The organism is Aeromonas sp. 600724, assembly GCF_049175135.1.
Classification (GTDB): Bacteria; Pseudomonadota; Gammaproteobacteria; order Enterobacterales; family Aeromonadaceae; genus Aeromonas; species Aeromonas veronii_A.
Map to the genome: position 1 here is coordinate 1 of NZ_JAAKUM010000010.1, position 167,795 is coordinate 167,795.

Consider the following 167,795-nt stretch of genomic DNA (forward strand, 5'->3'; position numbering starts at 1 on the left):
TACTGGGATCGAACCAGTGACCCCCTCCTTGTAAGGGAGGTGCTCTCCCAGCTGAGCTAAACGACCTGGGAATTCTGTCTCCACCGAGTGGAGAAAATGGTGGGTCGTGCTGGATTCGAACCAGCGACCAATTGATTAAAAGTCAACTGCTCTACCGACTGAGCTAACGACCCTCACCACGACCAGTTCCGACTGCATTACTGCTTCGGCTCTGACGGCGGCCTATATTACGGATTTAAATTTCCGGTGCAACAGAAAATTCGTAATTTAAATCCGTTTGCTCACTGTGCGTACAAATGCAGGCTGTTTTTACAGTAGCGTTACGAAAACAGTGACATACAGCAATGTTACAGCTTGGCCAGACTCTGTTTGGCCAACTGGGCTGGCGAGGTGTTGGGATAGCCCTTGATCACCTGCTCATAGAAGGATTTGGCTTCCGCCTTCTTGCCATCCAGTTGCGCCAGCATACCCAGCTTCAGCAGCGCATCGGCTCGCTTGGGGGATTTGCTGTATTTGTTGGCCACGGTCGAAAACTGGGCCGAGGCTCCGGCTCTGTCACCCTTGTTGAACAGCAACTGGCCGAGCCAGTAGTGTGCATTGGGAACATAGCCCGAATTGGGGTACTGCTTGATGAAGCCCTGGAAAGCCGGAATGGCTTTGTCGTAGTTCTTCTCTTTGAGCACCATGTTGACCGCTGCGTCGTAGGCCTGATTCTCATCCTGATTAGTTGAGTAATTGGCGGCAGCAGCCGGTGTGGCAGCAGCAGGGGCCGGGGCGGCTGGAGCAGCCTGCTGGCTGCTGGCAACCTTGTCGAGCTCCTGGTAGAGCTGACGCTGGCGCTCTTGCGACTGTTCCATCTGGTAGGTCTGCTGCTCCAGCTGACCACGCAGCTCGGAGACCTCCCCTTGCAGGGAGTCGACCTGTTGCTGCAATTCAGCTTGCAGTCGCAGACGGGCATTGAGGGTGCGCTCCAGCAGGGCAACCCGATCTTCCAGGCTACCGGTGGGCACGATGGCGCCGTTGTTGCCGCTAAGGACAACCCCACCACTTGAGTCACCGCCCAGATCGCTGACCGGTGCCGCAGCTTGCGCATTCAGAGCAACCATTACGGCCAGCGCAACGACAGCTTGCTTGTACACAGATTTCATTCGGATCAAACCTTAGCGTTTAGTACAGATAAAACGGCCAGCGCCATCGTCGCTCGCATATACAGATTTCATTCGGATCAAACCTTGGCGTTTAGTGCAAATAAAACGGCCATCGAAATGGCCGCTTGCATATAAACGAACTTCGTTCGGTTCAAACCTTAGTAAACCAGAACCGCGCGGCGGTTTTTGGCAAAGGCATCCTCGGTGTGGGACAGATCCAGCGGCTTCTCTTCGCCATAGCTGACGATGGAGAGCTGCTCGGCCTGCACACCCAGGGTTTGCAGATACTTGGCAACAGCCTTGGCACGACGCTCGCCCAGGGCGATGTTGTACTCCGGAGTACCGCGCTCATCGGCGTGACCTTCGATCAGGACTTTCACGCTCGGGCGCTCGCGCAGGTAGCTGGCGTGGGCATCCAGCAGATCAGCGTACTGACCCTGGATATCGTAACCGTCGAACGGGAAGTAGATCACGTTGTCACGCTGCAGTGCTTCGAACTTCTGACGCATCTGCTCTTCCGGGGACAACATGCCGTTGGCGCCGCCGGTTTGTACACCGCCCATGCCGTCGGTCATACCTGATTCAGCGCCAGCGGCGTCGGAATCAGAAGAAGAACTACAAGCGGCCAGGGTGAACAGTGGCAGTGCGATGGCCAAACCCTTGAGCAGTTTATTGAGTTGCATGCTATTTCCTTAAACCTTTATAACAAAACAAAAAACAATTGGATTTTTATCAATTCAAGAAGGGCGACCAAGCTGGTGCACGAATTTCACCGCTACTGGTCGGAAGCACAGCCTTGAAGCGACCATCAGTCGACACCAACGCGAGACTCTTACGACCCTGATAGATGGTGGCATAAATGATCATGCTGCCATTGGGAGCCACACTTGGCGACTCATCCAGAGCACTCTGGGTCAGGACCAGCAGGGCATTGTTTTCCATGTCCTGACGGGCAATACGATACTGTCCCTGAACACGGGTCACCATCACCATGATTTTGCCATCAGGAGTGATGGATGCACCCTGGTTGGATTCACCTTCCCAAGTCATCCGGCGAGTCATACCAGTCGCCAAATTTACGCTATAAATCTGGGGTTTGCCACCACGTTCAGAGGTGAACAACAAATTTTGCCCGTCCGGCATCCAGGAGGGTTCGGTGTCGATCACGCGGCTGGTAGTGACGCGGGTAAGCTGCTTGCTAGCGACATCAACCACATAGAGGTTGGGTGAACCATCTTTGGAGAGAACGATAGCCAGACGACGACCATCAGGAGACCACTCAGGGGCCCCGTTAATGCCACGGAAACTGGTGATCAGGCTGCGCTGCTGGGTGTAGATATCCTGCACATAGATTTCGGACTTCTGGTTCTCGAAGCTCACGTAGGCCAGCTTGCTGCCATCCGGTGACCAGGAGGGAGACATCAACGGCTCGCGAGAGCGCAGCAGAGTCTTCTCGTTGTAACCGTCGTAGTCAGAAATGCGCAGCTGGTACGGGAACTGGGTACCCTGCTGTACGGAGACGTAAGCCAGACGGGTCAGGAAGGCACCGCGCTCGCCAGTCAGACGCTCATAGACGATGTCGGAAATACGGTGGGCAAACTGGCGCATCTGGGCACCCGGGATGGTCGCCATACGGCTATCCAGGATGTAACCGTTCGCCTCGCCGCCTTGTGCCTTGGCCAGCTGACCCTTCAGCACATCGACCAGCTCGAAGTTGACCTTGTAGGTGCCGTCACCCACCGCCGAGATGGAACCGACGACTACGGCCTCAACCCCTTGAGCGGCCCAGGGTGCGAAGTTGATCTCGCTGCTGCTGCTCGGAGTCTGCGGCATCTGGCCACGGGCCAGCGGCTTGAATTTGCCACTGCGCATCAGGTCGTTGGAGACCACTTCCGCGATGTCCTGCGGCAACTGCCCGTTGCCTTCCCACTTGAAGGGGGCGACGGCGATGGGGCGTGCGCTATCAATACCGCCGGTGATGACGATGTCCAGGGCCGCCTGGGCACTCTGGCCCAGCAACAAACAGCCAACCAAAGCAAAAAATACTTTTCTGATCATGGCTTAAATACTCGGTTCCAATAAAGATGAGAGGTTAAATTCCTTTCTCGGCGAGAGGTTGCCAACCGGAGGCAAGCAACCTCGTTTTATCACGCTTAGATACTCGGTTCTAACTTCAGGTTAAATTCCTTCAACATCTCGAATGCCGCAGGATCCTTGGGCACTGGCAGTTGATTGGCTTTCAAGACAGCCGCCTTACCCGAACGACAGACCGCCGGGTCACCCTGGCCGTTATCTACCGATATGACAAAGCCACTGCTCGCAAGACGTACGCCGATAGTACATGTTTTGCCCCGCATGGTGGGATCCAAAATCATATACCGCTCAACAGTGGCCTTGATGAGCGCCGCATACTTGTCGACTTCACCTTGTGCCGCTGCAGAGGCAGCCTGGCTGCGGGCATTGGCTTCAGCCGCCAGCTGCTGCTGCATCATGGCTTCCATCTCTTTTTGCAGTCTGGCCTCCTCGGCCGCTTTGCGTTTGCGTTCTGCCGCGATCTTGGCCTGCTTCTCGGCTTCAGCCTTGGCTTTCTTCTCTGCGTCAGCTTTTGCCTTTTTGGCTGCCTCTTCCTTGGCCTTCTTCTCAGCCTCGGCTTTGGCTTTTTTCTCAGCCTCTGCCTTGGCTTTCTTCTCTGCCTCAGCCTTGGCCTTCTTGTCAGCTTCCGCTTTCTTGGCTTTGGCCTCCTCGGCTTTAGCCTTCTCTTCCGCCTGTTTTTTCTCGAGCTCTTTCTTTTTCTTCAGCGCCAGTGCCTTGGCCTCTTCAGCAGCCTTGCGCTCGGCTTCCGCCTTCTTGGCCTTCTGCTCTTCCAGCTTGCGGGCCTCCTCGGCTTTCTGCGCCTTCTCTTCCGCCCGCTTCTGCTCGGCAACTTTTTTCTGCTTCTCAGCCTCGGCCTTGCGGGTCGCCTCTTCTGCTTCTTTCCGCTTGGCCTCGGCAATACGCAGCCGTTCCTGCTGCTGGGCTAGTTCGCGTTTGGCAAGATCCGTATCTTCCTTATCCTTCTCTTTCTCTACCTTCTGCGGCTTGGGCTGAGCTTTCTGCTGCTGGATCTGCTTGGCCTGCTCGTTGAGGAAGTTCTCATCAAGCATCACGGCATTGACGATCTGCCCCTTCGATTCGGGTCGTTTCGGTTTGCTGAAATCGAGCCCGACAAACAGGATGATGCCGATGATCAGGTGCAGCAGAAACGACGCGATGAGATAACCGGAAATACCACGCTTCACATCCATCTCCGTTAGTTCACCGGATCTGTCATCAGGCCAACCTGAGGCACACCCGCATTCTTGAGGGCCACCATCAACAGGATCACCTCTTCGTAGCGCACGGCCTTGTCACCCGCGACCACCACGGGGGCATTCTGGTTGATCGCCAGATAGCCCATGGCTTTTTCGGTGATGTATTGCTGCATCGCCTCTGGCGTGCCACTTGGCACCGGCTCGTCATCGGCTTCGCCAGCCTTGATGACATACTCGCCTTCGGTATTGACGCTGACGATGAAGGGCGGCTTGGCATCTTCCGGCAACTGCTCGGACTCAGCCTGCGGCAGATCCACCTTGACCCCTTGCGTGATCACCGGCGTGACCGCCATAAAGATGATAAGCAGCACCAGCATGACGTCGATATAGGGAACCACGTTGATCTCGGCCACCTTCTTGCGCCGGATCCGCTGATAGGTTTGCATTACTGATCACCCTGCTGCTGAGCAATTTGACGGTTCAGAATGGTGGTGAACTCGTCCATGAAGTTGGCGTAGGCGTTCTCTAGCCGCTCGACCTTGTTGGAGAAGCGGTTGTAGAAGATTACCGCCGGGATAGCGGCAAACAGACCCATTGCGGTCGCAATCAGCGCTTCCGCGATACCCGGTGCCACCATCTGCAGGGTGGCCTGCTGCACCTGACCCAGGGCGATAAAGGCGTTCATGATCCCCCAGACGGTACCGAACAGACCGATGTAGGGGCTGATGGAGCCGATGGTCGCCAGCACCGGCAGGTTGGATTCCAGATCATCCACCGCACGGGAGAGGGAGACGCGCATGGCACGGTAGGTACCATCCATCACCGCATCCTGACCACGGGCCCCGGCCTTGAGCAGGCGGGCATACTCCTTGAAGCCGGAGTAGAAGATATCTTCCATGCCTTCGATATCATCGCGGCGGGAAGAGGACTCCTGATAGAGGCGATTGAGATCGACCCCTGACCAGAAGCGATCTTCAAACTGTTCCGATGCGAGATTGGCCGCCTTGATCGCCTTGGAACGCTGGATAATCAGCGCCCAGGAGACAATAGACATGCTCATCAGGGTGATCATGACCAGTTTTACCAACAGGCTGGCTTGCCAAAACAGGCCAATAAACGAAATTTCAGCGTGCACTTAACAGCACTCCCTTGATTTTTTCAGGTATAGCTACAGGTTTCATTTGCGGATGACTTACACAGGCTATCTGTACCAAAGCCTGGGTGACGAGTCGTCCATCAGCCGCCAGGATCTGCTGCGAAAAACGCAGGGATGCGCGTTTCACTTCAATCACTTGCGTTAATACATTCAATAGTTCATTAAAACGGGCCGCCGAGCGGAAATCGATCTCAGTTCGGCTCACCACGAAGGCATATCCCTCCTGCAGCCAGACGTCCTGTTCGACCCCTTTGGCACGAAGAAACTCGGTGCGAGCACGTTCCATAAACTTGAGATAATTGGCGTTGTAGACGATGCCCCCGGCATCGGTGTCTTCGTAGTAGACACGTACCGGAAACTCAAAGACTTCCCCCATAACAATCTGTGATCCATTCGACAGTCAGATGGGGGGCTATCATAGCGCAGGGCTGAATAGGAAAGAAGCAGGGGGAGACAGGGAAATCCTGCCTCCCCCCGTTTTTTATGAAAGGAAATATGAATGTGTCAGCCAGAGGCCATACAACAAACTGGGCCAGGCGAGCCAGGGGTTGAACAGCACACGTCCGGGCAGGCTTTTCAGATGAAAGCCAAGCCCGTTAAGTACGCCACAACAGACGGCCCACATCAGCCAGGGAGCAAGCCAGAGACCATGCTCGCTGGTGTTGGCCGCGATCAGATTGGGGGCCTGTAAAATAGCGACGGCCAACAAGGCCGCCGCGAGTAACATCAACCCCTGCCACGGCTGCCGCTCCAGTGGAGCGGCCAGCCTGGCGAGTCGATCACTTGTTTTCATCGATCTGACGATCCATGTTCTCGGTGTGTTCCAGCCACAGCGCATTGATGATGCCAAATGCACAGGCCAGCAACAGCCCCAGGATCCAGGTGAAATACCACATTGTCAGCGCACCTCTTAATAGAGAGATTGTTGGTTATCTTCGATGTGCTTGTTGGTTACCCGGCCAAACATCTTGATGTAAGTCCAGATGGTGTAACCCAGCACAATCGGTACGAAGATCGCTGCAGCCACAGTCATCACCTGCAAGGTGTTGAAAGAGGCGGTAGCATCCCACATGGTCAGGCTCAGTGACGGCTCAAGGCTTGAGGGCATCACGAACGGGAACATGGAGAAACCGGCAGTGAGGATGACCCCGGCAATCGCCAGTGAGGAGCTGGTAAACGCCAGCCAGCCGATGTTCATGCGGGCAAACAGCGCAGTCAGCAGGCTCATGGCCAGGCCCAGTACAGGGGCAGCCACCATCCACGGATAGAGGGTGTAGTTGTTCATCCAGGCACCAGCCTGCAGGACAACTTCCTTGTTCATCGGGTTGGATACTGCGTCTGTCGCGGCAGCCTTGACGATGACATACCCTTCCATACCGCTTACCCACCAACCCGCGGCAGCAAACAGCACCAGGGTCATCAGTGAACAGATCATGGCGGCAGTGCGGGAACGCGCCAGCACTTCACCGTCGGTCTTCATCATCAACCAGGTTGCGCCCTGGGTGAGCAGCATGAACAGGCTCACCAGACCAGCCAGAATGCCGAACGGGTTAAGCAGGCCGAAGAAGTTGCCGTGATAGGTCAACATCATGAACTGGTTAAACTCGAACGGAACGCCTTGCAGCAGGTTGCCAAAGGCCACACCAAAGACGATGGGCGGTACGGCGCTACCGGCGAACAAGGCCCAGTCCCAGTTGCTGCGCCATTTTGCATCAGCACGCAGGGAGCGGTACTTGAAACCGACCGGACGCAGGAACAGCGCCATCAAGGTCAGGATCATGGCGATGTAGAAGCCGGAGAAGGTCGCGGCATACACCATCGGCCAGGCGGCGAACAAGGCGCCACCGGCAGTGACCAGCCAAACCTGGTTACCTTCCCAGTGCGGCCCCATGGTGTTGAGCATCACGCGGCGCTCGACATCTTTCTTGCCGACGAACGGGAGCAGTGCGCCTACCCCCATGTCGAAGCCGTCAGTGATGGCAAAACCGATCAGCAGTACGCCGACCAGAGCCCACCAGATGACACGCAGAGTTTCGTAATCAAACATGGTCGCTCTCCTTATGCCTTGATCTGTTCAAAGTGATACTTGCCAGTCTTCAGGCTGCTGGGGCCAAGACGGGCATACTTGAACATCAGGTACATCTCGATAACCAGAAGTACGGTATAGAACAGGCAGATACCGATCAGAGAGAACCAGATCTCGGCTGCAGGCAAATTGGATGCAGAGAGGGAAGTCGGCAACACCTCTGCAATGGTCCACGGTTGGCGACCATATTCAGCCACAAACCAGCCTGCTTCGATGGCGATCCACGGCAGCGGGATACCCCACAGCAGACCCTTGAGCAGCCACTTGCGCTTGCCGATCTGGTGGCGGGCACTGTCATAGAAGGCCATACCAATCAGCACCAGCATCAGCATGCCGACGGCAACCATGATGCGGAAGGCGAAGAACAGCGGCAGAACCTGCGGGATGGAGTCATCCACTGCGGCCTTGATCTGCTCGTCGGTAGCATCGGTCACGTTGCTGGTGTAGCGCTTGAGCAGCAGACCGTAGCCCAGATCCTGCTTCACTTCGTCGAAGCGAGCGCGGGTCTCGTCAGACTTGTCACCGGATTGCAGCTTGGTCAGCAGGTCGTAAGCGGTCATACCGTTACGAACGCGCAGTTCGTGCTCGCTCTTCAGATCCTTCAGACCGGTTACCTGACCGTCCAGAGAACGGGTCGCGATAATGCCCAGCGCATAGGGGATCTTGATGGCGTAGTCGGTGCGCATCTCTTCCTGATTCGGAATACCGAACAGGGTAAAGGCGGCCGGAGCAGGTTCAGTTTCCCACTCAGCTTCGATAGCGGCCAGTTTCACCTTCTGCACTTCACCGGTCTCGTAACCGGATTCGTCACCGAGGATCAGCACGGACACGATGGAAGCCATACCGAACGCAGCGGCAATGGCGAAGGAGCGACGGGCAAACGCCACATCACGATTCTTCAACAGGTAGTAGGAGGAGATACCCAGCACAAACATGGCGCCACAGGTATAACCAGCCGCCACAGTGTGAACGAACTTGACCTGAGCAACAGGGTTGAGCACCACGTCAGCGAAGCTCATCATCTCCATCCGCATGGATTCGAAGTTGAACTCTGCCCCGACCGGGTTCTGCATCCAGCCGTTGGCGACCAGGATCCAGAGGGCGGAGAGGTTGGTACCCAGCGCCATCAACCAGGTGGCAGCCAGATGCTGATGCTTGCTCAGACGATCCCAACCAAAGAAGAACATACCGACGAAGGTGGACTCCAGGAAGAAGGCCATCAGCCCTTCGATAGCCAGCGGGGCCCCGAAGATATCGCCGACATAATGGGAGTAGTACGCCCAGTTCGTCCCGAACTGGAACTCCATGGCCAGACCTGTGGTGACCCCCAGGGCAAAGTTGATACCAAACAACTTACCCCAGAATTTGGTCATGTCCCGGTAGATGGTGTTGTTGGTCATCACATAGACGGATTCCATGATCGCCAGGAGAAAGGCCATTCCCAGCGTCAGGGGTACAAACAAAAAGTGATAAAGGGCCGTCGCAGCGAACTGGAACCGCGATAGGTCTACCACATGCTCAGCAATCATGATGTTTCCTCACCGATTATTGGCACGGCTATTTTAAGTTTTAAGCACAAAGCTTCCGTTGGGGGTTATCGAATGGGCCCCGTTGAGACGGATCACAACAAAACACTTTCAGTAACCACCAATATTAACAACAAGGCAACGCGAAAACACAAACAAAGCTAATGTTTAACAATTAAAAAACAATAAGCTTCAATTTATTCTCGCTCATTATGACCGGGTTTTTATATCACCTTTATTTGATTGAAATCAATGTAAAAGGACCCGCCATACATGGCTTTCAAAGCCATGTTTAATCTATTTCACGATTATTGAAGCGAGCCAGATCACAAAAGATGACAATGCGTAAAATATTGATTTAAATCAATTTAAGAATTTAACATCCGGCCACCCCATTTAATTTGAAAAATGTCGATGACGCGCCTTTTTCCATGTTATCCAGGTCAGGCGAACTGATTCGAAAACTCAATTTAAAACTACAAACAATGCATACTCATGCGAACCAATTTCATCAATCACTACATTAGATAAACTAATTTGAAGGTTGCAATTTTTCTTGTTTGCCCGGGCCGATACGAGCTCCTACAATGCGCCTCGCAGTGAGGGCATACCCTTGGATACAGGCCGGTTAATCCGGGTTCACGGTACGTATTCGACCATCAATTTGAACCTGTCTATTGGAATCGAAGATGAAAAAGTTTGTTGCTAAAACCATCCGTTACTACAAGCTTTCCTTTGTTCAGCTCTATCAACTGAACCGACTCTGAGAGCTCGCGACGGCTCACCTGTTTATTTTCCGGTCTGTGTCCAGACGCACTCACTGTCTGTGAACATCCATCCTGAATTGTCTTTGCCCACCGCATCCGCCGTGGGCTTTTTTTTGCCCGGATAACAAAAAACCGCCTTTGACGGCGGTTTCATGTTCAAACGACTGTTTTTACTTCTCATCTGGTCGCTGAAGACCGAAATGAGCGTAGGCTCGTGTGGTCGCAATCCGTCCTCTGGGTGTACGTTGCAGATACCCTTGCTGGATCAGATAAGGCTCCAGCACATCTTCGATAGTATCTTTCTCCTCCCCGATCGCGGCGGCCAGATTATCGAGACCCACAGGGCCCCCCATAAACTTGTCTATCACAGCCAACAATAACTTGCGGTCCATGAAGTCAAAACCTTCGTTATCGACATCCAGCATGTCCATGGCGCGGGCCGCGATGGGGCCATCGATCCGGCCATCGGATTTGACCTGGGCGAAGTCACGCACTCGTCTTAACAAACGGTTAGCAATCCGCGGCGTACCACGAGAGCGACGAGCGACCTCAATGGCACCATCTTCCGTCATATCTAGCCCCAGACAACGGGCACTGCGGGAGACGATATCGGTCAGATCCTTGACGTTGTAGAACTCCAACCGCTGGACGATACCGAAGCGATCCCGCAGCGGGCTGGTGAGTGAACCAGCCCGGGTGGTGGCGCCAATCAGAGTGAAGGGAGGCAGATCCAGCTTGATGGAACGAGCCGCTGGCCCCTCCCCGATCATGATGTCGAGCTGGTAATCCTCCATCGCCGGATAGAGCACCTCCTCCACCACCGGGCTGAGGCGATGGATCTCGTCGATGAACAGCACATCGTTCGGTTCGAGGTTGGTGAGCAGCGCCGCCAGATCCCCCGCTTTCTCCAGCACCGGGCCGGAGGTGGTCTTGATATTGACCCCCATCTCGTTGGCGACGATGTTGGCGAGGGTGGTCTTGCCCAGACCCGGCGGACCGAAGATCAGCAGGTGATCGAGCGCTTCTCCCCGCTGACGGGCCGCTTCGATAAAGATCTCCATCTGTTCGCAGACGGTATCCTGACCGGTGTAGTCAGCCAGCTTCTTGGGGCGGATAGCCCGGTCAATAATGTCATCCTCACGGGCAGCACTGGCCGAAATGAGGCGGTCTGCTTCAATCATCAACTACCTCATACCAGGCTACGCAGGGATTCACGGATGATATCTTCCACCGACATCCCCTCTTTGGCGATCTTGCTGACAATCTGGCTCGCCTGCTGCGGCTTGTAACCGAGGGCCACCAGCGCACTGGCCGCCTCTTCGGTCACATCCGGTGCCCGCAATTCTGGCTCACTGGCTGGCAGGGTGACCATGGCCGGGGAGAAGAGGTCGTGACTGACCCAGCCCTTGAGGCGATCCTTCATCTCCACCACCAGACGCTCGGCGGTCTTCTTGCCGACTCCCGGCAGTTTGACCAAAGAGCTTATCTCTTCACGTTCGACACTCAGCACGAATTGGGTAGCTGTCATGCCGGAGAGAATAGCCAGCGCCAGCTTGGGGCCGACTCCGTTGGTCTTGATCAGCTCGCGGAACAGCGCCCGCTCCTGTTTGTGGTTAAAACCATAGAGCAAATGGGCATCTTCCCGCACCACGAAGTGAGTGTGGATGGTCGCCTCCTTGCCGATCTCCGGCAAATCATAGAAGCAGCTCATCGGCATATGAACCTCGTAACCAACCCCGCCTACTTCCAGCAAGACCTCGGGGGGCTGCTTCTCAATGACAATGCCTCTCAAGCGACCAATCACGGCTCTCTCCTCACCAATACAACTATTCGCAAATTGGCTCATAGCATAAAGAATAACTGGATAAGTATCCAGCATAGGGCAGCAACCCCCTGGTATCCGGAGAAGCTTTTTCGCAAATTGGCCACCATGCTTGATCTGGTTCAGCCTGCGTGTACGGGATGTTTCTGCACCGTACCGGACTCCGACTGGGCATGAGCCACTACACTAAATCCGTTCGGAACCGAAATTGATGCCAATGCAGATACCAAGGAAGGCCATCATATGAAAATTGTTACCACCGCCAATCTGGGTCTTGCCATCTTGCTCGGCTGCACGCTGGGGATGGGGGTCGTGGGCTGGTATGGCAGCCAGCGGCTGGCCGGCCTGCTCACCTATGTGTTGGGAAGCGCCTGGCAGACCGCCGATGGCGCCATGGAAGGCTCCATCGAACTGGGCAATCAACAGTTACAGATTCAGAAGATGCAAAACGGCACCCCGCTCAATCGCACCGAGCTTGATGCCGCCAAGGCGGCGACCGATGATGCGCTGGCCCGGGTCAGCCAGGGTCAGCTCATTGATGGCGCAGTCCTGGCCACCATGGAGCAGCAGAAGCTGGCCTATCAACAACAACAAGAGAAGCTGTTGACGCTCTATCACGCCTATACCGAGGTTGATGAGGCGCTGCATCACAACGCCGAGCTGATGGCACGACTCTCGACCCAGCTGGAGGTGATTGGCGATGGGGCGGTAGAGGTGCTGACCCAGGCCCCCGACCAGACCATCAGCTGGAACAGCGGCCTCTCCACCCGCTGGGAAGCGGCCGACGGGGGAATGGAGTCCAATATCGGCTTTTTGCGCCAGCTCTATGCGCTGGAGAAGATGCGCAGACAAGGGGTAACGGAGGCGATCAAGGTCGAGCTGAAAGAGGCGACCGATTTCTATCACGAAGCGATCGACAGCATGCTCGGTACCGGGCTGTTCGATATCGAGGGAACCGGCGAATTTGCCGGCAAGCCGCTGGCGACACAGTATCGCACCCTGTTGGCCCGACATCAGCAGCTGATGGGGCAGTGGATCGAGGCGCTCGGCAGCTATCAGGCCCAGCAGGCTCTCTATGAGGCCAGTGCCGACCAGCTACAGCAACAACTGGTTGCCATCGAGGCGAGCGGTGATGCCACCGTCGAGGATCAGGTAGTCCAGCTCAACGGCATCATCAGCCAAACCCGCACCCTGCTGCTGGGCGGCCTGTTGCTTAGCCTGATCATGGTCACCCTCTGTGGCTTCTGGCTGACCCGCAAGCTGGTCACCCCGCTGCTGCAAGTGGACAAACGGATGCAGGATATCGCCGCCGGCGAGGGGGATCTCAACGCCCGCATCAACCTGCAGCGGGATGACGAGATAGGCTCGCTGGCCAACAGCGTGGATCGCTTCATCGAGAAATTGCAGAAGATGATCAGCTCCACCATGGACAACAACCGGCACATCAGCGAACACGTTCACACCTCGGTCAACCGGGTGGAGGCGATCAGCCAGAGCAGCCGCCAGACCGCCGAACATGCGCTGGCCCTGCATCAGGACAGTGAACAAATGGTACAAGTCGCTACCGGTATTTCTGACAACTGCAGCATGGCGGCCCACAATGCCAACGAGGTGCGCCAGCTAACCACCGAAAGTAGCCAATATGTCGCCTCTGCCAGTGCGGGCATGCAGCGGGTGGTGCAGGAGGTGGGCGAGTGCGCCATCGCCATCAACGCCCTCAAGGAGCAGGCGGGCCAGATCGGCCAGATCATCTCCACCATCAGCGAAATCTCGGAGCAGACCAACCTGCTGGCCCTCAATGCGGCTATCGAAGCAGCCCGCGCGGGGGAGATGGGACGTGGCTTTGCTGTGGTCGCGGACGAGGTGCGCACCCTGGCCAATCGCACGGCGACATCAAGCGCCGAGATCAGCCAGGTGATCAGCAGCATCCAGCAGCAGACCGAGAGCGCCTACCTGATGATGCAGCGCAACCTCAAGACGGTGGAGTCCGGCATGCAGGACTCCGAGAACACCAAGCAGATCCTGTTCAAGGTGGAAGGCGCCATCGACCAGCTGGCCGACATGGTGCAGCAGGTGGCCGTAGCCACAGGTCAACTGTCACACACCCTGAGCCACTCCTCTGACAAGGTCTCCGGCATCAGTCTGCAAGCCAGAACCGGCGAACAGGAGGCGCAGGAGTGTCTGCAACTCGCCTCCTCGCTCCATCAGGCCAGCCTGCTGCAACAGCGCCTGCTCTCCCAGTTCAGAGTCTGAGCCCCTCCAATAGTAAAGATGCCACTCATATGAGTGTCATCTTTTTGTTACCGGTCGCTCATTCCTGCCGCCTTAACTTCCTCAACGTCCTATGGCCAGTTGAACAGCCAGGCTCAGCATGATGATGCCAACCAGCAGATCGATCCCCTGCTGCACCCGGCTGCGGGCCAGCCAAGGCGCCAGTGCCGCTGCACCCAGCGCAAGCGAGTAAAACCACACCAGCGAGGCCAGCATGGCCCCCGCAGCAAAGGCCGGACGCAGGGACTCGCTCACCTGAGAGCCAAGGGAGCCGAGCAGCATCAGGGTATCGAGATAGACATGGGGATTGAGCAGGGTGACCCCTAGCGTCATGGCCAGTACGCTTCTGGCTCTCATCCGTTGCGAAGAGTCGGCCAGTCCGCCCTCCTGTCCATGCCAGGCGCTGCGCAGGGAGCGAACCCCAAACCAGCCGAGAAACAGCACGCCGCCCCAGGTAAGCAGCATCATGCCAATCGGGCTGGCAGCCAGCAGATTGGCTCCGCCAAATACCCCTATAGCGATCAGAATGAGGTCGCAGAAACTGCAGAGTGTGGCGCTCAGCAGATGGTGATTGCGATGGATGCCTCTGCTCAGCACAAAGGCATTCTGGGCGCCGATGGGGATGATCATGGCAAGACCTATGGTGAAGCCTTGCAGGGTCGTGGTCAGCAGCATGGAAAGTTCCGTTCGAAGTGATGAATGAACGGCACTATAGCGAGCCCTGTTCCCTCTTAGAAATTCATTGATTTACTGGTTCATTCATTTTGCTAATGATGAAGCTTTTCTATTCAATCCCTTGTCAATTACCGGATCTGACAATTGTGACCCTCATACAGCAGCAGGAGAATCTGTGGCATGTGAGACTCGGACTACTGCAACACTCGGGGAAAATTGGTGACCACCACCTGCTCCAGATTGGGCAACAGCAAGCCGGTCCCCACCCCCTTGGCAATGGCCTGGTAGCGGTTCATGGAGCCGGTTTTGCGGGTGACCTGATTGAGGTGGTAATTGACCGTGCGCTCCGTGATGCCGAGGATGCAGGCTATCTCGCAGGAGGTCTTTCCTTCGCTGGCCCAAAACAGACACTCGGTTTCGCGCTCGGTCAGGGGCTCTTTGCCCGCACTGTCCATCATGCTGAAACGCACCACCCGGATTGCGGCATCGAAGATGTAGTTCGACATCCATGAGAGGATCGGCGACGACTCCAGCAGCAGATCGCTCGAGGCCCGCTCGGACGTGATAAAGGAGAGGATCCCGTTCTCCCCGGCGGCACCGTGCAAGGGGAAGGAGATGCCGTTGCGCAGCCCGAACTCGGCTGCCAGCCCCATCACATCCATGCTTCCCTCTTGCAGAAAGCTTGCTCGCTCATCGAGGCGATTCCAGTAGATGGGCAAGGTCTGCTTGCGCGCCAGCTGGATCACCGGATCACATGCCAGCATGTTGTTTTCGGTATAGGCCTGCACCCAGGAGTCAGGGCAGTGATTGAACAGCACCACCTTGGGTCTTTGCATCGACATCGGCAGGATCAGCGCGAAGCGGTAGTAGTCGTAGCCCATCCCGAGCGTGAAGTGACCGATCAGCTCGGCCAGACGGTTGCCATCCGTCACCGAAGTGAAATGTTCGAGATACTCAAGCAGTTGGTCTCTTTTCATATGAAAGCCCCCTTGGCCAGACATGTGATTATAACGGCGAATAGCAAGACAGAGGGCCCATAATGTTGGTTTTCAAAGGAAAATTGAGAGAGCATCCACGAAATGAGGTAGAGGATGAACTCTATCGCTTTCGAAATCGCGTCTTTTCCGACCGGCTCGGCTGGGATGTAGAGTCCCATCGGGGACTTGAGCGTGACAGTTTTGATACGCCAGACACCCATTGGGTGCTGATCGAGGATAAGCAAGGGCTATGCGGCTGTATTCGCCTGCTCAACTGTGCCGATGCCTATATGCTGCCCACCATCTTCCCCACCGCCCTTGCCGGTGAAAGTGCACCGCGTACCCCCGATGTCTGGGAACTGACCCGTCTTGCCATCGATGCCAGCCGTGCTCCGCGGATGGTCAATGGCGTCAGCGAGCTCACCTGCGTCATCTTTCGCGAAGTCTATGCCTTCGCCCATGCTCACGGGATCCGTGAGCTGGTCGCTGTCGTCAGCCTGCCGGTAGAGCGCATCTTCCGCCGCCTCGGCCTGCCCATCGAGCGCCTCGGCCATCGCCAGGCGGTGGATCTGGGGGCCGTGCGCGGGGTGGGGATCCGCTTCCATCTGGATGAACGCTTCGCCCGTGCCGTTGGCAAACCTCTGCTGGGCCACTATCAAACCAGCCACTCTCTACTGCAGCAACCATCACCGGCGCTGGCAACGCAGCCATAAAAAATCCCGGGAAAACAGACCCGGGATAAACAGATCGCTATGAGCCCGCAGGCTAACCCATGGGTCAGCGGGCAGTATCCTCCCTCAACAACCTGATCACTACTGTCAGAAATCACAGCGTAACGGCCCTGTCGCCACCCATTGTTGTCCCCTGCCGAGTGACGTAGAGTCAGCCCAGAAGCAACGCAAGGGAGGGAAGATGAAAGAGCTGGACTACAAACTGCTGCGGGCACTGGATGCGGTATTGCAGGAGCAGAACTTCGAGCGGGCCGCCAAATCACTGCACATGACCCAGTCCGCCATCTCCCAGCGGATCAAACTACTGGAGCAACAGTTTGCCGAGCCGCTGCTCATCCGCAGCCAGCCGTTGCAGGCGACCCAGCTCGGCCAGAAGCTGCTGGCACACTATCGTCAGGTCCACCAGCTAGAGCTGGAACTGGCTGGTGAGCTGGCTCCCGCCACACCACAAGCACCCATCCGGATCAGTATCGCCGTCAATGCCGACAGCCTGGCCACCTGGTTTCTGCCCTCGATTACTCCCTTGCTTGAGCAGCATCCCATCGAACTCAACCTGCTGGTGGATGACGAGTGCCGCACCCTCGACAAGGTGCGCGAGGGACAGGCCTTCGGCGCGGTCAGCCTGAGCCCCCAACCGCTGGCTGGTTGCTGTGTCGACGAGCTGGGTGAGATGAACTATCTGCTCACCGCCAGCCCGGCCTTTGTGGCTCGCCATTTTCCTCGCGGTCTGACCCGGGAAGCACTGGCCAAGGCACCGGCAGTAGCGTTCGATCAGCGAGATGACATGCATGTAAGCTTTATGAGGGAGCAGTTCGGGCTGGAGCCTGGCGGCTACCCCTGCCATACGGTTCATTCGTCGGAGGCCTTTGTCGCCATGGCCGAACAGGGAGTGGCCTACTGTCTTATCCCGGAATTACAGATCAGGAGACAACTGGAGAGTGGCTCACTGGTCAACCTCAGCCCAGAGCGCATCCTGACGGAGCGACTCTACTGGCACCGTTGGGTACTGGAAAAAGGGGTACACAAACAGCTCTCTTTACGGCTCATCGACTATGCCCGCAGCTCTCTGAAACCACGCTGATCAGGCCATTCACCTTGGCTTTGCAGGGCTAAAAACGTATAGTGCTGGGCGTTTCTTCATCAGGTCTCCACTCAGGTTCCCCATTTATGTTCCAAGACAATCCGCTGCTGGCCCAGCTCAAGCAACAAATCCGCGAAAACATCCCGAAGAAAGAGGGTGTGATCCGCGCCTCGGACCGGGGCTTCGGCTTTCTGGAAGTCGATGAGAAGACCAGCTATTTCGTGCCGCCTCCCTACATGAAGAAGGTGATGCACGGTGACCGGGTGACCGCCCTGATCCGCACCGAAAAAGAGAAGGAAGTGGCCGAGCCGGATACCCTGCTGGAGCAGTCCGTCACCCGCTTCGTGGCCCGGGTCAAGATGTTCCGTGACCGCCTCAACGTGGTTGCCGACCATCCGCTGATCAAGGATGCCATCAAGGCCCGCGTCAAGAAGGGTCTGGATGAGAAAGAGTTCAAGGAAGGTGACTGGGTGGTGGCGACCCTCAAGCGCCATGCGCTGGTCGACGGCAACTTCTCTGCCGAGATTATCCAGAAGATCGCCGCCCAGGAAGATCACAATGTGCCCTGGTGGGTGGTGCTGGCGCGCCACAATCTGGCCCAGGTCGAGCCGGCTGACTTGCCGGAGTGGAAGGTGATCGAAGAGGAAGAGCTGCCCCGTCGCGATCTGACCGCAGTCCCCTTCTTCACCATCGACGGTGCCAAGACCAAGGATATGGACGATGCGCTGGCCATCACCAAGCTGGACAACGGCTGGGAGCTGCTGGTCGCCATCGCTGACCCGACCGCCTATGTGGCCGAAGGGAGCGAGCTGGACAAAGAGGCCGCCCAGCGCGCCTTTACCGTCTACATGCCGGGCCGCAACGTGCCGATGATCCCGCGCACCCTCTCCGACGAGCTCTGCTCCCTGAAAGAGGGCGAGGAGCGCAACACCCTGTGCGCCCGTCTGCTGATCGCCGAAGATGGTCTGCTGCTGGAGGAGACCGAGTTCTTCGCCGCCCGCATCTGCTCCCACGCCCGTCTCAACTATGACGACGTCTCCGACTGGGCTGAGCATGGCAAAGAGCTGGCTATCGACGCAGGTGTGCTGGCCCAGCTGCCGCTGATGAAGGCGATGACCGAAGCACGCATCGCGTGGCGCACCGAGCATGCGCTGGTATTCCCGGATCGTCCCGACTACGACTTCGAGCTGGGCGAGAATGGCGAAGTGCTGGCTATCCACGTCGAGCCGCGCCGCATCGCCAACCGCATGGTGGAAGAGTCGATGATCGCCGCCAACATCTGCGCCGGTCGCGTGCTGGGCAAGAGCGTCGGTTACGGCATCTTCAACGTTCACACCGGCTTTGACGAAGAGTCCCTCGACGGCGCCATCGACCTGCTGAAAAGCGCCGAAGCCCCGTTCGAGCGCGACGAGATCGCCAGCCTCTCCGGCTTCTGCGCCCTGCGCCGCTGGATCGACAACCTCGACACCCGCTGGCTGGATGGCAAGATCCGCCGCTTCCAGAGCTATGCGCTGATGTCCTCCGAACCGGGCGCCCATTACGGTCTGGGTCTGGATGCTTACGCCACTTGGACCTCCCCGATCCGCAAATACGGCGATATGGTCAACCATCGTCTGCTCAAAGCCGTCATCGCCGGCAAGACCCCGGGTGAGCGCCCGAGCACCGAGCTCACCGAGCACCTGACCGCCTGCCGCCGCCTGCACCGCATGGTGGAGCGTGACATCGGTGACTGGCTCTATGTCCGCTACCTGAAGGCCGATGCAGGCACCGACAAGGTGTTCAACGCCGAGATCATCGACGTGATGCGTGCTGGCCTCAAGCTGCGTCTGCAGGAGAATGGCGCCGTGGTCTTCATGCCTGCCCGTCATATCCTCGACAACAAGGATCGCCTGGAGTGCAACTGGGACAATGGTCGCGTCTATCTGGACAAGACCGAGGTGGTCTACGAGCTCGGCCAGCTCATCGAGGTGAAGCTGACCGAAGCGGTGGAAGAGACCCGTTCCCTTATCGCCAAGCCGGCGGTAGATCTGGTACCGGGTCCGGCACCGGAAGCCCCGGTCGCCGAGAGCACACCTGCGGACGTAGCCCCCAAGGCTGAGTAAGCCGCACAGAGTCATCTCATCTGCCCGAGAGCCCGCCATTGCGCGGGCTCTTTTTTGCCCCGCATCTGCCATACACGCTGCCACAAGTGGCGCCACTACGCACAGTTTTCGCCACAGTTGGCAGTAAAAGCAGTGAATGTTTCCACGCATAACGTGGAATGCAACCAATATGTGCGACACCTCTCCTTTCTGACATATTAATCAAAGAGAAATATGTTTATACTCGCTTGGGTACAATCCAAGGGATGCTGGTATGCAGGAATGGGACCCGGAACACTTCACCAACTTCGCTCAGTTATGCGAAGTGAGCCTCGCCACCATCCGTGAAAAAACCGATGCCGAACGCCTCTACCTCTGGCTGAAAGCCCCCGAACCGCAGCTCTACAGCTTTCAGCTCGATAAGGGGCTGACTACGCTTGATCTCGCCCATCTCGGTCAACTGACCCTGCCCCACCATCTGCTCGACAAGGCGATGGACAAGGGGCAACTGGTGATCGAGCAGATCTACCAGCCGCCGGACTCTGGTGAGAATGTCGAACCAGCCCAGCAACGACTACGCGCCTGCTTCCCCCTCAAACGCCATATGAGCCTGGAAGGGGTCATCTATCTGGAGACCCACCGCCGTATCGACCGCCTCTCTGCACGCCAGCGTCAGGGGATCCAGCTGCTGATCCACTATCTGACCGCCGAATTGAGCAACCACCTGCTATCCAGCCAGGTCAATCAGGAGCGGGATCAGCGGCTCCATACCCAGACCGATCTGGTGCAGAGTCAGGCGCTGCAGGGCTCTTTTCTCACCATGTTGCAGGCGCTGCACATGGTCAGCGTCACCCTCTCCCGCAGCCGCAGCGAGAACGATCTGCTGCGGGACGCCGTGCTTCTGGCCCGCAAGGAACTGCAGTTCGATCGGGTCGCCATCTTCCTGATCGAACCCGATGGCAAGACCATGCGCGGCACCTGGGGCACCAGCGAAGAGGGAGAGCTGGTAGACGAACATGACTTTGTCAGCCCCATTCCGGAGCACCCCACGGTGCAGGAGGCACTCAGGCGTAAGGACTACGTACTGGTGCTGGAAGATACCCCCCTCTACTACGAGAAACAGCAGGTAGGTCGTGGCTGGAACGCCATGGTTTCGCTGTGGGATGGCACCACTCCCATCGGCTGGATCGCCGCCGACAACCTGCTCTGTCACCGACCACTCAAGGCTTATCAGAGCGAGATTTTCAAACAGTACGCCGCCATCCTGTCACAGTTACTGATCCGCCAGCGCACCCAGGAGCAGTTGGAAACCCTCAACCGCCAACTGGAGGAGCGGGTTGCCGAACGCACGATACAACTGGCCGAAACCAATCGGGCACTGGAGGAGGCCAATCACCGCCTCTCCCTGCTCTCGCTGGAAGACCCTCTGACTGGTATCGCCAATCGGCGCCAGTGGGACATCACCATGCAACGGGAATGGGAGTGGGCACGGCGCACCCAAAATCCGCTGGCGGTATTGATGATCGATGTCGACGACTTCAAGGCCTATAACGATCACTTCGGTCATACCAAGGGGGATGAGTGCCTGCAGCAGGTAGCCCGAGTACTGCGGGAGGCCGAGCGACGTTCTACCAATCTGGTGGCTCGTTATGGCGGAGAAGAGTTCGTCATCCTGCTCTGCGCCCCCCAACCCGGTGAGGCCGAACAACTGGCCGAGAGGATCCATGATGGCCTAACCCGATTAAAACTGCCCCATCCCGCCTCGCGGGTTGCTGATTTCATTACGGTTAGCATAGGCTTTAGCTATCTGGTTCCCTCCCTGAACGAGGCATGGCAGAGTCTGACCGAACAGGCCGATCAGGCGCTCTACCACGCCAAGTCTCAAGGACGGGCGCGCACTCTGGCCTATCGGTGATCCCATGCTGTTGCGTCGTTATCCCATCTTCAATCGCCGCCTGGCCCTGGTGGCCTACGGCATCGATTATCTGCTCGGCTCACCGGACGAGTGGCCCTCGCTGGCACAACATTGCCGCCTGCTGGCACAAGGGCGCCAATATCTGGTGCCCTTCACCCACGAACAGCTCGATGAACAGCGCCCCCTGCTGTTTGATCAGGATGCGATCCCGCTGGTCGAAGCCTCCAGCGAACGGCTACCAGCTTCCTTTCCGGTGCTGGAACAGTGGCGAGACAGTCGACGCCGGCTTGCCGTACACGGGGTCAGCCGTGAGCCACGCTGGCTCGGTGCCAGCCGTCTGCTGGTATTCTGGATGGGCGAAGAGGGGATCTGCCAGCCCACCGAACACAAGCGGATGGCCCTCGATATCGAAACCTGGGAAGACTTTCTCCCGCTGCGAGAGGCCGGAGTCGACTTCTTTGCCGGTGGTTTTCTCGCCCGCCCCGAGCTGGTCAATCAGCGTGCCACCCAGCCCGACATGGCACTTGTGCAGCAGATCCTCCAGCTCATCTGCCACGAGGAGTTCTCCTTTGCCCAGGTGGCCCGCCTGCTGGAGCAGGATGCCTTGCTCCCGGGCCAGCTACTCACCTATGTCAACGCCCCCGGCTTCGATCATGCCGCCCCCATCACCTCGGTTTCCCGCGCCCTCTCCTATCTGGGAGAGCAGGAGATCCGCAAGTTTGTGCTGATCAACGGCCTGGCCCGGGTAAGCCAGCATATGCCGGAGGCCTCTACCCGGATGGCCATCGCTCGCGGTCGCTTCTGTGAACTTATCGCCCTCACCGCCCTAGACAAACGCGAAGCAAGCTGGGCTTTTCTGGTAGGGCTGGTACTCGATGGTTCCCTGCTATCGGAGTCGCTGAAGGCCCACCTGCCCAACAACGTAAAACGAGCCATCGAGCGGCACGAAGGGCCGTTGTTCCACCTGTTCCAGCTGGTCAGGACCTACGAACAGGGCAACTGGGCCCTGCTGGAGCAGCTGGCACCGAAATACCAGCTCGACCCGACCAGACTCACCCCCGTCTATTTTCAGGCGCAAATGTGGGGGCAAGCGTTTCTCACCTGCTAGGTGATGGCGAGGCGGGGAGCCACTGGCTAGAATGGGCTCCCTTTTTTCAGAGACAGACCCCGCACCATGACTCTTTCCGGATTCCAAGGCCTGGTCTTTGACCTTGATGGCACCCTGGTCGACTCCATGCCGCTGCACCTCGCCGCCTGGGAGCACACCGCCCGCGAGTTTGGCTTTCACTTCGATGCCGACTGGTTCTATGAGCTGGGTGGCATGCCGAGCCGCAAGATCGCCCTGCTGGTCGCACAGGAGCAGCAGATCCCCCTCGATCCGCTCGAAGTCACCCGCTGCAAGACCGCCCACTATGTGGCCAACCTGCACAAGGCGACCGTGTTTCCGGCCATGCAGGCGCTGGTCGAGCGCTATCATGGCGTCATCCCGATGGGGATCGGCACCGGCTCGCCTCGTGTCAACGCCGAAGCGGTGCTGCGCAACACCGGGCTGGATCGCTACTTCTCAGTGGTAGTCACCGCAGACGATGTGGAGCTGCACAAGCCCAATCCGGACACCTTCCTGCTGGTCGCCAGCAAGTTGGGGGTCGCGCCATCAGGCTGTCTGGTGTTTGAAGATACCGGTATCGGGGTACAGGCCGGAGAGGCGGCGGGTATGCAGACCTGCATGGTCAAAGAGGGTCAACCGGTCGGCATAACCGCGTAGTGCGTAAAAAAATATCGCCCTGCAAGGGGCGATAACCGGAACCGGCTCTCATACGGGACATGAATGAAAATGAGAGCAGGTTCCGTCAGCCGCTGACGCAGGGCGCGTCAACGGGGAGTGCGGGGCAGACGATTACTCGTTGTTGCCGCCGCCCTGATTGTCGTCATAACGACCCGGCGCACCATGGGGGCGCGGCGCCATGGAGACACGCGGCTTGCGAGCACGCTGGATGTTCACCTGCGGACGGCCGGTGTGCATGGCGATGGTGGAGATCTTGGCCTTGTAGACCAGCTGCTGGTTGCCGTGTGCATCGGTCAGCAGCACGCTGTACTGGTCAAACCCGCTGATGGTGCCTTCGAGCTTGATGCCGCTCACCAGAAAGATAGCGACCTGACTGCGGTTCTTGCGCAACCAGTTGAGGGCAGAATCTTGCCCGTTCCCGAGGGAGAAGGCTTGCTCAATCGTGGAGTAGCTTGGGGATTCAGTTGTCATAAATTATTGTCCCGCGGAAAAAAAGTGGCGTTTGATTGTGCTAAATGGGCACTGGCTTGTCAAAGTCATTCTCACTCCCGCCAGCAATAGCGGCCTCCGGGGGCTGGTCGCTGACCAGCACAACTGCGATAATCGCCAGCTCTGGCTCCACCATGGGCCTTATCTGGGGTTTTATCTTGCATCCGGTTTCACACCAACACCACACCACCTATGTCCATGATGCCACTGCCTGCGAAGAGTGTGACCTGCTGATACCGGCCACACCGCTCGAGGTGGGACAGGCCAGCTGCTGCCCCCGTTGCGGACACACCCTGAGTCGCCACCTGCCACAGCAGGAGTTGCGGCCGATCTCCTACGGGTTCGCGGCACTCATCATGTTCGTGCTCGCCAATGCCTTTACCTTTATGTCCTTCTCGGCCAAAGGGGTGGGCCAGGAGATGACCTTTTTGCAGAGCATCACCACCCTGGTGGATGAGGGCTATCTGTTTCTCGGCGCGGTACTGAGCCTGACCCTGATCGGCCTGCCGCTGGTTTATATGGGGTCCATCATGCTGGTGCTGTGGCGGGTCGATAAAGATCTGCACAGCAATGCCCTGCGCTCCCTCGGCCGTCTGCTCTGCCGGATCAAACCCTGGCTGATGGTGGATGTCTTTCTGGTGGGGGTGCTCATCTCGCTGGTCAAGCTGATGGGAATGGCCGACATCAAGATGGGGCTGTCATTCTGGGCTTTCGTCGGCTACACCGTACTGCTTATCAAGATGATCTCCTCACTGGATCAGATGTGGCTGTGGCAGCGGCTGTTCGGCCCGACCGAGGCACGGGAGATCGACCCGGAAGCGGGCGCGCTGGAGTCCGGTCTGGTGGGCTGCCATATCTGTGGCGCCCTGAGCGAGGTGGGCAGCCACAGCTGCTCCCGCTGCGGCGGCAAGCTGCATGCCCGCAAGCCGGGCGGCCTGAACCGTACCTGGGCGCTGCTGTTTACCTCCGCCATTCTCTACATTCCGGCCAACGTCTATCCCATCATGGATACGGTGTTTCTCGGTGATGACAGCCCCTCTACCATCCTCGGCGGTGTGGTGCTGCTCTGGGCCATGGGCTCATACCCCATAGCGGCGGTGATCTTTTTCGCCAGCGTGGTGGTGCCGCTGGTGAAAATACTGGCGCTATTCTGGCTTTGCTATATGGTGCAGCGCGGCAATGTCACCTCCCCCCTCGGCAAGCTCAAACTCTATCGCATGACCGAATTTGTCGGACGCTGGTCGATGATCGACGTCTTCGTGGTGGCCATTCTGGCGGGCCTGATCCGGCTCGACAATCTGATGACCATCTACCCCGGCCCTGCGGCCGTTGCATTTGCAGGTGTGGTGCTGATCACCATGGTCGCCGCCATGAGTTTCGACTCCCGCCTGATCTGGGATTTACAACAAGGAGAACGCGAACGTGAGTGAGCGTAAAAAAAGGTGGAAACCGGGCTCTGACTTTCTGAGCTCTGCCGCCGCAATCTGGATGGTGCCCCTGCTGGCGCTGTTCATCGGTCTCTGGATGCTGTTCCAGCACTGGTACTCCCAGGGCCCCAGTTTCACCCTGACAGTCGCCACTGCCGAGGGCATAGTCGCTGGCAAGACGGTGATCCGCTCCCGCGAAGTGGACGTCGGCCGCATCGAGGCCGTCGAGCTGAGCGATGACTACAGCCATGCCGTGCTGAAAGGACGGCTGACCAATGCCGCCTCCGGCATGTTGCGCGGTGACAGCCAGTTCTGGGTGGTCAAGCCCAGAGTGGGCCGTGAAGGGGTATCGGGTCTGAGCACCCTGCTCTCCGGCGCCTATATCGAGCTCGCCCCCGGCAAGAAAGGTCGGGCGCGGGACGAGTACGCCATGCTGGACAAACCGCCGCTCGCCTCCCTCGATGCCAAGGGGCTGCGTCTCACCCTCAGCAGTCGCGACACTCGCGCGCTGGGAGAAGGCTCCCCCATCAACTATCAGGGCTTCACCATAGGTCAGGTGGAAGAGGCGAAGTTCCTGCCGGAAAAGAGCGAGATGCAGTATCAAATCTTCATCCACGCGCCCTATGACATTCTGGTGAGCAGCAACTCCCGCTTCTGGATGACCCCGGGCTTCGAGGTCTCCATGAGCAGCGAGGGGATGAAGGTGAAGATGGATTCGCTGGAGAGCCTGATCGATGGCGGCATCACCATGGGTCTGCCACCCGGTTGGGCGCCTGGCGAGCCGGTAAAACAGATGGAAGGGTTCACCCTGTTCCAGGATGAGGCGAGCGTGCTAGCCGGTAGTCTGGATCAGTTCATCGACTACGTCTTCCTGTTCGATGACAACGTGGGTGGCCTGCACCCGGGCGCGGCAGTACAGTATCGCGGTATCCGGGTTGGTACCGTCATCTCCGCCCCCTACCTCATCGAGGACAAGGGCGTGCAGATCTTCAAGAGCCGCCAGATCCCGGTGCTGGCCCGCATCGAGGTGCAGCGCCTCTCCCACCGCTATGCCAAGGCGGAGAAGGATCAATGGCGTGCCCTGTTCGGCAAGCAGTTCAAGGAGGGGTTGCGTGCCAGCCTCAAGACCTCGAGCCTGCTGACCGGCGGCAAGATCATCGATCTCAACTTCTATCCGGACGCGCCACGTTTCGAGCAGGCCAAGCTGGCCGGTTATCAGGTCTTCCCCACCGTGCAGGGCGGGCTGGATCAGATCGAGCGCAAGGTGAACCTCATCCTCGACAAGTTTGTCGACATGGACATGGCAACCACCCTGACCAAGGTCAACGGGTCACTCACCACCCTGGATGGCACCCTGAAGAACATCAGTGCAGTCAGCGCCAACCTGAACAAGCTCACCGCCAAGGATTCTACCCAGCAGCTGCCCGCCTCGCTCAACGAGAGCCTCAAGCAGTTGCAGGAGACCTTGCAGGCCTATGATGCCCAGTCGCAGACCAATCAGGACCTGCGTCAGTCGGTGCAGACCCTCAATCAGTTGATGCGCGAACTGCAGCCGCTGGTGCACTCCCTCAACGAGCAGCCCAGCTCGCTGATCTTCGATCGCGCGCATCCATCGGACCCTGAGCCCAAGCGAGGCAAACAATGAAAAAAGAGATCCTGACGCTGGCCCTGCTGGGGCTGCTGGCGGGTTGCAGCAGCCAGCCGAGCCTGCACTACTATTCGCTCGATGCCGACAGCCAGCAACCCGTGACGGCGCCGGCCCAACCGCAGCACCAGCTGGTGCTGCGCCCGGTGGCGCTGGCCAGCCAGCTCGACCGGATCAGTCTGGTCTATCAGCTGGAAGGGCAAGAGCTGCACTTCACCGAGTACCATCGCTGGGCCGGTGCGCTGGACGATCAGCTCAACCAGCTCACCCTCAACGGCCTCTCCACCCGCCTGCCGGGCTGGGTGGTACGGCAGGATGGCGCCCGCAAGGGGCCGGTGCTGACCATTCTGGTGGAGCGCTTTCAGGGCCGTCATGACGGCAGCGCCGTGCTGAGCGGTCGCTGGCGCCTGCTGGCGGAAGATGGCACCGTGTTGCGCGATGCCCCCTTCCGTCAGGAGCGAGTGCTGCCAGCAGATGGCTACAACGCGCTGGTGAACGAGCTGGGTCAGGGCTGGCAACAGCTGCTCGACCAGATTGCCACCGAGGTGCGCAAGCAGGGTTGAGCACATCAACCTGCGAGCATCAGATAGAAAAAAACGACGCCAGCTGGCGTCGTTTTTTTGTGGGCAAGAGTCGGGGGCGACTTATGCCTTGGCGGGCAAGCTCAAGCGGGCAACCGCTTCCACGTGCATGGAGTGCGGGAACATATCGACCGGTTGCACTTCGTCCAGCACGAAGCCCTGCTTGACCAGCCAGGCAAGGTCGCGGGCCAAAGTCTGCGGATTGCAGGAGACATAGACCAGACGGCGGGGCGCCATGGCGACCAGGGTCTGCAGCACCGCCTTGTCACAGCCTTTGCGGGGCGGATCCATCACCACCACATCAGCGGTCACGCCCTGGGCGTGCAGCTCGGGCATCAGCTGCTCCGCCTTGCCAACGTGGAATTCGGTGTGCTCGATGCCGTTGAGGGCAGCGTTGCGGCGGGCATCGCTGATGGCGCTCTCCACCGACTCGATCCCGACGACCTTGGCGGCCTTGCCAGCCAGGAACAGGGAGATGGTACCGATACCGCAATAGATGTCGAACACCGTCTCGTTGCCGGTCAGCTCGGCATACTCGAGGGCGCTGGAGTAGAGCACATCGGTCTGGGTCGGGTTGTTCTGGAAGAAGGAGAGCGGCGAGATCTCGAACTCGAGCTCATGGATCTTGTCGCGGATCACCCCTTCGCCGAGCAGCACCCGGTTGGTGGCGCCCAGAATGCGGTTGGTGCGCTCATCGTTGATGTTCTGCACCAAGGTTGTGACCGGCAGATCGCTCAGGGCTGCCAACAGTTCGGCTTCGAACGGTAGCTCCTCACCCAAAGTGACCAGCACCACCATCAGCTCGCCGCTCTTGAAGCCCTTGCGGGTCATCAGGTTGCGCACGCAGCCGCTGTGGTTCACTTCGTCATAGGCAGCGATGTCATGCGCGCGCATCCAGTTGCGTACCCGGGCGTTCAGCTCCACGTGCAGCGGATCCTGCACCGCACAGTCATCGGCGGTGATGAGATCGTGGGAGTGCTTGCGATAAAAACCGATCTCGGCACCGGCGTCACAGCCACGCACCGCATATTGCGCCTTGTTGCGATAGGCGAACGGGCTCTCCATGCCAAGGATATCCTTGACCGGCGTGTCACCCAGCCCGACCTGCTCCAGTGCGCTTTGCACCAGTGCCTGCTTGAGCTTGAGCTGGGCCGGATAGGCCAGCGGACGTACCTGACAGCCACCACACTCGGTGTTGGGGCAGAAATCGGCAACCCGATCTGCAGAGGGCTGGAGCAGCTCGGCAACCTTGCCGTGCAGATAGTTCGGCTTGACCTCGGTCAGCTCCACCAGCGCCTGCTCACCGGGCAGCAGACCTTCGACAAACAGGGGGCGATCGAACAGGCGTCCTTTGCCATCTCCTTTGTCGGTCAGTTCCAGGATCTCGATCTGGTGTTGATGTCCCACTAACGGCATGAGCGGCTCCAAAAGTACTAAAAATGGGGGGGGATGAACGCGGCAGAGCCATGCCCATCGAGAAAAGGTGGCAGAGTTTAGCGGAGATCCGGCCAAATTGCAGGCATAAAAAGCCTGCTTGTTGCAATGGTCATTGCCCCTGGTCATCTGCCGGGCGTGGCCACCTTTCGGGTTGCGGCAAATTTAGCCCTTGGGCCATAACGCCCAGCCTGTTAAAATTCCGCCCTTGAAATTATCCTGGGCCCCGCGCCCGTTCTAGCTAAGGTCTACCGCGATGCGTACCAGCCAATATCTGCTTTCCACTCTCAAGGAAACCCCCTCCGACGCTGAAGTTGTCAGCCACCAGCTGATGCTGCGCGCCGGGATGATCCGTAAACTGGCCTCCGGCATGTATGCCTGGTTGCCAACCGGTCTGCGGGTACTGAAGAAAATCGAGAACATTGTTCGCGAAGAGATGAACAATGCTGGTGCCGTCGAAGTCTCCATGCCGGTGGTACAACCCGCCGAGCTGTGGCAGGAGTCAGGCCGCTGGGATGACTACGGTCCCGAGCTGTGCCGTCTGACCGACCGTCACAACCGTCCCTTCGTGCTGGGCCCGACCCACGAAGAGGTGATCACTGCGCTGGTACGTTACGAAGTGAACAGCTACAAGCAGCTACCACTCAACCTCTACCAGATCCAGACCAAGTTCCGCGACGAAGTGCGCCCCCGTTTCGGCGTGATGCGTGGCCGCGAATTCCTGATGAAGGATGCCTACTCCTTCCACATCGACAAAGAGTCTCTGGTCGATACCTACGAGAAGATGCACGCCGCCTACTGCAAGGCGTTCACCCGCATGGGTCTGAACTTCCGTCCGGTGCAGGCCGATACCGGCTCCATCGGTGGTACCGGTTCCCACGAATTCCAGGTGCTGGCCGAGAGCGGTGAAGACTTGATCGCCTTCTCCGACAGCTCCGATTACGCCGCCAACATCGAGATGGCCGAAGCACTGGCACCGGCTGGTGAGCGCCCTGCCGCCACCGCAGCCCTGACCAAGGTTGCCACCCCGAATGTTCACACCATCGACGAAGTGGCTGCCTTCCTGAACGTGGCACCGACCGCCATCGCCAAAACCCTGCTGGTACTGGCAGAGGAAGATGAGCACGGCAAGCAGGCCGTTATTGCGCTGGTACTGCGTGGCGACCACGAGCTGAACGAAATCAAGGCAGAGAAACTGGCTGGCGTGGCTAACCCGCTGACCTTCGCCAACGACGAGCAGATCAAAGCTGCCGCCGGTTGCGACGCAGGCTCCATCGGCCCGGTCGGCTTTGCCGGTCGCATCATCGTCGATCGCAGCGCTGCCCATCTGGCGGACTTCGTCTGCGGCGCCAACGAAACCGGCTTCCACCTGACCGGTGCCAACTGGGATCGCGACATCACCGCTTACGAAGTTGCCGACCTGCGCAACGTGGTGGAAGGCGACCCGAGCCCGTGCGGCCAGGGCAAGCTGCTGCTCAAGCGCGGTATCGAAGTGGGCCACATCTTCCAGCTGGGTACCAAGTACTCCGAAGCAATGAAGGCAAGCGTGCTGAACGAAGCTGGCAAGTCCGTCACCATGGAGATGGGTTGCTACGGTATCGGGGTTTCCCGTCTGGTGGCCGCCGCCATCGAGCAGAACAACGACCAGTACGGCATCATCTGGCCGGACGCCATCGCTCCGTTCGAAGTGGCCATCGTGCCGATGAACATGCACAAATCCGAGCGCGTAGCCGAGCAGGCACAGCAGTTCTACGCCGAGCTGAAAGCGGCCGGTGTGGACGTGCTGTTCGACGACCGTAAAGAGCGCCCGGGCGTGATGTTCGCCGACATGGAGCTGCTGGGCATCCCGCACGCCATCGTCATCGGCGATCGCGGCATGGATAACGGCGTGGTCGAGTACAAGTGCCGCCGCACCGGCGAGAAGCAGGAAGTGGCCATCAGCGATATCGTCGCCATGATCAAGGCCAAGCTGGGCCGCTAAGCCCACCCTCTTCCCGATATAAAAAAGCGCGCCCAATGGCGCGCTTTTTGTTTGTCTTCTCTTCTAAAGCAAAGAGGATTGCCGCAAGGAGCCTACTCGTTGCGACCGATAAAGAGATCGGTCACGTGGCAGCTGCTTCTGGCTTCCAGTGCGTCGAGCATATAGGCCGCCGCATCTTCCGGAGTCATGAAGCCACTCGGGTCCACGTGATCCGAGTTGTCCCAGAATTCGCTGCGGATCCCGCTCGGGTAGAGGTTGACCAGCCGCAGTGGCGAGCCTTTCAGCTCGGCGCGCAAGGATTCGAGAAAGCCGCGCATCCCCCATTTGGAGGCGCAGTAGAGGCTCTCGTTGGCCTTGCCCACCTGCGCGGCGGAGGAGAGCACATTGGCCAGCACTCCGCCCTTGTCGCCGATAAGCCGCACCGTCTGCTGGGCCACCAGAATGGTGGAGATAAGGTTGCTCTCCACCACCCGGCGGATCTGCTCGGCAGTATAGACACCGACCGGGCCAAACTCACCCACCCCGGCGCAGTGGATCACCATGTCGGGCAGCCCGCCCCACTCCACCGCAGCGGCGAAGGCGACATCGACCTCTTCATGGTGCGCCAGATCGGCGGCGATGCCGATCACCGCGCTGCCGAGCAGTTGCTCCTGCTCCTGCAGTCGCTGATAACGGCGCCCCATCATGGAGACCTGGTGGCCCCGCTCAACCAGACCTATGGTCAGCGCCCGACCCAGACCAGAACCGGCACCTGTCACTATGATGTGGCCCATTATCGCTCTTCTTCGTCAGTTGACGGTCAGATTAGAAAGTGAATTCGCCGCCCATGAACCAGCCATCGATACGCTGGTCAACGTTGTCGAAGTCGACCTTGGCTTCACGCCAGCCGGCACGCAGCTTGATCGGCATGGAGGAGAACTTGTAGGAACCGCCCAGACGGTAGTCATAGTTGTCCGCATCGTGAGTGCGCAGATCACCGAAGAAGGCGATGCCGGTGCCCGGGATCTTCACTTCGCTGCCGGCATAAGCCATCAGGGTATCTTCGTTATAGCCCTTGCGACCGACATAGACCTGCTCGCCATCGTAGTGACGACCGGTCATACCCAGATCGATCTTGAACAGATCGTTGTTGAACAGACGGTAGTAGAGGCTCAGATCGTAGGCAGTCAGATCGTTCTTGAAGTTGCCGCCGGAGGTGCTGAAATCGGAGACTTCAAACTTGGCGTTCGGCAGGAAGATGATGCCGTGTTCCAGTTGCAGATAGCCGTTCCAGTTGTAGCTGTCGTCATAGCTGCCATCAGCACTGGTGCCATAAGCCTGACCACTGCCCTTGGCGGCCCATACGTCGGCACCGGCGGCAAAACGCCAGTCGTCAGCGGCCATGGCACTCTGGCTGCACAGAGCCAGCACAAAACCGGCAATCAGCGTCTTTTTCATTACGTCACTTCCTCTTGCATACATGGAAAAGAGCACTATTTTACTCGGTGCAGCCAAAATACCCAGCGTCAATCCTGAACAAACGACGACAAATGTCAGTGCTTCATATGCTTCATCTCTGCCATCGGCTCAATCGGCTTCACCGGCAGTGACAGATCCAGCTTCTGACCATCGTCCATGGTGAGGGTGAGCGGGAAAGGGGTCTGCTCGGAGAGCGTGCCCACCTCGAACAACATGATGTGCAGGCTGCCCGGTTTCAGCACCGCTTCGCCCTTGGCCGGGATCTCGATATTCTCGACCTGACGCATCTTCATCACGCCATTTTCGTGCAGGTGAGTGTGCAGCTCGGCACGCCCCGCCGCAGCAGAAGCCGCCGCCACCAGCTTGACCGGCTGGTCGGCGTCATTCTTCAGCACCATAAAGGCGGCAGTGTTGGGGGAGCCCGGCGGCAACAGGCGCACATAACCGTCGACAGCCTCGACCTTGGCTAGTGCAGGCGCCGTAATACCCAGAACCAGCAGAGAATAAAACGCACGTTTAAACATGGTTGAAATCCTTTTATGATGTTGTTAAACGGCGCCAAGGTTACCCCAGCGGCAACCTTTTTTGCACCTTTCAATAACAAGGATTTAGACATGGCCCCCATTCTCATTGCCGAGCAGCAGGATGGCTTGCTCACCCTGACCCTCAACCGCCCCGACAAGCGCAACGCCCTCAATACCGAGCTGTATCAACAACTGGTGGCTGCGCTGCGAGAGGCGGCAGCCGATGAGGAGGTGCATGTCCTGCTGTTGCAGGGGCAGCAGGATTGCTTTACTGCGGGCAATGATCTGGCCGACTTTATGGGCAAGAGCTCGCTGGAGCCCGACGATCCCATACTGCAGCTCCTCCACACCCTGGCCGACTTCCCCAAACCCGTGATCGCCGCCGTTGCAGGCCCGGCGGTGGGGATTGGCACCACCATTCTGCTGCATTGCGATCTGGTCTATCTGGCGGATAACGCCCGCTTGCAGCTTCCTTTCGTCGAGCTGGGGCTGGTGCCGGAGTTCGCCTCCAGCCTGCTGCTGCCACGTCTGGTGGGGCACCTCAAGGCGGCCGAGCTGTTGCTGCTGGCCGAGGCGATGGATGCCGAAGAGGCGCTGCGATTGGGGCTGGCCAACAAGGTGGTAGCGGCCGATGGATTGCTCTCCTTTGCCCGCGAGCAGGGACTGAAGCTGGCGGCCAAACCGCCCAGAGCGCTGCAAAAGAGCAAGGCGCTGCTGAAACAGGAGCTTAAACAGGCGGTGCACTTTGTCATCGATCTGGAGGCGCGCGCCTTCGCTCAGGCACTGCAGGGGGAAGAGGCGCAACAGCGCATCGCCCAGAAACTCAAACGGCGGGGCTGAGCCTCGCCCACATCCGTTCAGTTGAGGCGAAAACGGCCGATCAGCTCGCAGCCCTGTACCTTGTCCTGCAGCTGGATCAGCCGGGCAATTTCCGGATTGGGGTGGCGCTTGAGAAAGGCGAGCAGGGCGCCGCGACAGCAACCCAGCTCGCTGATCAGCGCCTCACACTCCCGATTGGGGCACTGCGGCACCAGCGTAGTCACCAGCTCGGAGGCAAGCTTCAGGTAGCGCAGCTCGTAAGTCGGCTCATCCATCGACCGCCAGAAGTCAGCCAGCCGGTGACAGGTGGCGACTCGCATAGTGGCCAGTTCGGTCAACTCGACCTGGGTCATCTCGTAAACATCCCCCAGCGCCTGCTGATAAAAGCAGATCGCCGCCCCCAGCGAACCGGCCTGCCAGGCACGCTCCGCCTCCAGCATGTATCGTTGCCAACTTTGCGGTGTCATTTCGCTCTCCCGAGTCCGTCATGGTGGGAGTGTTATCATGGCTAATTGAGAATAAATATCAACCAGAGGGTTAGTGCAGGATCTCTGCGCAACCTTGGCAAACCCGGCGCCCGACCTTATGATCGCGCCCTTCCCTCTTCTTTGGAGCACACCACAATGCGACCTCGCCTCCCGCAGATGCTGGGCTGCTCCCTGCTCTGCGTGCCCCGCATGCTGGTCTGGATCTATTAGCTGCGCTCAAGCGAACGCAACCCATCCGATCCATTCAGCAAAGGAGTACCAGCATGAACACCTGCCAACACTGGTCGCAGGTCGAATACCTGCACCTGACGGTGACCAACCCCAATATCTGCCTCAAAGGGCAGCACAGCTACTACTCGGGTGCCTGGGATGGCCCCTTCGAAGAGGTGGCGGTGCGCTACCTCCATGGCGATCCCTTCAGCCGCAGCCCGGAAACCGGCTGGGAGCCGCTCTGGCATATCGACCGGCTCCATATCGGCGACTATGTGCAAATTGCCGCTGGGGTAAAGATCATCATGGGCGGCAACCACACCCACAACAAGGCCTTCATCAGCACCTATCCGTTCGCCGATCTGGCGGCGCTCAAGCGCAGCTACCGCCCCGCTGGCGATACCCGCATCGGCAACGATGTCTGGATCGGCATGGAGGCGATGATCATGCCCGGCGTCACCATCGGCGACGGCGCCATCATCGCCGCCCGTTCGCTGGTCAATCAGGATGTACCACCCTATGCCATGGTGGCGGGCACCCCGGCCAGGGTGGTGCGAATGCGCTTTGGCGAGGAGGAAATTGCCCGGCTACAGGCCCTCGCTTGGTGGGATTGGCGGGATCAACAGGTCAACGATCTGCTAGCGCTGATCCAGCAAGGTGACGTCGCCCTGCTTGAACAGGCGGCTGCCCACTGGGCGGTGCGCCATGAGTGACCACCGCTAACCAGTAGCTGACAGCATAAGGGCGACCCTGGGGTCGCCCTCTTTTATCTCCGGCATGCTCTGGATGCCGTCATCGCACATCCACTCACTGCGCGCTTTTGGACTGGTTGAGGCTGCACTGCTTGCCGGGATAACCGGGCAAGTCACTGGCATCGCTGCCGCAGGCGAGCCGTTTGGCCTGTTGCAGGCGGGCGGTCAGATTGGAGTTATCGACAGGCATCCACTGCATCTGCTTGCCGAGCCAGCTGGCCCAGGCAAACTCGACGAAATAGACCTGTTTGTCCTTGCGAAAGTAGCCCGCATCCTGCAGCAGTCCGGCCAGGGTGCGATAGGGGTAATCAGGCAGCTTGTCGATACTGGTCGGCAACTGCTCCGGGGTCAGCGGCTGCCCCTTCTCATCCTTGAGCCAGGCCCAGTGGTTGTTCTGCATCTGGCTCCAGAAGTTGGCTTTGTCCTGCAGACGGCCAATCACCTTGACCCGCGCATCCTTGACGCCCTGCTGCCACAACGCCTTGGTGAGATGGTGTCTGTCCACCAGCCAGTAGCTGCCATCCGGTGCAATCACTACAGGGATCTCTTTCTTTTTCATCAACTTGTCGAGCTGCTTTGCACTCATGCCCGCCAATGTGGCCTGGGTCTCATCAACCTGGATCTGGCCGACGCCCCCCTGAGTCGGGTGCAAGGCATCGATGCCGATCTCGCACCAGTTGCCCACTGCCGTGTCGCTCTGGCACGGGGCCAACGCCCAGGCACCCTGGCTCAACACACAGGCCAGCACTAACCATGCTTTCATCGTATGACACTCCTCACCACATTGAACTGCACAGACGCCGGGAACGCTCTGCTACCCCGATTGGGAGTGAGAGTCGAATGCTGGCGGTCAGACCAGCAAACGGGATATCATGATTTCCCATCTGTCGGCGATATTTTCTCGCCGAGTTTTCTCCCCGCTTCACACTATTTGAAGGATCCGACCCATGAAAGGATGGACCCCCTTGCTGGCCCTGCTGGGCTGTGCTGCTGTCCAGGCTGCCGATATTCCCGCCGGAACACAACTCGCCGCCGAGCAGATTGTCGTTCGCCACCTCAAGGATGAACCTGCGAGCCTGAGCCCGCTCAAGCTGGTCGGCCTGCCGGAGTTGCAGGTACTACGGGATCTGTTCGAGGGGCTGCTGACCCAGGGGCCGGATGGCAAACCGGTTGCCGGAGTGGCGGCCAGCTGGGAGAACAAGGGCAACCAGTTCTTTACCTTCCATCTGCGCCCGGATGCGCGCTGGTCCAACGGCGATCCGGTCAAGGCCGGCGACTTCGTCTACGGCTGGCGCAAGCTGGTCGACCCGAAAGAGGCGACCACCTTCGCCTGGTTCGCCCAACTGGCCCGTTTCGACAAGGTGGACGAGATAGTCGCTGGCAAATTGCCTGCCAGCGAGCTGGGGGTCAAGGCCCTCGATGACCACACCCTGCAGGTGACCCTCTCCCAGCCGGTGCCCTACTTCCTGAACCTGCTGAGCCACCCCAGTCTGTCGCCGCTCCATCAGGCCAGCATCGAGCTGTACGGCAACCAGTGGACCCAACCTGGCAAACTGGTGGGCAACGGTGCCTTTGTGCTGAACAACCGGGTGGTCAACGAGAAGCTGGAGCTGACCCCCAACCCTTATTACTGGGATCGGGCACATACCGTATTGACCAAGGTGATCTTCATGCCTATCAATCAGGAGAGCGCGGCCACCAACCGCTACCTGGCGGGAGATCTGCATATCACCGAATCCTTCCCCAAGGAGCAGTACGACAAGCTGAAGCAGCAGATCCCGAATGAGGTCTATACCCCGGATCAGCTCGGCACCTACTACTACGCCTTCAATACCCGTCAGGCACCACTGAACGATGTGCGGGTGCGCAAGGCGCTCTCCTACACCATCGACCGCGCCCTGATCGCCGACAAGGTGCTCGGCACCGGCGAGAAACCGGCTTATCACTTCACTCCGGATGTGACCGCCAGCTTCACCCCGGCCGCCAACCTGCTCTCCACCAGCAGCCAGCCGGCGCTGGACAGCAAGGCCAAGACCCTGCTCAAGGAGGCCGGTTACGGCCCGGACAAGCCGCTCAAGCTGACCCTGCTCTACAACACCGCGGAAATTCACAAGAAGATGGCGCTGGCCATCGCCAGCATGTGGAAGCAGAAGCTGGGCGCCGAGGTCGAGCTGACCAATCAGGAGTGGAAAACCTATCTCGACAGCCGCCAGAGCGGTCAGTTCGAGGTGATCCGCTCATCCTGGGTCGCCGATTACAACGACCCTTCAGCGTTCCTCGGCCTGTGGGGCTCCCGTCACAGTGGCAATATGGCTGGCTTTGCCAATGCCCGTTATGACCAGCTACTGGCAGAGGCGGCCAGCACTCAGGATGCCGCCAGCCGCAGCAAGCTGTTTGGCGAGGCGGAAGCGATCCTGCTGGATCAGGCCCCCATCGCCCCCATCTACCAGTACACCAATGCCCGACTCATCAAGCCATGGCTCAAGGGCTACCCCATCAACAACCCGGAAGATGTGGCCTACAGCCGCCAACTCTACCTCGTCAGGCACTGACCTCGGCCACAACGATGCGAGGCCCCGCAGGGCCTCGCTATTGATACTGTTCACACCCCGATTTCCAGCCTAAAATGCCGCCCCTTCTGTTCAATTAATCTTCAATCCCCACTCAGTCATGCGCTACCTGATACTGCTCTCGTTGTTGTGGACCCTACCTGCGCAGGCCAATCGCGAATCCCAATGCCAGCAAGAGTTTGTCGGCTGGATGCTGCATCAGCAGCAACAGTTCAGCGATCGCAAGTCTGACAAGATGGAGCGGCGCCGGGCCGAGCGGGCCATCGATCTTGCCCGGCAGGAGTACGACAAGCAGGCCAGCTTCTGCAAGACCATGCAGCTTGTTCGTGAATACAAAGATGGCGATCCACGTTTTACTCCGCGCCCCGGAGAGATACACGACTACAGTACGGCTTCTGACAACACATCAGGGTGACCCTGACCAGAAAAACCAAAAGCGCGTCGATTGACGCGCTTTTTGTGGTTCTTGCCCTGACAAAGCGGCTTATTCGGCCGTCTCGCTGCTGGCAAACTCCGGCACCTTGGCCATGGCATCCAGCACCACCTGAATACCGGCGCCCGGTTTGCAGGCGTTCTCGCTCAGGTGACGGCGCCAGGCGCGAGCCCCCTGCATGTTCTGGAACAGCCCCAGCATGTGGCGGGTCATATGGGAGAGGTAGTTGCCCTTGGCCAGCTCCTGCTCGATATAGGGCAGCATCATCCGCACCACCTCGTGGCGGCTCGGCACGGCGTTGTTCTGGCCGAACACCAGATTGTCCACCTGCGCCAGAATGTAGGGGTTCTGATATGCTTCACGCCCCATCATGACGCCATCGACGTGTTGCAGGTGCTCGAGAGCCTGCTCCATGGAGGTGACGCCGCCGTTGAGGGCAATGGTCAGCTCCGGGTAATCCTGCTTGACCCGATAGACGCGGGGATAATCGAGGGGCGGGATCTCGCGGTTCTCCTTGGGGCTCAGGCCGCTCAGCCACGCCTTGCGGGCATGGACGATAAAGGTATCGCAACCGGCATCGCGCACCTGTTCGATAAAGGTCTGCAGAAATTCGTAGGAGTCCTGATCGTCGATGCCGATACGGGTCTTCACCGTCACCGGAATATCGACCACATCGCGCATTGCCTTGACGCAGTCCGCCACCAGCGCTGGTTCGCCCATCAGGCAGGCGCCAAAGCGACCGTTTTGCACCCGATCGGAGGGGCAGCCGACGTTGATGTTCACCTCGTCATAGCCGCGCTCCTCGGCCAGCTTGGCACAGCGCGCCAGATCGGCCGGATTGCTGCCCCCCAGCTGCAGGGAGATGGGATGCTCCTGCTCGCTGTAACCCAGATAATCCCCCTTGCCGTGGATGATGGCACCGGTGGTCACCATTTCGGTATAGAGCAAGGTCTGGCGACTCATCAGTCGATGAAAGTAACGGCAATGCCGATCAGTCCAGTCCAGCATGGGGGCGATGGAAAAACGCTGCGCCTGCATAAAAATCATCCGGGTTAGCTAAAGAAAGGGGCGGATTTTATCACAACGTGAAGCAGCCCCAGAAAATGAATTTTGTCGCCGCGCCATGCGAGGCCCTGTGATAGTATCCGGCTAATAGAAAGGGTATCTGCGCGATCATGAATCAAGACCAACTTTTACAACGAGCCGAGCGACTCTGTATACAGCGAGGGATCCGCTTCACCCCGACCCGACGTCAGGTATTTCGCCTGCTGGCGGCACACGGCAACGCCATCAGCGCCTATGATTTGTTGGCCCAGCTGCAACAAACCGAAGCCAATGCCAAGCCGCCAACCGTCTATCGGGCACTCGATTTTTTGCTCGAACAGGGCTTTGCTCACAAAGTGGAATCGCTCAACGCGTTTATCTTCTGCTGCCACTTCGATCACGCTCACCCGATGCAGCTGCTGATCTGCGACGAGTGCGGGGATGTGGTCGAACTTCACGATAGTGCAATAGATAGCGCGTTTTCCGAGCAGGCCCACTTGCATGGCTTTACGATTACCAATAAGACAATAGAGGCACATGGCCAATGTGCTCGCTGTACGCCCACTGTAGGAAGTCATCATGAAGGCTGATTTTGTAAATCCGTTCCTGCTATCTCTGCTCAATGTGCTCTCGACCATGGCACAGCTGGAACTAAAACCGGGCAAACCGAAACGCAAGATGGATGAGCTGGCGCGCGGCGACGTCTCCGGTCTGATCGGCATGGTCGGCCCGCAGACCCGCGGCTCCCTCTCCATCAGCTTCGAGAAGGGGCTGGCGCTGGAGATCATGCGTCGCATGCTGGGGGAAGCTCCCGCCTCCATCAATGAAGAGGTGACCGACATGGTCGGTGAAATCACCAACATGGTGACCGGCGGTGCCAAGCGGATGCTGGGCGAGAAGGGCTACGAGTTTGACATGGCGACCCCCATCATCGTCTCCGGCCCCAACCACACCATCACCCACAGGGCCGATGGCACCAAGATAATGATGCCGTTCGAATCCGATTTCGGTCGCGCCACTATCGAAATTTGCTTCGAGTAATCCTATGTGGAAAGCATTGAAATGGATTTTCATCTGCTGGGCACTACTGTTGATCCTGTCGGACATTCAGATCAGCACCTCCCTCTACAAGTACGAAGATAACCGGGTTCTCATCAACTTCCCGCGCTGGGAAACCAAACAGCCCTGGGGCACCTTCGAGTGGCATGCCGGACGGGTAGAAACCCACTGGTATGGTCTGGATGGCAAACCCAAGCCGGCAGGCCCGCAAATCTGATCCGGTAACGGATCCGGCAGAAACAGAAGAGGCCAGCAGATGCTGGCCTCTTTGCTATCTCGTTGATCCTGAATCAAGCCGCTTCGGCAGCCAGCTTTCCGTTCGGTCGCATCAAGATGCCAACGATGCAGGCCAGCAGAGTTGGCAGCAGCCAGGCAAGTCCCTTGTCGAACAGCGGCAGGAAGGCAAAGCCGTCCATAGCCATACCAGCAGCGCCCAGTCCGTCCAGACAGCCAAACAGGAAGGCGACCAGCAGCACGCCACGAAACGCCAGCCGTGGCTGGGCAAACCACCCTTTGAGGAAGGTCACCAGCACCAATGCAATGGCAACCGGGTAGATGGCTACCAGCACCGGGATGGAGAGACTGATAAGCTCACTCAGCCCCACATTGGCCACCAGCGCGCAGAGTGCCCCCAGCAGCATCACCCACTCGTGGTAAGCCCAGCCAGTCAAACCTTGGAAATAATCGGCTCCGGCACAGAGTAGGCCTACTGCACTGGTAAAACAGGCCAGAGTGATGATGGCCGCCAAAATAAGCTGCCCAGGCTGACCAAACAGGCTCAGGACGTAGGCATTGACGATGGCACCGCCGTTGCTGATGTCGCTCGCCACCCCACCGGCACTGTTGCCAAGCTGGAAAAGGGAGAGATAGACCGCCGACAACCCGACCGCCGAGATCAGGCCCGCAATGGTGAGGTATTTGAACTGGCTGCGATAATCCTCGATCCCCTTCTGGCGCAGCAACCCGATGATCAGGGCGCCAAACATCAGGGATGCCAGGGTATCCATGGTGTTATACCCCTCCAGCATCCCCTTGGTGAGCGGAGCGCTGATGTAGTCACCGCTGGCATCGGGCATGGTACCTTGCGGCGCGATAAAGACCCCGACCGCCAGAATGAGCAGCATCGCCATCAGGGCGGGAGTCAGGTACTTGCCAACCGCATCGAGCAGTTTGCCCCGATCGAGCGCCACCATGATCACCAGCGCAAAGAAACTCAGGGTGTAGATCAGCAGCCCCTCATGACCGGTATCGCCAAGCCAGGGCTTGAGCCCCATCTCGTAGGCGACCAGACCGGTGCGGGGAATGGCAAAGGCGGGCCCCATGATGATATAGATGGCGATGGCCAGCGCCGTCGCTGCCCCGGCGGGCAGATAGCGGGTCATTCCGGTCCAGCCACTCGCGCCGCCCCCCGAACTCCCCTTGGCCACCGCAATCAGGGTGATCAGCGGCAAGCCCACTGCCGTTAGCAAAAAGCCGCACATGGCGGCCAGCAGATGCTCACCGGCCATAAAACCGGCCAGCGGCGGAAAAATGATATTGCCAGCCCCCAGATAGAAGGCAAACGTCATAAACCCCAGTCCGAATACGTCGGACAACTTCAATGATTTCGTCAAACCCAACCTCATCTGCCTTATCAGCTTGTTATTGATTGCACCCACTGCCTGGCAGATAACCGGTAACAATGTCTCTTGCTTCTCTCTCGTACGGATACCGGACAAGAATTGCGCATTCAGCATAAAGAAAAGGAATCAAATCTCAATCTCAAATTAATATATTGAAACAATTTGAACAAGCAGAATTAATCACCAACAAATTTGCCCCTCTCAAAATGATGCAAAGAGGCGAGAACAGGCAGCAAAAGCGCGGAACAGGCAAGCGTCACCGGCAGTGACCATCACAACCCGGCAAAACACAATGCAGAGTGACGGAAAGCAAAAGAGCCTGCACTGGGCAGGCTCTTGGCAATATCACATCGGGCGTGATCAGGCAGCTTCGGCAGCCATCTCGGTCGGACGCACCATCACGCCAACTACGCAGGCCAGCAGGGTCGGCATCAGCCAGGCGAGGCCCTTGTCGAACAGCGGCAGGAAGGCAAACGCATCCATCTTCATGCCGGCAGCACCCAGACCATCCAGGCAACCAAACAGGAAGGCAACCATCAACACCCCACGGAACACCAGACGGGGACGGCCGAAGTAACCCTTCAGGAAGGTGACCAGCACCAGCGCCACGGCAACCGGATAGATGGCAACCAGCACCGGAATGGAGAGGCTGATCAGCTGGCTCAGGCCTACGTTGGCCACCACGGCACAGATAACGCCCAGCAACACCACCAGCTTCTTGTAAGCCATACCGGTCAGATTGTGGAAGAAATCGGAACAGGCGGAGATCAGACCGACTGCAGTGGTAAAGCACGCCAGAGTGATGATGGCCGCCAGAATGAACTGACCCGGCTGACCAAACAGGCTCAGTACGTAGGCGTTGACGATGGCGCCACCATTGCTGACATCGGTCGCCACACCGGCCGCAGTGTTGCCCAGCTGGAACAGGGAGACGTACACCACACTCAGACCAACGGCAGAGATGAGGCCGGCAATGGCCAGATACTTGAACTGGCTCTTGTAATCGTTGATGCCTTTCTGGCGCAGCAGATCGACGATCAGGGCGCCAAACATCAGGGAAGCCAGGGTGTCCATGGTGTTGTAGCCTTCCAGGATCCCTTTGACGAATGGGCTGTTCTGATAGTCACCGGACGCATCAGGCATGGAGCCTTGCGGCGCTACAAATACCCCGATAGCCAGAGTCAGCAGCAGCAGCATCAGTACCGGAGTCAGGTATTTGCCGATGGCGTCCATCAGCTTGCCCTGGTTCATGGAAACCAGAATGGCCACACCAAAGAAGATCACGGTATAGGCCGCCAGACCCGCCTGCCCCATATCACCGATGAACGGCTTGAGGCCCATCTCGTAGGCAACCAGACCGGTACGGGGCGCGGCAAAGGCCGGGCCTATGATGATATAGATGGCAACGGCCAGCGCAGTCGCGACACCGGCAGGCAGCAGCTTGGTCATGCCAGCCCAACCGTTACCGGCTTTCGCCACGGCCAGAATGGTTACCAGAGGCAGGCCCACGGCAGTGACCAGGAAGCCAAACATCGCCAGGGAGAGGTGCTCACCAGCCATGTAACCGGCCAACGGCGGGAAAATGATGTTACCGGCGCCCAGATAGAAGGCGAAGGTCATAAACCCTAATCCGAGTACATCGGACAATGTGAGTGATTTCGTCAAGTTCAACCTCGTCTGTCTTGTAAATTATTGCTTGTTATAGTTTTTATCGGTCGCTGACCGGGTGTGTTCAGGGGGTATAAAAAAAGAGCCCCGCATGTTTTTTCATCGCAACCAGTGGTTTTAGCTGGTCTGGAGCGGGCGCTCGATCTGGAACCAGCATAATGGCGTGAAAAAATAGTTCAAGACGAAATTTACATCTTCAAATAGAAGGGGTTGGTCAGTTGGATATATCTGTCGGAATAGGCCCCATGAGCAGAATGGATCACAATTTCACCCCTCTCACACCTGTTTAATCCTCTGCCAAGTAGCAATAAAACACGATTTGCCTCTTTACCCTCTCTGGTGATAACAGCTGTATAACAAATGCCATGCAGATCATAATTCGCCGAAATGCATAAAATTTCATCGGCCATCGCCGTCGGCAGCACCAGCGCCACCTGCCCGTTCGGGCTCAGCAAACGATCGCAGGCCGCCAGTAATGCGTGGCTGTCGAGGGCACCGGTATGGCGGGCCAACGCCCTCGCCGGATCGCTAAATGACTGGCCTGCCACGAAATAGGGAGGGTTGGAGACGACAAGATCGTAAGGGGCGGCCTGATAATCCTGAATGGCACTCTCTATGACGGTTACCCGATCGGCCCAGGGAGAGGACGCCGCATTCTCCTGCGCCTGACTGGCCGCATTAATATCCAGTTCGACCGCATCAAGACGGCAGTCAGATCTGCTGCGCTGGGCCAGCATCAGGGCGATCAGGCCGCTGCCGGTGCCGATATCGAGCACTCGACGCGCCTGTTCGACCGGCGCCCAGGCACCGAGCAAAATGCCATCGGTGCCCACCTTCATGGCGCAGCGATCGTGATTGATATGGAACTGTTTGAAGGTAAATCCGCGACTACGTCCCATCTGGCCCCCGTCATCTGCAAAAATGGTGGGCGATTATAGCGGCTAAGACACACTCACCAATAGGAGCCGACGAGATAATCGCCTATAATCTGCTGTTTCCTTAATGACCGAGTATTGCCATGAGCCAGTCCTTTGATGATTTCGACCTGCACCCAGCCCTCAACCGGGCCTTGGCCGAGATGGGATTCACCCGCCCCACCACCATCCAGCAGATGGTGCTGGAGCCAGCCCTGGACGGCCGCGATATTCTGGCATCCGCTCCGACCGGTACCGGCAAGACCGCCTCTTTCCTGCTGCCGGCACTCCAGCATCTGCTGGACTTCCCGCGCCGCAAGCCGGGCCCCTGCCGCATGCTGATCCTGACCCCGACCCGTGAGCTGGCGCTGCAGGTTACCGCCCACGCCAAGGCGCTGGCGGCTCACACCAACCTCAGCATCGAGACCATCATCGGCGGCGTCAGCCATGAAGAGCAGCTGCCTGCCCTGACCAAGACCACCGACATCGTGGTGGCCACCCCGGGTCGTCTGCTCGAGTACATCGAGAAAGAGGAGTTCGAGAGCCACGACATCGAAGTGCTGGTGCTGGATGAAGCGGACCGCATGCTGGACATGGGCTTCATCAAGGATGTGAACCGCATTGTGGAAGAGGCGCGCTACCGCAAGCACACCATGCTCTTCTCCGCCACCCTGGAAGGGGCCGGCCTTGAGAAGTTCGCCAACGAGATCCTCAAGGATCCGGTGGAGCTGCATGCCGAACCGCCCCGCAGCGAACGTCGCCCCATTACCCAGTGGATCCATCTGGCCGATGACGCCGCCCACAAGCTGGCGCTGTTGACCCATATCCTGAAAGATCCGGAAACCCAGAAAGCCATTATCTTCGTCAAGACTCGCGAGCGTCTGGCGGAGCTCTCCGGCCAGCTGCAGGCGGCAGGTATCTCCTGCGCCTGGATCCGTGGCGAGATGGAGCAGAGCAAGCGTATCGAGTCGATCCGCAAGTTCCACGAAGGGGAAGTGCCCTTCCTGATCGCCACCGACGTCGCCGCCCGCGGCATCGACCTGCCGAACGTCAGCCATGTCATCAACTACGACATGCCCTACGGCGCCGACGTTTACGTCCACCGGATTGGCCGTACCGGCCGCGCTGGCAACCGTGGATGCGCCATCAGCCTGGTGGAGGCCCACGACATGGCGATGGTCGCCAAGATCGAGCGCTACACCGAGGAGCGCCTCAAGCGCCGGGTGATCGACGAGCTACGCCCCAAACATAAAGAGGCGCGGGTACCGGTGAAGAAGAAAAAGCCGGTCGATGGCAAGAAGAAAGCGACCAAGAAGAAAAAGAAGAAGTGATCGCCTGGCGATAAAGAGAAGGGCCATCCCGCGGGATGGCCCTTCTGCATTCTGAATCACTCTGACGAGTGGTTATTCCACCACTCTGCGCATCCCCATATGGGGGATATCATCTTCGAGATAGCCTTCCCCTTCCGCCACAAAACCATGTTGGCCGTAGAAGCCCTGCAGATGAGCCTGAGCACCAAGCCAGATGCTGTGGGTCGGCCAACGTGCCTCGCACGCTTTGACCGCCTCGCCGATCAGCTTATGACCAAGACCACCGCCACGCGCCTTTGGTGAGGTCACCACCCGACCGATGGCGGCACCGCTCTCATCGCCGATGCCGGGCGCCATGATCCGCGCATAGGCGGCCAGCAGCTCGCCCTGATAGCCGAGCAGGTGCCAGACCCCTTCGCGGCGATCGAGCCCGTCCAGATCCTGAAAGGGGCAGGTCTGCTCCACCACGAACACCTCGGCCCGCAGCGCCAGCAACTCATACAACTCGTCAGTGGTCAGTTCAGACCAGGGTTTCAGGATCCAGTTCATCGGCAACTCCTTATCAGTTCGGCCTGCCAGCATAATCGTGGCGCCAGCGCCCTGCATTAACCTTTGTTAAGTTCTTTCAGCCGTTTGCGAATGCGGCTCAGGCTGATGGGAGTGATACCGAGATAGGCTGCGATCTGGTGATCCGGCACTCTGGCATCAAGCGCGGGAAAGCTGTCCAGAAAGTGCTGATAGCGCGCCTGCGGGCTGCCGGTCAGCAGCAACTGCTCCTTCTCCTCCTTGATGCGCAGCTGCACCTCCAGCAGGTGCTGGTACCAGCGTGACCAGCCGGGCAGCTGGCGCAGGTCAGCCAGACTGAACAGCTGCAGATGGCAGGGCTCCAGCGCCTCCACGCTGTAGCGGGCTGGCTCGCCACTGAGCAGGTGGTGGAAGTCGAGAAACTCGTCCCCCTCCCAATAGAACTCTTTGATGTACTCGCGGCCATCCTCCAGCACCAGCTTGGCCCGCAGCAGCCCCTGCTCTATCCTGACCAGCAGATCCGGGCTGTCACCGGCGTGCCAGAGGCAGCTTTTCGGGCTGAGGGTCAGCGGGCGGGCAAAAGAGAGGAGGCGCGCGGCCTCCTCTCTATCTGCAACCTGCGCCCAATCGAAGGGGGGTCTGTCAGTCAGCATGATCAAGCACGGCGCTGACGCACGGCTTCAAAAAGGCAGACGCCGGTTGCCACCGAGACGTTGAGGCTGGATACCGCCCCCGCCATCGGGATGCTCACCAGCTCGTCGCAATGTTCACGGGTCAGGCGACGCATACCTTTACCTTCAGCCCCCATCACCAGCGCCATCGGGCCGGTCAGTTTGGCCTGATAGAGGTCGTGATCCGCCTCACCGGCGGTGCCGACGATCCAGACGCCGCGCTCCTGCAGCTCGCGCAGGGTGCGGGCCAGGTTGGTGACCTGAATGAGCGGCACCACTTCGGCCGCGCCACAGGCAACCTTGCGCACGATCGGGGTGAGCCCCGTGGCCTTGTCCCGCGGCACGATCACCGCATGCACCCCGGCGGCATCGGCGCTGCGCAGGCAGGCGCCGAGATTGTGCGGATCGGTCACGCCATCCAGCACCAGCAGGAAGGGCTGGCTCTGTTGTGCCGCCAGCTCGTCCAGCAGGCTGGCCAGATCGTGCTCGGCCAGTTTCGGCGCCTCTTTCACCCTGGCCATGATGCCCTGGTGATTGTTGCCTTCCGCTTTATCGTCGAGTGTCTTGCGGTTCACGCTCTGCACCTTGAGGCCGAGAGATTCCAGCTCGGCCAGCAGGGGTTGCAGCCGGTCGTCATCCCGCCCCTTGAGAGCCCACACTTCGATGAAACGCTCCGGGGTGCGCTCCAGCAGCGCGGATACAGCGTGAATGCCGTAGATCAGTTCAGTACTCATGTTCAAGATCCGTAGGTCGGGTCGCATAAATGCAGCCCGAAGAAAAATGGCCGTACCGGCAGCCTGACCACCATTATGCTGGCGTCGTCACCGGTCGCTAAATGATGACGCATCATACCAGAGAGACCGGCATCTAGGGAGGAGGAAGCTGCTCGGCCAAGCTCCGGATCTATGACAGGCCTCTTGATCCGGCTGCGCCATCATCCTTGATGGTGCACCTGACCCTACTCTCGGCTGATTGCAGGGGGACAATACCCCGCCCAGCAGTGACTAAGTGGGCTCACTACGCTGCGCTCAAAACGGTCGCTGTCCCAATTTCAGCCCTTTCGTCGTGGATGTTCGACTGCAACACGGCTCAAGATGATTAATTTATTGGACTTACTCAAAAAATCACCACCCCCTGCGATCCTCTCCTGCATCACACGCTAATATAGTCGTTTAGCAACAGCCTCGTCGGAGTCACCTATGAGCCAGGCCAGCGAAACCACGCAGGTAAAAAGCAGCAGACTGAAGGCTGGAATTCAGGGGCGGTAGCCTTGCCTGATGGAGTGGATAAGCGAGTGAAGCAAAACGGTAGCTGTCCCAATTTCACAGTTGATTAAAACGTATGAAATTGCGGATCCAGTACCAGTAGGACTTTTCAGTACGGATGCTGTAGTGATGCAAACGCATCGCTGTCCTGACCTGTTCACGCAGGCGGGGTGTGGTGGTGCTTTCCATCGTTGGCTCCTTCGATGGTAGCGTAAAAAGAGGAGGTCAGGCGAATACATTCAAGTATCAGAGGTAGATTGGTAATGTTTTGATTTAATTTTATTTTTTCATGACAAAAATCAGGGCAGAACGGAGTTATATGGAAGGCTCTGCTATCGGATTAGTGCCGCCTTCTATCTAATCACTGTTAGGTGAAGTAAGGAAAAGCAGCATGGGTTTTCTAGAGATATTTCTCACATCACTCGGCGGAACAGCAACGGCCGTTGCTATTCTTGGATACCTCGGCAAAGGACTTCTAGATAATCGGTTAAAAAAGGATCTTGAAGACCACAAACTACTAATTCAGGAAGCATCCTCAATAAAAGCTACAGTCAACAAATATTCAAGAGTTGTAATGATGTCGGCTGAAGATGCACAAGACAGGCTTTGGCACTTATGCGAACGTCAAGCAAAGTCAAAAAACAAAGTTCTTGAGGCGAAGGATGATTTAAAGCCAATGTACGGGGCCTGGCCAATGACCAAGCAACATTACCTCCTTGGAACAATGTATTTTATTTCGCGTTACTTATGCTGGGTAGAAATACTGAAAGAGAGAGTAAGGTTGCTTGAATTTAATGACGATGAGAAAACCAAGCTATTCTATTATCATCTTAAAAGAGTAGAACGTATGCTAGCTGAAACGTCGCTACAGGAATTTTCTGAAACTCAGATATCCACAGACAAGCCGGTTTTTCAATTAATGCAATCTGAAATTGGTCAATATTTGATGAAATCCGATGATGGAGAAATAGGCTGCATTGTGTTTCAAGAGTTCAAAAGAAAATATACTAGTATCAGAGATTCTTCCGACGCTGTTTCGCGGTTAGAAGAGTTGTTGTATGGCGCCATGTCAGATGCAAAAAGTAATTTTTGTCTGACAAGGCTGAAACTTTTAGGGAATGCCTTAATGGATTTTGTTGCATTTCTTCATGACCACAATCAATTGCGCGAAGCAGAGGGTTTAGTGAAAATCAGTGTACAAAACTTTAAAATGGACGCTTACCTAGAGAAGTGGCCAGTCACACCTAACAAGTCAATGCAGCTGACCGCCTTTGGCGGCGGCTGATTGAAGCGTTATATTTCTCTAGGAACTTGGAGATAAAAAATGAATTTAAATAACCCAAGGATTGGCCCCGTTTTGGGCTTAGTTAAAACATCAACTGCAAGAATTATGTGTGGAATTCAGGAGTGCAATAATATCGACAAGCCAAATTGCGGATGGATCAGGATTAGGAAAAGTGGTGGCAATTGGCAGAAAGCAATGCAGTTTAGATTCAATAAGAACTTTTACTATACAGGTGTTATCGAATTGACTGATCTAGAATCAAACACCAAGTATGAGTATCAAATGGCTTACGCTTCCGATTACTCAGAAGACGAAATAGGAGACCTAGATAATTGGGAAGAAGTTAAAACTCATAGCTTTCGCACCCAAAAATCTGAACAATTTAGATTTTGTTTCGGATCTTGTTTAAGAAACAATGATGATAGTCGTGTTGGAAAGGTTTTAAAAGCTGCTCACAAAATACACCAAGAAAATCCATTGGACATGATGCTTTGGCTGGGAGATCAAGTTTATAACGATAAGTTATTATGGGCCACACCAAACAACTCATCAAAAGACGACTTCACTAAACTATACGAAGATTTTTTTTGCAATGAGCATGTTAAAAATCTATTGCCCGTGGTACCAAACTACATGGTTATGGATGACCATGAAATAGAAGATGGCTTTAAACACGGAGCTGATGATTATGACGACTCAAGATTGCATTGGCTAAACAAAAATAAGGACCGACTTATAAACGGAATTAACGCTTTTTACTCTTATCAAGCATCTCATGGCCCCATATATGATACAGTGCCTAGTGATCAGGTAGGTGTTTCATTCGTAAAGGGACAGTCTAACAACCAAGTTCCCGTAAGGCATTATGCTAGCGTAGAGTTTGACGATGTAGGGCTATTTCTTATGGATACCAGAAAAGAGAGAGGGCATATAGGGTTAATTTCTTCAGAGCAAGAAGAAGAACTAAAAAGGTTTTTAGCTTCTGATTATCGAGTGAAATTGGTGGCAAGTTCTGTAACATTTTTGGCTGATAATCATTCAGAGTCAAGCAAGGCTGACAACTGGAAAAAAGCCCCCAACCAACGAGAGCGAATATTGAATTACATTATAAGCAAAGACATTAAAAACGTCATTTTCTTGTCAGGGGATATTCATTCGCATTTTTCAGCAAGTCTAAAATATCAAGATCAAAGCACAACGATACATCAACTTGTGTCTGGGTCTTTATTCTGGCCGACAAGCTTTTTAATGAATAGTATTAGATGGTTCGAGAGCGATGTAAGATTTGATAAATCCATACATGGTGCATCTGGCTTTTCACTTACCAAACCAATTTCAGAAACCGATTGTAAGTTCTATGCAAATAATGCAGTTGGGTATGTTGAAATTCTCGAAAAATCATTAATTTTTAAAGTGTTTAGGGAAAATGGAGATGTGGTAATTGAGACACAATTGCCTCTACAATAAGAGGCTAAGAATATAACAAGTCAAAGTAAGAAAAATAGGAAACCCACCTTTCTGAGCGCCGCGTAGCAGCCAATAGCGTGGCCATCGCGCAGGGAGTATGCCCCTCGCCATAGGCACGGGGCCGATCTCCACCGAAGGGCTGAGCCCCTCCCTTTTCGCTGACCATAAAAAATCCGAACCCCGGTAACAGGGTTCGGATTTTTTTCATCTCAGGAGTATCGGGCACTGGTGAAGATAACCCGAGGCATCAGCCCGTTACAGCCTAGCCCCAAGTCGCCGGCCACAGGCCATTGCCGAAGGGCTTACCCCTTGGCCTTATCGCGCGCTTTTTTGCTCGGTCGTCTGTTGCTCGGTTTGGCGCGGCCACCCTTGTCGGATTTGCCGTGATCCTTGCCCTCTTTACGTTTTTCGTGGCGCTGGGCGCTCTTGGCCTTCTCTTTCTTGATCTCGGCCTGCTTGCGCGCCATCTCTTTGGCGTTCTTGCCGGTGGCCTTGAGCGGCTCTTCCACCATCACGAAGTCGATCTTGCGATCGTCCAGGTTCACGCCCATCACCTTGACGCGCACCTTGTCGCCCAGACGGTAGCGACGGCGGAAGTTCTCGCCAATCAGCTGCATGTGCAGGGGATCAAACTGGTAGTAGTCGTTGGTGAGGGTGCTGACGTGCACCAGACCGTCGATATGGATCTCAGCCAAACGGACGAAGAAGCCAAAGCCGGTGACGCTGGCGATAACGCCGTCAAACTCGTCACCCACGTGATCCAGCATGTACTCGCACTTGAGCCAGTCGGCCACGTCGCGGGTCGCATCGTCGGCACGGCGCTCGGTCATGGAGCAGTGCTCGCCCATCGGGTCCACTTCTTCCAGCTGGTAGTGGTAACCACCGCTCGGGGTCCACTTGTGGCGCAGGTTGCCCTGCTGCTCCTTGGCAGTCTGGTACTTGATCGCGCGGTGCAGGATGAGGTCGGGGTAGCGACGGATCGGCGAGGTGAAGTGCGCATAGGACTTCAACGCCAGACCGAAGTGACCGATGTTGTCGGCCTGATAGATGGCCTGACGCATGGAGCGCAGCAGCATGGTGGAGAGCAGCTCCGCATCCGGGCGCCCCTCAAACTTGGCAGCCAGCTCGGCAAAGTCTTTCGGCTCGGGCTCGAGTCCGCCCTTGAGCTCCAGACCCAGTTCGGCCAGAAAATCGCGGAAACCGGTCAGACGCTCTTCGCCCGGACGGTCGTGCACCCGGAACAGGGCAAAGGCTTCGTTCTTCTCGATGTAACGGGCAGCAGCCACGTTCGCCTGGATCATGCACTCTTCGATGATCTTGTGGGCATCGTTGCGCACCAGCGGCACGATGCGGTCGATCTTGCGCTGGGCGTTGAAGATGAAGCGAGTCTCCTCGCTCTCGAACTCCACCGCACCGCGCTGATGACGGGCATGCTTGAGCGCCTTGTAGAGGTTGTTCAGCTCCTCGATATGGCCCACCAGCGGATCATACTGCTGGCGCAGCTTGGGATCGCCATCGAGGATCGCGGCAACCTTGGTGTAGGTCAGACGGGCGTGAGAATTCATTACCGCTTCGTAGAACTTGTAGCCGGACATGCGGCCAGCGGCGGAGATGGTCATCTCGCACACCATGCAGAGGCGGTCAACTTGCGGGTTCAGGGAACACAAGCCGTTGGAGAGCACCTCAGGCAACATGGGCACCACGAACTCGGGGAAGTAGACGGAGTTGCCACGCTGATACGCTTCGGCATCCAGCGCCGTGCCGGGCTTAACGTAAGCGGAGACGTCAGCAATGGCAACCCACAGACGCCAGCCACCACCGCGTTTGGCTTCACAGAAGACGGCGTCATCGAAGTCGCGGGCATCTTCGCCGTCGATGGTCACCAGCGGCAGGGCGCGCAGGTCGATGCGGCCCTCTTTGGCTTTCTCCGGCACCTGCTCGCCGAGACCGGCAACCTCTTTGGTCACCTCCTCCGGCCAGGTGTGCGGAATGCCGTGGGTACGCAGGGCAATTTCGATCTCCATGCCCGGCGCCATGTTCTCGCCCAGCACTTCCAGTACGGTGCCGACGGCATTGATACGGGAGGTGGCGCGCTGGTTGATGCGCACAACCACGACCTGGCTCTGACGAGCCCCTTTGTTTTCCCCTTCCGGGATGATGATGTCCTGGCCGATACGGCTGTCATCCGGCACCACGAAACCAACGCCATTCTCGACGAAGTAACGGCCGACAATGTCTGCCTCACGGGACTTGAGCAGGCGCACCAGACGCGCTTCCTGACGACCCTTGCGGTCGATCTCGGTCGGCTGCACCAGCACGTAATCGCCATGCATCAGGCGTTGCATCTCTCGGTTGTTCAGATACAGATCCGGACCACCACCTTCCGGACGCAGAAAACCGAAGCCATCCTTGTGGCCGATTACATAACCTTTGACCAGATTCAGGCGATCCGGCAGGGCATAACATTGGTTGCGAGTGAATACCAGTTGTCCATCACGCTCCATGGCGCGCAGACGACGACGCAAGGCTTCCAACGGCTCTTCATCTTTCAGCTTGAGGACCTTGGCCAACTCTTCACGGGACATGGGCTTTTCATGGCCCTTGATGAGTTCCAGGATCAACTCGCGACTGGCGATGGGGTTATCGTATTTTTCGGCCTCGCGTTCGAGGAAAGGATCTTTTTGAGACATAAGCAGGCCTTAGGGTAGGTGGTAACGGTGCCATTATATCGGAGGGGGGGGCGAATGGCATCCATCGGCTGCCTTTTGGCCAATCTCTCTGTCATACTATCTTCAGTTCGCTGGCATGATGAGACACAGAACTCATGAGTAAGGACACATTTGCCCAATCCGCCGCCTATCTCAAACAGGCAGTTCCCCTGATGATCAAGTACCAAATCCCCACGACGCCGGACAACTACCACCTGTGGTACAACTATGTCTCGGCCAGCATGCCCGAACTCAACCAGGCGATCGATCAAGCCATCAAACTGCAGGGAACCTGCTCGCTCACTACCTGCGAGCGCCTCTATCACCAATATCTGGCTGCGCAGGACGAACAGCAGATGGAGGCGATGAAGCTCAACCTTGCAGCCATGGCCAACGAGCTCGGCCACTCCATGCAGGATGCCATCTCCGATACCGGTATGTTTCAGGAGATGCTCGACAAGAGCTTCGACAAGTTAAGTAAGATCGACGATGAGGGGCTGAGCCTGGAAGATACCATGGGCATCTTGCGAGACTTGGTGCGCGAATCGCGGGATGTACGCATGTCCACCATGCACTTTCGCAGCCAGCTCAGCAATGCCGAGAAGGAGATCAAGGAGCTGCGTGCCGCGCTCAACGAAACCCGCAAACTGGCCAACGAGGATGCACTCACCAACCTGCTCAACCGCCGCGCCTTCGATCTGGAGCTGGAGGGGTTGATCCGCAGTCAGCACCCCTTTTCACTGATCCTCGCCGATATCGATCGGTTCAAAAATTTCAACGACGAGTACGGTCACCTGCTCGGCGATCAGGTGCTGCGTGCCTTCAGCAAACGGCTGCGCGATGCCTGCAAGGAGGGGGTCACCGCCTATCGGCTGGGTGGGGAAGAGTTTGCCATGCTGGTTCCCCATCGCTCGCTGGCACTGGCTAGGCAAATGGCAGAGAGCATGCGCCGTTCCATAGAGCGGATGTCGATTCTGGATCGCAAATCTGGCCGCCGCATCGACCACATCACCGCCTCGTTTGGCGTGGGCGAGTTCAACGGTCAGGAGAGTGCAGACTGTCTGGTCGAACGTACCGACAAGCTGCTCTACAAGGCCAAGGAGCTGGGGCGCAACCGGGTGATGCCGCTCCCTTCCTGATTTGTCCTCTGTCCGACCGCAATGCCAATGTAAAAAGCCAGTCAGCTCAACTGACTGGCTTTTTGGCCTCTCTTGCTCCAACAGGGGCTGTTAATTCCAGCCCCTGTGGAGAGCTGCTCAGTGTGAAAGATTACTCCTGCACCTCGCTGACACCTTCGACTTTCACATCAACACGGCGATCCGGAGCCAGGCAGACGATCAGCTCACGCTTGGACTTGCTGACGCAGCTGTCGCCGGTAACCGGTGAGGATTTACCACGCCCTTCCACATTGATCTTGGCGGCCGGGATCCCTTTACCAACCAGATAGTTGGCGACGGTCTGGGCACGCTGCTCAGAGAGTTTCTGGTTGTAGGCATCGGAACCGATACGGTCGGTGTGACCAATTACGGTTGCCACGCCATCTTTGGGTCGAGCCTCTTCAATCTGGCTGTAGAGGCTATCCAGAGCCTGACTGGCCTCTGGCTTGAGGGTCGCCTTGTTGAAGTCAAACAGCACATCAGAGCTCAGGGTGAACTGCTTCTCGACCATCACAGGCTCGGGAGCCGGGGCTGGTGCCGGAGCGGGTGCCACGGGGGCAACCTGACCAAAGCGATAAACCGCTGCCAACGACAGCAAGCCGTTATCCATTCTCAGGCCGGTATCATCACGGCTGCCATACGGGGTGGTGTACTGGTACTCTAGGCGAGCAGCCCAGTCGAGGTTAAACGCATACTCGGCACCCAGAGCACCGACCATGACAAAGCGGCTGTCATCCTTGTAGAGATCGCTCTTGGTATCAGCCCAGCCATAACCGCCACCGACACGACCATACAGATCCAGATTATCGGTAACCGGGAAACCCAGTTTCAGGGTCAGTTGGGCCAGCTGTGCTTTCACTTCATCACTGAAAGCGCCTGCCGCCGTAGTCGCATCGTATTTGTAATTGCCCAGGTAGTCGTAACCCAGCTCCAGCCCCAGATTTTTGTTGATCTGATAGCCGCCGAACACACCCGCACCCAGGGCATCGTTGGTCTCATTGCCAAGCGTCAGGGCATTGCTTTCATCAATGCCGTAGAAGTTGGACCAACCCAGTTTGGCACCACCATACCAGGTGTTGTCCTGACCGGCCGCCTGGGCATTGGCCGCCAGCAAGCCGGTAACCAGCAAGGTAATCAATGATTTTTTCATATCTGAGCCTCTGCAACTTTGTGTAGGAGGAGGTTGATTGATATCAACTCGTCTTCTAGGCGCAATCGCCCAAAAGCGATCACTGCAGATAAACGTTAGCCTATTTTCAAGTCACTGATATCAATTAACAAAAAACACTCTAACGCAACCACGTTACAAAAACAGCAACAAACGTTTGTTATTTGAACTGAATGTGACGCAAAAAGACGCACAGATGAGGGCTGAAAGGGAAAAAAGGCCAGCAACATGCTGGCCCGAAGCGATATCAGTGACGAACAAACTCGTAGTGCTGATCGATAAAGTCAGCAACACGCTGGCTCAGTACCTTGTGCACCGTCCTGGTCGGATGCACCTGATCCCAGAACATATGCTCATCGCAGTTTAGAGTCGCTGCTCGCCCTTTTGCCTGCCCGCTCACCACCGCCTGCGCCAGGATCGGGTTACCGGCAATAGCCACTCTTTCGGAGAAACTTAAAGCCGGGGTCGCAGCCACCTCGGCGGCGCTGCCGGAGAATGGCTTCCACATATAGCCACCACCGTAGCAGGAGTGCTCAGTGTCACTCAGACCAAACTGCTGGGGATCGCGCATCATCTCGTCAAACTGCTTGTCCACTTCGAACAACTTCACGATGCCAAGGGGAGCCAGCTCTCGAGTGAGATTCTGCAACTTCTGGTTGTGGTAGCTGGCCACATGGCGCACCTTCTCCACCACCTTCATGCTGCGGGCTGACGGGGTCTGCCCCAGATCAGGAATGTTGAACAGCAGGATCTGCTGCGCACCGTTGAGCACCAACCGGTTGGATGCCAGACGGATGGTATCGATCACCCGATCCGCATCCCGCTCGGTGTTCCAGCCATAGGCCAGATAGTCGTTGGCTCCGACCCAGATCACCACCAGATCATCGGGACGGAACTTGTCCTTTTTCAGGAACTGATCGATCTCGTAATCGAGGTTGTTGATCACCTGATATTTGGGATCCCAGGACCAGAAACCGAGCCAGCCGTTCAGGGCGCCCAGATGGTTATAGGCCACCGCCGTTGCACCGCCTTCCGCCTCGTTGGCCACGACCAGACCGGGGAAGCGCTCGTCACCCAACTGCTCCAGCCACACCGGGCCGTTGCTGAAACGCCCGTTGAAGTAAGGTGGGCTGGAGGGGAGATACCCCCGCATCTTCTTGTACATCTTGCCGGTGTCGGAGAGGCTGTCACCAAACATCACGACCCGGGAAAAAGGTTGACGTCCCTCTGCCGCTTGCGCGGTCAATGCCATTAACCCCAATAAACAAACAAGCCATTTTTTCATATTGTTATGCTCTTCGATTAAGCAGGTGAGACCTGCGGACTTCTCCTCGAGTGGCGACAGGCATGGGAAGAGTCTGCTGCCACTGACTTCTGGTGAAGGCGACAGATTACAGTTCCAGATGAAATCACACATGTTCCGCCACCGATGAAATCGCTTGCGCTCACAAAACAGACAATCACACCAGCCTATTTCTTTCACGCTTGTTTCACGCCCCCCCCGGCACAATGCCCTCATACCAACGACAGGAGTATGAAATGAACAAGGCAAGCGCAAGCGTAATCGGACTGTTGACCCTGATGTCTGTCTCCTCTTTTGCCATGGCGGCCTATACCGGCCCGCAGGAGCAGAACAAGGTTTCCGTTGCTCAACTGAAAGATCTGGCCGATGACAGCTGGGCCACCTTGGAAGGGAAACTGGTCAAGCACCTGGGCGGCGAGAACTATCTGTTCCGCGATGCCAGCGGTGAAGTGGAGGTCGAAGTGGATCAGGATGTGTGGCGTGGCACCGAAGTGGGCCCGGATGATCAGATCCGCATCCGTGGTGAAGTGGACCACAGCTGGAACAAGACCGAAGTGGAAGTGAAAACCCTGGAGAAAGTGGGCGCGGCCCCGCAGACCAAGGGCGGCTTTATCGCCAAATAAGGCCACTTCAACGACGAACTGGCCAGACGTTAAAAGGGCGCTTGATATCAAGCGCCCTTTTGCATGGTTAACCCAGCATCACCGCTTAACCGGCCCGACTGGCAAAGGCTCTCTTGAACCCCTTCTCGGCCTGATTGACCTTGTAGAGGTAACGGCGCGCCTCCTCTTTGGGATGCTGCTCGGTCAACACCTGATAGACCGCCTCGGGGGAGAGCCGGTTGATCCGACCCGGCGCCGCCTTGCGATCGCTGGAGAAGGTATTGAGTACCCCGCCAGCACCACCGTTATAGGCGGAGATCACCGCATAGCGACGGGAGCGCGGATCCTCGATATCCGCCAGATAGACGGTCTGCAACAGGTGCAGATAAGCGGTACCGACATCGATGTTGTAGGCCGGGTTGAACAGCTCCTCCCGGGTCGGCTGGCCGTTCTTGCCCTTGACCCGAACATAGACGTCACGACCGGCGGTAGCCGGGATCACCTGCATCAGGCCATAAGCGTTGGCATGGCTCACCGCATAGGGGTTGAAGCTGCTCTCGGTCTTGATCACCGCATAGATCAGGCTCTCCGGCACGCCGTATTTGCGCGACGCTTCCCGGATGATCCCCGCATACTTGTAGCCCCGTCGATCTTCATGGTTGGCCACCATGGGAATATCGACGAAGAAGATGGTGCGAATCCCCAAAGTGCGCTTCTTCATCGCAGTGTTGAGCAGGTAATCGGCATAACGCTCGGCGCGCCAGGAGGCGCGGATTGGCTGGCGCTGATTGTCCAGCACCTGACCGTAGAGGAAGGGCTCGCCACCAGTCAGAATTTCCCGGTCGGAGTAAAGATCCACTTCGGCCGGATCGTCCGGCGTCAGCAGGGTCTCGATGATGGCGCGACGCAGGTGAGCGCGGGGATCGATGCCCGAGACCGTCTCCACCATGATGTGACCGCTGGAGAAGTCGATGTGGGCCCGGCTCTTGTACTGATCCGTGTATTTGACGTAGTCAAACTTGCCCGCAAACAGCGCCTCCCGCCCCCATATCTCGTTCACGTTATGGGAGAGCGCGCTGATCATGTGTTCAAAACCGCGGATGTCCTTGCCGTTGACCAGATCGTCATCCTCACTCCCGCTGGGCTTGGGGGAGGATGAGCAGGCAGAGAGAAACAGCAGGGTGCACAGCAGCCAAAAAATTCGGCCCATAGGATCCTCAAACCGGGCAGCAGAGCTGCCCATCATTCATTTGCTGCGACTTCAGGAGCGGTCACGCCAGTGTGGCGCCATTCCCGCACCTGTTCACACGTACAACAGCCGGAGAGCTTACTGGGCAGGCGGGGTGTAACCTTCGATCTGCACTTCACCTGCATCAAACAGGTAGCTGACCATCTCTTTTTCCAGCAGTTGGCGATGCTCAAGATTCATCATGTTGAGCTTTTTCTCGTTGATCAGCATCACCTGCTTCTTCTGCCACTCGGCCCAGGCTTCCTTGCTGATGTTGTCAAAAATCCGCTTGCCGAGCTCACCGGGATAGAGTTGGAAATCCAGACCCGGGCCCTCTTTTTTCAGGCGTTGGCAAAATACAGTACGGCTCATGTTGACCTCTATGGTTGTAACTCTGGATAGGCGAGCAGGCGGGCCGTGGCGGCCGCCAGCCCCACCTCGGCAGGATGGCGTAAGTTATACCAGAGTCGGTTATCTGCTTCCATGAGCCGCAGCGGCTGCGCCTCATCAATGTCAATCAGCAGCGGCTGAATATCGAGATGGAAGTGGCTGAAGGTATGGCGAAAACCGGCCAGTTCACGATAACCGTGATGGCTCAGGCCAAGGGACGCCAGCAGACCATCCACCTCCGCCAGCGAGGCCACCTGCGGGAAGCAGTAGAGCCCGCCCCAGATCCCCTGTGGCGGCCGCTTCTCCAGCAATAACTCGTCACCATGGCGGATCAACAACATGACGCCATCGCGGGCCGGAATGCTCTTTTTCGGCTTGCTGTTGGGATAAGCGGTAGGCTTGCCTTGCGACAGCCCCTGGCAATCGGCCCGCACCGGACAGCGATCACAGGCAGGCTTGCTGCGGGTGCAGATAGTGGCCCCGATATCCATCATTGCCTGATTGTATTGCGCCACCCCCAGCTTGGGGGTCAGCCGGATGGCGATCTCCCACAGCTCGTTCTCCACCTGTTTTTGGCCGGGCCAGCCCGGCAGCGCCAGCCAGCGGGTGAGTACACGCTTCACATTGCCATCAAGGATGGCGTGGGGCTGACCCAGAGAGAGCGACAGCACGGCCCCGGCGGTTGAGCGACCAATGCCCGGCAGCGCCATCACCTCGTCAAAGCGCTCGGGAAAGAGACCATGGTGGTGATCGCGGATCTGCTGGGCCGCCTTGTGCAGGTTGCGGGCCCGGGCGTAGTAGCCAAGCCCGGTCCAGTGGTGCAGCACCTCGTCGACAGGGGCATCGGCCAGCGCCACTACATCGGGGAAGCGCGCCATAAAACGCTGGTAATAGGGGATGACTGTGGCGACCTGAGTCTGCTGCAGCATGATCTCCGAGACCCAGACCCGGTAAGGGGTCTTCTCCTGCTGCCAGGGCAGGGTTTTGCGGCCATGAAGCTCGTACCACTCCAGAACCCGGCTTGCGAAGGTTGATTGATTCACGTTGTTCTCATGTCGTTGATATATGGGGAACTCTGCGGTTCCTTCGGCTCATCTGGCCTGCGCGGGCATAAAGTCATCCCGCAGCACAGCGCCAGCTGTCTGGTGCGGCAGCGTAAGGCCTCGTCACGCCCAAGTCAAAGCCGCGCTGACTGACGCTGCGGGCAGGTGGTGGCCAGGCAGCAAAGCGGTAACAAAGACGATATACTCGGCCCCACGATTGATGACGGGAGAGATGGTTTGCAGACTTATCTGGTTGGGGGCGCAGTGAGGGATCGCCTGCTGGGATTACCGCAGGGCGACAGGGATCATCTGGTGGTCGGCGCCACCGTGGAGCAGATGCTGGCGCTGGGTTTTACCCAGGTCGGTCGCGACTTTCCGGTGTTTCTTCACCCCAAAACCCAGCAGGAATATGCCCTCGCCCGTACCGAGCGCAAACAGGGTCAGGGCTACACCGGCTTTGTCTGCCACGCCGCCCCCGATGTGACGCTCGAGCAGGATCTGCTGCGCCGGGATCTCACCATCAACGCCATCGCCGAAGATGATCAGGGCCAGCTTCACGATCCCTACGGTGGCATCGAGGATTTGGAAAAACGGCTGCTGCGCCACGTCTCCCCCGCCTTTGCCGAAGATCCGTTGCGCATCCTGCGGGTTGCCCGCTTCGCCGCCCGCTTCCACGCTCAGGGCTTTACCATAGCGCCGGAAACTCTCGCCCTGATGAGCGAGATGACGGCCGCTGGCGAGCTAACCCACCTCACGCCGGAGCGAGTCTGGAAGGAGCTAGAGAAGGTGCTGCTGGGGCCAACCCCGCAGATCTTTATCGAGGTGCTGCGCCAGTGCGGCGCCCTAAAGGCGCTCTTCCCCGAAATCGACGCTCTGTTCGGCGTCCCCGCCCCGGCCAAGTGGCATCCGGAGATCGATACCGGCATCCACACCCTGATGGTGCTGGAGCAGGCGTGCCGGATCTCCCCCGAGCTGACAGTCCGCTTTGCCGCCCTCTGCCACGACCTTGGCAAGGGAGTGACCCCCAAGGAGTTCTGGCCCAGCCATCACGGTCACGGCCAGAAAGGGCTGCCGCTTATTCGCGCCCTGTGCGAGCGGTTCCGGGTACCCAATGAGTGCCGGGATCTGGCGCTGCTGGTGAGCGATCTGCACACCCACATCCATATTGCCTTTGAGCTCAAGCCCGCCACCCTGCTCAAAGTGTTCGACAAGGCTGATGCCTGGCGTCGCCCCGAGCGCTTTGCCCAGTTGCTGGATGCCTGCCGCGCCGACTTCCACGGCCGCACCGGTTTCGAGGAGCGGGTCTACGCCGAGCCGGACTATGTGGCCGAAGCGCTGGCTGCCGCCCAGGCAGTGCCGGTGAAAGAGATAGTGGCGGCCGGTTACAAGGGAGAAGAGATCAAGGAGCAGCTCGCCAAAAAGCGCACTGATGCCATTAGCCGCATCAAGGATGAGTGGACCTTTATCGAGGAGTAACCTCGGCCCCATAACAGACGGCCGCCCTGATGATGAGCTCCGCAAGGAGAGCATCGCCAGGGCGGCCGTTTTGCATCCAAGTTTATATGTAAGGGGGCGCTAACCCCTGCTGGTGCCGTTATGCAGGACCAATTCGCTCCATCAGGCTCATATGGGATGAGCCATCGTGGCGCTTGAGATTCTGGCGATACTCGAACTGGCGCTGGCTCTCCTGCTTGAGCCCCAGCATCAGCGAATAGCACATCGCCAGCATGATCACCGAGAAGGGCAGCGCCGCTATGATGCTGGCCGCCTGCAAGGCTGCCAGGCCGCCAGAGACCAGCAGGATAGCAGCAACCAGCCCCTGCCCCAGACCCCATACGGCGCGGTGCAGTACCGGCGGCTCCTGATCACCGATGGAGAGCAGAGTGGTGATGACCAGCGTGCCCGAGTCACTGGAGGTGATGAAGTAGGTGCAGATGAGCAGGGTCAGCACGGCCTTGGCGATCCAGCCGAAGGTATCCCAGTGCAGCAGTTCGACCGTCTTGTAGAGCGCCAGCGTCACATCCTGATTGACCGCAGCGACCACGCCGCCACCGCCAAACAGCTCCAGATTCATCGCCGTACCGCCAAACACGGTGAGCCAGAACATGCCGAGCAGCGAGGGTACCAGCAACACACCGAGCACAAACTCGCGGATAGTACGCCCCTTGGAAATACGGGCGATAAACATGCCGACAAACGGCGCCCAGGCAATCCACCAGCCCCAGTAAAACGCCGTCCAGCTCGACTGCCAGGCCGAGGTGCCGTTGGCCTCGGTGTTGGTCCAGAAGCTCAGTTTGACGATGTTCTGCAGGTAATCACCGATGTTCTGTACATAGGCGTTGAGGATATAGGTGGTCGGCCCCAGCACCAGAAAGAGTGCGAGTACGAAGACGCTCAGCCAGATATTGAGCTCGGAGAGGATCTTCACCCCGCGCCCGACCCCGGAAACCGCCGAGAGGGTGGCGATCAGGCTGATACCGCCAATCAGCCAAAGCTGGTTGGACTGCGACACTGCCATACCGAACATCTGGTTGAGGCCGGTATTCATCTGGGAGACCCCCAGACCGAGGGAGGTTGCCACCCCGAACACGGTGCCGAACACCGCCAGCACATCGGCCGCATGGCCCCAGAAGCCGTAGATGCGCTCACCGAGAATGGGGTAAAGCACGGAGCGAATAGCCAGCGGCAACTTGCGGCGATAACTGAAAAAAGCCAGCGACAAGCCAACGATCACATAGATGGCCCAGGGGTGCAGGCCCCAATGGAAAAAGGTGAGGCGCATGGCGATCTGGGCCGCTTCCGGGGTCATCCCTTCGGTAATGAACGGATTGCCCTGCAGATGGTTCATCGGCTCGGCGATGCTCCAGAACACCAGACCGATCCCCATGCCCGCGCTAAAGAGCATGGAGAACCAAGCGAAGTAGCCGAACTCCGGTACCTGGTCGTCGTCACCCAGCCGGATGCTGCCAAAACGGCTGAACATCAGGTAGACAGCGAAGAACAGGAACAGGGCGACCACCAGAATGTAGTACCACTTGAACCCGGCAATAATCTGATCCTTGGCACCGACAAACCAGGCGGCTGCGGTATCGGGAACAAAAACGCCAAACAGTAAAAACAGGGTGATCACGGTGAGGGCCGTCATGGCCATGGTGGGGTTGAGGCCTTTCAATAGCCCTTTGCTTGCTCGCATCCAGCCTCCTTAGTCGTTGTTGAAAAAGTCTTCGCCCACATGATCACCGGCCCCGCCGATGGCGCGATAGACCAGTTTGCCGGCTGCCTGTTCGCGGTGATCCACCAGCGAAACCGAGGGCTGGCCGTTCACGGCGTGACGCTTGCCGAGGAAGATGGCCATGGGGACACCCTGATTGGAGACACCGCTGGTGATCCAGAGGCGGTTGAAGTCGTAAGAGCCGCCGATGAACTCCAGCTGGGCCAGGCCGGTATCGAGGCCGGTCAGATAGAAGTTCATGGCGCTTTCGTCAGGAAAGAGGTGCACCAGCACATAGGCGTAGCGTAATTCATTCACCAACTCCTTTAGGTTGAAAGTACCTGTCTCACTGCAAGAGAGGGGTAACTCACCATCATAGTGGTGTACCTTGAGGTTGTTGGGGTCTTCATCATAGGCAGGCTGATAACGCACAAAAGCCGAGGTGTCCGGCAGTTCATAGCGCACTCTAACCACACGTAACTCGGCCACCAGAGACTTGATATCCAGCTCGTCATTCATCATCTCGCTCCTCAAATGTCAGGGTGAATTCCGTGAAATGCCCGACAACCTAACACAAAATTGATTAGAGCAAAAACCATTACAACAAAAACAATATTGACCTTGTAACGAATTAGGCGGAAAATTTTGCGCCTCTCCATAGCCCTCAAATGACGCACACCCCATGGAAAAACATGATGAAGTACTGGTCGCCCTGCGCCAGATTATTCGTGCCATCGACATGCACTCCAGGCGCTTGATCAAAGAAGCCGGGCTCACTTCCCCGCAACTATTGCTGCTAAAAGGGATCGACGAGCTGGGACAGATCTCCATGCGTCAGCTGGCCGATCACACCAACATGAGCCAGGCCACCGCCACTACCATCATGGACCGATTGGAGAGCCGTCAACTGGTGCAGCGCGTTCGCAGCAATACCGACAAGCGCAAGGTTCACGCGACACTGACTGACGCAGGCCGCGCCCTGCTGGCCCAGGCCCCGACCCCGCTGCAAGAGCGCTTCATCCAGCGTTTTCAGGCGCTGGAAGCGTGGGAACAGACCCTGCTGCTCTCCTCCCTGCAACGCATCTCCACCATGATGAATGCAGACGAAATCGACGCTGCCCCGGTGCTGAGCGTCAGACCCCTGACCGAAGAGCAAGCTTAAACAGCCACAGAATGACAGACATAAAAAAAGCTCCCGACCGGGAGCTTTTGTCTATCAGGCACCGGAGATAATTACTCTTCCAGGCTGATACCGATATTGGAGACGCCATCCTGAGAGGCGAATGCTCTGATAGCCAGGATACGATCGCTGTCGCGCTCATGGGCAACCCGCTTGAGCAACTCGACCTGAAACTCCAGCTCGGCCTCCATGTACTCGTGCTCGTAGAGCTCCTCTTCTGTCAGATCCCGCTCCTCCAGCAGCTCGATAAAACCGGCCACAGTGCCAACGGAGGCATGGCTGGCATCGTTGGCCTCTTCGCCAACCCGGCAGATCACCGAGTTGTAGGCGCAGCCCAGTGCCACACAGGCATCCAGCGCCGGATAGGCGCCGTAGGATTCAAACTTGCGGGGATCCGGAATATGGGCTTCTAACTCTTCGAGAATGGCTCCCAGATTGACACGTGAGCCCTTGACGGTCAGATAGTTCCACATCTGATCCAGCGCGTGCCGGAAGGCATCTGCATTGCCAAAACCGGAAGCCTGGCTGAACAGGGCATAGTTGGGGTACATGCGCTCTGCCAGCGCCAGGGTGTAGACGGTCTGTTGCCAAGGCTGTAGCTCGGCCAGTCGCTTATAAAACTTGTCACCAAACACTGGAGTCGGATCCTTTGCAAAATGTGGGGCAGATTGTAGCCCACGAGGGGCGTGGCGAAAACGAAAAAGCGCCCTGGTCGGCTATGTTGCGCTGGCAACTCGGGTAAGATGGGACGAGAGCGGCATCTTGTCGCGCCGCAAATTCTGATAAGGAACAAGAGTATGAGCCAACGTACCCTTCTTTTGCTCAGCCAGGATAATGCTCACTACGAACGTCTGCTCAAGGCGGCCAACCTCCCTCATCTGCGCATTCTGCGGGCCGACAACCCGAGCGATGCCGAACAACTTATCGGCGAGGCCCATATTCTGCTGGCAGAGCCAGCCCGCGCCAAGCCACTGCTGCCCAAAGCCAACAAGCTGAGCTGGTTCCAGTCCACCTATGCCGGGGTCGACGTGCTGCTCGATCCGGACAGTCGTCGCAACTATCAGCTCACCAACGTGCGCGGCATCTTCGGCCCGCTGATGAGCGAGTATGTCTTTGGTCATCTGCTCAGTCTGACACGCCAACTTCCTCTCTATCGGGAACAACAAAGACAACGACTCTGGCAGAGTCACCCCTATCAGGGGCTCAAAGGGAAAACCATGCTGATCCTGGGTACCGGCAGCATTGGCCAGCATATCGCCCACACCGGCAAACATTTTTGTATGAAGGTGCTGGGCATCAGCCGCAGTGGTCGGGAACGTGCCGGGTTTGACCAGGTTTATCAACTGCCTGCGCTCAACAAGATGCTGGCGCAGGCCGATGTCATCGTCAGCGTGCTGCCTGCCACCCGCGATACCCGTCATCTCTTCAATGCCGCGCGCTTCGAACACTGCAAACCGGGCGCCATCCTGTTCAACGTCGGTCGTGGCAGCGCTGTACACTCGGGTGACCTGCTCACAGCGCTGCGTACCGGCAAGCTGGCAATGGCGGTGCTGGATGTATTCGAGCAGGAGCCGCTGCCCGCCGACAGTCCACTGTGGGGACAACCCAACCTAATCGTCACCCCCCACAACAGCGCCTACAGCTTTCCAGAGGATGTGGCCCAGATATTTGTACGCAACTACATTCGCTTTATCGATGGCCAGCCACTGGATGGCAAGATTGACTTCGACAAGGGTTACTGACCAACACTGCTCATGCAAAAAAGCCCCGCCAGTCTGGCGGGGCCTTTTCATTTCAGCTAGTGGCTACAGCGATTAACCGGCGGCCAGCTCCTTGCGGTAGCTCTTCACCTTGGCCAGGAACTGGCGACGCTCCTTGCCACTGAGCGGTTCAGCCATCGGCAGCTTGGCGGTCATGGCATTAACCGGACGGTTGTTGATCCGCAGCTCGTAATGCAAGTGAGCACCAGTCGAGCGACCGGTATTGCCGGAGAGGCCGATCTTGTCGCCCATCTTCACCCGCTGACCGGTTTTGACCAGCAACTTGCTCAGGTGCAGATAACGGGTAGAGAGGGTTCGACCGTGCTTGATGACGATATAGGTACCCGCCAGCGGGTGGCTGGTCGCCTTCTGGACCACACCGTCACCCGTGGCCAGTACCGGGGTACCCACCGGAACGGCAAAGTCGGTCCCCTCGTGGGGACGGATAGCACCAGTCACAGGATGCTTGCGCGCGGGGTTGAAGTTTGAGCTGATCCGGTAACGACTGTGGGTCGGATAACGGCGGAAACCACGCTCCAGGCTGTTGCCCTGACCATCGTAATAGTTGCCATCATCGGAGAGCCAGGCCGACACCGTCTTGCCCTGACTGATCATTTCCACACCCAGCAGCTGGCTGTTACCGGTGCTCTTGCCCTCGACTGTCTCCTGGCGTACCAACACCTTGAATTTATCGCCCTTTTTCAGATCCTGGGCAAAGTTCATCCGCCACTGGAACAGGTTGGCAATCTTCTGGATATGATTGGCAGGAATGCCAGCATTGCGGGCACTGACATAGAAACTGCCGTTGATCACGCCACTGTAACGCTGCGGCTGCCACTCGACCTTCTCGTTGATCATGGAGGCAGTATAAGCATCGTCACTGCGCGCCATCACCAGCGTCTGCTTGATGTTCAGGCGGATTTTGAGTTGCTGCAGGATGTTGTCCTGATCGATCAGCAGCTCGATATTCTGGCCCGGCTTGAGGCGCGCCAGATAGTTCTTGTTGTCCGCGTCCAGCACCTTGTAGAGGGTGGTGGTGGAGAGACCGAGATTGTTAAAAATGGCGGTCAGGTTCTCACCATTACGCACTCGGTAATCCTGCCACTGCGGTGCGGTATCAACAGGGATATCGTCCTCTGCCGCACTCTGATCAACCAGTTCGTGGTCTGGGATTTCGTTAAAATCGGTGTTGTTTTCGTTGGTTGCCGTACCGGCGGTATCAATGGGCAACTCAAGGCGAAGAGGCCGCTCCAGGATATCCCCCGGCGCTGGCAGCAATGCCACTGCTGACAAGGTCATGGCCGTCAGCATCAGCATGGCGTAAAAATGTTTGCGGGGAACCGGTGGTTCCCAATTGGCAGCCTGTGCTACCAAGGGACGGAGACGTTTCATCCGCTATCCTGTATTTAGATCCAAGAGAGAGTATTGCGATGTCAGTTGTGACAAAACCGTATAAAACTGTTTTTTGGACAAAACAAATTACAAATAGTTCATCACAATCTGCATGAACCTCACATTTTATGCATAACACGCCCTGATGGGCAGAAATGATCGCCTTTTTTAACTATTTTTTCCTATTTTTAAGAGCCGGGTCGGACTCGATTCGGCATTAAAAATTCAAATGTTGCGATAATTTTTCCATGGAGTGGATATGACGTTATCAAAACTGTTGCGCTGGATAATCCTTGTACTGTTCCTGATTGGTGCAGTTATGTTGTTCGTTCTTGAAGTCTCCACAGTCCGCCAGTCAATCCTTGATCAGATGTCGGCCAATCTGGAGACCGCCATCACAGCCCTTGGACTGGTACTGCAAGGCACCCTGCTCAATGATGATCAGGTGCTGGCCGAAACCATCGTCAATGCCATGTTCGATGGCGGTTTCGTCAGCTCGGTCATGCTGGTGGATCCGGATGGTCAGGTGCTGTTTCAGAAGGTATTCCACTCTACCCAGCAGAATGTTCCCGGCTGGCTTCCCTCGGTTATCGGCATGCCCCCCGTCAAGATTGAGCAAGAGTTGACCGATGGCTGGCGCATGCTGGGCACTCTGACCCTTGAGGGACATAGCGGCTACGCCTATCAGCATCTGTGGAATGCCATCAGTCGCACCGGCATAGCCCTACTGGCGGGGCTCGTCGTATTTACCCTAGTCATCTCTCTGGTGTGCAAGCGCCTGCTGCAACCACTGGAGCAGATCAATGTGCAGCTGATCCGGCTGCGCAAACACCAGTTCAACAGCACCCTGCCCACCCCTTGGTTGCAAGACCTTAAAGAGGTGGCACTTTCCATCAACCAACTGGTCTCCGAACGCAAGCGGGATCTGCTGCAACAACGGCTCAAGATCACCCAACTGGGAAAACAGCTTGCCCCAACCATGCCACAGCCACTGCAAGGGCTAAGCCCGCTGCCAGAAGGCGGGCAACTGCAAAAATTTGTCTCCACACAAGGGGAAATCGCCCTCTATCAGCGTTTCTTGCCCAGTCAGCCCCTCGGAGCCGACAGCGATCTCGCGACCATCCATAGCACCCTGGAGTTATGGCAGCGCTCCCATATAGAGGGGATCTTGCTACCCCTCTCCCTGCTCAATCATCCGCAATGGTCAGAAATCGCCCCTCTGCTAAGCCAAGGCCGCGGCAAAACACTGGATTGGCGCTGGGATGTGGCCACATTCCCTGCCCATGGCCAAGTCACATTGGCTGCGTTGCAGGAAAAGGGGTGTGAGCTCGCCTTCAGCGCCATTCCCCTCAATGCGGATACCTTCAATCAACTTGACCCGCTCAATCCCATCTTTATCAGCTGTCAGCTGACCGATGAACCGCTCTACTGGAATCTGCTCTCCCAGACCATGCATGCCGCCGGTTATACCCTGCTGGCAGAATCGGGAGAGTGTCGCGACATCGACAAACTGCGGACCTGGGGTATCGATGGTTATGCCAAGGAGACGCAATCATGAAGAAGCTCGCCATGCTGTTGCCCCTGCTGTGGCAACCCTGCCTGATGGCTGAAACCGTCACTATAACCACCGGGGGTGAGCAGGGGATTTATCACCAGATAACCAAAGAATTTTGCCGTCTGGCTCATGAGGTCGACGAGCAACTTGCGTGCAAGCTGCAGAGCTCATCGGGTTCAATAGAAAACCTGAAGCGACTGAAGAGTGGCGAGTCCTCCTACGCCATGGTGCAGTCAGACTGGCTGTATCAGGCAAGCAAGGGCTTGGGCCCTTTTGCCACGCAGCCGCAACCTGAGCTGCGCGCACTATTTGCCACCCATGCAGAGCCCTTCACCATAGTGATACGTGCCGATGGAGATATCACGTCACTGGAACAGCTCAAGCTCGCCCCCATCGATATGGGGTTGAAGAACTCGGGTACCCGCCAGACGGCGCTGGCCCTGTTCAACATCTTGGGAGCGAAAGAACAGGATCTCGATCTGAAGAGCATGGCCAACCTGCCGGATGCGCTCTGTAGCAAGCAGATCGATGCATTTGCACTGGTGATGGGACACCCTAACCGGATTGTGCTCGACACCGCCAAACGTTGCGCGGTCACTTTCCTCCCCATCGATGGGGCCACCCGGGATCAGCTACTCAAGGGTGTCAAATATTACCAACGCAGTCAGGTGCCTGCCCGCATCTACCCCGGCAATCTGAAGGCGACGCCCACCTTTGCTATTGCCGCCACCCTGGTTACCAATGCCACCATGCCGGAAGAGTCTGTCTATCGCCTGACCAAGGCCATGCTGACCCAGCAAACCAAATTCAATGAGCAAACTTATGGCTACGCCAATATGTTTCACCGGGCACGCAATAAAACCGGCCCTGTGCTGAGCATTGAACAGCATCCGGGCGCGGCGAAATATTTCGATGAGTTGAAGGCGGCGGGCAAGCTATAGCTGACGACGAGGAGAGCGCAGTTGCTCGCTGGAGAAACGGGTCTTCATCGATGTCCACTGCGCCAGCCGATCGGCACTCCCCGCCAGCGTCCCTTCCCGCCGTGACTTCATGATCCAGATGCTTTTGGCATCGAAACTGTAAACGGGAATGAGATCGGTACGCTTGCTACCCGGCAGGATCCGGCTGTTGATGTTGTCGAGCACCAGTGGATCAGCCTTGGGTGTCGGGAAGTAGAGCGTCACCATGTGGAACTGGTTGTAACGCACCGCCTTGACGTAGGCCAACCGCAGCTTCTTCTCATCCACCCCCAGCTCCATCAGGGTGTAGTACTTGGAGATGCTGTAATCCTCGCAATCCCCACCCCGGGCACCGATGAACTCCAGCGGATTGGCCCAGTAATCCTCATCTCCCCACAGCTTGGGGTCTTCACTGTAGGTGAGATTGTTGAAGTAGTTGTTCACCAGCTCGATCTTCTGCTGATCCGTGGTTCCCGCTCTGGGAGTGAGCAGACGAGAGAATGCCTCGGCCCGCTGGATGGCGCGGCCACCGTACACCTCCTGCAGTTTGGCCCGCAGATCGGGGCTGGCAATATATTCGGAAAGGCGCGAAGCCTGCACACTGGCGCAACATAGCGCCAGTGTGCAGGCCGGGATCAACAACCATTTCATACCGGACACTCCATGTCAGATGCTGGAGGTCAGTATAGTCCGTCCGGATGAGAGACTCAGCCGCTAATCAGCGACATTGGGCAAATGCGTCTGCCAGTTGTTGCATGAATTGGGGATAACCATCCGGGCCGAGCGGCACCTGTTCACCCACCTCATCAAGCAACAGCACCTTGGCGCCAGTATTGCGTGCCACCGATTCGATCACTGCCGGTGAAAATTGCGGCTCGGCATAAATGCAGCTCGCCTGCTTCTCTTCCAGTGCCTTGCGGATATCCACCAGGGTCTTGGCGCCCGGGCGACGCTCAGGGCTCACGGTAAAGTGACCTTTTGAACTCATGCCGTAATGGCGCTCCCAGTAGCCATACGCCTCGTGGAAGACAAAGTACCCCTTCTCATTCACCGCCTTCATCTGGCCGGCAATCACCTTGTCCTTGGCATCCACCTTGGTATCAAATGCCGCGAGGTTGGCGTCATAGCGAGCCTGATTGGTCGGATCCAGCTTGCCCAATTCACTTGCGATCGCCTTGGCAATTACCTTGGCCTGCGTCGGGCCAAGCCAGATGTGGGGATCGACCCCTTCGTGATGATGCCCCTCATGCCCTTCATCATGGTCACCGTGCTCGTGGGCGGCATGATCGTGATCATCATGGTCATGGGAGTCATGACTATCCTGAGTCGCGTAGTTGAACAGCGGCATTCCCTCAACCTGAGTCAGGGCCAAAGCATGGGGATGATTGGCCAGCGGCTTGGCCATAAAACCTTCCAGCTCGGGGCCAACCCACACCACCAGCCCAGCACTGTTGATGTTGCGAATATCGGAAGGGCGCAGGGAGAAATCGTGGGGAGAGGCACCGGTCGGCAGCAATACCTTGGGCTCGCTCACCCCGTCAGTGATCGCCGCAGCGATGAAGCCAAGGGGCTTGATGGTGGTCAGAACCTCAATGGCACGAACAGGCAAACTCACCGCCAGCAGGGCAGTGAAAAGCACAATAATTCTCATTGGTGAATCTCGTCAGGGGGTGAGTATGTGATAATATAACAGCCGCTTTTTGTTATATTATAACTCTCACTGGCTGTAAACCCCGGAGTTGTCATGAACCAACTGGTAGAGCTGAAAGAGGTCTCTCTCTCGTTTGATGGACGCTCTGTGCTCGACAAGGTCTCCTTTACCCTCAATAAAGGCAAAATCACCACGCTCGTCGGCCCCAACGGGGCGGGCAAGAGCACCCTGAGCAAGCTGGTGCTGGGCCTGCTCACGCCGGATTCGGGCAAGATCACCCGCAGCCGCGATCTGAGAGTCGGCTATGTACCACAGCGCCTCTATCTGGATCCCACCCTGCCGCTGACAGTGCGACGCTTCCTGCAACTGGGCAAAAATAGCCGCCTCTCCATCGAGGAGGCACTGACCCGGGTGGGCGCAGAGGGATTGCTGGAAAACCGGATGCAAAAACTCTCCGGCGGCGAGATGCAGCGCGTGCTGCTGGCCCGCGCCCTGCTGGTCAAGCCCGAGCTGCTGGTGCTGGACGAACCGGTGCAAGGGGTTGATATCACCGGCCAGATTGAACTCTATGCCCTCATCGGTCAGCTCGCCGCCGAGTTCAATTGCGCCGTGCTGATGGTATCCCACGACCTGCACCTGGTGATGGCTAGCACCCACGAGGTGATCTGCCTCAATCGCCACGTCTGCTGTCATGGCGAGCCGGAAAGCGTGGCGCGCCACCCCGAATTTGCCCGTCTGTTCGGGCGACCGGAGCAGGAGGTGCTGGCGGTCTATACCCATCATCACCACTGCGATGGCGAACACCATCATCATGAACCGCAGGCTCCCGTCATCCGCCTGCCTTCTCGCAACAACACTCACAGCAAATAGCGCAAGCAACAGGACATTCAAGTGGACAGCTTTCTGTTATACGCCCTCGCGGCCGGTCTCGGCATCGCCCTGCTGGCCGGTCCCCTCGGCAGCTTCGTGGTATGGCGCAAGATGGCCTATTTTGGCGACACCCTCTCCCATGCCTGTCTGTTCGGTATCGCGCTGGGCATCCTGCTGCAGGTCGATCTCACTCTGGCGGTAGTGGTCTGCTGCCTCGCCATGGCGATGCTATTGGTGATCATGAGTCGCAACCAGCAGGTCGCGACCGATACCCTGCTCGGCATTCTGGCCCACAGCGCCCTGTCCCTCGGTCTGGTTACCTTGAGTTTTATGGATAACGTGCGGGTGGATCTGATGGCCTACCTGTTCGGCGACCTGCTCTCGGTACAACCGATGGATCTGCTCTGGATCTACGGCGGTGGCGCGCTGGTACTGCTCACCCTGTGGCGACTGTGGGATCCCCTGCTCTCCATGACCATCTCGGAAGAGCTGGCACGGGTAGAGGGGATCCGGGTCGATGTGCTGCGCTGCGTATTGATGCTGCTGATCGGGCTGGTGATCGCCGTAGCGATGAAGTTTGTCGGGGCGCTGATCATCACCTCCCTGCTGATCATTCCCGCCGCCACCGCCCGCCGCTTCAGCCAGACGCCGGAGCAGATGGCTGGCTTTGCCGCGCTGATTGGCTGTCTCGCCGTCCTGGGGGGGCTGACCCTCTCCTGGTATCAGGACACCCCGGCAGGCCCTTCGGTCGTCGTCTGCGCCACCAGCCTGTTTGTGCTGAGCCAGTTCAAGAAAGCCTGATAACCCGAGCAATTACAACGGCATACTCTGGCGTGTCTCCATCATTAGCCACTGGCGCAACCGGCTGATAGCGGGCTCATGGGCCCGCGAGCGCTTGCAGGTAAAGTAGAAGGCATCCCCCGTCTCCAGCTGGTGTACCGGCAAGGCCACCAGCTGGGGATCATCGGGCCGCAGCATGTAGTCATTCACGAACGCAACCCCCTGATCCCAGGCCGCCGCCTCCATCGCCAGCAGCACATGGCTGAAATGGTGCATCCGCGCCTCGTCCGGGATCACCAGCCCGCCCGCCTTGGCCCAGCGCTGCCAATCCTCGCCCCGCGCCTTGTAAATGGACTGCACCGAGAGCAGCGGCAGCTGCCAGATGGCCTCGGGCCACTCCCCGCTGATCTGCTGCAACAGGCGGCGACTGCAGACCGGAAAGAGCCGCTCCTGATAGATAAGATCGTGGCAGTAGCCCCGCCCGTTGGGTGAGACTGTGATAAAGCAGTCTGCCACCCGATCAGATAGCTCGGGATCCTCCGCCACCATCTCCAGACTCAAATCAAGCTCGGGGTAGAGCTGGCGCAATCCGGCCAATCGCGGGATTAGCCACTTCACCGCAAACGAGCTGTAGACCGCGAGCCGGACTCGCATCTCGCCGCCCCCGCGCAACTGTTCACTGCTCTGGGCAATCTGGCTGAGCCCAGCGGCAATTCCCTCGAAATAACTCTCCCCCTGGGTTGTCAGCGAGAGCAGCCGCCCCTGACGCAGCAGCAAGCGCTCACCCAGAAAATCCTCCAGCAGGCGGATCTGGTGGCTGACCGCACTCTGACTGACGTTCAATTCAAGGGCGGCACGGGAGAAGCTGAGCAGCCGGGCCACTACCTCGAAATATTGCACCGCACGCAGAGGAGGAAGCTTCATTATCTAAATATCTCATGAGTGGTCATTTTTTATCATTTTACTGGATATCAACCGGCACGCTACCCTCCGCTCATCTGAAGTGGGAGGTGGTATGAATGCAGTAGGGATCGGCATCCTTTATTTGGTGCTGGGCAATATGGTGGCGGTCTTTTCCGATGCGCTGGTCAAAGTGCTGGAGCCAGATCAGCCCATCTTCCAGTTTGTCTTTTTCCGCCAGCTCTCGGCCGCCATTCTGCTGATGCCCTGGCTGCTCTGGTCATGGCGCCGCAATCCACCGGTGGCCATCAAGTGGCACCTGCTGCGGGCCCATATCTGGGCGGTAGGCGTCTGCCTGATGGTAGTGGCCCTCACCCGCTTGCCGCTCGCCACTGCCAATGCCCTCTTCTATGCCGCCCCCCTGATGATGGTGCCGCTGGCGGTGTGGATGGCGGGGGAAGCGATCTCGCGGCAGAAGGTGCTGACCGCGGTTATCGGGTTTATCGGGGTACTGATCGTGCTGCGCCCGACCGAAGTGAACTGGGCAGCACTGGCGGCGCTCGGGGTGGCGCTGTCGATGGCGCTCAACAATCTGCTGATCAAGCGGATCCCACTCAAGCAGCCCATCGCCCAGACCCTGTTTTTCACCAACGTGCTGAGCATGCCCTTTATTCTGGCGCTGGCATTGTGGGAAGGGGGCGACTGGCAGTGGCAAATGTGGTGGCCCGCCTTCGGCTCCTCGGCGCTGATCATGGTCTATGCAGGATTGTGCGTGGTGGCCTATCGCAAGGCGGAGGCGAGCAAGATCGCCTCGGCGGAGTACACCGGTCTGCTGATGGCGGTGGCCATCGGGGTATGGTTGTTTGACGAGCAGCCGGGCCTGCCGCTGCTGCTGGGCTGTATCTGCATCGTCCTGCCGCTCATCGCCATGGCGCGCAGTAAGCCAAAACCGCTGGCCGAGCCAGCGCTCTAATACTCAGGGTCTCCCCAGAAACGGGGCGACCCTTTGCTGCAGATGGGGGACGATCTCATCTTCGAACCAGGGATTCTTCCTGAGCCAGAGAGTATTGCGCGGGGAGGGGTGCGGCAGCGGCAGCCAGCCGGGGCCATAGTCAGCCCAGCTGCGCACCGTCTCGGTGAGCGACCCCTTGGCCGCCCCCCGCAGGTAATGGGCTTGTGCATACTGGCCAATCAGCAGGGTCAGTTCGATGTTGGGTAGCAGCATCAATACCTTGTCGTGCCAGGTGGGCGCACATTCGGGGCGCGGCGGCAGATCGCCGGATTTTCCCCTGCCGGGATAGCAGAGCCCCATCGGCATGATGGCGATGCGGGATTCGTCGTAGAAGGTGGCTTTATCGACCCCGAGCCACTGGCGCAGTCGGTCACCGGAGGGGTCATCCCACGGGATACCGCTGGCATGCACCCGGGTGCCGGGCGCCTGACCGATGATCAGCAGGCGGGCACTCTCGGCCCCGCGGATCACCGGACGAGGCCCCAGCGGCAGATGAGCCTCGCACAGACGGCAGGCCCTGATTTGCTCAAACAACTTATCGATTCGCTGCATGACGTTGATAGTACCAGCATTTCCCTGTTTTCCCTCTTGTGGAAACAGGGCGCGCGCCCTACTATCGCCATGAGTGTTTAATTTAATAAACGGATAATAATGAAAAACTGGCTAGGTACCGGCACCGCGACCCTCTCCTTCATCCTGTGGGGGATGCTGCCGCTCTATTATCAATTCATGCCCGAGGTCAACATGTGGGAGCTGATCTCCCACCGGGTGCTCTGGTCTGTGGTGCTGCTGGGGGCCCTGTTTTTGCTGCTTGGCCACAAGGTGCCTTGGGCACAACTGCGCAGCGAGCCGCGCCAGCTCGGCCTCATTCTGCTGGCGGGCCCCGTAATGTCCATCAGCTGGTGCATGTTCACCTGGTGCCTCACTACCGGGCAGGTGCTGACCACCAGCCTCGCCTTCTTTATGACCCCACTGTTCAATATCGTATTCGCCGTCATCTTCCTCAAAGAGCGGCTCACCCCGCAAAAGCATCTGGCAGTCGCTCTGGCACTGGCGGGTCTCGCCTACATGCTCTTCTGCTACGGCCAGCTCCCCTGGTTCTCCCTCATCATGGGGGCCAACTTCGCCTGCTATGGCCTTATCAAGAAGAAAATCCACTACGACACCGGCACCAGCCTCTATCTGGAAGCCATGGTGCAACTGCCCGTCGCGCTGATCATCATCGGCACGCTGGCATGGCACGGGGAAGGGGCATTCGTGAACGGGGATCTGGCCGACAAGCTGCTGCTGATGGGCAGTGCGCCCGCTACTCTGCTGCCGGTGGGGCTCTTCTGCTATGCGGTGGCGAGAACCCGGATGAGCACGGTGGGACTGCTGCAATATATCGAGCCCAGCCTCGCCTTCCTGCTCGCCATCTACTGGTTTGGTGAGGCGCCGGACCCCATCAAGGCTGTCGGTTTCGCCTTTGTCTGGGCTGGTCTGCTGGTGAGCCTGTTACCGCTGCACCGGCTCAAGCGCCGCCCTCAGGGCGTACCGCGATAGGACTCCAACACCTTGTGCCAGCGGGGATCCTTGTCCATCTGCTCGGCGATGTCGTTGAGGGTGGCATGCAGCTCTGGGCGAGATTTGGGCAGCAGGATATGGCGGGTATAGCTGGATTGGGGGAATGGCGAGATAAACAGCTTGCCCTGATAGTGGTTTGAGTCGATGAAAAAGCCCAGCGCGGAGCCAGGCACCATGGTCACATCGATGCGGCCGCGCACCAGCAGCTCAAGATTGGTCTTCACCTTCTTGGCATCGTGACGCTCCAGCTCTCCCCTTGCTGCCGCATCGTCGATCCCCTGATAGCGGTAGCCCTCCACCCCGCCGAACACCAATCCCTTGAGGGAGTCGGGTCCGCGATAGGTGATCGGCTTGTCGATGTTCGAGATTAGCTCGTTGGTGTCGCGCATCACCGGAAAGGTCCAGAGATAACGCTCGCGATGGGGATCCCCTACCCAGGCGGGATTGACCCAGACCACCAGACCATCAAAGTCGGGATCCGCCATCTCCAGCGCCAGCCGGGCGCGATTAACCAGCCAGAGCTCGATTCTGGGTTCCCCCCCCAACTTTTCATTGAGATACTTGACCAGCTCGCGGCTCAGTCCGGCATCCACTCCGGTATTGAAGGGCGGATGCTGATGGTAATCGTAGAGACGGATCGTCTCCCCCAGAGCCGGAACCGACAACAGTAACCACAACCAGAACCAGACTCTCATCGCACCTCCTTGCACTGCTTTTGAGTTTGGCACAGAGAAGTACAAATGATAAAACCTCCTGACGGGATATCCCCGCACGCCTCTCCCCCCTCTTCTCGCTGGTTTATCTATATGGTGCGCACCGCTACCGGCCTGCTCTATACCGGGATCAGCACGGATCCGCTGCGCCGTCTTCGTCAGCACCAGAGTGGCAAGGGCGCTCGCGCCCTGCGCGGCAAGGGGCCACTGACGCTGGCGTGGCAACAGGAAGTCGGCGAGAAGGGGGCGGCTCTGCGCCTCGAATATCGCCTCAAGCAGCAGCCGAAATCCTTCAAGGAGCAGCTGATCTACAGCCCGGCACTCTGGCAGAGCTGGAGCCCCCAGTGGTTACCCGCAGCCACCCAGCCTTGAGGACGACAGGCAAAAAAAGGCCACTCGATGAGTGGCCGGAAAGGGGAAATCAGGGAGCATCACACAACGTCTTGCACAACCTCAGGCGGGTTAGAGGTAGGTATTGGAACGCTTGCTGCGGTTGCTGATCAGCCAGCAAACCGCCAGTACCAGCAGCAACCAGGGAGCCAACTTGACGATCAGGGCAAGCATGCCGCTCAGCAGCCCCAGTAGTACAAACACGCCGCTCACCAGCAGCATGGCTACCAGGGTAAAGCCGGTCAGCGCCATGACCAGCAACACTCCCAGCAATATGAAAAATTCCAGCATAACTTGCTCCTTACGGGCTCTCTGTGCCGCCGGGCTGCCTTGCGGTCAATCCAGCCAGCGTTTCAATTCATAACGGGGCGGCATCACCAGCACCGCCAGCAGATAGGCAGCCAGTGCCAGCGGTGGCACCAGGATCAGGGCGAGCAGGGCTACCACTCGCACCGTCACTCTGGAGATCCCCAGCCGTTGGGCAATGCCGGCGCAAACGCCAGTCAGCTTGCGATGGACAAGATCCTTGGGCCAGGGAGTCATGGTTATACCTCCACCTTCTGCCCCTTGAGACGGGCCAGCTCGCGCTCGATCTCGTCATTGAGCTCCAGCTCGCGGAACTGGGCCTCCAGCGAGGGATTCTGCCCCAAAATGGCCGCCTCCAGCTGGGCTTCCAGCTGTTCGACCCGGCCTTGAAAACCGTCAAAGCGCGCCATCAGCTCATGCATGCGCTGGTTGTCCACCTGAGCGCGAGCACGAATGCGGCTGTGGGCCGTCTGCTCGCGCAGGGTCAGCAGTTTCTGCTTCTCCCGCGCCTCGGTCAGCTTGGCTGCCAGTCGCTCGCTGTCGGCGGTAAGCTGGGCCAGCACCTCGGCCACCCGGGCCTTGTCCTGTTCCAGCTGTTCACATTTCCTGGCCTCCGCCAGCTTCTCGGTGAGGGCGGCACGGGCCAGATCCTCACGGCCTTTCTGGATGGCGAGCTCGGCCTTGGCCGACCACTCCAGGATCTGCGCCTGCAACCCCTGCTGGTGACGCTCCAGCTGTTTCTGTTCAGCAATCACGCGGGCGGCCTGGGTACGCATCTCGACCTGCACCTGCTCCATCTCTTCGATCATCAGGCGCAGCATCTTCTCCGGCTCTTCACTCTTGTCGAGCAGGCTGTGCAGGTTGGCATTTATCACGTCGGTCAGGCGGCTGAATACGCTCATGGTCTGGCTCCTTGTTGATGGGATGGCTATCTCTTCCCATTGCATTACAAGAGCCGTGCCAAGAAAGATTATTGTTGTTTTACATATAGATGGGAATTTACCGAGGAAATTCAAGAAGGGTTTATTGGTGAAAATAGCCAACCAGGTGGTGATTTTTACCAATAAAAAAGGGAGCCTGAGGCTCCCTTGTCGATTCATCTGCGATATCTAGTCAAGCTGCGTGGCTGTGGCCCAGCTTGCTGTCCAATTCGGCCAGCTTGGCCTCCATCCTGGCACGGCACACTTCGGAGAGCTCGCGAATGCCAGCGGCACCGTGCTCCTTGCTGCAGACCGGTGCCATCACTTCCACCAGCACTTCGCCGTTGTCCCAACGATTGAGGTCGATCTGACCGAAGTAGCTGGAGCAGACGATGGGCACCACGGGCACTTCAGCCTGTACCGCAGTGTGGAAAGCGCCCGCCTTGAATGGCAGCAGGCCACGCCCCTTGGAGCGGGTCCCTTCCGGGAACATCCAGATGGAGGTGCCGCGATTCTTGATGCGATCCACCACCTGACCTATGGTGCCGATGGCACGGGAGCGGTTGGAGCGGTCGATCAGCACGTTGCCGGAGAGCCAGAAGATAAGGCCGAAGAAGGGGAGCCACAGCAGGCTCTTCTTGCCCACCGCCACCACACCGGGCTGCACCGCACCGGTCACGGTGAAGATGTCGAAGTTGCTCTGGTGGTTGCAGACGTAGACCGCCGGGCCGACCGATTTGACCTCGTCGGCCACCGTCACCTTGACTCGCAGTCCGATCAGCGGGCAGACCGCGTGATACATGCGGGCGAAAACATAGACGTTGTTGGGATGGCGCGGACGAACCAGACAGAGCAGCAGGCCGAACAGGAACCAGAAAATGAGCAGCAGACCAAGCAGCAGCACACGGGCAATTTTGAGCATCGAACACCTCGAGTTTTAACTCGGCGCAGTATACTGATCCCCCTTTTAGCGAACAAGCGTTCGCCAAACAGAACCGACCACCCTCCCCGTCGCGCCACCCACAGTACTGCTCATCAATACGCCGCCGACTTGCCCCACCCGCCATTGGTCGTTAGGATGGCCCCATCTTGATGGACGGGGCGAACATGATTTTGCAACAACGGGTAGCGAAACATCTCCTGCTGCTGGTCTGCCTGCTGCTGCTCAATTGTGCGGCCCAGCCGCTGGCCCGGCTTGCCCTGCTTGATCAGGCGCTCAGCTGTCAGGCGCTACCCGTTCAGAACTCGACAACGGATCTGGGGGATGCCAAACCGGCCAGCCCGCAGCCAGGCAGTTGCCAGCTCAACGGCAAGTGGCTGAGCGCCGCCCCCCTGCTCTGCATCGAACAGCTCTTCTTTGCCGTGGCGGTGCTGATCGCCCTGCTGGCCCCCCTTTGGCGCTACACACCGCCACTGCCCCCACCCATAGTCATCTCGCCACCCGAACGGCGTCTGCACCTCACCCTCTGCATCTGGCGGGAATGATTCCGGCTCTTTGCCATTGGTCATGACTCATGTTTGCGAGACCATCGCCGCCTTCTTGCACCAACGGGGCACGACTGCGGCGTACTGAAAACAGATTTACGGCATGGCGTTGTTGCAGGGGAATACCTTGCTGCCCCGACGCAACCACGACGACTGCCGACTAGCTTGCACAAGGCTGGCCACTTCAGGCTGGCACTACCCGATTTTAAGGAGTATCCATGAAACCGACTCTGAGCGCCCTGCCCCTGCTGGCCTCTCTCTGCGCAACCCTGCTGGCTCCGACCCTGCACGCGGCCCCCTTCACCCCTGAACAGGAAGCACGCATCAAGGAGCTGATCCGCGAGACTCTGATCGCCAACCCCAAGATCCTCGACGAGGCGGCCGAGTCCTGGGAGAAGCAGAATGCCGCAGCCCAGGAGGCCCAGCTTGGCAACTTCATCAAGGGCAACAAGGATGTGCTGTTCAACAGCGCAACCAGCCCGCGCCTGGGTGCCAAAAACCCCAAGCTGACGCTGGTGCTGTTTACCGACTACAACTGCCCCTACTGCAAGCAGTTCGATCCCCAGCTGACCAGGCTGCTCAAGGCCTATCCGAATGATCTGGGGCTGGTGATCAAATTGCTGCCGTTCAAGGGGCAGAGCTCCGCCAAGGCAGCCCAGTACAGCCTGACCCTGTGGCAACAGGATCCCGCCCGCTTCTTCGCCCTGCACGACAAGCTGATGAGCAAGCAGGGGATGCTGACCGAGGCGGACATCAACAAGGCGCTGGCGGCCACCGGCAATGTGGCACTCAAACCGGAGGGTAAAGCCACCGAGGAGCTGCGCAACAGCCTGCGCATTGGTACCCTGCTGGGTGTACAGGGCACACCGGCGACCCTGATCGGCAACCAGCTGGTGTCGGGCGCCATCCCCTATGAGGAGCTGGAGCAGCTGGTGAAGGCAGAGCTGGCCAGGCAGAGCTAAGGTCGGGGTCGCCCGCAGGGGCAGGAAGCGCTCGCACTGCGGCAATGGTGAGCCCTCAGGTCACCCCGTCTCCATGCAAAGAGCCCGGTATCACTACCGGGCTCTTTATTTCAGGAAAGAAAGGTGACAAACCAGCTCTATTGGGCGGGCGCCATCATCCCCTGCCCGAGCCGCCCTCTGGCACTGGTACGCTCGGCTTCGTCAAGCACACCATCTCCGTTCTTGTCCATTTGGGTAAAGAGAGCCTCATGATGCGCCATGAACTGTTCCCTGGTCGTGTCCTGCATCGGCCTCATGTTGCCCATGTTCCCCATCTTGCCAGGCATGGCCTTGCCTGACTGCTGCATTGCCTCGTGCATCTTGGCCATGGCTGCCTCTCTCTCGGCAATCGAGAGGGTGCCATCCTTGTCACTGTCCTGCCGGGTGAAACGCTGCTCGGCTCTTTCCATAAACTGTGCCTTGGTAATGTCCCCCTTGATGAACATCAAGGGCTCATCGATGCTCTCATCGGCAGCGATGGCGAAACCGCCAAGCAGCACCATAGGCAGAAGATAAAATTTGAGCATGGCTGTCCATTCCTTAGTAAGGGTCTCGGTACGGCCGAGGCCAACTGACGATCGCCAGGGTAATCCCCGACGCCTCCTGTAGTGTAGTCCCAGGGTCATTCCAGACAGAGAGGCAGATCCCAAGGTGCACAGTCACGCTTTTCTGCCGGTGACTTTGCGTCCTATTCATGGCGATGAGGGGAGGTTTCCGTTAAAATGACGGGTTTTTGCCGTGCCTGGTTTGCCAATCCCCACCATCAGGCACTCGCAGCGTGAATCCTATGATGCCAGTGATGCAGGATCTGCCATGAACAACTACTTTCGGGTGCTGGGCGTCAAGTCCAACGCCAGCGAAAACGACATCAAGAAAGCCTATCGTCGGCTGTCGAACCAGTACCACCCCGACAAGCTGCACGGGGCCAGTGAAGAAGAGAAAGAGCAGGCAGCCATCAAGCTGCACCAGGTAAAGCAGGCCTATGAAGTGCTGTCCGATCCGAAACAGCGGGCCGCCTTTATCAAGGATTTCAACAACGTCATCGTGACCGACCCCGCCTCCGCCATGCAGGAGATGTGGGATCAGTTCTACCCCTGAAACAGCAGGCAGAAAGAGCAACTATGCAAAAGAGATGGGACCAGGCGCGGCTCAAGTCGCTGCAAAGCGATGCCAGCGAAAACATCGAATCCTACCGGGATCAGGACGACCCCAAGGGGCTGGAACAGTTCACCGACCAGATGAAGAGCCTGCTGCTGGCCGATATGAGCATGCTGGAGTTTATGCCCGAGTATCTGCCGCTGGCCCTCTATGGCCGGGTGCAGTTCCCGGCCAAGGCCAAGTCGCAGTGGAACAAGTGGCTCGCCAGTGGCGAGCAGCCAAGCTGGGACGAGTTCAAGGTGAGCGTCGGCTTCAACAACGCCGCCCTGCCGCTGGTCAAGGCGGTGCGGACCCAGAGCGAAGATCAGCTGATGGAAGCCTGCGCCGTGCTGTTCCTGCTCGACAACCCGCTGCCGCGCGGCAGCCACCGCGGCGATGACGACTATGAGCTGCGCGATGAAGAAGATGAAGACGGGGAAGATGCCGACGCCGACTACCACGGCGGCAGTGACCGCTATGGTGATGACGACGGCGATCAGGATATGTACGACGAAGTCCGTTTCTAATTGGGGCAAGGCATGAGCAACAGTCTGATAGAAATTACCGCCATCGAGATCAAAGAGCTGGCCGTTATCGAGCCGAAGCAGGCCAGCGAGAAGTTCGAGCTGATCGCCAAGACCATGTCTGACGACCAGCTGGCAGAAGTGATTGAAAACATTGATATCGTTACCCTGACCCAGATTAACGGCCAGCACGATATCTCCTTCCCCTCCATCATCTCCGAGCTGATGACCCCGGAGCGGATCCGCGACATCGTCTGCCAGCAGCCGCTCTACTGGGAAGAGGCGATCAAGAACAACGCCGACGAGCTGCAACAGCACACCTTCGACTTCCTCAACTACCTGATCCGCACCCAGGATAGCGAAGCCAAGCAGCGCGAGATCCTCGAGTGCGTGGCCGAAGATCCGGCCGGTCTCTTCTACCTCGCCATCCCCTTTATCGAGTTCTATCGCGGCGATCGCTATGAAGAGGACGAAGGCTATCGCGACGTGCTGCACGCCGAAGAGGAAGACCTTGAAGAGTCCCTGCGCTACAGCGAGCGCCAGCAGAGCGAGGATGTCCACGACTACGCGCTGGATGACCCGCGCAGCCTCCTGATGCTTATTCGCGAGCTGGCCCCCGAGGTGGAGAAAGCCATCAAGGCGCTGCTGCGCAACGAGCACTCCAGCTGGGACGGCATCATCAACAAGTTTGCCGCCGAGCTGGTGATGCAGGCCAAAGAGAAGAACAAGGTCGAGGAAGACGAGTACGGCGACGTCGACGACATGTTCAGCTTTCTGGATTAAGGAGCCCATTCATGCAGTTAGTCATTCGCGATGCCAACCAGGGCCCCTTTCTGAGCCAGGTGCTGCGCTTTGGCCGCGACAACGAACTCTTGAGTCAGCAGCAGCTGGCCGCCATCAAGGGCAAGGCGGTACTGATGAGCCTCAAATTCGCCGACAAGTACTACAACAAGTACAAGATGCACCTGCTGGAGCAGGCCGCCCACGACGTCATCGGCGTGGTGAGCCTCGGCCTGCAGGAGCTCTCGGCGCGGGATCCGGCCAAGGCGCTGGCGCTGCTGCAGGCGCCGGAAGGCCCCATCAAGCCGTTCCAGAAGGGCTGGTCGATGCTCATCACCGTCAGCCCCAAGCAGGCTGGCAACAGCCTCTACGGTGACGTGGATGCCCGCCTGCTGGACAAGATCTCGAGCCCGCCCGATGTGGAGGAGTGGCAAGGGTGGCAGGAGTACGAGAAGGCGCTGACCGAGCACAACAAGAGCCGCCTGATGGAGCTCATCGACCAGCACTTTTTCGCCTGCGAAAGCGACCACCCCACCATGGAGGACAAGCTGGCCGAAGCACTGCTCTACCGCATCCTCTGCGGCAAGGGCAGTGGCGCCGCCCCGCTCAAGGTGAAGCAGGATCTCAAGCGCAAACTGGCGCGGGAGATTGAGCTCGACGAGAGCTGGTATGACACCGACTACCTCGCCGCTCAGCTCGCCCTGATGCTGAACGCGCTACCCGCCGACATGGCCGCCGCCCTGCGCCAGGAGCTGAGCCCGGGTTTTGTGCCCAATCTGCTCCACACCCTCGGCTTTGTGCGCCAGTACCAGCTGCTGCAAAAAGAGAACGCCTCGCCGGAGAAACTCGACAACATCGAGATGCGCGCCGGTCTCAAGCACCCGCTGCTCGGCTGGCCGCTCTACCACGACTTCTAAGGCCGCTTTCACCGCCCATCAGTCGCACCACAACGCCCGGCCTGCCGGGCGTTGTTCTATCCTCCCCTCACCCTCTCGACAGCAAAGAGAGAACACACGCAAGTCACCCTGAGGCTGCCCCTTCTCTTCCCAATATTTATTCACTCAATACCCAAGGATGAATAAACAACCTGCAATACAACAACTTGGCGCCAGCTGCGTTTCGGGGCAACAAAGCGGGATGCAGATCCCGCTACAGCGCCATAATCGGCACTAAATAGCCGACTGGATCACATCAACCGTGCCGCAATCGCGTGGTAAGCCGAGCTACAACCACGGCTCAATCGCGCATAAAAAGGCGGAATAGATCAATAAAAAGCAATTAATCGCGCCGGATTAAATTTCAGGTATGGCTATTTGCACCGCTTGGCCGCTAAATGACAGACCGGCCTTCAGACCAGCATGGAAGCACACAAGGCTAGCCGGCAGCAGACCGGTACGCTCTCAGGACGAGTAATGACTTTCTTCTCTCACAGGAGACAGACCGTGAGCGCTTCGAATCAACACCCCACCATTCCCCCCGGCTCCGGGGCGCTGTTCTTTATCCAGACCTTCTCGACCCTGGGGTTTGCCGTGCTCTACTCCACGCTGGTGCTCTACGCCACCAAGCGGCTCGGCTTCAGTGAATCCCAGGCCAACGCCATGATGGGGGTCTTCGGTGCCTTCAACTATGGCCTGCACCTGTTTGGCGGTTATCTCGGCGGGCGCTACCTCAGCAACCGCAACCTGTTCGTGATGGGGATGGTGCTGCAGGTGATCGGCTGCTACTTCATCGCCGAGATGGGGATCACCGGCCTCTACTGGGGGCTCGCCATGTTCCTCACCGGCAGCGGCCTCAACGTCACCTGCCTCAACATGATGCTGACCCAGCGCTTCGCCCCGGATGATCACCGCCGCGAGAGCGCCTTCCTGTGGAACTACGCCGGGATGAATCTGGGCTTCTTTATCGGCTTCACGGTGGCGGGCTACTTCCAGCTCACCGAGGATTACCGCACCCTGTTCCTGTTTGCCACGCTGGGCAACATCATCGCCATCATCGCCACCTTCGCCTGCTGGCCGATTCTGGCGGATATCAGCACCCCGCTGCGCCATATCAAGGGGCGCGGTTTCTATCTGCGAATGCTCGGTGGCCTCGCCATTCTGGCCATGCTGGTGCCGGCGCTGCGCCTGCTGCTGACCCACGCCAGCTTCAGCGGCAGCTTCGTGCTGATCCTGGGGGCCGTGGTGCTGGTACTGCTCTGCGTGATGACCGCCCGCCATCCGGACGCCGCCGAGCGCAGCCGCATGGTGGCCTACCTAATCCTCGCCCTCGGCTCCCTCATCTTCTGGTCGCTCTACCAGCTGGCGCCCATGGGGCTGATGCTCTTCTCCGAGCACAACATCAACCTCAACGTGTTCGGGCTGCGGGTCGCCCCCCAGTGGATCCAGAACATCAACACTATCGTCATCGTTATCGGTGGCCCGCTGATGGCACTGCTGTTCAAGCGGCTGCGCGAACAGGGGTGGAATATCGACATCCCCTCCCAGTTTGCCGCCTCCCTGTTCTGCATGGGATTGGGGATGCTGGTGCTGCCGATCGGTATCCATCTGGCGGGTGCCGACGGGCTGGTCGCCTTCAAGTGGATCGCCATCAGCTATGTGCTGCAGAGCTTTGGCGAGCTGCTGATCTCCCCCATCGGTTACGCCATGATTGGCAAGCTGGCCCCCGCCAGCCTGCAAGGCTTGATGATGGGCTGCTGGATGATGGTAACCGGCGTCGCCTCCGTGCTGGCGGGGTATGTCTCCGGCGCCATGCCGCAGAATATCGGCAGCTCTCCGGTGGCCACCAACCCGGGCTACAGCTCGGTGTTCAATATGCTGGGCTGGGGCTCGATGGTGGGCGGGATCGTCCTGCTGTTGCTGGTGCCCCGCCTGCGCCTGCTGATCGCCTCGAAAATCACCCCGCAACCGGCGGCGACAGCTATCCCCGTCTGATCGGGCTCGGGCCAGCCATTTCAGTGGCCCCTGCCAGCGCGAGCGGTTAAATCAGCAACGCGGCTGATCATGCAAAGGACCCCGCCATCATGGATGGCGGGGCCCTTCTCTTTTGGTGGGATGGATGACCCGCGTCTGGCTGCCGAGCCCCCGTTTAGGCTTCGTCAATCAAGCCTATGTCCCCACAGGTCTCGTTTCTCAAACATCCGATTTTGGGGTTCCCAAACGCAGCAGCTTGAGCAATCGATATAGAAAAAGTGGCTGAATAATCGTCAACACTATGGTTAGCCAAGCCAATAGAGTTATGTTGCCAAGGTGACCATCGACATTTGTTAAAATCATCGAAGAGACGATGGCAGCCGAGCCACTAAATATATGTTGAAAAACATTTTGTAATGACATGAATCCCGCCCTTTCCCAAGGCGCTGCTACTTGACTATTAACAGCAGCAACGGTGATCGTTCGGGTCGATGTAACCACCATGAATAACGTGAAAATCACTATGGTCGGCAACCAAGGCTCATGCAAAAAACCATCCCAAACAACCGCTATCGTCAATGCCCCCATCAAAATTGTCACTTTCATTGCGCCAAAACGGTCAATAAACAATCCACCAAGCTGCATTGAAAACAGGCTAAAAATGCCGCCCATGACATAGTAATGACTCATATCACCACGAGGGACATCAAGGTTAAATTGAAAATAAGCAGCTATGTTGGGAACAATAAGGAAGGTGCTGAAAATTGCCAACCCAATTGCCATAAACGCATTCAACACCACAGGTCGCTTCAACATTTCAATGGATGAAAAAGCCTTCTGACTCAATCCCAAGTGGGCCGTCATCCCGGGCAGCCTTGTATATACCGCCACGCAGATACACAATCCCAAGCCACCTAAAACATAGAAAGGTGCACTCCATCCTTTTAACATTGCCAGCTCCAATCCCAACGGCACACCGGCAATCGCTGACAACGAAAACGCCCCCATCACGATGGCCATCGCTCGGCCACGTTGCTGTACAGGCGTGGCATCCACAACGATCGCCAGAGCAATGGATGTTGCAGGGCCAGCAAACATACCGGCCAGCAAGCGGGTAAAGAATAAACTTTCCATATCCCATGCCAAAACGCAGGCCCAAGTGGATAGCGTGATACCCAACAATGTGATCAGTGCAACATGCTTTCTATCAAATAGGTCGAGATATCTGGCACATAACAACGATGATAGTGCGGCGGCCAATGCATACCCACCACCTAAATATCCTATATAGGTTGGACTTATATTTAGTGCGCGAGATAAATCAGGCCCGAGAGGCATAATCATCATAAAATCAAGAGCACTGACCAATTGAATCAATGCGGCCAACCAAACAACGTTAAAATCCATAACCGAACTATTGTTGTGAGTTTTTTTGCCCACATTATTTTTATCTAGCATCATTGTGTTTACTCTCAATCTTTAGAGATAGAAAGTATACCCACTATCACATTTTAATTTTATTCGTTAAAATGGCATGAATTGTTATCAGATTAGGGATAATCAATGCGTACCGGCATGGAATTGAATGCGCTGAAGATTTTCATTGCAGTGGTTGAAAACAGCAGTTTTGTCGGGGCATCTAAAACCCTTCAAATCCCCACCTCAAATGTGAGCCGCAGTATTTCTCAATTGGAAGAAGCCTTGAACCTTCAACTGATTGAACGCTCAACCCGCCATATGAAGCTCACACAGTCAGGGCAACTGCTCTATACCCGAGTAAAACCACTGCTGGAATCACTGGAGCAAACCGAGGCTGAATTGACATCACAGCAGATTCAGCTGAAAGGGCCATTACGCATCTGCATTCCCAATGAGGCTGGGCCAAAACTGCTCGGTACTGCCATTGCCGACTTTGCCTGCCAACATCCTGAAATAACGATCAGCTGCATTACCAATCTCTCCGGACTTGAATCATTAAGAGAGGATTTGGACATGGCAATCATCATTCACAGAGGCAAGATGGATGACTGCGATTACATAGCCAGCCATTTGACCACCATTCCCTGTACTGTTGTTGGCTCCCCGTCATTGATTCAGAAGTGGGGGCTTCCCAACCACACATCACAACTCAAAACTCTCCCCTGCATAACAACGGTGAGCGCTCTGAAAGGGATGCCTTGGCAATTTACTCGCACGAGCAGTGAATTTTCCACCATCCAGGTGAATGAACACTACCGGGTCAATAGTGGTGAACTGGCGTTAAAAGCAGCAATAGCCGGTGTAGGTTTTGCCATTCTGGCCAAGGTATCTTGCCAAGAGTTTATTGATGATGGCAGCTTGGTCGAAATTGAACTTGAGCTACCCGCCGCCCCATTGCAGTTGTTTGCTGTTTATGCAAATCGCCAATATCTTCCTGCTAAAACACGTGTATTTATTGAGTTCATTCGACAAAATATTATGAGCTATCAGTAGCTAACCTCTACAAGTTAAACTGACCTTTCAATATATCAAGAAAGTGAACTTGCCAAGCTTTATTTCTCAAGAAAGTTTTACTAATAAAAACATTCCCTCGCCATAACCCTCTCCCAAAAGAGAGGGGAAAACTCAGCAGCAACCTACTATCGCAAATGTCTAATCACGCTTCACGAATCAGATATTAAAGGCTAAAAACAACCCTAACTTTAATTAAATATCTTTTCCATAAAGAGAAATGTAAATACCTGTTTGTTTATATGAATTAGGATTGCAGATCCCACTTCCATATAAATACTCATTCCGATGGGATAACAATTCATCTGATTCCTTTTCAAAGATGGTAAATGATACTTTTTCTTTATGAAGAACTCCTTGCTCACCAATGACCGATATTTCTACTTGATATTCACCGCTTTGCCATTTAAAGTTTTTATCGAAGAAATCATTTACCTTTTTTAAATTATCATCACTAACACAAGGCATTGATAAAGAAGTAGTAGGGGGAAATCCCAAAATATTATTCACAGGAGGTGATGGTAGTTGAGGCGACACGGGGTTTTGAAGATCCTCCCTGAGATTAGATATCAATTCCCTCAAATTCATTTGCTCTCTCCGAGACATAACTGTTTGGAAGCTAATATTCTTTCCCCAACTCTCCCCAGGCAAAATATCAAATGGTGTAAACATTAACAATTGAGCGTCAGTTTGAGAGTTCCAAAAACCGAGAGATGTTAACTGGAATTGATCAGAACCAGTGCATTTCAGCTCTAGATCAATTCTTTTTACTGACACAGGTTGGCCACCTGTATTTTTCAAGATAAGATACCAATTTAAGTTAGGGTAACCAATGAAATGATTTAAAAAAACCTGATTCATTTTATTTAAAGATAACTTACCTTTAAATATCTTAGATTTTATTTTAGGCCAGACATTCATTAAAAATGATATCCACGCCACGACTGCAGACCAAAAGCGCCAATCTGAATACCATATTATTTCTTCCATTAATCCTCCATATTAATAAATAAGCAAGAGGAAAAACCTCTTGCTTATATTCACATAATTTCATCCGTTGATGTAGGAACGTCAATCTCGATGCGATCCACCCGCTGCAAACCGCGGGGCAACTTGGCGCCACGGCGGCCGCGCTCGCCGCGGTAGTAGTCGAGATCGGAGGGTTTGAGGGTCAGCTTGCGCTTGCCGGCAAACAGGGTGACCGACTGGCCCTGCGGGATGACGGCGGCCATCACCACAAACTCCTCCCGCGCCTTGACCCGCGCGGACGGAATGCTGATCAGCTTGTTGCCCTTGCCCTTGCCGAGCACCGGCAGGGTGTTCATCGGGAACAGCAGCATCCGCCCTTCGTTGGAGATGGCCATGCAGAGATCGGTCTCCGGCGAGCCAATCTTCTGGGGTGCCATCACCAGCCCCCCTTCCGGCACGGTGAGCAGCGCCTTGCCGTTCTTGTTCTTGCCGATGAGATCGTCATAGGTGCAGACAAAGCCGTAACCGGCGTCGCTGGCGATCAGATACGGCTCGCCTTCGTTGCCCATCACCAGATGACGCACCTCTTCACCGGCACCCAGCGCAAAGCGGCCGGTGAGCGGTTCGCCCTGACTGCGGGCTGAGGGCAGGGTGTGCGCCTCCAGCGAGTAGGTGCGGCCAAAGCTCGACAGGAACACCGCCTGCTGGTTGCTGCGGCCAAAGGCGTGGGTGAGGTAGTTGTCCCCCGCCTTGTAGGAGAGCCCCTCGACATCCACATCGTGGCCCTTGGCGGCGCGCACCCACCCCTTGTCGGAGAGGATGACGGTGACCGGCTCGCTCGGCACCAGCTCTTTCTCGGTCAGCGCCACGGCGGTGGCACGCTCCACCAGCGGGGTGCGGCGATCGTCGCCGTACTTCTCGGCATCGGCCAGCAACTCTTTCTTGAGCAGGGTGTTGAGGCGGCGCTCGGAGCCCAGAATAAGCTCCAGCTTGTCGCGCTCTTCGGCCAGTTCGTTCTGTTCGGCGCGCAGCTTGAACTCTTCGAGCTTGGCCAGATGGCGCAGTTTCAGCTCGAGGATCGCTTCGGCCTGGGTCTCGGTAATGTTGAAGCGCTCCACCATCACCTTGCCCGGCTCATCCTCGGTGCGGATGATCTCGATCACCTCGTCGATGTTGAGGTAGGCAATCAGCAAGCCTTCGAGGATGTGCAGGCGAGCCAGCACCTTGTCGAGGCGGAACTGCAGGCGGCGACGCACCGTCTCGCGGCGGAACTGGATCCACTCGCTGAGGATGGTCTTGAGGCACTTCACCTGCGGCCGGTTGTCGAGGCCGAGGATGTTGAGGTTGACCCGGTAGTTCTTCTCCAGATCCGTGGTGGCGAACAGGTGGGCCATCAGCCCCTCCACATCCACCCGGTTGGAGCGCGGTACGATCACCAGACGGGTCGGGTTCTCGTGGTCAGATTCATCGCGCAGGTCGGTGACCATCGGCAGCTTTTTCGCCACCATCTGGGCGGCGATCTGCTCCATGATCTTGGCGCCGGAGGCCTGATGGGGCAGCGCTGTGATGACGATGTCGCCATCCTCCTCGCTCCAGACCGCCCGCTGCTTGATGGAGCCCTTGCCGGTCTCGTAGATTTTGCGGATATCGTCGCGCGGGGTGATGATCTCGGCGTTGGTCGGGTAGTCCGGCCCCTGAATGTGCTGCATCAACACATCGAGCCCCGCATTGGGGTTGTCGAGCAGCTCGGCACAGGCGTAGGCCACTTCCCGCGCGTTGTGGGGCGGGATGTCGGTTGCCATGCCCACCGCGATACCGGTCACCCCGTTGAGCAGGATGTGTGGCAGGCGGGCAGGCAGCACCACCGGCTCTTTCATGGTGCCGTCGAAGTTCGGCGTCCACTCCACCGTGCCTTGCCCCAGCTCGGAGAGCAGCAGCTCGGAGAAGCGGGACAAGCGCGCCTCGGTATAACGCATGGCGGCGAAGGATTTGGGATCGTCCGGCGCACCCCAGTTACCCTGACCATCCACCAGCGGGTAGCGGTAGGAGAAGGGCTGGGCCATCAACACCATGGCTTCGTAACAGGCGCTGTCGCCGTGGGGGTGGTACTTACCCAGCACGTCACCCACGGTACGGGCGGACTTCTTGTGCTTGGAGAGCGCCGACAACCCCAGCTCGCTCATGGCGTAGATGATGCGCCGCTGCACCGGTTTGAGGCCGTCGCCGATATGCGGCAGGGCCCGATCCATGATGACGTACATGGAGTAGTTCAAGTAAGCCTGTTCGGTAAAGGTGCGCATTGGCTGGCGCTCTACCCCGTCCAGACTGAGCTCGATAGCATCACTCATGTGATTTTCTCTTTCGGTTCGGGAGCCGCCACAGGGCGACTCCGGCTAAATGCTTGCCGGCCCCGAGAGGGCCGGCCTACGGCTTAGATGATGGCGAGGTTGCCCTTCTCTTCCAGCCATTCGCGGCGATCGCTCGCCCGCTTCTTGGCCAGCAGCATGTCCATCAGCTGCAGGGTCTCGTCAGCCGCATCCCCTTCACTCTCCCCTGCCGGATCCATGGTGAGCTGCACCAGACGGCGGGTGTTGGGATCCATGGTGGTTTCCCGCAGCTGTTTCGGGTTCATTTCGCCCAAGCCCTTGAATCGGGTCACCATCACCTTGCCCTTCTTCTTCTCGGCTTCGACCCGCTGCAACACGCCGTTCTTCTCGTCCTCGTCGAGGGCGTAGTAGACCTCCTTGCCGATATCGATCCGGTAGAGGGGCGGCATGGCAACGTAGACGTGGCCCTTCTCCACCAGCGCACGGAAGTGCTTCACAAACAGGGCGCAGAGCAGGGTGGCGATGTGCAGACCGTCCGAGTCCGCATCCGCGAGGATGCACACCTTGCCGTAGCGCAGACCGGAGAGGTCGTTGGAGTCGGGGTCGAGACCGATGGCCACGGAAATATCGTGCACCTCCTGCGAGGCGAGCACCTGACCGGCCTCCACCTCCCAGGTGTTCAGGATCTTGCCGCGCAGCGGCATGATGGCCTGAAACTCGCGATCCCGCGCCTGCTTGGCACTGCCGCCCGCAGAGTCACCCTCCACCAGGAACAGCTCACCCTGCATGGGGTCGGCGCAGCCGCAATCGGTCAGCTTGCCGGGCAGTGCCGGGCCTTGGGTAATCTTCTTGCGCACCACCGTCTTGGCGGCGCGCATCCGGCGCTGGGCGCTGGAGATGCAGAGCTCGGCGATCTGCTCCGCCAGCTCGGTGTTGCTGTTGAGGTAGAGGCTGAAGGCATCCTTCACCACGCCGGAGACGAACGCCGAGCTCTGGCGGGAGGAGAGGCGTTCCTTGGTCTGACCGGCGAACTGCGGATCCTGCATCTTGATGGAGAGGATGTAGGCGCAGCGATCCCAGATATCTTCCGGAGTCAGCTTGACCCCGCGCGGCAGCAGGTTGCGGAACTCGCAGAACTCGCGCATGGCGTCGAGCAGACCCTGACGCAGACCGTTGACGTGAGTACCGCCCTGCGCAGTGGGAATGAGGTTCACATAGGATTCGGCGAGGCATTCGCCCCCTTCCGGCAACCAGCAGAGTGCCCAGTCCACCGCCGACTGTTCGGAGCTGAAGGAGCCGATAAAGGGCTGCTCCGGCAGGCAGGTGTACTGCTTGACCGCGTCGACCAGATAATCCTTGAGGCCATCTTCGTAGCACCACTCCAGCTTGATGCCGGTGTTCTTGTCGAGGAACTTGATGGTGAGGCCGGGGCAAAGTACCGCCTTGGCTTTGAGCAGGTGCTCCAGCTTGGTGACCGAGAACTTGGGCGAATCGAAGTAGCTCGCCTGCGGCCAGAAGCGCACCCGGGTGCCGGTGTTGCGACGACCGCAGGTGCCGGTGATGGTCAGCTCCTGCACCTTCTCGCCGCGCTCGAAGGCGATGTCGTAGACCTGACCGTCGCGACGCACCGTCACCTCGACCCGATCGGAGAGGGCATTTACTACCGAAATACCCACCCCGTGCAGACCGCCGGAGAACTGGTAGTTCTTGTTGGAGAATTTGCCGCCCGCGTGCAGCTTGCAGAGGATCAGCTCCACCCCGCTGACCCCCTCTTCCGGGTGGATATCGACCGGCATGCCGCGGCCATCGTCGATCACTTCGAGGGACTGGTCTTCATGCAGGATCACCTCCAGATTGCGGGCGTGACCTGCCAGCGCTTCATCGACGCTGTTGTCGATGACCTCCTGGCCGAGGTGATTGGGCCGGGTGGTGTCGGTATACATGCCGGGGCGGCGACGCACCGGTTCAAGGCCATTGAGGACCTCAATGGCATCCGCATTGTATTGAGTAGACATGGAGGGCCTTGCGAATTGACGTTTGGGGAGAATCTTACTCGTTGGGAGGGTATTGGACAAACTTGGCTGCGGGAAAGGGTGATCCGGAGGGGATTGTGCCCCTCCCAAGGCTGTTTCAGCTCCCCTCGGCGGGGCCCGGCAGCGCCTGTTGCAGCTGGGAGAGCGAACTTTGCAGCCGCCACACCATGCCTGCCAGCTCTCGCGCCGTGCCATCGCCATGGTTGGCCAGCCCCTGACTGATCCGCTGCAGCTCGGCCAGCGTGCGATCCAAGGAGGCGTGCTGCACCCCCTGCTCGGTGAGGATCCCCTTCAGGCTGCGGATACAGTTGTCGCGCACCAGATAGAGGGGGTGCTCGTCACCGCGCCACTGGCGCAGCTGCCAGACGATATGGCTGCAGTTGAGCAGCACCACGCCCCAGCGCAATACCCAGAGGCGGGCGGTCTGATCCTGACTCTGGCCGAGCTGGCTGATGCAGTGGTAGATGAGCGACTCGAACTGGCTCTCGCTCTGGCGCGGGGCGGGCTCCAGCTGATCCATGAAGTGGCGGCGCAGGGAGCGGATGAGGCGGCGGCTCTTGCGCCGATCCGAGCTGGGTCGCAGCAGCTGAAACGCCAGCGCGGCGCTCATCACCCCCAGCATCTGGGCAAGGCTGCTGTTGATGAACTGCTGATAGTCGTAGCTGGGCGGATTGGTGATGGCGAGAAACGAGCCGAGCAGCACGATCATCTGGCCCCAGAGGCCCGCCTGCCGCACCTGCTGTTGTTTGCAGAGCTGCATGGTGAGCAGCGCCGGAAAGAGCAAGAGGCAGAAGATCCAGAAATCGTCGATGCGGATCATCAGGCCAAACTTGACCGTAAAGCAGATGAGGCTGAGCAGCAGGATCGCCCTGAGCATGGTGTTGGCCCCCTGAGCCGGCGCCGGGGTCGCCGAGTAGAGCACGCAGCAGATGGAGAGCATGGTGAGCGCCGAGCTGCCCGCATCCCACTGACTGTTGATCCAGAAAGTGCAGCCGAGCAGCACGCAGAGGAAGGTGCGCCCGCCGTTGTAGGCGGCCTCCAGCGTGTCGGTATGGCTGGTGAGGGAGGTGTGACGGGGCGGCACCGGCCACTCCTGATCGTCGTAGCGGGTCAACCGGTCGAGCCAGCGCTGGCACTCCAGATAGCTCCAGCAGAAATGGCGCAGCCGCAGCAAAAAGGTGCGCAGCCGGTAATCATGCTCGCTGGTCGGCATCAGGGGAGCCAGCAACCTCGCGACCCGATACTTGTCGCACCCAGGCTTGCCAAGCTCGGCCAGCAGGGTGGCGAGCAGCGCCTGAATGCCTTCCGGTTGTTCCGGCCAGTTGTGCAGCATGCGGCGCTGGCTGGAGATAAGGCTGATGAGCCGCAGCTGGCGATGGAGCAGGAAGTTGAGCAGCCGGTTCTGGCGCCGCAGCCGGTGGTGACTCCAGACCGCCTGAATGCGTAGTACGTTCATGGTGAGGATCTGGCCGATCAACCCCTCGTGGGAGCTGCGTACCTCGTGCGTCATCTCCCCCAGCCAGAGCAGCTGGGCATGCTCCAGCAGGCGGGCTTGGCTCTTGCGCAGGGATTCCAGCAGGGTTTCGCTATCCGAGGTGCTGGGCAGGATCATCATCATCAGACCGCCGCAGAGGATGCCGATGATCACCTCGCTCACCCGCGCCTGGGCAATATCGAAGATATGGTGGGGATCCGCCACGTTGACGCAGGAGAAGGCGATGATGGCGGCGGTGTAACCGCCGAGGGCAAAGGCGTAGGAGACGTTGTTCTGATAGTGGTTGGAGATGTAGGTGCACAAGCCCAGCCAGAGGGCGATAAGGAAGCTGAACAGCCAGGGATCGCTGATGCCAAGACCGGTGATCACCACCGCCGCCATCGCCCCCATCAGGCTGCCAACCACCCGCCCCAGACTCTTGCTGATCACCCCGCCCACGGTGGGAAAACTCACCACCGCGGCCGAGCTCATCGCCCAGTAGGGGGAGTCGAGCTGCAGCACGAAGGCCAGCCAGAGCGACAGGCACATGGCCAGCGCGTTGCGCAGGGCATAACGCCACTGCCCCCCTGTCGCCTTCCCCCAGGGGGTGCGCAGCCAGAACGACTCGCTCACCCTACTCGCCAATGGTGATGGTGCAGGTGGTACCGGCGATCAGCGTCACGTCCGCCGGCACATCCAGCAGCTTGATCCGCACCGGTACCCGCTGGGCCAGCCGCACCCAGGGCACGTTCGGTTTGACGTCGATCAGCAGGCCGTTGCCGCCATCGACGCTCTGATCGTGGATGGCGCGTCCTATGCTCTCCACCTCGCCGCGCAACCGCTGTTCACCGCTGTAGAGCACCACTTCGGCCGGTTTGCCCGGCGCTATGTGGCCAAGCTTGGTCTCTTCAAAGTAACCCTGCACATAGAAGGAGTGAGTATCCACCAGCGCCACCAGCGGCACACCGGCGCTGGCGTAGTTGCCGACCCGGGTCTGCAGGTTGGTGATGTAGCCATCGCTCGCAGCATGCACCCGGGTCTTGGCCAGCGACCACTCCGCCTTCTCCAGATTGGCCTGTGCCACCTGATAGGCCGCCTGCATCGCCTGGGCATTGAGACGCGCCTCATCCATCGTCTCGGCGGAGATGACGCTGCGCGACAGGCCGCTGCGGCGGTTCGCCTCATGCTCTGCCTTGTCGAGATCCGATTTCGCCTTGGCCAGCGCCGCCCGGGCATTATCGAGGGCGATCCGGTAGGGCTCGGGGTCGAGCGTAAAGATCTCCTCCCCCGCCTTCACCAGCTGGTTGTCCTTCACCGCTATCTTGATGATCTTGCCCGACACCTCGGGGGTAATGCTGACCAGCTCGGCGCGCACCTTGCCATCCCGGGTCCAGGGCCCCTGCATGTAGTAGTTCCACAGCCACCAGCCCGCCGCCAGCGCCAGCGCGCAGACCAGCAGGGTAGAGAAGTATTTGAGGGTCGCGAGAGGTGATTTAGCCATGTAACAGCATCCATAGAGCGCCGCTGACGGCGAGGATAAAGAGGGAGAGATCCATTAGCAAGGGGTGCCAGACATCCCCGCCATAGAGCCAGTCGCGCAGCAGATGGTGCACCGGCAGCCAGCAGAGCAGGCCGAGCAGCACCGCCTTGAACAGCGGCGGAAAGTAGAGAGAGGCGCCCAGTACCAGATCCGGCAGCGCAGAAGGAGTTGTCACAAACATGCTCCCTGTTGGCAGTGAAGTTCAGAAGAGTTCGGCCATCCCCTGCCCCGGGCGAGGCAAAGTAAACAGGCCGCTAAAGATTAACACTGCCCCGCAGGGTGCAACAGGAACATATGAGCCCCTTTTGTTCAGGCCTGTCGATCCGCTGGATGGTGCACGTCATCGCGCGTCGGCACCGCCCCCAGCTCGAACGGGTTGACCCCTTCGAGACAAGCGAGGTTGTAGCCATACTCGGCCGGGTTGGAGCGGCGCTGATGGTGGGTATAGATGCCGCAGATACTGCAGAAGTAGTGTTTGGCGGTGCGGGTATTGAACTGGTAGCAGCGCAGCACCTCCTCCCCTTGCAGAATGCGGATGCCGGACAGCGGCACCGAGGCGACGATAGCGCCCCGACGTCGGCATAACGAGCAGTCACAGCGGCGCGGATCAACCACCCCATCCGGCAGGGTCAGCTCCAGCACCACGGCGCCGCAGTGGCAGCTGGCCTTGTGTTTCTCTTGAATCGGGGTATTGCCGATGCGCTTGATCATCCAGCCTCCTTGCAGACGGGTTCACTTCCTCAGATGTCAATCAAACAGGGTATCGCGCCGCCCCTGCTGCAAGTGCTCATGGAGGGTGCGCAACTGGGAGGCCACCACCCGATGGCGGGAGAGCGGGGGCAAGTCGTCGATGGGGAAGTAACCCGCCCCTTTGGTTTCATCGGTTTCGCCCAGCAGCTGGCCGCCGGCCACCTCGCACAGAAAGAAAGCCTTGTGGGCGTGAGGCAGCTGGGGCGGATGAGGATGTTTTAGCTTGTCGAACAGGGCCAGCAGTTGCACCGCACGGCACTCAAGGCCGGTCTCCTCCACCACTTCACGCACCACGGCATCCGCCGGCGAGTCACCGATATCGCACCAGCCACCGGGCAGAGTCCAGCAGTCGTCGCTGCGCTCCTGTACCAGCAGGATATGGCCCGCATCGTTCTGAATGAAGGCCCGCACATCGAGCTTGGGGGTGGGATAACCACTGTCGAGGGCAATCCAGTCGCTGATGGCTTCCGGCGCCAGCTCGCCCTGGCTGGCGATAAGGGCCACGGTGGCCGCTCGCAGCGCCTCGAAACGGCCGATATCGAAGGGGTCTTTGGAGTAGGTGAGGCCCGCTTGCGCCGTGACCAGTACCTGTTCCAGAAAGGCGGCCAACGGCGGTTGCATGATTAAAGCCCGAGGAAACGGATGATCTGGGCGGGGTAGCGCTCGAACGCCACGAAGGCGTGGTCGCCGCCGCACTCCAGCGAGAGGCGGGCAAAGCGGTATTCGTCCAGCGCCTTACGGTAGTCGAGCACCTCATCCCCCTGCTGTTGCAGCACCCAGAGTCGCTCCGGCGCCGTCACCGGTACCGCCAGTGTCCGCAGCTCGTCCATATGTTGAGGCAGCAGTTCGTACTGCTCACCCGTATAGGGATTGGTCTGGGGGCCAAGGTAGTCGCAAAGCAGCTCGTGCGGGCGCACCGCCGGATTGATCAGCGCCGCGCGGCAGCCGTACTGCTCGCTGACCCGGGTCGCCATAAAGCCGCCGAGGGAGCTACCCACGGCGCCGAGCTTGTAGTCACTACCATAACGACGCTGCAGATCAGCAATGGTCTGCTCGATAGCCGCCCAGGCCGCCGCTGGCGTATTGGGCTGGGCCGGAATGATCACCTCGATGTCGGGCCGGTTGGCGGCCACCCAGGCAGCCATCTGCTGCGCCTTGGCGGAGCCCGGTGAGGAGTTGAAACCGTGCAGATAAAGGAGAACCGACTTCATGCAATGCTCTCCTCAATAACCGGTGGCGTTGGGGTCGGGCACAAACTGTCCCACCGGCAGGCGCCACACCTCGCTGGCCACCCGCCCATCCGGATAGAGGGTGAGATAGCGCCAGCCCGGGCCGGATTCATCCAGCGCGAAGCCATCAGAGAGGGGTTTGAACTGGATGCAGGTCGATGGGCTGGCGATCAGCCGTACGCCGCGGTGCACCTCGTCAAACTCCTGATGGACGTGGCCAAACAGGATGGTCTTCTGCTGCGGGTGACGGGCCAGCACGGCAAACAGATCATCGGCATTCTTGAGATTGTGCTGATCCAGCCAGGCACAGCCCACCGGCACCGCCTGATGGTGCAGGGCGATAAGGGCGTGGCGATCCGGATACTGACGCAGGGCGCGGTCGAGCGCCTCCAGCTGGTGATCGCCGATCATGCCGTGGGGTTTGCCACGAACCTGGGTGTCGAGCAGGATCACCTGCCAGTGGTCGCCCACCAGCTGCTTGGATTCGCTGATCCCGGCGGCATGAAGCTGCTCGGTCATCAGGGGACTGTCATCATGGTTGCCGGGCAACCAGTAGATGGGGCGGCCAAGAGGCGCCATCATGGAGGCGAAGCGCTGATAGGACTCCGGGCTGTGATCCTGCGACAGGTCGCCAGTCGCCAGAATCACCTCGTAGGGATGGTCGTTGGCCTGCACCCGCTCCAGCACCGCAGCCAGACTCTCGGCGGTGGGCACAGCCAGCAGCCGACCCTCGGCACTGGCAAAAAGATGGGTATCAGTAATTTGCAACAGGCGCACACTGCCGTCCTGCGCCTGGGGGAGCTCTGTTTCCAAAATCACGCTTCTTTATATTTGTTCAACTGGAGATATTGATCGGGCTGGTACCATGTCTGAGACAAAATTTTAGCCACTCGGCCAGAAACAGATTTACCTGCTCCTTTTCATCCCGCTGGTGCATCTTTTTATTGGGATAATCATAACGTGGTTGCAAACGGGAAATCTGTTGCGCTGCACACACTTCCGCCATCCGCACATCATGATACAAACGAATCTCTATCTGAGCTTGTAAATATTCGGGCAATTCGGGGTTGTGCTGGCTCAGGATCACCTGATTGGTGAAGCGACTCTCGCCAATGATGGTGAGCTGGAACTGCAGGTCATTGCCGACCCGATAGCGGCGCTCGGCTCCCACCTCCCCTTCCGGAGGTAGCAGCTTCATCAGCGCCATATAGTTGACCTCGCAGGTACGCTGCAAGGACATCAGGTCAGGCACATAGCGCCTGCTCTGTTGCAGGGTCAGCGCCACCTCAGCGATCCGCCAGCCAGCGGGCACGCAGCTCGCCATGGTTGAGGGCCAGCCACTGCAGGGCGATGACCGAGGCAGCGTTGTCGATACGTCCCTCTTTGAGCCAGGCATAGGCCTGCTCGCGGCTCACCACGTGCACCCGGATATCCTCGCCCTCATCAGCCAGACCGTGCAGACCACTCGCCTTGCTGGCATCCACCTCGCCCACATAAACCTCGATCCGCTCGGTGCTGCCACCCGGGCTCACCAGATAGCTGATGGCATGTTCACAGCGGGCAACCTCGATCCCGGCCTCTTCCACCGCTTCGCGACGCACCACCGCCTCGGCGGTCTCGCCTTCGTCGATGATGCCGGCCACCAGCTCCAGCAGCCAGGGGGTCGGGCTGGTCTCCATGGCGCCGATACGGAACTGCTCCACCAACACTATCTGGTCGCGCACTGGATCATAGGGCAGCAGCGCGGCGGCATGGCCCCGCTCGAACAGCTCGCGCACGATGGGCTGGTTCCAGCCGCCCGCAAATAACCGATGCTGCAGACGATAGACATTCACCTTGAAGAAGCCGTTATATCCAGCTGATTTTTCAATGATTTTCACATCATCGGCGGCGTAATGCCGATCTTGCGGCAAGGGTTGCTGCGACATCCGGGGCTCCCGTCAGCTTGACTTGTATCAGTTTGACCATAAAATCCGAGGAACATGAATGAACGTTCATTCACTCGGCGTGCCATGGTAATGAGGGGTGGATTTTAGCAGCCACAGACCATTTGGCTAGGCGCGCGGGGAGAAAACTGCGTCCGGTTCTTGACGTTCCCGTCACCGGACCTGAGACTCTTAGCATTAAATTTTGCTTATAGTAGAGTGATTAAGCTGCAATCAAGCTTGGTCGGTGACAATATTTGCCTCTCCAGCAACCAGTTTGGGTTACTACATAAGGTTAAAACGATCTATGAAAAGAACACTTTTGTCAGTCATGGTGTTGCTGGGCGTCAGTGCCGGTGCCCATGCCGAAAACCTGCTCGACATCTACCAGCAAGCCCAGATCAAAGACCCGCAGTTGCTGCAGTCCAAAGCCGTTCGCGACCAGGCCTTCGAGAAGATCAACGAATCCCGTGCCCCTCTGCTGCCCCAGATCGATCTGGGTGCCGGGCTCAATTATCTGCAAAACAAGAACGATACCCAGAGCAATACCAACGCCAAGGGCGAGGTGACGCTGTCGCAATCCCTCTATCGTCGCAGTAACTGGGTCAATCTGGATATCAGCGAGAAGCAGGCCACTCAGTCAGATGTCGCCTACAACCTCGAGATCCAGAACCTGATGGTGCGCACCGCCAAAGCCTACTTTGATGTGCTCAAGGCGATGGATACCCTGGAGTTCGTTCGTGCCAACAAGGTTGCGGTAGAGCGTCAGCTGGAGCAAACCCAGCAGCGTTTCGAAGTGGGCCTGACCGCCATCACCGACGTCCATGAAGCTGAAGCCTCCCGCGACCAGGCGCTGGCTGACGAGATCAATGCCGAAAACTCGCTGGACAACAGCTACGAGACCCTGCGCGAGCTGACCGGTATCGATCACCGCAATCTGGACGTGCTGAACACCGCTCGTTTCAGCCCGCAGAAGACCGCCTTCGGCTCCGACAAGTGGCTGGAGCTGGCGCTGGACAAGAACCTGCAACTGCACAGTGCCCGCATCAGCAAGGACATTGCCAAGGAGCAGATCGATCTGGCCAAAACCGGCCATGAGCCGACGCTGGATCTGGGGGCCGGACTGCAAACCAGCAATACCGATTACAAGCTGGATAGTATTCAGAGCGGCGGCAATGACAATCAGGCCAATATCGGTCTGACCTTCAAACTGCCCATCTACAGTGGTGGCGCCACCAGCTCCAAGGTAAAACAGGCTCAATACAACTACGTTGCGGCCAGTGAACTGCTGGAGAAGAACTTCCGCTCGGTGCAGAGCACAGTGCGCTCCTCCTACAACAACGTGAACGCCAGCATCGGCTCGGTACGTGCCTACAGCCAGTCTGTGGTCTCCGCCGACAGCGCCCTGAAGGCAACCGAAGCCGGTTACGAAGTGGGTACCCGTACCATCGTCGACGTGCTGGACTCTACTCGCAAGCTGTACGAGGCCAAGCAGAAGCTCTCCGAAGCCCGTTACAACTACATTCTCAATATCCTGAGCCTGAAACAGGCTGCCGGTATTCTGGAAGCGCAGGATCTGGTGGAAGTGAACCAGGGTCTGATGCCTGCCACGGCAAAAGCCAAAGGCTGATAGCCGCTATCGGACATGAAAAAGGCGACCGCAAGGTCGCCTTTTTGTTATCCGTATTTCTGCCGGTTTGCTACCACCGATAGTGAGCCCCGCCAGATTGCGGGGCTAGCAGAACGTTAGCCGCGCTCGCGGATCGTCTTGATGATGTCGGTGGTGGAGCAGCCATCCTCGAAGTTGAGGACGCGCACCTCGCCACCATTGGCGGTCACCTCGGCGTAACCGGCGATATCTTCCGGCTTGTAGTCACCGCCCTTGACCAGCAGATCCGGCAGGATCTCGGCGATCAGGCGCTGCGGGGTATCCTCGGAGAAGGGCACCACCCAGTCCACCGCGCCCAGCGCAGCCAGTACGGCCATGCGGCGCTCAGTCGGGTTGACCGGACGACCCGGCCCTTTCAGGCGACGAACCGACTCGTCGGTGTTGACCGCCACGATCAGGCGATCCCCCAGCTTGCCGGCGTTGGCCAGATAGGAGACATGGCCGGCGTGCAGGATGTCGAAGCAACCGTTGGTCATCACCACCTTCTCGCCGCGCAGACGGGCGGCACGAACCGCCACTTTCAGTTGGGCTTCGGACATGACGCCGAAGCCGGTCTCCTGCTCGGTGTAGAGGGCGTTGGCCAGCTCGACCGGACTGACGGTAGAGGTACCCAGCTTGCCGACCACGATACCGGCTGCGGTATTGGCCAGCGCACAGGCTTCGTCCAGGCTCTTGCCTGCCGCCAGCGAGGTGGCGAGGGTCGAGATGACGGTATCACCGGCACCGGTCACATCATAAACCTCGTGGGCCTGAGCTGGCAGATGCAGCTCTGGCTGACCTTCGCGGATCAGGGTCATGCCGTTCTCGGAACGGGTGACCAGCAGGGCATCCAGCTCGAAACGCTTGACCAGATCCAACCCCTTGGCGACCAGCTCCTCTTCGCTCTTCACCTTGCCCACCACGGCTTCGAATTCGGACATGTTGGGGGTCAGCAGGGTGGCGCCGCGGTACTTCTCGAAGTCGGTACCCTTGGGGTCGACCAGCACCGGAATACCGGCGGCTCGGGCGCGCTGGATCATGCCGGGCACGTCGTTGAGAGCACCCTTGCCATAGTCGGAGAGGATCATCACGTCGCTATTCGGCAGCGCCTGCTCGACCTTGCTCATCAGCAGGGTGGCATCGACGGAGTGGAAGGGCTCTTCAAAGTCCAGACGCAGCAGCTGCTGGTTGCGGGACAGCACCCGCAGCTTGGTGATAGTCGGGAAGTCGGCCAGACGAACGAAATCACAGGCCACCTTGACGCCAGCCATCTGGCCAGCCAAGGCATCGGCTGCCTCGTCCTGACCGGTCAGGCCAAGCAGCACAGCGTGAGCGCCAAGGGCGGCGGAGTTGAGGGCCACGTTGGCCGCGCCACCCGGGCGCTCCTCAATGTGTTCAACCTTGACCACGGGCACCGGTGCCTCGGGGGAGATCCGACCGGTAGGGCCATGCCAGTAACGGTCCAACATGACATCGCCAACGACCAGAACGCGGGCTTTTTCAAAATCGGGCAGGGTGATCTTCATCTGTATCGACTCTCAAAACCTGAAAAATCAGCGGGCGATTTTATCACACTCTTTTATCCGGTGTAGAAAAAGCCGACCGCAGTTGCCGCCGCTGTCACGCTAACCGGACGCAGGCTACCCCTCTGACCAGCACACAGCCATTCGCCCCCGCCCCCCCTTTTCGGCTAGAATCCCCCGATTGTGTTTGCGAACAAGAGATTAGCCATGGCCCATGACAACGCTCCCCGCCTGGAGCCCCGCCTGTTTCATCCCCGTTACTGGGCCAGCTGGTTCGGCCTCGGCCTGCTCTGGCTGCTGACCCTGCTGCCGTGGCGTAGCCAGATGTGGCTGGGCCGTCAGCTCGGTCGTCTCGCCGCCAGGATATTGAAGTCCCGGGTCAAGATTGCCCGTCGCAACCTGGAGCTGGCGATGCCCGAGCTGACCCGGGATGAGCGGGAGAAACTGCTCAAGGCAAACTTCGAGAGCGTGGGCTGCGCCGTGTTCGAGGTGGGGATCGCCTGGTTCTGGCCAGACTGGCGGATGCGCAACCTGATGAAGGTGGAAGGGGAAGAGCACGTCATCGCCGCCATGGAAAAAGGTCAGGGCATGCTGCTGCTCTCCTGCCACTTCCTGACGCTGGAACTCAACGCCCGCTGTTTCGGGCTGGTGCGCCCCGGGGTCGGTGTCTATCGCCCCAACACCAACCCGGTATTGGAGTATGCCCAGTACCACGGTCGCTGCGCCTCCAACAAATATCTGGTGGACCGGATGGATGTGAAGGGGATGATCAAGGCGCTGCGCAACGGCGACGCCCTCTGGTATGCACCGGATCATGACTACGGCAGCCACGCCAGCGTGTTCGTGCCCTACTTCGCGGTAGAGCAGGCCGCCACCATCACCGGCACCGCCACCCTGGCGCGGGTGAAGAACACCGTCACCCTGCCCTGCTACAACATCCGCACCAGCGAGGGTTACACCTTGCATATCGGCGCGCCGCTCGCCGACTACCCGAGCGGAGATGACATGGTTGATGCCGCCCGCGCCAACCGCGAGATTGAAGCCGCCGTGCGCAAGGCGCCGGAGCAGTACATGTGGCTCCATCGCCGCTTCAAGACCCGCCCCTCCCCCGAGGATGCCGGCTTCTACTAAGCCGCAGCCCCCGACAGGGGATAGCTCGTAAAAACCGACAAACCGCCTGCTGGCGGTTTGTTTTTATCTGCTGTCTGGCCTGCGCGGCAAGCAAGCGCCCCGAACATCTGCCGCTCGATAACATCCTGCATGTTGGCGCCCATTCCCACCAGCCAGCAGCAAAAGAGACCTCATCGCCGACCGTAAAAACTGAAAGCGGGTTACAAATTTATTGATTCATTGGTAAGCAATGGAGTATTTCGATAGATCCATCGTCACTACCCGCTGATGAGTGACTGAGTGACTTGTCCCATTCGAATACAAAAATTGAATTTGTGACGAAAGTCACCATTCAACAAGAGGGCCACAAAACAACTTTAGTGACTTTAGTCACAAAAAATGACCATACAAAACAGAAAAGATCGAAATGTAGCCGAATTACAGCTTGGGAATGTGATGTGGGTCACTTGTTATGGAGGGGGTATCGCTGGGTATCTGAGAGCTGGATCACAAGACACCCCGTTTTCAGCCTAATTTGATCGCAAGCTGGTAGATTGAAGTTGCTTAGACGACAGGGATGGAGGTTCGGCAAAACCGGCCATCCCGACTACCACTTTTAATCAAACAGGCTTAAAACGGGGTCCCGACATGTTATCACCGGATACCAAAGTCAAGATACAGAATTTTGGACGCTTCCTGTCCAATATGGTCATGCCCAACATAGGCGCCTTTATCGCCTGGGGCTTTATCACCGCCCTCTTCATCCCCACCGGCTGGCTGCCCAATGAAACCTTGGCCAAGCTGGTCGGCCCCATGATCACCTACCTGCTGCCGCTGCTGATTGGCTACACCGGCGGCAAACTGATGGGCGGTGAGCGCGGCGGCGTGGTCGGTGCCATCACCACCATGGGTGTCATCGTGGGAACCGATATCCCCATGTTCATGGGAGCCATGATGGTCGGCCCGCTCGGTGGCTGGGCCATCAAGCGCTTCGACAAGGCGATGGACGGTCGCGTCAAGAGCGGCTTCGAGATGCTGGTCAACAACTTCTCCGCCGGCCTTATCGGCATGCTGCTGGCCATCCTCGCCTTCTTCGTCATTGGCCCCTTCGTCAAGGTGCTCTCCGACCTGCTGGCCGGTGGCGTCGGCTTCCTGGTGGATAACCACATGCTGCCGCTCACCTCCATCTTCGTCGAGCCGGCCAAGATCCTGTTCCTCAACAACGCCATCAACCACGGCATCTTCTCGCCGCTGGGGATCCAGCAGGCCACCGAGCACGGCAGCTCCATCTTCTTCCTGATTGAAGCGAACCCGGGCCCGGGCATGGGCGTGCTGCTGGCTTACATGGTGTTCGGTCGTGGTGCGGCCAAGCAGTCCGCGGCTGGCGCCTCAATCATTCACTTCTTCGGCGGCATCCACGAGATCTACTTCCCGTATGTGCTGATGAACCCGCGCCTCATTCTGGCGGTGATCGCCGGTGGCATGACCGGGGTCTTTACCCTGACCCTGTTCAACGCCGGTCTGGTCTCACCCGCGTCGCCGGGCTCCATCTTCGCAGTGTTGTTGATGACACCGAAAGCCTCCCTGATCGGGGTCGCCCTCTCCATCATCAGCGCCACTCTGGTCTCCTTCCTGGTCGCCGCCGTATTCGTTCGCGCCCAGCAGCCGGAAGCCGACGAGGCCGATGCCCTCGGTGAAGCCACTCGCAAGATGAAAGCCATGAAGGGCGGCAAGCCCGAAACCGCAGCGGCCAAGAAGCCGGGCGGCGAACTGATGGCGGTGCGCAATATCGTGGTCGCCTGCGATGCGGGCATGGGTTCCAGCGCCATGGGTGCCGGCCTGCTGCGCAAGCGGGTACAGGCCGCCGGGCTCGATATCAGCGTCACCAACCGCGCCATCGATCAGCTCGACGATCAGGTGGACTGGGTCATCACTCACAAGGATCTGACCGAGCGGGCCCGTCGCCATGCGCCGAACGCTCACCATATTTCCCTGACCAACTTCCTCGACAACGGCCTCTATCAGGAGCTGGTACAGAGCCTGACTCAGGCCGCCAACGATGATGTCGCCAACCCGCAACTGCTGGTGGCGGCCAACGATGACAGCTACGAGCCGCAAGCGGCCGAAGTCTTTACCCTGAGCCGTCATGACGTGCATCTGGGACTGAAAGCCGACAACAAGGAGGCCGCCATCCTTACCGCAGGCCGACTGCTGGCAGAACGTGGCTACGTGGCGCCCGACTACGTCAACGCCATGCTGGAACGTGAACAGCTGGTCTCCACCTACCTCGGCGAATCCATCGCCGTGCCGCACGGCACCATCGCCGCCAAGGAGTTTGTGAAGCGTACCGGCATCGTCATCTGCCAGTACCCGGCCGGGGTCGCCTTTGGCGAGGCTGCCGATGAGGTAGCACGGCTGGTGATCGGTATCGCCGCCCGCAACGACGAACACATGCAGGTGATAACCCGCCTGACCAATGCACTGGATGAACCCGGTCTCATCGACCGGCTGGCCAGCACCACGGATCCCCAGGCCTTCCTGGATCTGCTGGGTGCCGAACAGGCTGCGTAATCATCTTTCATCGTCTTTGGTTCAAGAGGTTAATATCATGAAAACATTGCATTTTGGTGCTGGTAACATCGGTCGCGGCTTTATCGGCAAAGTGCTGGCGGATGCCAGCCATCAGGTCACCTTCGCCGACGTAAACGACACCCTGATCGACCAGCTCAACCACCGTCAGGAGTACAAGGTCCATGTGGTGGGGGCAGATCAGAAGCTGGACGTGGTGCGCAACGTGGCGGCGGTGAGCTCCGCCGGTCACGAGGTGATCGCCCGTATCATCACTGCCGATCTGGTCACCACCGCGGTCGGCCCCAACATTCTGGACAAGATTGCCAGTACCCTGGCCAAGGGGCTGCAGGCCCGCTTCGATGCCGGCAACCTGACACCGCTGAACGTCATCGCCTGCGAAAACATGGTGCGCGGCACAAGCCACCTCAAGCGGGAGGTACTCAAGTACCTGCCGGTCGCGTATCATGCCACGCTCGAATCCTGTATCGGCTTCGTCGACTCGGCGGTGGATCGCATCGTGCCGCCCTCCGCGGCTGCCAACGATGATCCGCTGGAAGTGACGGTCGAGAGCTTCAGTGAGTGGATCGTCGACCAGACCCAGTTCAAGGGAGAGCTGCCACAGGTGGCGGGCATGGAACCCACCGACAACCTGATGGCCTTCGTCGAGCGCAAGCTGTTCACCCTCAACACCGGCCACATCGTCACCGCCTATCTCGGCAAGCTGCGGGGCTACCGCACAGTGCGCGAGGCGATCGAAGATCCGGTGATCCGCAGCAAGGTGCGCCGCGCCATGGAAGAGAGCGGTGCCGTGCTGGTGAAACGCTACGGCTTCGACCCGCGCCTGCATGCCGCCTACATCGAGAAGATCCTCTCCCGCTTCGCCAACCCCTATCTGGTGGACGAGATTGACCGGGTCGGTCGTCAGCCGCTGCGCAAGCTGGCGGCGGGGGATCGACTGGTGAAGCCGCTACTGGGCACCCTGGAGTACGGCCTGCCGAGCGATCAGTTGCAGGAGGGGATCGCCGCGGCGCTCCACTATCGCAATGCCGATGATCCTCAGGCGGTCGAGCTGCAACAGCTGCTAGCGGAGCTGGGCCCAGCCAAAGCGTTGGCCCGCGTCACCGGACTGGATGAAGAGAGCGAGGTGGTTCGCGCCATCGTCGCCCGTTACGAAACCCTGTAATGACCCTGCTTGCGGCGCATTCAGCCACCACTGATAGCGCGCCAAGCGCTTGAATGGCAAGGGAATGTGCCCCATATGATAAAAACCGGGAGAGAGGCTGACTCTCTCCCTGTCAGCTGGACCCAATGCACCTATGACCACACACCAGGAAGATGAAGTACTGGAACGACTGAACGAGCAGGATGGCCCCCGCGGCTTCTTTCTCGAAGCCGTGACCATCCTGGAAGAGGCGGTCGACTCCCTGATGCGACGCGCGTTCCGTCAGGAGGAGTATGCCGTCAAATACGCCATCGAACCCCTGCTCAACCAGAGCGGCCCCCTCGGCCAGCTGGAGGTGCGCCTCAAGCTCATCTTCGCCCTCGGCCTCATCTCACTCGAGCGCTATCAGGATATCGAAGCCTATATCAAGATCCGCGACTTTCTGGTGCGCGACCCCAAGGATTACCGCTTCAGCGACAAGCCGATCAGCGATCTGCTCGACCGCCTGCACGGGGTCAATCAGGGCGGCATGATGAAGCTGGAGCCCCCCGCCAGCGAAGAGGATTGGGCCTTCTACCAGATGCAGCTCAACCGGCTCGATCAGATGGTGCGCTCCGCACTGGTACTGGCGCTGGCCGACTGTGTCGGCGAGCTCCACAAGGAGAGCCCCATCTAATCCGGCCCCAAGGCCACCCCATCACCACGGTTGGCGTCTGGCTGGCGCCCTGCACACCACCGCCAGCCACCATGACGCCGACTGTCGCACATCTCCCCATACCGGCCATGACGCACGCTCCTTCAGGTGTCAATCTGACCAACTTAGCCACTACACTAGCTCCATACTCACTGCCTGAATCGAGGTCTGCATGATTGCCCTCTCTCTGGCCGGGATCGCCCTGGTCTCCGTGCTGGCCCAATGGCTTGCCTGGTCGCTGCGGGTACCCGCCATCCTGTTTCTGCTGCTCACCGGCCTGACTCTGGGCCCTGTCAGCGGCCTGCTCGACCCCGATGTCCTGCTCGGGGATCTGCTGTTTCCGCTGGTCTCCCTGTCGGTAGCCATCATCCTGTTCGAGGGGGCACTGACCCTCCATCTGGCCGAGCTCAAGGGGATCGGCAAGGTGGTGCGCAATCTCTGCTCCACCGGCATGCTGGTCAGTTTCGCCGTCATCGGCAGCGCCGGTTACTTCCTGCTGGGGCTGGACTGGCGGGTTGCCACCATGCTCGGCGCTGTGCTGGTGGTAACGGGCCCGACGGTGATCGCCCCCATGCTCAACGTGATCCGCCCCACCCGGGAGGTGGACCGCATCCTGCGCTGGGAGGGGATCGTCATCGATCCTATCGGCGCCCTATTTGCGGTGCTGGTGTTCGAGGCGGTGCGCCTCGGCAGTCAGGGGGATCTCATCAGCCATACCCTGCTGGCGCTGGGCAAGACAGTGCTGGTCGGTTCCCTGATCGGGGTGGCGGCGGGCTGGCTCACCACCCTGCTCATTCGCAAGGACTGGCTACCGGTCAGCCTGCACAAGTTCGGCGTGCTGGCGCTGGTGCTGGTCACCTTCAGCCTCTCCAACTGGCTGAGCCACGAGTCCGGCCTGCTGGCGGTGACCGTGTTCGGTATCTGGCTCGCCAATCAGGAGGGGCTGGACCTAGAGGAGGTGCTGGCGTTCAAGGAGGATCTCGCGGTCATCCTTATCTCCAGCCTGTTTATCCTGCTGGCGGCGCGCCTCGATCTGGCCCAGCTCTGGCAACTCGGCCCCATGGTGCTGGCGCTGCTCTGCGTGGTGCAATTCGTGGCGCGTCCGCTCTGTATTCTGGTCTCGACCTGGGGCTCGGATCTCTCCTGGCGGGCTCGCGCCCTGCTGAGCTGGATCGCCCCACGTGGCATAGTCGCGGCGGCGGTCAGCGCCTCGTTCGCTATCAGCCTGCATCAGGCCGAGATCCCCGATGCCGACAAGCTGGTGCCGCTGGTATTTGCGGTGATCATCTCCACCGTGGTGCTGCAGAGCCTCACCTCGGCGCCGCTGGCCAGCCTGCTCAAGATGCGCCAGAGCGCCCCCAACACCTGGCTCATCATAGGGGCCAACTCGGTGGCTAGGGCCATCGGCAAGGCGCTGGCGGATCAGGGGGTGCCGGTACAGCTCTGCGATCCCGCCTGGGAGTTCTGCAAACAGGCACGGATGAGCAACCTCCCCTGCTACTTCGGCAACCCCCAGTCGGAACATGCCGAGCTGCACCTGCCGCTCACCAGCATCAGTACCGTGCTGGCCCTCTCCCCCAACCGCCACAACAACGCCCTCGGGGTGCTGCACTTCGCCCACCTCTATGGCGAGGAGCAGGTCTACTCCCTGCGCTCCAGCGAGCAGCACGGCAAGGCGAACCGGGAGAGCGCCACCTTCCGCGCTCGCCAGAACCTGTTTGGGCCCGATATCAACTATGCCAGGCTGAGCGGCCTGCTGAGCCGGGGTGGCCAGATCAAGGCGACCCGCCTGAGCGAGGCGTTCGACTGGGCCCAGTATCAGACCGCCAATCCCGGCGCCATCCCGCTGTTCATCATGGATGGCAAGGGCAAGCCCCAGATCGTTACCGGCCCCGTCACCCCGCAGGCGGGTGAGCTGCTGATCGCCCTGCAACCGCCCAGAGAACAGGGCGCCGAATGAGCGAAGCCAACAATAATCCGCTGCTCGCCCCTCTGCTGGTGCTATTGCAACAGGCGGCGGGCAGCTACAAGGTGCACGAGCTAATGGCCTCCCTGCGCCAGCAGGGGGCAATTCCGGTACTGGCTGACGATGAGCAACTACAGCTGTTTCGGGTCAACTTCCTGATCATGAACGCCCTCTACCAGTTGCAGGCCGAGCTCTGGCAAGAGGGATGGTGGCTGGTAATCAGCACCCTGGATATCCGGCTCGAACCGCTGGCCGGGAATCAGGAGGCCAACCACGGCTTTGCCCTTGGCGAAAATCTGCGTAGCTACTATCTCGACTGGCAGGTGTTCTGGCAGACCGACCGTGCCGAAGTTGAAGCCCTGCTCAACCGCTTCTGGCGCGCTTATGACGGTGAGGGGCACAAAGCCGAGGCGCTGGCCCTGTTGGGGTTGAATGAGGGGGCGAGTCAGGAGGCGATCCGCCGCCGCTGGCGGGAGCTGGCATTGCAGCACCATCCGGATCGGGGTGGTAATGCCGAGACCTTTATCCGTATCCGCTGGGCCTGGGAGGTCCTGCGGGGATGATCCGGTTGCCGTCCGCACAAAGAGAGGCATAGACTGGAGCTGAATCCCCCTTCACAGGAGAGCATCATGACAGTCAGTGAACTTCGCAAGCTCTATCAACAACAGATCCTGCAAGAGGCCGAAATACTCCACGACGTGGCCATCCCCGGCTGGCTCATCGAATTCAGAGGCAAGGATGGCGCTCTCTACGAGCTGACCGACACCCTCGGCTGCCCGGTCAGTTTCGATACGGTCGAGCAGGCCCGCGATCATGTGCATCTGGTAACTGACTGCCCGATGCAGGTAGAACACCTCTATCGCTTCTTCGAACGTTAACTCAAACCGTCACATCTCACCCCTAGCCCCGGTGAGGCTTGTACCAGGCACATAGTCAGCACGTGCCTGCCACAGGCCTCCCCAGAAAAAACTGCTTCGATTTACTCGTGTTGCAGAGTACAAGTTGCACGCTATCTGGCATAGACAGCCATAAATCTGGCTATGGAGTGGCTATCTCTATGGTCACATGGACCAGCTCTTCATGTATCGCCAACCGCGCGCGGATCTCGCTGGCGGAGACAGGCGCAGTCATCAGCAGGGAGAGCACGCAGGCATACTGCTGCTGGCCCACCCGCCAGACGTGCAGATCGCGGATCTCGGCATCCGGCAGGTCGGCAATCACCTCACGGATCTCACCCACCAACGGGGTATCCATCTCGGCATCCAGCAGCACCCGACCGGAGTCGCGCAGCAGACCCCAGGCCCACACCGCCACCAGTACGGCCCCCACTATGCCCATCAGGGGATCCAGCCAGTCGGCCCCCCACAGCATGCCCCCCACCAGTGCCAGGATCGCCAGCACGGAAGTGGCCGCATCCGCCAGCACGTGGATATAGGCGGCACGCAGGTTGAGATCCTGATGGCCGTGGTGATCGTCATGGTCATGATGATCGTGGTCGTGATGCCCATGATGGTGGTCATGCCCATGGCCGTGGTGATGATGGCCGTGATCATCCTTGAGCAGCCAGGCACAGGCCAGATTCACCAGCAGCCCCACCAGCGCGATGGCGATCGCCTGTTGATAGTGGATCGGGCTGGGATCGAGCAGCCTGAACACCGACTCGAACAGCATCAGCCCGGCCACCCCCACCAGCAGGAGAGCGCTGGTGAAGCCACCCAGCACCTCGATCTTCCAGGTGCCGAAGCTGAATCTGTGGTCGCGGGCAAAGTGGCGGGCGGCGCGGTAGGCCAGCACCGAGAGGCCGAGCGCCAGCGCGTGGGAACTCATGTGCCAGCCATCGGCCAGCAGCGCCATGGAGTTGTAGAACCAGCCGCCGCCGATCTCCGCCACCATCATGATGACAGTCAGCAGCACGGCCCAGCGAGTCTTCTGTTCGGCCAGCGGATTCCCTTCGTGGACGACGGGTTGGTGGCAGTGGGATGAGGCAAGGGATGACATGGATTTCTCCTGAGGACGACAATGCAATATACTATACCCCAGTATAGTTTTATTGATCGAGAGGATCCTGCATGTCACACACCATTCACGGTAAAAAGAAGCTGCTGGCACGGGTACGTCGCATCAAGGGACAGGCCGGTGCGCTGGAGCACGCGCTGGAGCAGGAGAGCGACTGCGCCGCCATTTTGCAGCAGATCGCGGCCATTCGCGGTGCCGTCAACGGCCTGATGCTGGAGGTGCTGGAAGGGCACATGCGTGAGCACCTGGGCGCCGAAGAGGCGACCCCGGCCGAGCGGCTGGAAGATCTGGATCAAGTAGTGCGGGTATTGCGCTCCTATCTGAAGTAGGACCGGTGAATGAGGCTGCAGGCGACCCCGCATCATTCCGTTTACGGCTGTGTGGCGTCTGCCCGCCAGCCCCCGTCCCTTTCGGGCTTGAGCCACCGCCAGCTTTGCGCCATGATGTCCAGCCCGGCTGACCGCCGGTTTTACTGGACAGTCAATTTCAAGGATCCCCCATGTTTGAACACGTCGATGCCTATGCTGGCGACCCTATCCTGACCCTGGTCGAGACCTTCCACAAAGACACCCGCGAGCAGAAGGTGAACCTGGGGATCGGCCTCTATTACGACGAGCAGGGCCGCATTCCGCTGCTGGCCTCGGTACAGCAGGCCGAAGCCCAGCGCGCCGCCGCGCCAGCCCCGCGCCCCTACCAGCCGATGGAAGGCGCCGCCAACTACCGCACTGCGGTGCAGCACCTGCTGTTTGGTGCCGACCATGAAGCGGTCAAGGCGGGACGTATCGCCACCATCCAGACCATCGGCGGCTCGGGCGCGCTGAAGATCGGCGCCGATCTGCTCAAGCGCTACTTCCCGACCTCCGAGGTATGGGTCAGCAATCCCACCTGGGATAACCACAAGGCGATGTTCGAGGGAGCTGGCATCAAGGTGCACGACTACCCCTACTACGATGCGGCCACTGGCGGCGTGCAGTTTGATGCGATGATCGACTGCCTGAGTACCCTGCCGGCCAAGAGCATCGTGCTGCTGCACCCTTGCTGCCACAACCCGACCGGGGTGGATCTCTCCCGTGCCCAGTGGGATCGGGTGATCGCGCTGGTGGTCGAGAAGAACCTGATCCCCTATATGGATATCGCCTATCAGGGCTTCGGCGACGGGCTGGAAGAGGATGCCTACGCTATTCGCGCCATGGTGGCCGCCGGCGTAAGCTTCTTCGTCAGCAACTCCTTTTCCAAGAACCTCTCCTTCTACGGCGAGCGGTGCGGCGGCCTGTCGGTCATCTGCAAGGATGCCGAAGAAGCCAGCCGCGTACTGGGTCAGATGAAGGCCACCGTGCGTCGCAACTACTCCAGCCCGCCCACCCACGGTGGCCAGATCACCGCGGCTGTGATGAGCCAGCCCGAGCTGCACGCCATGTGGGTCGACGAAGTGACCGAGATGCGCACCCGCATCAAGGCCATGCGCCAGAAGCTGTTCGAGGTGCTGAGCGCCAAGGTGCCGGGCCGCGACTTCAGCTACTTCATCAACCAGCGCGGCATGTTCAGCTACACCGGCTTCACCCCGGAGCAGGTGGACAGGCTGCGCGAGGAGTTCGCCGTCTATCTGGTGCGATCCGGTCGCATGTGCGTGGCGGGCCTCAACAGTCGCAACGTCGACTACGTAGCCGACGCCATGGCCGCGGTGCTCAAGGGCTAATCCGCACTAGCCCCGCTTTGGCGGGGCTTTCTTGTCTTGTCTCTTCCCTTCGCTTGTGGAGTACTTATGGATCTGATCGCACTCTCTCGGCTGGGAGGTCGCCATCTGGTCACCCTGCATCTGCTGCTCGACAACCAGAGCGTCACCCGCACCGCCGAGCGGCTCTGCACCACGCCTTCCACCGTTAGCAAGACCCTCAACCAGCTGCGGGGTCTGCTGGGGGATCAACTGCTCTACCGCCAGGGCAACCAGCTGCTGCTCACCCCCATGGCCGAGCGACTGGCTCCCACCCTGCACCGGTTGTTGGGGGAGCTGAACGGCCTCACTCGCCAGAATGCCTTCAACCCCCAGCAGTGGCAGGGCTGCTTGCGGCTGGGATTGCGCGAGAGCGTGATGACCTGGCCGGTGGGCCCCATTCTGGGTCAGCTGATGAAAGAAGTGCCGGGCATGGTGCCGGAGATCTGGAACAAGGATGAGCAGGGGCTGGAGGCGCTGGCAGCGGGCAAACTCGACTTCGTGATCCTGCCCCATGACCAGAGCCAGCCGTTAGCGCGCCAGCCCGGGCTGGTGTGGGAGACCCTGCGGGAAGAGAAACTGGTCTGTCTGCTGCGCAAAGACCACCCGGCGCTGGCCAAGCCCTGGGATCTCGATGCCTACCTGAGCTGGCGCCATATCGCCATCCGGGATCAGGAGCTGGCCAACCCCTTCTTCGAGCAGAGCCTTGCCCAGCAACAGGTGCGTCGCCAGATTGGCGCCACCCTGCCCGATTTTGCCAGCGCGGCGGCCCTGCTGCCCCAGACCGATCTGATCCTCACCGCCATCGGTGGCTGGGCGGCATGCATCGCCAGCCAGCCGGATCTGGAGCTGCGTCCGGCACCGTTCGATTACGGCAAGGTGAGTCACAGTCTGGTCTGGTATGGCCCGGCCGGTGATGGCTCGGCCCGCCACTGGTTCCGCCAGCGGATCCTGCAACTGGGTCGCGAGCTGGTCGAGCCCTGAGCCAGGTGACAGCGAGAAGAGATGGATGTTTCGCCACGGCGAAACATCCACGGCAATGAGGGATCAGGGACGCTTGGTATAGATGGGACTGGGGAAGGAGGCGACGTTGCTACCCAGATCCGTAATGCGGGCAGCCCCCTGCTTTTTCACCTGATCGATGCGTAACACCTGATGCATGGGGATAAGGGTGTGACGCACATCGGCAAATTCGCTCTTGAGCTTTTCATGGCTGGGATCGACGATAAGCGCCGTGTGGTTGTCCCAGACAAAATCGGCGATCTCGATAAATCCAAACAGTTGGCCCTGATTCACCTCGCGCACATAAACCTCATAGCGCTCGTTGTGGCAAATAAACTGAACCCGATATAACGCCTTGCTTTCACTCATGATTTATCTGTGATGGAGGAGGGACGGATGGGCAATATCATAACGAGCCCCAAGGCCCCCTCCAATAGACAGAAGTCACAGTTGTGTGCTTTTACTACACAGCAAGGGAATCGATCAGACCTCTTTAGATCAGCGGTGGCAAGGTCACCGCCCCCACTCCCGCAGCACGCAACCGACTCGCCAGCCACTCCAGCTCGCTGCGGGTCGCCTCTGGCCAAAACCTCGCCTCCCCCCGTACCCCGTGGTGGCGAAAGCCATTGAGGCGAATGGGCACAGGCCCCAGCTGCTGCAAGAAGGCGGCGAGATCCGCGTCCAGCTCACCATTCGCATCCAGAAAATCGCTCTTGCCCGGCACGTGGAGCAGCCGCAGTTCGGTCAGCTTGCTGTGACTTGCCAGCAGTTGCAGCGATGCCAGCACCCGTTCGCGGCTGTAACCGGTCAGCGAGAGGTGTACCGAGTCACGCCACCCCTTGAGATCGAGCATGGCGCCGTCGAGCACCGGCAGCAGCCGCTGCCAGCCGGTTTCGGCCAGAGAACCGTTGCTGTCGAGCAGGCAAGTGAGATGGGTCAGATCCGGCGCGCCCTTGATGGCAGCAAACAGCGCAACCACAAAGGGGAGCTGGGTGGTCGCCTCACCACCGGAGACGGTAATGCCGGTCAGCAAGGGGCCGTAGCGTCGCAGCAGGGCCAGCACCTCGGCCACCGTCATGGTGGCCGTCTTGGGGTTGGCGCTGCGCGGGCAGGCCTCCAGACAGGCGTCGCAGTCGGTACAGAGCATCGCCTGCCAATGAACCTTGCCTTCGCTCATGGATAGGGCGCCGCTCGGACAGACCGCAAGGCAGTCGCCACAATCGTCGCACAGCCCGATGGTGTGAGGGTTGTGGCAGCCGGGGCAGCGAAAGTTGCAGCCCTGCAGAAACAGCACCAGCCGGTTGCCCGGCCCGTCGACACAGGAGAACGACAGCACCCTGCTCACCAGAGCGCTGCGTGTTGGCAAGACATCAGCCATCGGTGCGAACTCAATACTCGCCGATGGTCGATTCGTGGGCGACTACCCGCGGAGCCCGCTGACGAATGGCGGTCACTTCACTCGCCTCGGCACCGAGACAGGTGGTCTGCAAGCGCGATCCCTCCTCTGCGAAGCGAGCCACGTCGCTCTTGCGGATCATGTAGCCGGTCACCCGCACCAGATCGCTGTCGGCCACGTTGGCGGTGAACTCGCGCATACCGATAGCGAGCGCTCCCTTGCAGAGCTGCAGCAGTGCCTGCGGGTTCTGGCGGATGGTGGGATCCAGCGTGAGGATCTCGCTGATCCCCGAATGGTAATAAGTGTGGTGCGGCGCCAGCGCCAGCACATGGCTGGCCGGATCCGGCTCCTGCCCGTAGGGGATGCGCACCCCGGGGGTGACTGCCACATCGATGCTGAGGCCACCTTGCGAGTGCAGCAGGGCGCGACCACCCCAGGCATGGGTTTGCGGCGTCGCAGTGACATATTCCGAGAGCTGGGCCGAGATGCGATAGCCAAGCTGGTTCGCCTCCTCGCCGTGACCATAGCGATCCGGCAGATTCTCTTTATCCATCAGGATATTGACCGCTTCCGCCATGCCGTAGATGCCGAACATGGGGACGAAGCGATCCTCATCCAGCAGCCCCTCTTTCACCAGGAAGCTGTTGAAGAAGCCGGACTCCTGATGCAAGAAAGCGGCCCGCGCTTCGATCAACTGGGAGGCCAGACGGCAGTAGTGGGGCAGCAGGCAGCCGAGGAAGTCATCGATCCCCTGGCACTGCTCGGCGACCCGCTTGAGGGAGATGCGCACCAGGGTATTGGCGCCACCGGCCTGCGGCAAGGCGTTGTAACAGCTGACGATGCCAAAACCACGCTGGTCAAAGGTATCGCGATGGATCGGGTAGTTGGCGATGTGCGGCTTGCTGCACTCGGCGATGTTCTTCACCGCCTGCAGCAGCAGGCTGTCCGGGGTCTGCTCCGGATCGTGGAAGAAGGTGAGGTTCGGCGCCACCTGCTTGAGCTCGTTGTCGATGCGCAGGATCAGGCGGCAGATGCGGTTGTCATCGGGACCGATGTTGACGTGCATGAAGGCGTCCGGCAGCACCCGATCCAGATAGACCCAGAACCCCTTCAGCTTGCGATAGAGGCTCTCGTCATCCAGTTCGCCGACAAACGGCAACAGCAGATGGTCGAGCCGTCCCAGCCAGACCGGCATGCCGGTGACGGAGGGGACATGGTGATAGAGGATGCGCAGGGCGTTGAGCGCCTCGTCGAAATCCTGCGGCGCCGTCAGCTCCAGCCAGGCAGAGCCCTGAGTCAGGAATTTTTCATAGTCCGGCAGCACATAACGCGGCTTGTAGGGGGCATGCCCTTCGAACATGTCGCAGATAAATCCCTGCTCCATCGCCTCGGCGACTGCGGCAGGCAGGTCGGGGTAGGGCAACGCATTCTCGGCGGCCAGCGCCAGTGCGTGGCTCTTCTGAGCAGCGGAGAGATGGGGATCGCGCACGATGCGCTGACAGGTTTCGGTCAAAGACATGGGACACTCCTTCACGGACAGAGCACATATCCTCACCATTTGCAGGCTTTTTTTGAAGTGACATTCACAACAATGCGAATGTCTCAAAAAGACATCCGTTAAAGGGGATCACAACCAGAACAGAACGGGGGCCTTGTCTGCCGACAAGGCCCCCGTTGTGCGGATCAGGGCTCGATGATGATGGGCGTACCCGGGTCAATGGCATTCCAGAGCTCATCCATCTCGTGGTTAAGTACCGCAATACAACCGTTGGTCCAGTTGGAGGGCTGTACCCGACGGTTACCCATCCGGTTAAGCTGACCATGGATCATGATCATGCCACCCGGGTTCACCCCCAACTCATTGGCGCGCTTGATATCGTCCAGATTCGGGTAGTTGATATGTATCGCTTTATAAAAGCCGGAGTTGCTCTTCTTGTAATCCAGGGTGTAGCGCCCCTCCGGGGTACGTTGATCCCCTTCCCGCTGCTTGTGCCCCTTGGGCGCCGGGCCCAGTGCAACCCAGTAGCGCTTCAGTTCCTTGCCATCCTTCATCAGGGTGAGGCTGTAGGTAGACTTCTTGACCACCACCAAATCGGCTTTTTCGGTAAAGGCAAAACTCAGCGCGGGCCACAGCCCCAGCACACACAACAATACGGCTCTCATTCCATCCCTCGACAAGCCTCTGGCAGGGCTTTTTATGGTTGTCACATCATCTGAATAGGCTCGCCCGTTGGCGAGCGAGCGCCATGATATTGGATCGCCATCAATACTCAATAGACCCAATAAAACATATCTTGGCTGCGAACGGTGAATGGTCCATGAACGACCTGCGCAAACATGACTAATTGACAATAAAAACAAAAACATAGATTACATTTTCTGGCTAGCCATGATGCCGCAGATCGGTAAATATGTAACAATTGAACCTGATTCAGGATGGCATCATGCCTCTGCACTTCTTGCCGAACTCTTCGCTGACCCGCCTGCTGCTGGTCAGCGCACTGCTCTGGCTACCCGCCAGTGTCGCCGCCGATGCACTCTGGCTGCGCGAGCCCGCCCTCTCCCCCGATGGCAAGCAGCTTGCCTTCACCTGGCAGGGGCGCATTTTTGTTGCCAGTGCCGAGGGTGGCCCTGCCACGGCGCTCACCGGCAGCGACTACCTGAGCCAGCGGCCAATCTGGTCGCCTGATGGCAAACAGCTCGCCTTTGCCGCCAATCTCTACGGCAACGAAGATGTGTTCGTGGTGCCCGCCAGCGGCGGCGAGATGGTGCGCCTCACCCGCGATTCGCGCACCGATCTGCCGCAAGCCTTCAGCGACGATGGCAAACGGCTGCTGCTGAGCAGCCAGCGCCTGGGGGCGCCCGATGCCGACCATTTTGTCGCGGAAGGCTACCAATGGGGCGAGCTCTACTGGACCCCGCTCACCGGCGGCACCTTGCAGGCCGATCTGCCGCTGCCTGCAACTCTCGCCCGCCCCCACGGGGAGCTGCTCGCCTATCAGATGCCCGCGGCGGATCAACCCTTTCGCAAGCATCAGCACTCGTTTGCGGTGCCCCGTCTCTGGTTGTTTGATGGCAAGCAGCACAAGCAGCTGACCGAAGATCGGGTGGCGGCCACCGATCCGGTCTGGAGCGACAAGGGAGATACCCTCTTTTACCTGAGCGAGCGCAGCGGCGATTTCAACGTCTGGCGCCGGGATCTCGCCAGCGGCAAGGAGCAACAGCTGACCCACTATCAGGGCCATCCGGTGCGGGGGCTCAGCGCCTCTCGCAGTGGCGATCTGGTCTGGTCATGGCTGGGTGAACTCTATCGCCTCGATGCCGGTAGCAGCGAGCCACGCAAGCTGACCCTCACCCCGCAAGTGGCGAGCACGCCGGATGAGGCGAGCGAGACCCTGACCCTGGCAGATGAAGCGCTGGTCAGCGAAGAGGCGGATGAGCTGATCCTGGTGAGCGAGGGCAACCTGTTTGCCGTCGACCCCGAGCGGGAGCGGGTGCGCCAGCTGACCCGAGATCCGAGCGAGCAATCCAGCCCCCTCTTCGCCGAGCAGGGCAGCGCCCTCATCTATCTGTCGGAGCAGCAGGGGCACGCCGCCCTCTATCGCCTGCGCAAGGGGGATCCGGATCTGCTGTTCAGCGATCCCGGCACTTTGACCGAGAGTCTGCTGCTGGCCATTTCCGGCAAGGGGATCAGCCGTCCGGTGCTCTCCCCCGATGGCAAACAGCTCGCCTTCGTGGTAGATGGCCAGGCCATCCACCTGCTCGATCTGGCGAGCAACAAGCAGCGGGAGCTGGTGCCTGCCAGCTTCAACCCGTCGCGCCACGAGGTGCATCTCGCCTTTGCCCCCGACTCCCGCCATCTGGCGCTCACCTTCCGCCCCGATGCGGCAGAGCAGGAGATCGCGGTGATCGATACGGCCAATCCCAAGGCCAAACCGGTCAATGTCAGCCTCAACGGCTATCAGGATGGGCAACCGGGCTGGAGTCAGGATGGCGCCATTCTCTACTGGCAATCGACCCGGTTTGGCGCACTGGGGCCCGATGGCGAGCCCCTCGTCACCAACCTGCTCGGCATTTACAGCAGCCGCACCGCCAGAGCCGATGCCATTGCCGAGCTGGAGCCGCCGAAAGGGGGATACGGCTTTGAGAGCGATCGTCTCAACCATCGCGAAGCGCTGCTGCTGCAACCCACCGGCTCCCTGCTCGCCAGCCGCATCATCGGCGACCAGCTGATCTATCTGGTGGAGGAGATGGGGGTCAACAGCGAGAGCGAGATCAAGGGCTACAGCCAGGATCTGCGCAAGGGCAAAACCAGCGAACTGTTTGGCGAGCAGCCCGGCCCAGCGCTGGCAAGCCTCAACCAGCAGGGCACCCTGGCTACCCTGGTGCGGGATGGGGAGATCACCCGGATCCATCTCGACTCCGGCGAGGCCACCAGCGCCCCCTTCGCCTTGCAACCCACCAGCCGCTGGCAGGAACGCATGACCGCCGCCTTCGATCAGATCGCCCGCCTAACCCGGGACGAGTTCTATCTGGACGATATGAACGGGGTGAACTGGGATAGCTATGTCGCCGCTTACCGCCGCCTGCTGCCGGGCATCGGCAACCCGCGGGACTTTGGCAACCTGCTGGCGGAGCTGGCTGGCGAGCTCAATGTCTCCCACACCTGGGGCAGCGGCCCCGCCCCCTTCCCGCGCATGGCGGACGAGACCGCCAGCCTTGGCGGCTACTGGCAGGATGGCGAGCCGGGGGTGATGCTCACCGCCCTGCTCTCTGGCGGCCCGCTGGATCAGGAGAGCGATATCGCCCCGGGCGCCCGCCTGCTCGCCATCAACGGCGTCCCGATTGCCAATCTGGCCGAGCTGGATCGGGCCCTCAACCATCAGGCCGGTGCCCGGCTTGCCCTCACCTTCCAGCAGGAGGGCAACAAGCAAACTGACGAGGTGGTGCTCACCGCCATCAACAAGCTGCAGGAGTACCAGCTGCAACAGGATCGCTGGATTGAGAAACGGCGGGAGCTAGTGGCCAGCCTGAGCGGAGGACGGGTCGGCTACGTCTATCTGCCGGCAATGAATAGCGAGGTCTACGATGCGGTGGTGGCGGATGCCCTCGGCAGACAGCGCAATCGCGATGCGCTGATCGTCGATGTCCGCTTCAACAGCGGTGGCTATCTCGCCAATACCCTGGTGGAGTTTCTGACCGGCAGCGGCAGCACCAAGGGAATGGCCAGCAGTTGGCCCCGTCAGGGCAAGGGTGAAACCGACGCCGCCACTCGCCAGTGGACCAAGCCCTCGGTGGTGCTGGTGAACGCCGCCAGCTACTCGGAAGGCTCCGCCTTCCCCGAGTACTACCGCGCCCTCAAGGTCGGCCCCATCGTCGGCGATCCGGTGCCCGGCACCGGCACCATGGTCTACAGCCACGACTCTAGGCTGATTCCGGGGCTCTCCTACGGCATTCCGACCCTGGGGCTGCGCAAACCGGACGGCACCTTCTACGAGAATCAGGAGCTGATCCCGGACCTGCAGGTGCCCCTCACCCCCGCCGACATGGTGGCCGGGCGCGACCCGCAACTGGAGGCGGCAGTACAAGCCGCCCTCAAGCAGTTGTCAGCCAGCGCCAAATAACGGCGCCCATCGAGCTCAACGAAAGCGAAACAGCTCGCGATGCAGATGCCCGTCCGGCAACAGCCGGGTCAGGGCATCTGCCATCCCCTCCGGCCCGCAAAACCACACCTGCTCGGGGGCATCCTGCGCAATGCGGGCAAGATCCAGTCGCCCGGCCGCCTTGTCCAGATGCAGCTGATAGCGCACGCCGGTGCGATGACAGAGCTCGGCCAACCGCCGGTGGTAGACGGCGCCTGCCAGATCCGGGGCACACTGGATCAGGGTGCCCCCCTCGCAGCGCTCTCCACGGGCAGCCAGCCCCTCCAGCCAGGCGACGAACGGCGTGATACCTATCCCGGCCCCCAGCCAGAGGGCTCGGCCTCCCCTCTGCGGGGCGACAAAGGCGCCATAGGGGCCGGTCACCACCACTCCATCCCCGACGCGCGCCTCTGCCACCAGCTGACGGGTATGATCCCCGAGCGCCCGCACCGCGATCACCAGCTGGCGCCGATCCGCCGACACCCGCACCAGAGTAAAGGGGTGCGGCCCCTCCTTGGCGTCAAATTCGAAAAAGGCAAACTGACCCGGGCGGTAATGGGCGAGCGGCCGCCCCAACTGCATGGTCAGCTCGCAGGTGTGATCCGCCAGCGCCCGCACCGCAATGACCCGGCCGGGATGGCGATCCCGCGCCCCCACTTGCCCCAGCAGGGAGTAGAGGGCCCCGATAGCTCCCAGCCCACCGATTAACCAGATCGCTACCCCCACCGGGGTCATGGCCCCAATCTGAGGCAGCAGGCAGAGCCCGTGTCCCCACCCCGCCAGATAGATGAGCGGTGCCAGCCGGTGGATCAGCCGAAAACGGCCATAACTCACCAGGGCCAACAAGCTCACTACCACCAGCGCGATTAGCAGATAGAAACTCCACTCACCCAGGGTATTGCCAAGGGCATGGAGCGAGATGCCATTACCTGCACCAGCGCCAGCTGCACTGGCCCCACGCCGGGCGGGACGACTCAGCCAACCCGCCGAGACCGCCCACTTGGGCGCCTCCACCAGCAGCCAGTGAGCGGTCAGTGCCAATGCGCCGCCAATGGCCGTCTGACGGTGCAATCGCAACATCCGGTCCAGACCGCCACACCACACCTCCAGCCGCGGCAGGCGCAACGCCAGCAACAGCGAAATGGCCATATAGGCCATCCCCAGCAGGCCCGTCAGCAGCAACATCTCATGGCGCCAGGGCCACACCCCGTTGGCGTCCCCCGCATAACCCAGCCACCAGACTCCAACCGCCAGCAGCGGCAACAGCCACCACACCCGTTTACTCGTCATAACATGCCCCCTGGTTCCATCGCGGCAGGGCCTTACCCCTGCTCATGGTTCCATTACAACCCCGTCCGGTCACAAGACTTTGCCAGAGGGGGAAGCTTGTGTGGCAATGTGTGACAAACGGCAACAGCAGAGGGGCCCGCCGGCCCCTCTGGTCACCCTTGCTGACTGGCACTCTCTTCATGGGGAATAGCGCAAAATCCACCTCTGCCGTGATTGACGACCCGCCTGCAAAAGGAATCAAATGGGGACGACACATATCTGCGGCGGAAACCCTGCTGCCCACCTTCCGGACAAGGAGCTCCCCCTTGCTTTCATCCACCGAACAACGCGTCTGCTCAAGCTGTCAGCGCGAGACCAACCATGTCGTGGTGCTGGTCGACAAATCCTTTGGCCAGCAGCTGACACCAGAGCAAAAGCGCAAAGCCTTTATCAAAGACTTCATTACCGGCTGGGCCGCCAGCCCCTTTCTGGCCAACATGGATCGCTTTGAACGACATGCCATCTGCGAGCATTGCGGAAATAAAGTCATTGATGAATGAAAAAGGGAGAGGCAATCGCGAGCTTCCATACACCAGCCACCTTTTATGGCCGAAACCCAAAAGAAGGCGTTGCGATTCAGGATCACAACGCCATAGACGTCAATCAAACAACACGGTCACCGGCAACCCTTCCACTTGCAGGTTCGGGGGTAATTTTTCATCCAGCGAGAGTGCGACCTTGAGGGTTGCTTTCTCCCCTTCAAACGGAGCGGCTAACTGAGCCGGCAACTTGTCCGCCAGCTCGACCTGTCTGGCGACCCTGGCAGCCAGACGCTCCCCGCTGGGCAGCTTGACGACAGCCTTGTGTCCAGGAGCCATTGAAGAGAGATATTTGGGCTGCACATAGGCTATCACCAGCGGGTCTTCTCGCTTCGAGATAAGTGCCAGAGGAGCCCCCGAGAATACCCAGTCCCCCTCCTGTACCAGCACATCTGAAACCTTGCCAGTCGCCGGAGCTCTTGGCTGTTGATGGTACGCCATCGCTTCCATCTCGGTCAGCTCCTGATCGAGCAAGTGACGAGCACTGGCTAGCGGTCCGGTCAGTTGGTCCTCACTGATTTGCAGTTCCTGCGCTATCTTCTCTGCCCTTGCCTTCTGCAGAGCTATGCGTGACTGAGTCCAATTCAGCAGGGCCGTTGCGTACTCTGCACTGGATACCAGCTTCTCTTTTTTATAACCGGCATACTCCTGATAGATGACCTCCTGCTCCCGGCTCCCCCGTTCGGCAATACCAATCTGTTCGTCCAGATTGTGCAAGATAGCCTGTTCAGCCTCAGCCTTGCTCAATTCGATGGCCGCTCTGCGCGCTTTTCGTTCCGCCATGTTGGCCTTGAGGGTTGGAGATTCGAACTGCATCAGGGCATCGCCTTGTGACACCCCCTGGCCGGGAGCCGTGTAGATGTGTCGAATAAAGCCATCCCCATTGGCAACAACCAGTTGCGGCTCGGTGGTAATGATGGCTGGCGCCTGGGTCAGCCACCACTCGCGCCCCAGATACCACAGCAGAATAATAACGGGACTGAATGCCAGTAACAGGATGAGATACCAGCGAGCCTTGAAGGCGACACGCTTGGCGGGGGCATACAATACCCGGATCCCTTCATCCGACGTGGCATCCTGCTTCTTGGGGGGATTGAATGTGACTTTCATCAGAATTTATTTCCTCGTTTTAATACCCACCAGGGGGCCATGCTGCTCTCTTCATGACCGCGCCGGAACATCTCATTCAACAGTGCGATGGCGCACCACAAGCGCATCAGCAAGGTGTACACCGGGTAAAGACACAACCATGGCAGCAGACGTAGATCTGCCTTCGGGCGTTCAGATATAGCCAGCAAAAACACAGCGAAATTAACCAGGGTAAGAAACAGGTAAACCAGATAGAGACAGATCATCAACGCAGCGACAAACTGCCCCGGATAGCTAAGCACCAACCACCAGCTATAACCCATGACCAGCAGGGGCAGCACCACGTTTTGCGCCACCCCGTAGATCAAGGTAAACAAAAAGGTCTTCCAGCCCAGAATACGCGGCGTCAGGGAGAGCTTGTGCTTGCGCAGATAGAGAAACAGCAGATCTCCATCCCAGCGTAAACGCTGCTTGGCAAGCGTGATCACGTCTGCGGGCGCATCGGTGTGACCGATGGCACGAGGGGCGAACCCTATCTTTAAAGCCGGATGGCGTTTGAGGTAATGCTTAATACGGACCGTCAGATCCAGATCTTCTGCGGTATGGGTATCCCACCCACCAATCTGGCGCAAAAAATCACGACGAAACGCACCGAAGGCTCCCGAGATATTGTTGATGAGGTTCCACTCGCTCAGTCCCGTCTTGCCCCCCTGCATGGAGATCATGTACTCAATGCTCTGCATCCGGGTCAGTACGCCATCGTTCAGATTTCGCACCCTTAATGCCCCTCCCACAGCAGGCACATCAGGATCATCGAAACAAGCCACGATCTCATCGATCATGTTGTTGTCAAAGGAGGTATCTCCGTCCGCGTTCATCACTATCTCGCCAGTCGCAGCGGAGAGACCGGCATTGAGAGTGGAGACCCGGCCTCCCCTCTGCCATTTCGGTAGCAGGACCAAACTTCTGTTCTCGCACCCCTCGAATTCACGAACACAATTGAGCGCAGCCTGATAGGTATGCGCGTTGGCCTTGGCGCCATCAATCACAGCAATGATTTCCATTTGACCGCGATAAAGCTGTTCCTTGAGCGTCAATATGGTGGAGCGGATCGCCTCACCTTCCCCATAACAGGTGATGATGCAAGACACTTTGGGACAGCGCCGAGCGCGCGGCAGTTCAGATGCCCTGGGAACCTGGCGCGCATACCATTTCAGGATCCCGGTCAACGTCAGCGCCATCAGTGGCACCTCCATCAACAGCAACATGGGCAACAGCAACAGAATCATCCGGGGAGAAAACTGGAGGCTACCCAGTATCTCTATCAGGATGTAGTGCACCGTATTCATCCACTCATGCATCCGGGCTATCTCCATCCAGCCACTGGCCGAGCCATACCGCTGTATCGTCGCCCAACAGGGCGGGCAAAGGTTGTACTTTCACCGCCAGCGTCAGAGCATCCAGTCCTTCGATGAGATTCAATGCCTGAATGCGCTCCTGCAGAATGCGCCAGTCGTCGGCATCAGTATGCGGCAACAGCAATAACAATCGGTCATCGGCATACTGGCAAACGACATCGGTATCACGGAATAGAGCTTGCAAACGGCTGAGCAGAGCGGCCAGTCGCTGCTGAGTCTTTAGCATGCCCAACTCGGCCCGCAACTCAGCCAGATGCTCAACCCGAATAGCCAGCAAGGTATGGCAGCCACCATGGCGTTGCAGCAAGCTATTGTTCCATTGCAGCAACCAGGGGAAGTGCTCCATGGCCATAGGGGTACCCCAGGTCAACGGCAGATGCAGTTGTTGAGTTCCTTCCCGTGCGATGTGGCGGGCCAGCTTGCCGATGCGATATTCATAGATGGGCGCAACCACCAGATCATCGGGTTTGTGCGCCTGGCCACATTCATGGCAACGCGCCTGGACGGCAGCCTCCATAAAACGGGCATGGCATGACAAACAACGGAATTTCTCAAGGGGCCTGTCATAGTCAACACCGATGTGACGCAGAGTCGTGACGCACTTGGGACAACGCAGCACACCCTGTCGCATGAATGCATCCTGATCATCCACGTGCCCGCAGGTGAAGCAGTGCACAGCTGGCTTGGCCTGGATGGCGATATGAGCGCATTCGGGACACACATCGACAAAATTGAGATGTGCCGAGTTGCAACTGTGACAAAGACGTACCCGGTCCACCAGCTGCTCACTCTGCAATAAACGCTCTGCAACCAGCTGCGGGAGGGCATCCCCTGCTTCGCTGCCCAGCAGGCAATCCAGCAGGGGATAGCTGTACCCCTGACGGCAACCAGCCTGCCAACGTGGCAACAAGCGAAAATGGGAGCGAGGCCAGCTGTACCAAGCCAGCTTTTCCATGTCATCCGGATGCTCTCGAGGGGTCAACAACGCCAACCGTTCAAGCATGTCAGAGGCCCGTTCATCCAGCTGTGTCAGGAGACCGTCGGCCAACATGGGAGAGAGCGGGCTCTTCACAACACAAAATACCGGCTGCAAATAACGTATCGGGTCACGCCGCACAGCCTGCAATACCCTGTCCTGCTCATCTGCAGGCAGGTTGAGCAGTAATACCGGCTGCTGCAATGGATCCCAGCAGGACAGATCGAGAAGTGGCAAGGCAACACGATCCACCGAGCCTCCCAGCAGCGCAATCTGACCGGGGTGTTCACTCGTGCTCATCATGGGGAAATAACCTCTTTCCATTCACTGACAAATAGATACCAAGCCAATAAAACGGACCCGCCTGTTGCCATGCATCGGCAGACTCAGGCAATGTCGCGAGATGCGCATTGCCCTGCACGGACAGCACAACAGCAGTGTCAACGTTATCGACGGATAGCATGAAGCAGGCGAACGCGCAGAAAGAGTTGAGAGCTGACGCCATTTTCATGTGCGGCTCAGCCATCTCGGGGGAAGAGATCTGAAGCTTTCCGAGCCCGACTCACATCGGGGGTGGCAAGGTGGGCGATTTTGCAGTTGTGGACAATTTAGTCAACCCGGAAAGATGAGAATAACTAGCAGATAGTTGAATGGATCAATCTTTATGCACAAAGATGACTACAAAAAGCACTATTAACAGAAAAGACAAAAGAGCGTAACTCAGTGAATCTACTATCTTGCAGCCTACAATTCCTATTCATGTTCATATGAATACATATCTGATGGCAAAATGCGGACCCAATCGGCAAGGCGACAAACTGTGTCGCGCACCTGCCAATAATATGGCAGCGTCTGCCACGGTTACGACAACGAATAACCATGAAAAGCACAGCTCCCGGCCTGATCACCGGGAGCTGTGCGGATTATTCGGCTGAAACCGGTTGGTAATGGTTGACGATCCACGCCTCGAAGTCGGCCAGCATGCGGGTTTCCGACTCGTTGTTGTCGGCGATAAGCTCGGCGCCGTGGACCACCCGGATATGGGCATCGAGCGGGCTTCCCTCGCCAGCCGCGGGGCGCTGCTGGGCTGCGGCCATGCAGGCTTGCGCCTGTTGCCACGCCTCAGCGGCGCTCAGGTTGCACGCCTCGGCCAGCGGCACGGCACTGAAGCCTTCACCAGTCAGGCTGCGCAGGGTCTCATCATGAGTCATGCCGTTGCCCGGCCCCCAGTAGTGGGCGGCCAGATCCGGCCCGATGCGCGGGTTGTCGGTGAGGTAGCCATCGCGCTTGAGGAAGTAAGCGCGGGTCTGTTCCACCGCCATCAGCGCCAGCAGGTAGCCGTGATAGGCGCAGGCCGACTCCTGATTAAGGAGGTGCGGAATGGCCAGCAGCGGGCGCGGGCTCTCGACACCGAGGATCTTGCGCTCCCACTTGCGGGCCAGCGCCAGCACAGCCTCGGGAGTACGTTCAGCCTCATCCATGGCGTAGAGATCCCGCTCGAAGTAGGCCACCAGCGCGATCTGACGTTCGTTAAAAGCGCGAAACGGCTGACGGGCGGCGATCATCTCCTTGATAAGCGCATCGGGGATCGCCTCTCCTGCCGCATTTCTGGCGTAGCGTTTGAGCCAGTCGGCATCGTCCAGCAGGCTGTCGCAGAACATCGACTGGGTCTCGGCATAAGCCATAGAGGTGGGCGGAAACTCCTGTGAGAAGCAGGGGGCATTGCCGGTGACATTGGCAAAATGCGCGGCGTGGCCCCCCTCGTGGAACAGGGTGTTGAGCCCGCTCCAGCCGCTGCCCACCTGCGCCGGATCGGCCAGGCTGGTGAAATTGACCACCGCAGGTATCCACTCCCCCTGCTGGAAGAAGCTCGGCACCGGGCCGTGGCAGAAGCCGTTCTCGTATTTCCCCTCCCGGGTCAGCAAGTCCAGGGTGAGGGTCGCCCCGCGATACTGGATGCCGAGACGACGGAAGCTCTCGACCCAATCCTTCAGCGCCCGCGAGAAGGGCACGTAAGGATCGAGCTGACGGGTCACGTCGCCGCTCACGCTGTAACGCAGGTTGTGAGGCAGCAGGGCCGCCTCGCCCTTGGCGGCCTTCAGCTCGGCCAGGCTCTGCTGCAACCGGGCGTCGGTGCGGGCAATAAAGTCGTCGAGGATGGCGAACAGCTGCTCCGGGCTCATCTGCTCGTTCTTGCGCACCTTGTAGTCGAAGTAGTCGCGATAGCCCATGGCGCGGGCAAAGCGGTTGCGGATCGCCACCACCTCGAGAAAACCGTTGCCGACCACCCACTGCTCCAGGGTGTGGAACATGGCGAGCGCGCTCTGGCGCACCGCCTCGTTCGGGCTGGCGGCAAGGGAGGTACTCGCGGCGGGCAGGCTGCCTGCGACCTGCTGGCCCTGCTCATCCAGCAGGGTCAGTTTCAGCCCCTTGCGGCGGGCGAACAGCGCCGCCTCGGCAGCCACCAACTCATCCATCAGGGCGGATGCGGCGGGATCTTCAATCACATTGCACTCGAAGAAGGCGATCCAGCCTTGCAGACCGCGCTTGAGATCATCCTCGTCGGCCTGCGCCAGCATCTCCCGCAATTCGGGCAGACGGGCCGGATTGGCACAAAAGGCCTTGTAGGCCTGCTCGGCCGCGGTGAAACCGGCCTGATCGTCGCTGGTGCCCATATAGGTGGACCAGAAGAGATCCTCCTTGCGCCTGTGCACCTGCAGGTAGTCGGCGTTGAGCTGGTTGAAGTAATTCCTGGCAATGGAACTCATAAATTCCCTCTTGTTATGGGATCACCCAGAGCGGGGCCCACTCCTTTTTTTAGTGAAATGCCAAATGATTCACACTCTTTGGCAAAAATTGCGCAGGGATGCGCATCAACACGCTACCAAAAAGTGGGGGTTGCTGTCTGCTGACTATACTGATGTTAAAACGCTCATTTGAGAAAGGTCGGCAAGAGACTGAAAGTAAATGAGTTGTTAACTCTTACGAACTGGCTGCCGCGGTACAGAGCCACATAAAATCAACAGGGAAATGAGGGTTTAGTCATGTTCAAGCTCGGTGATATTACCGTGAGCCGCAAATTGATTTTGCTGCTCGCACTGGCGTTTGTCGGTTTTGTCTCGCTGCTGCTTATCTCGGCCAACGCGCTCCAGCGCAATCTGATGAGCGAGCGAGAGGCGCGGCTCAATGCGGTTCTGGAACAGGCCATGAGCCAGATCCAGTTTCTGGCCAGCACCCTGCCAGCAGAGCAGGCGCAGCTGGAGGCACGCAAGCTGCTGACCAATATGCGCTTTGATGGCAACAACTATTTGTTCGTCATCGACGAGAGCCGCAAGATGCTGGTGCATCCCATCCGGCCCGAACTGGTCGGCCAGACCATGGGAGAGGGTTCGGGTGCCACCGCAGGGCAGTTCTGGTTCCAGATGGTCGACATCGCCCGTGGCGGCAAGCAGGGAACCCTGCAATACATCTGGACCGGCCCGTCTGGGGAAACCGCTGACAAGCTCTCCATGGTCTCTGGCTATCAACCCTGGGGCTGGATCCTCGGTTCCGGCATGCTGCTGCAGGATATTCAGCAGACCATCTGGGCCCAGTACATGAAGATGGGTACCGCCACCGCCATCGTGATCCTGCTGATGGGGCTGCTGGGCTGGCGCATCACCCACTCCATCGTCTCCCCCCTCAGCCAGATCAACCACGCCATGCAACGGGTCGCCAAGGGGGATCTGGTGGTAAGCATCCCGGTACAGGGCAAGGATGAGTTGGGAGTGGTCGCCCGCTGCACCAACCAGAGTCTCGATGCCATCCGTCACGCCCTGCTGGAGGCCAGCCAGGGGGCTCGCAACGTGGCGGATGCCGCCCTGCGCATCGCCGCCTCTGCCGAGCAGACCAATCAGGCGGTCACCAGCCAGCGGGATCAGCTGGCCCAGCTCGCTACCGCCATGAACGAGATGAGCGCCACCATCTCCGATGTGGCCGGGCATGCCGAAAATACCGCGCGGGATACCCAGGAAGCGACCGGAGAAGCTGGCCTCGGCAACCGTGACGTTCACGCCAGTGTGCACGGCATCAAGGCGCTGGCTACCGAGGTGGAGCAGGCCACCCTGCAGGTCAACCAGCTCAAAGAGGGGGTCATGCAGATCGGTGAAGTGACCGCCGTCATCAGCTCCATCTCGGATCAGACCAATCTGCTGGCTCTCAACGCCGCCATAGAGGCCGCCCGTGCTGGCGAGCAGGGGCGTGGCTTTGCCGTAGTCGCCGATGAAGTGCGCCAGCTGGCCAGTCGTACCCGCCAGTCCACCGAAGAGATCCAGAGCACCATCGCCCAGTTGCAGCAACGGGCCGTCACTGCTGCCAATGCCATGGATGCCAGCCGAAAACTGGCCGAAAGCAGCGTCAACCAGTCACAACAAGCGGGTCAGGATCTCACTCTGATCGTCAACCATATCCAGCATGTGAGCGACATGGCAACCCAGATCGCGACCGCCGCCGAACAGCAGAGCATGGTGGCCGAGGATATGAATCGCAACGTCAGCGGCATCAACGACTCGGCGCTCGAGATGTCCCAGTCCGCCTCGCAACTGGCGCAGGAGAGCGAACTGCTGGCCGGTCTCTCCCGCAGCCTGGATGAGCGGCTTGCGGTGTTCAAACTGGGCAAGGAGTCCAGCAAGACTCCTATGATGCCAACTCTACATCACTCCAATAGCGAGCAGCGCGCCCGCCATTGATGGCGTCAATCCGTGTCGCCTTGTCACTCGACCTGCCAGCTCGGCTGGCAGGTTTTTTTACGCCGACAACACGCAATCAGCATGCACCTTATCGGCCTATTCAACGGTATTCGACGCCATTCACAAATTAGAGAACAATTTAAAAACAGCCAGTTAGAACGTTTTTTGTGCCACCGGATTATGCATTTAAACATTTAACTTCAAATAATTAATCAATGCGGTGCACAATGCTGATGGCCGAACATTTGGCCCATCACTAACCATCTAGTCATTTGGCAAACTGACCGAAAGGTCGGGACGCAAAGCCTCCGGTCTACAGACGTTTTGTCCAGGATAGCGGGGTTGCCACACGCAAGTGTGCATCGGGGAACTCCCTGGCCAACTGACTGCCCACATCTATCGAACAGAGGAATGTATGGCAGCAAAAATCCAACTCAATCACATCGCGGCGGTGCTGGCCCTGCTGGCCAGCGGCAGCGCCCTGGCTCATGGCTACATCAGCCAGCCCGAGAGCCGCAACTACCTGTGCAAAACCGGCGGCAACAGCCAGTGTGGAGGCGTACAGTGGGAACCCCAGAGCGTGGAGGGGCCATCAGGCTTCCCGCAAACCGGCCCGCAGGATGGTCAAATCGCCTCGGCGGGCAGCCCGCGCTGGAGCGAGCTGAACATCCAGACCAGCGACCGCTGGACCAAGCGTGAAGTACAGCCCGGCCCCTTCGCCATCAGCTGGACCTTCACCGCCAACCACGTCACCCGCAACTGGCGCTACTACCTCACCAAGCAGGACTGGAACCCCAATCAACCGCTCACTCGCGACTCGTTCGACCTGACCCCCTTCTGCGTCATCGACGGCAACATGGTGCAGCCGCCCAAGCAGGTGACCCATAACTGTGTCCTGCCGGAGCGAACCGGTTATCAGGTGATCCTTGGCGTGTGGGAAGTGGGCGACACCAGCAACAGCTTCTACAACATCATCGATGCCAAGTTCAAAGATGGTAGCCAGCCGCCGCTGGAGTGGAGCCAGGCAGGCACCATCTACCCCTCCATTGACCTTGCCGTGGGTGACAAGGCGATGACCCGGGTATTCGATGCCAACGGCGAGCGTCCCGAGCTGCAGACCGTACTGACCATCACCACCGCCGAGCAGGGCCAGAAGAACAGCTGGGCTCATGCCCTCGCCAGCAAGATCAACGCCGAGCAAAGCCTGATCCGCGCCGGTCAGCAAGGAGCCGATGGCCAGTTCAATCCGGTCTACGGTATGAACCCCGTCTATCTGCATCGAGACAGCAAACTGGATCGAGTCGAGATTGACCTGCAACAGCTGCAGCCACCGGTAGTGGACAGCATCAGCGTCAGCGGTCTGGCCAGCGACTATGTGCTGGACAACGGCAAGGCAACCCTCGATTTCACCGTCACCGCACAGGGCGATCTGGCCGTCACCAACACCCTCTATGACCACGGCGGCGTCGCCAAGGGTGAAAGCAGTGCCGACATCAAGGACAGCAGCCACACCTTTACCATGGCGCTGGAAGGGCTCAAGGCAGGTCACCACCAGCTGGTGATCAAGGCCACCCCGAAAGCGGGCGGCGAGACCATCCAGCAGACCATGGATCTGATGTTCAAGGAACAGAGCAGCGGCGAATACGACTTCGTCTTCCCGAACTCGCTCAAATCCTATGCCGCCGGCACCAAGGTGCAGCAGCCGAAAAATGGCAAGGTCTATCAGTGCAAGCCCTTCCCCTACAGCGGCTACTGCCAGCAGTGGACCACCACAGCCACCCAGTACGAGCCGGGCATCGGCTCCCACTGGCAGATGGCGTGGGATGAAGTGCACTAACCCACGCTTGGGCACATAAAAAAGGGCGTCCTCTCTAGCAGGGGACGCCCGGAAAAATCAAACCTTGCGGTTTGCATACCAACGGAACCAAGACCTCACTCTTCACTTACTTCACACACTCAACACACTCTTCAAAACAGGGTTTGTCCATTAACCCTGCCATTTTCCTCCTTCGACAATCACATCATTCGGATCGGTATCAGGGCTCAGCTTGTCACGCACATACTGGTCATAGAGTTTCAGCAGGTACTTCTCCTCACCCAGCTTGGCGAGACGGTCGTTGACCCAGTCACGCAGCTCGATATTGCCCTTCTTCACCGCCGGGGCGATGGGATCTTCCGAGCCCAGTTTTTCGGGCAATACCCGATAGCCCGGGTTCTCCTTGGCCCAGCTGAACAGCACCAGGTTGTCCTGGGCATAGGCGTCGCCACGACCCTGGGCCAGCGCTTGCAAGGATTCGGTGTTCTTCTCGAACTTGAGTACCTTCCACTCCGGATGGTTGCGGGTCAGCCAGATGTCGGCCGTGGTGCCGGTGGTCACGATCAGGGTCTTGCTGGCCAGATCATCGAGCTTCTTGGCCGGGCTCCCTTCCGGCACCAGCACCTGTACCGCCACTCGCAGGTTCGGGTTGGTGAAATCCACCACCTCTCGCCGCTCCGGGGTCACCGTCATATTGGCGAGGATCAGATCCACCTTGTCGCTCTGCAGGAAGGGGATGCGACTGGCTGGCTCCACCGCCACGAATTCGATCTTGTTCTCGTCCCCCAGCAGATCCTTGGCGAAGCGGCGACCGAGATCGGTGTCAAAACCGACGTAGTTCCCCTTCTCGTCCACGTAGCCAAACGGCGGCTTGTCGGTGAATACGCCGACGATGAGCTTGTCCCGCGCCTTGATCTTGTCGAGGGAACCGTCCGCCGCATGGGAGGCGCCACTGGCGATACCCAGTCCCAATAAGGCACTAAGCAGAACCGAGGTGATTTTTTTCATGCTGACTCCTTTCGTTTGATGACATTTATATAAGAAAACTTGGCGAGGAACTGGCGCGCACGCTGGCTCCTGGGATTGTCGAAAAATTGGTGGGGGGCGGCCTGCTCCAGAATGTGGCCGCCATCCATGAAGACGATGCGATCCGCCACCGCCCGGGCGAAAGCCAGCTCGTGGGTGACGATAAGCAGGGTCATGCCGCTGCCGGCGAGATCGCGGATCACCTCCAGCACCTCCTGCACCATCTCGGGGTCGAGGGCGGCGGTTACCTCGTCAAACAGCATCACCTGCGGGTTCATGCACAGCGCCCGCACGATGGCGATGCGCTGCTGCTGGCCGCCGGAGAGCTGGCGCGGATAGTCATGGCGCCGCTCCCACAGGCCGATGCGGGTCAGAAGCTGCTCGGCTTGCAGCAGCGCCTCTGCCCGCTCCCGCTTTTGCACCTGCAGGGGGCCGAGCAGCACGTTTTCCAGCACCGTCAGGTTGGGGAAGAGGTGATAGTTCTGGAACACCATGCCGATCCGCTGGCGCACTCGTTGCCAGTCGGTGGCACCATCCAGCAGCACACCATCGAAGCGGATCTCGCCCCCCTGAATGGGTTCGAGCCCGTTGAGAGTGCGCAGCAAGGTGCTCTTGCCACAACCACTTGGCCCCAGGATGACGATCACCTCCCCGGCGCGCACGCTGAGGCTGATCCGATCCAGCACCAGATTCGGGCCGAACTGTTTACTGACAGAACCGAGTTCAAGCAGAGGTGTCATACCGCATTACCCCATTGTTGCTCCAGCCTGCGCGAGGCGAGCGAGAGCGGATAGCAGACCAGAAAAAAGAACAGAAACAGCAGACCGTAAATAAGCAGGGAACCATAGGTGCGCTCGATGATCTGCTGGCCCACCTTGATCACCTCCACCACCCCGATCAGCACCGCCAGCGAACTGGTCTTGATGATGCGGGTGTAGATGTTGATGGTCGGCGGCGTCAGCCGCTGCAACGCCTGTGGCAGCAACACATGGCGATAGAGTTGCCAGGTCGAGAGCCCGAGCGCCAAGCCGGCCTCCTGCTGACCACGGGCGAGGGAGTTGAGGCCACCGCGCACCACCTCTCCCACCTCGCTGGCGCCCCAGAGGGCGAGTACCAGCACGGCGCACCAGAAGGCCGGAATATCGAGGCCGAAAAAGATCGGCAACCCGAAGAAAAAGAGATAGAGCCACACCAGCACCGGTACCACCCGAAACAGCTCGAGATAAAGCCGCAGCAGCCCCCGCACCAACCGACCGCCCTGCTGTGCCAGCACGCCGTAAGCGACACCGCCGAGAGTGGCAAACAGGATGGCCAGCAGCGAGATAGCGAGGGTCTGACCCGCACCCACTGCCAGCAGTGGCAACGCCTGCGTCAGCTGCTCAGTAACGGAATTGACCATATTGAGCCCTCCTTTCCTGCGCCTCGGTGACGAGAGACGGTGGCAGCTGGAAGATAAGTGCCCACATCGGGATCCTCGCCTGCATCAGCGATTCAGTGACCGAACTGACCATGTTGCAGCCTCCTTTCAACGACGCGCAGAGCGAGAGAGAGCGGCAGAAAGATCAGCACGCACATCAAGGTCAGTACCGCCAGCATCTCGTAGGTCTTGTAGTAGAGGGCGATGTAATTCTTGGTGGTGTAGAGCAGCTCTGGCACCGCCACCGCCGAAGCCACGGTCGTCTCCTTGAGCAGGAAGATGAAGTTGGCAAACAGCGCCGGCAGGCTGGCGAGCCAGGCCTGGGGCAACTGCACGTGGCGCAGCAGTTGCCAGCGAGAAAGCCCGATAGCCCTGCCAGCCTCCAGCTGACTGGCGGGCACCGCCTGAATGCCTGCACGCAGCGCCTCGGTCAGATAACCACCGCCGAGGAAGGTCATGGCAATCACCGCAGTGGTAAACCCGGAGAGCGACAGACCGAGCGCAGGCAGTCCGAAATAGAGGAAGAAGAGCTGGATCAGCAGCGGCGTGTTGCGAGCCAGCTCGACATATCCGCGGATCAGTGCGCTGAGCGGCCGCTTGTGCAGGCTCAACAGGGCGACGTTGAGCAGGGCGACCGCCAGCGAAGTGAGGATCACTATGGCTCCCAGTTGCAAGGTGACCCAGACCGCCTTGCCGAAGGCGGGCAGCGTCGTGAGGATGAAAGGCAGATCCAGATTCATGCCGGGATCCTCCCGTCACGCTGCAGACGCTGGGGCAGCACAGTGATCGCATCCGGGTACTTGATGCCGGCACCGGTATTGAGCACCACGACCTGCTCTCCCCCACGGATCCAGCCAGCCTCGCGTAGTTGACGAGCAGCAGCAAACGCGGCGGCCCCCTCAGGGCAGACAAAACTGCCTTCGCGAGAGGCAAGCTGGCGGATCTCGCTCTGGATGGCCTTGTCATCCACCGCGATGGCGCAACCCTCGGTGCGATAGAGGGCGTCCAGCACCAGAAAATCTCCCAGTGCCTTGGGTACATTGATGCCGAAAGCCAGCGTTTGGGAGTCGGGCCAGAAGCTCGATTCGGTGGCTCTCTGTTGCCACGCCTGCACAATGGGCGCGCAGCCACTCGCCTGTACCGCGACCAGTCTGGGCAACGCGCCCTTGACCCAGCCCAGCTCCTGCAGCTCGCGCAGCGCCTTGTAGATACCGATGAGGCCGACCCCGCCACCGGTCGGATAGATGATCACATCCGGCAGGGTCCAGCCCAGCTGTTCGGCAATCTCCAGCCCCATGGTCTTCTTGCCCTCAATCCGGTAGGGCTCCTTCAGGGTTGAGGCGTCAAACAGGGATTGCTCCGCCACCGCCTGCGCCACCTGACGACCGGCGTCGCTGATCAGGCCATCCACCAGATAGAGACGGGAACCGGCGAGGGAGGTCTCCAGTCGGGTGATGGCGGGGGCTGCCTGCGGCATAACGATGGTGCTGCGCAGTCCGGCACGGGCACCGTAGAGCGCCCATGCAGCGCCTGCGTTGCCGTTGGTCGGCATGGCGAAGTGAGTGACGCCGAGTTCACGCGCGCGGGAGATGCCCACCGCTGCACCACGAGCCTTGAAAGATCCGGTGGGGATGACGCTCTCATCCTTCATCCAGAGATCCGGAATACCGATCTGCTTGCCCAGCGTAGGCAGCCGTAGCAGTGGGGTGAATCCCTCCCCCAGCGTCACAACGTGGGCGGGATCCCGTACCGGCAGCAACTCGTGATAACGCCACAGGCTGGCCGGGCGCCCCAGCAATGCCGCCGGGTGCCATGCTCGCTTCAGCGCATCGAGATCGTAGCTGGCCAGCAGTGGCGCACCTGCCCGGCTCAGTTGCCAGGGCTGGTCAGCCTCATGGATCTCGCCACTCTTGCTGCAACGCAGATGTGATAGGTAGCTATACGGCATGCTTTATCCTGAATGGATCGACTTTGGTCAGTCACTTATTCCATCCTGCAACCCAAGTACCGGATAACAAACAAAATTAACTGGCAAACCTAAGTGAAAAAATTCATATGAAGCCGTCTGTTTTCGCTGGCAATCTCATCTGCCAGCAATAAGGAAGGGGAGCCATTGGCTCCCCTTCTGTCGTCTCTTCCGATTCAAATCTGGAAGTCGAGGGCGGGTTCGCTGCCCATGGCGCGGGCCTGAATATCCGCCAGCGCCAGCTCGGGGTTGCAGAGCTGGATAAACTGCCAGGCAAAGTTGTGCTGGAACTGCCCCTGCTTGAGGCCAATCCAGGCAGTGTGGGGGGCAAACAGATGGCTGCCGTCGAGCTGTACCAGCCCCTGATCGCGCTGGCCGTCGAACGCCATGTCGGCCAGTATGCCGACCCCCATCTCCAGCTCGACATAGGTCTTGATGACATCGGAGTCCTGCGCCGTCAGCAGGATCTGCGGCTCGATGCCAGCCGCAGCAAAGGCTTCATCCACCCGCACCCGCCCGGTCAACCCGGCTTGATAGGTGACGATGGGCCAGTTGGCCAGCGCCGCCAGCGTCAGATCCCGCTCGCCTGCCAGCGGATGTTGCTCGGGCACCACGATATTGTGGTGCCAGCGGTAGTAGGGAAATGCCACCACCCCTTCGCTCTTGTCGAGCTGCTCGCTGCTGATGCCGATATCCACCTCGCCGGTCTGTACCAGCCGCACTATCTCCTCCGGGCTGCCCTGACGCAGCTCCAGCTGTACCAGCGGAAACTGCTCGCGAAACGCCTTCACCACCCGCGGCAGGGCATAGCGGGCCTGGGTATGGGTGGTCGCCACCAGCAAGCGGCCCGAGTCGCGGTTGGCAAAGGTGCTGGCCAGTTTGCGGATGTTGTTGGCGTCATTGAGAATGCGCTCGGCAATCACCAGCAACTCCTTGCCCGGCTCGGTCATGCCGAGCAGCCGCTTGCCGTAGCGGATAAAAAGCTCGATACCGAGCTCCTCTTCCAGCTCGCGAATATGGCGGCTGACCCCTGACTGGGAGGTAAACAGGGCATTGGCCACCTCGGTCAGGTTGTAATCCCGCCGCGCTGCCTCCCGGATAATTCGTAGCTGCTGAAAATTCACCTTGTCGCCTCCTGCGAAGAGTGGGCGACACAAGCTGGTCACCCCCTCATTTTTGTTATTTGGCCGGATCATGCCCCGGCAGAGCGCCTGAACCCGGGTAGCCATGCCACCCGCAATACAACATCAAATCTGGTAATCGGGATAGAACTGCGCCTGTCTGGCGACCAGCCGCACCCCCTGTCCCGGGGCAAACTGCTTGGCCGCCTCCTTGCTCAGCTCCGCCTCATAGTGGGCCCCTTTGGTTTCGCCATCGCCACGCAGCTCCACCCGAATGCGTGGCCCCATGGGCAGCAGACGGGTAATAGTGGCTCGGATCCCGCCCAGCGCATCGGCTGGCAAGATCTCCAGCTCATGGGGACGGACATAGGCGATGGCGGCACTGCCGTGAGCAAGATGAGAAGCCGACGGCCCGCCGAGCAGCTGCTCGCCGACACCGAATCCCTGCTCCGCTATCCGACCGCGGAACTGGTTCACGCTGCCAAGAAAGCTGTGAACGAAGGAGCTGGCGGGCTGGTCGTAGACCTCGGCCGGGGTGCCGATCTGCTCGACCCGTCCGGCGTTCATCAGCACCACCCGATCCGCCACCTCCAGCGCCTCCTCCTGATCGTGGGTGACGAACAGGCTGGTGACATGCAGCTCGTCGTGCAGCTCGCGCAGCCAGCGGCGCAGCTCCTTGCGCACCTGAGCATCGAGGGCGCCGAATGGCTCGTCCAACAGCAGAACCTTGGGCTGCACCGCCAGCGCGCGGGCCAACGCGACCCGCTGGCGCTGACCGCCGGAGAGCTGGGTCGGGTAGCGCTCGGCCACGTGGCTGAGCTGCACCAGATCCAGCAGCTCCTTGACCCGGGCACGAATGGCCGCCTCGGCCGGGCGTTCACTGCGCGGTTTGACCCTAAGGCCAAACGCTACGTTCTCGAACACCGTCATGTGGCGAAACAGGGCGTAGTGCTGGAATACGAAGCCGACGTTGCGCTCGCGCACATGGAGATCCGAGGCGTCCTCGCCACGGATGATGACGCTGCCACTGTCGGCCTGCTCCAGCCCGGCGATGATCCGCAGCAGGGTGGTCTTGCCGCAACCGGAGGGGCCGAGCAGCGCCACCAGCTCACCGTCGTGAAAGTCGAGGTTGATGTCTGCCAGCGCCGCGTACTGATTGAAATGCTTGTTGAGTTGTTGAACCTGAATGCTCATGGCTGCCTCTTTAAAACGGTGATCAGTGAGATTTGGTGGGCTGGGCACGCAGCCGGGCCAACAGGGTTTCACCCAGCAGGGTGAAGATCCCGAACAGAGCCAAGAGGCTTGCCACTGCAAAGGCGGCGCCGGTCTGGTACTCGTTGTAGAGGATCTCGATATGCAGCGGCAGGGTATTGGTCTGGCCGCGAATATGACCGGAAACTACCGACACAGCGCCAAACTCCCCAACCGCGCGGGCGGTACAGAGCAGCAGGCCGTACATCAGGCTCCAGCGAATGCCGGGCAGGGTGACGCGCCAGAACATCTGCAGACCGCTCGCCCCCAGCATGATGGCCGCCTCTTCCTCTTCCGGGCCACGCGCCTCCATCTGGGGCAGCAGCTCGCGCACCACGAAGGGCACGGTAATGAAGGTGGTGGCCAGGATGATCCCCGGGGTGGCGAAGATGATCTTGATGTCATGTTCGCTCAGCCAGTCACCGAACCAGCCGCGGCTGCCGAACATCAACACCAGCATCAGCCCGGCGATCACCGGCGACACCGAGAAGGGCAGATCGATGATGGTGATGAGCAGCTGGCGACCGGGGAAGCGGAAACGGGCGATGGCCCAAGCCGCCGCGATCCCGAACAGCAGATTGAGGGGAACGGCGCAGAGCGTCACCAGTGCGGTCAGACCGAGGGCGCTCAGGGCATCCGGCTCGCTGATGGCGTGCCAGAAAAAAGCCAGCCCGGGGCTCAGCGCCTGAATAAAGACGGTGGCCAACGGCAGCAGCAACAGGGCGGCAAACCAGCCGAGACCCACCGTGATGAGCAGCCACTTGACCCACTGGGGCTCGCGGATCACTGGAGGTGCCTTGCGCACGGGAGCAACCTCCACAGGGGCGACTTCAAGGGCGAGTGTTGATGCGTTCATATCCGGCTCCCTCCGATACGAGACCAGCTCCAGGCCTGCAACTTGTTGATTAGCAGTAACAAAATGAATGAGATCAGCAGCATCACCACGGCAATGGCAGAGGCGCCGGCATAGTCGTACTCCTCCAGATGGCTCATGATCATCAGCGGTGCGATTTCAGAGACCATCGGCAGGTTGCCGGCGATGAAGATGACAGAGCCGTACTCCCCCACAGCACGGGCAAACGCCAACGCAAAGCCGGTGAGCAGGGCCGGGATCAGGGTCGGCCAGAGCACGTGGATAAAGGTCTGCCAGCGATCGGCGCCGAGGCTGGCGGCGGCCTCCTCCTGCTCGCTCTCAGCCTCTCGCAGCACCGGCTGCAGGGTGCGCACCACAAAAGGCAGCCCGATAAAGGTGAGGGCGATAACGACGCCGATGGGGTTGTAGGCGAGCTGGATGCCGAGCGGCGCCAGCAGATGGCCGATCCAGCCGTTGGGGGCGAAAATGGCACACAGGGCGATGCCGGAAACGGCGGTCGGCATGGCAAATGGCAGGTCGATCAACGCATCCACCAGTCGACGACCGGGGAAGGTGTAGCGCACCAGGATCCAGGCCAGGATCAGGCCAAACAGGCTGTTGAGCAGCGCCGCGACAAAGGCCGCACCGAAGCTCAGGCGAAAGGAGGCGAGCACCCGGGGTGAACCGATCACCTGCCAGAACTCGGCGGCGGTCAGGTTGTTGATCGCAAACAGCACCAGGGCCGAGAGCGGCAACAGCACCAGCAGGCCCAGATAGAGCAGGCTGAACCCCAAGGTGGGGCCAAAACCGGGCAGGACAGAATAAGAACCAAATCGCATAACACATCCATCTGTTATGAAGAATTTTCGATATGGTGATTCTGCGCACTCCCCTCATCGGCAACAAACATCAATTGCGACTTTGCTAATCACTTTTTTGTCTAACCGCAGAGTCACAAGGCTCTTGGTGCACTCCAAATAAAAAAAGGTCTTTTATATAAATAAAAGACCTAAGAAATGGAGCAATACGGAGCGGAGCATTCAAAGAACGGGGGCATGGAGTAGCCAGCGAACAGCGCGCCCGACAACCCTCCAACCACTTCACAGATACCTAGCGAAAGCCCAATACGACCGGCCGGGGCGATGCGGCCTTGACCGGTGCCACTACCAGCTCACCACGGCGGTAGAGAGCCCCCAGCAAATGCAGCCCCTGATGCCAGTCCCCATGACCTGACTGGGCATTGATATGGCCCGCCTCACCGGCATCGAACAGCGGCACCTGCCACTGACGGCTCCAGTATTCGGCCCGTTCAAAGCTCATCCAGGGATCATTGCGACTGGCCACCAGCTGGGCCGATACCTGCAGCGGCCCGGCCAAGGCCTCATCCGCAATGCCAAAACGGGCGGGATCGGCGGGCGCCACCAGAAAGATCGAGGCCACCTTCTCCGGCTGCAAGCGGGCCGCCGCGATGGCGGTCAGGGCGCCGAAAGAGTGGGCCACCAGATGGACCCGACTGCGGCGACGTTTCAGCTTGCTCGCCAGCTTGGCACTCCAGACCCTGAGGTCCGGCTTGTCCCACGGTAGCCCGGTCATCCGCTGCCATTGGGGAAAATGATCGTGCCAGCGGCTCTGCCAGTGATCCGGCCCACTGTTGTGCAGACCGGGAACCAGGAGGATCTTGTTCATCTTGGTGCTCCTATCGGCTGGCACAGGGGCCAGTTCAGTGATGGATAACGAAGCTATCAACGACCCGGCTGATAGATCTGGTCAAACAGACCGCCCTGGGCGAAGTGTTTCTTCTGGGCTTTCTCCCAATCCCCTTCCAGATCCTTGACGGTAAAGAAGGCAAGCTGCGGGAACTGGGCTGCCGTCTCCTTCAGGATCGCCGGGTTGCTGGGGCGATAGTGATGTTTGGCGACGATATGCTGCCCCTCGTCAGAGTAGAGATAATCGAGATAGGCCTTGGCCACCGCTTCGGTACCGTGCTTCCTGGCCACCTTGTCCACCACCGCGACCGGCGGCTCCGCCAGAATGGAGACCGAAGGCACCACCAGCTCGAACTTGTCGCTGGCCCCCGCCTGACCAAGCACCAGCAGGGCTTCGTTCTCCCACGCCAGCAGCACGTCACCGAGACCGCGCTCGGTAAAGCTGGTGGTGGCACCGCGGGCGCCTGAGTCCAGCACCTTCACGTTCTTGAAGAGATCGCCAACAAACTGCTTGGCCCCCTCTTCACTGCCGCTCTTCTTCAGGGCATAGCCCCAGGCGGCCAGATAGTTCCAGCGTGCCCCGCCAGAGGTCTTGGGGTTGGGAGTCACGATGGCGACATCCTTGCGCACCAGATCATCCCAATCCTTGATCTGCTTGGGATTGCCCTTGCGCACCAGGAAGACAATGGTGGAGGTATAGGGCGAGGCGTTGTTGCCGAGGCGACTCTGCCAGTCGGCAGCGGTCAGCCCCTCCTTGGCGATGGCGTTGACATCGTAGGCCAGCGCCAGCGATACCACGTCGGCCTCCAGTCCATCCACCACAGCGCGGGCCTGCTTGCCGGAGCCACCGTGAGACTGGCTCACCACCACGTCGTCGCCGGTTTTGGCCTTCCACTCCTTGGCAAAGGCGGCGTTGTACTCCTGAAACAGCTCGCGGGTCGGATCGTAAGAGACGTTGAGCAGACGGATCTCGGCGGCATTGGCCTGGCCAAATGCCAGCAGAGAGAGCAGGGTCAGGGCGGTCATTCGCAGTTTCATGGTGATACTCCATATCTTGTTGGGTTGAGAACAGCATGCCGTGGAGTTGTTATGCCCAGAAGAAAGAAATAACTCTTTGCTTATCTCTTTTGCTCATATCAACTCAGCCACCCGCACCGGGAGCCGGACGCAGACTCTGTGAGCCATGCCCCTCTGGCCCCTTGCTCGCTGTGCCATCATGGGAACAAGGCAGGCAGATGACGAAAAGGAAGTCGTTATGTGGATCAATGCAGAACCGGTCAACGGAGCCCTGGTCTCGCTGGCCATCGGCCTTATCATCGGGCTGGAGCGGGGCTGGCAGGTTCGCCAACTGGGGGATAACCAGCGCATCGCCGGGATGCGTACCTACGGCCTTATCGGCCTGCTCGGCGGGGTGTGCGGTTTGCTGCTGCCGACCCTGGGCCCCTGGCTGCCGCTGCTCGGCCTGCTGGCGGTGGTGATCGGTTGCGGCCTCTCGGTCTGGCTGGCCCAGCGCTGGCAAGGGGAGTTCGGCCTCACCAGCTCGGTGGCCATGCTGCTCACCTATTTGCTGGGGCTGATGTCGGTGCTGCTGAGCCCGAGCGAGGCGGTGGCCTGCGCCGTGCTGGCCGCCCTGTTGATGGGCTTGAAGGGGCAGATCCAGCAAGGGATGCTGTTTCTCAGCGAGACCGAGTTTCACGCCACCCTGCGCTTTCTGCTTATCTCGCTGGTGCTGTTGCCGGTGCTGCCCAACGAGGAGATGGGGCCCCTCGATGCCTTCAACCCCTTCAAGATCTGGCTGATGGTGGTGGTGATCGCCGGCATCTCGTTTTGTGGCCACTTCGCGGTGCGGCTGCTCGGCACCCGCGCCGGGCTGGTGCTCACCAGCATACTGGCGGGATTGGCCTCCTCCACTGCCCTCACCCTGCAGTTTGCCCGCCTCAACAAGGAACAAGGAGGGCTGGAGCGGCTGCTGGCCACCGGTATCCTGCTGGCAGGGGCCACCATGTGGCTGCGGCTGCTAGTACTGGTACTGCTGATTCACAGCGAGCTGGCGATACGCCTCGCCGCCCCGCTCGTGTTGCTGGCGACCACAGTCTACGGCTTTGCCTTCTGGTTCTGGCGCCAGCGCGAGGAGCTGACTGACGGCCCGGTGCAGCCGGAAACCAGCAACCCGCTCGATCTGGCCACCGCCATCAAGTTCGGCCTGCTGCTGGCGTTGATCGGCTTTATGGCAACGCTGCTGCAAGACAAGGTGGGCAACTCCGGGGTCTATCTGCTGTCGCTGGTGTCGGGGATCACCGATGTGGACGCCATCACCTTGTCGCTCTCCCAGCTCTCCCACAAGGAGCTGGCGCTGGAGGTGGCAGCCCGCGGCATCCTGCTCGCCGGTCTGGTCAACTCGCTGGTGAAGGGGTTGCTGGCCCTCGGCATCGGCGGTCGCAGTCTGGGGCTGCGGGTGCTGCTCCCCTACTTCGTCTCGGCCCTGCTGATCCTCCCCCTCGTCTGGCCAGCAGGATGACGGGGATCACCTGCCAGAAGTGACAGACTGACGCCTCTCGCGCTTGTCACGTATACTGCCCCCTCTTGCAGCATGAGGAGGTAGCAATGGCGAGCGACTGGGACAAGGTACTGGCTGGCGGGGCACTGGATAGCCAGAGCGAGGAGATTGCGAACGACCGGATACGCGGTCAGGCGCTGCTGGCCAAGCTCAACGGTTCATCGGCGGGCGATGCTCCTCTGCGCCAGCAGATCTGCCGCGAACTGTTTGGCCACTGCCCCGACTCCTGCTGGATCAGCACGCCGTTTACCTGCGAATTCGGCCGCAACATCCATATCGGCGAGAAGACCTTCTTCAACTTCAACGTCACCATTCTCGACGTGGGCGAAGTGCATATCGGCAGCCATGTGCTGCTGGCCCCCAACGTGCAGATCTACACCGCCACCCACACCATGAACTATCTGGAACGACGCAACTGGACCGCCTACAACAAGCCGGTGCGGATCGGCGATGACTGCTGGATCGGCGGCGGCGCCATAATCTGCCCCGGCGTCACCATAGGGCCGCGCTCCATCATTGGCGCGGGCGCCGTGGTGACCCGAGACATCCCGGCCGACTCGGTGGCAGTGGGCAATCCGGCCAAGGTGATCCGCACCCTCAAGCAGGACGAGGAGCGCTGCTGGGAGCTGGCCCAGTGATGGCGCTGGCGCTGCTGCCACTGGGCGCCGCCCTCTGGCTCGGCCTCGGCGAACAGCAGTGGTGGCCGCTGGCCGCACTGCTGACCATGAGTCTGCTGACGATGGCCGCCTACGCATGGGACAAGCGGCAGGCGGTGCGCGGCGAGTGGCGCATTCCCGAATCGAGGCTCCATCTGCTGGAGCTGTGCGGCGGCTGGCCAGGGGCGCTGGTTGCCCGCCAGTGGCTGCGCCACAAGACCCAGAAGCGCAGCTACCGGCTAGTCTTCTGGTTTATCGTGCTGCTGCACCTGACCCTGTGGGCGCTCTGGGTCGGGCGGCCACTCTGGCAGCAATAGCCAGCTGCATCACAAAGGCGAAACGGGCCCCATTGCGGCCGCCCGATGGCTGTGAGAAAACAGAGCAAACCTCATCAGCGTTTTCGCCGTTTATAGACGACAAGGAGTCGTGACATGACCATGTGGACAGGCATAGTCCTGATCGTATTTATCAGCCTATTGTTCGGATATCTCGGCAAACGAGCTCGCTACCAGATGGGGGATGCCCGTATCACGGATCGCCTCGGCAAGCAGGATCTGGTCATCCGGGAGCTACAGGAGCGGGTCGCCAATCTGGAGGCGATCGTCATCGAAGAGGAGAAGCGGCGCCCGTTTCGGGAGCTGTGATTTTTTCACCGCCAGGTTTCAGATACAGAGAGGGCTGCACGATGCAGCCCTCTCTCGTTTCAGCAGACTCAGATTGCGAGCGGCAGCAACTCGGCATAGTCGCGGATCGCCGGAAAAGCGGTGATGCTCTGCTCCGGCTTGCAGCTATCCGGATTCTGGATCGCCAGCTGATAGCCGATGCCATAGTCGGCGGCCGCCCGCAGGATCCGCTCGCTATCATCCACAAACAGGGTGCGGGCCGGATCGAACGCCAGCCGCTGTGCCAGTGCCTGCCAGCAGTGCTGGCTCTCCTTCGACCAGCCCAGCTCATGGGTACTCACCATCAGATCCAGATGCTCGCTCAGCCCCAACTGCGCATCCTTCACCGACAGACTGGCGGGGTGGGCATTGGTGAAAAGCACCAGCTGCTTGCCCGCGGCACGCAACTCGGCCAGAAAAGGGATGGCATGGGGACGCCACTGGATCTTCGCCAGCAGCTCCTGCTTGAGGGCACGAATGTCGAGCCCCAGGGTCTCGCTCCAGTAATCCACGCAGTACCAGTTGAGGGTGCCGTTGACGGCGTGATAGTGGACGTCGATCTGCGCTTTGGCTTCATCCAGCGGCAGGCCGAGCCGCTCGGCGTAACGCTCCGGCACCAGTTGCTGCCAGAGGTGGTTGTCAAAATGCAGATCGATCAGGGTGCCATCCATATCGAGCAAGACGGTATCTATCTGGTGCCAGGGCAAGGTGGTGGAGCGGGAGTGTGGCATCGGGCCTCTTGATCGCGGATCTCGGAAAACGGGGCGGCAGTATAACGGATTTTTCCTCCCCCTTTGCCATCCCTGGCCCGTGGTGTTCGGTGTGAGAGTCGTTTACTCTTGAAGCACGATTTTTTAACGAGCCGTCACCCCTGATGAGTGAGCACCACAAAAGCCCCCCCGAACAGATTTCGATCGACCAGCTGGAGCAGGAAAAGAGCAAACCGGAGATCCTCAAGGCCGAGATCGTGGCCGAGAGCCGGCTGTTTAGAGTGGAGTCCCTCCACCTCAAATTCTCCAACGGTGAGGAGCGGGTCTACGAGCGGATGCGCGGCGGCAATCGTGGCGCCGTCATGGTGGTGCCGCTGTTCGATGAGCAGACCCTGCTGCTGGTGCGCGAATATGCCGCCGGCACCCACTCCTACGAGCTGGGCTTTCCCAAGGGGCTGATCGACCCGGGCGAAGATGCCTTCGAGGCAGGCAACCGGGAACTGATGGAAGAGGCGGGCTTTGGCGCCAACAACCTGACCCTGCTCAAACAGGTGTCGCTGGCGCCCGGTTACTTCTCCAGTCGGATGGACATTTTACTGGCGCGGGATCTCTTCCCCGAGCAGCGGATCGGCGACGAGCCCGAACCGCTGGAGGTGATCCCCTGGCCGCTGAACCGGATCGACGAATTGCTGGCGCGACCCGACTTCACCGAGTCGCGCAGCATCAGTGCCCTTCTCCTGGCCCAAAAGTGGCTGGCGGAACAGGCAGAGTAGCCCGCAGACGGGCAGTTAACAGACAGAGGATAACGAGATGCAGGAGTTGTTGGCCTGGGTGCCGGGGGTCAAGGAGATTGCCCGCGAAGCCGGAAGGATCCTTCACGACATCTATCACGGCGGTCAGTTCGAGCGTCAGCTGAAGGAGGATGCGACCCCGGTCACCAGTGCCGATCTTGCTGCCGATGCCTACCTCAAACAGGCGCTCTCGGCGCTCACTCCCCACGTTCCCGTGCTGACCGAAGAGGCGGCCGACATCCCCTTCAGCCAGCGATCCAACTGGCGGCAGTACTGGCTGGTGGACCCCCTCGACGGCACCGGCGAATTTATCGCGGGCAGCGGCGACTTCGCCACCCTGATCGCCCTGGTGCGGGACAATGTGCCGGTGCTCGGGGTCATCTACGCCCCCGAGTCCAACGTGCTCTACTGGGCGGTGCGCGGCCACGGCGCCTTCAAGGAGGTGAATGGCGAGGTACTGCCCATCAGCGCCATGCATCACGAGCATGACCAGCCTGACTCGCTGGTGGTGGCTATCAGCCGCCGCCAGAAGCTGGAGAACCTCACCCGCCGCCTCAACCCGGCCATCAACTACGAGCTGATCCCGCTTGGTTCCAGCTCCCTCAAATCCTGTCTGGTGGCGGAAGGGGCAGCCGATTGCTACGTGCGGCTCGGCCCCACCGGCGAGTGGGACACCGCCGCCGCCCAGTGCATCGTCGAGGCAGCCGGTGGCCGTATCCTCAGCCTGGCGTTGCAGCCACTCAGTTACAACGAAACCGAGTCGCTGGAGAACCCTGACTTTATCGTGATGGGGGATCCGGATCTCGCCTGGGGCAACATTCTGGCCCACTAGGCGGATAGCGATGTCATCACACCAGACAAGCAGGCGGCCCGATGGCCGCCTGCTTTTTCAGGGAAGTTGCCCCGGGTGATGGCCGGTGTGATCCGCTGGTCAAGGCGCTCTTGAACAGCGTGATACGCTGGCAAAGAAGCGAAATGATAGTGAAACATCACAATTGGTCGGCGAGAAATGGTGCGATTTTTCACGTAATTCTGAAAACACCTTATTAGCCAAAATAAAAAAATGATCGCAGATAAAAATTTGGTTTTATATTTCACAAAAATCACCATTGTCAGTTTTGTTGCATTCTGTGACCAAGATTCCATTCCCAATCTCGCTGGCTAAACCCCGCAATGGCAGTGATATGTTTCAGCCCCGCTTTTTGAGAATTAAATCCCGATAAACCACAATTAACTCAGATTAAAACACTGACAAAAAGTGAATTAGTAATGAGTTTATCTGTAGAGGCTACCAAGGAGCTATCCGGTTCCTGCTCCACCACAGCCAGCATCACCCGCTGGCGCCGTCACGACACCCACTGGGTTATCAGCCTGTTTGGCACCGCCGTTGGCGCCGGTATCCTGTTCCTGCCCATCAATCTGGGTCTGGGCGGCATCTGGCCTCTCGTCATCGTCGCGGTACTGGCAGGCCCCATGACCTTCCTCGCCCACCGCGGGCTGGCGCGCTTCGTGCTCTCCTCGTCACGCCCCCACGCCGACTTCACCGAAGTGGCGGAGGAGCACTTCGGCAAGATGGCCGGTCGCCTCATCTCGGCGCTCTACTTCCTCTCCATCTTCCCGATCCTGCTCATCTACGGGGTCGGACTGACCAACACGGTGGAGAGCTTTATGGTCAACCAGCTCGGCATGGCGACCCCGGATCGGGTGATGCTCTCCGGCGTGCTGGTATTCGCCATGATCGCCGTGATGCTGGCGGGTGAGAAAGCGATGCTGCGCGCCTTCGCCTTTATGGTCTATCCGCTGGCGGCCATTCTGGCGGCCCTCTCCTGCTACCTGATCCCTCAGTGGCAGTGGCCGGAAGTGACCGCGTTTGAAGGAGTCAGCTTCCTCAACACCGTCTGGCTGGCGCTGCCGGTCACCGTGTTCGCCTTCAGCCACGCCGCCGCCATCTCCGGCTTTGCCAACGTGCAGCGCCGTGAATATGGCGAGCAGGCGGAAGCCAAGAGCGGCCTGATCCTGCGCAACACCACAGTGATGCTGGTGGGCTTCGTGCTGTTCTTCGTCTTCTCCTGCGTGCTGAGCCTCTCGCCAGCCCAGCTGGCTGAAGCCAAGGCCCAAAACGTCTCTGTGCTCTCCTATCTCGCCAACATCACTGACAACCCGGTGATTGTGACTCTGGGGCCGCTCATCGCCTTTATCGCCATCAGCTCCTCCTTCCTCGGCCACTTCCTCGGTGCCCGTGAAAGCCTGAAAAGCCTGATCGCCAAGCCTACCGGCCTGCCGTTGGCCAAGGCAGACAAACTGGGTATCGCCCTGATGTTCTTCGCCATCTGGGGTGCCGCAGTCATCAACCCGGGCATTCTGGGGCTGATGGAGACCCTCTCCGGCCCGGTTATCGCCATGATCCTGTTCATCATGCCGGTGATTGCCATCTACAAGGTGGAGGCGCTGGCCCGCTTCCGTCACGGCTGGACCAACTGCTTTATCCTGCTGACCGGGTCGCTGGCGGTATCGGCGCTGATCTTCAGCCTGTTGAAGTAACGACTCGCAGCAGAAAACAAAAAAGAGAGGCGACCCCGGGGTCGCCTCTCTTGTCTCTGTTCGGGCGTGAACTCAGCCCAGCTTGGCGCCGTTCTCCACCGCCCGCTCGGGAATGGCCATCACCACGGCGCCATCCGGCCGGTAGAAACCGGTCAGCAGAAACTCCGACTGAAACGGGCCAATCTGTTTGGTCGGGAAGTTGACTACGGCGATGATCTGGCGGCCCACCAGCTGCTCTGGCTGGTAGAGGGCGGTGATCTGGGCACTGCTCTTGCGAACCCCCAGTTCAGGGCCAAAATCCGCCCACACCTTGTAGGCCGGTTTACGCGCCTCGGGGAACGGCTCGACCCGCACCAGGGTGCCCACCCGGAGCTCCACCACCTCGAAATCCTGCCAGCTAATCGTCTCCATTTCTGCTCCTGTTTATCGTGCACCTTGCATGACCCGCAGCATGGCCCAAAGAGAGCATCTCGTCTTCGGCGATCAGCCGTTTCGTTGCGGCAGGCGGCCGTTTTGCTGGCGCCAGAGGGACGGAGTGAGCCCGGTCTCACTCAGGAAGCGCTCGCCGAAAGCCCCCTGATTCTGGTAACCGCAGCGGCTGGCAATCTCCCCAACGGGCAGTTGCGTACCGGCAAGCAGGGTACGCGCCAGCGCCATGCGTCGACTGCGAATGTAGTGGGAGACGCTTACCCCCAGCTGCTGGCGAAAGGCGAGCTTGAACTGGCTCTGGCCAAGGCAGGCGATGGTGGCGAGTTGCTGATTGGTCAGCGGGGCGGCGAGGTTGGCATCGATATGGCGCTGCACCTTGAGGATGCGAGCGGCAAGGCGTGGAATGGCTGCTCTCTGCATCCCCTGCCCTTCCGCCAGCAGGGAGAGCCACACCTGCGCCATGCCCGCCACCTGCCGCCCTTCGGCCACCATGCGGTGCAGAAAAGCGAGGTAGTGGCGCTGGGGCTCATCCAGCTCGATAAAGGGGCAGGCCGCCAGATCCCCGGGTAGCCAGTCGCTCTCCTGCACCAGAAACGAAAGCGCGGGATCGGCGGCGTAGTCGTGCCGCTCGCCGGGAGCGATGATGCAGGCAGAACCGGGGGCAAGTCTGCGCCCCCGGCCCTGCACCTCGATCTCGAGGGGGCCGTCGAGGGGGATCACCAGCTGGGCAAAGTCGTGGCTATGGCTGCAGACGTGGTGGTGATAGTGGCGCAGGCTGAAGCGGGACATGGCAGATAGCAATGACGCGGCCAGGGCCGCGTCATTGGGGGTTATTCCTTGTCGAAATCTTCGATCTCTTTGCCCAGCGCTTCCATGATGGCACGCGCTTCGGCAGGGACGCTGTCTGGTTGATCCTTGCGCAAATCTTCGTCGCAAGGGAGCGGCTGGCCGGTGAAAGCGTGCAGGAAGGCTTCACAGAGCAGCTCGCTGTTGGTCGCATGACGCAGGTTATTCACCTGACGGCGGGTGCGCTCATCGGTCAACACTTTCAACACCTTGAGCGGGATCGAGACGGTAATCTTCTTGACCTGTTCGCTCTTCTTACCGTGTTCCGCGTAGGGGCTGACGTAGTCGCCGTTCCACTCTGTTCCCATGACTCACCTGTTCTCATTTAGCCGTGAGCGCGGATTTTAACCCTTAAGGAAATTAATGGCAATCCAACAGCAAAGCCATTTAGACGTCTGGAAGTGTTGACGGCTTTTTTAAGCTGGCGTAGTGTGGTTCATCATGATGCCAGCATTGGCACGATTGCGTGTGGCAAAAGCAGCGTGGCAGGAAGAGCGGCCACCGTCCAGAGAGATCAAGGAGAGAAACATGACCCACAAGGCCACCCTGGCGGTTCGCACCGGGATTGAGACAGACCAGCAACACGGTGCAGTGGTGCCGCCTATCTACCTCTCCAGCAACTACACCTTTGCCGACTTTGGCGAACCCCGTCAATACGATTATGCCCGTTCCGGCAACCCGACCCGCACCAATCTGGCGGACGCGCTGGCGGCACTGGAAGGGGGCGCTGGCGCCGTGGTCACCGGCACCGGCATGGGTGCTATCCATCTGGTCACCACCGCCCTGCTCAAGGCTGGGGATCTGCTGATTGCCCCTCACGACTGCTACGGCGGTACCTGGCGCCTGTTCGAGTATCTGGCGACCAAGGGCCACTACCGGGTGCAGTTTGTCGATCAGGGGGATGAGGCCGCACTGGCCGCCGCTCTGGCCCAGAAGCCTGCGCTGGTATGGGTCGAGACCCCTTCCAACCCGTTGCTGCGGGTGGTGGATATCAGCGCCATTGCCAGCGCAGCTCATGAGGTGGGTGCACAGGTAGTGGTGGACAACACCTTCCTCTCCCCCCTGCTGCAACAGCCGCTGGCACTTGGTGCCGATGTGGTGGTGCACTCCACCACCAAGTACATCAACGGTCACTCAGACGTGGTGGGGGGGGGGGCGATTGCCAAGGAGGCCGCACTGGCCGAGTCGCTGGTGTGGTGGGCCAACTGTCTGGGGCTCACCTCCGGGGCGTTCGACTCCTACCTCACCCTGCGCGGTCTGCGCACTCTGGCCCCCAGATTGCGCACCCATCAGGAGAATACCGACCGCATCCTCGCCTTCCTGCAACAGCAGCCGCTGGTGAAACGCATCTATCACCCCAGCCTGCCGAGCCATCCGGGCCACGATATTGCGCGCCGTCAACAGTCCGGCTTCGGCGCCATGCTAAGTTTTGAACTCGATTGCAGCGAGGCGGGCATTCGCGCCTTCCTTGCGGCCCTCACCCTCTTCTCGGTAGCCGAGTCCCTCGGCGGGGTGGAGAGTCTGGTGGCCCATCCGGCCAGCATGACCCACAGGGCCATGACCCCGGCGGCGCAGCAGGCAGCTGGCATAAGCGCCCAGCTGCTGCGTCTGTCGGTCGGTATTGAACACGGTGAAGATCTGGTGGCCGATCTGGCACAGGCTTTTGCACAGGCGCAGCAGGCAGAACAGGTAGCGAAGTAATGGAACAGCAGCAACAAGGAGAGATCGCGGTGGCAACAGAAGCAGGCTTGAAGCGACGTCACGTCCACAAATTCGGTGGCAGCAGTCTGGCGGATCCGGTCTGTTATCGCCGGGTCGCCAGCATCGTTGAACAACAGGTGGGTGGGGATGAACTGATCGTGGTCTCTGCCGCCGGCAAGACCACCAACCGGCTGATCCAGCTGGTGGAGCTGGCCGAAGCGGGGGATGAAGCAGCTGGTGAAGCCATCTCCGCCCTCCACGCCTATCAACAGGGGCTGATCGACGGCCTGCTGGAAGGCGAGCTGCAGCTCGACCTGAGCAAGCAGCTGGCCGACGACATGCAGCTCATCGCCAAGACGCTTGAGGGGCAGTTTGACCGCTTCGCCCGCAACGGCCTGCTCGCCTTTGGCGAGGTGTGGTCGGCGCGCCTGCTGGCTGCCCTGCTCACCAGCCGCGGCGACAAGGCCATCTGGCTCGATGCCCGCAGCTTCCTGCGCGCCGAGGATGGCGCTCTGGTCAAGGTGGATACCGCCCTCTCCAGCGAACTGCTCAAGGCGCGACTGGCGGAGCATGCCGGTCGCATCGTGGTAACCGGCTTTATCGCCGCCGACATGGAGGGGCGCTCCCTGCTGCTCGGTCGCAATGGATCCGACTACAGCGCCAGCCTGTTGGCGCTGCTGGCGGACGGCGAATCCACCACCATCTGGAGCGATGTGGCCGGGGTCTATAGCGCCGACCCGCGCCGGGTGAAAGAAGCGCGTCTGCTGGAGCGCCTGAGCCTCGCCGAAGCCAACGAGCTGGCCCGCCTTGGCTCCTCGGTGCTGCACTCGCGCACCCTGCAACCGGTGGCCGACAGCCGCCAGCGCCTCACTTTGCGCTGCAGCTACAACCCGGACGAGGGCTGCACCCATATCCTGCGCCGCGCCCCCCGCTCCGGTGGCGCCCGCATCGTCTCCTCGGTGGATCAGATCGCCCTCATCGAGCTGAAGGTGCTGCCGCAAACCAACTACGAGCAGACGGTGGCCACCATCGAGGCCCATCTGGCTCGTCACCGTCTCAACCCGCTCACCCTGCAGCGCCAGCCGGATCGCCGGATCCTGCGCCTCGCCTACACCCTCGAGGTGGCACAGGGCGCCTTCGAGCTGCTGCGCGACTTCCAGCTTCAGGGGAGCTTCACCGGCCTCATCCAGAAAGAGGGGTACAGTCTGGTGGCGCTGGTCGGTGCCGGTGTCACAGACAACGCGGAGCAGTGTCACCGCTTCTATCAGCTGCTGGCAGATCAACCGCTGGAGTTCGTACAGGTGGCCCGAGATGGCCTGAGTCTGGTGGCCGTGCTGCGTCAGGTAGTGCTGGAGCCGCTGCTCATCGCCCTGCACAGCGCCCTGTTCAGCCGCCCGACCCGGGTCGGACTGGTGGTGTTCGGCAAGGGCAATATCGGCGGCCACTGGCTCAGCCTCTACGCCCGTGAAAAGGCACGACTGGAACATGAGCTCAATCTGGCGCTCACCCTCTACGGGGTGTTCAGCTCGGAAGGGGGCCTGCTCGATGAAGAGGGGCTCAACCCCCTCAAGGTACAGGACAACTTCGCCCCCAAAGCACTGATCTGGCCCGAACTGCTGGCCCAGCTGGAGCAGCACGGCTTCGATGCGCTGATTGCGCTGGACATGACTGCCAGTGAAACGGTGAGCCGCTACTACCCCGACTTCGCCCAGCTTGGCATTCACATCATCGCCGCCAACAAGTTTGCCGGTGCCGCCGACAGCGAGTTCTACCAGCGCATCAAGCAGACCTGCCGCGACCATCAGGTACAGTGGCGCTACAACGCCACCGTGGGTGCCGGGCTGCCAATCCAGTCCAGCATCCAGATGCTGCGCCAGAGCGGCGACCGCATTCAAGGGGTCTCCGGCATCTTCTCCGGCACCCTCTCCTGGCTGTTCCAGCAGTATGACGGCACCCGCCCCTTCTCCGAGCTGGTGGACGAGGCGTGGCAGCACGGCCTGACCGAACCGGATCCCCGCGAAGATCTCTCCGGTCAGGATGTGCGTCGCAAGCTGCTTATTCTGGCGCGGGAGGCGGGCTTCGAGCTCGACTCCGCCGATATCGAGCTGGAGAATCTGGTGCCCGTTACGCTGCGCAAGGTGACCACCGATCAGTTTATGGACAGACTGAAAGAGCTGGATGGCCCGATCCAGACCGCCTTCGAAGGGGCCAAGCGCCTCGGCAAGGTGCTGCGCTACGTGGCCCGCTTCGAGCATGACGGCAAGGCGCGGGTCGGACTGGAGGCGCTGGAGCCCCACCACCCGTTTGCGAACCTCTTGCCGTGCGACAACATCTTCGCCATCGAGAGCGACAGCTACCGCACCAACCCGCTGGTGATCCAGGGGCCGGGGGCGGGTCGGGAAGTGACCGCCGCCGCTATCCAGTACGATCTGTGGCAGATCTGCGCCAGCCTCTAGGCAGATTGCAAAGGGAGCAGCACCTCTCTCCCGCGCACAATAAAAAAAGCCCGAGTCGATGACTCGGGCTTTTTGCTGAATGTCGCTTCGATTAGGAGAAGCAGGCCTGCAGCACGTAGAAGATCGCGATAGCCAGAATGGCACCAGCAGGCAGGGTGATGATCCAGGAGACCACGATGTTGCGCAGAACACCCAGATTCAACGCCGCAATACCGCGCGCCAGGCCAACCCCCATCACAGCACCGACCAAGGTCTGGGTGGTGGAGATGGGCAGACCGGTACCGGAGGCAATCACTACGGTCGCGGCAGTCGCCAGCTGGGCAGCAAAACCACGGCTCGGGGTCAGGTGAGTGATGCCGGTACCGACCGTCGCCATCACCTTCTCGCCCATGGTCGCCAGACCGATCACGATACCGATACCGCCCAGCGGCAGGATCCACCAGGCAATGGCTGCCTGACTGGAAATCTCGCCACCGGAAGCCACGATAGAGGCCACCGCAGAGAGCGGGCCAATGGCGTTGGCCACGTCGTTGGAACCGTGGGCAAAGGCCATGGCACAGGCAGTGATCACCATCAGGATGCCGAACACCTTCTCCACGTTGGCGAAGTGCATCTTGCTGTCATCCTGCGGGTTGTACTTCTGGCCGCGAATGTAGATCCAGCCGGCAAACGCCACTGCGATGGAGATGGCGATGGAAAGCAGAATGCCCTCGCCATCGCTCAGGTGCAGACCGACGTGGGTCAGCCCCTTCTTGATGGTCACCAGACAGATAACCAGCGCAGTCAGGAACATGTAGAACGGCACATAGCGCTTGGCGTTGTTCAGGGGATCATCAGTGTTGAAGATAAGCTTCTGCACGCTGATGAACATGAAGTAGGCGATGACACCTGAGATGGCCGGGGTGATGACCCAGGAGCCGACGATGCCGCCAAACTTGCTCCACTGCACCGCTTCCGGGCCAATGCTCACCACAGCGAAACCGACGATGGCGCCGATGATTGAGTGAGTGGTGGAGACGGGCCAGCCGAAGTAGGAGGCGAGGATCAACCAGGCGCCTGCCGCCAGCAGGGAGGCGATCATGCCGAGTACCAGCAGGTCCGGGCTGTCGACAAACGCATTGCTGTCGATGATGCCGTTACGGATGGTGGCCGTCACTTCGCCACCGGCCAGATAGGCACCGGCAAATTCGAAGATCATGGCAATGATGATCGCCTGACGAATGGTCAGGGATTTGGTGCCGACCGATGTGCCCATGGCGTTGGCTACGTCATTCGCGCCAATGCCCCAAGCCATCAAAAAGCCGAACAAGGCCGCCACGAGCACCAGAGTGGTGCCGTAATTCGCGATAATGTCCATTAGTAGTGTTTACCCAGTCAGTCGATTACGAACGAGCCAGCATCAGTTCCAGACGGGCGCCTACGCGCTCGGCCTGATCTGCCAGGTCACCTACCCATTCGAGGATCTTGTAAAGGAACATCACATCGATCGGATTGTAATTGTGCTCAACCGCTTGCAGCTGTTGGCGCAGTCCGATCTGCATGGTGTCTGTATCGTCCTCGATCAGATCCAGCTGGTGGATCATCTCGGCAACCATTTCCACTTCCCGTCCTTTGAAGCCGGTCTCGAGCAGCTCGTCGAGCTCCCCGATCGCTTTCTCGGCCTGAGCGGTCGCATCAATACAACGTTTGAGGTAAGCCATGAAATCCGTCCGCATTTCGGCGGGGAACTCCATGCGACGGCCAAGCATGCGGCCGGAGATATCCTTGGCACGGTTGGCAATCTTGTCTTGCTGGGTCAACAGCTCCAGCAGGTCGGTACGTGCAACCGGCAGGAACAGGCCGCGAGGCAGTTTCAGACGGATTTCACGCTTGAGGGTATCTGCCTCTTTTTCCAGTTGGGCGATCTGCTGCCGGATCTTCTCGGCATCTTCCCAACGGTCTTCGGCAACGGCGTCAAAGAAGGGAACCAACTGCTGGGAGCACTGGTGAACCTTGACGATATGCTTCTGCAGCGGCTTGATGGGGGACTTGGCAAAAAGCCCCAAAATAGTATTTACTGGCATGGTCAAACCTGTGTCGGTGAAAAAACACTCGATACGATTTTATGAGGCGCGCATGGTAACCGAACTGCGCCCTCAATTAAACCGCGAATTAATCTAGTCGTCTCGCGGGCATTATATCCCCGCGACCCGAATCCTGCCCCCCAAAGTTGCCTGCCAGCCCGGAATGACTATGCAAACTGAGATCGAGATAAAGTTTTTTGTCGCCCGCGACATTCAAGCCGAGTTATCCAACCTGCTGAATTCTCTTGAGATTAAAGAATCATCACAACAGCAGCTCGGCAACGTCTATTTCGACACGCCGACCCTTGCCCTGCGTCGTCTGGACATGGGGCTGCGCATTCGCCGCTGCGATGCCTTCGCCGAGCAGACCATCAAATGCCGTGGCCAGGTGGTGGGCGGCCTGCATGCCAGACCCGAGTACAACGCTCCCGTGAGCGGCGATCTGCCGACCCTCTCGGCCTTTCCCGATGAGATTTGGCCGACCCTGACCGAGCGCGACCACATTCAGCAGCAGCTGGTCGCCCAGTTTCGCACCGACTTCCTGCGCCGCCACTGGCTGATCGCCTTCGAGGGGGCCGAGATTGAGCTGGCCTGGGATCAGGGAGAGATAGTCGGCAGTCAGGGCAGCACCACCATCAACGAGCTGGAACTGGAGCTCAAATCCGGTGCCACCGTGGCGCTGTTTGCACTGGCCCAACGCCTCGCCAGGAGCGGCGGGCTGCGCCTTGGCGCCCAATCCAAGGCCCAGCGCGGCTATCGACTGGCTGGTCTTGGCAAACCGCTGGCCCTGCAGGCGCTGGTCGAACATGAAGGTATGGATGGCATAACGGGGGTAAGCGAGGGGCTGCGCCACTGGCAGCATCACGAGCAGCTCAGGCTGGAGCATCCTCAGGATAAAGGCATTCAACAGCAGGCACTCGCAGCCCTGTGCCAGGGGATCGATCTGGTCGCCCGCAGTGCGGCCGCGCTGCCACAACCCGCACCTTGGCTGCCAGCTCTGACCAGCCTGCACGCCCATCTGCAAGCCCAATCGGACGAGCAAAACGAGTGGCCTGCCGAACTGGCCGATCTCTTCCTCTATCCGGCGTATGTCGAGTTGCAGCTGGCCATCGCCGCCTGGCTGCATCACGCAGCCTGAGTGGGGCGATGTCGTAAATAAAGGCCAGAAACAAAAGCCAAAAACAAAACGGGTGAGCCTTGGCTCACCCGTTTTGCATTACAGCAGGTTGAGCTGCTGCATGGCGCTGCGAATGCGCTCGCGGGTCGCTTCCGACAGCGGCATCACCGGCAGGCGGCACTCCTCGCTGCAGAATCCGAGCAGAGAAGCGGCATATTTGGCACCAGCCGGGCTCGGCTCGGCAAACATCGCCTGATGGAGCGGAATCAGCCGGTCTTGCAGCTTACGCGCTTCTTGCCACTTGCCCGCCAGCGTGAGGTTCTGCACCTCGGCTACCAGCTTGGGCGCCACGTTAGCGGTCACCGAGATACAACCCTGACCACCGCCGATGTTGTAGGCAACAGCGGTGGCATCCTCACCGGAGAGCCAGGCAAAGGGCTTTTTGATCAGCTGACGCTCGATCCAGGGGCGCGCCAGATCGCCAGTCGCGTCTTTCACCCCGGCAATCCGTGGCAGCTCGGCCAGACGGGCCAGAGTGGCGGGCTGCACGTCAACGATGGCGCGCGGCGGAATGTTGTAGACGATGATGGGTTTGCTGGTTGCGTCGTGCACTGCCTTGAAGTGGTGGTAGAGCCCCTCCTGGTTGGGGCGGTTGTAGTAACCGGCCACATGCAGGGTGGCATCTGCACCGACCCGCTCGGCATACTGGGTATATTCGATCGCCTCGACCGGATTGTTGGAGCCCGCTCCGGCAATCACCGGAATACGGCCAGCGACCTGTTTGACCACCAGCTCCACCACCCGGCAGTGCTCGTCGTGGGTCAGGGTCGGGCTCTCACCCGTGGTACCGACCGGCACAATGCCGTGAGTACCCTGCTCGATATGCCACTCCACCAGACGCAGCAGCGCCTCTTCATCCAGCTTTCCCTGTCGAAACGGGGTGATCAACGCAACGATTGAACCTTGAAACATGGGATCTCCTTCTCCTAAATGACGCGCATATGGCAATAAAAAACCCCGGTACGATGTGCGCAACCGGGGTTTGAAGCTTCTCAGGGATGAGAGGTTACGCGCGAACGTCGGCAGGCCCGAATTTCAGGCTTTTTTTGTGCTTTCGTTTCAACCCGTTGAACCGCATTTCGTCATCTCTGGTCAAAAAATGGTGTCTGGGCATATTTCGGGAACACGGCATAAATGTCAAGGTGAAAGGGGCTATGTATAATGGCCGCCCAAAATTGCGTGGAGAGACCCGATGAGCAGCCCAATCAGTGCCGTCAGCCAGATGCTGGAACGAAACCAAGCCCTCTTTGTCGGCAAGCGGCTACTTGTCTGCGGCGCACTGGAGGATGACTACCCCCGCCAGCTGGCGAGCCTGGCCCAGACCCTGACCGTCTTTACCACCGATTACTGCTACTACCGCAGCCAGCAGGCCGCCCTCGGCGAGGCTATCCTGTTCGACCACCAGCTCGGTGGCGCCCCCCGCTTCGATGCCCTGTTGCTGCTGATGCCCAAGGCCAAGGCCGAGGCACAATATCTGCTGGCCATGATGACCCCCTTGCTGGAAGCGGGTGCCGACCTGTTCCTCGCCGGTGAAAACCGCGGCGGCATCAATGGCGCCGACAAGCTGCTGGCCCCCTATGGTGAAAAGCCGATCAAGCGCGATTCCGCCCGCCGCTGCTCCCTCTATCACGGTGAGCTGAGCAAACCGGTCGCCCCGTTCGATCTGGATAGCTGGTTTGGCCGCTACCAGTGCAAGGCGGGTGATACCGAGCTGACCGTGCTTGCACTGCCCGGCGTCTTCAGCGCCGCCGAGCTGGACCTCGGCACCCAGATGCTGCTGGCCGCCGTGCCTCCGATGAAGGGCGAGCTGCTCGATTTCGGTTGTGGCGCCGGAGTGATTGGGTCTGTGCTGGCCAAGCGCAATCCGGATCTACAGGTCAACATGGTCGATATCAGCGCGCTGGCGCTCGAATCGAGCCGCCGCACCCTGGCGATCAACGGTCTGAAGGGCAAAGTCACCGCTTCCGATGTCTATTCGGATCTCTCCACCCGTTTCCAGCACATCGTCTCCAACCCGCCATTCCATGCGGGTCTCAAAACCTTCTATGCGGCAACCGAGCAGTTCCTGGCCAAGGCGCCGGAATTTTTGCTGCCAAATGGTTCGCTGACCATTGTTGCCAACGCCTTCTTGCGCTACCAGCCTATACTGGAGACACACTTCAAACGGACTGAAGTGATCAGCAGTGATGCCAAATTCAAGGTCTATCTGAGCAAAATGTAAATAAGTGTAAGCAGCACAATAAAACAGCTAGAGAGCGCCATCCGGCATCTGATAAGGTATTAAGCACACGATAAAAACCACCCCTTTAGGGGTGTTTTTATACCGAACATTGAAAACCTTTTCATGTTGTTAATTCAGGGAGAGAAATACGATGGCAGGCATTTTGACCATGATCCTGGCTGGTGGCGAAGGTACTCGCCTGCAGCCTCTGACCACCACCCGCAGCAAGCCTTCCGTCCCCTTCGGTGGCAGCTACCGGCTGATCGACTTTGTCCTCAACAACTTCGTCAACGCCGACTTTCTGCGCATCTATGTACTGACCCAATTCAAATCTCAGTCCCTCTACCTGCACATGAAGAAGGGGTGGAATATCGTCGGCATCACCGACCGCTTTATCGACCCTATCCCGGCCCAGATGCGGATGGGCAAACGCTGGTATGACGGCACCGCCGATGCTATCTACCAGAACCTCGGTTTTATCGAGCGAGCCGAACCGGATCACGTCTGCATCTTCGGCTCCGACCACATCTACAAGATGGATGTGAGCCAGATGGTCACCTTCCACAAGCAGAAGAACGCCGCCATGACGGTCGCGGCACTTCGCATGCCCATCGAAGAGGCGAGTGCCTTCGGGGTGATCGAGGTGGATACCGAAGGGCGGATGATCGGCTTTCAGGAAAAGCCGAAGCAGCCCAAGCACATTCCCGGCGATCCGACCCAGGCGCTGGTCTCCATGGGCAACTACATCTTCGAGACCGATGCTCTCTGCCGCGAACTGAAGCGGGATGCCGCCGAGGAGAGCTCCAGCCACGATTTTGGCAAGGATGTGATCCCGAGCCTCTACCCGCGTGCCCCCGTCTATGTCTACGACTACAGCACCAACGTCATCCCCGGCGAGAAACCGCACGTCTACTGGCGGGATGTGGGCACCCTCGACTCTTATTGGCAAGCGCACATGGACCTGGTGGCCGACAATCCCCCCTTCTCCCTCTATAACCGCAAGTGGCCCCTGCACACCCACTATCCGGCGCTGCCACCGGCCACCTTCATCGACAGCGACGAGTGCAAGGTGAAGATCGCCAACTCGCTGATCTCCGCCGGTTGCTTCATTCAGGGCAGCCAGATCCAGCGCTCCATCCTCGGTTTCCGCTGCAATATTGGCCCCTGCAGCCACATCAGTGAGTCGGTGTTACTGGGGGATATCAAGATTGGTGAGGGGTGCTCCATCCGGCGCGCGATCATAGATAAAAACGTTGAAATTGCGCCCGGCACCGTTATCGGTGAAAATCTCGACCACGATAGAGAGCGATTTACCGTATCCGAAGGCGGTATCGTGGTGGTACCTAAGGGAGCAAGAGTTGGCTATTAACCCACTGAAAATCCTGTTTGTTGCCTCGGAGGTTGAGGGGCTGGTCAAGACCGGGGGCCTGGCCGATGTCGCCAGAGCCCTGCCGATGTACCTGGCCCAGAAGGGGCATGATGTCAGGATCATGCTCCCCTTCTACAAGACGATAAAGCGACGGGATGAGGCCAGACTGGTCGCTTCTCGCTGGTTGCCAACCCACCCCGGGCTGCCGGATATCGGTTATCGCATCTACCAGATGGAGCTGGATGGCGTCTGCGTCTATCTGCTCGATTGCCCGCAATATTTCGATCGTCCCCAGCTCTACGCCGAGAACAATCAGGCCTATCCGGATAATGGCGAGCGCTTTGCCTTCTTCTCTGCCGCGGCCCTCCATGCCTGCGAGCAGCTCGGCTTTGCCCCGGATATCGCCCACTGCAATGACTGGCACACCGGCCTGCTGCCACTGCTGCTGAAAACCCGTCACGCCCACAACCCCTTCTTCCAGCAGACTCGCAGCGTGATCAGCATTCACAATGCGGCGTTTCAGGGAGTATTCGGGCGGGAGCAGTTCTGGGCCATGCCCGAGATCGCCGACTACGAACGCCGCATCAACTACGACTACGGCCACGTCAATCTGCTCAAATGCGGGGTGCTCTACGCCGACAAGATCAATGCGGTCAGTCCCAACTATGCCCAGGAGCTGTTGACTCACCTCGGCGCCCACGGCATGGCGCATATCTTCCAGCAGCGGGCGGCAGATCTCTGCGGCATCCTCAACGGCTGCGACTACAAGGACTGGGATCCTGAGTTCGACGAATTCCTGCCTGCGACCTACAGCATCGACAACATGGCTGGCAAACAGATCTGCAAAGAGAGCCTGCAGCAGGAGGCGGGGCTGGCCGTGGCGGACTTGCCCATCTACGGCATGGTTTGCCGCCTGACCGAGCAGAAGGGCGTTCCCCTGCTGCTCCCTGCGCTGGAGAAATTCCTCCACCATCAGGTACAAGTGGTGATCGTCGGCTCTGGCGATCCTGCGCTCGCCACGCAACTGCAAACCATGGCCCGGGATTATCCGGGCAAGCTCGCCTTCATCAACACCTATGACGATCGGCTGGCTCATCTGGTCGAAGCCGGTGCCGACTTCTTCCTGATGCCCTCTCTGTTCGAGCCTTGCGGCCTCAACCAGATGTACAGTCTCGCCTATGGCACCCTGCCACTAGTGCGCGCCGTGGGTGGTCTGAAAGATACCGTGGTGGATTGGGATGCCGATCCCGAGCATGCCACCGGCTTCTGCTTTAACGATCCGACTGCCGCCATCCTGCTCGATACCATGCGCCGCAGCCTGCTCTATTTCCTGCAGGACAAGGAGCGTTTTGCCAAGGTGCAGCGCAATGCCATGAGCACCCGTTTCAACTGGCCTGACTCGGTCACCCAGTATGAACGGATGTATCAGAGCGCATTGGGCCGTTACTGAATGCCAAACGTCAGCTAATTGCTGAAGTTTTGTACCCTTGGCTTCACTTTGAGCGTCAACAGCGAAAAAAGTCCCCTTTGGCTGTTGACGCTCCCCCAAAACTCTATAGAATCCCCCTCCGCAGTGATGCGAAGGTGGCGGAATTGGTAGACGCGCTAGCTTCAGGTGTTAGTGTCCCACGGATGTGAGGGTTCGAGTCCCTCT

Annotated in this window: 162 protein-coding genes, 2 tRNA genes and 1 riboswitch; of the genes, 69 read left to right on the plus strand and 95 right to left on the minus strand. The window is 59.2% G+C overall.

The window, feature by feature from the left end; genetic code table 11:
• The 15 genes from G5168_RS10715 to ruvA all read right to left on the minus strand — a co-directional run bounded on the left by G5168_RS10715 (window position 1) and on the right by ruvA (window position 11,777).
• Window positions 1–58: transfer RNA gene (locus tag G5168_RS10715), tRNA-Val, on the minus strand.
• Between the two features lie 39 nt (window positions 59–97).
• Window positions 98–173: transfer RNA gene (locus G5168_RS10720), tRNA-Lys, on the minus strand.
• 174 nt (window positions 174–347) lie between these two features.
• Window positions 348–1,148 (minus strand): tol-pal system protein YbgF, encoded by an 801-nt coding sequence (gene ybgF, locus G5168_RS10725; RefSeq protein ID WP_064339412.1) that lies wholly within the window; start codon window positions 1,146–1,148, stop codon window positions 348–350.
• A gap of 158 nt (window positions 1,149–1,306) precedes the next feature.
• Window positions 1,307–1,831, minus strand: a complete 525-nt coding sequence (pal, locus tag G5168_RS10730) for a peptidoglycan-associated lipoprotein Pal (RefSeq protein WP_005313284.1) — start codon at window positions 1,829–1,831, stop codon at window positions 1,307–1,309.
• Window positions 1,832–1,880: 49 nt separating this feature from the next.
• A complete protein-coding gene (gene tolB / locus G5168_RS10735) occupies window positions 1,881–3,206 on the minus strand; it encodes a Tol-Pal system beta propeller repeat protein TolB (RefSeq protein WP_216952059.1) in 1,326 nt (441 codons plus the stop codon).
• Window positions 3,207–3,301: 95 nt separating this feature from the next.
• The gene (gene tolA, locus G5168_RS10740; RefSeq protein ID WP_216979490.1) at window positions 3,302–4,432 is read right to left on the minus strand and encodes a cell envelope integrity protein TolA; all 1,131 of its coding nucleotides are present in this window, start codon (window positions 4,430–4,432) and stop codon (window positions 3,302–3,304) included.
• Window positions 4,433–4,437: 5 nt separating this feature from the next.
• Complete coding sequence (gene tolR / locus G5168_RS10745; protein WP_005335733.1) at window positions 4,438–4,884, minus strand: protein TolR; 447 nt, start codon at window positions 4,882–4,884, stop codon at window positions 4,438–4,440.
• Window positions 4,884–5,561, minus strand: coding sequence for a protein TolQ (gene tolQ, locus G5168_RS10750; RefSeq protein ID WP_216954450.1), 678 nt, complete (start codon window positions 5,559–5,561; stop codon window positions 4,884–4,886). The genes tolR and tolQ overlap by 1 nt, the downstream gene beginning before the upstream one ends.
• Before the next feature lies 1 nt (window position 5,562).
• Window positions 5,563–5,970, minus strand: a complete 408-nt coding sequence (gene ybgC / locus G5168_RS10755) for a tol-pal system-associated acyl-CoA thioesterase (RefSeq protein ID WP_005343212.1) — start codon at window positions 5,968–5,970, stop codon at window positions 5,563–5,565.
• 105 nt (window positions 5,971–6,075) lie between these two features.
• Window positions 6,076–6,387: a cyd operon YbgE family protein gene (locus tag G5168_RS10760; RefSeq protein ID WP_041202810.1), complete on the minus strand. Its 312-nt coding sequence runs from the start codon at window positions 6,385–6,387 to the stop codon at window positions 6,076–6,078.
• Window positions 6,374–6,490, minus strand: a complete 117-nt coding sequence (gene cydX / locus G5168_RS10765; protein ID WP_005304933.1) for a cytochrome bd-I oxidase subunit CydX — start codon at window positions 6,488–6,490, stop codon at window positions 6,374–6,376. Before cydX ends, G5168_RS10760 begins: the two co-directional genes overlap by 14 nt.
• A 14-nt stretch (window positions 6,491–6,504) precedes the next feature.
• Window positions 6,505–7,641, minus strand: a complete 1,137-nt coding sequence (cydB, locus tag G5168_RS10770; protein ID WP_421252192.1) for a cytochrome d ubiquinol oxidase subunit II — start codon at window positions 7,639–7,641, stop codon at window positions 6,505–6,507.
• A gap of 11 nt (window positions 7,642–7,652) precedes the next feature.
• Window positions 7,653–9,209, minus strand: coding sequence for a cytochrome ubiquinol oxidase subunit I (locus tag G5168_RS10775; protein ID WP_005335743.1), 1,557 nt, complete (start codon window positions 9,207–9,209; stop codon window positions 7,653–7,655).
• Window positions 9,210–10,143: 934 nt separating this feature from the next.
• Window positions 10,144–11,154 carry a Holliday junction branch migration DNA helicase RuvB gene (ruvB, locus tag G5168_RS10780; protein WP_005335744.1) on the minus strand — a complete coding sequence of 337 codons (1,011 nt, stop codon included), beginning with the start codon at window positions 11,152–11,154 and terminating at the stop codon, window positions 10,144–10,146.
• Between the two features lie 8 nt (window positions 11,155–11,162).
• The gene (gene ruvA, locus G5168_RS10785; RefSeq protein ID WP_227341408.1) at window positions 11,163–11,777 is read right to left on the minus strand and encodes a Holliday junction branch migration protein RuvA; all 615 of its coding nucleotides are present in this window, start codon (window positions 11,775–11,777) and stop codon (window positions 11,163–11,165) included.
• Between the two features lie 261 nt (window positions 11,778–12,038).
• On the opposite strand from ruvA, the gene G5168_RS10790 reads away from it, so the two are divergent.
• Complete coding sequence (locus G5168_RS10790) at window positions 12,039–14,048, plus strand: methyl-accepting chemotaxis protein (protein WP_227341409.1); 2,010 nt, start codon at window positions 12,039–12,041, stop codon at window positions 14,046–14,048.
• Between the two features lie 81 nt (window positions 14,049–14,129).
• Here the strand turns inward: G5168_RS10790 and lysE are convergent, their stop codons facing one another.
• Both lysE and G5168_RS10800 read right to left on the minus strand, forming a co-directional pair.
• Complete coding sequence (gene lysE / locus G5168_RS10795; protein ID WP_421252193.1) at window positions 14,130–14,741, minus strand: L-lysine exporter; 612 nt, start codon at window positions 14,739–14,741, stop codon at window positions 14,130–14,132.
• Window positions 14,742–14,935: 194 nt separating this feature from the next.
• Complete coding sequence (locus G5168_RS10800; RefSeq protein WP_216952064.1) at window positions 14,936–15,718, minus strand: LuxR family transcriptional regulator; 783 nt, start codon at window positions 15,716–15,718, stop codon at window positions 14,936–14,938.
• 62 nt (window positions 15,719–15,780) lie between these two features.
• Between G5168_RS10800 and G5168_RS10805 the strand changes: the two genes are divergently transcribed.
• The 6 genes from G5168_RS10805 (at window position 15,781) to G5168_RS10830 (ending at window position 23,291) form a co-directional block, all read left to right on the plus strand.
• Entirely contained in the window at window positions 15,781–16,431 is a 651-nt protein-coding gene (locus G5168_RS10805; RefSeq protein ID WP_216979493.1) for an acyl-homoserine-lactone synthase, read from the plus strand.
• A 199-nt stretch (window positions 16,432–16,630) separates the two neighbouring features.
• Window positions 16,631–17,530, plus strand: coding sequence for a LysR family transcriptional regulator ArgP (locus G5168_RS10810; protein ID WP_216979494.1), 900 nt, complete (start codon window positions 16,631–16,633; stop codon window positions 17,528–17,530).
• An 86-nt stretch (window positions 17,531–17,616) separates the two neighbouring features.
• Window positions 17,617–19,632, plus strand: a complete 2,016-nt coding sequence (locus G5168_RS10815) for an exoribonuclease II (RefSeq protein WP_216952067.1) — start codon at window positions 17,617–17,619, stop codon at window positions 19,630–19,632.
• Window positions 19,633–19,885: 253 nt separating this feature from the next.
• On the plus strand, window positions 19,886–21,526 hold the full coding sequence (locus G5168_RS10820) for a GGDEF domain-containing protein (protein WP_227341411.1): 1,641 nt from the start codon (window positions 19,886–19,888) through the stop codon (window positions 21,524–21,526).
• Window positions 21,527–21,530: 4 nt separating this feature from the next.
• Window positions 21,531–22,634 (plus strand): EAL and HDOD domain-containing protein, encoded by a 1,104-nt coding sequence (locus G5168_RS10825; protein WP_216952069.1) that lies wholly within the window; start codon window positions 21,531–21,533, stop codon window positions 22,632–22,634.
• A gap of 66 nt (window positions 22,635–22,700) precedes the next feature.
• On the plus strand, window positions 22,701–23,291 hold the full coding sequence (locus G5168_RS10830) for an HAD family hydrolase (protein ID WP_201998107.1): 591 nt from the start codon (window positions 22,701–22,703) through the stop codon (window positions 23,289–23,291).
• Window positions 23,292–23,423: 132 nt separating this feature from the next.
• Here G5168_RS10830 and hfq read toward each other — a convergent pair whose 3' ends face one another.
• Complete coding sequence (hfq, locus tag G5168_RS10835; protein ID WP_005335772.1) at window positions 23,424–23,783, minus strand: RNA chaperone Hfq; 360 nt, start codon at window positions 23,781–23,783, stop codon at window positions 23,424–23,426.
• A gap of 176 nt (window positions 23,784–23,959) precedes the next feature.
• Between hfq and G5168_RS10840 the strand changes: the two genes are divergently transcribed.
• Genes G5168_RS10840 through G5168_RS10850 form a run of 3 tightly spaced genes read left to right on the plus strand, consistent with a single transcriptional unit; the run spans window position 23,960 to window position 27,436 of the window.
• The gene (locus tag G5168_RS10840) at window positions 23,960–25,231 is read left to right on the plus strand and encodes a paraquat-inducible protein A (RefSeq protein ID WP_058059687.1); all 1,272 of its coding nucleotides are present in this window, start codon (window positions 23,960–23,962) and stop codon (window positions 25,229–25,231) included.
• Window positions 25,224–26,873 (plus strand): intermembrane transport protein PqiB, encoded by a 1,650-nt coding sequence (gene pqiB / locus G5168_RS10845; protein ID WP_005335774.1) that lies wholly within the window; start codon window positions 25,224–25,226, stop codon window positions 26,871–26,873. Before G5168_RS10840 ends, pqiB begins: the two co-directional genes overlap by 8 nt.
• Window positions 26,870–27,436, plus strand: coding sequence for a PqiC family protein (locus tag G5168_RS10850; protein ID WP_158112728.1), 567 nt, complete (start codon window positions 26,870–26,872; stop codon window positions 27,434–27,436). The genes pqiB and G5168_RS10850 overlap by 4 nt, the downstream gene beginning before the upstream one ends.
• 81 nt (window positions 27,437–27,517) lie before the next feature.
• Here the strand turns inward: G5168_RS10850 and rlmD are convergent, their stop codons facing one another.
• Window positions 27,518–28,870: a 23S rRNA (uracil(1939)-C(5))-methyltransferase RlmD gene (rlmD, locus tag G5168_RS10855; RefSeq protein ID WP_021231744.1), complete on the minus strand. Its 1,353-nt coding sequence runs from the start codon at window positions 28,868–28,870 to the stop codon at window positions 27,518–27,520.
• A gap of 274 nt (window positions 28,871–29,144) precedes the next feature.
• Here rlmD and G5168_RS10860 point away from each other — a divergent pair, with 274 nt between their 5' ends.
• Entirely contained in the window at window positions 29,145–30,869 is a 1,725-nt protein-coding gene (locus G5168_RS10860; protein ID WP_216960816.1) for a proline--tRNA ligase, read from the plus strand.
• Window positions 30,870–30,961: 92 nt separating this feature from the next.
• On the opposite strand, the gene G5168_RS10865 is transcribed toward G5168_RS10860, so the two are convergent.
• From G5168_RS10865 to G5168_RS10875, 3 genes are all read right to left on the minus strand, one after another.
• The gene (locus G5168_RS10865; protein WP_216960813.1) at window positions 30,962–31,642 is read right to left on the minus strand and encodes an SDR family oxidoreductase; all 681 of its coding nucleotides are present in this window, start codon (window positions 31,640–31,642) and stop codon (window positions 30,962–30,964) included.
• 31 nt (window positions 31,643–31,673) lie between these two features.
• Window positions 31,674–32,306 (minus strand): TIGR04219 family outer membrane beta-barrel protein, encoded by a 633-nt coding sequence (locus tag G5168_RS10870; protein WP_421252194.1) that lies wholly within the window; start codon window positions 32,304–32,306, stop codon window positions 31,674–31,676.
• 95 nt (window positions 32,307–32,401) lie between these two features.
• Window positions 32,402–32,851: a copper chaperone PCu(A)C gene (locus G5168_RS10875; RefSeq protein ID WP_267528640.1), complete on the minus strand. Its 450-nt coding sequence runs from the start codon at window positions 32,849–32,851 to the stop codon at window positions 32,402–32,404.
• 90 nt (window positions 32,852–32,941) lie between these two features.
• On the opposite strand from G5168_RS10875, the gene G5168_RS10880 reads away from it, so the two are divergent.
• The gene (locus G5168_RS10880; RefSeq protein WP_421252195.1) at window positions 32,942–33,691 is read left to right on the plus strand and encodes an enoyl-CoA hydratase-related protein; all 750 of its coding nucleotides are present in this window, start codon (window positions 32,942–32,944) and stop codon (window positions 33,689–33,691) included.
• Between the two features lie 17 nt (window positions 33,692–33,708).
• Here the strand turns inward: G5168_RS10880 and G5168_RS10885 are convergent, their stop codons facing one another.
• A complete protein-coding gene (locus G5168_RS10885) occupies window positions 33,709–34,137 on the minus strand; it encodes a DUF2753 family protein (protein WP_421252196.1) in 429 nt (142 codons plus the stop codon).
• Between the two features lie 284 nt (window positions 34,138–34,421).
• Here G5168_RS10885 and G5168_RS10890 point away from each other — a divergent pair, with 284 nt between their 5' ends.
• On the plus strand, window positions 34,422–35,081 hold the full coding sequence (locus G5168_RS10890) for a CatB-related O-acetyltransferase (protein ID WP_421252197.1): 660 nt from the start codon (window positions 34,422–34,424) through the stop codon (window positions 35,079–35,081).
• A gap of 94 nt (window positions 35,082–35,175) precedes the next feature.
• Here G5168_RS10890 and G5168_RS10895 read toward each other — a convergent pair whose 3' ends face one another.
• Window positions 35,176–35,883 (minus strand): ParB-like protein, encoded by a 708-nt coding sequence (locus G5168_RS10895; protein ID WP_421230978.1) that lies wholly within the window; start codon window positions 35,881–35,883, stop codon window positions 35,176–35,178.
• A 184-nt stretch (window positions 35,884–36,067) separates the two neighbouring features.
• On the opposite strand from G5168_RS10895, the gene G5168_RS10900 reads away from it, so the two are divergent.
• Window positions 36,068–37,672, plus strand: a complete 1,605-nt coding sequence (locus G5168_RS10900) for a peptide ABC transporter substrate-binding protein (RefSeq protein WP_421230977.1) — start codon at window positions 36,068–36,070, stop codon at window positions 37,670–37,672.
• A gap of 118 nt (window positions 37,673–37,790) precedes the next feature.
• A complete protein-coding gene (locus G5168_RS10905; protein WP_421230976.1) occupies window positions 37,791–38,105 on the plus strand; it encodes a hypothetical protein in 315 nt (104 codons plus the stop codon).
• 69 nt (window positions 38,106–38,174) lie between these two features.
• Here the strand turns inward: G5168_RS10905 and dusA are convergent, their stop codons facing one another.
• The gene (gene dusA, locus G5168_RS10910) at window positions 38,175–39,161 is read right to left on the minus strand and encodes a tRNA dihydrouridine(20/20a) synthase DusA (protein ID WP_088868451.1); all 987 of its coding nucleotides are present in this window, start codon (window positions 39,159–39,161) and stop codon (window positions 38,175–38,177) included.
• A 137-nt stretch (window positions 39,162–39,298) separates the two neighbouring features.
• On the opposite strand from dusA, the gene zur reads away from it, so the two are divergent.
• Genes zur through G5168_RS10925 form a run of 3 tightly spaced genes read left to right on the plus strand, consistent with a single transcriptional unit; the run spans window position 39,299 to window position 40,443 of the window.
• Window positions 39,299–39,757 (plus strand): zinc uptake transcriptional repressor Zur, encoded by a 459-nt coding sequence (gene zur / locus G5168_RS10915; protein WP_160882369.1) that lies wholly within the window; start codon window positions 39,299–39,301, stop codon window positions 39,755–39,757.
• Window positions 39,747–40,208 carry a chemotaxis protein CheX gene (locus G5168_RS10920; RefSeq protein WP_005343179.1) on the plus strand — a complete coding sequence of 154 codons (462 nt, stop codon included), beginning with the start codon at window positions 39,747–39,749 and terminating at the stop codon, window positions 40,206–40,208. The genes zur and G5168_RS10920 overlap by 11 nt, the downstream gene beginning before the upstream one ends.
• Before the next feature lie 4 nt (window positions 40,209–40,212).
• Window positions 40,213–40,443, plus strand: a complete 231-nt coding sequence (locus G5168_RS10925; RefSeq protein WP_160882368.1) for a hypothetical protein — start codon at window positions 40,213–40,215, stop codon at window positions 40,441–40,443.
• Between the two features lie 73 nt (window positions 40,444–40,516).
• On the opposite strand, the gene brnQ (G5168_RS10930) is transcribed toward G5168_RS10925, so the two are convergent.
• From brnQ (G5168_RS10930) to G5168_RS10940, 3 genes are all read right to left on the minus strand, one after another.
• Window positions 40,517–41,794: a branched-chain amino acid transport system II carrier protein gene (brnQ, locus tag G5168_RS10930; protein ID WP_421230982.1), complete on the minus strand. Its 1,278-nt coding sequence runs from the start codon at window positions 41,792–41,794 to the stop codon at window positions 40,517–40,519.
• A 414-nt stretch (window positions 41,795–42,208) separates the two neighbouring features.
• Window positions 42,209–43,513, minus strand: a complete 1,305-nt coding sequence (brnQ, locus tag G5168_RS10935; protein WP_005335813.1) for a branched-chain amino acid transport system II carrier protein — start codon at window positions 43,511–43,513, stop codon at window positions 42,209–42,211.
• 191 nt (window positions 43,514–43,704) lie between these two features.
• Entirely contained in the window at window positions 43,705–44,415 is a 711-nt protein-coding gene (locus G5168_RS10940) for a tRNA1(Val) (adenine(37)-N6)-methyltransferase (protein ID WP_421252198.1), read from the minus strand.
• A 119-nt stretch (window positions 44,416–44,534) separates the two neighbouring features.
• Here G5168_RS10940 and srmB point away from each other — a divergent pair, with 119 nt between their 5' ends.
• The gene (srmB, locus tag G5168_RS10945) at window positions 44,535–45,761 is read left to right on the plus strand and encodes an ATP-dependent RNA helicase SrmB (protein ID WP_236269395.1); all 1,227 of its coding nucleotides are present in this window, start codon (window positions 44,535–44,537) and stop codon (window positions 45,759–45,761) included.
• Between the two features lie 72 nt (window positions 45,762–45,833).
• Here srmB and G5168_RS10950 read toward each other — a convergent pair whose 3' ends face one another.
• From G5168_RS10950 to G5168_RS10965, 4 genes are all read right to left on the minus strand, one after another.
• Window positions 45,834–46,289 carry a GNAT family N-acetyltransferase gene (locus tag G5168_RS10950; RefSeq protein ID WP_227341421.1) on the minus strand — a complete coding sequence of 152 codons (456 nt, stop codon included), beginning with the start codon at window positions 46,287–46,289 and terminating at the stop codon, window positions 45,834–45,836.
• Between the two features lie 56 nt (window positions 46,290–46,345).
• Window positions 46,346–46,918, minus strand: coding sequence for a Crp/Fnr family transcriptional regulator (locus G5168_RS10955; protein WP_421252199.1), 573 nt, complete (start codon window positions 46,916–46,918; stop codon window positions 46,346–46,348).
• 2 nt (window positions 46,919–46,920) lie between these two features.
• Window positions 46,921–47,670 carry a 23S rRNA (guanosine(2251)-2'-O)-methyltransferase RlmB gene (rlmB, locus tag G5168_RS10960; protein ID WP_199427756.1) on the minus strand — a complete coding sequence of 250 codons (750 nt, stop codon included), beginning with the start codon at window positions 47,668–47,670 and terminating at the stop codon, window positions 46,921–46,923.
• A gap of 588 nt (window positions 47,671–48,258) precedes the next feature.
• Window positions 48,259–48,390: a phage integrase N-terminal SAM-like domain-containing protein gene (locus G5168_RS10965; protein ID WP_227341423.1), complete on the minus strand. Its 132-nt coding sequence runs from the start codon at window positions 48,388–48,390 to the stop codon at window positions 48,259–48,261.
• Between the two features lie 202 nt (window positions 48,391–48,592).
• On the opposite strand from G5168_RS10965, the gene G5168_RS10970 reads away from it, so the two are divergent.
• Both G5168_RS10970 and G5168_RS10975 read left to right on the plus strand, forming a co-directional pair.
• Window positions 48,593–49,486, plus strand: a complete 894-nt coding sequence (locus G5168_RS10970) for a hypothetical protein (protein ID WP_227341424.1) — start codon at window positions 48,593–48,595, stop codon at window positions 49,484–49,486.
• A 39-nt stretch (window positions 49,487–49,525) separates the two neighbouring features.
• Window positions 49,526–50,953: an alkaline phosphatase D family protein gene (locus G5168_RS10975; RefSeq protein WP_227341425.1), complete on the plus strand. Its 1,428-nt coding sequence runs from the start codon at window positions 49,526–49,528 to the stop codon at window positions 50,951–50,953.
• A gap of 302 nt (window positions 50,954–51,255) precedes the next feature.
• On the opposite strand, the gene rnr is transcribed toward G5168_RS10975, so the two are convergent.
• Window positions 51,256–53,643, minus strand: a complete 2,388-nt coding sequence (gene rnr, locus G5168_RS10980) for a ribonuclease R (protein ID WP_100645064.1) — start codon at window positions 53,641–53,643, stop codon at window positions 51,256–51,258.
• A gap of 134 nt (window positions 53,644–53,777) precedes the next feature.
• On the opposite strand from rnr, the gene G5168_RS10985 reads away from it, so the two are divergent.
• On the plus strand, window positions 53,778–54,800 hold the full coding sequence (locus tag G5168_RS10985; RefSeq protein WP_005343157.1) for a GGDEF domain-containing protein: 1,023 nt from the start codon (window positions 53,778–53,780) through the stop codon (window positions 54,798–54,800).
• A 130-nt stretch (window positions 54,801–54,930) separates the two neighbouring features.
• On the opposite strand, the gene ompA is transcribed toward G5168_RS10985, so the two are convergent.
• Both ompA and G5168_RS10995 read right to left on the minus strand, forming a co-directional pair.
• Window positions 54,931–55,968: a porin OmpA gene (ompA, locus tag G5168_RS10990; protein WP_227341426.1), complete on the minus strand. Its 1,038-nt coding sequence runs from the start codon at window positions 55,966–55,968 to the stop codon at window positions 54,931–54,933.
• Window positions 55,969–56,233: 265 nt separating this feature from the next.
• Window positions 56,234–57,271 (minus strand): SGNH/GDSL hydrolase family protein, encoded by a 1,038-nt coding sequence (locus tag G5168_RS10995; protein ID WP_227341427.1) that lies wholly within the window; start codon window positions 57,269–57,271, stop codon window positions 56,234–56,236.
• A gap of 254 nt (window positions 57,272–57,525) precedes the next feature.
• Here G5168_RS10995 and G5168_RS11000 point away from each other — a divergent pair, with 254 nt between their 5' ends.
• A complete protein-coding gene (locus G5168_RS11000) occupies window positions 57,526–57,912 on the plus strand; it encodes a YgiW/YdeI family stress tolerance OB fold protein (RefSeq protein ID WP_005335826.1) in 387 nt (128 codons plus the stop codon).
• Window positions 57,913–57,997: 85 nt separating this feature from the next.
• Here G5168_RS11000 and mltC read toward each other — a convergent pair whose 3' ends face one another.
• The 3 genes from mltC to mutY form a co-directional block, all read right to left on the minus strand.
• Entirely contained in the window at window positions 57,998–59,101 is a 1,104-nt protein-coding gene (mltC, locus tag G5168_RS11005; RefSeq protein WP_042052484.1) for a membrane-bound lytic murein transglycosylase MltC, read from the minus strand.
• A 117-nt stretch (window positions 59,102–59,218) separates the two neighbouring features.
• Window positions 59,219–59,491, minus strand: a complete 273-nt coding sequence (locus tag G5168_RS11010; RefSeq protein WP_005335828.1) for an oxidative damage protection protein — start codon at window positions 59,489–59,491, stop codon at window positions 59,219–59,221.
• 8 nt (window positions 59,492–59,499) lie between these two features.
• A complete protein-coding gene (gene mutY / locus G5168_RS11015) occupies window positions 59,500–60,552 on the minus strand; it encodes an A/G-specific adenine glycosylase (protein ID WP_100652745.1) in 1,053 nt (350 codons plus the stop codon).
• A gap of 237 nt (window positions 60,553–60,789) precedes the next feature.
• Here mutY and G5168_RS11020 point away from each other — a divergent pair, with 237 nt between their 5' ends.
• Entirely contained in the window at window positions 60,790–62,028 is a 1,239-nt protein-coding gene (locus tag G5168_RS11020) for a multifunctional CCA addition/repair protein (RefSeq protein ID WP_216952086.1), read from the plus strand.
• Between the two features lie 118 nt (window positions 62,029–62,146).
• Here the strand turns inward: G5168_RS11020 and G5168_RS11025 are convergent, their stop codons facing one another.
• Window positions 62,147–63,745 carry a BCCT family transporter gene (locus G5168_RS11025; protein WP_005335834.1) on the minus strand — a complete coding sequence of 533 codons (1,599 nt, stop codon included), beginning with the start codon at window positions 63,743–63,745 and terminating at the stop codon, window positions 62,147–62,149.
• A gap of 9 nt (window positions 63,746–63,754) precedes the next feature.
• A complete protein-coding gene (locus tag G5168_RS11030; protein WP_216954452.1) occupies window positions 63,755–64,282 on the minus strand; it encodes a hypothetical protein in 528 nt (175 codons plus the stop codon).
• A gap of 163 nt (window positions 64,283–64,445) precedes the next feature.
• Here G5168_RS11030 and G5168_RS11035 point away from each other — a divergent pair, with 163 nt between their 5' ends.
• Window positions 64,446–64,925, plus strand: a complete 480-nt coding sequence (locus G5168_RS11035) for a MarR family winged helix-turn-helix transcriptional regulator (RefSeq protein ID WP_216952087.1) — start codon at window positions 64,446–64,448, stop codon at window positions 64,923–64,925.
• Between the two features lie 71 nt (window positions 64,926–64,996).
• Here G5168_RS11035 and G5168_RS11040 read toward each other — a convergent pair whose 3' ends face one another.
• On the minus strand, window positions 64,997–65,578 hold the full coding sequence (locus G5168_RS11040; protein ID WP_216952088.1) for a YjaG family protein: 582 nt from the start codon (window positions 65,576–65,578) through the stop codon (window positions 64,997–64,999).
• Between the two features lie 162 nt (window positions 65,579–65,740).
• Here G5168_RS11040 and G5168_RS11045 point away from each other — a divergent pair, with 162 nt between their 5' ends.
• Entirely contained in the window at window positions 65,741–66,685 is a 945-nt protein-coding gene (locus tag G5168_RS11045) for a D-2-hydroxyacid dehydrogenase (RefSeq protein ID WP_216952089.1), read from the plus strand.
• A 72-nt stretch (window positions 66,686–66,757) separates the two neighbouring features.
• Here G5168_RS11045 and mepM read toward each other — a convergent pair whose 3' ends face one another.
• Window positions 66,758–68,095 carry a murein DD-endopeptidase MepM gene (mepM, locus tag G5168_RS11050; protein WP_421252200.1) on the minus strand — a complete coding sequence of 446 codons (1,338 nt, stop codon included), beginning with the start codon at window positions 68,093–68,095 and terminating at the stop codon, window positions 66,758–66,760.
• 259 nt (window positions 68,096–68,354) lie between these two features.
• On the opposite strand from mepM, the gene G5168_RS11055 reads away from it, so the two are divergent.
• Complete coding sequence (locus G5168_RS11055) at window positions 68,355–69,653, plus strand: LapD/MoxY N-terminal periplasmic domain-containing protein (RefSeq protein ID WP_421252201.1); 1,299 nt, start codon at window positions 68,355–68,357, stop codon at window positions 69,651–69,653.
• The gene (locus G5168_RS11060) at window positions 69,650–70,591 is read left to right on the plus strand and encodes a TAXI family TRAP transporter solute-binding subunit (protein ID WP_421206171.1); all 942 of its coding nucleotides are present in this window, start codon (window positions 69,650–69,652) and stop codon (window positions 70,589–70,591) included. The genes G5168_RS11055 and G5168_RS11060 overlap by 4 nt, the downstream gene beginning before the upstream one ends.
• Here the strand turns inward: G5168_RS11060 and G5168_RS11065 are convergent.
• Together G5168_RS11065 and znuA are read right to left on the minus strand one after the other, a co-directional pair.
• A complete protein-coding gene (locus G5168_RS11065) occupies window positions 70,586–71,260 on the minus strand; it encodes a transglutaminase-like cysteine peptidase (protein WP_042052461.1) in 675 nt (224 codons plus the stop codon). The genes G5168_RS11060 and G5168_RS11065 overlap by 6 nt on opposite strands.
• A gap of 67 nt (window positions 71,261–71,327) precedes the next feature.
• Window positions 71,328–72,260, minus strand: a complete 933-nt coding sequence (gene znuA, locus G5168_RS11070) for a zinc ABC transporter substrate-binding protein ZnuA (protein ID WP_421252202.1) — start codon at window positions 72,258–72,260, stop codon at window positions 71,328–71,330.
• 93 nt (window positions 72,261–72,353) lie between these two features.
• Here znuA and znuC point away from each other — a divergent pair, with 93 nt between their 5' ends.
• Together znuC and znuB are read left to right on the plus strand one after the other, a co-directional pair.
• Window positions 72,354–73,130 (plus strand): zinc ABC transporter ATP-binding protein ZnuC, encoded by a 777-nt coding sequence (gene znuC, locus G5168_RS11075; RefSeq protein ID WP_421252203.1) that lies wholly within the window; start codon window positions 72,354–72,356, stop codon window positions 73,128–73,130.
• A gap of 21 nt (window positions 73,131–73,151) precedes the next feature.
• The gene (gene znuB / locus G5168_RS11080) at window positions 73,152–73,931 is read left to right on the plus strand and encodes a zinc ABC transporter permease subunit ZnuB (protein ID WP_033115078.1); all 780 of its coding nucleotides are present in this window, start codon (window positions 73,152–73,154) and stop codon (window positions 73,929–73,931) included.
• A gap of 12 nt (window positions 73,932–73,943) precedes the next feature.
• Here znuB and G5168_RS11085 read toward each other — a convergent pair whose 3' ends face one another.
• Window positions 73,944–74,834, minus strand: coding sequence for a LysR substrate-binding domain-containing protein (locus G5168_RS11085; protein WP_021231712.1), 891 nt, complete (start codon window positions 74,832–74,834; stop codon window positions 73,944–73,946).
• 91 nt (window positions 74,835–74,925) lie between these two features.
• Between G5168_RS11085 and G5168_RS11090 the strand changes: the two genes are divergently transcribed.
• Window positions 74,926–75,783 carry a DMT family transporter gene (locus tag G5168_RS11090; RefSeq protein WP_005335858.1) on the plus strand — a complete coding sequence of 286 codons (858 nt, stop codon included), beginning with the start codon at window positions 74,926–74,928 and terminating at the stop codon, window positions 75,781–75,783.
• 3 nt (window positions 75,784–75,786) lie between these two features.
• On the opposite strand, the gene G5168_RS11095 is transcribed toward G5168_RS11090, so the two are convergent.
• Window positions 75,787–76,374 (minus strand): uracil-DNA glycosylase family protein, encoded by a 588-nt coding sequence (locus G5168_RS11095; protein WP_144714006.1) that lies wholly within the window; start codon window positions 76,372–76,374, stop codon window positions 75,787–75,789.
• A 99-nt stretch (window positions 76,375–76,473) separates the two neighbouring features.
• Here G5168_RS11095 and rarD point away from each other — a divergent pair, with 99 nt between their 5' ends.
• Window positions 76,474–77,364, plus strand: a complete 891-nt coding sequence (gene rarD / locus G5168_RS11100) for an EamA family transporter RarD (RefSeq protein ID WP_042052465.1) — start codon at window positions 76,474–76,476, stop codon at window positions 77,362–77,364.
• On the opposite strand, the gene G5168_RS11105 is transcribed toward rarD, so the two are convergent.
• Window positions 77,346–78,080, minus strand: a complete 735-nt coding sequence (locus G5168_RS11105; protein ID WP_421172392.1) for a substrate-binding periplasmic protein — start codon at window positions 78,078–78,080, stop codon at window positions 77,346–77,348. The two genes, rarD and G5168_RS11105, sit on opposite strands and share 19 nt — an antisense overlap.
• Before the next feature lie 45 nt (window positions 78,081–78,125).
• On the opposite strand from G5168_RS11105, the gene G5168_RS11110 reads away from it, so the two are divergent.
• Complete coding sequence (locus G5168_RS11110; RefSeq protein WP_421249635.1) at window positions 78,126–78,470, plus strand: GIY-YIG nuclease family protein; 345 nt, start codon at window positions 78,126–78,128, stop codon at window positions 78,468–78,470.
• A gap of 90 nt (window positions 78,471–78,560) precedes the next feature.
• Here the strand turns inward: G5168_RS11110 and pspG are convergent, their stop codons facing one another.
• The 4 genes from pspG to G5168_RS11130 form a co-directional block, all read right to left on the minus strand.
• A complete protein-coding gene (gene pspG / locus G5168_RS11115; RefSeq protein ID WP_421252204.1) occupies window positions 78,561–78,779 on the minus strand; it encodes an envelope stress response protein PspG in 219 nt (72 codons plus the stop codon).
• A gap of 45 nt (window positions 78,780–78,824) precedes the next feature.
• Window positions 78,825–79,031, minus strand: coding sequence for a PspC domain-containing protein (locus G5168_RS11120; RefSeq protein WP_124241612.1), 207 nt, complete (start codon window positions 79,029–79,031; stop codon window positions 78,825–78,827).
• A gap of 2 nt (window positions 79,032–79,033) precedes the next feature.
• Window positions 79,034–79,696: a phage shock protein PspA gene (gene pspA, locus G5168_RS11125; RefSeq protein ID WP_227341434.1), complete on the minus strand. Its 663-nt coding sequence runs from the start codon at window positions 79,694–79,696 to the stop codon at window positions 79,034–79,036.
• 211 nt (window positions 79,697–79,907) lie between these two features.
• The gene (locus G5168_RS11130) at window positions 79,908–80,636 is read right to left on the minus strand and encodes a 1-acylglycerol-3-phosphate O-acyltransferase (protein WP_421172394.1); all 729 of its coding nucleotides are present in this window, start codon (window positions 80,634–80,636) and stop codon (window positions 79,908–79,910) included.
• 185 nt (window positions 80,637–80,821) lie between these two features.
• Between G5168_RS11130 and G5168_RS11135 the strand changes: the two genes are divergently transcribed.
• Window positions 80,822–81,199, plus strand: coding sequence for a hypothetical protein (locus G5168_RS11135; protein ID WP_216979528.1), 378 nt, complete (start codon window positions 80,822–80,824; stop codon window positions 81,197–81,199).
• Between the two features lie 218 nt (window positions 81,200–81,417).
• A complete protein-coding gene (locus G5168_RS11140) occupies window positions 81,418–82,161 on the plus strand; it encodes a DsbA family protein (protein WP_216952101.1) in 744 nt (247 codons plus the stop codon).
• Window positions 82,162–82,298: 137 nt separating this feature from the next.
• Here G5168_RS11140 and G5168_RS11145 read toward each other — a convergent pair whose 3' ends face one another.
• Entirely contained in the window at window positions 82,299–82,727 is a 429-nt protein-coding gene (locus G5168_RS11145) for an EF-hand domain-containing protein (protein ID WP_216952102.1), read from the minus strand.
• Between the two features lie 286 nt (window positions 82,728–83,013).
• Here G5168_RS11145 and G5168_RS11150 point away from each other — a divergent pair, with 286 nt between their 5' ends.
• The 5 genes from G5168_RS11150 to G5168_RS11170 all read left to right on the plus strand — a co-directional run bounded on the left by G5168_RS11150 (window position 83,014) and on the right by G5168_RS11170 (window position 87,571).
• A complete protein-coding gene (locus tag G5168_RS11150) occupies window positions 83,014–83,298 on the plus strand; it encodes a DnaJ domain-containing protein (RefSeq protein ID WP_005343121.1) in 285 nt (94 codons plus the stop codon).
• 23 nt (window positions 83,299–83,321) lie between these two features.
• Entirely contained in the window at window positions 83,322–83,864 is a 543-nt protein-coding gene (gene atcA, locus G5168_RS11155; RefSeq protein ID WP_279488427.1) for a cold adaptation protein AtcA, read from the plus strand.
• Between the two features lie 12 nt (window positions 83,865–83,876).
• The gene (atcB, locus tag G5168_RS11160; RefSeq protein ID WP_005343119.1) at window positions 83,877–84,644 is read left to right on the plus strand and encodes a cold adaptation protein AtcB; all 768 of its coding nucleotides are present in this window, start codon (window positions 83,877–83,879) and stop codon (window positions 84,642–84,644) included.
• 11 nt (window positions 84,645–84,655) lie between these two features.
• A complete protein-coding gene (atcC, locus tag G5168_RS11165) occupies window positions 84,656–85,558 on the plus strand; it encodes a cold adaptation protein AtcC (RefSeq protein ID WP_421249640.1) in 903 nt (300 codons plus the stop codon).
• A 525-nt stretch (window positions 85,559–86,083) separates the two neighbouring features.
• Window positions 86,084–87,571, plus strand: a complete 1,488-nt coding sequence (locus G5168_RS11170) for a peptide MFS transporter (RefSeq protein ID WP_421252205.1) — start codon at window positions 86,084–86,086, stop codon at window positions 87,569–87,571.
• A 198-nt stretch (window positions 87,572–87,769) separates the two neighbouring features.
• Here G5168_RS11170 and G5168_RS11175 read toward each other — a convergent pair whose 3' ends face one another.
• The gene (locus G5168_RS11175) at window positions 87,770–89,011 is read right to left on the minus strand and encodes an MFS transporter (protein ID WP_421252206.1); all 1,242 of its coding nucleotides are present in this window, start codon (window positions 89,009–89,011) and stop codon (window positions 87,770–87,772) included.
• 102 nt (window positions 89,012–89,113) lie between these two features.
• Between G5168_RS11175 and G5168_RS11180 the strand changes: the two genes are divergently transcribed.
• The gene (locus G5168_RS11180; RefSeq protein WP_421252207.1) at window positions 89,114–90,022 is read left to right on the plus strand and encodes a LysR family transcriptional regulator; all 909 of its coding nucleotides are present in this window, start codon (window positions 89,114–89,116) and stop codon (window positions 90,020–90,022) included.
• A 213-nt stretch (window positions 90,023–90,235) separates the two neighbouring features.
• Here G5168_RS11180 and G5168_RS11185 read toward each other — a convergent pair whose 3' ends face one another.
• From G5168_RS11185 to nudF, 12 genes are all read right to left on the minus strand, one after another.
• Window positions 90,236–91,030: a hypothetical protein gene (locus G5168_RS11185; RefSeq protein ID WP_323886305.1), complete on the minus strand. Its 795-nt coding sequence runs from the start codon at window positions 91,028–91,030 to the stop codon at window positions 90,236–90,238.
• Window positions 91,031–91,080: 50 nt separating this feature from the next.
• Window positions 91,081–93,357: a DNA topoisomerase IV subunit A gene (gene parC, locus G5168_RS11190; RefSeq protein ID WP_421252208.1), complete on the minus strand. Its 2,277-nt coding sequence runs from the start codon at window positions 93,355–93,357 to the stop codon at window positions 91,081–91,083.
• Between the two features lie 83 nt (window positions 93,358–93,440).
• Window positions 93,441–95,351: a DNA topoisomerase IV subunit B gene (gene parE, locus G5168_RS11195; protein WP_201909748.1), complete on the minus strand. Its 1,911-nt coding sequence runs from the start codon at window positions 95,349–95,351 to the stop codon at window positions 93,441–93,443.
• A gap of 115 nt (window positions 95,352–95,466) precedes the next feature.
• On the minus strand, window positions 95,467–97,476 hold the full coding sequence (locus G5168_RS11200) for an FUSC family protein (RefSeq protein ID WP_421252209.1): 2,010 nt from the start codon (window positions 97,474–97,476) through the stop codon (window positions 95,467–95,469).
• A 1-nt stretch (window position 97,477) separates the two neighbouring features.
• Complete coding sequence (locus G5168_RS11205) at window positions 97,478–98,344, minus strand: HlyD family secretion protein (RefSeq protein WP_005343109.1); 867 nt, start codon at window positions 98,342–98,344, stop codon at window positions 97,478–97,480.
• Window positions 98,337–98,564 carry a DUF1656 domain-containing protein gene (locus G5168_RS11210; RefSeq protein WP_421252210.1) on the minus strand — a complete coding sequence of 76 codons (228 nt, stop codon included), beginning with the start codon at window positions 98,562–98,564 and terminating at the stop codon, window positions 98,337–98,339. Before G5168_RS11210 ends, G5168_RS11205 begins: the two co-directional genes overlap by 8 nt.
• Before the next feature lie 128 nt (window positions 98,565–98,692).
• Window positions 98,693–99,094 (minus strand): GFA family protein, encoded by a 402-nt coding sequence (locus G5168_RS11215; protein ID WP_421252211.1) that lies wholly within the window; start codon window positions 99,092–99,094, stop codon window positions 98,693–98,695.
• A gap of 36 nt (window positions 99,095–99,130) precedes the next feature.
• Window positions 99,131–99,754, minus strand: a complete 624-nt coding sequence (locus tag G5168_RS11220) for an NUDIX hydrolase (protein WP_421209318.1) — start codon at window positions 99,752–99,754, stop codon at window positions 99,131–99,133.
• 2 nt (window positions 99,755–99,756) lie between these two features.
• The gene (locus G5168_RS11225; protein ID WP_421252212.1) at window positions 99,757–100,344 is read right to left on the minus strand and encodes a YqiA/YcfP family alpha/beta fold hydrolase; all 588 of its coding nucleotides are present in this window, start codon (window positions 100,342–100,344) and stop codon (window positions 99,757–99,759) included.
• A gap of 12 nt (window positions 100,345–100,356) precedes the next feature.
• Window positions 100,357–101,175 carry a 3',5'-cyclic-AMP phosphodiesterase gene (cpdA, locus tag G5168_RS11230; protein WP_421252213.1) on the minus strand — a complete coding sequence of 273 codons (819 nt, stop codon included), beginning with the start codon at window positions 101,173–101,175 and terminating at the stop codon, window positions 100,357–100,359.
• A 22-nt stretch (window positions 101,176–101,197) separates the two neighbouring features.
• A complete protein-coding gene (locus G5168_RS11235) occupies window positions 101,198–101,686 on the minus strand; it encodes a DUF1249 domain-containing protein (RefSeq protein WP_265344412.1) in 489 nt (162 codons plus the stop codon).
• Entirely contained in the window at window positions 101,649–102,290 is a 642-nt protein-coding gene (gene nudF / locus G5168_RS11240; protein ID WP_040067067.1) for an ADP-ribose diphosphatase, read from the minus strand. Before nudF ends, G5168_RS11235 begins: the two co-directional genes overlap by 38 nt.
• A 304-nt stretch (window positions 102,291–102,594) precedes the next feature.
• On the opposite strand from nudF, the gene tolC reads away from it, so the two are divergent.
• Window positions 102,595–103,917 carry an outer membrane channel protein TolC gene (tolC, locus tag G5168_RS11245; RefSeq protein WP_421252214.1) on the plus strand — a complete coding sequence of 441 codons (1,323 nt, stop codon included), beginning with the start codon at window positions 102,595–102,597 and terminating at the stop codon, window positions 103,915–103,917.
• A gap of 116 nt (window positions 103,918–104,033) precedes the next feature.
• Here tolC and hldE read toward each other — a convergent pair whose 3' ends face one another.
• On the minus strand, window positions 104,034–105,461 hold the full coding sequence (gene hldE / locus G5168_RS11250; RefSeq protein ID WP_058058377.1) for a bifunctional D-glycero-beta-D-manno-heptose-7-phosphate kinase/D-glycero-beta-D-manno-heptose 1-phosphate adenylyltransferase HldE: 1,428 nt from the start codon (window positions 105,459–105,461) through the stop codon (window positions 104,034–104,036).
• Window positions 105,462–105,665: 204 nt separating this feature from the next.
• Here hldE and lpxL point away from each other — a divergent pair, with 204 nt between their 5' ends.
• The 7 genes from lpxL (at window position 105,666) to G5168_RS11285 (ending at window position 113,839) form a co-directional block, all read left to right on the plus strand.
• Window positions 105,666–106,589 (plus strand): LpxL/LpxP family Kdo(2)-lipid IV(A) lauroyl/palmitoleoyl acyltransferase, encoded by a 924-nt coding sequence (lpxL, locus tag G5168_RS11255; protein ID WP_021231687.1) that lies wholly within the window; start codon window positions 105,666–105,668, stop codon window positions 106,587–106,589.
• Window positions 106,590–107,216: 627 nt separating this feature from the next.
• Window positions 107,217–109,139, plus strand: coding sequence for a PTS mannitol transporter subunit IICBA (locus G5168_RS11260; protein ID WP_421252215.1), 1,923 nt, complete (start codon window positions 107,217–107,219; stop codon window positions 109,137–109,139).
• A gap of 37 nt (window positions 109,140–109,176) precedes the next feature.
• A complete protein-coding gene (locus G5168_RS11265; protein WP_421252216.1) occupies window positions 109,177–110,322 on the plus strand; it encodes a mannitol-1-phosphate 5-dehydrogenase in 1,146 nt (381 codons plus the stop codon).
• A 133-nt stretch (window positions 110,323–110,455) separates the two neighbouring features.
• On the plus strand, window positions 110,456–110,977 hold the full coding sequence (locus G5168_RS11270) for an MltR family transcriptional regulator (protein ID WP_421252217.1): 522 nt from the start codon (window positions 110,456–110,458) through the stop codon (window positions 110,975–110,977).
• Between the two features lie 190 nt (window positions 110,978–111,167).
• Entirely contained in the window at window positions 111,168–112,955 is a 1,788-nt protein-coding gene (locus G5168_RS11275; RefSeq protein WP_421252218.1) for a cation:proton antiporter, read from the plus strand.
• Window positions 112,952–113,524, plus strand: a complete 573-nt coding sequence (locus G5168_RS11280) for a DNA-J related domain-containing protein (protein WP_421252219.1) — start codon at window positions 112,952–112,954, stop codon at window positions 113,522–113,524. The genes G5168_RS11275 and G5168_RS11280 overlap by 4 nt, the downstream gene beginning before the upstream one ends.
• Before the next feature lie 66 nt (window positions 113,525–113,590).
• Complete coding sequence (locus tag G5168_RS11285) at window positions 113,591–113,839, plus strand: hypothetical protein (RefSeq protein ID WP_421252220.1); 249 nt, start codon at window positions 113,591–113,593, stop codon at window positions 113,837–113,839.
• A gap of 160 nt (window positions 113,840–113,999) precedes the next feature.
• Here G5168_RS11285 and dmeF read toward each other — a convergent pair whose 3' ends face one another.
• Window positions 114,000–114,959: a CDF family Co(II)/Ni(II) efflux transporter DmeF gene (dmeF, locus tag G5168_RS11290; RefSeq protein ID WP_227341451.1), complete on the minus strand. Its 960-nt coding sequence runs from the start codon at window positions 114,957–114,959 to the stop codon at window positions 114,000–114,002.
• A 71-nt stretch (window positions 114,960–115,030) separates the two neighbouring features.
• On the opposite strand from dmeF, the gene G5168_RS11295 reads away from it, so the two are divergent.
• The 3 genes from G5168_RS11295 (at window position 115,031) to G5168_RS11305 (ending at window position 117,672) form a co-directional block, all read left to right on the plus strand.
• On the plus strand, window positions 115,031–115,306 hold the full coding sequence (locus G5168_RS11295; RefSeq protein WP_005343089.1) for a metal/formaldehyde-sensitive transcriptional repressor: 276 nt from the start codon (window positions 115,031–115,033) through the stop codon (window positions 115,304–115,306).
• Window positions 115,307–115,476: 170 nt separating this feature from the next.
• A complete protein-coding gene (locus G5168_RS11300; protein WP_421252221.1) occupies window positions 115,477–116,673 on the plus strand; it encodes an aromatic amino acid transaminase in 1,197 nt (398 codons plus the stop codon).
• A 66-nt stretch (window positions 116,674–116,739) separates the two neighbouring features.
• The gene (locus tag G5168_RS11305) at window positions 116,740–117,672 is read left to right on the plus strand and encodes a LysR family transcriptional regulator (protein WP_421252222.1); all 933 of its coding nucleotides are present in this window, start codon (window positions 116,740–116,742) and stop codon (window positions 117,670–117,672) included.
• Window positions 117,673–117,735: 63 nt separating this feature from the next.
• On the opposite strand, the gene G5168_RS11310 is transcribed toward G5168_RS11305, so the two are convergent.
• The 4 genes from G5168_RS11310 to G5168_RS11325 form a co-directional block, all read right to left on the minus strand.
• Window positions 117,736–118,059 carry a DUF1820 family protein gene (locus tag G5168_RS11310; RefSeq protein WP_421252223.1) on the minus strand — a complete coding sequence of 108 codons (324 nt, stop codon included), beginning with the start codon at window positions 118,057–118,059 and terminating at the stop codon, window positions 117,736–117,738.
• A 124-nt stretch (window positions 118,060–118,183) separates the two neighbouring features.
• Entirely contained in the window at window positions 118,184–119,068 is an 885-nt protein-coding gene (locus G5168_RS11315; RefSeq protein ID WP_421252224.1) for a YjjW family glycine radical enzyme activase, read from the minus strand.
• A gap of 10 nt (window positions 119,069–119,078) precedes the next feature.
• A complete protein-coding gene (locus G5168_RS11320; RefSeq protein WP_270905182.1) occupies window positions 119,079–120,605 on the minus strand; it encodes a YjjI family glycine radical enzyme in 1,527 nt (508 codons plus the stop codon).
• Between the two features lie 164 nt (window positions 120,606–120,769).
• Window positions 120,770–121,249: a L,D-transpeptidase family protein gene (locus G5168_RS11325; protein ID WP_227341454.1), complete on the minus strand. Its 480-nt coding sequence runs from the start codon at window positions 121,247–121,249 to the stop codon at window positions 120,770–120,772.
• A gap of 281 nt (window positions 121,250–121,530) precedes the next feature.
• On the opposite strand from G5168_RS11325, the gene G5168_RS11330 reads away from it, so the two are divergent.
• Window positions 121,531–124,710, plus strand: coding sequence for a S41 family peptidase (locus tag G5168_RS11330; RefSeq protein WP_421252225.1), 3,180 nt, complete (start codon window positions 121,531–121,533; stop codon window positions 124,708–124,710).
• A 15-nt stretch (window positions 124,711–124,725) separates the two neighbouring features.
• Here the strand turns inward: G5168_RS11330 and G5168_RS11335 are convergent, their stop codons facing one another.
• Window positions 124,726–126,018: a ferric reductase-like transmembrane domain-containing protein gene (locus G5168_RS11335; protein WP_421252226.1), complete on the minus strand. Its 1,293-nt coding sequence runs from the start codon at window positions 126,016–126,018 to the stop codon at window positions 124,726–124,728.
• 179 nt (window positions 126,019–126,197) lie between these two features.
• Between G5168_RS11335 and G5168_RS11340 the strand changes: the two genes are divergently transcribed.
• Window positions 126,198–126,557 (plus strand): hypothetical protein, encoded by a 360-nt coding sequence (locus tag G5168_RS11340; RefSeq protein ID WP_227341457.1) that lies wholly within the window; start codon window positions 126,198–126,200, stop codon window positions 126,555–126,557.
• Window positions 126,558–126,656: 99 nt separating this feature from the next.
• Here the strand turns inward: G5168_RS11340 and G5168_RS11345 are convergent, their stop codons facing one another.
• From G5168_RS11345 to G5168_RS11360, 4 genes are all read right to left on the minus strand, one after another.
• Entirely contained in the window at window positions 126,657–127,706 is a 1,050-nt protein-coding gene (locus tag G5168_RS11345; RefSeq protein WP_421249660.1) for an HlyD family secretion protein, read from the minus strand.
• The gene (locus G5168_RS11350) at window positions 127,706–129,046 is read right to left on the minus strand and encodes a glycosyltransferase family 2 protein (RefSeq protein ID WP_216952123.1); all 1,341 of its coding nucleotides are present in this window, start codon (window positions 129,044–129,046) and stop codon (window positions 127,706–127,708) included. The genes G5168_RS11345 and G5168_RS11350 overlap by 1 nt, the downstream gene beginning before the upstream one ends.
• Window positions 129,039–130,382: a diguanylate cyclase domain-containing protein gene (locus tag G5168_RS11355; protein WP_227341458.1), complete on the minus strand. Its 1,344-nt coding sequence runs from the start codon at window positions 130,380–130,382 to the stop codon at window positions 129,039–129,041. Before G5168_RS11355 ends, G5168_RS11350 begins: the two co-directional genes overlap by 8 nt.
• Window positions 130,383–131,002: 620 nt before the next feature.
• Entirely contained in the window at window positions 131,003–132,847 is a 1,845-nt protein-coding gene (locus G5168_RS11360) for a M3 family metallopeptidase (protein WP_421252227.1), read from the minus strand.
• 276 nt (window positions 132,848–133,123) lie between these two features.
• On the opposite strand from G5168_RS11360, the gene G5168_RS11365 reads away from it, so the two are divergent.
• Window positions 133,124–134,806, plus strand: coding sequence for a methyl-accepting chemotaxis protein (locus G5168_RS11365; protein ID WP_421252228.1), 1,683 nt, complete (start codon window positions 133,124–133,126; stop codon window positions 134,804–134,806).
• Window positions 134,807–135,070: 264 nt separating this feature from the next.
• Window positions 135,071–135,156, plus strand: a riboswitch (cyclic di-GMP riboswitch).
• 65 nt (window positions 135,157–135,221) lie between these two features.
• Window positions 135,222–136,643, plus strand: coding sequence for an N-acetylglucosamine-binding protein GbpA (gene gbpA, locus G5168_RS11370; protein ID WP_421252229.1), 1,422 nt, complete (start codon window positions 135,222–135,224; stop codon window positions 136,641–136,643).
• Window positions 136,644–136,793: 150 nt separating this feature from the next.
• Here gbpA and G5168_RS11375 read toward each other — a convergent pair whose 3' ends face one another.
• From G5168_RS11375 to G5168_RS11425, 11 genes are all read right to left on the minus strand, one after another.
• Window positions 136,794–137,630 (minus strand): transporter substrate-binding domain-containing protein, encoded by an 837-nt coding sequence (locus G5168_RS11375; protein ID WP_421252230.1) that lies wholly within the window; start codon window positions 137,628–137,630, stop codon window positions 136,794–136,796.
• Window positions 137,627–138,388 carry an amino acid ABC transporter ATP-binding protein gene (locus G5168_RS11380; RefSeq protein ID WP_421172413.1) on the minus strand — a complete coding sequence of 254 codons (762 nt, stop codon included), beginning with the start codon at window positions 138,386–138,388 and terminating at the stop codon, window positions 137,627–137,629. The genes G5168_RS11375 and G5168_RS11380 overlap by 4 nt, the downstream gene beginning before the upstream one ends.
• Window positions 138,385–139,047: an amino acid ABC transporter permease gene (locus tag G5168_RS11385; protein WP_139394183.1), complete on the minus strand. Its 663-nt coding sequence runs from the start codon at window positions 139,045–139,047 to the stop codon at window positions 138,385–138,387. The genes G5168_RS11380 and G5168_RS11385 overlap by 4 nt, the downstream gene beginning before the upstream one ends.
• A gap of 92 nt (window positions 139,048–139,139) precedes the next feature.
• Complete coding sequence (locus tag G5168_RS11390; RefSeq protein ID WP_111901048.1) at window positions 139,140–139,805, minus strand: amino acid ABC transporter permease; 666 nt, start codon at window positions 139,803–139,805, stop codon at window positions 139,140–139,142.
• A complete protein-coding gene (locus tag G5168_RS11395) occupies window positions 139,802–141,013 on the minus strand; it encodes a threonine synthase (protein ID WP_216952130.1) in 1,212 nt (403 codons plus the stop codon). The genes G5168_RS11390 and G5168_RS11395 overlap by 4 nt, the downstream gene beginning before the upstream one ends.
• A 194-nt stretch (window positions 141,014–141,207) precedes the next feature.
• Entirely contained in the window at window positions 141,208–142,155 is a 948-nt protein-coding gene (gene cbl / locus G5168_RS11400; RefSeq protein WP_270905175.1) for an HTH-type transcriptional regulator Cbl, read from the minus strand.
• Between the two features lie 123 nt (window positions 142,156–142,278).
• A complete protein-coding gene (locus tag G5168_RS11405) occupies window positions 142,279–143,346 on the minus strand; it encodes a sulfate/molybdate ABC transporter ATP-binding protein (protein ID WP_421252231.1) in 1,068 nt (355 codons plus the stop codon).
• Window positions 143,347–143,368: 22 nt separating this feature from the next.
• Complete coding sequence (gene cysW / locus G5168_RS11410) at window positions 143,369–144,259, minus strand: sulfate ABC transporter permease subunit CysW (protein ID WP_104015986.1); 891 nt, start codon at window positions 144,257–144,259, stop codon at window positions 143,369–143,371.
• Window positions 144,256–145,095: a sulfate ABC transporter permease subunit CysT gene (gene cysT, locus G5168_RS11415; protein ID WP_058056496.1), complete on the minus strand. Its 840-nt coding sequence runs from the start codon at window positions 145,093–145,095 to the stop codon at window positions 144,256–144,258. Before cysT ends, cysW begins: the two co-directional genes overlap by 4 nt.
• Window positions 145,096–145,366: 271 nt before the next feature.
• Entirely contained in the window at window positions 145,367–145,942 is a 576-nt protein-coding gene (locus G5168_RS11420; RefSeq protein WP_040067346.1) for an RBBP9/YdeN family alpha/beta hydrolase, read from the minus strand.
• 56 nt (window positions 145,943–145,998) lie between these two features.
• Window positions 145,999–147,000 (minus strand): sulfate ABC transporter substrate-binding protein, encoded by a 1,002-nt coding sequence (locus tag G5168_RS11425; protein ID WP_127007032.1) that lies wholly within the window; start codon window positions 146,998–147,000, stop codon window positions 145,999–146,001.
• A 217-nt stretch (window positions 147,001–147,217) separates the two neighbouring features.
• Here G5168_RS11425 and G5168_RS11430 point away from each other — a divergent pair, with 217 nt between their 5' ends.
• From G5168_RS11430 to G5168_RS11445, 4 genes are all read left to right on the plus strand, one after another.
• On the plus strand, window positions 147,218–148,480 hold the full coding sequence (locus tag G5168_RS11430; RefSeq protein WP_421252232.1) for an MgtC/SapB family protein: 1,263 nt from the start codon (window positions 147,218–147,220) through the stop codon (window positions 148,478–148,480).
• An 86-nt stretch (window positions 148,481–148,566) separates the two neighbouring features.
• A complete protein-coding gene (locus G5168_RS11435; protein WP_368172350.1) occupies window positions 148,567–149,157 on the plus strand; it encodes a sugar O-acetyltransferase in 591 nt (196 codons plus the stop codon).
• Entirely contained in the window at window positions 149,154–149,492 is a 339-nt protein-coding gene (locus tag G5168_RS11440) for a DUF1294 domain-containing protein (protein ID WP_150997906.1), read from the plus strand. Before G5168_RS11435 ends, G5168_RS11440 begins: the two co-directional genes overlap by 4 nt.
• A gap of 114 nt (window positions 149,493–149,606) precedes the next feature.
• Window positions 149,607–149,819 (plus strand): hypothetical protein, encoded by a 213-nt coding sequence (locus G5168_RS11445; protein WP_068977307.1) that lies wholly within the window; start codon window positions 149,607–149,609, stop codon window positions 149,817–149,819.
• 68 nt (window positions 149,820–149,887) lie between these two features.
• On the opposite strand, the gene yrfG is transcribed toward G5168_RS11445, so the two are convergent.
• Complete coding sequence (gene yrfG / locus G5168_RS11450; protein ID WP_421252233.1) at window positions 149,888–150,568, minus strand: GMP/IMP nucleotidase; 681 nt, start codon at window positions 150,566–150,568, stop codon at window positions 149,888–149,890.
• Window positions 150,569–150,711: 143 nt separating this feature from the next.
• Between yrfG and nudE the strand changes: the two genes are divergently transcribed.
• Window positions 150,712–151,320, plus strand: a complete 609-nt coding sequence (nudE, locus tag G5168_RS11455) for an ADP compounds hydrolase NudE (protein WP_033113990.1) — start codon at window positions 150,712–150,714, stop codon at window positions 151,318–151,320.
• Between the two features lie 37 nt (window positions 151,321–151,357).
• Window positions 151,358–152,170: a 3'(2'),5'-bisphosphate nucleotidase CysQ gene (gene cysQ, locus G5168_RS11460; protein ID WP_320545450.1), complete on the plus strand. Its 813-nt coding sequence runs from the start codon at window positions 151,358–151,360 to the stop codon at window positions 152,168–152,170.
• Here cysQ and G5168_RS11465 read toward each other — a convergent pair.
• Complete coding sequence (locus G5168_RS11465; protein WP_227341469.1) at window positions 152,167–152,484, minus strand: hypothetical protein; 318 nt, start codon at window positions 152,482–152,484, stop codon at window positions 152,167–152,169. The two genes, cysQ and G5168_RS11465, sit on opposite strands and share 4 nt — an antisense overlap.
• Window positions 152,485–152,607: 123 nt before the next feature.
• Between G5168_RS11465 and G5168_RS11470 the strand changes: the two genes are divergently transcribed.
• Complete coding sequence (locus G5168_RS11470; protein WP_421206145.1) at window positions 152,608–153,879, plus strand: aromatic amino acid transport family protein; 1,272 nt, start codon at window positions 152,608–152,610, stop codon at window positions 153,877–153,879.
• A gap of 72 nt (window positions 153,880–153,951) precedes the next feature.
• Here the strand turns inward: G5168_RS11470 and G5168_RS11475 are convergent, their stop codons facing one another.
• The 3 genes from G5168_RS11475 to metJ all read right to left on the minus strand — a co-directional run bounded on the left by G5168_RS11475 (window position 153,952) and on the right by metJ (window position 155,462).
• Window positions 153,952–154,290 carry a tRNA-binding protein gene (locus G5168_RS11475; RefSeq protein ID WP_227341471.1) on the minus strand — a complete coding sequence of 113 codons (339 nt, stop codon included), beginning with the start codon at window positions 154,288–154,290 and terminating at the stop codon, window positions 153,952–153,954.
• 72 nt (window positions 154,291–154,362) lie between these two features.
• Complete coding sequence (locus G5168_RS11480; protein WP_227341472.1) at window positions 154,363–155,097, minus strand: AraC family transcriptional regulator; 735 nt, start codon at window positions 155,095–155,097, stop codon at window positions 154,363–154,365.
• A gap of 41 nt (window positions 155,098–155,138) precedes the next feature.
• On the minus strand, window positions 155,139–155,462 hold the full coding sequence (gene metJ / locus G5168_RS11485; RefSeq protein ID WP_005340251.1) for a met regulon transcriptional regulator MetJ: 324 nt from the start codon (window positions 155,460–155,462) through the stop codon (window positions 155,139–155,141).
• 220 nt (window positions 155,463–155,682) lie between these two features.
• Here metJ and metB point away from each other — a divergent pair, with 220 nt between their 5' ends.
• Window positions 155,683–156,855, plus strand: coding sequence for a cystathionine gamma-synthase (gene metB / locus G5168_RS11490; protein WP_219295514.1), 1,173 nt, complete (start codon window positions 155,683–155,685; stop codon window positions 156,853–156,855).
• Window positions 156,855–159,311 (plus strand): bifunctional aspartate kinase/homoserine dehydrogenase II, encoded by a 2,457-nt coding sequence (locus G5168_RS11495; protein ID WP_421230948.1) that lies wholly within the window; start codon window positions 156,855–156,857, stop codon window positions 159,309–159,311. Before metB ends, G5168_RS11495 begins: the two co-directional genes overlap by 1 nt.
• A gap of 91 nt (window positions 159,312–159,402) precedes the next feature.
• Here the strand turns inward: G5168_RS11495 and G5168_RS11500 are convergent, their stop codons facing one another.
• Together G5168_RS11500 and G5168_RS11505 are read right to left on the minus strand one after the other, a co-directional pair.
• Entirely contained in the window at window positions 159,403–160,668 is a 1,266-nt protein-coding gene (locus G5168_RS11500) for an inorganic phosphate transporter (protein ID WP_005343043.1), read from the minus strand.
• A gap of 25 nt (window positions 160,669–160,693) precedes the next feature.
• The gene (locus G5168_RS11505; RefSeq protein WP_005340244.1) at window positions 160,694–161,374 is read right to left on the minus strand and encodes a TIGR00153 family protein; all 681 of its coding nucleotides are present in this window, start codon (window positions 161,372–161,374) and stop codon (window positions 160,694–160,696) included.
• Window positions 161,375–161,543: 169 nt separating this feature from the next.
• Between G5168_RS11505 and G5168_RS11510 the strand changes: the two genes are divergently transcribed.
• The gene (locus tag G5168_RS11510) at window positions 161,544–162,512 is read left to right on the plus strand and encodes an inorganic triphosphatase (protein ID WP_421230947.1); all 969 of its coding nucleotides are present in this window, start codon (window positions 161,544–161,546) and stop codon (window positions 162,510–162,512) included.
• 78 nt (window positions 162,513–162,590) lie between these two features.
• Here the strand turns inward: G5168_RS11510 and dapA are convergent, their stop codons facing one another.
• Entirely contained in the window at window positions 162,591–163,463 is an 873-nt protein-coding gene (dapA, locus tag G5168_RS11515; RefSeq protein WP_421230946.1) for a 4-hydroxy-tetrahydrodipicolinate synthase, read from the minus strand.
• 280 nt (window positions 163,464–163,743) lie between these two features.
• Here dapA and rsmC point away from each other — a divergent pair, with 280 nt between their 5' ends.
• The 3 genes from rsmC (at window position 163,744) to glgA (ending at window position 167,591) form a co-directional block, all read left to right on the plus strand.
• Window positions 163,744–164,772, plus strand: a complete 1,029-nt coding sequence (rsmC, locus tag G5168_RS11520) for a 16S rRNA (guanine(1207)-N(2))-methyltransferase RsmC (protein ID WP_421230945.1) — start codon at window positions 163,744–163,746, stop codon at window positions 164,770–164,772.
• Window positions 164,773–164,923: 151 nt separating this feature from the next.
• Complete coding sequence (glgC, locus tag G5168_RS11525; protein ID WP_421230944.1) at window positions 164,924–166,141, plus strand: glucose-1-phosphate adenylyltransferase; 1,218 nt, start codon at window positions 164,924–164,926, stop codon at window positions 166,139–166,141.
• Window positions 166,131–167,591 (plus strand): glycogen synthase GlgA, encoded by a 1,461-nt coding sequence (gene glgA, locus G5168_RS11530; protein ID WP_005343039.1) that lies wholly within the window; start codon window positions 166,131–166,133, stop codon window positions 167,589–167,591. The genes glgC and glgA overlap by 11 nt, the downstream gene beginning before the upstream one ends.
• Window positions 167,592–167,795: the final 204 nt, after the last annotated feature.

What these genes read in the sequence shown, in the direction of transcription:
- ybgF (WP_064339412.1), bottom strand. Translation starts at nt 1,148, where the DNA reads ATGAAATCTGTGTACAAGCAAGCTGTCGTTGCGCTGGCCGTAATGGTT.
- pal (WP_005313284.1), bottom strand. Translation starts at nt 1,831, where the DNA reads ATGCAACTCAATAAACTGCTCAAGGGTTTGGCCATCGCACTGCCACTG.
- tolB (WP_216952059.1), bottom strand. Translation starts at nt 3,206, where the DNA reads ATGATCAGAAAAGTATTTTTTGCTTTGGTTGGCTGTTTGTTGCTGGGC.
- tolA (WP_216979490.1), bottom strand. Translation starts at nt 4,432, where the DNA reads ATGGATGTGAAGCGTGGTATTTCCGGTTATCTCATCGCGTCGTTTCTG.
- tolR (WP_005335733.1), bottom strand. Translation starts at nt 4,884, where the DNA reads ATGCAAACCTATCAGCGGATCCGGCGCAAGAAGGTGGCCGAGATCAAC.
- ybgC (WP_005343212.1), bottom strand. Translation starts at nt 5,970, where the DNA reads ATGGGGGAAGTCTTTGAGTTTCCGGTACGTGTCTACTACGAAGACACC.
- G5168_RS10760 (WP_041202810.1), bottom strand. Translation starts at nt 6,387, where the DNA reads ATGAAAACAAGTGATCGACTCGCCAGGCTGGCCGCTCCACTGGAGCGG.
- cydX (WP_005304933.1), bottom strand. Translation starts at nt 6,490, where the DNA reads ATGTGGTATTTCACCTGGATCCTGGGGCTGTTGCTGGCCTGTGCATTT.
- cydB (WP_421252192.1), bottom strand. Translation starts at nt 7,641, where the DNA reads ATGTTTGATTACGAAACTCTGCGTGTCATCTGGTGGGCTCTGGTCGGC.
- G5168_RS10775 (WP_005335743.1), bottom strand. Translation starts at nt 9,209, where the DNA reads ATGATTGCTGAGCATGTGGTAGACCTATCGCGGTTCCAGTTCGCTGCG.
- ruvB (WP_005335744.1), bottom strand. Translation starts at nt 11,154, where the DNA reads ATGATTGAAGCAGACCGCCTCATTTCGGCCAGTGCTGCCCGTGAGGAT.
- G5168_RS10790 (WP_227341409.1), top strand. Translation starts at nt 12,039, where the DNA reads ATGAAAATTGTTACCACCGCCAATCTGGGTCTTGCCATCTTGCTCGGC.
- lysE (WP_421252193.1), bottom strand. Translation starts at nt 14,741, where the DNA reads ATGCTGCTGACCACGACCCTGCAAGGCTTCACCATAGGTCTTGCCATG.
- G5168_RS10800 (WP_216952064.1), bottom strand. Translation starts at nt 15,718, where the DNA reads ATGAAAAGAGACCAACTGCTTGAGTATCTCGAACATTTCACTTCGGTG.
- G5168_RS10805 (WP_216979493.1), top strand. Translation starts at nt 15,781, where the DNA reads ATGTTGGTTTTCAAAGGAAAATTGAGAGAGCATCCACGAAATGAGGTA.
- G5168_RS10810 (WP_216979494.1), top strand. Translation starts at nt 16,631, where the DNA reads ATGAAAGAGCTGGACTACAAACTGCTGCGGGCACTGGATGCGGTATTG.
- G5168_RS10815 (WP_216952067.1), top strand. Translation starts at nt 17,617, where the DNA reads ATGTTCCAAGACAATCCGCTGCTGGCCCAGCTCAAGCAACAAATCCGC.
- G5168_RS10820 (WP_227341411.1), top strand. Translation starts at nt 19,886, where the DNA reads ATGCAGGAATGGGACCCGGAACACTTCACCAACTTCGCTCAGTTATGC.
- G5168_RS10825 (WP_216952069.1), top strand. Translation starts at nt 21,531, where the DNA reads ATGCTGTTGCGTCGTTATCCCATCTTCAATCGCCGCCTGGCCCTGGTG.
- G5168_RS10830 (WP_201998107.1), top strand. Translation starts at nt 22,701, where the DNA reads ATGACTCTTTCCGGATTCCAAGGCCTGGTCTTTGACCTTGATGGCACC.
- hfq (WP_005335772.1), bottom strand. Translation starts at nt 23,783, where the DNA reads ATGACAACTGAATCCCCAAGCTACTCCACGATTGAGCAAGCCTTCTCC.
- G5168_RS10850 (WP_158112728.1), top strand. Translation starts at nt 26,870, where the DNA reads ATGAAAAAAGAGATCCTGACGCTGGCCCTGCTGGGGCTGCTGGCGGGT.
- rlmD (WP_021231744.1), bottom strand. Translation starts at nt 28,870, where the DNA reads ATGCCGTTAGTGGGACATCAACACCAGATCGAGATCCTGGAACTGACC.
- G5168_RS10860 (WP_216960816.1), top strand. Translation starts at nt 29,145, where the DNA reads ATGCGTACCAGCCAATATCTGCTTTCCACTCTCAAGGAAACCCCCTCC.
- G5168_RS10865 (WP_216960813.1), bottom strand. Translation starts at nt 31,642, where the DNA reads ATGGGCCACATCATAGTGACAGGTGCCGGTTCTGGTCTGGGTCGGGCG.
- G5168_RS10870 (WP_421252194.1), bottom strand. Translation starts at nt 32,306, where the DNA reads ATGAAAAAGACGCTGATTGCCGGTTTTGTGCTGGCTCTGTGCAGCCAG.
- G5168_RS10875 (WP_267528640.1), bottom strand. Translation starts at nt 32,851, where the DNA reads ATGTTTAAACGTGCGTTTTATTCTCTGCTGGTTCTGGGTATTACGGCG.
- G5168_RS10880 (WP_421252195.1), top strand. Translation starts at nt 32,942, where the DNA reads ATGGCCCCCATTCTCATTGCCGAGCAGCAGGATGGCTTGCTCACCCTG.
- G5168_RS10885 (WP_421252196.1), bottom strand. Translation starts at nt 34,137, where the DNA reads ATGACACCGCAAAGTTGGCAACGATACATGCTGGAGGCGGAGCGTGCC.
- G5168_RS10890 (WP_421252197.1), top strand. Translation starts at nt 34,422, where the DNA reads ATGAACACCTGCCAACACTGGTCGCAGGTCGAATACCTGCACCTGACG.
- G5168_RS10895 (WP_421230978.1), bottom strand. Translation starts at nt 35,883, where the DNA reads ATGAAAGCATGGTTAGTGCTGGCCTGTGTGTTGAGCCAGGGTGCCTGG.
- G5168_RS10900 (WP_421230977.1), top strand. Translation starts at nt 36,068, where the DNA reads ATGAAAGGATGGACCCCCTTGCTGGCCCTGCTGGGCTGTGCTGCTGTC.
- G5168_RS10905 (WP_421230976.1), top strand. Translation starts at nt 37,791, where the DNA reads ATGCGCTACCTGATACTGCTCTCGTTGTTGTGGACCCTACCTGCGCAG.
- dusA (WP_088868451.1), bottom strand. Translation starts at nt 39,161, where the DNA reads ATGCAGGCGCAGCGTTTTTCCATCGCCCCCATGCTGGACTGGACTGAT.
- zur (WP_160882369.1), top strand. Translation starts at nt 39,299, where the DNA reads ATGAATCAAGACCAACTTTTACAACGAGCCGAGCGACTCTGTATACAG.
- G5168_RS10920 (WP_005343179.1), top strand. Translation starts at nt 39,747, where the DNA reads ATGAAGGCTGATTTTGTAAATCCGTTCCTGCTATCTCTGCTCAATGTG.
- G5168_RS10925 (WP_160882368.1), top strand. Translation starts at nt 40,213, where the DNA reads ATGTGGAAAGCATTGAAATGGATTTTCATCTGCTGGGCACTACTGTTG.
- brnQ (WP_421230982.1), bottom strand. Translation starts at nt 41,794, where the DNA reads ATGACGTTTGCCTTCTATCTGGGGGCTGGCAATATCATTTTTCCGCCG.
- G5168_RS10940 (WP_421252198.1), bottom strand. Translation starts at nt 44,415, where the DNA reads ATGGGACGTAGTCGCGGATTTACCTTCAAACAGTTCCATATCAATCAC.
- srmB (WP_236269395.1), top strand. Translation starts at nt 44,535, where the DNA reads ATGAGCCAGTCCTTTGATGATTTCGACCTGCACCCAGCCCTCAACCGG.
- G5168_RS10950 (WP_227341421.1), bottom strand. Translation starts at nt 46,289, where the DNA reads ATGAACTGGATCCTGAAACCCTGGTCTGAACTGACCACTGACGAGTTG.
- G5168_RS10955 (WP_421252199.1), bottom strand. Translation starts at nt 46,918, where the DNA reads ATGCTGACTGACAGACCCCCCTTCGATTGGGCGCAGGTTGCAGATAGA.
- rlmB (WP_199427756.1), bottom strand. Translation starts at nt 47,670, where the DNA reads ATGAGTACTGAACTGATCTACGGCATTCACGCTGTATCCGCGCTGCTG.
- G5168_RS10965 (WP_227341423.1), bottom strand. Translation starts at nt 48,390, where the DNA reads ATGGAAAGCACCACCACACCCCGCCTGCGTGAACAGGTCAGGACAGCG.
- G5168_RS10970 (WP_227341424.1), top strand. Translation starts at nt 48,593, where the DNA reads ATGGGTTTTCTAGAGATATTTCTCACATCACTCGGCGGAACAGCAACG.
- G5168_RS10975 (WP_227341425.1), top strand. Translation starts at nt 49,526, where the DNA reads ATGAATTTAAATAACCCAAGGATTGGCCCCGTTTTGGGCTTAGTTAAA.
- rnr (WP_100645064.1), bottom strand. Translation starts at nt 53,643, where the DNA reads ATGTCTCAAAAAGATCCTTTCCTCGAACGCGAGGCCGAAAAATACGAT.
- G5168_RS10985 (WP_005343157.1), top strand. Translation starts at nt 53,778, where the DNA reads ATGAGTAAGGACACATTTGCCCAATCCGCCGCCTATCTCAAACAGGCA.
- ompA (WP_227341426.1), bottom strand. Translation starts at nt 55,968, where the DNA reads ATGAAAAAATCATTGATTACCTTGCTGGTTACCGGCTTGCTGGCGGCC.
- G5168_RS10995 (WP_227341427.1), bottom strand. Translation starts at nt 57,271, where the DNA reads ATGAAAAAATGGCTTGTTTGTTTATTGGGGTTAATGGCATTGACCGCG.
- G5168_RS11000 (WP_005335826.1), top strand. Translation starts at nt 57,526, where the DNA reads ATGAACAAGGCAAGCGCAAGCGTAATCGGACTGTTGACCCTGATGTCT.
- mltC (WP_042052484.1), bottom strand. Translation starts at nt 59,101, where the DNA reads ATGGGCCGAATTTTTTGGCTGCTGTGCACCCTGCTGTTTCTCTCTGCC.
- G5168_RS11010 (WP_005335828.1), bottom strand. Translation starts at nt 59,491, where the DNA reads ATGAGCCGTACTGTATTTTGCCAACGCCTGAAAAAAGAGGGCCCGGGT.
- G5168_RS11025 (WP_005335834.1), bottom strand. Translation starts at nt 63,745, where the DNA reads ATGCGAGCAAGCAAAGGGCTATTGAAAGGCCTCAACCCCACCATGGCC.
- G5168_RS11030 (WP_216954452.1), bottom strand. Translation starts at nt 64,282, where the DNA reads ATGAATGACGAGCTGGATATCAAGTCTCTGGTGGCCGAGTTACGTGTG.
- G5168_RS11035 (WP_216952087.1), top strand. Translation starts at nt 64,446, where the DNA reads ATGGAAAAACATGATGAAGTACTGGTCGCCCTGCGCCAGATTATTCGT.
- G5168_RS11045 (WP_216952089.1), top strand. Translation starts at nt 65,741, where the DNA reads ATGAGCCAACGTACCCTTCTTTTGCTCAGCCAGGATAATGCTCACTAC.
- mepM (WP_421252200.1), bottom strand. Translation starts at nt 68,095, where the DNA reads ATGAAACGTCTCCGTCCCTTGGTAGCACAGGCTGCCAATTGGGAACCA.
- G5168_RS11055 (WP_421252201.1), top strand. Translation starts at nt 68,355, where the DNA reads ATGACGTTATCAAAACTGTTGCGCTGGATAATCCTTGTACTGTTCCTG.
- G5168_RS11060 (WP_421206171.1), top strand. Translation starts at nt 69,650, where the DNA reads ATGAAGAAGCTCGCCATGCTGTTGCCCCTGCTGTGGCAACCCTGCCTG.
- G5168_RS11065 (WP_042052461.1), bottom strand. Translation starts at nt 71,260, where the DNA reads ATGAAATGGTTGTTGATCCCGGCCTGCACACTGGCGCTATGTTGCGCC.
- znuA (WP_421252202.1), bottom strand. Translation starts at nt 72,260, where the DNA reads ATGAGAATTATTGTGCTTTTCACTGCCCTGCTGGCGGTGAGTTTGCCT.
- znuC (WP_421252203.1), top strand. Translation starts at nt 72,354, where the DNA reads ATGAACCAACTGGTAGAGCTGAAAGAGGTCTCTCTCTCGTTTGATGGA.
- G5168_RS11085 (WP_021231712.1), bottom strand. Translation starts at nt 74,834, where the DNA reads ATGAAGCTTCCTCCTCTGCGTGCGGTGCAATATTTCGAGGTAGTGGCC.
- G5168_RS11090 (WP_005335858.1), top strand. Translation starts at nt 74,926, where the DNA reads ATGAATGCAGTAGGGATCGGCATCCTTTATTTGGTGCTGGGCAATATG.
- G5168_RS11095 (WP_144714006.1), bottom strand. Translation starts at nt 76,374, where the DNA reads ATGCAGCGAATCGATAAGTTGTTTGAGCAAATCAGGGCCTGCCGTCTG.
- rarD (WP_042052465.1), top strand. Translation starts at nt 76,474, where the DNA reads ATGAAAAACTGGCTAGGTACCGGCACCGCGACCCTCTCCTTCATCCTG.
- G5168_RS11105 (WP_421172392.1), bottom strand. Translation starts at nt 78,080, where the DNA reads ATGAGAGTCTGGTTCTGGTTGTGGTTACTGTTGTCGGTTCCGGCTCTG.
- G5168_RS11110 (WP_421249635.1), top strand. Translation starts at nt 78,126, where the DNA reads ATGATAAAACCTCCTGACGGGATATCCCCGCACGCCTCTCCCCCCTCT.
- pspG (WP_421252204.1), bottom strand. Translation starts at nt 78,779, where the DNA reads ATGCTGGAATTTTTCATATTGCTGGGAGTGTTGCTGGTCATGGCGCTG.
- G5168_RS11120 (WP_124241612.1), bottom strand. Translation starts at nt 79,031, where the DNA reads ATGACTCCCTGGCCCAAGGATCTTGTCCATCGCAAGCTGACTGGCGTT.
- pspA (WP_227341434.1), bottom strand. Translation starts at nt 79,696, where the DNA reads ATGAGCGTATTCAGCCGCCTGACCGACGTGATAAATGCCAACCTGCAC.
- G5168_RS11130 (WP_421172394.1), bottom strand. Translation starts at nt 80,636, where the DNA reads ATGCTCAAAATTGCCCGTGTGCTGCTGCTTGGTCTGCTGCTCATTTTC.
- G5168_RS11135 (WP_216979528.1), top strand. Translation starts at nt 80,822, where the DNA reads ATGATTTTGCAACAACGGGTAGCGAAACATCTCCTGCTGCTGGTCTGC.
- G5168_RS11140 (WP_216952101.1), top strand. Translation starts at nt 81,418, where the DNA reads ATGAAACCGACTCTGAGCGCCCTGCCCCTGCTGGCCTCTCTCTGCGCA.
- G5168_RS11145 (WP_216952102.1), bottom strand. Translation starts at nt 82,727, where the DNA reads ATGCTCAAATTTTATCTTCTGCCTATGGTGCTGCTTGGCGGTTTCGCC.
- G5168_RS11150 (WP_005343121.1), top strand. Translation starts at nt 83,014, where the DNA reads ATGAACAACTACTTTCGGGTGCTGGGCGTCAAGTCCAACGCCAGCGAA.
- atcA (WP_279488427.1), top strand. Translation starts at nt 83,322, where the DNA reads ATGCAAAAGAGATGGGACCAGGCGCGGCTCAAGTCGCTGCAAAGCGAT.
- atcB (WP_005343119.1), top strand. Translation starts at nt 83,877, where the DNA reads ATGAGCAACAGTCTGATAGAAATTACCGCCATCGAGATCAAAGAGCTG.
- atcC (WP_421249640.1), top strand. Translation starts at nt 84,656, where the DNA reads ATGCAGTTAGTCATTCGCGATGCCAACCAGGGCCCCTTTCTGAGCCAG.
- G5168_RS11175 (WP_421252206.1), bottom strand. Translation starts at nt 89,011, where the DNA reads ATGATGCTAGATAAAAATAATGTGGGCAAAAAAACTCACAACAATAGT.
- G5168_RS11180 (WP_421252207.1), top strand. Translation starts at nt 89,114, where the DNA reads ATGCGTACCGGCATGGAATTGAATGCGCTGAAGATTTTCATTGCAGTG.
- G5168_RS11185 (WP_323886305.1), bottom strand. Translation starts at nt 91,030, where the DNA reads ATGGAAGAAATAATATGGTATTCAGATTGGCGCTTTTGGTCTGCAGTC.
- parC (WP_421252208.1), bottom strand. Translation starts at nt 93,357, where the DNA reads ATGAGTGATGCTATCGAGCTCAGTCTGGACGGGGTAGAGCGCCAGCCA.
- parE (WP_201909748.1), bottom strand. Translation starts at nt 95,351, where the DNA reads ATGTCTACTCAATACAATGCGGATGCCATTGAGGTCCTCAATGGCCTT.
- G5168_RS11205 (WP_005343109.1), bottom strand. Translation starts at nt 98,344, where the DNA reads ATGGCTAAATCACCTCTCGCGACCCTCAAATACTTCTCTACCCTGCTG.
- G5168_RS11210 (WP_421252210.1), bottom strand. Translation starts at nt 98,564, where the DNA reads ATGTTTGTGACAACTCCTTCTGCGCTGCCGGATCTGGTACTGGGCGCC.
- G5168_RS11215 (WP_421252211.1), bottom strand. Translation starts at nt 99,094, where the DNA reads ATGATCAAGCGCATCGGCAATACCCCGATTCAAGAGAAACACAAGGCC.
- G5168_RS11220 (WP_421209318.1), bottom strand. Translation starts at nt 99,754, where the DNA reads ATGCAACCGCCGTTGGCCGCCTTTCTGGAACAGGTACTGGTCACGGCG.
- G5168_RS11225 (WP_421252212.1), bottom strand. Translation starts at nt 100,344, where the DNA reads ATGAAGTCGGTTCTCCTTTATCTGCACGGTTTCAACTCCTCACCGGGC.
- G5168_RS11235 (WP_265344412.1), bottom strand. Translation starts at nt 101,686, where the DNA reads ATGGCGAGCTGCGTGCCCGCTGGCTGGCGGATCGCTGAGGTGGCGCTG.
- nudF (WP_040067067.1), bottom strand. Translation starts at nt 102,290, where the DNA reads ATGTCGCAGCAACCCTTGCCGCAAGATCGGCATTACGCCGCCGATGAT.
- tolC (WP_421252214.1), top strand. Translation starts at nt 102,595, where the DNA reads ATGAAAAGAACACTTTTGTCAGTCATGGTGTTGCTGGGCGTCAGTGCC.
- hldE (WP_058058377.1), bottom strand. Translation starts at nt 105,461, where the DNA reads ATGAAGATCACCCTGCCCGATTTTGAAAAAGCCCGCGTTCTGGTCGTT.
- lpxL (WP_021231687.1), top strand. Translation starts at nt 105,666, where the DNA reads ATGGCCCATGACAACGCTCCCCGCCTGGAGCCCCGCCTGTTTCATCCC.
- G5168_RS11260 (WP_421252215.1), top strand. Translation starts at nt 107,217, where the DNA reads ATGTTATCACCGGATACCAAAGTCAAGATACAGAATTTTGGACGCTTC.
- G5168_RS11265 (WP_421252216.1), top strand. Translation starts at nt 109,177, where the DNA reads ATGAAAACATTGCATTTTGGTGCTGGTAACATCGGTCGCGGCTTTATC.
- G5168_RS11270 (WP_421252217.1), top strand. Translation starts at nt 110,456, where the DNA reads ATGACCACACACCAGGAAGATGAAGTACTGGAACGACTGAACGAGCAG.
- G5168_RS11275 (WP_421252218.1), top strand. Translation starts at nt 111,168, where the DNA reads ATGATTGCCCTCTCTCTGGCCGGGATCGCCCTGGTCTCCGTGCTGGCC.
- G5168_RS11280 (WP_421252219.1), top strand. Translation starts at nt 112,952, where the DNA reads ATGAGCGAAGCCAACAATAATCCGCTGCTCGCCCCTCTGCTGGTGCTA.
- G5168_RS11285 (WP_421252220.1), top strand. Translation starts at nt 113,591, where the DNA reads ATGACAGTCAGTGAACTTCGCAAGCTCTATCAACAACAGATCCTGCAA.
- dmeF (WP_227341451.1), bottom strand. Translation starts at nt 114,959, where the DNA reads ATGTCATCCCTTGCCTCATCCCACTGCCACCAACCCGTCGTCCACGAA.
- G5168_RS11295 (WP_005343089.1), top strand. Translation starts at nt 115,031, where the DNA reads ATGTCACACACCATTCACGGTAAAAAGAAGCTGCTGGCACGGGTACGT.
- G5168_RS11300 (WP_421252221.1), top strand. Translation starts at nt 115,477, where the DNA reads ATGTTTGAACACGTCGATGCCTATGCTGGCGACCCTATCCTGACCCTG.
- G5168_RS11305 (WP_421252222.1), top strand. Translation starts at nt 116,740, where the DNA reads ATGGATCTGATCGCACTCTCTCGGCTGGGAGGTCGCCATCTGGTCACC.
- G5168_RS11310 (WP_421252223.1), bottom strand. Translation starts at nt 118,059, where the DNA reads ATGAGTGAAAGCAAGGCGTTATATCGGGTTCAGTTTATTTGCCACAAC.
- G5168_RS11315 (WP_421252224.1), bottom strand. Translation starts at nt 119,068, where the DNA reads ATGGCTGATGTCTTGCCAACACGCAGCGCTCTGGTGAGCAGGGTGCTG.
- G5168_RS11320 (WP_270905182.1), bottom strand. Translation starts at nt 120,605, where the DNA reads ATGTCTTTGACCGAAACCTGTCAGCGCATCGTGCGCGATCCCCATCTC.
- G5168_RS11325 (WP_227341454.1), bottom strand. Translation starts at nt 121,249, where the DNA reads ATGAGAGCCGTATTGTTGTGTGTGCTGGGGCTGTGGCCCGCGCTGAGT.
- G5168_RS11330 (WP_421252225.1), top strand. Translation starts at nt 121,531, where the DNA reads ATGCCTCTGCACTTCTTGCCGAACTCTTCGCTGACCCGCCTGCTGCTG.
- G5168_RS11335 (WP_421252226.1), bottom strand. Translation starts at nt 126,018, where the DNA reads ATGACGAGTAAACGGGTGTGGTGGCTGTTGCCGCTGCTGGCGGTTGGA.
- G5168_RS11340 (WP_227341457.1), top strand. Translation starts at nt 126,198, where the DNA reads ATGGGGAATAGCGCAAAATCCACCTCTGCCGTGATTGACGACCCGCCT.
- G5168_RS11345 (WP_421249660.1), bottom strand. Translation starts at nt 127,706, where the DNA reads ATGAAAGTCACATTCAATCCCCCCAAGAAGCAGGATGCCACGTCGGAT.
- G5168_RS11350 (WP_216952123.1), bottom strand. Translation starts at nt 129,046, where the DNA reads ATGCATGAGTGGATGAATACGGTGCACTACATCCTGATAGAGATACTG.
- G5168_RS11355 (WP_227341458.1), bottom strand. Translation starts at nt 130,382, where the DNA reads ATGATGAGCACGAGTGAACACCCCGGTCAGATTGCGCTGCTGGGAGGC.
- G5168_RS11360 (WP_421252227.1), bottom strand. Translation starts at nt 132,847, where the DNA reads ATGAGTTCCATTGCCAGGAATTACTTCAACCAGCTCAACGCCGACTAC.
- G5168_RS11365 (WP_421252228.1), top strand. Translation starts at nt 133,124, where the DNA reads ATGTTCAAGCTCGGTGATATTACCGTGAGCCGCAAATTGATTTTGCTG.
- gbpA (WP_421252229.1), top strand. Translation starts at nt 135,222, where the DNA reads ATGGCAGCAAAAATCCAACTCAATCACATCGCGGCGGTGCTGGCCCTG.
- G5168_RS11375 (WP_421252230.1), bottom strand. Translation starts at nt 137,630, where the DNA reads ATGAAAAAAATCACCTCGGTTCTGCTTAGTGCCTTATTGGGACTGGGT.
- G5168_RS11380 (WP_421172413.1), bottom strand. Translation starts at nt 138,388, where the DNA reads ATGACACCTCTGCTTGAACTCGGTTCTGTCAGTAAACAGTTCGGCCCG.
- G5168_RS11385 (WP_139394183.1), bottom strand. Translation starts at nt 139,047, where the DNA reads ATGGTCAATTCCGTTACTGAGCAGCTGACGCAGGCGTTGCCACTGCTG.
- G5168_RS11390 (WP_111901048.1), bottom strand. Translation starts at nt 139,805, where the DNA reads ATGAATCTGGATCTGCCTTTCATCCTCACGACGCTGCCCGCCTTCGGC.
- G5168_RS11395 (WP_216952130.1), bottom strand. Translation starts at nt 141,013, where the DNA reads ATGCCGTATAGCTACCTATCACATCTGCGTTGCAGCAAGAGTGGCGAG.
- G5168_RS11405 (WP_421252231.1), bottom strand. Translation starts at nt 143,346, where the DNA reads ATGAGCATTCAGGTTCAACAACTCAACAAGCATTTCAATCAGTACGCG.
- cysW (WP_104015986.1), bottom strand. Translation starts at nt 144,259, where the DNA reads ATGAACGCATCAACACTCGCCCTTGAAGTCGCCCCTGTGGAGGTTGCT.
- cysT (WP_058056496.1), bottom strand. Translation starts at nt 145,095, where the DNA reads ATGCGATTTGGTTCTTATTCTGTCCTGCCCGGTTTTGGCCCCACCTTG.
- G5168_RS11420 (WP_040067346.1), bottom strand. Translation starts at nt 145,942, where the DNA reads ATGAACAAGATCCTCCTGGTTCCCGGTCTGCACAACAGTGGGCCGGAT.
- G5168_RS11425 (WP_127007032.1), bottom strand. Translation starts at nt 147,000, where the DNA reads ATGAAACTGCGAATGACCGCCCTGACCCTGCTCTCTCTGCTGGCATTT.
- G5168_RS11430 (WP_421252232.1), top strand. Translation starts at nt 147,218, where the DNA reads ATGTGGATCAATGCAGAACCGGTCAACGGAGCCCTGGTCTCGCTGGCC.
- G5168_RS11435 (WP_368172350.1), top strand. Translation starts at nt 148,567, where the DNA reads ATGGCGAGCGACTGGGACAAGGTACTGGCTGGCGGGGCACTGGATAGC.
- G5168_RS11445 (WP_068977307.1), top strand. Translation starts at nt 149,607, where the DNA reads ATGACCATGTGGACAGGCATAGTCCTGATCGTATTTATCAGCCTATTG.
- yrfG (WP_421252233.1), bottom strand. Translation starts at nt 150,568, where the DNA reads ATGCCACACTCCCGCTCCACCACCTTGCCCTGGCACCAGATAGATACC.
- nudE (WP_033113990.1), top strand. Translation starts at nt 150,712, where the DNA reads ATGAGTGAGCACCACAAAAGCCCCCCCGAACAGATTTCGATCGACCAG.
- cysQ (WP_320545450.1), top strand. Translation starts at nt 151,358, where the DNA reads ATGCAGGAGTTGTTGGCCTGGGTGCCGGGGGTCAAGGAGATTGCCCGC.
- G5168_RS11465 (WP_227341469.1), bottom strand. Translation starts at nt 152,484, where the DNA reads ATGGAATCTTGGTCACAGAATGCAACAAAACTGACAATGGTGATTTTT.
- G5168_RS11470 (WP_421206145.1), top strand. Translation starts at nt 152,608, where the DNA reads ATGAGTTTATCTGTAGAGGCTACCAAGGAGCTATCCGGTTCCTGCTCC.
- G5168_RS11475 (WP_227341471.1), bottom strand. Translation starts at nt 154,290, where the DNA reads ATGGAGACGATTAGCTGGCAGGATTTCGAGGTGGTGGAGCTCCGGGTG.
- G5168_RS11480 (WP_227341472.1), bottom strand. Translation starts at nt 155,097, where the DNA reads ATGTCCCGCTTCAGCCTGCGCCACTATCACCACCACGTCTGCAGCCAT.
- metJ (WP_005340251.1), bottom strand. Translation starts at nt 155,462, where the DNA reads ATGGGAACAGAGTGGAACGGCGACTACGTCAGCCCCTACGCGGAACAC.
- metB (WP_219295514.1), top strand. Translation starts at nt 155,683, where the DNA reads ATGACCCACAAGGCCACCCTGGCGGTTCGCACCGGGATTGAGACAGAC.
- G5168_RS11495 (WP_421230948.1), top strand. Translation starts at nt 156,855, where the DNA reads ATGGAACAGCAGCAACAAGGAGAGATCGCGGTGGCAACAGAAGCAGGC.
- G5168_RS11500 (WP_005343043.1), bottom strand. Translation starts at nt 160,668, where the DNA reads ATGGACATTATCGCGAATTACGGCACCACTCTGGTGCTCGTGGCGGCC.
- G5168_RS11505 (WP_005340244.1), bottom strand. Translation starts at nt 161,374, where the DNA reads ATGCCAGTAAATACTATTTTGGGGCTTTTTGCCAAGTCCCCCATCAAG.
- G5168_RS11510 (WP_421230947.1), top strand. Translation starts at nt 161,544, where the DNA reads ATGCAAACTGAGATCGAGATAAAGTTTTTTGTCGCCCGCGACATTCAA.
- dapA (WP_421230946.1), bottom strand. Translation starts at nt 163,463, where the DNA reads ATGTTTCAAGGTTCAATCGTTGCGTTGATCACCCCGTTTCGACAGGGA.
- rsmC (WP_421230945.1), top strand. Translation starts at nt 163,744, where the DNA reads ATGAGCAGCCCAATCAGTGCCGTCAGCCAGATGCTGGAACGAAACCAA.
- glgC (WP_421230944.1), top strand. Translation starts at nt 164,924, where the DNA reads ATGGCAGGCATTTTGACCATGATCCTGGCTGGTGGCGAAGGTACTCGC.